Source organism: Bifidobacterium sp. B4079, assembly GCF_026537385.1.
Classification (GTDB): domain Bacteria; phylum Actinomycetota; class Actinomycetes; order Actinomycetales; family Bifidobacteriaceae; genus Bombiscardovia; species Bombiscardovia asteroides_I.
Genome location: NZ_JAFNMH010000003.1, coordinates 1 through 230686, shown reverse-complemented (window position 1 = coordinate 230686; position 230686 = coordinate 1). Strand labels below are relative to the sequence as shown.

The 230686-nt window shown below is 58.6% G+C and carries 157 protein-coding genes, 2 tRNA genes and 2 rRNA genes (1 of these 161 cut by a window edge); 58 read left to right on the top strand and 103 right to left on the bottom strand.

Translation table 11 applies throughout. The features are described 5' to 3' along the window. Together J3T95_RS07615 and J3T95_RS07610 are read left to right on the top strand one after the other, a co-directional pair. Nucleotides 1-166 carry the final stretch of an ABC transporter permease gene (locus J3T95_RS07615; RefSeq protein WP_267451006.1) on the top strand. The gene continues 623 nt to the left of window position 1, outside the view, so only the last 166 of its 789 coding nucleotides appear in the window; its start codon lies off the left edge, out of view; the stop codon is at nucleotides 164-166. Between the two features lie 179 nt (nucleotides 167-345). Continuing rightward, nucleotides 346-1353, top strand: a complete 1008-nt coding sequence (locus tag J3T95_RS07610) for a DUF805 domain-containing protein (protein WP_267451005.1) — start codon at nucleotides 346-348, stop codon at nucleotides 1351-1353. A gap of 51 nt (nucleotides 1354-1404) precedes the next feature. Here J3T95_RS07610 and J3T95_RS07605 read toward each other — a convergent pair whose 3' ends face one another. Then, nucleotides 1405-2271 (bottom strand): hypothetical protein, encoded by an 867-nt coding sequence (locus J3T95_RS07605; RefSeq protein WP_267451004.1) that lies wholly within the window; start codon nucleotides 2269-2271, stop codon nucleotides 1405-1407. 75 nt (nucleotides 2272-2346) lie between these two features. Continuing rightward, nucleotides 2347-3003 (bottom strand): histidine phosphatase family protein, encoded by a 657-nt coding sequence (locus J3T95_RS07600; RefSeq protein ID WP_267451003.1) that lies wholly within the window; start codon nucleotides 3001-3003, stop codon nucleotides 2347-2349. A 213-nt stretch (nucleotides 3004-3216) separates the two neighbouring features. On the opposite strand from J3T95_RS07600, the gene J3T95_RS07595 reads away from it, so the two are divergent. The 3 genes from J3T95_RS07595 to J3T95_RS07585 all read left to right on the top strand — a co-directional run bounded on the left by J3T95_RS07595 (nucleotide 3217) and on the right by J3T95_RS07585 (nucleotide 5600). Further along, complete coding sequence (locus J3T95_RS07595; protein ID WP_267451002.1) at nucleotides 3217-4554, top strand: MFS transporter; 1338 nt, start codon at nucleotides 3217-3219, stop codon at nucleotides 4552-4554. A 78-nt stretch (nucleotides 4555-4632) separates the two neighbouring features. Beyond that, nucleotides 4633-5139 carry a GtrA family protein gene (locus tag J3T95_RS07590; RefSeq protein WP_267451001.1) on the top strand — a complete coding sequence of 169 codons (507 nt, stop codon included), beginning with the start codon at nucleotides 4633-4635 and terminating at the stop codon, nucleotides 5137-5139. 113 nt (nucleotides 5140-5252) lie between these two features. Further along, on the top strand, nucleotides 5253-5600 hold the full coding sequence (locus J3T95_RS07585) for a phenylpyruvate tautomerase MIF-related protein (RefSeq protein WP_267430748.1): 348 nt from the start codon (nucleotides 5253-5255) through the stop codon (nucleotides 5598-5600). 154 nt (nucleotides 5601-5754) lie between these two features. Here J3T95_RS07585 and rplI read toward each other — a convergent pair whose 3' ends face one another. The 4 genes from rplI to rpsF form a co-directional block, all read right to left on the bottom strand. Beyond that, a complete protein-coding gene (rplI, locus tag J3T95_RS07580; RefSeq protein ID WP_267451000.1) occupies nucleotides 5755-6204 on the bottom strand; it encodes a 50S ribosomal protein L9 in 450 nt (149 codons plus the stop codon). 14 nt (nucleotides 6205-6218) lie between these two features. Beyond that, on the bottom strand, nucleotides 6219-6467 hold the full coding sequence (rpsR, locus tag J3T95_RS07575; protein ID WP_015021310.1) for a 30S ribosomal protein S18: 249 nt from the start codon (nucleotides 6465-6467) through the stop codon (nucleotides 6219-6221). A gap of 36 nt (nucleotides 6468-6503) precedes the next feature. After that, complete coding sequence (locus J3T95_RS07570) at nucleotides 6504-7118, bottom strand: single-stranded DNA-binding protein (protein ID WP_267450999.1); 615 nt, start codon at nucleotides 7116-7118, stop codon at nucleotides 6504-6506. A 123-nt stretch (nucleotides 7119-7241) separates the two neighbouring features. Next, nucleotides 7242-7538, bottom strand: coding sequence for a 30S ribosomal protein S6 (rpsF, locus tag J3T95_RS07565; RefSeq protein WP_015021308.1), 297 nt, complete (start codon nucleotides 7536-7538; stop codon nucleotides 7242-7244). Nucleotides 7539-7846: 308 nt separating this feature from the next. Here rpsF and J3T95_RS07560 point away from each other — a divergent pair, with 308 nt between their 5' ends. Next, a complete protein-coding gene (locus J3T95_RS07560; RefSeq protein ID WP_267450998.1) occupies nucleotides 7847-8875 on the top strand; it encodes a glycosyltransferase family 2 protein in 1029 nt (342 codons plus the stop codon). 12 nt (nucleotides 8876-8887) lie between these two features. Here J3T95_RS07560 and J3T95_RS07555 read toward each other — a convergent pair whose 3' ends face one another. Genes J3T95_RS07555 through rfbA form a run of 5 tightly spaced genes read right to left on the bottom strand, consistent with a single transcriptional unit; the run spans nucleotide 8888 to nucleotide 17653 of the window. Continuing rightward, a complete protein-coding gene (locus J3T95_RS07555) occupies nucleotides 8888-12979 on the bottom strand; it encodes a glycosyltransferase (protein WP_267450997.1) in 4092 nt (1363 codons plus the stop codon). Continuing rightward, nucleotides 12966-14624 carry a glycosyltransferase gene (locus J3T95_RS07550; protein WP_267450996.1) on the bottom strand — a complete coding sequence of 553 codons (1659 nt, stop codon included), beginning with the start codon at nucleotides 14622-14624 and terminating at the stop codon, nucleotides 12966-12968. The genes J3T95_RS07555 and J3T95_RS07550 overlap by 14 nt, the downstream gene beginning before the upstream one ends. A gap of 17 nt (nucleotides 14625-14641) precedes the next feature. Further along, nucleotides 14642-15865, bottom strand: coding sequence for an ABC transporter ATP-binding protein (locus tag J3T95_RS07545; RefSeq protein ID WP_267450995.1), 1224 nt, complete (start codon nucleotides 15863-15865; stop codon nucleotides 14642-14644). Beyond that, nucleotides 15866-16720, bottom strand: coding sequence for an ABC transporter permease (locus J3T95_RS07540; protein WP_324123855.1), 855 nt, complete (start codon nucleotides 16718-16720; stop codon nucleotides 15866-15868). Between the two features lie 33 nt (nucleotides 16721-16753). After that, nucleotides 16754-17653, bottom strand: a complete 900-nt coding sequence (gene rfbA, locus J3T95_RS07535) for a glucose-1-phosphate thymidylyltransferase RfbA (RefSeq protein WP_267450994.1) — start codon at nucleotides 17651-17653, stop codon at nucleotides 16754-16756. Between the two features lie 1459 nt (nucleotides 17654-19112). Between rfbA and J3T95_RS07530 the strand changes: the two genes are divergently transcribed. Continuing rightward, the gene (locus tag J3T95_RS07530; protein WP_324123900.1) at nucleotides 19113-19652 is read left to right on the top strand and encodes a glycosyltransferase; all 540 of its coding nucleotides are present in this window, start codon (nucleotides 19113-19115) and stop codon (nucleotides 19650-19652) included. A 306-nt stretch (nucleotides 19653-19958) separates the two neighbouring features. Here J3T95_RS07530 and J3T95_RS07525 read toward each other — a convergent pair whose 3' ends face one another. The 4 genes from J3T95_RS07525 to rfbB form a co-directional block, all read right to left on the bottom strand. Continuing rightward, complete coding sequence (locus J3T95_RS07525; protein WP_267450992.1) at nucleotides 19959-21146, bottom strand: DUF2142 domain-containing protein; 1188 nt, start codon at nucleotides 21144-21146, stop codon at nucleotides 19959-19961. Between the two features lie 1101 nt (nucleotides 21147-22247). Further along, the gene (locus J3T95_RS07520) at nucleotides 22248-24461 is read right to left on the bottom strand and encodes a DUF7657 domain-containing protein (RefSeq protein WP_267450991.1); all 2214 of its coding nucleotides are present in this window, start codon (nucleotides 24459-24461) and stop codon (nucleotides 22248-22250) included. 717 nt (nucleotides 24462-25178) lie between these two features. Beyond that, nucleotides 25179-26639 carry a bifunctional dTDP-4-dehydrorhamnose 3,5-epimerase family protein/NAD(P)-dependent oxidoreductase gene (locus tag J3T95_RS07515; RefSeq protein ID WP_267450990.1) on the bottom strand — a complete coding sequence of 487 codons (1461 nt, stop codon included), beginning with the start codon at nucleotides 26637-26639 and terminating at the stop codon, nucleotides 25179-25181. Nucleotides 26640-26754: 115 nt separating this feature from the next. Then, on the bottom strand, nucleotides 26755-27774 hold the full coding sequence (gene rfbB / locus J3T95_RS07510; RefSeq protein ID WP_267450989.1) for a dTDP-glucose 4,6-dehydratase: 1020 nt from the start codon (nucleotides 27772-27774) through the stop codon (nucleotides 26755-26757). 84 nt (nucleotides 27775-27858) lie between these two features. On the opposite strand from rfbB, the gene J3T95_RS07505 reads away from it, so the two are divergent. Continuing rightward, on the top strand, nucleotides 27859-28812 hold the full coding sequence (locus J3T95_RS07505) for a glycosyltransferase family 2 protein (protein ID WP_267451049.1): 954 nt from the start codon (nucleotides 27859-27861) through the stop codon (nucleotides 28810-28812). Nucleotides 28813-28861: 49 nt separating this feature from the next. Here J3T95_RS07505 and J3T95_RS07500 read toward each other — a convergent pair whose 3' ends face one another. The 3 genes from J3T95_RS07500 to J3T95_RS07490 form a co-directional block, all read right to left on the bottom strand. Beyond that, complete coding sequence (locus J3T95_RS07500) at nucleotides 28862-31378, bottom strand: RICIN domain-containing protein (protein WP_267450988.1); 2517 nt, start codon at nucleotides 31376-31378, stop codon at nucleotides 28862-28864. A 167-nt stretch (nucleotides 31379-31545) separates the two neighbouring features. After that, the gene (locus tag J3T95_RS07495) at nucleotides 31546-33552 is read right to left on the bottom strand and encodes a DUF6541 family protein (protein ID WP_267450987.1); all 2007 of its coding nucleotides are present in this window, start codon (nucleotides 33550-33552) and stop codon (nucleotides 31546-31548) included. 45 nt (nucleotides 33553-33597) lie between these two features. Beyond that, on the bottom strand, nucleotides 33598-34299 hold the full coding sequence (locus J3T95_RS07490; protein WP_267450986.1) for a metal-dependent transcriptional regulator: 702 nt from the start codon (nucleotides 34297-34299) through the stop codon (nucleotides 33598-33600). Nucleotides 34300-34474: 175 nt separating this feature from the next. Here J3T95_RS07490 and J3T95_RS07485 point away from each other — a divergent pair, with 175 nt between their 5' ends. The 5 genes from J3T95_RS07485 to J3T95_RS07465 all read left to right on the top strand — a co-directional run bounded on the left by J3T95_RS07485 (nucleotide 34475) and on the right by J3T95_RS07465 (nucleotide 40112). Then, complete coding sequence (locus J3T95_RS07485) at nucleotides 34475-35917, top strand: Nramp family divalent metal transporter (protein WP_267450985.1); 1443 nt, start codon at nucleotides 34475-34477, stop codon at nucleotides 35915-35917. A 306-nt stretch (nucleotides 35918-36223) separates the two neighbouring features. Beyond that, nucleotides 36224-37666: a catalase gene (locus tag J3T95_RS07480; protein ID WP_267450984.1), complete on the top strand. Its 1443-nt coding sequence runs from the start codon at nucleotides 36224-36226 to the stop codon at nucleotides 37664-37666. A gap of 128 nt (nucleotides 37667-37794) precedes the next feature. Further along, nucleotides 37795-39180 carry a sugar porter family MFS transporter gene (locus J3T95_RS07475; RefSeq protein WP_267450983.1) on the top strand — a complete coding sequence of 462 codons (1386 nt, stop codon included), beginning with the start codon at nucleotides 37795-37797 and terminating at the stop codon, nucleotides 39178-39180. Between the two features lie 39 nt (nucleotides 39181-39219). Next, on the top strand, nucleotides 39220-39894 hold the full coding sequence (locus tag J3T95_RS07470; protein WP_267444678.1) for an SGNH/GDSL hydrolase family protein: 675 nt from the start codon (nucleotides 39220-39222) through the stop codon (nucleotides 39892-39894). Between the two features lie 130 nt (nucleotides 39895-40024). Beyond that, nucleotides 40025-40112: transfer RNA gene (locus J3T95_RS07465), tRNA-Ser, on the top strand. A 553-nt stretch (nucleotides 40113-40665) separates the two neighbouring features. On the opposite strand, the gene J3T95_RS07460 is transcribed toward J3T95_RS07465, so the two are convergent. Next, the gene (locus J3T95_RS07460) at nucleotides 40666-41436 is read right to left on the bottom strand and encodes a GNAT family N-acetyltransferase (RefSeq protein ID WP_267450982.1); all 771 of its coding nucleotides are present in this window, start codon (nucleotides 41434-41436) and stop codon (nucleotides 40666-40668) included. Between the two features lie 315 nt (nucleotides 41437-41751). Between J3T95_RS07460 and J3T95_RS07455 the strand changes: the two genes are divergently transcribed. After that, on the top strand, nucleotides 41752-42372 hold the full coding sequence (locus J3T95_RS07455) for an isochorismatase family protein (protein WP_267450981.1): 621 nt from the start codon (nucleotides 41752-41754) through the stop codon (nucleotides 42370-42372). Nucleotides 42373-42390: 18 nt separating this feature from the next. Here the strand turns inward: J3T95_RS07455 and J3T95_RS07450 are convergent, their stop codons facing one another. Beyond that, entirely contained in the window at nucleotides 42391-43137 is a 747-nt protein-coding gene (locus tag J3T95_RS07450) for an SDR family oxidoreductase (protein ID WP_267450980.1), read from the bottom strand. A gap of 325 nt (nucleotides 43138-43462) precedes the next feature. On the opposite strand from J3T95_RS07450, the gene J3T95_RS07445 reads away from it, so the two are divergent. The 10 genes from J3T95_RS07445 to J3T95_RS07400 all read left to right on the top strand — a co-directional run bounded on the left by J3T95_RS07445 (nucleotide 43463) and on the right by J3T95_RS07400 (nucleotide 60474). Then, nucleotides 43463-44788 carry an MFS transporter gene (locus J3T95_RS07445; protein ID WP_267450979.1) on the top strand — a complete coding sequence of 442 codons (1326 nt, stop codon included), beginning with the start codon at nucleotides 43463-43465 and terminating at the stop codon, nucleotides 44786-44788. Between the two features lie 485 nt (nucleotides 44789-45273). After that, a complete protein-coding gene (locus J3T95_RS07440; protein ID WP_267450978.1) occupies nucleotides 45274-50748 on the top strand; it encodes an endo-alpha-N-acetylgalactosaminidase family protein in 5475 nt (1824 codons plus the stop codon). A gap of 289 nt (nucleotides 50749-51037) precedes the next feature. Continuing rightward, nucleotides 51038-52363 carry an ABC transporter substrate-binding protein gene (locus tag J3T95_RS07435; protein WP_267450977.1) on the top strand — a complete coding sequence of 442 codons (1326 nt, stop codon included), beginning with the start codon at nucleotides 51038-51040 and terminating at the stop codon, nucleotides 52361-52363. A gap of 130 nt (nucleotides 52364-52493) precedes the next feature. After that, entirely contained in the window at nucleotides 52494-53450 is a 957-nt protein-coding gene (locus J3T95_RS07430) for a carbohydrate ABC transporter permease (RefSeq protein WP_198176904.1), read from the top strand. Next, nucleotides 53450-54355: a carbohydrate ABC transporter permease gene (locus tag J3T95_RS07425; RefSeq protein ID WP_324123854.1), complete on the top strand. Its 906-nt coding sequence runs from the start codon at nucleotides 53450-53452 to the stop codon at nucleotides 54353-54355. Before J3T95_RS07430 ends, J3T95_RS07425 begins: the two co-directional genes overlap by 1 nt. A gap of 51 nt (nucleotides 54356-54406) precedes the next feature. After that, a complete protein-coding gene (gnpA, locus tag J3T95_RS07420; RefSeq protein WP_267450976.1) occupies nucleotides 54407-56602 on the top strand; it encodes a 1,3-beta-galactosyl-N-acetylhexosamine phosphorylase in 2196 nt (731 codons plus the stop codon). Continuing rightward, nucleotides 56589-57668, top strand: coding sequence for a phosphotransferase enzyme family protein (locus J3T95_RS07415; protein WP_267450975.1), 1080 nt, complete (start codon nucleotides 56589-56591; stop codon nucleotides 57666-57668). Before gnpA ends, J3T95_RS07415 begins: the two co-directional genes overlap by 14 nt. Continuing rightward, nucleotides 57665-59197, top strand: coding sequence for a galactose-1-phosphate uridylyltransferase (locus tag J3T95_RS07410; RefSeq protein ID WP_267450974.1), 1533 nt, complete (start codon nucleotides 57665-57667; stop codon nucleotides 59195-59197). The genes J3T95_RS07415 and J3T95_RS07410 overlap by 4 nt, the downstream gene beginning before the upstream one ends. Nucleotides 59198-59256: 59 nt before the next feature. Beyond that, nucleotides 59257-59997 carry an SDR family oxidoreductase gene (locus tag J3T95_RS07405; RefSeq protein ID WP_267444669.1) on the top strand — a complete coding sequence of 247 codons (741 nt, stop codon included), beginning with the start codon at nucleotides 59257-59259 and terminating at the stop codon, nucleotides 59995-59997. A gap of 111 nt (nucleotides 59998-60108) precedes the next feature. After that, a complete protein-coding gene (locus J3T95_RS07400) occupies nucleotides 60109-60474 on the top strand; it encodes a TIGR02328 family protein (RefSeq protein WP_267450973.1) in 366 nt (121 codons plus the stop codon). Nucleotides 60475-60631: 157 nt separating this feature from the next. Here J3T95_RS07400 and J3T95_RS07395 read toward each other — a convergent pair whose 3' ends face one another. After that, nucleotides 60632-61882: an MFS transporter gene (locus J3T95_RS07395; protein WP_267450972.1), complete on the bottom strand. Its 1251-nt coding sequence runs from the start codon at nucleotides 61880-61882 to the stop codon at nucleotides 60632-60634. Between the two features lie 538 nt (nucleotides 61883-62420). Between J3T95_RS07395 and J3T95_RS07390 the strand changes: the two genes are divergently transcribed. Beyond that, nucleotides 62421-66944 carry a Spy0128 family protein gene (locus tag J3T95_RS07390; RefSeq protein WP_267450971.1) on the top strand — a complete coding sequence of 1508 codons (4524 nt, stop codon included), beginning with the start codon at nucleotides 62421-62423 and terminating at the stop codon, nucleotides 66942-66944. Between the two features lie 236 nt (nucleotides 66945-67180). Next, nucleotides 67181-67597 carry a glycerophosphodiester phosphodiesterase gene (locus J3T95_RS07385; protein WP_267450970.1) on the top strand — a complete coding sequence of 139 codons (417 nt, stop codon included), beginning with the start codon at nucleotides 67181-67183 and terminating at the stop codon, nucleotides 67595-67597. Between the two features lie 74 nt (nucleotides 67598-67671). Here J3T95_RS07385 and J3T95_RS07380 read toward each other — a convergent pair whose 3' ends face one another. Both J3T95_RS07380 and J3T95_RS07375 read right to left on the bottom strand, forming a co-directional pair. After that, entirely contained in the window at nucleotides 67672-68442 is a 771-nt protein-coding gene (locus tag J3T95_RS07380) for an MIP/aquaporin family protein (protein WP_267450969.1), read from the bottom strand. A 252-nt stretch (nucleotides 68443-68694) separates the two neighbouring features. Next, the gene (locus tag J3T95_RS07375; protein WP_267450968.1) at nucleotides 68695-72186 is read right to left on the bottom strand and encodes an SNF2-related protein; all 3492 of its coding nucleotides are present in this window, start codon (nucleotides 72184-72186) and stop codon (nucleotides 68695-68697) included. A gap of 160 nt (nucleotides 72187-72346) precedes the next feature. Between J3T95_RS07375 and J3T95_RS07370 the strand changes: the two genes are divergently transcribed. The 4 genes from J3T95_RS07370 (at nucleotide 72347) to J3T95_RS07355 (ending at nucleotide 77127) form a co-directional block, all read left to right on the top strand. Then, on the top strand, nucleotides 72347-73783 hold the full coding sequence (locus tag J3T95_RS07370) for a DHA2 family efflux MFS transporter permease subunit (RefSeq protein ID WP_267450967.1): 1437 nt from the start codon (nucleotides 72347-72349) through the stop codon (nucleotides 73781-73783). Nucleotides 73784-73920: 137 nt separating this feature from the next. Then, nucleotides 73921-75156 carry an FtsX-like permease family protein gene (locus J3T95_RS07365; RefSeq protein WP_267450966.1) on the top strand — a complete coding sequence of 412 codons (1236 nt, stop codon included), beginning with the start codon at nucleotides 73921-73923 and terminating at the stop codon, nucleotides 75154-75156. Beyond that, nucleotides 75153-76163 carry an ATP-binding cassette domain-containing protein gene (locus J3T95_RS07360; RefSeq protein WP_267450965.1) on the top strand — a complete coding sequence of 337 codons (1011 nt, stop codon included), beginning with the start codon at nucleotides 75153-75155 and terminating at the stop codon, nucleotides 76161-76163. Before J3T95_RS07365 ends, J3T95_RS07360 begins: the two co-directional genes overlap by 4 nt. A gap of 22 nt (nucleotides 76164-76185) precedes the next feature. Then, nucleotides 76186-77127, top strand: a complete 942-nt coding sequence (locus J3T95_RS07355; protein ID WP_267450964.1) for a hypothetical protein — start codon at nucleotides 76186-76188, stop codon at nucleotides 77125-77127. On the opposite strand, the gene J3T95_RS07350 is transcribed toward J3T95_RS07355, so the two are convergent. After that, nucleotides 77106-77771, bottom strand: a complete 666-nt coding sequence (locus J3T95_RS07350; RefSeq protein ID WP_267450963.1) for an HD domain-containing protein — start codon at nucleotides 77769-77771, stop codon at nucleotides 77106-77108. The genes J3T95_RS07355 and J3T95_RS07350 overlap by 22 nt on opposite strands. A 231-nt stretch (nucleotides 77772-78002) precedes the next feature. On the opposite strand from J3T95_RS07350, the gene zwf reads away from it, so the two are divergent. From zwf to J3T95_RS07330, 4 genes are all read left to right on the top strand, one after another. Next, nucleotides 78003-79484: a glucose-6-phosphate dehydrogenase gene (zwf, locus tag J3T95_RS07345; RefSeq protein WP_258561583.1), complete on the top strand. Its 1482-nt coding sequence runs from the start codon at nucleotides 78003-78005 to the stop codon at nucleotides 79482-79484. After that, nucleotides 79481-80488, top strand: coding sequence for a glucose-6-phosphate dehydrogenase assembly protein OpcA (locus J3T95_RS07340; RefSeq protein ID WP_267430808.1), 1008 nt, complete (start codon nucleotides 79481-79483; stop codon nucleotides 80486-80488). Before zwf ends, J3T95_RS07340 begins: the two co-directional genes overlap by 4 nt. A gap of 86 nt (nucleotides 80489-80574) precedes the next feature. Beyond that, nucleotides 80575-81366 (top strand): 6-phosphogluconolactonase, encoded by a 792-nt coding sequence (gene pgl, locus J3T95_RS07335; RefSeq protein WP_267450962.1) that lies wholly within the window; start codon nucleotides 80575-80577, stop codon nucleotides 81364-81366. Nucleotides 81367-82125: 759 nt separating this feature from the next. After that, nucleotides 82126-88731: an RCC1 domain-containing protein gene (locus J3T95_RS07330; RefSeq protein ID WP_267450961.1), complete on the top strand. Its 6606-nt coding sequence runs from the start codon at nucleotides 82126-82128 to the stop codon at nucleotides 88729-88731. A 292-nt stretch (nucleotides 88732-89023) separates the two neighbouring features. Here the strand turns inward: J3T95_RS07330 and J3T95_RS07325 are convergent, their stop codons facing one another. Continuing rightward, entirely contained in the window at nucleotides 89024-89728 is a 705-nt protein-coding gene (locus J3T95_RS07325; protein WP_220236755.1) for a FadR/GntR family transcriptional regulator, read from the bottom strand. Between the two features lie 224 nt (nucleotides 89729-89952). Between J3T95_RS07325 and J3T95_RS07320 the strand changes: the two genes are divergently transcribed. Genes J3T95_RS07320 through gnd form a run of 3 tightly spaced genes read left to right on the top strand, consistent with a single transcriptional unit; the run spans nucleotide 89953 to nucleotide 93085 of the window. Beyond that, nucleotides 89953-91398: a GntP family permease gene (locus tag J3T95_RS07320; protein WP_267450960.1), complete on the top strand. Its 1446-nt coding sequence runs from the start codon at nucleotides 89953-89955 to the stop codon at nucleotides 91396-91398. A 36-nt stretch (nucleotides 91399-91434) separates the two neighbouring features. Then, nucleotides 91435-92112, top strand: a complete 678-nt coding sequence (locus J3T95_RS07315; RefSeq protein WP_267450959.1) for a gluconokinase — start codon at nucleotides 91435-91437, stop codon at nucleotides 92110-92112. 28 nt (nucleotides 92113-92140) lie between these two features. Further along, nucleotides 92141-93085, top strand: coding sequence for a phosphogluconate dehydrogenase (NAD(+)-dependent, decarboxylating) (gnd, locus tag J3T95_RS07310; RefSeq protein ID WP_267451048.1), 945 nt, complete (start codon nucleotides 92141-92143; stop codon nucleotides 93083-93085). On the opposite strand, the gene J3T95_RS07305 is transcribed toward gnd, so the two are convergent. The 4 genes from J3T95_RS07305 to J3T95_RS07290 form a co-directional block, all read right to left on the bottom strand. Further along, nucleotides 93075-93965: a family 43 glycosylhydrolase gene (locus tag J3T95_RS07305; protein ID WP_267450958.1), complete on the bottom strand. Its 891-nt coding sequence runs from the start codon at nucleotides 93963-93965 to the stop codon at nucleotides 93075-93077. The genes gnd and J3T95_RS07305 overlap by 11 nt on opposite strands. Nucleotides 93966-94087: 122 nt before the next feature. Then, nucleotides 94088-94945 (bottom strand): carbohydrate ABC transporter permease, encoded by an 858-nt coding sequence (locus tag J3T95_RS07300; RefSeq protein WP_267450957.1) that lies wholly within the window; start codon nucleotides 94943-94945, stop codon nucleotides 94088-94090. Then, complete coding sequence (locus J3T95_RS07295; RefSeq protein ID WP_267450956.1) at nucleotides 94942-95871, bottom strand: carbohydrate ABC transporter permease; 930 nt, start codon at nucleotides 95869-95871, stop codon at nucleotides 94942-94944. Before J3T95_RS07295 ends, J3T95_RS07300 begins: the two co-directional genes overlap by 4 nt. Before the next feature lie 14 nt (nucleotides 95872-95885). Then, entirely contained in the window at nucleotides 95886-97136 is a 1251-nt protein-coding gene (locus tag J3T95_RS07290; RefSeq protein WP_267400403.1) for an ABC transporter substrate-binding protein, read from the bottom strand. A 185-nt stretch (nucleotides 97137-97321) separates the two neighbouring features. Here J3T95_RS07290 and J3T95_RS07285 point away from each other — a divergent pair, with 185 nt between their 5' ends. Further along, nucleotides 97322-98356 (top strand): LacI family DNA-binding transcriptional regulator, encoded by a 1035-nt coding sequence (locus tag J3T95_RS07285; RefSeq protein WP_267450955.1) that lies wholly within the window; start codon nucleotides 97322-97324, stop codon nucleotides 98354-98356. 68 nt (nucleotides 98357-98424) lie between these two features. Here J3T95_RS07285 and gndA read toward each other — a convergent pair whose 3' ends face one another. The 3 genes from gndA to J3T95_RS07270 form a co-directional block, all read right to left on the bottom strand. Next, complete coding sequence (gene gndA, locus J3T95_RS07280; protein WP_267450954.1) at nucleotides 98425-99891, bottom strand: NADP-dependent phosphogluconate dehydrogenase; 1467 nt, start codon at nucleotides 99889-99891, stop codon at nucleotides 98425-98427. Nucleotides 99892-100003: 112 nt separating this feature from the next. After that, on the bottom strand, nucleotides 100004-102325 hold the full coding sequence (locus J3T95_RS07275) for a KUP/HAK/KT family potassium transporter (protein ID WP_220236747.1): 2322 nt from the start codon (nucleotides 102323-102325) through the stop codon (nucleotides 100004-100006). Between the two features lie 175 nt (nucleotides 102326-102500). Further along, the gene (locus J3T95_RS07270) at nucleotides 102501-103457 is read right to left on the bottom strand and encodes a TatD family hydrolase (RefSeq protein WP_267450953.1); all 957 of its coding nucleotides are present in this window, start codon (nucleotides 103455-103457) and stop codon (nucleotides 102501-102503) included. A gap of 176 nt (nucleotides 103458-103633) precedes the next feature. Between J3T95_RS07270 and J3T95_RS07265 the strand changes: the two genes are divergently transcribed. Further along, entirely contained in the window at nucleotides 103634-104698 is a 1065-nt protein-coding gene (locus J3T95_RS07265) for a glycoside hydrolase family 43 protein (RefSeq protein WP_220236745.1), read from the top strand. On the opposite strand, the gene J3T95_RS07260 is transcribed toward J3T95_RS07265, so the two are convergent. From J3T95_RS07260 to J3T95_RS07240, 5 genes are all read right to left on the bottom strand, one after another. Continuing rightward, entirely contained in the window at nucleotides 104652-105353 is a 702-nt protein-coding gene (locus tag J3T95_RS07260; protein WP_267450952.1) for a YesL family protein, read from the bottom strand. The genes J3T95_RS07265 and J3T95_RS07260 overlap by 47 nt on opposite strands. A 76-nt stretch (nucleotides 105354-105429) precedes the next feature. Next, nucleotides 105430-106080: a family 43 glycosylhydrolase gene (locus J3T95_RS07255; RefSeq protein ID WP_267451047.1), complete on the bottom strand. Its 651-nt coding sequence runs from the start codon at nucleotides 106078-106080 to the stop codon at nucleotides 105430-105432. A 187-nt stretch (nucleotides 106081-106267) separates the two neighbouring features. Beyond that, complete coding sequence (locus tag J3T95_RS07250) at nucleotides 106268-107227, bottom strand: carbohydrate ABC transporter permease (RefSeq protein ID WP_267450951.1); 960 nt, start codon at nucleotides 107225-107227, stop codon at nucleotides 106268-106270. A gap of 24 nt (nucleotides 107228-107251) precedes the next feature. After that, nucleotides 107252-108187 (bottom strand): ABC transporter permease, encoded by a 936-nt coding sequence (locus J3T95_RS07245; RefSeq protein WP_258561581.1) that lies wholly within the window; start codon nucleotides 108185-108187, stop codon nucleotides 107252-107254. A gap of 71 nt (nucleotides 108188-108258) precedes the next feature. After that, nucleotides 108259-109905 carry an extracellular solute-binding protein gene (locus tag J3T95_RS07240; protein WP_267450950.1) on the bottom strand — a complete coding sequence of 549 codons (1647 nt, stop codon included), beginning with the start codon at nucleotides 109903-109905 and terminating at the stop codon, nucleotides 108259-108261. A gap of 292 nt (nucleotides 109906-110197) precedes the next feature. Here J3T95_RS07240 and J3T95_RS07235 point away from each other — a divergent pair, with 292 nt between their 5' ends. Then, nucleotides 110198-111292, top strand: coding sequence for a LacI family DNA-binding transcriptional regulator (locus tag J3T95_RS07235; RefSeq protein WP_267450949.1), 1095 nt, complete (start codon nucleotides 110198-110200; stop codon nucleotides 111290-111292). Here J3T95_RS07235 and J3T95_RS07230 read toward each other — a convergent pair. The 8 genes from J3T95_RS07230 to J3T95_RS07195 form a co-directional block, all read right to left on the bottom strand. After that, nucleotides 111274-112005 (bottom strand): hypothetical protein, encoded by a 732-nt coding sequence (locus tag J3T95_RS07230; RefSeq protein ID WP_267450948.1) that lies wholly within the window; start codon nucleotides 112003-112005, stop codon nucleotides 111274-111276. The two genes, J3T95_RS07235 and J3T95_RS07230, sit on opposite strands and share 19 nt — an antisense overlap. 164 nt (nucleotides 112006-112169) lie before the next feature. Continuing rightward, nucleotides 112170-113051, bottom strand: coding sequence for a carbohydrate ABC transporter permease (locus J3T95_RS07225; RefSeq protein WP_144178217.1), 882 nt, complete (start codon nucleotides 113049-113051; stop codon nucleotides 112170-112172). Next, the gene (locus tag J3T95_RS07220) at nucleotides 113048-113998 is read right to left on the bottom strand and encodes a carbohydrate ABC transporter permease (protein WP_267450947.1); all 951 of its coding nucleotides are present in this window, start codon (nucleotides 113996-113998) and stop codon (nucleotides 113048-113050) included. The genes J3T95_RS07225 and J3T95_RS07220 overlap by 4 nt, the downstream gene beginning before the upstream one ends. A 111-nt stretch (nucleotides 113999-114109) precedes the next feature. Beyond that, nucleotides 114110-115429, bottom strand: a complete 1320-nt coding sequence (locus J3T95_RS07215; RefSeq protein WP_267450946.1) for an ABC transporter substrate-binding protein — start codon at nucleotides 115427-115429, stop codon at nucleotides 114110-114112. 229 nt (nucleotides 115430-115658) lie between these two features. Next, nucleotides 115659-116651 (bottom strand): glycoside hydrolase family 43 protein, encoded by a 993-nt coding sequence (locus tag J3T95_RS07210; protein ID WP_267450945.1) that lies wholly within the window; start codon nucleotides 116649-116651, stop codon nucleotides 115659-115661. 139 nt (nucleotides 116652-116790) lie between these two features. Continuing rightward, nucleotides 116791-119625, bottom strand: coding sequence for a family 43 glycosylhydrolase (locus J3T95_RS07205; protein ID WP_267450944.1), 2835 nt, complete (start codon nucleotides 119623-119625; stop codon nucleotides 116791-116793). Between the two features lie 157 nt (nucleotides 119626-119782). Then, nucleotides 119783-120865, bottom strand: coding sequence for a LacI family DNA-binding transcriptional regulator (locus J3T95_RS07200; RefSeq protein ID WP_267450943.1), 1083 nt, complete (start codon nucleotides 120863-120865; stop codon nucleotides 119783-119785). Then, nucleotides 120862-123081, bottom strand: a complete 2220-nt coding sequence (locus J3T95_RS07195; protein WP_267450942.1) for a family 43 glycosylhydrolase — start codon at nucleotides 123079-123081, stop codon at nucleotides 120862-120864. Before J3T95_RS07195 ends, J3T95_RS07200 begins: the two co-directional genes overlap by 4 nt. Before the next feature lie 84 nt (nucleotides 123082-123165). On the opposite strand from J3T95_RS07195, the gene J3T95_RS07190 reads away from it, so the two are divergent. Both J3T95_RS07190 and J3T95_RS07185 read left to right on the top strand, forming a co-directional pair. Continuing rightward, nucleotides 123166-123297, top strand: a complete 132-nt coding sequence (locus tag J3T95_RS07190; protein WP_267450941.1) for a hypothetical protein — start codon at nucleotides 123166-123168, stop codon at nucleotides 123295-123297. Continuing rightward, nucleotides 123294-124874, top strand: coding sequence for a glycoside hydrolase family 43 protein (locus J3T95_RS07185; RefSeq protein ID WP_267450940.1), 1581 nt, complete (start codon nucleotides 123294-123296; stop codon nucleotides 124872-124874). Before J3T95_RS07190 ends, J3T95_RS07185 begins: the two co-directional genes overlap by 4 nt. Before the next feature lie 6 nt (nucleotides 124875-124880). Here the strand turns inward: J3T95_RS07185 and J3T95_RS07180 are convergent, their stop codons facing one another. The 6 genes from J3T95_RS07180 to metG form a co-directional block, all read right to left on the bottom strand. Further along, nucleotides 124881-126239 carry a glycoside hydrolase family 27 protein gene (locus tag J3T95_RS07180; RefSeq protein WP_324123856.1) on the bottom strand — a complete coding sequence of 453 codons (1359 nt, stop codon included), beginning with the start codon at nucleotides 126237-126239 and terminating at the stop codon, nucleotides 124881-124883. A 51-nt stretch (nucleotides 126240-126290) separates the two neighbouring features. Beyond that, entirely contained in the window at nucleotides 126291-127358 is a 1068-nt protein-coding gene (locus J3T95_RS07175; RefSeq protein WP_267450938.1) for a glycoside hydrolase family 43 protein, read from the bottom strand. Between the two features lie 114 nt (nucleotides 127359-127472). Continuing rightward, entirely contained in the window at nucleotides 127473-129383 is a 1911-nt protein-coding gene (locus tag J3T95_RS07170; RefSeq protein ID WP_267430841.1) for an ABC transporter ATP-binding protein, read from the bottom strand. Between the two features lie 29 nt (nucleotides 129384-129412). Then, nucleotides 129413-131251 (bottom strand): ABC transporter ATP-binding protein, encoded by a 1839-nt coding sequence (locus J3T95_RS07165; protein WP_267430842.1) that lies wholly within the window; start codon nucleotides 131249-131251, stop codon nucleotides 129413-129415. A gap of 226 nt (nucleotides 131252-131477) precedes the next feature. Next, a complete protein-coding gene (locus tag J3T95_RS07160) occupies nucleotides 131478-134498 on the bottom strand; it encodes an HAD-IA family hydrolase (protein WP_267450937.1) in 3021 nt (1006 codons plus the stop codon). Nucleotides 134499-134723: 225 nt separating this feature from the next. Beyond that, nucleotides 134724-136595 (bottom strand): methionine--tRNA ligase, encoded by a 1872-nt coding sequence (gene metG / locus J3T95_RS07155; protein WP_267450936.1) that lies wholly within the window; start codon nucleotides 136593-136595, stop codon nucleotides 134724-134726. A gap of 395 nt (nucleotides 136596-136990) precedes the next feature. Between metG and J3T95_RS07150 the strand changes: the two genes are divergently transcribed. Then, nucleotides 136991-137467, top strand: a complete 477-nt coding sequence (locus tag J3T95_RS07150) for a hypothetical protein (RefSeq protein ID WP_267450935.1) — start codon at nucleotides 136991-136993, stop codon at nucleotides 137465-137467. Continuing rightward, entirely contained in the window at nucleotides 137464-137931 is a 468-nt protein-coding gene (locus J3T95_RS07145) for a variant leucine-rich repeat-containing protein (protein ID WP_267450934.1), read from the top strand. The genes J3T95_RS07150 and J3T95_RS07145 overlap by 4 nt, the downstream gene beginning before the upstream one ends. On the opposite strand, the gene rsmI is transcribed toward J3T95_RS07145, so the two are convergent. Then, on the bottom strand, nucleotides 137895-138848 hold the full coding sequence (gene rsmI / locus J3T95_RS07140) for a 16S rRNA (cytidine(1402)-2'-O)-methyltransferase (protein ID WP_267451046.1): 954 nt from the start codon (nucleotides 138846-138848) through the stop codon (nucleotides 137895-137897). The two genes, J3T95_RS07145 and rsmI, sit on opposite strands and share 37 nt — an antisense overlap. Nucleotides 138849-139074: 226 nt before the next feature. Here rsmI and J3T95_RS07135 point away from each other — a divergent pair, with 226 nt between their 5' ends. Further along, complete coding sequence (locus J3T95_RS07135) at nucleotides 139075-140631, top strand: dolichyl-phosphate-mannose--protein mannosyltransferase (RefSeq protein ID WP_267451045.1); 1557 nt, start codon at nucleotides 139075-139077, stop codon at nucleotides 140629-140631. A gap of 67 nt (nucleotides 140632-140698) precedes the next feature. On the opposite strand, the gene J3T95_RS07130 is transcribed toward J3T95_RS07135, so the two are convergent. After that, nucleotides 140699-142165, bottom strand: coding sequence for a glycoside hydrolase family 1 protein (locus J3T95_RS07130; protein ID WP_267450933.1), 1467 nt, complete (start codon nucleotides 142163-142165; stop codon nucleotides 140699-140701). Between the two features lie 25 nt (nucleotides 142166-142190). Beyond that, a complete protein-coding gene (locus tag J3T95_RS07125) occupies nucleotides 142191-143066 on the bottom strand; it encodes a TetR/AcrR family transcriptional regulator (protein WP_267450932.1) in 876 nt (291 codons plus the stop codon). A 413-nt stretch (nucleotides 143067-143479) separates the two neighbouring features. On the opposite strand from J3T95_RS07125, the gene J3T95_RS07120 reads away from it, so the two are divergent. Both J3T95_RS07120 and J3T95_RS07115 read left to right on the top strand, forming a co-directional pair. After that, nucleotides 143480-145981 carry a GH36-type glycosyl hydrolase domain-containing protein gene (locus J3T95_RS07120; protein ID WP_267450931.1) on the top strand — a complete coding sequence of 834 codons (2502 nt, stop codon included), beginning with the start codon at nucleotides 143480-143482 and terminating at the stop codon, nucleotides 145979-145981. A gap of 76 nt (nucleotides 145982-146057) precedes the next feature. Next, nucleotides 146058-146894 carry an alpha/beta hydrolase gene (locus J3T95_RS07115; protein WP_267450930.1) on the top strand — a complete coding sequence of 279 codons (837 nt, stop codon included), beginning with the start codon at nucleotides 146058-146060 and terminating at the stop codon, nucleotides 146892-146894. A gap of 91 nt (nucleotides 146895-146985) precedes the next feature. Here J3T95_RS07115 and J3T95_RS07110 read toward each other — a convergent pair whose 3' ends face one another. From J3T95_RS07110 to J3T95_RS07065, 10 genes are all read right to left on the bottom strand, one after another. Then, nucleotides 146986-149025 carry a beta-galactosidase gene (locus tag J3T95_RS07110; RefSeq protein WP_267450929.1) on the bottom strand — a complete coding sequence of 680 codons (2040 nt, stop codon included), beginning with the start codon at nucleotides 149023-149025 and terminating at the stop codon, nucleotides 146986-146988. Between the two features lie 88 nt (nucleotides 149026-149113). Beyond that, nucleotides 149114-150616, bottom strand: coding sequence for a glycoside hydrolase family 43 protein (locus J3T95_RS07105; protein WP_267450928.1), 1503 nt, complete (start codon nucleotides 150614-150616; stop codon nucleotides 149114-149116). Nucleotides 150617-150628: 12 nt separating this feature from the next. Continuing rightward, entirely contained in the window at nucleotides 150629-151714 is a 1086-nt protein-coding gene (locus J3T95_RS07100; protein ID WP_258561522.1) for a glycoside hydrolase family 5 protein, read from the bottom strand. Nucleotides 151715-151914: 200 nt separating this feature from the next. Further along, the gene (yicI, locus tag J3T95_RS07095; RefSeq protein ID WP_267450927.1) at nucleotides 151915-153942 is read right to left on the bottom strand and encodes an alpha-xylosidase; all 2028 of its coding nucleotides are present in this window, start codon (nucleotides 153940-153942) and stop codon (nucleotides 151915-151917) included. Nucleotides 153943-154018: 76 nt separating this feature from the next. Further along, complete coding sequence (locus tag J3T95_RS07090; protein ID WP_267450926.1) at nucleotides 154019-155542, bottom strand: alpha-L-fucosidase; 1524 nt, start codon at nucleotides 155540-155542, stop codon at nucleotides 154019-154021. Next, nucleotides 155529-156206 carry an SGNH/GDSL hydrolase family protein gene (locus J3T95_RS07085; RefSeq protein WP_267450925.1) on the bottom strand — a complete coding sequence of 226 codons (678 nt, stop codon included), beginning with the start codon at nucleotides 156204-156206 and terminating at the stop codon, nucleotides 155529-155531. Before J3T95_RS07085 ends, J3T95_RS07090 begins: the two co-directional genes overlap by 14 nt. Nucleotides 156207-156462: 256 nt before the next feature. Next, nucleotides 156463-158214, bottom strand: a complete 1752-nt coding sequence (locus tag J3T95_RS07080) for an ABC transporter substrate-binding protein (protein ID WP_267450924.1) — start codon at nucleotides 158212-158214, stop codon at nucleotides 156463-156465. 157 nt (nucleotides 158215-158371) lie between these two features. Then, nucleotides 158372-160120, bottom strand: a complete 1749-nt coding sequence (locus J3T95_RS07075) for an ABC transporter substrate-binding protein (protein WP_267450923.1) — start codon at nucleotides 160118-160120, stop codon at nucleotides 158372-158374. A gap of 335 nt (nucleotides 160121-160455) precedes the next feature. Next, nucleotides 160456-161397, bottom strand: a complete 942-nt coding sequence (locus J3T95_RS07070) for a carbohydrate ABC transporter permease (protein ID WP_258561520.1) — start codon at nucleotides 161395-161397, stop codon at nucleotides 160456-160458. Between the two features lie 20 nt (nucleotides 161398-161417). Further along, nucleotides 161418-162389: an ABC transporter permease gene (locus J3T95_RS07065; RefSeq protein WP_258561519.1), complete on the bottom strand. Its 972-nt coding sequence runs from the start codon at nucleotides 162387-162389 to the stop codon at nucleotides 161418-161420. Nucleotides 162390-162717: 328 nt separating this feature from the next. Between J3T95_RS07065 and J3T95_RS07060 the strand changes: the two genes are divergently transcribed. Beyond that, complete coding sequence (locus J3T95_RS07060) at nucleotides 162718-163368, top strand: YesL family protein (RefSeq protein ID WP_267450922.1); 651 nt, start codon at nucleotides 162718-162720, stop codon at nucleotides 163366-163368. 273 nt (nucleotides 163369-163641) lie between these two features. On the opposite strand, the gene J3T95_RS07055 is transcribed toward J3T95_RS07060, so the two are convergent. The 4 genes from J3T95_RS07055 to J3T95_RS07040 all read right to left on the bottom strand — a co-directional run bounded on the left by J3T95_RS07055 (nucleotide 163642) and on the right by J3T95_RS07040 (nucleotide 169161). After that, on the bottom strand, nucleotides 163642-165393 hold the full coding sequence (locus J3T95_RS07055) for an extracellular solute-binding protein (RefSeq protein WP_267450921.1): 1752 nt from the start codon (nucleotides 165391-165393) through the stop codon (nucleotides 163642-163644). A 77-nt stretch (nucleotides 165394-165470) separates the two neighbouring features. Beyond that, a complete protein-coding gene (locus tag J3T95_RS07050) occupies nucleotides 165471-167243 on the bottom strand; it encodes an extracellular solute-binding protein (RefSeq protein WP_267450920.1) in 1773 nt (590 codons plus the stop codon). Between the two features lie 203 nt (nucleotides 167244-167446). Further along, a complete protein-coding gene (locus tag J3T95_RS07045; protein WP_267450919.1) occupies nucleotides 167447-168397 on the bottom strand; it encodes a carbohydrate ABC transporter permease in 951 nt (316 codons plus the stop codon). Between the two features lie 29 nt (nucleotides 168398-168426). Continuing rightward, nucleotides 168427-169161 carry an ABC transporter permease subunit gene (locus J3T95_RS07040; protein WP_267450918.1) on the bottom strand — a complete coding sequence of 245 codons (735 nt, stop codon included), beginning with the start codon at nucleotides 169159-169161 and terminating at the stop codon, nucleotides 168427-168429. An 825-nt stretch (nucleotides 169162-169986) separates the two neighbouring features. Here J3T95_RS07040 and J3T95_RS07035 point away from each other — a divergent pair. Then, nucleotides 169987-170652 carry a DedA family protein gene (locus J3T95_RS07035; RefSeq protein WP_220236714.1) on the top strand — a complete coding sequence of 222 codons (666 nt, stop codon included), beginning with the start codon at nucleotides 169987-169989 and terminating at the stop codon, nucleotides 170650-170652. 78 nt (nucleotides 170653-170730) lie between these two features. On the opposite strand, the gene J3T95_RS07030 is transcribed toward J3T95_RS07035, so the two are convergent. From J3T95_RS07030 to J3T95_RS07010, 5 genes are all read right to left on the bottom strand, one after another. Next, on the bottom strand, nucleotides 170731-173814 hold the full coding sequence (locus J3T95_RS07030; protein WP_267450917.1) for a glycoside hydrolase family 3 N-terminal domain-containing protein: 3084 nt from the start codon (nucleotides 173812-173814) through the stop codon (nucleotides 170731-170733). An 86-nt stretch (nucleotides 173815-173900) separates the two neighbouring features. Continuing rightward, entirely contained in the window at nucleotides 173901-175940 is a 2040-nt protein-coding gene (gene yicI, locus J3T95_RS07025; RefSeq protein ID WP_267450916.1) for an alpha-xylosidase, read from the bottom strand. A gap of 87 nt (nucleotides 175941-176027) precedes the next feature. After that, on the bottom strand, nucleotides 176028-177272 hold the full coding sequence (locus J3T95_RS07020; protein ID WP_267450915.1) for a glycoside hydrolase family 1 protein: 1245 nt from the start codon (nucleotides 177270-177272) through the stop codon (nucleotides 176028-176030). A 28-nt stretch (nucleotides 177273-177300) separates the two neighbouring features. Next, nucleotides 177301-180180: a family 78 glycoside hydrolase catalytic domain gene (locus J3T95_RS07015; protein ID WP_442863937.1), complete on the bottom strand. Its 2880-nt coding sequence runs from the start codon at nucleotides 180178-180180 to the stop codon at nucleotides 177301-177303. A 37-nt stretch (nucleotides 180181-180217) separates the two neighbouring features. Beyond that, complete coding sequence (locus tag J3T95_RS07010) at nucleotides 180218-181603, bottom strand: MFS transporter (protein ID WP_267450914.1); 1386 nt, start codon at nucleotides 181601-181603, stop codon at nucleotides 180218-180220. Nucleotides 181604-181911: 308 nt separating this feature from the next. Between J3T95_RS07010 and J3T95_RS07005 the strand changes: the two genes are divergently transcribed. The 5 genes from J3T95_RS07005 to J3T95_RS06985 all read left to right on the top strand — a co-directional run bounded on the left by J3T95_RS07005 (nucleotide 181912) and on the right by J3T95_RS06985 (nucleotide 188128). Further along, on the top strand, nucleotides 181912-182739 hold the full coding sequence (locus J3T95_RS07005) for an IclR family transcriptional regulator (protein WP_267450913.1): 828 nt from the start codon (nucleotides 181912-181914) through the stop codon (nucleotides 182737-182739). A 315-nt stretch (nucleotides 182740-183054) separates the two neighbouring features. Beyond that, nucleotides 183055-183127: transfer RNA gene (locus tag J3T95_RS07000), tRNA-Ala, on the top strand. An 899-nt stretch (nucleotides 183128-184026) separates the two neighbouring features. Beyond that, nucleotides 184027-185112: a DUF262 domain-containing protein gene (locus J3T95_RS06995; RefSeq protein WP_267450912.1), complete on the top strand. Its 1086-nt coding sequence runs from the start codon at nucleotides 184027-184029 to the stop codon at nucleotides 185110-185112. Beyond that, nucleotides 185112-185927 carry an MAE_28990/MAE_18760 family HEPN-like nuclease gene (locus J3T95_RS06990; RefSeq protein WP_267450911.1) on the top strand — a complete coding sequence of 272 codons (816 nt, stop codon included), beginning with the start codon at nucleotides 185112-185114 and terminating at the stop codon, nucleotides 185925-185927. Before J3T95_RS06995 ends, J3T95_RS06990 begins: the two co-directional genes overlap by 1 nt. 542 nt (nucleotides 185928-186469) lie before the next feature. After that, nucleotides 186470-188128 (top strand): cellulase family glycosylhydrolase, encoded by a 1659-nt coding sequence (locus J3T95_RS06985; protein ID WP_267450910.1) that lies wholly within the window; start codon nucleotides 186470-186472, stop codon nucleotides 188126-188128. Nucleotides 188129-188213: 85 nt separating this feature from the next. Here J3T95_RS06985 and J3T95_RS06980 read toward each other — a convergent pair whose 3' ends face one another. From J3T95_RS06980 to J3T95_RS06950, 7 genes are all read right to left on the bottom strand, one after another. After that, the gene (locus J3T95_RS06980) at nucleotides 188214-189401 is read right to left on the bottom strand and encodes a glycoside hydrolase family 1 protein (RefSeq protein WP_267450909.1); all 1188 of its coding nucleotides are present in this window, start codon (nucleotides 189399-189401) and stop codon (nucleotides 188214-188216) included. Nucleotides 189402-189642: 241 nt separating this feature from the next. Next, the gene (locus J3T95_RS06975; protein ID WP_267450908.1) at nucleotides 189643-193308 is read right to left on the bottom strand and encodes a hypothetical protein; all 3666 of its coding nucleotides are present in this window, start codon (nucleotides 193306-193308) and stop codon (nucleotides 189643-189645) included. 42 nt (nucleotides 193309-193350) lie between these two features. Then, nucleotides 193351-194244 (bottom strand): alpha/beta fold hydrolase, encoded by an 894-nt coding sequence (locus tag J3T95_RS06970; RefSeq protein WP_267450907.1) that lies wholly within the window; start codon nucleotides 194242-194244, stop codon nucleotides 193351-193353. Between the two features lie 24 nt (nucleotides 194245-194268). Beyond that, nucleotides 194269-195939 (bottom strand): ABC transporter ATP-binding protein, encoded by a 1671-nt coding sequence (locus tag J3T95_RS06965; RefSeq protein WP_267450906.1) that lies wholly within the window; start codon nucleotides 195937-195939, stop codon nucleotides 194269-194271. After that, nucleotides 195936-196904, bottom strand: coding sequence for an ABC transporter permease (locus tag J3T95_RS06960; protein WP_267450905.1), 969 nt, complete (start codon nucleotides 196902-196904; stop codon nucleotides 195936-195938). The genes J3T95_RS06965 and J3T95_RS06960 overlap by 4 nt, the downstream gene beginning before the upstream one ends. A 5-nt stretch (nucleotides 196905-196909) precedes the next feature. Next, a complete protein-coding gene (locus tag J3T95_RS06955) occupies nucleotides 196910-197890 on the bottom strand; it encodes an ABC transporter permease (RefSeq protein WP_267450904.1) in 981 nt (326 codons plus the stop codon). 83 nt (nucleotides 197891-197973) lie between these two features. Then, on the bottom strand, nucleotides 197974-199620 hold the full coding sequence (locus J3T95_RS06950; protein WP_267450903.1) for an ABC transporter substrate-binding protein: 1647 nt from the start codon (nucleotides 199618-199620) through the stop codon (nucleotides 197974-197976). Nucleotides 199621-199954: 334 nt separating this feature from the next. On the opposite strand from J3T95_RS06950, the gene J3T95_RS06945 reads away from it, so the two are divergent. Further along, nucleotides 199955-201067 (top strand): LacI family DNA-binding transcriptional regulator, encoded by a 1113-nt coding sequence (locus J3T95_RS06945; RefSeq protein WP_267450902.1) that lies wholly within the window; start codon nucleotides 199955-199957, stop codon nucleotides 201065-201067. A 43-nt stretch (nucleotides 201068-201110) separates the two neighbouring features. On the opposite strand, the gene J3T95_RS06940 is transcribed toward J3T95_RS06945, so the two are convergent. The 10 genes from J3T95_RS06940 to J3T95_RS06895 form a co-directional block, all read right to left on the bottom strand. Then, entirely contained in the window at nucleotides 201111-202805 is a 1695-nt protein-coding gene (locus J3T95_RS06940; protein WP_267451043.1) for a DEAD/DEAH box helicase, read from the bottom strand. Between the two features lie 201 nt (nucleotides 202806-203006). After that, complete coding sequence (locus tag J3T95_RS06935) at nucleotides 203007-203537, bottom strand: heat shock protein transcriptional repressor HspR (protein WP_267450901.1); 531 nt, start codon at nucleotides 203535-203537, stop codon at nucleotides 203007-203009. Between the two features lie 52 nt (nucleotides 203538-203589). After that, entirely contained in the window at nucleotides 203590-204594 is a 1005-nt protein-coding gene (locus tag J3T95_RS06930) for a DnaJ C-terminal domain-containing protein (RefSeq protein ID WP_220236697.1), read from the bottom strand. A gap of 146 nt (nucleotides 204595-204740) precedes the next feature. After that, on the bottom strand, nucleotides 204741-205439 hold the full coding sequence (gene grpE / locus J3T95_RS06925; RefSeq protein ID WP_267450900.1) for a nucleotide exchange factor GrpE: 699 nt from the start codon (nucleotides 205437-205439) through the stop codon (nucleotides 204741-204743). A gap of 1 nt (nucleotide 205440) precedes the next feature. Continuing rightward, nucleotides 205441-207339: a molecular chaperone DnaK gene (gene dnaK, locus J3T95_RS06920; RefSeq protein WP_220236695.1), complete on the bottom strand. Its 1899-nt coding sequence runs from the start codon at nucleotides 207337-207339 to the stop codon at nucleotides 205441-205443. 239 nt (nucleotides 207340-207578) lie between these two features. Next, complete coding sequence (gene malQ, locus J3T95_RS06915) at nucleotides 207579-209729, bottom strand: 4-alpha-glucanotransferase (protein WP_267450899.1); 2151 nt, start codon at nucleotides 209727-209729, stop codon at nucleotides 207579-207581. A 254-nt stretch (nucleotides 209730-209983) separates the two neighbouring features. Beyond that, entirely contained in the window at nucleotides 209984-210595 is a 612-nt protein-coding gene (locus J3T95_RS06910) for a YesL family protein (RefSeq protein ID WP_045934910.1), read from the bottom strand. A gap of 82 nt (nucleotides 210596-210677) precedes the next feature. Beyond that, nucleotides 210678-211514, bottom strand: coding sequence for a carbohydrate ABC transporter permease (locus J3T95_RS06905; protein WP_267450898.1), 837 nt, complete (start codon nucleotides 211512-211514; stop codon nucleotides 210678-210680). After that, nucleotides 211511-212356: a carbohydrate ABC transporter permease gene (locus J3T95_RS06900; protein ID WP_198187644.1), complete on the bottom strand. Its 846-nt coding sequence runs from the start codon at nucleotides 212354-212356 to the stop codon at nucleotides 211511-211513. Before J3T95_RS06900 ends, J3T95_RS06905 begins: the two co-directional genes overlap by 4 nt. Before the next feature lie 126 nt (nucleotides 212357-212482). After that, nucleotides 212483-213832 (bottom strand): ABC transporter substrate-binding protein, encoded by a 1350-nt coding sequence (locus J3T95_RS06895; protein WP_267450897.1) that lies wholly within the window; start codon nucleotides 213830-213832, stop codon nucleotides 212483-212485. A gap of 550 nt (nucleotides 213833-214382) precedes the next feature. Here J3T95_RS06895 and J3T95_RS06890 point away from each other — a divergent pair. Further along, nucleotides 214383-215390, top strand: a complete 1008-nt coding sequence (locus tag J3T95_RS06890) for a LacI family DNA-binding transcriptional regulator (protein WP_045935962.1) — start codon at nucleotides 214383-214385, stop codon at nucleotides 215388-215390. Nucleotides 215391-215415: 25 nt separating this feature from the next. Here the strand turns inward: J3T95_RS06890 and J3T95_RS06885 are convergent, their stop codons facing one another. The 7 genes from J3T95_RS06885 to J3T95_RS06855 all read right to left on the bottom strand — a co-directional run bounded on the left by J3T95_RS06885 (nucleotide 215416) and on the right by J3T95_RS06855 (nucleotide 225264). Beyond that, entirely contained in the window at nucleotides 215416-217869 is a 2454-nt protein-coding gene (locus J3T95_RS06885) for a glycogen/starch/alpha-glucan phosphorylase (protein ID WP_267450896.1), read from the bottom strand. 472 nt (nucleotides 217870-218341) lie between these two features. Continuing rightward, entirely contained in the window at nucleotides 218342-219178 is an 837-nt protein-coding gene (locus tag J3T95_RS06880; protein WP_045934905.1) for a carbohydrate ABC transporter permease, read from the bottom strand. After that, nucleotides 219175-220029, bottom strand: a complete 855-nt coding sequence (locus J3T95_RS06875) for a carbohydrate ABC transporter permease (protein WP_045934904.1) — start codon at nucleotides 220027-220029, stop codon at nucleotides 219175-219177. Before J3T95_RS06875 ends, J3T95_RS06880 begins: the two co-directional genes overlap by 4 nt. 158 nt (nucleotides 220030-220187) lie before the next feature. Next, nucleotides 220188-221510 (bottom strand): ABC transporter substrate-binding protein, encoded by a 1323-nt coding sequence (locus tag J3T95_RS06870; protein WP_052690643.1) that lies wholly within the window; start codon nucleotides 221508-221510, stop codon nucleotides 220188-220190. A gap of 132 nt (nucleotides 221511-221642) precedes the next feature. After that, nucleotides 221643-222986: a glycosyl hydrolase family 32 gene (locus J3T95_RS06865; protein ID WP_267450895.1), complete on the bottom strand. Its 1344-nt coding sequence runs from the start codon at nucleotides 222984-222986 to the stop codon at nucleotides 221643-221645. A 235-nt stretch (nucleotides 222987-223221) separates the two neighbouring features. Continuing rightward, a complete protein-coding gene (locus tag J3T95_RS06860; protein WP_267450894.1) occupies nucleotides 223222-224283 on the bottom strand; it encodes a LacI family DNA-binding transcriptional regulator in 1062 nt (353 codons plus the stop codon). Between the two features lie 270 nt (nucleotides 224284-224553). Beyond that, nucleotides 224554-225264, bottom strand: coding sequence for a histidine phosphatase family protein (locus tag J3T95_RS06855; RefSeq protein ID WP_267450893.1), 711 nt, complete (start codon nucleotides 225262-225264; stop codon nucleotides 224554-224556). A gap of 40 nt (nucleotides 225265-225304) precedes the next feature. Between J3T95_RS06855 and J3T95_RS06850 the strand changes: the two genes are divergently transcribed. Further along, nucleotides 225305-225670 carry a DUF4235 domain-containing protein gene (locus J3T95_RS06850; protein ID WP_267450892.1) on the top strand — a complete coding sequence of 122 codons (366 nt, stop codon included), beginning with the start codon at nucleotides 225305-225307 and terminating at the stop codon, nucleotides 225668-225670. A 105-nt stretch (nucleotides 225671-225775) separates the two neighbouring features. After that, a complete protein-coding gene (locus J3T95_RS06845; protein ID WP_267450891.1) occupies nucleotides 225776-226594 on the top strand; it encodes a nitroreductase family protein in 819 nt (272 codons plus the stop codon). Between the two features lie 211 nt (nucleotides 226595-226805). On the opposite strand, the gene J3T95_RS06840 is transcribed toward J3T95_RS06845, so the two are convergent. The 6 genes from J3T95_RS06840 to J3T95_RS06815 form a co-directional block, all read right to left on the bottom strand. Further along, the gene (locus J3T95_RS06840; protein ID WP_045934897.1) at nucleotides 226806-227057 is read right to left on the bottom strand and encodes a hypothetical protein; all 252 of its coding nucleotides are present in this window, start codon (nucleotides 227055-227057) and stop codon (nucleotides 226806-226808) included. 222 nt (nucleotides 227058-227279) lie between these two features. Further along, nucleotides 227280-228218 (bottom strand): aldo/keto reductase, encoded by a 939-nt coding sequence (locus J3T95_RS06835; protein ID WP_267450890.1) that lies wholly within the window; start codon nucleotides 228216-228218, stop codon nucleotides 227280-227282. A gap of 68 nt (nucleotides 228219-228286) precedes the next feature. After that, nucleotides 228287-229039 carry a tyrosine-protein phosphatase gene (locus tag J3T95_RS06830; protein ID WP_267450889.1) on the bottom strand — a complete coding sequence of 251 codons (753 nt, stop codon included), beginning with the start codon at nucleotides 229037-229039 and terminating at the stop codon, nucleotides 228287-228289. 197 nt (nucleotides 229040-229236) lie between these two features. After that, entirely contained in the window at nucleotides 229237-229896 is a 660-nt protein-coding gene (locus J3T95_RS06825) for an NAD(P)H-binding protein (protein ID WP_267450888.1), read from the bottom strand. Nucleotides 229897-230206: 310 nt separating this feature from the next. Then, nucleotides 230207-230323: ribosomal RNA gene (gene rrf, locus J3T95_RS06820) — 5S ribosomal RNA — on the bottom strand. 173 nt (nucleotides 230324-230496) lie between these two features. Further along, a 23S ribosomal RNA gene (locus J3T95_RS06815) occupies nucleotides 230497-230686 on the bottom strand; the annotation flags it as partial.

Sequence of the window (230686 nt, the reverse complement as noted above, 5' to 3'; positions counted from 1 at the left end):
ATGGCTGCAATCGGCCTTCAACTCCTTTAGAACTCCACTGATCTTCTCGGCCACCCTGGTCATCATCCTGCTGACCGCCCTCCTGCTGGGCCTGATCACCCTGACCGAACGGCTGCTTCTGGGCGATGCCAGCGACGATCATATGGTCAATCCGGACGACGAGTGAACCGCCCTGCAACAGCAATCACATACCGGATCCGACAAACCAGCCCGAGGGAATACGACGAATCCTTCATCCCCTGCACTACCCATGACTGGCAAGCAGAAGAAATGGCCTGCCATAATAGGAACATACAGAAGAATCAGATCCGGAATAATCAACAGAAGATGAGAGGGACAATATCGATGAGCTATCCAGATGATACGAACAACGGGGGCCAGAGCCCCAATGACCAGGGTTCGGCCAACGGCTGGTCCCAGAACGATCAGGCAGACGAAACCGCCTCAGGACCCACGGCTTACCTGAATCAGCCTCAACCAGGACAATCCGGCTATGCACAGCCAGCTTCGGATCAGAGCGACATCTACCATCCGATCAGCGAAGTCCAAAGACCTGCCGACGACCACCGCCAGGAACAGGCCTACCAAGAGCAGCCATATCGTCAGCAGCCGGGCTACAACCAACAACAGCCCTATGGCCAGCAGTACTATGGACAACAGCAGGCGCCCTATGGCCAAGTTCCGAATCCCGACCAGGCCAATGGCCAGGCCAATGGCACAACCCCGCCGTCAGGCTATGCATCGGGCAACCCTTATCAGACACCCGAGGGTTGGTCGCAGGCAGGCTACCAATCGGGGTATCAAGCAGGCCAACAGCCCGGGCCTCAGATTCCACAGTATCCGGCCTATCCCTATGCGGATGCCGGATTCAATGGCGAGCCGCCACTGAACGCGCCCTGGTACGGCATTGACTTCGTAAGCGCCTGCAAGCGTTTCTTCGTCAAATACGCGGTCTTCTCCGGAAGGGCCTCCCGTGGGGAATATTGGTGGCCTGTTCTCATGGTCTTCCTCATCGACTTTGCGCTCTCGCTCATCACCTCAGAATTCTTCTTTGTGGGACGGATCCTGTCCCTCCTGGTTACCCTTGGATTTTTCATACCGAATCTGGCTGTGGGCGTACGGCGACTTCACGACACCAACATGTCCGGTCTCTGGATACTTTTGCCCTTCGTAAGCGAGCTGGTGGGCGGCATCCCTCTGGTCTTCGCCATCATAGCTATTATAGACGGGCACCCGGGATCCTCGCTCTCCCTGCTTGGCTTGGGCGCATTGATCATGATCGCCGGAGCCGTCGCCGGGATCGTTCTACTGGCCCGGCCTAGCGATCCACGAGGAGCCCGCTTCGACCGCTGAATCTTCTCTGCCCTCCGCCTTGACCCACGCCAAGGAGAAGGGCAGAAATTATTAAAGCTCCACAGGAGGCTTGTTGAGGTCCTCGGGCACATGGGCGAACTTGGCCTGCAGAGCCTCTCGACTCTTGCGCTCATCATCCTCCTTGGCCTTGCGCTTGGCCTCCTCGGGGTCCCAGAGCACCTCCTGACGATGGCGGTCCCACTCAGCGCCCACCAGAGGGGCCAGCAGATCGGCGAAAGCCTCGGGATCATTCAGCAATCCCAGGGCGTGGACGACATCCTCGCCAGACAGGAAAGCCCGGGGAATGCCCAGTCGCTCGTTGAGCTCATTGACATAGACCAGGATTGGCGCGGCGGCCGCAGCATGGCCAGGGTCAGCACCTGCACGCTGAAGCAGATCACGGCAGATCTCCAGACTCGCAGCAAGGGCCTGGGCCACTTCCTCCTTGTCCTGAGAAGATTCGGAAGATTTGTTCTGATCCTGCAGGGACTGCTCGGCCTTGGCCACTCCGGCAGCCACATCCTGCTGCCGGGCCTGGTCCCAGCCGCTGCCCAAAGTGTCAGCCAAATCCGCAAGCGCCTTGGACTGGTCGCCCTGCGCCTGTGCAGCCGCCTCGATGGCGTCATTGGCCGCCATGAGGGCATCCACCAGCTCCTGAGGACGTCCGGGGATGTCCTCAGCGCCCTCATAGACGTATTCAGCGTCAGGGATAGTCACATCCTCACCCGTCATCAGCTGTGCCAGCACCATGCTGATGCGCACCTGCAGGTCCTCCGCATACTTGGCGTCGTTGGCCAGATGCTCGGCCTTTGTCAAGGGCCAAAGGTCCACCAGCCTGGCCCCCTGTTCAGCTGCCTCAGCCACGGCGGGCCGTCCGCTTATCGACTCCGCGCTCGATTGCACATCCACCATGATCATCACGCTCCTTCATCGGGTTCTCGGACAATCTTCCACGACAGTATCCCCTGCCATCCTAGGCCGCTCAAGCGGTCTTCACACGCCTGCCGCCGGGTTTGCATAGGCGATTCCCAGCACTTTGCCGGTAGCGCAGTCAAGGGTGATAGAGGTCACCGAGGCCAGGGCAGTAGCCCGGAGGAGCATATTGTGCTCGGGATGGCCGGTCTCCAAGAGGTGGCGATACGACCAGATGGGCGACTCATGTGAAACAGCCAGAACCTGTGCATCAGGATGGCTGCGGACCACCTGCCGGACAAAATTCCCCACTCGCCGGGCGATCTGCCGATAGGACTCCCCCCAGCTGGGACGGCGTAGATCCAGAATCAGCCTCAGGTTGGAGGGCCGCCAGAGGGCCCCCTGCCCGTGACCGATGCGCTTGCCGCGGAATTCGTTGCCGGCCTCGATCAGACGACGATCGTATTTAGGTTCCAACGGTTTCAAGCCGTGCTGGGCACGGGCGGGGTTGATCTGCTCAAGCAGGATGGCCGCGGTCTCCCTGGTCCTGTCCAGCGGAGAGGAGTAGACGGCTTCCAGATCGCGCATGCCGGGAGCCTCGGCCATAAAGCGGGCCGTCGCCTCGACCATGGCTCTGCCTCTGTCCGACAAGTGGAATCCCGGCAATCGCTCATAGAGAATATGATCGGGATTATCAACCTGGCCATGACGGACGAAATGAATGGTCGTCGCAGGCACGACCCACCTCCCAAACTCCCCGGCGAGCCTCATCAGTGGCCATGACGGAGGGTAGAATTATCAGTATCCCAATGGCACCCGTCAGGTGCCGATATGGTTACCACTGTAGCAGTCCCCCCAGCAGCCTCACATCCCTTCATACGTGGGGAAGGTCCTGAGGAAAACATGCTTCGGGACCGTGCAAACACCCTAGGAAAGCGAGACGAACAGCCCATGCCACGGCAATTGAAGGCAGCTCTGGTCGAAGCCGGCCGCAGGGTCTTCGGAGGATACTCGGCGCTCCTGCAACTGCCTCACACGGCACAGTTCGCAGTGGGGTCGGTCATTGCCTCCATGCCCTTCCCCATGGTGGGCATGACCATCACCATCTCGGTGCAGCACTACTACGGCAGTTATGCCCTGGCCGGCGCCCTGACCGCCATCCAGGCCGTGGCCCTGGCCCTAGTCAGCCCAATGCTGGGCAAGATGGTCGACAAGTTCGGCCAGCGACAGGTTTCCATCCCCACGGTTCTGGTCTGGATCGTGGCCGCCACAGTCCTGATCACAGCCATCACCGCCCATGCTCCCACCTGGGTGCTCTACCTGGTCACCCCCTTCATGGCGGCCATTCCGCCCTGGGGAGCCATGAGTCGCAGCCGGTGGACGCATCTGCTTCGTGGCGACCATCGAGCCACCAACCAGGCCCTGTCCCTGTCAGGGGTATTCGACGAGGCCATGTGGGTGATCGGCAACCCATTGGCTTCCATCCTGGCGGTCATTTCAGGCGTGTTGGCCTTCTCCTTCACTGGGATCTGCGTGCTGGTGGGAGCCTTTATGTTCCTCTCCTGCCGAGAAACCGAGCCGCCCTCACAGACGGACATGGCCCGCGCCCAAGGCATCACCCGCAAAAAGTACAGAGAACGGCAAGCTCAGCAGGTGGCTAGTCTGCGGGCCCATGAGGGCGGAAACAGCCGCAGCGGCGCCTTCTGGAGCGCTGGCATGATCGCCGTCTGCGCCACTTGGTTCGGTCTGGGAGCTTTTCAGAGCGCAGCGTCCATCTCCATCATCGCCTTCGCCACAGAGCAAGGGATGAAGCAGATGACCGGGTTCGTTTTCGCCTGCTTCTCCTTCAGCTCCCTGGTCGGCGCCCTGCTTTACGGGGCCAAGAACTGGACTATTCCACTCTGGAAGCGTTTCTACTTCTGCCTGCTGGTGGTCAACCTGGGTATCGGAACCTTCATGTTTGCCAGGAATCTGTGGACCATCATGGTCATCTATCTGATCATCGGCGTCTGCCAGGCACCCACCTGGATCAACGGCAACCAGCTCATGCTCCACCTGGTGCCGCCCATCCGCTTCACCGAAGGCATGGCCTGGCTGAGTGCCATGAATTCGATCGGGTCCTCAGCCGGTTCGGCAGTGGCCGGGCAGTTCATCGACCGTTACGGGTCCCAGGGCGGATTCGGGGTGGTCACTACTCTAGCTCTGGCCTCGCTGGCCATCGCCTTTGTAGGCTTCCGTCAGATCCGCAACAGCACCGAGGAACCCATTCTGACCGAGCTGCCTGCCTAAGGCCATAACGTAAGGCTTTTGCGCACAAGCGGCTCCTGGTACACCACCAGCGCAGGAGGAATGATTGAATAGACTACCGTGCGTAGATTAATCGGACAGCTGCTCAAGTTCGGCATCGTGGGCATCATCGCCTTCCTGATCGACATCGGCATCATGAATCTGCTGATCATGGGGCCGCACCTGAACAATGTCCTGGCCGGAGCCATCTCCTTCCTGATCTCACTGGTCTTCAACTACCTGGCCAGCATGCGCTACGTCTTCAAGCATCGGGAAGACATGGCCCGGTGGATGGAAATGACGGTCTTCCTGGTCTCCTCGGTCATCGGCCTGGGGATCAACGAAGTAATCCTGTGGACAGGCACTGCCATGCTGCCCCCGGATGCCATCACCACCATGCACGCCCGCTACCTGCTCTATTCAAACATCGCGAAGATCACAGCCACCGTGGTGGTGGCCATCTGGAACTTCCTGATCCGCAAGTGGCTGCTGGACGCGCCCGCGCCTGGCAGGCCGGTCAACCCGCGTTCAGTGGCTCACCGTTTGGGCGCCTGGTCCCTGCGTCACCGGCCCTTCGGCTGGCGCTGAGCTCATCAATCTGGTCGAGGCTACTATGGAGAAGAAAGTATAGTCAGCTATCCGCCAGGCGGGCCGAATCGTCTTGATTGGGTCATGGCCGGACGGACCGGAAAGGAAGCGCCATGCCCGTCATCCACACTCACGTAAGCACACCCCTTACTGCCGAACAGCGCAATCGGATCAAGACCGCCTACGGCAAGGCCATCACCGCTGTCCCCGGTAAGTCTGAGGGCTGGCTCATGTGCCCCTTCGAGTCGGACATGCCCATCTACTTCGGTGGTGATGACAGCAAGCCCGCAGCCTATGTCGAGGTCAACGTCTTCGGCAGCGCTGTCCCCAAGTCCGCCTGGGAAAGCCTGACCAAGACCATCATGGACACACTGGAATCTGAGCTGTCCATCCCCAAGGACCGCACCTACATTCGCTACACGGCCACTACCGACTGGGGTTGGAACGGCGGCAACTTTTAGAGCAGGCAATCCCCTGCAAGGCATAAGGAGGCCTTCCCGCGCATATACCTGCTGCGGGAAGGCCTCCTGCTTAAGCCCGGATCCCTATTCCGAAGGATCGTTAAGGGATGATCGGGGTCAACGGATTGAAGATGGCCGTTGACCCCAGGATTTGCTACTCTGCGACAACCTTGACCGTAAAAGCAGCCGAGATCTCGGGATGCAGGGCCACAGTTGCCGGGAATTCGCCAGTGGTCTTGATGGTCTCCACGGAAATAGCGCGGGGATCGACGTCAGCCAAGGGGCGAAGAGCCTGGGCGATGGCATCGCTTGAGATGCCGCCGAAGAGCTTGCCCGAATCGGACACCTTGGCTGTGATCTCGACGGTCTGCCCATCGATGGCAGCCTTGGCAGCCATGGCATCCTCACGGGTGGCCATGGACTTGGCTCGACGGGCCCGCTGCAGGGACTCGATCTGCGCAGCAGCGCCCTTGGACCAGGCGAAAGCCAGTCCCTGGGGGATAAGGAAGTTGCGCGCATAACCGGGCTTGACCCCGACAACGTCGCCTTTGTGACCCAGATCGGTTACGGTATCGGTCAGAATAACCTTGGTTTCCTTTGCCATAATCCGGACCTCCCTCAGCGACCGTTGGTGGCGTAGGGCAGCAGGGCCATCTCGCGGGCGTTCTTGATGGCCTTGGAAATCTCGCGCTGCTCCTGGACGGTGACGCCGGTGATACGGCGGGAACGGATCTTGCCGCGGTCAGAGATGAACTTGCGCAGCAGAGCCACGTCCTTGTAATCAATGGTATGAATCTTGGCAGCCCTCAGAGGATTCGGCTTCTTCTTGAAGGGCTTGACCGGCGGTTGCGGCCTCTTGCGTGACATATGTTCTCCTTAAATGAATGATGACGCTATGAAACTTCAGAATTCGGGTTCGTCCCCGGAACCACCGAACTCGCCGGTGGACCCGAAGGATCCGAAGGAATCGCCGGACCCGGTCGATGACCAAGGATCCTGAGCAGGGGCCTGCTGGGTCTGCGCTGGCTGCTGACGACCCATAGGAGCCGATGCCGTGCCAGCGCCACCCTGGTAGGAAGCCCCACCCTGGTAGCCGCCATTGGCGGATCCTGCGAAACCACGGGATCCACCGCCACCAGTGTTGGAGTTCCTAGTGACCTGGGCGGTGTTCCGTGTCAGTGCGGGTCCGATCTCGTCCAGACGCAGCTCCACGACTGTGCGGTTATTGCCCTCACGATCCTGATAGGAGCGCTGCACCAGACGACCCTGAGCGATCACCCTCATGCCCTTGGCCAGACTGGCCTGGATGTTCGAGGCCATGGGACTGTAAGTGGAATCCCAGGCCGAGCAACGCATGAAGAGCGAGTCGCCGTCCTCCCACTGCCCCGAGTTCCTGTTGAACTGCCTGGGCGTGGACGCGATGGTCAGGTTGGCCACCGTGCCTCCGTTGGAGGTCGTACGCACCTCCGGATCCGCAGTGAGATTACCCACTACGGTGATATATGTATCTCCCGCCATGTCACGACCTTTCCTAGGAATGAGGACTTGGGAATGGGCCTGCTGGGGCGAATCCCGCACCCTTGAACCATCGACGCGGGGCTCGAATCTCAGCCGACGCTCCGACGTCCTTTTGCTGTTTGCTTACTTGTCATCCTTGCGAAGAATCTTGGTGCGGATGACGGACTCGTTCAGGTTGAGCACACGATCGAGCTCAGCGCTGGCAGAAGGCTCGCAGGTGTACTCAACCACCACGTAGTTGCCTTCCTTATGCTTGTCGATCTCGTAGGCCAGCTTGCGACGGCCCCAGACATCGATGTTGTCGACGGAGCCGCCTTCCTTGGTGACCACCTCGAGATACTGGTCGGTCAGCTTCTTCAGCGAGCGCTCATCCATGGCCGGATCGGCAATGAACATCAATTCATACTTATGCGCAGACATCACCCACCTCCTTTGGACTTACAGGTCACGGACCTTCCGTGACAGGAGGGTGCTTCAAGCCGACGGACTGGCTTCTGTAACGCCAGAACCACCGAACTATGTTTGTATAATATACTGTTAGCCGGACTGAATCCCAGCAGGAACGCTGAATGCACAATCATTTGCTCTGCACCACTTCAGAAGCCCTCTGCTTACGATTTGCCGTGGCTGTTGCAAAACCTAGACGAATCGGCAGGGGGGGGGGGGGGGCAAGTATTGATTTCAATACTCTGCACGGTACATAGGAAAGCCCCACTAGACTGGCTCCTATGACTGTCAGCCAAGATTTGGTATCCATCATCATTCCTGTGTACAACTCAGCCAAATATCTACCATACTGCCTTGATTCCATCTGTAGGCAGACATACCGGCATCTGCAGATTATTCTGGTGGATGATGGATCCACAGACGGATCCAGCGGCATTTGCGAACGATATGCGGCCCGAGATCATCGCATCCAGGTGATACACCAAGAGAACAAGGGTATCTCCATGGCCCAAAACGCAGGTCTTGATGCCAGCAAGGGCGCCTACTTGGCCTTCGCTGACAACGATGACGTTCTTGACAGGAGGAACATCGAATTACTTCTCTACGCCCTGAAATCCACTGATGCCGACATGAGTAAAGCCAGATGGCGGCAATTTGGCCCCTCACAGATGCATTTTATCGCCAATGAAGCCGCTTACGGTGCCGCTACACCCCGGAGCATAAAAGTCATTACCAATCCCCTCAAGGCTTATCAGACCTACTTCTGTAAGAGTGTTCGCATCATTATGGATATGATCGACAGTTCTGGTGAAGCCAGGTATTTCAACGAGGCCAATTGGTGCAGACTCTACAAGGCTGAGCTGTGGAAGAGCATCCGCTTCCCCCCTGGTCACTATGCGCAGGACATTATGGTGGCTGGCCCGCTATACCGACAAATGTCCAAGGTAGCAGACGTTGATGCGATCTTGTACTACTGGCTGCAGTCGCCCTCATCCGTAACCCATACCCTCCGTAGCGTGGACTTCTACAGAGACAATGTTTATGCTGGCCTTACCAATTTCAAATTAGCTCATGACAGCGGAATCACCCCAATGCGTAGTTACTACTCCATTTGGGATGGTCTCCGTTCGGAAACCTCTGCAGGAGGGTCGGATCCGAGCAACGAACAGAAACTGCGTCTGGACCGGAAGCGGGCCGAAACCCTCTTCAGGAGCATGGGGATTTTCCAGAGAATCCGCTGCACCATCACTACATGGGTCAGACATCTAGAAAAGCTGGTCTATGACGCCAAGATCAAAAATATAGCCTAGCCAGCTGGAAATTCAGTCCTCTCGGATCCAAAAGTTACCTGACGTCCTGGATAGGTTGGGGTTGTAATAGGGGTCGTTCTCAACTGCATCGGCATGTTTGCTTCGGAAAATCTCGGACTCCCTTTCCAGCCTCTCCCTTTTCCGCTTATTCTTGGCATCGTTTCCCCGAGTCACCGACTCAAAATGGTAGAGCTCCGCCTCATGAACCCAGACGTTGTCCTTGCCCAGCTGATCATGAATCCGCACACACAAATCGACATCGTTGTATGCAACCGCCAGATCCTCGTCGAAGCCGGACACAGCCTGGAAGTCCTTGGCCTTGACCATGCAACATGCCGCCGTCACGGCGTAGTAGTTGACGTTCTCGATGAGTCTGCCGAAATAGCCAAGGTGGGTCCGTGGCGTGCCGACCATGATATGCCCGGCCACGCCTCCAAGCCCCAGAACAATGCCAGCATGCTGAATGGTGTTGACCGGGTAATAGAGCTTGGCTCCAACAACTCCTATCCGTTGCAGCTGGGCGAAGGAGACCATGCGCGTCATCCAGAGTGGGCTGATGACCTGAGTGTCGTCGTTCAGGAAGAGAAGGTATTCCCCCCTGGCCTCCTTGGCGGCCAGGTTGTTGATGCGGGAGAAGTTGAAGGGAATGTCGAGCTCAAGCACCCTGAACCTGTCGCCCAGGCGCTCCTTGTATCTGGCATACAGATTCTTCATGGCAGGGTTCCTGCTGCCGTTATCAACGATGAGCACCTCATAGTTCGCGTACTGGGTCTTCCCGATAAGCGAATCCATGCACCGCTCGATATTGTCATAGCCATCCTTAGTAGGAATAATCACCGACACCAAGGCCGAGCCATCAATGCGATAGTGGACATCGTAAATGCCGCTTGGACCGGCCGAGGCCACATCAGCTTCGATTCCCCTGCGTTCCATCGCCGAACAAAGAGCACGCATTCCCGCTTCCGATGCATAATCTTTGGCACCACTGCTGGAGGCGGTCGAAGTGGGCAACGTTCTCCAGTGGTAGAGCACCTTTGCTATGTGCTGAACCCTTGAAGGCTCGGTCTGCTCCATGAACCGCAGAAGCATGTCATAATCCTGGGAACCCTCATATCCAGACCGAAAACCACCGATTTTATCGACAATGGACTTTCGGTAAACGCCCAAATGGCTGATGTAGTTGGTGCTCAGGAGAAGATCAGGCTCGTAGTCGGGCTTAAAATGCGGGTCGAACCGATGGCCCTGCTCATCCACCTTGTCCTCATCGCTGTATACCAGGTCTGTTTCAGGTTTTGCATTGAGCCGCTTGACCACCTCAAAAAGGGCCTGAGGAGGCAGTTCATCGTCATTGTCGACTAGAGCCACGAATTCTCCGGTTGCAATCTCAAGGGCTGAGTTGGTTGCCCGCGATATGTGTCCATTCTCAGTTCTGAACACGACTTTGATGCGTTCATCCTCTGTGTTCAGTTGTTTGAGGACGGCAGCCACTCGGGAATCCGTGGAGCAGTCATCGGCCAGACAGAGCTCCCAGTTGGTGTAATACTGGTTGCGGATGGAATCCACACAGGCCCGCAACCACCTCGGCTCGACGTTGTAGACAGGCACCAAGATGGAGATCAGAGGTTTATGCACGAAACTTTCGATATTGGACTCAACAGCCGCCCTATCGTAATGTTCAGTGCGAGCGATGAGCTTCCTGTAAGCTTTTTGCTGTCGGCGAGGCGCCAAATAGCGATCAGAAAGGCACCGAGCAAGACGACGGGGATGCCTAATAGCAGCAGCCCGTCTGAGCAGGTCCTCAAACCTGAACATTACCCGTGAGCGAGGTACTTTCAAAGACATGGAAACATGACCGGAAGGGCCAGAAAAGACCAAAGCAGGGTGCTCAGAGCGAAAGGCTGCCAGCCCGTATGGCAGACCGATCCTTACCTTGAACCCAAGCTCTGAATCGATGGGCATGGCCATGGCCATATTCACATCTGGTCTAAGCATCCGCTCTACTTCTCCCAGACTGGCATTTTTTCCAGGTGATATGTCTATCAACGCGGGCTCATGCGCTTCCAAATCGGCCGCCCAACCTGTCACGGTGATAGCGGAGAAATCCGAAGAAACCAGAATCTGGTCAATGGACCCCTCAAGAGGGGCGTGATCTGGCTTCAAGGAGGGAAAGAAAGCCGAGGCGAATGGATCAACCATGTCCTGATGAGCAGCCAGATATCGATCTAAGTCATCACGGGATATCTCCGCTAGATTTTCTGCATTGTCGACGAAGAGGGAATAAGGCTGCCAGAGGGTGGTAAGCCCGTGTTCCTGCTGTAGTCTTGCACAGTAGTCAATGCCCTGAAGACCTGCTGGAAGGGACTCATCAAACCCCCTCATTCTTTCGAAATCCCGCCGCCGAGTGAGCATGCAGTCCTCTGTAACGGCAAACATGTCCCGAGGGAGAAGGTCGCGGAAGTAATATCCAATGCCTTGGTCCCAGTCTCCTCGCATCTCAAAGGGCCGGCCCGCCTTCATCGCGCGCAGAGTCACCCCCACATTTGCAACGCGGCCTTGGCCATCCATGATTTTGCCGCCGACCACGCCTACCTGATCGTCTCGGATGTAGTTGACCATCTCGGTCAGCCAGTCGGTTCTTTTGGGATTCTTCCTATCCAAAAAGACCAAGATGTCTTCATCGCATCCACGCGCAGCCTCGTCGTAACCTTTCCCGCCAGCCGGCACGAACCTCACCCTGGCGTAGTCAGTTCCAGCCTCAAGCTCGTGGAGCTTTTCCTCCGTATACCCTGAAGCAACAACAGCCACTGAGGGCGCTTCGCCACGGTAGTCGATCTTATAAGTGCCGAGATTATCGAGCATACTGACGCTGCCGTCGATCCCCCGACGCTCAAGGGCATTTTCGAGCGCAGACTTGCCGGCTCTATAAGCGTACATTTTGCTGCGGGGGTCCCCCGCCACCGAGCTGGAAAGGGTCCTCCAGTGATACATGATTTGTGAAATGTGATGAACCTTCTTCGCCTGCTCGGTCGCTCTGAGGACGAAGTCGTAGTCCTGGCTCCCGTCGAAGACTGAGTTCAGGCCTCCGACCTTCTGCAGCAGTGCTCTGGAGACGGTCACGAAGTGGGTGATGTAGTTATGGCTCAGCAGGAGGTGTGGAGAAAAATCCGGCTTGAAGAAAGGATCAAATCTGACTCCCTTCTCCGTAATCTTGTCCTCATCCGTATAAATGAAGTCGATAGTGGGATCGGAATTGATCGCCAAGACCACCTCGTAGAGGGCATTGGGAGCAAGCTCGTCGTCATTGTCCATGAAGCCGACGAACTGCCCCGTGGCCAGCTCAATAGCAGAGTTCGTGGCAGCGGATATCCCGCCGTTCTTCTCTCTGAACACTGCATGGATTCGAGAATCACTGGCGGAGATGTCCTTCAGCAGGGTCCGCACCGATGCATCGGGGGAATGGTCATCGGCCAGGCAAAGTTCCCAGTTTGAGTACCATTGGGCCTTTATAGACTCTACGCACTTGCGCAGCCATTGCTCATCCACATTATATACGGGGACCACTATCGAAATCAGGGGTTTCTTGGCAAACCCCTCTAAGGCATGCTTCGCCACCTCGGGCTTTTCTACCTCGTGGGTCCGTATCCATTCGTCATAAAACTTCTGCCGCTTGGTAATCCTTCTCTTCAAATGCTTCACCAAGGCCCTGAAATTGGCTGAGAAAGAGTCTTGAACAAGACGACGGGCAATCCGATTCAAGCGTTGCCTCTTTCTGTCTTTTTTAAGCCTCTGTTCCAAGCATGCCAGGTCTATCTGAATCGGTCGCTCGGCACCGTTAATCATAAAGAAAAGACTGAATGACCCCTTGTTAGCAGGAATTACGGCGACAAATCCCGGTCGGGCTGAAGATTTCAGCTCAAAGGTGGTGGTGATGTCCGGCCTGTCCTGCCGTTCAACGGTGACGTCATCATCCTTGGATCGTATGCCCAGTGCGATCCTGCGATAGGTATCCACAGCCCAACCGGATACCGTTACGATGCCTGTTGTAGGGTTTCTCACCAGATCCTCAATGGAAACCTCATAATTCATGGCGCTATGAACGATCATCCTTTTGCTTCCTCGTCTTCACACTTCTAAGAGTCCTATAAATTTTGATCAATAAAGACACAAGCGGCTGATTTCTGAATCGATGCCATCGCTCAAGATCAACACGGTCACTGTCCTGATGCCGTCGGATCCGTTCGGTCAACATGGCCAGAGGGCGGGGAGGGACATGGTCAAGAGGATATACGCGAGCAGCCAGTGAAACCTCCTTCCCCGAGGGATCTGTTTCTATATAAAGCTGGGGATCAGGGGAGAAAAAGAACATAGTACCCGCATTCGCAAAAGAGGCATTTGAGCTAACTTTTACCTTGGCTGCAGCGGGCGCACGAACAGTCAGATCGGTAATTAGACAGGGCAGCTCGCCAAAATCGATCCGACAGATCCCATAATCGCCCGCCGGTATTACAAGATGGTTCTCCTCCTGCATGGATTCAAAAAGCGTCGTCCGCCCGCTGACAGGAAAAGCATTATTTTTGCCTCGAAACAGTTGAATCTGTTGCCGGTAAAAAGCCAATTTTGGGTTGTTGGCTAGCTGGTTGGAGCGGACATAATCCTCGATCATCTGGCTGTTCCGTAAAAGATAATCGACATAGCCCTGATCAATGCCTGTCAGGGGTTCTGGTCTGGCAGACATATCACCAAGCACACGGTCCACGGCCCTGTCAATCGAAAAACGGCGAATGAACTCGTCGTGCCAAGCTGTCTGAAAATTGCAAGCAGCAGTGTACCCTTCAAGAATCTGAGCCGCCAGGATGGAGCCATCAATCGTACTCTCAGCATGACGACTGATCTCAGCAACCAAGGATGGACAGGAGCCCTCCATTCTGCCAGAGAAATTAAACCGAGCAGCCCGCTCATAGTTCTCCGCCGTCAAATAGCCAGGTCCGCCAAACCGGTCGTAAATGAAAACCGGTATGCCTTGAACAAGACAGTATTGCACGGTCTTGCCGATGGTTACTACACAATCATACCTGTCCAGCAAATCCGGCGTGGTTAAAGAATTGGCTTCCTCGGTCACATCGCCCAACCTGTCCACCACTAGACCCTGCGCTTTAAGCGAGTCAACTGCTTGAAGAAGTTCGGACGGTGTGTGATTGGAGACAATGAGAATTCTGCCCAGCTCAGGTCGAACGGCATGCCGCCTCTCAACAAAGCTCATCGGAGCAGGGTTGGGATATATGGCAAAGCGGGAATCATTCCTGGGAAAGTACCTCTGCTGGGCCTCGAGAGTTCCCGGAGAATTGAATACGATCCGATCCGCAAGTCGGTTCTCCAACTCATAGGTATAGGGCTGCTCTAGATGGACTTCACGGTACGGAGACATATGAGAGAAGACCACGCACGGGCGAGGGCCGGAACCCAGTCCTGCGACCTGTCGGAAAAAGGCCCGAGGCAAGACCTCGTGCTGCACCCAGATGAGGTCGAAATCCGTCATACTCAAATCCGCAGACTCCGCCATATCGCTGGTGATAATCCGAACGCCGGACTGAATAAACAGGGAACTGACAAGGTCATCGACAATCCAGGCATAGACCGTAACGGTGCACCCAGCACTCTGAAGGTATCGGGCCAGCTCTAAGGCCTGCACCTCACTGCCCCCTATATGATCCAAAGAGCTCTGGGTAATAAGTACGCGTTCTCCCTGCATGCGCCTAGATGTCATCATCAGGTCAGCTTTACAATGATCTTAGGGTGAGTCAAGCTTTGATCATACAGCTTGGCCTTGCGAACCTGGAACTGGTACACAGTGGATTGCTTAAGTAAAAGGTCGTTGCCTGAAGCGGCTGCAATATTGACGTGGTAATCTCCGGAAGCCAACACGTTTTCGATCTCGAATACAATTTCATGGCGTCCCTTGGTGAAGGTGTCCTTGTCCGAATTGATCTTGTTCGAGGTGGCTAGGGCCACCCTGCCCTGCTGGTCAATCAGGTTAATAGCAAAGACTCCACGAGGTATATCCCGGTCGCACTCGAACACGATTCTTATAGTGAAGTTCTGGTTTATATCGAGCAGCTGGGTGTTTCTCCCGTTGACCATGACCCGAACATCGACCATCCGGATGCCGTTGCCATGCTCCAGACGGACCGCCTCATTGTCTTTCTGCACTGCCTTCTGCTGCTGCTCAAGGAAGTAGTCGGAATACGCGCTGGCCACGTCATCCGGCATGCCGAATTTGGAAATGACCCCATCTTGTATCAGCATGGCCTTGTTGCAGAACTTGCGGACATCGCTCATAGAGTGGGTGACCAGGATTATGGTTTTCCTCTCACGCTTAGCTTCGAAGAAATAATCCTGACATTTCTTTTGGAAAGCCTCGTCTCCTACAGCCAGCACCTCATCCAAAACAAGAATGTCGCCCTGTGATTTGATTGCCACGGAGAAAGCGAGTCGCACCTGCATGCCGCTGGAGTAGTTCTTCAGCTTCTGCTCCATGAAGTCACCCAACTCGGCAAAGCTGACAATATCATCATACATATCGTCAATCTCTTCCCGGGTAAATCCTAGCATAGCCCCATTCAGGTATACATTCTCCCTGCCCGTAAGTTCAGGATTGAATCCCACGCCCAGCTCGATGAAGGGCACCAATTTCCCATTGACCTGGACCTTGCCGCTATTTGGAGAATAGATTCGGGAGATGATCTTCAGGAGTGTGGACTTGCCTGAACCATTCTTACCTACAATGCCGAAGAAGTCGCCTTTTTTTATCTCGAAGGAAATGTCCTTGAGCACGTGCTGAATGGTATATCCGTTCTGACGACGAATCGTGTTGAAGACGACACCTTTAAGGCTGTTGGTCTTCTCATAGGGCAGTTTGAAGTCTTTGGACACATGGGAAACCCTCAGCGCCACGTCCTCAGGCAGGCTGTCGGTTTTATTCGAAAACTTCATTTATACCAGCTCCGCGAAGTATTTGGATTTAACAGTGAAGAACCTCAGGCCCAGCAGGAAGATCAGTAGAGAAAAAACGACAGGCCAACAGGCGATGAAAAAATTGCTCTCCCATTCCCACAATGTGGGGTTAGCAGGGGAAATCAACACATGTCGGGCATCCTGAACAATCTGGGCCATAGGATTGAGCAAGAGGTCCAACTTGGCGAAAATAGGACCATAGTTGCCGGCCTTAGAGGAAATCATACTGATCGGATAGATGATCGGCGTGGCATAAAAACCGGCCTGAGTCACGACCTCCCAGATGGGGTTCAGGTCGCGCAAATTAACATAAAGCGCGCTAAGAAAGAAAGCGATACCCAAAGCCAAGAGATACAATTCAAACACTATTGGCACAATAAGTAGGTTAGACCATGATGGCTTGACACCGTTGATCAGAGCGAAGATGATGACAACTATGAAGTTGAACCCAAAATTGATCAGGGCGCTCATCGATGACGCCACAACAACCACATACTTGGAGAAGTAAATCTTACGCAGAAGGTCTCCATGCCCTACAATCGAGAGCATGCCTCCGGTCGTTGTTTCATTGAAGAGGTTCCATAATATGATGCCGAGCAAAAGAGCCACAGCAAAGTGCGGAACATCCGCTCCGAATCGCATGAAACGCACAAAGACCACATACATAATGGCAAAGAGCATCAGGGGCTTGAGAACCGACCACAGGTACCCCAAGACAGATTCTTGATACCGCAACTTGAAATCCGTGGAAACCATAGCTTTAAGCAACAGCCGATTCTTTTTGTTGAAAATTTCTGTAATCTTCAATTTATCTCCCCAGTGATTCCTGGCCACGGAATCCGCACCTTCGAAACAAGTTTTGATTCGTCAGGCTTGATTCGCATGTTTGTTGAAGATGATCTTGTTGTTGGCAACATCCAACAGGTGCTGTCCGTATGGAGACTTGCCGTACCTTTGGCCTGCTTCGACCAATTCTTCACGGGTGATCCAGCCATTCTCATAGGCCACCTCCTCTACGACAGCAATGGGCAGACCTTGGGCCTTTTGAACGGTCCTGACGAACTCGCCAGCCTCGTAGAGGGAATCCATCGTCCCTGTGTCCAGCCATGCATAGCCACGCCCCAGTGTCTGAACACATAGGGATCCGTCTTGAAGATAAAGGCGATTCAAATCAGTGATTTCCAACTCGCCACGTGCTGAAGGCCTAACCTGCTTAGCGAACTCAGTAACCCTCTCATCATAGAAGTATAGTCCAGTGACCGCATAGTTGCTGACCGGATGCTCAGGCTTCTCCTCAATGCAGACGACCTTGTTGTCATTATCGAACTCGACCACGCCGTACCGCTGCGGATCTTCCACGTAATAGCCGAATACCGTCGCCCCGTGCTGGTTGCCGGCTGCGCTCCTCAGAGTGCGGCCAAGGCCGTTCCCATAGAAGATGTTGTCGCCAAGGACCAAGGCGCAAGGTTTACCGTCGATGAAATCCTCACCCAAAATGAATGCCTGGGCCAGACCATCCGGGCTGGGCTGGACCTTGTAGGAGAGATTGATGCCGTACCGGCTCCCATCACCCAAGAGACGCTGGAAATTACCGATATCCATCGGAGTCGAGATAATCAATATCTCGTTGATGCCCGCCATCATGAGGACGCTCAGAGGGTAATAGATCATAGGCTTGTCATACACCGGAAGCAGTTGCTTGGAAGTGACCGTAGTCAGCGGATACAGCCGGGTGCCCGAACCGCCTGCAAGAATGATGCCTCTCATCACGTGACGCCTTTCTTATGATCCATGCACTAATGACTGCACACATCTGTGTCAAACCGAAAACAGCTTACTGCCAACCAACTGCAGGAATCGATGAACTGCGAAAAATCTCTGCCGTTCCCCCGCATACGGTCAGCGGGGAGCAAAAACTTGACGCAGTCGGACAGTGCCGCGATCTCTGGGCTTGGTTCCAAAAGCCTTGATCTCATTCAGAAAGAGAATGTGGTAAGTTGGCCCCAGAAAGGCCAGACCAGCAGCAACTACGTAGAGGTCCCCAGAAGGCACTGGCTTCACTTGCCACCGTTGCCATTAGCCTGATCGAAGACGCAGTTTGCGGTTTCATCCCAGCAGGAACCATGGGCCTAGAATTGGTCGGATGTAAGTAGAATACATTGCCCGCAAATTCGAGCGAAGGAAGATGGCAGCACACGCATCTTTGGTGAAGGCCATTCTGCCTAATCAAGTTATTATGAGAATTCACCACCAGGTCTGACAATCCCATCATCATCTTGACGAAATCGTGTTCCTTGCCACTCACCCAGCTGATCCGAAGTATGCAGTGGCGGAATCTGTTCAAAACCATACTATTTTTGGTTTGTGATGTTCTCTATGCTGTTCCTCGATGGCATAATCGTCGAAGACATCTGTCACCTTGCCAGGCTTATCCGACTCCATGCCCTAGATTTCCGTGCACACTGCTGACTATGGTTCGTTCCAGCCCTTCCAACGACAAAAGAGTCCCAGGCATTGACAATAGCATACATACCTGCCGTAGCCGGTCACCACCACCATTCACCATGATCTGAAGCAGGGCTTCGAGTTTTAGACCTAGACCTGTATGGGCTGATTCGCATCAGCTTCGTTCAGTTCGCATTGGTCAAGGCAAGGGCTATTTGAGCTGAGAGTCGGCAAGGCTGAAAAAGAGATAGGTCTCCTCTCGTTCCAGGGACCAATAGGGATGCACTGGCTTGTACCTCCGGATTGGAAAGATGTTGTCCGCACTTCTTGGCACCTAAATGCCTTGAAGGTAAGGCAGGCAGGCAAATGATAAAGACCTGGCCGAACCTTTGCCCAAGCAAAAAATACATCCGAGCGCCTAGAATTCTCCGCTGCCCATGGAGCTTGTATCATAGGAGCATGGATGACCCGGATAACGCCGAGGCAGCGTTCAAACTGATGCTGTTCTGAATTACGTGGAAATCTTTATCATCTTGTTCTGCTGTCAGCACTGCTCGAACCATCCATGGCTGCTGCCGTGTGCTTGCAGAGTAGAATAAGAAATCCCGGAATAATATTTTTTGCCGGCCATCTCTTCTTTTCCAAAATCGCAGGATGCAGTCACCATTCAGGCATTTTCTCGAGAATCGGGAATCGCTCTTTTTAAGAGCAAGCAGATATCAGTTGGAATAGAAGATAACCTCCCAATCCAATCAGCGATGCTGTTCACGATCTTGGTCCTGTGTCGGTGATTATTCCTACTAAGGATGGCTATGACAATATCGAGCGGTGCATGGATTCGCTTATCGGGAAGACCCAGTACGCGAACTATGAGGTGCTCATCGTTGATAACGGCAGCAGGAACCCTGCCATGAAGAATCTGTATGCCAGATACAAGGAGCGCCTGGGCGACAGGTTCAGGGTGCTCGAGCTCGACATTCCCTTCAACTTCTCCCGCATCAACAACCTGGCCGCCAAGGAGGCCAGGGGGGAATACCTTCTCTTCCTGAACGACGACACTCAGGTCATCAGCCCACTCTGGATGACGCGCATGGTCTCCTTCGCCCAGCTGCAACGGATAGGAGTTGTTGGAGCCAAGCTCTATTACCCGGTCAACACCATTCAGCATGCTGGCATTGTTCTGGGGCTTGGAGGCGTGGCCGGGCATATCATGGTCGGCACGCCACGGACCCACCTTGGCTATTTCGGCAGACTCATCGAGAACGTCAACTACTACGCCGTGCAAAGAGTTGATTCGGATCGAATTCTGAGAAGGGCCTGATCGCGCATTGAACTGCGCAGATATTACATTCGCTAAGAGCAGATCAGGGAGGAGCACTTTTGATGAGTCAGCAAGAGAAATGGAGCAAGCTCCGCCCACTCGTATAAACTCGATCCGGCGAACGACATGGAATGGAAATATTCCTTTAGCTCTTGGCATTACACAGGAGCTGGTCCGCTGACTTTATGCGCTTTATACATAACAGGAACCCGATTAGACGGACTGGAAACCATAAAAGGATAAGTTTTCTGAACCTCGACCATAAAAACAGAGCGGCTACGTTGAAGCCAGCCCAGGAATTAATGGTCATTGGAATGGCAAACAGTGCGCCAGGAGCATGCCGATATATGACCAGACCACAAAAATTGCAGCAACCTTTTTCAGCAGTTTGGGATTGTCAAAACGTATCCCAAAATTAGGCATGATCAAAACCAGCACCGCGTATATCGGAATATAATACCTGCTCTGAAGCCCTCCAATATATTTTCCTAAAGAATGAGAACCCCATGAAGATTCCAAACCTGCTCCAGTAAGGGCAAAAAATGCCAATACAATCAACACCGTTATCGCTATGCCAATTCGACCGCCATGGTGCATACCTGCACATCCTTTGATGATCATCAGGCAACAAATGATAAGCACGGGAACCATGACTCCAGCTGGCAAAAGTGCATCCGGCCCGATACCCGTGAACAATTGAACGTTACGTTCGATATCGTGACTGTCCCCCGTGGTATTGATAGGTTGGATGAATGATACGATCAAGCTCCGGATCATCAGTAATGGATGCTGAAAAATCCTTTTTTTGGCCAAGTTGAATCCATGCTGATCAATTATTGCACTGGGTGGTATTCGCGAAGTCAAAGACATCCAGGTCAATAAGGCAAAAATTGTGCATGCAGTAGATAATGCTGCAGCCGACCACATAGTTTTAGCCTTGTCCTTGCCTTTTCTGGAAAGAGGCAACAACCAAACCAGCAGTACCAAAACAGCACAGGTGATCTTAATGAAGCCCAGCAGTATCGACATACAGCACAGAACTGTTAAAGAGCGCTGTTTCAGCGGTCCGGTTTGTTGGAGTAGATGAACCACATAGGCTACAAATACAATGCTGAAAGCGTTCGTAACCGCGTCGGCCGTAGGCCAACAGATTGAGGTAAACACAATCGGCAAAAGTCCGATGCCCAGGAAAGCGGGGTAATAGAGACCTGAGATACGGACCCCTACAGCTATGGTCAAAGCGCATATTATCAATGTGAACAGGGCTGCCAAACGCTGATGCCCACATCCGAGCACCCCTGGAAAATATACTAATGGCGAATTGATCGCTGTATTGTTGAAAACCTGAAAGACACCGTTTGAATCCAGGCCGCCATACCCACCACTGCCATCCGGATTCGGTTGGGCAAGAAAATGACCGTTGACTATTTGAAGTACTCGATGCCAGTGATCTTGATAATCAGGCCATGAACGCCGCTTATCAAATGCAATCATCAATATGCCGGAAGGAAGCGTTACCAATAGATAAAACAAGGCCGGGCAACCTAACCATCGTCTGAATCTACGCCAGTATTCCCTCATCAGAGCAATAAAAGCTGTGAAGTTGTTTGCCTGTTCCGTGATACTCTCCTCGTAAGTACAGCATACGTGGTTCTTCCAGATCAGTAATAAATGTATTAGTGTCAGCTTATCAGACCAAATCAATCCGAAAGAACATGACAAGACAGTACTCTGAGCTACTTTGGAACAGTATCTGACTGATTTCACCTCAGTATCGGATAGCCCTATTCCTAACCTGATTATTTTTCAAGCTGCAGCCAGCATCATCGTATTTGTATATGATTCCAGCGTGCATACTTCGGATTGCCTGATTCCCATTTGAAATCAGTTCTACATCAATATGAGCATTGTACTTATCGGTGGCGGCTCCACGAATTGTTCTGCAGAGATATGCACTTAATACTCAGAATAGGATCCCCACATCAGTATGGCATACTGAGGTAACGACAACCATAAACTAAGTACAGGTGTCGGCGTTGATCCCGCAACGAGAGAGCTCCTAGCATTTGCCGACAATTGTGACATCTCGAAGGTCTCAATATCAAACAGCTCTTGACGGCACTTATACCGACAAGAGTCTTGAAGAGGCAACTGACCCCTTGAAACATTCTACATCCAGAATATTCACGAAATCGGTGATCTACCATATTGCATGGAGAAGGTCCCTAGCATATATGCTGTTGCTTTGTTACTGGTTACCAACACCAGAGTCGATCACATATAGGGGGGGGGGTAACTCTTCGAGGACAATTTCACCGATGGCATGTAAAACTTTATCCTCTCAGAGTACGTTGGCATTTTATCCTGAAAGAGCCATTACCCAATCAGGGGTGGGGATTTGGCGACGAAGGACTGCCCTTACACCGTGAACAATCAGCAGCCGACGATCATCCTTTTATACAGTATCGCCAAGTAGACAGTCAGCAAATTGCACGATTAATCCTTCCTCAACGTATGACCTGTGTAATTTTGTGCTTTACCTGCTGGATCAAGCACGTTCATAATCTTTTGACCACGAACGTGCACCAAGGCTTTTTAATTGACTTCCACCTCATAAAGATTCAGATGATTCCTTGTCTCTATCCTGCGCAAGAACCTATGACCGTCCACGAATTCAGTAAGATCACGACTAGTCAGCACATGCGTTGCACCAATTTTATGCAGATCCTTCACGGGAATGCTAACAAGCATCCTGTCAGGCGCTACCAACTTGAATGCAGGGCGTCCCGTATTAGTGAAGTCTATATCGACATAAGCATATCGGTTATAAACCCTTTCGCTTGTATGTTGCGGATCGATAATGTGCCATCTCTTTAGTTGCGGATAGATATTCACAGAATTGACGGTAGGAATACCATTAGCAATCAATGCCTGCCCATGAATAGAATCATCTGTTATGAATACCGTCGGTCGTCCTTCGTCTGAATTATGAATTCGAGAGACCTCTTTCAATGCCATGTCGACAACCTGGCCCTCGTGAATACTCTGGGAACCTTGCTGCATAGGATTAACGCAGAATCCTGCAAGAGCCACAATCAAAATCGATGAGAGAAACAGCCGGCTTGCGTATCCGCGTCCAGAAATCCATTCGAAAACAGCAAGTAGCATGATAGTCAGTAACGACATTAAAAAGATCAAGTATATCTTGCGCGGTGAGCAGGCTGACAACAATACCGTCACGCCAATCAGCAGGGCTGCTGAGACGACGGCCAAAGCGGCATTACGTAAAAGACGTGCTTTAACTGTACGATTCCCAGAAGCAACCAGCAGCACTTCGTCATTCCCGTCGTTATGCAGCAAGGACAAAGACCTAAACAAAAGAATCAAATCAATGAACCCCAAAGCAAATTTGATTCTGCCTGTAGTCGTCCGTCCCATCAAGCTGATGCGGCAAAGCCAATCAGGGAAGCCGAACAATCCATAAACCATGAAAATCAAATCACAAACAAACAAAAGTATAATTAAACCGTCACGTTTTTTTAAGAGAGCCCGAATACCTAGTATCTGCCCAATTGGAAACAGAGAAAAGAACATAGCTCGTTCTGGAGCATTAGGAACAACTTGATGCTCTTCCAACGGCATAAATAAATTCGCAATATAATCCATCAGATATTGAAGTAGTCCTTCTCCATGGCTAATACGCGATCCTGGATAAACAGTGGAGCTCTCCATCAAAATTGCCTGCCGGGATGTATAGATAACCATCAGGATGCAAACCATTAGAGCTACAAATGCCAGGGTTATAGGAACGATCATAGACAGCGGTGAACGATTCGGGAGCCGCACATCGCGATGACGGCAAATAATGAGCCAGATGACAAGCAATCCGTAAATATATGCCAATGGAATCTGCAAAGGTGGGTACAAGACCAGCAAAAAACCGCCGAGGCAATATATGGCGGCTATCGCCAGAAGCCATATATGGAGCCTTGAACTGGCACGGAGATATTCTCTGAAAAGAAGGACTGCTGCTTGACCAAATATCAGCACTTCGGCTGTGCCATTGACGGCAAACCACCATTGAACTATCGGCGCCAAACCTATGAGAACTCCATAGGCCGCTGCAAGTTGACGATTATCCTTGGTCAGCCATCTGCCGAATTCATAGGAAACAAGCAGAAGGATGACTAACCGCGCACACCAGAAGAAAGCTAGACCTCTATCGCTGCCAAATAGCATAAAGCCCCATAAAAATGGTCGAAAGAAGGTGGCCAATGCCCATGCCGGTTGTGCATAGACCATGGTCGTATCGATCGCGCTGGCCTCAGGTATGGACGATACTCGTGAATACCCTGAATACGCTTGCGAAAAAGCCAGCGGAGTAAACACTGACCATTCATCAGAACGAATTGACCTAGGAATGCCAAACAAAGTACCGTTATAAGGCTCACCGCCAATATAGTTGGATATGAATGCCAGCGAAGATCCACTGATGCGCAAGAGCGTAAATGCAATGATTACTGAACACCCGATACACCAGCGGTAAGCATGCAGAACGTGCAGAAAACGACGCGCGTGAAAATTGAGTATATACAGGGCAACAACGGCTATCGCCATCAAAACCACGAAACGCAGAGCATGTAGGGGTTGACCATGGTCGAAAAGGAGCCCTAAAGGCATGCGTGTACGATCTTCGTGCGCAACTTCTAGAAACATTTCCAAATAGGCTGCAGCGAGCACAGCGATAAAGACCACGCCAATCCGGTGAACCAGCCCACCAACCCTGAATGCCGATAACCGCGAGCTCATAGGTTTCTTCTCCTTTAAAAAAGCGTTCAAGAGCATGGAAAAGTCTCAATAGCCTTAACTTGAAAGCTCCGTTGACCGTAGACCACTCTCAAAGAGAGCATCTGCCTCCAAAGTTACCAAAACCGTGCAACTTTTATGCCAAGTAGCTAGCTGTTACTTGCTGATAGGAAACCTGCACCTCTTACCCCGGGGCACTGCACCTATCCTGCTTTACACTGCATATGCTGCGGAGCAATAACAAAAGGATCAACGAGCCGATACAGGTACTTTTGCCTTCTTCTTAGAGAGCCGACAAAGACAGACTTCAAACTCCAACGCAAAGACCCTGGAAGGACGTCGCCTGTTCGGTCTGAAAACTGCTCTATCGTTTGCCATCGTATGCATACGCCTGCTTCCTAAAAATCAGCAGCGATCCCGCCTAGCCAACCATGTGGTTGTGCCGAATAAGCCCCTGACTTCTTTTCAGGGGCAATTACCAGGGACATGTGGAATGGTAGAAAGTCGTTCTACAGGCTCTTTCTATACAGTCCCAATTTACCTATAGTTCAGCTAACGGGCAGCCGCTGTTCGAACGTAACTGTGGTCAGTGGATACAAAGTGAGCATCCGAGCTACAGGCGAAGATCATGCATTTTATCTGTATCCTTTTTTCTCAAACAACTGTACGACTTGTACTCGTGGAAGGGGACGTCTCTCTATGTGAGTCGCCTTCAAAGCATCAATGCTGAACACCAGTCAACCGCCTAACGTAATTCACCAGTTCCTTTTGCCAATCCTTGGGACTGTAGCCAACTGATTCAATTTTGTCCAAATTTAAGGCGCTATGAATCGGCCTAGGCGACACGGGATTCCCTGAATCGGAATAATATGTTGCTGTGCTCACTGGTTGCACAGCATTCCCATTACCGTTGGCCAGATCGAAGACGGCTCTGGCAATATCAGCCCACGACTGGATTTGGCCGGCCCCTGTGAGATTATATGTTCCATAAGGAGCCTGACAATCCAAGAGATGAAATATCGCTTCTGCCATATCCTCAGTAAAGGTCAGACGGCCAAATTGATCGTTCACAACCGTAACATGATCCAATACATCAGAAGGATCGGCAACACGGTTGGACAGTCCGATCATGGATCGTACGAAATTATGACCCTGCCCTATAACCCAGCTGGAGCGAAGAATATAATGTCGGGGTGCATTAGCTACAGCGATGTCACCAGCAGCCTTGGTCTGGCCATACACGCCTAATGGCGTCAGTGCCTCATTCTCATCATGCATATCCGCTTGGCCATCAAAAACATAGTCGCTGGAAATATGAATCAGCGTGATATTGTGTGCGGCCGCAACTTTTGCCAGTAAAGCTGGCCCCTGAGCATTTGCCTTCCAAGCGGATTTTCGTCCTTGTTCACTTTCTGCCTTATCAACAGCGGTAAAAGCTCCCGCATTGATAATGGTTCCATACAGATCCCAGTTATAACGTTTATAGGCTTGGGCATCTGAGAAGTCGAAATCATCGATATCAGTGAAATCAAAACCCTGAAGATGATGATCTTCGACGTATTTGCGCACTGCTTGACCCAGTTGCCCATGAGCTCCTGTCACCAAAGTACGCCGCGGTGCCATGGCAATGGCGTCACCAAGCATGGGATGCCGCAAATCAGCCTCGCTCCGTTCACTTTCCTCCAATGGAATCGGCCAAGCAATATTGAGATCAGGATCAGCTAAGTTGACGAATGTATAATTCTTCTTCTGCTCGGCAGACCAATGAGCGTTAACCAGATAGGTGTATACGGTTCCGTCTGCCAAAGCTTGGAAGCTGTTGCCAACCCCTCGAGGAACATAAATTGCCTTCGACGGATCGAGCCTGGTTGTATACACCTGTCCGTACGTATCTCCCTGGCGCAGATCCACCCAGGCGCCAAATATCTCACCAGAAGCAACGGAAATATACTTGTCCCAAGGCTCTGCATGAATTCCCCTGGTCACTCCACGCTTGGCGTTGAAGCTAATATTGTTCTGAACCGGGCCAAAATCCGGCAGACCCAGCTGCAGCATTTTCGCCCGCTGCCAGTTCTCTTTGAACCAGCCACGATTATCACCATGCACTGAAAGGTCAAAAACCAGCAACCCCGGGATGTTGGTCCGCTCTACACGCAGTTTTTTTTCAAATTCCAAAGACATTGGAAACCCATTAAGCCTTTCTTGCCGCTCAGAATCGGCATTTCCCTGCGAATTAAAAAGTTGACAAGCTGAGTAAACCATCCATGCTTACTGAGCTCGTTTGCTCACTCTACTATCAGTGTCCCTGTCGCTTGTACCTGGCTTCTGTTGCAGCTTTTGCTGGTTCCCACCATTCTCGGTGATTTTCATACCAAGCGATAGTCTGTCTCAGCCCATCCTCAAAATCGGTATGTTCAGGCCTCCACCCGAGCTCGGTGCGCAGCTTCGTGGAATCGATGGCATATCTCCGGTCGTGGCCAGGCCGGTCTTTGACATGGTCAAAGGCATTTTCTGGCTTGCCCATAACGCGAAGGATATCCTGCAGAACTGTGACATTGTCACGCTCTCCATCAGCGCCGATCAGATACGTCTGCCCCATCCTTCCCTTAGTCAGAATGGTCCACACAGCTGAAGAATGATCCTCTGTATGAATCCAGTCCCTCACGTTGCGGCCATCGCCATACAACTTGGGACGGGCACCCTCCAATATGTTGGTGATCTGACGCGGGATGAACTTTTCCACGTGCTGATATGGACCGTAATTGTTTGAGCAATTGGACAAGGTCACACGTAACCCAAATGTGCGATACCAGGCCCTGACAAGCAGATCAGAAGCAGCTTTGGTCGACGAATAGGGCGATGACGGGCGATAGGGAGAATCCTCAGTGAATCTGGCGGGATCATCCAAGGCGAGATCGCCGTATACCTCATCCGTGCTTATATGATGATAGCGGATGTCATACTTACGGGCAGCTTCCAGCAGACGGTATGTGCCAACGACATTCGTCCTGACAAACGGCTCGGGGTTAGCGATGGAGTTGTCGTTGTGGGATTCAGCAGCATAATGCACAATCGCATCATGTCCAGGAACAATTCGATCCAGCAACGCTGCATCACAGACATTTCCATGGACGAAATCGACTCTGTCCTCAGGCAAACCTTTAATATTATTAATGTTCCCAGCATATGTCAGCGCATCCAGAACGGTAATATGCACGTCAGGATGATGGTCCACCACATAATGCACAAAATTAGAACCAATGAATCCGCACCCACCGGTCACGATGATATTTCGCGGAACAAACGTAGTAGTCATAACCGTCATAGTACTTCAAGGGGATGAATGACCGGCGCTTGTCCCTATCCTGCCTTGTACCCGAATGTCGGTAAACTCTATATTATGACGATTCCGACAAAACATGCTGCCTCGGTAGCTGTACTTCTCCCATGCTTCAATGAACAGCCTACCGTCGGCAAAGTGATTGACGATTTTCGGACAGCGCTCCCTTCGGCGACCATTTATGTCTATGACAACAATTCCACAGACGACACAGCACGAATCGCTGCCCAGGAAGGCGCAGTAGTCAAAAAAGAACCACGTCAGGGCAAAGGCAACGTCATCCGTGCCATGTTCGAAGATATCGATGCTGATGTTTATATCATGGCCGATGGCGACGACACATATCCTGCGGAAGCGGCTCCGGCCATGGTCGATAAAATCCTCGAAGGTTATGACATGGTCATCGGAGATCGTCTAAGCTCGACGTATTTCCAAGAGAACAAGCGGCCTTTCCACAACATTGGAAACAGGATGGTTCGTGGAGCAATCAATGGGCTTTTCCACGCTAATATCACCGACGTAATGACAGGCTACCGCGCATTCTCATTCACCTATGTCAAGACCTACCCGATTCAGTCCGAAGGCTTCGAAGTCGAAACGGAAATGACCATTCACAGCTTAGATAAGAACATCCGCCTCTACGAGATGCCTATACAATATCGTGATAGACCTGCCGGATCAGTGAGCAAACTGGACACAGTAGGCGACGGCATCAAAGTGCTATCCACTATTTTCCGCATGATCCGCGAATATAAGCCGCTGCCATTCTTCGGCGGTTTAGGAACCGTCATTGGTCTGATCGGCTTTGGTTTCCTTTGCTCGGTCATGATAGAGTTCTGGCACACTGGTCTGGTGTCCCGCATCCCCACACTGATCGGATCTGTATTGCTCATACTCGCGGGTCTGCTGATGTTCATTACCGGGATCATTCTCGATGTGATTGCTAAGAATGATCGGAAACGCTTCATAGAGAACAATAACCTCTTTGCATGCTTGCGGCGGCACTTTGGATGAGTAATTGTGGGATTATGCGCTCCTACAAAGAAATTTGCTTATTGTTGCTCTACCGGGTGAACTTCCAACGCTGGGCTCCTGTGGAGTTGCTTGCATACAGCTGCAGATGGTTTTCGTTGGTGATTCGCCCTGATGGAATATCTATGAGTTTATCGATGCTTAAAGCTGAAATAATGCTATAGACACCATCGGATTCCCGTCTGATGATCCACTTCTGGGCATCTGTGCCGTTGGCGCGATATTGTTGGATTCTTGAGCCATTGCTCGAAGCTGCTCCAGCCACATCAAGCACCTTCCCAGAACGTTCATTCACAATAGTGCGATATCCTGATACGTCCTGGGTCACGGACCACCACTGGGCACCAGTGCCGTTGTCAGAATATAACTGTACTGTCGCTCCATCTTCATAAGAGCCTCCAGACACGTCAATGACATACGAGCCATTGATCTTCGAACGTATGCGATAGCGTCCGTCCGGCAAATCATTCCGATGCGACCAAGCAAGACGATCAGGTTCAGTCATCTCTTTTGTAAGTTTCCATTGCTGAGCTTTCGAACCGTTTTGAGTGTATATTTGCAATCCTTTTCCAGCTATGGCCAGACCTGAAGGAACATCCAAAGCCTTATTCGAAGCACTGCCTATAAAACCAAACGATTGTCCACCGAAATCTCTGATCATCCACCGCTGAGCCTGCGTGCCATTGCCAGCATACTGCTGAACTTTCGCACCGTTGCTATTGCGGCCACCCTGCACTTCTACCTGTTTACCGCTTGCAGCGTTGATGATGGTATAAACACCGTTGCCCACCTGTGTGAAAGCATAAAGCTGTGCATCGGTGCCATTCCAGCCATACAGCTGCAGACCAACGTCATTGTTGTGGGACGCACCCGGCACATCAAGGACAAGATCGGCACCTGCCCTCGATTCCAGCATGTAGTGCGATGAGGCATCCACTGGAGTCGTGGACGCCAGTTGGAAACGCTGATAATCACTACCATCAGGCGAAGAGAGAATGACGGCCGAACCATCTGCAAAGGAACCAGCAGTCACATTAAGCACCCAATTGCCCAGTGCAGACTGCAAATAGTAGGCATTGCCAGCTTCGCGCAAATACCAGCGCTGCGCAGCAGTACCATTGAAGTCATATTGCCATACAGTGGCTCCGTTATGAGCTTGGCCACTGGAAACATCCAGCACCTTGCCGGAATTCACATTGGCAATTATGTAGCTGCCATCACCCTGCCGCTTGAATTCAAACTGTTGGGCTTTAGTGTTGTTATAGGAATATATCTGCAAGGGAATTCCTCGGCTGAGACCGCCGCCGGCTATATCGATACTTGAGGCATCACGCTTGTGCAGATTGATGTAGTACTTCCCATCAGGCAGATTGACGGACTCCAGACGATTCATATCAATGGAGGCCTCTGGAGTCAGTACTCCGCATGCATTTAGATCTACAGCTCCGACGATACCTGAAATTCGTCCATTGTCAGCGTACTGCCAGCATCGACGATTTGCAGGAAAAGCGAATCCTGTTCGGGAACCATAACTGGCGACCCAGTTAGTCCTTTGACGAATTCGCACGCTGTTAAGCGCTGTATTCAAATAGCTGGTATACGAATATACGGAGAGCCGGGAAAAACCTGCTGCCTGTAATTGTTCATACCAAGCATCGACAATGCTGTCATAGGCTGCTGGGCTAGTAGGCGGCACATGACCTTTCCAGGCCCAGTGTTCAAGATCATAATATATCGGCATGCCCAAGTCAGAAGGCTTTACCCCTGCCTGTCGAAGCAGATCTGCAGTACTTTCACCTTCTTGCCTGGCGGTAGCGGCATCATAGGCATATGAATACAGGTAAAGGCCGAAAGGTATACCCAACCTTTTGCATTCGTTGATGTTACGACGAGCCTTCTTATCGAGACCATTTCCCCATCCGTACCCTAAGCGGATGATGGCCGCCTGGACTCCGGCGCCTCGAGCAGCATTCCAGTCGATATCATGCTGCCATTGGGAAACATCAATGACTCCTTTGGCCTGCTGTGCGAACAGGGTGCCGTCGGCCTCGAAAAAAGCCTGTGAACCTCCGTATGTTCCCCAATGAGCGCCATAGCCATTGTTTTGTAATGACAAAACGCCGATCCGGGCAGATTCAGGCATGCCCACAGAAGGAGCTATTGATGACCTCTCAAAAGATGCAGACGTATGGTTATCATGCTCAAGCCCCTCTCTAACCTCGCTTACCTTGTGGGGAATGAACCCTGTTCCGCCTGTTCGGTAGAGAGGATCAGCCGGATGAGCATTGGTACCGATGATTTTCGGATCACCGACTACCTCGCCTGTAACGATATTCTTGACTTCTCCATCTGTTGTTACTGCAAAATTCTTGGACACCATGGTCGCATTGTCCGGAATGTTATCAGCAACCGATCCCGCCGACTGACTGTCGTTCATTCCAGATACACCATTGTTGCCTGAATATCCATACTCAACACTCTGTTGATGAACGGTATCGTTTAATCCCTGAAAGGCGGAAGAAGTCGGCGCAAGAATCATTCCAAACATAAGGAACAATGCACACCATCTAGACATCATTTACATAGCCTCCCAAACCAATGGACCAATTGTCACTAAATGTCCCTTATCGAACATAGTGCATGCGCGACACCATAGATGCGAACGCCCAAATCAAACTACACTTTGTCCGCTACCTCAATCTCGACCACACTTCATCAATGACAGGCGAATCTGTATAACGCCCAGTCATCGTGAGCGTCCGGTGGCGCATCATATTCCTGCACTTTATGCATAGCACCCGAGTGTATATAATCATTTATCAGACGCTTATTGTGGAAAGGATTGTACTGAGCCCTATAGGTAAACATCTGCAGACTAGGTGCCTGCGGCCCCAAATCCAGGAAATATTTGGGATCAGACCTGGCTGATTGATGACTATGGCTGGTATAAGAAGGGTCTACTGGGCATACAGTTTCCAGAAGCTGCTTATCGTCTCCTGAAGCAAACGCCCTTTCTGCATCTGCAAAAACTTTGCCGTTTTTGGTATCCATAGGGTTATATACCGGATATAGCATATTCAGCCCGTAGAGGGTCATGCCATACATGGAACCATTCAGGGGATCAGCAATGATCACTCCACGTGTGCCAACAGCCGCACGAACACGTGTCAAAACAACATATTTGTCATAGGTGAGCTGCTCATTCCAAACTGTCTGCCAATCGGCATTACTTCTCGCGACATCCGCTTGCAGAACCTTAACATCATTGCTCATGTTAGCCAATATCAGTAAAAGGACGAGCATTGAGCAAGTCACCGTGCGCAATAACTCGATAAAACCTTGAATTCTATGTAGTTTGTTGGAACTTGGCTCGATGCCAATTCGATGATGGTGAGAATTGACCGCTTGAACAATTAGTCGTGGGCCGTGGGAATCTATTGACAGAAGCAGGCAACGGCACCCGAAGACAAGAAGCGGAATCGTTGCCAGGGGTATCATTGTTAGTGGTCTGGTTTCACCTCGATACCAAGCCGCAGTAATGATGTTAGCCAATGGTCCGGATAGGGCAGCGCTGCATACGAAAATGACGCCAGTCAGCACATATGAGCAGACCAGAGCTAACCCATCCTTGAGCCTGTCTCCCGACCACAGCAATGCAGCAATGACTGCCAGCGCTACGCATAATGACATCACCCAGCCGCTAACGCCTGGCAAATAGTTGGTTATAACTATGCACAAGGATTCGCCTATACTACGCGTGGGGCGAAAAGTATGGAACCAGGTTGAGGGTTGGGAGAAGTTCTTGCCATGATCACGGTGAGATACATACCAGTAAAAGGCAATTCCAGCGAAACCCACTGCGCAAAGCATAGATAACACCAATTGCCAATTTGATTTGAATAATATAAAGAATCCCATAAGTACCAGATAAGTAAAAGCTATACGTGGATGAGCAAGCAGCACGACGAGCCAAAGCATGAGATTCATTACAAGCCAGTAGGTTATGTTATGTAATGAACGATTGGATACCGTTCTTGCCGCATCGATCAGCTGCCATCCCGCATACAATAAAAACGGCAGTAGCGACATAGCTAAACCATAGGAGAACAAAGGCCCGGCATTGAAAAGCCAGTAGGGATGAGCGGCTGAAGAGACTGATAAGCCAGGGATGAGTAGGGCCAATATGGCTTTATATCTGATTCTCAGATCTTTGAAGAAGCAGGAGCACCATAGCAGCATCCCGATGGGGAATACCAGACCTGAAGTAACGATCCAAACCAAGTTGACCGCTGCGAATAGCCCCATTTGAATTCCAAGTGATCCACTCAACTGGATCAATCCATAAACGATGAGATGAAATAGCGGAGGGTAAAAGCCATCGTTGGGATTAAGTCGCATCGCTGCAGAGAGCCCATCATTGAGCAGCTTTCTGACGAAATAATAATGAGAAGGTGCATCAATAGCATGTATAGGATGAGTCCATACTGCAGAATCTCTCGGAAACCAAGCAAGCACTATTAGCAGAGCGACAAGCGTGCCGCAAAAACAAGCCATAGGCATCGCCCAAGAACGGAATGCGGCAAGGACCTGCGGATGCTTTACATCACTGCAAGAAGAGCAAACTGGTCTATCCTCTTCAGAGGAATCAGCCGCACTAGTAGCAGATATTCGTTGGAACTCCTGCCGGTCATCCGTACACGGATCCATCCCGCGATCCTTCATCTTGTATCGTTGACGTATTCAAACTGGTATGAGCTTACACCTCATTCATAAAAGGCTGACCTGAATCAGGGCAGCTTGCTCTGCAGACAAGACCAAGGGGTCCTTCAACGAGACCTCGGAGTTGAAACGTAAACCTGCAAGACTCATGACGAATTCATCATTGGTCTGCCGAGCCCTAACCTTTACCAAGCAACCAGGTATTATATTGTGATCGCTAAGAGCACGAAGTATTCGCGGATCCTCGTCGCTGACTCGTTGCACCCTTACCGTCGCCCCGTCAGCCACATCCGAGAGAGGTCTGACGGTTGTAGGTATGGGTGGTAAGTCCCCCTCAGCCGATGGTATGGCATCACCATGTGGATCCGCAGTAGGGTGTCCAAGATAATCGTCGATACGGTCCACCATCTTGTCGGAGACAGCGTGCTCGAGGCTGTCCGCCTCCTCATGCACCTCATCCCAGCCATAGCCGAGGACCTGCACCAGGAAGGTCTCCAGCAGTCTATGGCGCCGAACCATGGTGACCGCATAGCGACGACCGGTCTCAGTCAGCTCGACCTTGCCGTAAGGCCTGTGGGTGACCAGACCGGCATCGACCAGACGGCCCAGCGCACCTGAGACCGTCGACTGTTTCATACCTGTCCTATCAGCAACCGCAGTGGGTTGGACAGGGCCCTGGTCCCATTCCTGAAGATCCCAGATGACCTTGAGGTAATCCTGGGCGCTGGAGGACAATTCGGCAATTCCCATGTTCCACAGTGTATAGCACAGCCTTATGGCACGACCCGCAGGTAACCCTGCGGACATATTTCGACATTGTCACAGATCACCCCTGGTATTCTTCATCAAGCGCCACTAGACTTCGAAGGGTCGAAGTCTATAGCCGGCCACACGACCGCCACGGTCCAGAATCAAGGAAGGTGACATGCCGAACACCCAGACCCGACCCGCCTCAGGGTCCGCCAGTCCAGCCGGATCCGAAACAAGGACTCCGCCATCCAGTCGGCAGCACCAATCCCACTCCATCGTCGAGACGGCCAACGGGCGCTCCCTGCAGGAGATCAACGCCACGGTGAAAGTGCCCAAATCCACCACCTCTTTCTGGAAGAACCTGGCAGCCTTCTCCGGCCCGGGCGCTCTGGTGGCAGTCGGCTACATGGATCCGGGCAACTGGATCACCTCCATCGGCGGCGGCGCCCAGTACGGCTACCTGCTCATGAGCGTCATCCTCATCTCCAGCCTGATCGCCATGATGCTCCAGTACATGTCGGCCAAGCTGGGGATCGTGACCGGTCTAGACCTTGCCCAGGCCACACGCCAGCACAGCAGTCGCCGGCTCAGCTTCGCTCTCTGGATCTGCACGGAGCTGGCAGTGATGGCCACTGACATCGCCGAGGTGATCGGCGGGGCCATCGCTCTGAAGCTGCTCTTCGGCATTCCGCTAATCCTAGGGGTGACGCTGACTGTCCTGGATGTGCTCATCCTCCTGTTGCTGACCAAGATTGGTTTCCGGCGCATCGAAGCCATCGTGGCCACCCTGATTCTGGTCATCATGGCGGTCTTCCTTTACGAGGTCTTCCTGGCCAGGCCGGATCTGCCGGCGGTCTTCCGCGGCTTCATTCCCGACAAGGCCATCCTGGGCAACGGCCAGCTGACCATGGCTCTAGGCATTGTGGGTGCCACGGTCATGCCTCACAACCTTTACCTGCACTCATCCATCGTCCAGACCCGTGCCTTCGACCGTAGCGACGACCGTCAGGTTGCCAACGCGGTCCGGTTCGCCACCTGGGATTCCAACATCCAGCTGTCCGCCGCCTTCGTGGTCAACTGCCTACTGCTGATGCTGGGTGCGGCCATGTTCTTTGGACACGGCGAAGGGCTGGACACTTTCACCGCTCTCTACAAGGCACTTGGCGACAAGACCATCGCCGGGCCGGTGGCATCCGGCCTCCTCTCCACCCTCTTCGCTGTAGCCCTGCTGGCCTCAGGTCAGAACTCGACTATCACCGGCACCCTGACCGGGCAGATCGTCATGGAAGGCTTCATCCGCATGAGGATCCCTCTCTGGCTGCGCAGGCTGGTCACCCGTGTGATCTCCATCATCCCCGTGCTGATCTGCACCATCGCCTTCGGCGGCAAGGAGTCCGCCCTGGATAGCTTGCTGGTCTACTCCCAGGTCTTCCTGTGCGTGGCCCTGCCCATATCCATGATTCCCCTGGTCTGGTTCACCTCCTCCAAGAAGATCATGGGCAAGTACGCCAACCCTCGATGGATGGCCTTCCTCGCCTGGATCATCGTGGCTGTCCTGACCGGGCTCAACATCCAGTTGGTCATCCAGGATGTGGGAGAACTCATACAGATGCTCTGACAGGAGTGCTCCGACATGAGCCGCCGCCATTTGGCGCAGCCGACGGCTTTCCTGCAGGTGACTGCTACAGGTTCATCTCTCTATGGCGGCCCATAGGCATCTTGCTTGATTGGTGACATATCCGACTCTCATCCCGCGCGCATATCCAACAGTTCCATCCTCTCTCAGATACGGTAGAAGCAGCGGGGCTTTATGAGGAGTCCTGCTATCAGCGATTGAGCGGTTAACCAGGAGCAGGGCCGTAGACCTGGCCCGCATGGGACTGTCGATCGCAAGCATCATGGAAGTAAGAGGAATCGAGCAGATATGAACGACAAACTCACCACCAGCGAAGGGCAGCCCTGGGCAGACAACAACCATAGCCAGACGGCGGGCACCCGCGGACCCATCCTCATGCAGGACTACCAGCTTCTTGAAAAGCTGGCCCACTTCAACCGCGAACGCATACCGGAGCGCGTGGTCCACGCCAAGGGGGCCGGAGCCAAGGGAAGCTTTACCCTGACCAAGGACATGAGCGCTTACACCAAGGCAGACCTATTCAATGGAGCTGGCAAGACCACGCCCATCCTCCTGCGCTTCTCCCAGGTGGCCGGCGAATCGGGCTACCCCGACACCTTGAGGGACGTGCGCGGCTTCGCTCTGCGCTTCTACACCCAGGAAGGCAATTACGACATAGTAGGCAACAACACTCCGGTCTTCTTCGTCAATGATCCCCTGAAGTTCCCCGACTTCATCCACTCGCAGAAGCGCGATCCGGCCACCCACCTGCGCAGTCAGGAGATGCAGTGGGACTTCTGGTCCCACTCCCCTGAGTCCGTCCACCAGGTCACCTATCTGATGGGAGACAGGGGCAACCCGGCCAGCTACCGGAACATGAACGGCTACGGGAGCCACACTTTCAAGTGGGTCAACACGAAAGGCGAGCAGTTCTGGGTCAAGTACCACTTCCTGAGCGAGCAGGGCGTGAAGAACATGACCGATGAGACCGCAGCCAAGATCGCCTCTGAGGACACAGACTTCCTCCTGCATGACCTCTACGATGCCATCGACCAGGGCGACTACCCCAAGTGGAAGGTCTGCGTGCAGATCCTTCCCTATCAGGAGGGCCTGGATTATAAGGACGATATCTTCGACGTGACCAAGGTGGTCTCCAAGAAGGACTATCCGCGCATTGAAATAGGCGAGTTCGTGCTGGACACCAACCCGACCAACTACTTTGATGATGTGGAGGAGGCGGCCTTCTCCCCCGCCAACTTCGTTCCCGGCATCGAGCCATCGCCCGACAAGCTGCTGCAGGGCCGCCTGTTCGGATACAAGGATGCCGAGCGATACCGTCTGGGCGCCAACTACGAACAGCTACCCGTCAACCGACCCGTCAACCAGGTCCATAACTACGAGCGCGACGGCTTCATGGCCCAGGGCCAGGACGGTTCAGTCAACTATGAGCCCAACAGCAAGGGCGGCCCTGTGGAGGACCACGATGCCCGTATGCATGGCGATGCCGTCCAGGGACAGACCGAATACTCCCGCCCCTACGACACGGACTACTATTCCGCCGCCGGCCGTCTCTACAGGCTGATGAGCCCCGAAGAGAAGGACCGCCTGATCCAGACCATCAAGAACACCCTGGGCTCCGTCGATGACCAGGAAATCCGGGTTCTAGAGACCAAGCAGTTCTACCAGGCCGACCCCGACTACGGCCGGCGTGTGTCCGAAGCCCTTGGCCTGTCCTTGGACCAGATCGAGTAGATTCCACCAATCCCGGCTCATCCCGACTCCTTTATCAGCGCAAAGTCTGGCAACAACTACTGAGATTCAAAAGTGTCAGATATATCACATTCTGTGTATGAGAGCCAATGCCTGATGAAGGAGTCAGCATGAGCACAGGATACCCAGAACAAAAGGAAACCAGTGGATCCAAATATGTCATATTCGTCGTACTGATAGCAGCCATCGGCGGTTCGCTTTTCGGATACGACCAAGGCGTCATATCCGGTGCCATCAGCTTTTTCTCTGTACATTTCAAACTGTCCCAGGCCCAGGTGGGATTTGTGTCGGCTGTGCTGGCTCTGGGAGCCATGGCCGGGTGCCTGGTCGCCGGCTGGATGAGCGACCATGCAGGACGTAAACCCGTCATGATCGTTGCAGGCCTCCTCTTCACGCTCTCCAGCCTGACCATGGCCCTCTCGCCCACGGTGACGATACTGATCATCGGTCGCATCCTGTCCGGCATAGCCATCGGCATGGCCTCGACCATCGTCCCGCTCTATATTTCCGAGGTCGCGCCAGCCAGAATCCGCGGGACCCTGGTCAGCGCCAACCAGCTGGCCTTCGCCATCGGCATGACCGTGGTCTACATAGTCAACGCCACCATAGCCAATCTGAACCCGCCTGACTGGAACATCGCCTGGGGCTGGCGGTTCATGTTTGGCTCGGGCATGATTCCCGCCATCATCTTTTTCATCCTGACGCCTCTCATTCCCGAGAGCCCGCGCTACCTGATCGAAAAAGGCCGCACCGACACGGCCATGAAGGTTCTGACCCGCATGAACGGCGCCAGGTCCGCCAAGGACGAGGTCGGTCTGATCAGCAAGACGGTCCAGACCGAGCAAAAGGGCCTCATCAGCGAGCTCTTCAAGCCGGGCATCCGCTTCGCCCTGCTCATCGCCCTCTTGGCAGCCGCCTTCCAGCAGCTCACCGGCACCATCGCAGTCGGGTATTACGCTCCCATCATCTTCCAGAAGACCGGCATCGGCGCCAATGCATCCCTGATCGAGACCATCGGCATCGGCGTGGTCAAGATCATCTTCGTGGCCATCTTCATGGTCTACATTGACAAGCTGGGCCGCAAGAAGCTGCTGACCTGGGGCGCAGTGGCCATGGCCGGCGCCCTCTTGGCCCTGGCACTCCTCTTCTCCATCGGCAAGTTCAACACGCTCATGAACATCCTGATCGTAATAGGAATCCTCGCCCATACCGCATTCTACGAGCTCTCCTGGGGCGGCGGGGCCTGGGTCATCATGTCCGAGGTGTTCCCGACCCGCATTCGCGGCCGCGCACAGTCCCTCTGCTCCCTGACCATGTTCCTGGCCTCCTTCTTCGTTGGGCAGGGCTTCCCGATCATGCTCAACGGCATCGGAGCCACATGGACATTCATCATCTTCGCAATCTTCTGCCTTGTCATGGCATGGTTCGCCAGGAACGTCCTGCCCGAGACCAACGGCAAGACCCTGGAGGAAATCCAGGCCGAATTCCAGAAGTAAACCCCATCAGACATGGGAAGAAAGGGAATAAGACAAGACATGATGCTGTCTGAGGATTACTTCAAAGACAAGATCATCAACTGCTTTGGAGATTCGACGACCTGGGGCGACAACGGTCTGGATTCAGGAGGTCAAAGCATCTCCTGGACCCAGACCCTCCAGCGGCTCATACCTTTCAAGGAGGTGCGGAACTACGGTATCTGCGGGTCGCGCATCGCCGTCTGCGAAGACAGGGACGATTCCTTCATCGAACGGTTCGAGCAGATGGATACCGAGGCAGACGATGTCGTGATCTTCGGTGGAGTCAACGACTTCCAACACGATATACCGCTGGGTGAGGAAAACAGTACGGACAGCCATACATTCTCCGGCGCCTTGAACGTCATGCTGACTGGTCTGCTGAAGATGTATCCCACGCAAAACCTGGTCGTCATCACGGCCACGCAGAACAACTTCGTCCACCCGACCAAGAACTACCCCAACACCCGTCAGCGCAACGCCTGCAACCTTATGCAGGAGGACTATGTGCAGAGGATGAAGGAGATATGCGCCAGCTACTGCATCCCGGTCATTGACCTGTTTGTGCAGAGCGGCATCAGCCCTTTCATCAAGGGGCATGAACGCTTCATGCCTGACGGCCTGCATTACAGCCAGGAAGGGTATCAACGGCTCGGGCGCCGGATTACCGGCCTGCTGCTGCCGTATCTACTGTGAGCATCATTCACCGGAGCACAGGACGATCAGACTCATATGTCTCCACACGCCGGGAGCAGCCATATCGGCCGTCCATGCTATAGTTTTCAGTTGTGCCGTTACGGAAGTCATATGGCTCTCAGCGGCACTTGGAGGATTCGCCTAGTGGTCTATGGCGCACGCTTGGAAAGCGTGTTGGGTTCACGCCCTCACGAGTTCGAATCTCGTATCCTCCGCCAATAGGTCTTGAAAAACAGCCCAAGGCTTTTTTAGTATCCAGAATATCGATCTTGTAGCTCTGACTGCCGGATTCCGCGGCCTCAGCGTCGCTTAAGACACTTAAGCTGACTGCCATCGAAGCTATGCACCAATATCATGAGGCGCTAGGCCGAACCACGAAAGTCTTGAAGAATGTCGCGGACTGGCCTACTGGACACTCTTCCCAAGAGCGAGCTGCACAAGGAAGAAATTCACAATACCCTTATTTTGGATGAGTCTGCCAACGGTCTGCATGAACCCGACATCCTGCAGCAGATTGCCCTCTTGCGCAAACTCATCGTCAACAAAGGCCTTACTATCATTGCCATAGAATATAACCTACGCTTCATCGGTCAGGCTGACTAGGTGATCAATATGGACCTAGGAGCCGGAACTGCGGGCGGCAAGATGTTGTTCGAAGGAGCTCCGCTTGCATTGATGCGCCGCAATGACACTCTACCGCCCGAGTTATGAATTCCTATTTCAGCCTCATCAAGGCTACTGAAATCCCATCCGCAGGCGACAGTATTCGATTTAACAATCTTGCAGACGGCGCTTCTGCTTGCCATGCTGATCGAAATTGGCATCATCCAACCAGTTCTCCAACCGCTCTTTCACTGCCGGCCATTCACTATCCGTCATGGAAAACCAATCCGTATCCCGAGTCCGGCCCTTGTAGACCATGTCATTCCTGAACCGGCCTTCAGGCTTGAATCCCAGCCTCAGCGCCGCAGCTCGTGAGGGCTCATTGAGGCTGTCGCACTTCCACTCGTACCTTCGATAGCCCAAGTCCTCGAAGACATGCCGAGCCATCAGATACTGGGCTTCGGTTGCCTGTCTGCTTCTCTGCAGCTCCCTGGTATAAATGACATGGCCCATTTCCACACTTCCCATGTCCGCCCGAATCCGCATCAAGGCATACATCCCCAACAGATCCGACGAGTCATCAGGTTTCGTCAAACTTCGTAAGCCCGGATACTCTCCAACTGCAGATGGACCGGCGCCAGGATCAGGTGCCGGCGGCTTGCGAAGTATCGCAAAAAAGAGAGGGTCCCGGCTTGCCATCATGGATTCGAACCCTGCATCGAATGCAGCTCTATCAGGATAAAGGTCCTGCCTGCTATAGGTCATGATGGATTCGTCGCAATCCGGACCAAAAATCCGTTCATAGAAGGCATCGCTTTGGTCTGCGCTCAAGGGCACCGCCAGAACGATCCTGCCTATCAACTCGACGGACTCCGGCATCATGGCCCCGGCAAATGAGACCGCATCACCAATAGGCTGCCCGAACTCATTGATACGCATTGCCACTCCCTCCCTTAGGACGATGCGGGCCCAGCCTTACAAGGAAGAGACGGGCCACACTAAAGGCACCTGTCATAACCTCGCACAATCCTGGCACTCAGGATACCAAGCAGACACGCTAAAGGCCGTATGGAACCGCCCCAAGTGGCCACCTTCAATCCACCTTGCTGCCCGCCTCGCCGATGTGCACAGCCACAGGAATCGGAGGACCAGCCCGTCTGCGAGAATTAGATTGGCGCAGAAGAGGAATGATTGTCGAGCTTCAACCAGAATGATTTCTGCACACCGCCAACTTCGACCAAGGGAGTGATCACCATGTCCAAGGCTTTGATTGTCGTGGATGTTCAACCGACCTTCTGCGAAGGAGGTGAGCTGGGAGTCGAGGGAGGCAATGCCACGGCTGGCAAAATCGCCGACTATGTCCACGGCCATGCCGGGGACTACGTCTACATGGCCACCACCCAGGATTGGCACATCGAACCCGGATCTCATTGGTCCGATTGCCCGGATTTTGTAGACACCTGGCCTAGACACGGCGTAGCGGGCTCGCCCGGCGCGGAGCTTCATCCCAGAATTCGTGAGCTGGGTATCGCCCACCACTTCAAAAAGGGCCAGTATTCAGCCGCCTACTCCGGATTCGAAGGCATCGAAGACAACACCGATCGCATCCAGAGCAGGGAGGAGTTCGCTGCGGCCAAATCATCTGGGGTCACCCTGGCCGATGCCCTGGCGCAAGCTGGCGTCGACCAAGTGGATCTAGTAGGCATCGCCGAATCTCACTGCGTCAAGGATACAGCCCTTGACGCCGCAAAACTGGGCTACCAGGTCACGGTCTTCGAGGATCTGACTGTCCCGGTCAGCGAGGATCAGGGTGTCAAAGCCCGGAAGGCCATGGCTCAATCAGGCATCCGTCTGCTTTCCTCCAGCGGCGACTAAAGGCATTGGCAGAGGAATTCACCAGGGCTGGATGGTAGGGCCTACGGTGAATTCCGATACATTGGTATCCTCAGGCTGATCGATGGCAAAGGCCACCACCTGGGCCACCCGTTCGGGATCAATCTGGTAGCTGTCGTAGGTCTTGTTCATATCAGCCAGAGTCTGCTTATCTGTGATGGTATCCAGCAACTCGGTTCGAATGGCCGCCGGGTAAATGGTAGAGGTACGAATATGAGTCCCCTCCTGGGCGGACTCCATCCTGAGCACCTCCATCAGATCACGCAGACCCCACTTAGTCGCTCCGTAGACCGCTCCACCGGGATAGGCTTTGAGGCCCGCCACCGAAGAGGTGGCGATGAACTGTCCGTGACGCTGCCCGGTAAACTCCGGCAAGGCCGCTGCGATGCCGTACAGAGCACCTTTGAGGTTGACGTCAATAGTCCGATCCCACTCGTCCACATGCAGGGCCGACAGGGGCGAGTTGGGCATGAGCCCGGCGTTGAGGAATACCACGTCCACTCCACCGAACTGCTTCTTGGCGAAAGCCACGAAGTCCTCATTGGCCTGCCGATCGGTCACATCCAGAGCCATAGAGGCAGCCTGGCCACCCGCCTGAACGATGTCGTCGACGATTTTATCCAGCCGATCCTTGCGGCGAGCGCCCAGCACCAACTTGGCCCCTCGCTGCGCCAAGAGCCTCGCCGTGGCCTCCCCGATGCCTGACGAAGCTCCTGTGATCAGCACTGTCTTATCCGCAACAGTCATAACCGTCCCACCTTTCCTTGATCCTCAATTGGCCTGATGGTACAACTTCGAGTCGCTGGAGGTGCAAGCGTGTGCTGCAACCACATTAAAAGCCAAAGCTCAATGCGCGGTGAAGGCCCAAGCCATCGCATAAAGCAACAGCGACAATGACGCAAAACTCTGCAATCCGCATGGCGATGAGCAATTCAGATCGAATGCTGGACCAGAGTTCACATTTTCATTTCCCATAGTGGACATTCAGAGCAGCCGAACCGCAGATCAATGGGAGCATACAAACCAAGCAGCAGTTGGCTAGTCCCGATTCCGCAAGAGGAAGGCCCCAGTCATGTCGACGACACCGACACAGCCCTCATCACGAAAACAGGCTGTTTATCCGTACCTGATCGTGCTGTCGGGCATCGTCTTCACAGCCATCCCGGTATCGCTGGTCTGCAGTTGCGCGGGCATCTTCTTCACTCCTGTCAGCAGCTACTTCCGTGTTCCCAAGGCCGCATTCACTGGGTATTTCAGCATCTTCAGCATCACCATGGTCATCTTCCTGCCGGTGGCCGGATGGCTGATGCACCGCTACGATCTGCGCATCGTCCTGACGGCAAGCACCATCCTGGCCGGTCTGGGCTGCCTGGGTATGTCCCGATCATCCGCCATGTGGCAGTTCTATCTATGCGGAGTGGTTCTGGGAATCGGCATGCCGCCCATCCTCTATTTGTCAGTACCCGCACTCATCAACGCCTGGTTCCGCAAACGGGTTGGATTCTTCATCGGTCTGTGCATGGCTTTCACCGGCATAGGCGGGGTAATCTTCAACCAGATAGGCACCATGATCATCAGATCCGCCCCTGATGGATGGCGGCGGGGATATTTGGTCTTTGCCGTTCTCATTCTGGTGGTCACCCTGCCCTTCACCATTTTCGTCATTCGCGGCACGCCCGAACAGATGGGTTTGCATCCTTACGGCGCCGCCGACCAGGAGCCTGCTGCAGCTGAGGCTGCCTCCAACAGCACAGGCACCGTAAGTAAAGACAAAAGAAGTCCAGAGCCTGCCGCATCTACCGTAGGGATGACGGCTTCCCAGGCCTTGCACTCCCCTGCCTTCTGGGCGCTGGCGCTCTTCTGTGGCCTGATCACCATGAATCAGACCATCTACCAGTTTCTGCCCTCCTATGCGGCCTCACTGCCATCCATGGCGGCCTACACGGGCCTGATCGCCTCCTCCTGCATGGCCGGTCAGGCTATCGGCAAAGTGGTCCTGGGCATGGTCAACGACGGCAGCATCGTTGGCGGGCTCTGCCTGGGCATCGGCGGCGGCATTCTCGGCGTCTGCCTCATGGTCGCCTTCCCCGGATTGCCCGCACTCCTCCTGCTGGGGGCCTTCGCCTTTGGCCTGGTCTACGCCTGTACTACAGTGCAGACGCCTATCCTGGTTACAGCGGTCTTCGGCTCGCACGACTACACCAACATCTATGCCCGGATCCAAATGGTGGGATCCCTGGCTTCGGCCTTCGCCGCTCTCTTCTGGGGCGCCATCGCTGACCAACCCCACGGCTACATCATCATGTTCGGTCTGAGCATCCTGATCATGATTGCGGCCTTGTTCCTGGGCATTATCCCTCTGAAGGGGACGCGAAAGTCGACCACTCAAACCGCCTGACCGAACCCTGCAGCAGCCGCATTCACTTCCTTTCGCCGTTCTGTCCCTGCCGCTACGGGCGAGTGGCGAAACCATGATCCTCCCCGTAGTCTTGACCGACCTGTGGATCTTGAGCTTTAGCATCACCTGCTTGTGGCTGAAGCGCAATGTGACAATGGACATACATCCTGCACCAATGAATGCATGAGAGGGGAATCGCTCATCCATTGTCCCATTCAGCCATGTGCATCAACTGCCGCCGAGACCGCAGATCGAGTTCAAAGGACCTCTCTGCCTAAATATGACAAGTACATATACAAACAATCAAGCCTGATTTTTGGACCTATCTATACTTGTGCACTGACATTATCTTTACTACACTTACATTTGACATTGACGTGACGCTCTGACCCAATAATGATGCCGTAGTTCCGGGCAGTCTCTTCCGCGAATGAATGGGTCGGTCGCCCGCCATTACGTGGACGGCAAGGAGGCTTGTCTAGAATATGAAACGCATCATATCCATGACCCTGGCGACAGTATTCGCCTTGGCTGCCGCAGGGGCTGCAGATCCTGCCTTCGCTGCCACGGGGAGTCAGCCGTACCAAACCAATGCTCCCTCAACCCCGGCTACAGGATCAAGAGCAAGAACCCGAGCTGCTGATATCAGTCAACGGATCACTCCCGTCAATCCTGCAGACCACGAATGGTCTCTGGACCCCTCCACCGCCAAGGGCGGCGAGGTGCTGGAAAAGGCCAACGGCTGGCTGCGCTTCAAAGCCTCAGCAACCAATGGCAACTCCACGACGGCCAGCGAGCAGTACCCGGCCATCGCTCTGGACGCCACCGCCTATGACTTCACCAGCCCAGGAGCTCTGACCCTTACTATGAGCTCGCCCCAGCCTGGCACAGAAAATAGGTTCGGTTTCTATCTAGGGTACGGTAATCCCAACTCCGGCCTCTTTATCGGCTATGACTCCGGGGGCTGGTTCTGGCAGCGCTACGGCGGGGACGCTCAATGGTACACGGGAACCAGACTTCCGGCCCCGACCCAGGATACCCCGACCACGATAGGAATCACTTGGACCGGCCAGAGCGCAGGACTCACCGTAGATGGACGCGCGGCCTTCGAGGATGTCGACTACGGCCCAATGGCTGGCTCGCTAACCGGCAGACTGGCCATGAAGGCCGGCGTCTATCAGAATCAGATCACTGAAGTCAGGCTCAAGCTCAAGGAAGACCCAGCTGATCTGCACTCGGTCGTCGGACGAATCGTCGATGCAGACGGCGGAGCCATCGCCGGGGCCAAGGTCCATATAACGGGAGCCTCGACATTGACAGACGCCGAAGGCGCCTTCACCCTGGAGCGGATCAAATCAGGCAAACACACCCTGCAGATCGGCAAGCAGGGTTATGAGGACGTCACCAGGGACATACAGGTGGACCGCGCCGACCTGGACCTGGGATCCTTGCAGCTGAACAGAGCCACCCCAGAGGCCAAGGTCACCCTGAGCACCTCCGAGATGAGCGTGCAGGTCAGAAAGCACTTCCCTTCAGTGGTTCAGTACACCATGACCAAGCTGGACAACAGGGTCATGTACGGCCGACATGAGGATCTGCGTCGTCTGAACATCAATGGCATAGACATGGATCTGACTGATTCGGACGTGACTTTCACCCAGCAGGGAACAGACAAGGCCACCTACCAGCTTCGCGCCCACAAGCCCGACCAGAATATCGATGTCACCGTGACAGCGGTCCTCTGGCTCAAGGCCAACACCCTGCACTTGGACATCACCAAGATCGAAAACGCCGCTGGAGAAGGCCATCCCATCCAGACCATAGCCCTGCCCGGACAGGATCTGGTGTCCGTCAGCAGCGATCAGGACGGGGCTCAATTCACTGGCGCACGCATGTCCTCGAATACCCAGGTGCCCGGCGACACCACCTTCCCCGTCACTGACGACACCACAGTCGATCCGAACAAGTCCGATTACGCCTATGGGTTCGTCTCGGGAGGATCACTGAGCGCTGGACTATGGAGCAACAGCGAACATGACGGCACCACGGCCGGCGGCTCTATGGCCGGAGGCGCTCGTAACACCCGCGTGCTCACGGACGCCACCAGCATTCATGGATCAACATCCCTCGGGCTGTCCAGCCCGGCCTGGTACTACCATCGCCAGGTCCGGGACTCCAAGAACCGCACTTTTATCGTCGAACAGACCGAAATGCCAAAGATGGCCGTGGCCATCACCGGCGACGAAAATCAGGACGGGAGGGTGGACTGGCAGGACGGGGCCATCGCCTACCGATCCGTCATGAACAACCCTTACGGGGCCCAGGAGGTGCCAGATCTGGTCTCCTGGCGCATTGCCATGAACTTCGGCAGCCAGGCCCAGAACCCCTTCCTAAGCACCCTGGACAATGTGAAGAAGGTAGACCTCAACACCGATGGACTGGGTCAGTCCGTCCTGCTCAAGGGCTATGCCAACGAGGGACATGATTCCGGCCACCCGGACTATGGGGACATCGGCACCCGGATGGGCGGAGCCAGGGACATGAACACCCTGATGAAGGAGGGCGCCAAGTACGGCGCCCGCTTCGGCGTGCATGTCAACGCCGACGAGATGTACCCGGAGGCCAAGGCCTTCAGCGAGGATCTGGTTCGCCGCCGGTCTGACGGCAGTCTGCAATACGGCTGGAACTGGCTTGATCAGGCGGTCGGCATCGACGGCATCCACGACCTGGCATCAGGCTCCCGCCAAGCCAGATTCGGCGAGCTTAAGAAAAAGGTGGGCGACAATCTGGACTTCGTCTATGTGGATGTCTGGGGCAATCAGACCTCCGGCAATGAGGACTCCTGGGAAACCCGCAAGCTCTCCAAGATGATTACCGACAAGGGCTGGCGAGTGGCCACCGAGTTCGGCGCAGCCAACGAGTATGACGCCACCTTCCAGCACTGGGCGGCTGATCTGACCTACGGAGGCTCCACTCTCAAGGGGCAGAACTCCCAGGTCATGCGTTTCCTTCGCAACCATCAGAAGGATAGCTGGGACGGCGACTACCCCGCTTACGGCGGCGCCGCCAACGCTCCCCTCCTAGGGGGCTACAGCATGAAGGACTTCGAGGGCTGGCAGGGCCGCAATGATTACGATGCCTATATAGCTAACCTTTACACCCACGATCTGTCCACCAAGTTCATCCAGCACTTCAAAGTGACCCGCTGGGTCAACAATCCTCTGGACCAGCAGTCCCCCAAGGATCCTTCAGCCAACAACGGCCAGGAGCGGATAATTCTGAAGGACGACCTAGGCCACCAAGTGATCATCGACCGTGGATCCAATGATCAGTCATCGTCGGCCTACCGCGAGCGCACCATCACCCTGGACGGCCGAACCATCCTGCAAGGAGCGGTCTCGCCCGGAGATGGCAGTGGCCAAGGCACTGAGTCCTACCTGCTGCCATGGCTCTGGGATGCCAAGACAGGCAAGCCGCTGTCTGCGAACGGCCAGAAGCTCTATCACTGGAACGCCCGGGGCGGCACGACCACCTGGACACTGCCCGACTCCTGGCACGATCTGTCTGCAGTCAAGGTCTACCGTCTGAGCGACCAGGGCAAGACCGACCCATTGGATATACCCGTGGTCAACGGACAGATCACTCTGAACGCCAAAGCGGGAACTCCCTACGTGGTTCATCGCGGGGCCTCAGCCAATCCGGACATTGCCTGGAGCACAGGTTCCCATTTGGTCGATACTGGCTTCAACGGCGGCAAGAAAAGCCTTGAAGATAATTGGCAGACCAAGGGTTCTGGGAGCGCCGCCATCGTCAAAAGCGCTTCCGGCAATCCAATGCTCAAACTGAATGGCCGGGTCGAATCGTCGCAGGCCATAAAGGATCTGCAGCCTGGTGTACGTTACGCCCTCTATGCGGGTGTGGACAACCGCAGCGACGGCCAGGCACGCATGGAGGTTCGCAACGGTGACCAGCCGCTGGCTGCCAACTCCACTGGACGCAGCCTGGCCAAAAACTTCGTGCAGGCCGACCCCCACAACACCAACTGTGCCACGGTGGATGGCAGCAGCCTCTTCCAGAACATGTACGTCTTCTTCACTGCGCCTGATCAGGGCCATCCGATTCTGACCCTTTCGCATCAGGGTGAGGGATCCGCTTACTTCGACAATTTGCGCCTGGTGAAGAACGAGTACAAGGGTCTGGAAACCGACGCAGATGGTGGCGTGAAGACCTTGACCAATGACTTCGAGCACAACGCTCAAGGCATATGGCCCTTTGTGGTCTCGGGCGCAGAGGACGTGGAGGACAACCGCGTCCATCTGTCCGAGCTTCACGCCCCCTACACCCAGGCGGGCTGGGACGTCAAGAAGATGGACGATGCGCTGCAAGGAGATTGGTCGGTTAAAATCAACGGGCTTACCGAACGCAACACCTTGGTCTACCAAACCATTCCCCAGAACGCCCGGTTCCTTACCGGAGCCACCTATCGAATCTCCTTCGACTACCAGGCCGGTTCCTCCGGCTCCTATGCTCTGGCCGTAGGGCAGGGCGAGTTCGACCCTGCCCGCACCCAGCTGAAACCCCTGGATAAGGCCTTGGGCACCACCGCCCACTATCAATTCGACCTGACCGGCGGGCCTCGGGACTCCTCCTGGTTTGGCATCTACTCGACCGAAAAGGCGCCCGACCGCCAGGGGACATCTGGCGATTCGGCCAACTTCGGCGGGTATCAGGACTTCGTCCTGGACAACCTGCGCATCGAGCGGCTCCCAGACAAGTCCAAGACCCAGGAAGAGGCGCGGGCCAAACTCCGGGAGGTGCGGGACCGCTTCGACAACAACCAAGCAAAGTACAGCGACCAGGCTTGGCTGACCTACCTGCATACGGTGGATCAGGCCCGTCTGCTGATCGAAAAGGACGGCTCAGGACCGCAGGACTGGTCACGTGCCTACGGAATCCTGACCGCTCTTGAGGACTACATGGCCACAGCACCCGGTTCGCAGGCAAGCGATGCCAGCGATATGGCCAAAGATAGCTATGCAGTCACCGTGGGCAGCGAACAGCCCGATGTCGGCGGTACCGAGGGACCCAAGGAATACGCCCAGGATGGCAAGCCCTCAACCTACTGGCACACCAAGTGGGGTGCAAACGCCCTTGAGGACGGCTCAGCCTGGTACCAATTCAACCTGCACGAGCCTGCAACCGTCAATGGGCTGCGTTACCTCCCCCGGCCGGGCGGTGACTCCGTCAACGGCAAGATCAAAAACTACAAGATCACTCTGACCCAGAGCGAGAGGTCGGAGCCAGTGGAAATAACCGGCGCCTTCAGCACGCAGACGACCTGGCAGAAGATCTCCTTCACCCCGGTCTCCAATGTGGTCGCAGTCAGATTGACCGCAACTGAGACCACAGGCATGAGCAGCTCGGAAGCCAACCGTTATGTATCAGCAGCCGAGCTCCGCCTGACCACCGATCGCGCCCTGCCGACCCTTGCTGAACCTGTAGACAAGGGCGAACTGCAGGATCTGGTGAATCAGGCTGCAGGACTCAAGGAGGCCGACTATACTCCGGACAGCTGGAAATCCTTGCAGAACAAACTTTCCACAGCCAGACAGGTGTTGGCCGACGACCAGTCCACAGCCTATCAGGTGGCCCTGGCGACCGCCAATCTGCAGACGGCCATCAACAGGCTTGAGTCCGCAAAACCCGGAACCGGCACAGGCGTCGTCGGCGCAGGTCCAGCGATCGGCAGGAATCCGATCACAGGTACAGGCAATCGCTCCGGCATCAATGCCGGCGAGGGGAATAGCCGGCTGAAGCCGACCCATCCCACTGTTCACGGACAGGACCGATGGCTTTCTGCGACGGGTGTCGCGGTGGTATCCCTGCTGGTCGTAGTGATGATCGTCCTGACTGCAGGTCTCTTGCTGACCAGGCGCAATCTTGGAAACGAAGTTAACTAATACGAACAACCCTGACCGAAAGGGGTGGCGAGGTTCTGTGGCCCGCCGCCCCTTTTAGCATCGCCGGCAAGCTATCGCCATTGATACGAATTTCTCAAATAGATATTGCAAGCAGGAATGACCGACATGAGAGAGGAAAACCCCGGGCTCGCCGGGAAATACAAGTTGATATCCAGACGAAAAGGCTGATCCTGGAATTGTAAATAGTGTTGACAATCAGGTCTGGTATGTTAATCTGAAATTGGTCGCCTCGTGACGACGACGGCCATTTACCGTAAAGGAGCGGGAAATGATATCTGAAGGGAAACGACTACTTGCCACAGTGACGTCGTTGGCGGCCCTGAGCATCGCCCTGTCGGGCTGTGGCTCATCGAAAACGTCTAAGTCCTCGTCCGAAAGCGAGTCTTCCAAGTCGGGCGAAAAGGTGCAGATCACCTACCTGCACCGGCTGCCGGACAAGCCGAACATGACCCCCGTCAACGACATCGTCGCGCGGTGGAACAAGTCCCACCCCAACATCCAGGTCAAGGCAACCAAGTTCAACGGCAAGTCGGCCGAGATGATCAAGAAACTGGAGACCGATGTCAAGGCCGGCAACGCACCGGATCTGGCTCAGGTGGGCTATGCCGAACTGCCCGAGGTCTACACCAAGAGCATGTTGGAGGACGTGAGCGCCCAGGCCTCCAAGTACAAGAGCAACTTCTCCCCCGGCGCCTACAAGCTTATGGGCATCGACGGCAAGATGTTCGGCCTGCCGCAGGATACTGGCCCGCTGGTCTACTTCTACAACAAGGCCGAATTCGATAAGCTGGGCATTTCAGTGCCCACCTCCAAGGATCAGCTGATCGAAACCGCCAAGAAGACGGCCGCACAGGGCAAGTACATCATGTCCTACCAGCCCGACGAGGCCGGCAACATGATGCCAGGCCTGGCCGGCGCCACCAAGCCCTGGTACACCGTGAAGAACGATGCCTGGGTGGTGGACACCCAAACCGACGGATCCAAGCAGGTGGCTGACGTTTATCAGCAGCTGCTGGACGCCAAGGCTGCCCCCACCAATCCCCGCTGGGACCCCTCCTTCGATGCCTCACTCAAGAACGGCCAGCTTATCGGTACTGTGGGATCTGCCTGGGAGGCACCGCTCATCGTTGACACCATGGGCGATACCGGCAAGGGTGACTGGCGCGTAGCCCAGCTGGGCGACTGGTTCGGCAACTCCGGCAAATCCAGCCCCGACGGCGGATCCGGCGTCGCCGTGCTCAAGGGCAGCAAGCATCCTGCCGAGGCCATGGAATTCCTCAACTGGTTCAACACCCAGGTCAAGGACCTGACTTCCCAGGGTCTCGTGCTGGCCGCCACCACCGAAGAGGCGAAGACCCCCGAGAGCTGGTCATCCTTCTTCGGCGATCAGGACCTCATGAAGGAGTTCGCCACCGCCAACAAGAACATGGGCGACTTCACCTACATGCCTGGCTTCTCTTCTGTGGCTGCGGCCATGACAGAAACTGCCGCCAAGGCTGCCACCGGGCAGGCCAAGGTTGCCGACATCTTCTCGCAGGCTCAGACCACCTCTGTGGCCACCCTCAAGGACTACGGCCTGGCCGTCGCCAAGTAATCGACGCCATCAGGGCCGAGAGGGACCATCCCCGAGGTTTGGGACCCGGAGCCGGTGAACGTGTTTCGGGTCCCAAACATGCTCGGCCACAATCTCGTTTCTATTCAAGACAAGGACAGGTGTACCCAGAATGAGTGCTACACGGCGGTCGTCAGCTGCCCGACCGGGCAGGACGGGACGCTCGGATGCGGTGAAACGGGCCGAACGCACGGGTTGGGCTTTCATGGCCCCCTTCGGCATCCTGTTCATCGTGGTCTTCATCATCCCCATTATCTATGCCATTTATTCCAGCTTCTTCCAGGATGTCGCCTCGGGCGGCGGAGCCTATGGGGGCGGAACTATGGTCAATAAATTCGTGGGTCTGACCAACTTCAAGTATGTCGTGACATCGGCCGCCTTCTGGTCGGGGATCGGGCGAGTGCTGATTTATACCCTGATTCAGGTGCCCATCATGATCATCGCCGCCCTGGCGCTTGCCATGGTGCTGGATTCCTACATGGTCAAGCATGTGACCCCCTTCCGACTGGGATACTTCCTGCCCTATGCCATCCCCGGGGTAGTCGCATCCATTATCTGGGTCTTCCTCTACAACCCCCAGATCTCACCCATCGTCAAGGGTCTGTCCTCCCTGGGCATCACTGTGGACTTCTTCGCAGGCAAGGTCGTGTTGGCATCCATGGCCAACATCACCACCTGGACTTTCACCGGATACAATATGCTTATTTTCCTAGCGGCCTTGCAGGCCATCCCTCATGATTTGTACGAGGCGGCTCGCATTGATGGGGCCACCGGCCTGCAGATCGCCCTGCACATCAAGCTGCCCAATGTGCGCGGCGCCGCCCTGCTAGCCATGCTGCTCTCCATCATCGGCACCATTCAGCTCTTCAATGAGCCCCAGGTCATGCAGACAGCCGATCCAGGCATCTCCAACTCCTTCACGCCCATGATGATGGCAATGAACACCTCCCGTGGGACATTGACCCCCAAGGGCAATGGCCCGGCATCGGCCATCGCCATCGTCATGGCCCTGATTGCCGGCGTGCTTGCCTTCCTCTACGCCTGGATTGAGAGGAAGGTGAACGAATAATGCGCATCTTTCGCTCAAGAAGCGGGTCCACCCAGGAACTGCCACGTTCCATGCGCCCCTCCCACCTGGCCAAGACCATCACCGTGGCCGTCCTGATCATCACCTTGATCTACTTCCTTTTCCCCATCTACTGGGCTGTCATCGCCTCTACCAAGTCGCCTTCCCAGCTGATCGGCAGCAATGGCATCTGGTTCGCATCGAGCCTCAAGGACCTGCCCGGCGCCATTGCCGCCAACTACAGCAAGCTGCTGGGCTGGACACATGCCAAGTTCTGGCAGTGGGTCGCCAACTCGCTGATCTATTCGGGCGTATCCGCCCTGATCGGGACCATCGTCTCGGTCATGGCCGGCTATGGGACCGCCAAGTTCAACTTCCGCGGGAAAGGACTGGCCATGGGCGTCGTCATGGCATCCCTGCTCATGCCCGCCGCGCTGATGACCATTCCCCAGTATTCCATCTTCCAGGCCCTGCATTTGGACAACACCATGCTGTCCATCATCATCCCCTGCTCGGTCTCGCCCTTCGGATTCTTCCTGGGAAGGGTATACGCACAGAGCTCAGTGCCCACGGAACTGCTGGAGGCAGCCAGGATCGACGGAGCCGGCGAAGCACGCATCTTCTTCACCATCGTCCTCAGGCTGCTGGCGCCGGCCATGGTGACCATTTTCCTCTTCCTGTTCGTAGCCACCTGGAACAACTTCCTGCTGCCACTGATGATGCTTTCCAGCGAAGGGCTCTACCCAGTGACCCTGGGTCTGTACGGCATGGTCTCCCTATCCACCTTCAACGACAGAGGAGCCCTGATGATGGGGGCCCTGCTGGGTGTGCTGCCGGTCATCGTCCTCTTCCTGTGTCTGCAGCGGTTCTGGCAGGCCGGCCTCGCCGCCGGCTCCGTCAAGGGCTGAGGATCTTCCACCAGCCAAACCCATACATCCTTTGAAGGAGCATGTTGATCAATGAGCACCACAGGCCGATTCACTTTGCCTGGCGAGGAGCATTTCGTCAAGCAAACCGAGGAGCTTTGCCAACGGTGGGGGGCGGATGCCATCCGCAATTCCGACGGCACCAGCCTGGACAGGGAACTGCTCGGGCTGGGGAAGAAAGTCTATAGCGCCTATTTCCCAGCCAGAGGCTATAACGAGTGGATCCGCGAGCATATGGACGAGACGCCGCAGGCCTTCCTGCTGACCGATCGAGTCCTGGCTCAGAACGGGCGGGTCGACATCGATCTGATGGCCGGCTTCTTCGACCAGCAATTGACCCTCAACCGCGATGACGACCCCCACCGATACTGGGAAGTGATAGACCGGACCACCGGCGCGGTGCTGCCTGGCGAATCCTGGAATCTGGACCCTGAACTGGACCGCGTCCACATCAAGGGCGCCACGCCGATGCATGAATATACGGTCACCTTCCTGGCCCGCATCATCTGGGATCCTGTGGAGATGTACAACCACCTGACCAACGACTGGGGCGACCGGGAACACCAGATCCCCCTGGACATCTACCATCCCGCCACCCGCGACTTCGCCATGAAGGCTTTCGCCCGATGGCTGAAGGAGAACCCCTCCACCGACGTGGTTCGCTTCACCACTTTCTTCTATCAGTTCACGCTGCTCTACGACCAGCATCAGCAGGAAAAGATCGTCGATTGGCTGGGCTATGCGTGTACAGTCAGCCCTAGAGCCCTCGAAGATTTCTCAAAGGAATACGGATACCGCCCACGGGCCGAGGACTTCGTTCGGATCGGCTCCTACAATTCCTCCTTCCTGGTCCCCACGCGAACACAGCGCGACTGGATGGACTTCATCAGCCGTTTTGTAAGGGCTAATGTGGCCACCATGGTCGATATGACCCACGCAGCCGGCAAGGAAGCCATGATGTTCTTAGGCGACCAGTGGATCGGCACCGAACCTTATCGGCCTGGGTTCTCCGATCTCAAACTGGATGCCGTGGTCGGATCCGTCGGCGACGGAACCACTCTGCGCATGATTGCCGACATCCCCGGCGTCCGATACACCGAGGGACGTTTCCTTCCATATTTCTTCCCCGACACCTTTCATGAGGGCAACGACCCCAGCATCGAGGGCTTGAGCAACTGGAGGAAGGCCCGACGAGCCATCCTGCGCAGCCCAATATCGCGCATGGGCTACGGCGGCTACCCCTCACTGGCAATAAAGTTCCCCAAGTTCGTAGACACCGTGGCAGCCATCGCCGAGGAGTTCCGCGACCTGCACCGGCACACTGGAAGCCGCCCAGCCGCCACACAGTTGACCGTGGCAGTGCTCAACTCCTGGGGGGCCATGCGCTCCTGGATGGCCTATACCGTGGCCCACGCCCTGCCCAATCAGCAGACTGCCTCCTACTACGGCATCTTGGAGGCCCTGTCCGGTATGCGAGTCTCCGTCCGTTTCATCAGCTTTGACGATCTGCTGAATCAGGGCGTGGACCCGGACATCGGCGTCATCATCTGCGGCGGGCCGGAAGGCACAGCCTTCAGCGGCGGAGCCGTCTGGAAGGATCCCGAGCTGATCCGGATCCTGCGCACTTGGACGGAAAACGGCGGCGGCCTGATCGGAGTCGGCCAACCCACGGCTCTGGACTGGCAGGGACGTTTCTTCCAGTTGGCTGACATCTTTGGCGTGGATCAGGAGCGCTACTGGACGCTTTCTGTGGACAAGCACTTCACTCCACCCATTCAAGACCACTTCATCATCCATGATCTGCCGGAGAATGCCCCTGCTGACTTCGGCCATCCGATTCTCGATACCTACCCCATCGATGGACGTACTGGCCTACTCAAAGCCGATGGCGGCCAGATCCAGCTGGCTGTGCGCGAGTATGGCAACGGACGCGGAGTATACCTGTCCGGCCTGCCCTACTCGGCAGTCAACGCCCGCTTGCTGGAGCGAGCCCTGTTCTGGGCGGCCCGCAAGGAGGGGCAGTACCGGAAATGGAGCAGCGACAATCCTGAATGCGAGGTGGCCGTCTTTCCGCAGGCCGGAACCTACTGCGTGATCAACAACAGCGGCATGGAGCAGAGGACCGAGATCCATCTTCCCGGCGGAGCAAGCCGAGCCCTTGACCTGGAACCTTCAGCCATAGCCTGGCAGCCGCTGCCTTCGGAAAAGAGGGATCATGAGGATCGATGAGAGCACAATGCGCCAGGTGACGGAACATTTTGCCTTGGAAGGCAACCTTAAGGATGTCACCCCCTATGGCAACGGGCATATCAATGTCACCTACCTGGCCAGGACCAACCGGCACCGGTACATTCTGCAGCGGATGAACACGACGGTTTTCCCTGACACTGCTGCCCTGATGCACAACATCGAACTGGTCACCGACTTTCTGCGCTCGCAGGGGCAGGAGACCCTGGACATCGTGCCCACCGATCAGGGCGCATCCTGGTATCAAAGCGACCAAGGGGCCTGGCGGGTCTACAAATTCATCGAGCACACGCGATCCTACGAGATGGTGCCCAACCCGCAGGTCTTTCGCAACGCCGGAGACGCTTTCGGACGTTTCCAGAATTATCTTGCCGACTTCGACGCCTCCCAACTGAACGTGACCATCCCCCATTTCCATGACACGCCCAAACGCTTCCGTGATCTGATGACAGCCGTCGCGAATGACCCTCAAGGCCGAGCCGAGGAATGCCTGGAGGAGATTGATTTCTTCCGACAGCGCGCGGATTGTTACGACACCGTGATGGAGGGCCTGGCAAATGGGACCATCCCCCTGAGGGTGACCCACAACGATACCAAGCTCAACAACATTCTCATGGACGAAACCACCGGTCAAGCCAGGGCAATCATTGATTTGGACACGATCATGCCCGGCTCCATGCTCTTCGACTTCGGGGATTCCATCCGCTTCGGGGCCTCCACTGCGTTGGAGGACGAGCAGGACTTGGGAAAGGTGCACTTCGACATCAATCTCTTCCAGGCCTATGCCCAAGGGTTCATCAGGGCGGTCCGCTCGAGCATCACCGATCGGGAGGCCAGGCTACTTCCCCTGAGCGCCTTGCTGATGACGGAGGAATGCGGCATGCGATTCCTGACCGACTACCTGCAGGGGGACACCTACTTCGCTGTCGCCTATCCTGAGCACAATCTGGTGCGCTGCCGCACCCAGGTGACCCTGGCCCGTCAGATGGAAAAATCCACAGATCAGACTGCCGGCATGGTCGGGCAAGTCATGGAGGCCACCAGATGAGCCCACGGACGGATCCACGGGAACCTGGAAAACAATCTGCTCTGGATGCAGACCTGGATGCCTTTCTAGACTTTGCGCGCCGACATTTGGAATTGGACGAACGCGACACGGATTGGACGCGCAATCGTCTGCTGGCACTGCTGAATCTGGACTCCTATACTCCTAGCGGCCGGGCTGCAGCGCAAGGATCGACGAGCCAAGGCTCCACAGCAGAAGAGATCACCGACTTGCTGGCGGCTTTTTGCCGGGATGCCCACACCGCAGGCGTATTCACAGCTGATCAGGACGCGGCAGTCACTGATCGCCTCATGGGCCAGATCACACGTTCACCATCTCAGGTGGCCGACAGGTTCGCCGCTGTCGAAGCAGAACAGGGATCCATGGCCGCCATGCACTGGCTCTATGACTACGGGATCGCATCGACCTACATCGAAAAAGCCGACCTGGATCGCGACCCCAGGTTCGAATCCCAAGGCCTGATCATCACCATCAATCAAGCCAAACCCGAGTTCCGCACCATGGCCAAAGCCGCAGCCGGCAATCAGGTGGGCAATGGTTACCCGGCATGCACCATATGCAGAACCAACGAAGGCTTCGCCGGGCGAGGCAGAAGCACCCTGCGCACCCTAGGCATGACCCTTGGCGGTCATCTCTGGTTCTGGCAGTTCTCCCCCTACGGCTACTTCGACCAGCACGGCATCTGCGTCAATGCCGAACACAGACCCATGCGTGTGGACCGAGAGACTTTTGGCAATCTTCTGGACTTCGTGGATCGTTTCCCAGGCTACTTTTTGGGGTGCAACGCCGCCCTGCCGGGAATCGGCGGGTCGGTGCTGGCCCACGACCACTACCAGGGCGGAGGAGAGATTCTGCCCCTGCATAGGGCTCCAGCCAAAATGACCATGTCCCTGCCTGGCACGTCTGGCATTCTGATCGAGATTCCGGACTGGCCAGGCACAGCCATCCGCCTGGCAGGTCACGATCGGGAGGCCATCATCGAGGTAAGCGACAAGATCCGACGCGGCTGGATCGATTACTCCGACGAAGCCCTGAGCATCCGCCCACGGGGACCCCGGGGCCGTCAATCCGCGCTCTCGCCCAGTGTGCTCATCACTGACCGGGGATACGAGATGAACCTGATTCTGCGCAACAACGGGGTCAGCGAGCAGTATCCGGACGGTATCTTCCACGTCCATCCTGAGTTCTACGCCATCAAGCAGGAGCCCATTGGATTGATCGAAGCCCAGGGTCTCTTCGTTCTGCCCGGTCGCTTGGTGCCCCAACTGACAAGACTCGCCCGGACCTTGGAGGATGGCGAGGACCTTCCTGAGTCCTTGAAAGCATTCCGTCACCAGTGGGATGAACTGACGGCCGTGCTGAAGGGATCGCGCGATCCTGACCTGATACGTTCGGCCATACGCCGGGAATTGGGCAATGTCTGCAAACGGATCCTAGGCAACACCGCAGTGTTCAAGGATCCCATGCAGACCCGGGCCTTCCTGCTCGAGCTAGGGTTCATCGATCGTTAGTGCGGGCAGGCCACCAGATAAAATCGAACATGACAGCACATCTCTATGAAGGAGTGGATATGACTGATCGTCTACGAGGCAAGGTAGCCATCATCACTGGAGGAACGGGCGGCATAGGCATGGGCATCGCCGAATGCTACGTCCGCGAAGGAGCCAAGGTGGCCCTTACAGACATCAAGGAGAGCGATGCCTCCCGCAGCTTCACGCAGAAGCATCCCGAACAGGTCGTCTTCCACACCTTGGACGTAACGGACGAGGACCAGTGGGTTTCCGCCATCGACGCCGTCGAAAAGGAGCTGGGCCAGCTTACCACTGTGGTCAACAATGCCGGCATAGGCGGCAGCGGCGCCACCATGGACGAGGAGACTTACGAGGATTGGAAGAAAGTCATTGCCATCAACCTGAACGGGACCTTCCTGGGCACCAAACATGGCATGCGGGTCATGAAGGGCCGAGGCGGATCCATCATCAATATCTCCTCCATCGAAGGATTCGTAGGTCTGAGCCGAGCCGGCGCATACAACGCCAGCAAGGGCGGCACCAGGCTGCTGACCAAGTCTGCCGCGCTGGATTCCGCCAACAACGGCTACGGGGTCCGCATCAACTCGGTCCATCCCGGATTCATCAAGACCCCGCTGATCAGCCAGAGCCTTGAGGACAGAATGAGCAAGCTGACGCCTCTGGGCCATATCGGCGAGCCGCAGGACATCGGCGAGATCTGCGTCTACCTGGCCAGTGACGAATCCAAGTTCGCCCTAGGTGCCGAATTCGTTGTGGACGGTGGATTCATCGCCCAGTAAGCAATCCCAGTAACGAATTCCCGGACCCCCCCTCTACCTGTCCGCTTCACAGTGATGCAAGCAGCTAGGCTGAAGGAGGGGTTCACCTATGACCCCAATGAGGGGATCGTTATGCGACTGTGGCATCAGGATCTGATTCCGTTGCTTCCCAGACATCAGCTGCTGGGCCAGCACCGCGAGATAACCGCGCTGCGAGGCCTGGGCTGGGGTCGGCGGCATGCCACCGTTGACTACGTCTTCCGCCACTGCCCTTACAAGCTCTTTCAATTTCACCTGCTGGTCATGGCAACGATGCGCGAGCGCGGCTACCACCCTGATCCTGACTGGTATGATCCGCTTTACCGTGGCAAGCATTGCCCGCCATACAAGGATTTAACTGTCGTGCCGTTGACGGACCCCATCTACCCCGAGCACGATGCAACCTATCTGCAGGAGTGCTTGGAGAACTTGGCTGGGAAAGGCATCCATCTGACCTAAGGCGATCCTCAGGGCCGGCGCCAACTGAATGCTGCAGCCATACAATTCACTGATGTTTACGGCAATATTTGGGAACAGCCGTTTGAATCCGATTGTCTGCCCAGAGACTGTACTTCGTCCGACAGCCGGTCGGCGGAGCTTTGCCAACCGAAGAGCATCATTGCCGAGTGAGCCTGGCCACCGAAGGCACCAAGAGGGTAACCACCGCCAGCAAGAGCGCCAAAGGCAGCAGCGCCGGCCTGACACCAGTATGGTCTGCCAGAAATCCAATAGCCGGAGGAATGATCCATGAGACCCCGTAGTAAGCAGTGGAGATGACCGAGGCACGCTGGGGTGCCACGGCTGGATCCCTGGTTGCCAAGGTAGTGACAATAGGTACGCCCAGAGCAGCTCCGACACCCCAGATTCCAGTGCCCACAAGGCTGAGCACGAAAGAGGGCGAAAGAGCGTAGACCAGGATGCCCAGAGCCGAGACCAGCAGGGTCAGGGCCAGCGAACGCATGTTCCCCAGTCGCTCGATCAGATGCGTACCGAGCAACCTTGAGATGATCATGGCTGCAGCGAAGATCGTGGGAGCGAGACCGGCTTGAGACTCGGGGACGCCAAAGGCATCGACCAGGCCGATCCCGCTCCAGTCGTTGATGGCGCCCTCGCTGGCCTCCAGGGCTACGTTGATCAGAGCGAGCATGAGAACCAGGGCATCGCCCCAGGCCGCCAGCTGCTTGCCGAAAGCGGATGATTGCCCTGAACCCGCCTGCTGATCCGAGCATCCTTCGTCAGCGCTGCCCTTATAATCCCCTAGAGGCTGAGCCGGGCAGAGCAGGACGCAGGAGACTACCAAAGCCAGGCTAATCAGCGCATTGACCGCCAGGTGAGTGCCGATGGCCACGCCCAGATGAGACAGGAACGAGCCTAGTCCCAAGGCAAGAAACATGCCCAGGCTATATGAGGCATGGAAGCGCGGCATTATGGACCGAGAGGAGAATCGCTCCACTGCGCCGGCCTCGACGGTGTTGACCGTTCCCCAAAGGCTGATCCCAGCCGAATTGAAAAGCAGGCCCAAAACCACCCCAGGCGCTGAGCGCAGGGTGACGGCCAGGGCCGCGATTAACATGCCCAGGCACCAGGTAGAGGCTGCCAACAGCATGGCCCGGCGCACGCCCAGTCGATCGGTCAGAACCCCTGAGACCAGTATGCCAACCAGAGCGCCACATCCGCCCAGGATAGTCATCAGAGCCAGACCCGAAGGCTGCAGACCGAGGCCGGCCTTGACTGTTGGCAGTCGAGAAATCCATGCCGAAGTGCCGATGCCCATGATGATGAAGAACCCGTAGACAGCCGACCGCTCGCGCATTCCGTGACCCTGAAAATCGGCCGCCGGTGGCTCATGATGATCCCGTTCGCTCATGCGGGCCTCCCCCACTCTGTTCATAGTTGGCCCTTTTCTCCGGAGGCGCACAACAGTAGCGAAATCATAGCCAATGATTTTGTATACTGTTCCATATCACTATTATCGGTTGACTCGAAAAACATCGTGGATAGTTGGCCGGATGACCTCAGGGGGATGCCTGGCCCCATGCCCCAGGCGATCGTCGGCGCTCAAAAGGAGAAACGTGGCAAAGGGTAATTTGAGCGGAAGAGTCCTGGCCGGCCTGATAGCTATGGCCATGCTAATACCCGCCATTGCTATAGCCGGCAGTGGGCAGACCGCTGAAGCCCAGACCACCGCCTCCACACCGCTATCGGCAACAACGCGTAAGCAACAGGCTGGAGACAACAGAAAGACATCAGACAAGAGCAATCGAGTCCAAGCTACGGCAACCATTCAAACTTCGGCACCCCAATCAGACATAACTAAATCCGACACAGCCCGATCCACCTCTCCCAACCAGATTGCATCCATACAACCAAGCAACACAACGAGTGCCAAATCAACCCTCAATGACATGTTGGATACCGACAATGCCAGAGTCACCTCAATAAAACAGACCTCCCGCAGCACCGGCACCGCACCTTTTGACAATGACAATGCCCCCGGTGATGACCGCGATGCGGACAATGACATCGTGCGCTCTTTCGATACAGCGATATATGACTTTACCTTCTCTGTGAACTCCCTGAACGATACGTCTTACCGACAGGCTCGGATAGGCTTTCAATTCACGCTGAATCAACCTAAGAAACTGATCACTTTTGATCAGGACTCCATGCCATGGATAGACAATACGCCCGGCTATGAGCCCAAGCTAGAGCAAAAAAGCGTCAACGGTCAAACCACTCAGGTACTTACCGCTTACAGGCTCCTCACCGCTACATCGAACTCAGCTAACGTCATCCCAGGCACCTCAAGCGTCTCCCTGGTCCTCCAGGTTCGGAACATGGCCAATGGCAGCAGTTTCGCCCCCGAGGTCCAGGCCTGGTGTGCCCACGATGCCACGACCAGGACCGAACCGGCTTCTGCTGCATCAGATCCGGTGACCGTGTCAGCCAAGCCCAACCTCAACCTGAGAATCACCGGCGGAACCAACGAGGGCTCCGGTAATCAAACCTTTGACTTCGACACCCCAGCTGCCCATAACTACATCAATCATGAGCTGGGCAAAAGCAAAGGGATCATCAGCAAATTCAACTGGGCAGTTGACATGCGCTGGCCTGATCGATCCAAGGGCCTCAGAGGTCTGGAAGTGCCCACCGGCCCCATAACCTTCTCCATCTCTTTGAGTAACCTCTGGCAGACCAGCGGTGGAAAGGCCTTTCCCAAGATCGAGGACCTTCAGCCTTACTTCTGGGACATCGGCACCATTGACGGCGACTTCAACAACAGCGGACGCAACACCATCAGTCAGGGCTGGAGCCCCGCTTTCAACAACTACGACTACGCCCGCTCTACGGGTGGCCAGGCCGGGAAAGACCGCGTCCAAGGCAACGGTAAATACACGGTAGCAGAACACCGCAGCGATCAGGGTATCGTGCTGGATTTCAGTGTAGATGACTACCGGACAAACGACCCTTTCCCCAAATTTGGACATACCTATGCCTCAGATAGATGCACGACAATCTTAGCCTCGACCGACTGCTCACAGGTGGAAGTGGCCGAGATCTCCACCGGCTACCTATACGTCTTCAACCCTTCCACCGTCCAAGGCAAGGACGTGGCCAATTACTATGACCAGTCCGGCCTCAGCCTGCAGAGCCAAGTCAATGACGGTCGACTGAGGGCGACTTCGATTTCTGGACAGCAACTGCCTACGGTTTCTGACCCCAAGGATGTATCGAACCAGGCCGTCCAATCCGATGACGAGTGGCACAATGTCATCTTCACACAGGCCTCCGGCACCTGGAAGCCAGGCATCAGCAACATCATTCAATACTCTTGCATGTCTGCACCCAACTACTTTGACAACGGCGTAGACTGCGGTTGGTGGGATGCACCCGACAACAAGCAGGGGACCGACTCAGCAGTGGCAGGAACCCGAGTACGGATCATGGCTGGCTTCAACGCCAAAACCAGCAAGGCCGATCTGCCGCTGCTGGCTATGTCCCTGGTCAAGATCGATCCAAACGTCCTCGAATTGCCGAGCCCCAACCAAAAACCCCCTGAACCGAACCCTGGCCAGGATCCTTCTAACTTTATAGACCCTGTCCCCGAAGACCACGATCATTACCACAATGAATTGGGACTGCCTTGGCAGGGCAACGGCGTCTGGCAGAATGGCCAGGACAACACATTCGGCAATTCTTACCAGAATCTGACCATGGTCTTGTACGCAACCAAACGCGACGGTGGAACCTGGAACAACGACCAGGAGCAAGCCGATGCCGACATGAAGGATTTGAACTTCTACAAAACCCCAGATGAGGCGAGAAAGCACGGCACCATTGTAGGCATACTGCTGGGTGCCCGCACCGCTGCCTCTAGCAGCTTCGTTTACGACGACAACAACAAGAACAAGAACCCTCGGTACGGCTTTGGCGGATTTGTTGCCAACGTGCGCGCCGACGCTAAAGAAGGCTCGGTGGCCCAGCTGACATCAGTTTCACACGCTTTCACACGTAGCCAGCTAGCAAACCTATCCGGTTTAGACCCCGAAAACTCCAGCGACCAGGACTGGGAGGATTGGGCAGAAAAGCAGAATCCATACAATCTGTCCCAAAACCTCTCTCCTGTCTTCGCAACATCCACCGGAGGCTATACAAAGGCTCACTATGATCAAGCCAAAGGTTACCTAGGCGGCGACACCGGCGGCAACGAACACGGCGACAGCCTCTATGTAGCCGGCGAAGCCAGCACCATCTCCAATACTGTGGCACAGCGAGGCGCAAATTCCGACCCAAAAGGATCCTTCGACATAGACCGTGATCAGCGGTATGTCGACTGGCGGCTGACCATCAACACCGGCACTTCGGCCTCCCAGGCCAACAAGGTTGCCAAAACCGATCTTTACGTCACCGACGTGCTGCCGGCCAAACTTCACTACGTCCCCGGCAGCGCCAGACTGGGAGGCACCTATACCGAAGGCACACCTGAAATGGGACATATTGAGGGCGGAACAGTCTGTGAACCCTCGGTGAGCACCACTGAAAACTCCGGTGAGACCAAGCTAAGCTGGACACTGCCCGACATACCTGTAGATGGCAGCAACCACGTCATCTATTTCTCAGCCTCCATCGGAGACCAGACCGACCCAGGCAAAGACGTCGTCAGCCCCTACGAGAATCTGAAGACCCGTGCCGAAGTCCAATCAAAGCATAACATGTCAAACCCCAGCTCTTTCATGAGCACTGTCAGCACCTCGACCATTCGCGCTGTGCGCAATAATGCAACCAGCCTGTCCACCTCGCCCCAGCAAGCCATCAACGAGACCGGTGACCCTATCGGCTTCACCAACATGCTGAGCAATACTGCCGGCAGTAGCAAGGTGTATCACTATGCCGTCGACATCATGCCCTACCCTCATGCGAGCGGCAATCCCAGCAAACCCGACTTCCAAGGTAGTCCAACTCTCACCGATATGAGCGTGAAGCTCCTAGGGGTCGATCTGAAAAACATCCACATATACTACACGACAGATGCTCAATGGCAGGTGAACGACACCGCTTCCATAACACCCAGTACATTCCAAGACTGGTCCAAGGCTGAATTGGACCAAACTACAGGCAAAGTGAGCATGCCCCCAGTTGTGACCGCCTGGGCTTTCATGGTCGATGGACAACCTGGACAATTCCGTTGCGACATCACCTTCCACATAAACCCCGGAACAAACTCCCCCGGCAATCTTTACCGGAACCGCTGGGGCAACGCTCAGAATCAAATGTCCACCCAGGCCGTAGTGGCTCAGCGTTCTGTCAGCGGCATAGTCTGGTACGACCTCAATGGCGATGGGATCCGCACCGCCGATGACCCCTTGCTAAGCGGCGTCAGGGTGACCTTGCTTGACAACCAGAATAATCCTGTCAGATCGGTTGTAGCCCCCTATGATGATCTGAGCACGAAAACCAATGCACAGGGCAGGTACAACCTGACCAATATACCTGCCGGACAATTCCATCTCAGGTTTGATCCGGCTGATGGCACTGACTGGAGCCATCTAAACACCACCACTCCACAAGCTGACAGAGCTACCCAGAGCGAGAACTCTTCCGCCCGTGATCTTGCGGAAGGTGGGATCTTGAAAGCAGCCGTCATCGAGCTGGACGATTTCGAGCAGGCTGCAGAGATGGGCGCCGCTAGCCAGTCCCAGGACTTCAACAACTGCGGCCTGAAGGGGCTGATGAGCGCCGATCAAGTGGAAGCTGACATCCAAGTACAGCTTCAAGGCCGAGACTGGCTCGACAGTGATTCCTTCACCCTAAATGTCGAGCCCATGGATGAAGCGCCGGCTGCGGCCCTGCCTGAGCAGATTGACGCAACGGCCGAACACAAGGAACTCCAAGTGCCTGTCAAGATGGAAGCCTTCCCCAGCGACGGCACCTACCAATACCGTGTGAGCCAGGCAATCGGCAACATACCTGGTCTGACCTATGACAAAGGCAACGCGATACTGACCATCACGCTGAAAACCAATGCAGGTCAGTTGCACCGGACTGCTACTGCAAAGTGGACTGACGACAAGGGTCAGGAGATGACCAAGGCCATCTTCACCAACCGCTACCAGGCACAGCCGGCCACGCCGGATAAGCCAGATAAGCCCAACGACCCCGGCAACTCTGGCGAGCATGACAAGCCGAATCCGCCGGTGGAACTGAACAAACCAGGCGAGTCCGATCATGCACCCAGCAAGCCGGATCAAGCCAGCAATAGCCAATCTTCTGATGACCAAGCAAAGTCATCTGCAGGTTCCCAAGCCCTGGCCGCCTCAGGCTCAGACATAATCTTGCCTGCAGCGCTGACTGTCGGCGCTGCCGTCCTCGGCCTGGCACTGATGTGCCTGTTTCGGCATCGCAGGGATCAGGATGCTGACTTGGGCTGATAGTTCCCCGCATACGAGCACAGCTGGACCTATTCTTCGTTAGTGACAGGCACCCATGGCGAACCTCACGGTTCCCTGCACCTATCTGCAGGCGAAATTTGGTATTCTTGCAAGTGGAAGGAATCTTGCATCCAGAGGTGACCGTCGACGATGGATGGTCACCTGAACGGTCATGGCCCTGCATGGTCATGATGTCGATTGTCACACGTGCAGGCCGTCAGACAGAAAGGTCAGTCATGGCAGACGATACAGTCATTGTTGTTGATACTTCCATGTTCGAAAAAGATGCCGCCGCGAAGACCGCCAAGGCCAACGATGTCGCCCGCAAGTACGGCATCAGCGACGAGGCCCTCAAGAAGGTCGAGGATTACAAGGATCAGCTGAGCTATCACCAGGCATGGGATCTGCCATTCCTGGGCTACGTGGACGAGGACGGCTACGGATATGCCTATGTACCCAACAAGGCTGTCGCCGCCGATGGATGGGATGCCCATAAGGCTTTCCTGGACCTGCCTGATGATGTCCAGACGGCCTTCGCCATCCGCATGCTCTTCACTCACCGCGACGTCGACCGCCATGGTGCCGAGATGTTCCTCCACCATGGCCGCGGGCTGACGGTCCGCTTCCAGGAACCCACCTCAACCAGCTACTGACCTTGAGCTGACCGACTCACTCGGCCCTCGGTCCTGTCCTCCTGACAGAACCGAGGGCTTTTCCATGCCGACGATCAAGGCAGAAGCCCCATCCAGACAGGCGCCAGCACACCTATGCAGGCTCCGATGATCGGACCGACAAAGGGTATCCAGGCGTAGCTCCAATCCGCATCCTTCTCGCCGGACATGGGCAGAAGACAGTAAGCCAATCGGGCGGAAAAGTCACGTGCAGGATTCATGGCCGCGCCCGAAACCCCGCCCAGGGCCATGACCAGAACCGTGATGACCAGAGCCACGCCCAAGGGCCCGACCTGGGTAGGCGTCCCCCCATTCAGGAAAACCCAGGTAACGAGGATGGCCGTGCCGATGGCCTCCGATGTCAGATTCCAGAAATTTGAACGTATAGCAGGCTTGGTGCAGAAAACCATGAGTTTGGTATCTGTATCGGTCGGAAGTTCGAAATGCTTGCGAGTACCCAGGTAGCCCAGGCAGGTGCCAAAGAAAGCCCCCAGGAACTGGGCGGAGATGAAGATGGCCACATTGGCCACGGTTACGGGAATGCCGCCCTTGCCCATGGCCAGGCCGTTCAAGGTCGCTTGTGGATCAATCCAGTGGCCGACCACCCTGGCCAGGGTCACGGCCGGATTGAGATGGCCGCCTGTTCTCCACCCCACATATACGCCCACATAGACAGCGAGGCCCCAGCCCAGCGACGCGTTGATCCAGTCGGCTCGATAGGCCCCTGTCTTGGGGAGCGACCTGCTGGCGGCGACCATGACCGCGATGGCCATCATAAGGGCTGTGCCCATGAACTCTGAGCAGAACATCTGCACACCGCTGATCACGCTCTTCCCCCAGCTTCCTGTCATCAAAGGAGCTGAAGACGGCCAGGCTCCCATAACCCGAATAATCGACTGCTGCCAAACCTGGAAACCGCCGAAGAAGCAACCGTCAACCTGCTCATGCACGTAGTCTTTCGATTCGACTACCGCATCAAGAATAACCGGAACCGTGGCCCAAAGGCCTCGCCATCGACGATGCCGCTACATTCAAGACCACTGACTAGCAGATTCAAGCAGATTCATATCCAGACGCGATCAACCCAGCAGGGCCAGGAGGTCCTTTCTGTTCAGCCTGGCCACACCGGCGGCGCCAGTGGAGGCGGCCGAATCGACAAAACGCGAGGCCAGGTCGCTCTTGCTGTGCTGCAGATTGAGGATGCGTTCCTCGATGGTGTCTTTGGCTACGATCTGGTAGACGTTGACATCCTGGGTCTGGCCGATCCGGTGGGCGCGGTCGTTGGCCTGCTCCTGGGCGGCGGCGTTCCACCAGGGGTCCGCATGGACCACCACACAGGCTCCGGTCAGGTTGAGCCCGGTGTTGCCGGCTTTCAGGGAGATCAGGAAAACCGGCGTAGCATCCCTATTGAACTGTTCCACCAGCTCCAGCCGACGCTTCTTTGATGTGGCGCCGGTGATCAGATCGTAGGACACGTCCAGCCGATGGAGCCGCTGGGCTATCAGGTCAAGGTAGGAGGTGAACTGGGAGAAGATCAGCATCTTACGTCCGGCATCCTGGCAAGAGACCACCAGATCCTCGATAGCATCCAGCTTGGCCGAATCGCCGCGCCGGTCCCGGCCTTGACCCTGGTAGACCAGACGCGGATCACAGCACACCTCCCGCAGCCTAGTCAGCTGAGCCAAGACCTGAATTTTGCCAACCTCGTACTCCTGATCCTTTTCCTTGTTGAGGGCAGCCCTCAGCTCCTGCTCCAGGGCGGCATAGAGCTTGCGCTGACGACCCTGCAAGGGCACGCTGATCACGTTTTCGATCTTTTCGGGCAGATCAGTCAGCACCTGTGACTTGAGTCGGCGTAAAATAAAGGGTCCCACCAGGGCCTGGAGCCGGGACTGGGCATCCTGGTCGCCGCTGAGTATGGGCATCTCGAAGCGGTCCCGGAAACGGGAGTAAGGGCCCAGCATCCCAGGCATCAGGAAGTCGAAGATGCTCCAAAGCTCGGACAGCCGGTTCTCGATGGGCGTGCCAGTCAGGGCGAACCGGTGCAGGCTGTCCAGAGCGCGTACAGCCCGGGCGGCCTTGGTGGCATGGTTCTTGATGTACTGGGCCTCATCCAAGACCAGGGCATACCAGGGCAGACCGCGGTACCGGTCCAAGTCCCGCCTGAGCAGATCGTACGAGGTGATCAACAGGTCGTAGGACCTCGCCTGATCCAGCAAAGCCTGACGCTGGCTGCGCCCCCCAGCCAGGACCCCCACCCGCAGACCAGGAGTGAAGCGGCGGCACTCGGCCTCCCAGTTGTAGACCAATGAGGCCGGGCATACGATCAGCGAGGGTCCCCGATCCTTGGCCTGATCCTGACGGGAGAGCAGGTAAGCCAGCATCTGTATGGTCTTGCCCAGACCCATCTCGTCGGCCAGGACACCCCCGAATCCGCGGTCGCTCAACGTACATAGCCAACGCAGCCCCTCCGCCTGATAGGGTCTGAGCCGCCCGCGCAGACCGTCGGGGACCCTGAACCCATGGGGATCGGGCTGGTGTTCCTTCAGGTAATCACGGAAGCTTGAATCGCGGTCCTGCTCGGGCACCAGCGCATCCAGGTAGCCGAGCTGGAATTCAGGCACCCGGACCGGCCCCTTGGCCAGATCGGCTGGATTGATGCCCAGGTCTTCGGCCAGGGTGTCCACAGCCTCTGTGTTCAGATCAGCCAACTCGACGAAAGCCCCGTTGCGCAGACGATGGAAGCGCCGCCGACGACGGTGGTCGGCCAGGATGGCGGCGGCCTCCTCGGGCCGTACTTCGTCAGCGATGGGCGAGATCTCGACCAACCCGGAACGCACCCGCACACCAACACGGATCTGCGGATGAGAGACGACACTGAGCCCGTCAAAGGCCGGCGTGGAGAAGACCCGCCCCAGCCCTTTGAGCACAGGCAGGCCCCTGGTCAGCAGGGTGTGGATGGCTTCCTCGTTCTCCTCGGGGATGCGTGCCAGCCCCTCCTCCATGAGAGGGAAATAACGGCGGACCGTCTGCCGGGCCAGAGACTCGTTCTCCCGATCCCTGCCGGTTTCATCCTCGGAGCCGGGATCAGCGGCGACAGACAGAAGACGATCCCCATACCGGGCCTTGAGATCACAACTGACCCCCTGCCGGTCCCGGTCCAGGTAAAGCTCGATCCTGCAGGACGGACGCCGTCGGGCATCCAGCTCCTCGGGCAGGCTGGCGGAGAGCCCGGATCCCTCCTGGGCGCCCTGATCCAGGTCGGGCAGCACGGTCCGGACGAACAGGTCCAGATCATCGGCATCCAGGTGCAGATCCCGATCCTCGCCAGGGCGGCAGAGGGTCTCCAACAGGTCCCGATGACGCATGAAACGTGCACTGCAACGGTGGATGACCGGCCCCGGATCCAGTCCGGAGCCGAGCTGCGAGGGACGCACGATGACGAAGGAAAAAGCCTGGCCTACGATGAAGCGCTCCACGCCCAAGGCATGGGTTATACGGTAACCGTCCGCCTCCTTGCTGACTGCGATGCCAGTGTCCGGGTCCCCGTCGACCACTGGGGCAGGCATGGTCTGCAGGAAGGAATCCTCGGGAGGCGTGTAGTCCAGGGTGAGCCCAGAGTCCACAAACAGGTCGAGAATCTGCGCCACCTCGTCGTCGCTGAGCCGGATCCCAGCCAATCCTGCGCGTGTAAGACGGCGGCGCATGCCCCCCTGCTGTTCGGCCAGGCTGCGGCGGATGGCGCCGGCTCTTTCCAGAATGGTCAGCAGAGCCTGGGCCCGGTCATCAAAAGTGTCACGAGAATGAATGAAGGCCAGCCGCCGCCCATAAGACAAGAATTCGCCCTGGTCCACGGCACGCAACAAGGCCGGCAGATCCTTGACCAGGTAGGCGACCCCGTGGGAGGACAGGATGATATGCAGACGGACCAGCCAGCCTCCGCGCTCGCTGGTCAGGTCGGGGATCAGCCCGACCGAACCGATGGGCAGGTGACGGCCGCCGACCGGCCCGTTCTCCTGTTTGAGCAGGCTCAGCTGGCGGTCGCGAAAGGCCTGCCGTCGCCGAGCCTCCTGTCGGTGCATGTAGGCTGCCAGAGGTCCTGAGGTCGACCGGGCGGACCGGGATCGACCCTGGTCGCCGGCCCAGTCGTCCGAACCTGCAAAGACCTGGCTGGACTCGTTGTAGGCCATGATCAGGGCGACTACATGCTTGCATGCAGGACCTTGGCGTCCAAAGGCCCGGCAGGTGCAGGAGGAGTCGATGACCCGATGGGCCTGCTCGTCCAGCCGAGCCTGAACCATGCAGTCGCCATCCGGTTGATAAGTGGCGGGCACACGCCCCTTGAGAACGGTCAAAGCCCCCAGGTGCCGCAGGCGCAGGTCAGTAAAGCGGCGGTCATCCAGCAGTTGATGGGCACGGAAGTAGGCCTTGCCGCCCAATCGACGCAGAGCGGCGTCGGAGATGGTGTCCGGGTCGCCGAAGGTCCGTCCCTCTTCATCGCCTGGATCATAGAAGCCATGGCCTCCTGAGCCAGCGGCTCTTGACCCGTAGACCGCTGCATGCCAATCCACACGCACCCTCCTTATGGCTTCTGACGACCATTCCCGAGCATAACCTTTTCCGTCCCGATGCGGCACGCCTTCGGCGAAGCGAGTAGACATGCCGACTTACGAAAAAATGGCAGCCTCCCTAAGATGGCGTCCTGTTTGTCTGAAGAAGGAGATCATTATCGTGCAAAACACGTCCACCTCTGCCTCTGTTCACCGGTCACGCCCGGCCGTCCCCCACCCCTGGCTGGCCATCGCCGCGCTGATGATCGGGGCCTTCGTGGGCATGCTGAGTGAAACCTCGCTCAATATCGCCCTGCCCAACCTGATGGAGAGCTTCCAAATCCCTGCCGCCACCGTCCAGTGGCTGGTCACGGGATACATGCTGGTCATCGGCATCGTCCTGCCCTTTTCCAGTCTGATCTCCAAGTGGTTCACCACCAGGCAGACCGTGATCTTCGGCCTGGTCGCCTTCCTGGCCGGCTCGGTGGTCTCGGCCATGGCCCCCACCTTCCCCGTCCTTCTGACGGGACGGCTGATCCAGGGTATCGGCACCGGCCTGATCCTGCCGCTCATGTTCACCGTGGCCATGCTGATCTTCCCACCTGCCCGTCTGGGCACGGTCATGGGCATGTGCGCCCTGGTCATCATGTTCGCTCCCGCCATCGGCCCGACCCTGACCGGAATCATCCTGGGCAAGCTGACCTGGCACTGGATCTTCTGGTTCTTCACCCCATTCCTGGTTGTGGCCCTTATCTTCGCTGTCTGCTTCCTAAAGAATGTAGGGACCATCACTCACCAGCGACCCGACCTGGTCTCTATTCTGGAGTCAATTGTCGGCTTCGGCGGACTGGTGGGAGGAGTCAGCCTGGCCAGCCGGTACGGATGGCTTTCCCCCGTCACCCTGATCATTCTGGTTGTGGCCCTAGTAGCCCTGGTCCTCTATATTCGTCGCCAGCTGGGCCTGGAACACCCGGTGCTCAACCTGCGCATCTTCTCCATTCCGGCCTTCCGCTACGGTGCCACCCTGGTCATGCTGGACTTCGCAGTCATCCTCTCCTCCATGTATCTGCTGCCCCAGTTCCTGCAGCGGGGGCTGCTCCTGCCCGTGGCCATGACCGGCATCCTCATGCTGCCCGGGGGCGCCATCAACGCCTTGGTCTCAGCCTTCGCCGGCCGGCTCTATGACGGCTTCGGAGCCCGCATGCCCGTCCGTTGCGGATTCCTTATCGCACTGGTAGGGACGATCATCCTCCTGTTCACCAGCCCGCACACCCCTGTGGCCCTGGTGGTAGCAGCCCACATCATTTTGATGATCGGCTGCCCCCTGGCCATGTCACCGGCACAGACCTACGCGCTCAACTCTCTGAACGGCCCACAGTCCGGCGACGGAAGCACCATCATCAACACCATGCAGCAGATTGTGGGAGCCGTGGCCACAGCAATCACCACCTCCCTGCTGGCCATGGGCGAAGGGCAGGCAGCCGGAGCTGATAAAGCCCAGGCCTTCACCAGGGGCACCCACTGCGGATTGATCTTTACCCTGGTGCTGATTCTGGCTGCTCTGGCCGTCTCCCTGAAGGTGCGCAACTTCTCCCATGCCGAGCGACCAGAGGCCTAGCAGGACATTCAGCAAGCTCCAAGTTCGCACCGCTAGCTTGGGAGCGTCCTTGGCTAGACTGGAGGACGGCGACCGGACTTAAGGCCCGCCATTGTGGGCCGCCCGGTCACCCCTGGAACGCTATCAGGAAGGGTGTCATGTTCGTTCTCAAGAACGCCTGGTTCACCATCAGGCGGCATGCGGCGCGGAGCCTGGTCGTGGTTCTGGCCTGCCTGGTCGTGACGGCTCTGGCCACGACGGCGGCCACCGTACTTCAAGCTGACACCAGGGCACGTACTATAGGCTACGAATCCCAACAGGTGGACGCCGTCATCAGCCCGCGCAAGGGAACCAAGGCCTCCCCCCTGGGCTGGAACGAGTATTCCAAGTATGCCCAGCGCCTGCAGATGGATGGCTTGCAGTACAAGGCTTACTTCCATGAGACCGCGAATATCAGCCCGGAGGGGCTGCCTCAGTCAGGCGCCTACTCCCTGGTGGGTGTCTCTGACAAGGCAGCCGAGCCCACCCTTCCTCACGGCCCCTTTGTGCTGGACCAGGGCAAGGGGCTGGACTACGCCTCACAGAATGCCTCAGGCACCCAGACTGTGCTGATCTCCAAGCAGATGGCACAGGCCAACAAGCTCAAGATGGGCGACACCCTGACCATCAAGGATCCCCGCCAGCAGGGTCAGCAGGTCAAGCTGACCGTCTCGGGCATCTATCACTACCGCAAAGCCGCCGACCAGGCAGCCAACCGAGCCATCTACACGGCCTATCCCACCTTTGCCATGCTGGGGCTGGATTCGGCCAGCAAGCCCGGTGACCCTGGTCACGAACTGCTCGTTGCCTTCGTTCTGGATTCGCCGAGCACCTACCAGAAGTTTATCAAGGAGCTGCGCAAGGACGGGCTCAAGACCTCGCAGTACGACATCGACTCCCCCAGCCTGAAGGCCTACCAGCGGCGGATGGAGCCGGTCCACCAGGCCGCCGACCAAGCGAGAACCGCCATCATCCTGGCCTGCCTGCTGGGCGGGCTGATTCTGCTGGGCTGCCTAATCCTCATGCTGCGCGGTCGAGTCAACGAAATCGGCATGGCCATCACCATCGGGGTTCACAAGGCCCGGCTGGGCTGGCAGTTCGCCTTGGAGACCCTCTTGCTCACCCTGCCCGGACTGGCCCTGGGCCTGGCTTTGGGCGCCGCAATCAGTCGGCCGCTGGGCCGGTCGCTCTTCCGGCTGGGGAGCCTGGCCAGCATGCCTGGTGCTGGTCTGATCTGGAAGCTCATCCTGATTGGCCTGGCCGTCTGCCTGGTCCTCGCACTGGCAGCAGCCGCCAGGGTGGCGGCCTTCAGAACCGCCCAGCTATACACCAACGACCTGGAGGACGAGGCATGAGCGAAAAGACATCGGACCAGCGGTCAGACGAAGAGTCCCAGGAAAAGGCTGAGGCCAAGGCCGCCGACCAGGCAGAAACTGATCAGAAACAAGCGGTTCAAGCAACGGCCGACGCTGAGCAAAAAACCGGCGAGAATGCCAGCGCCGAACTCCTGCACAGATCCGGCGAAGAAGCAGCTACTCAGACGAACAAGAAGTCCGAGGAGGATGCTTCCTCTGAAGAGGACGTGTCGATGGCCGCTTTCAAGGTGGTCATCGAGCAGGACAATGCCGAAGATCCCGACGACGGTAAGGAGGAGGGCCCGCTGCTGGAAACCGATGACCAGCGGGTGCTGGTTCCTGGCGGCTATCCGGTGCTCTCCCTGAAGCACGTGGATTACACGCGCAAGGTCCAGGGTCGCCCCGAACAGATCCTGGACGATGTCGATCTGGAATTCCAGCGTCGCCGCATCTACTCGGTGGAGACCACCTCGCCGTCCGGAAGGGCCGCTCTGATGGCCCTGATAACCGGCCTGCGCGCCCCCACCCAGGGCAGTGTGCTCTTCCGGGGCACGGACCTGCGTCAGTTGCTGGCCTCCGACTATCGCGGCCACCAGATTGGAGCCATCTTTGGTACCGATGCCCTGAGACGCGACTTGACCGCTGTGCAGAATCTTGTCTACACCATGGATGCCAGCGGGCGCACTTTCCTGGGTCCCAAGGACAATCTGGCCCGTCATCTGCTGGATGAGGTGGGTTTCCCGGAGCATCTGCAGGACAGGCTGACCGCTGATCTGAGCCACTTGGACTTCCGTCTGGCATCCGTGGCCCGTGCCCTGTGCTGCGAGTGCGACGTGCTCGTCGCCGACGAACCCACCGAGGGGCTGGAACCGGGCGACTGGGACACCCTGCTGGCCACGCTGAAGCGGGTCTCCCGCCGTCATGACTGCACTGTGATCATCCTGACCTCAGGCGGTTCGGACACCGTAGACGAGGGCACCTACGACGACCGATTCATCGTCGATTGAACTCCAACCCTCCGGGCCGAGGATGGACAGCACTGCACTGGCTTGCTCAGTCATCACCCATGAGGAGTGGATACCCAGGGTCATGGCCGAACAAATCGATTCGTGCAGCAAGGGCCCAAACCCGCAACAGCGGGTCATTCTGCATCATCACCATGGATTCGGACCCGTTCGGGAGGTCGGCGTCAAGGAAGCCGTATGGATCACGCCAGGGCTGCTAATCGCCCAGAACGCCTGGCTGGCATCCCAAGGCCGTCCCTCATGGGTCCTGTCAGCCCCACCGACCATGTGGCTGGATGGGCTGGACCGATCCCTGACCGGACGCAGGATTCTGACTGTGACGGCTGGAATCATCCTGACCTGGCGCCGACTGCCATCGGGCCTGGGGAAGCGCCCCTGGTCGCAGCTGGCCGCCGGCCGGGTATCGGGCCTGCCTGCAGCCCGACGAACCCTTGAAGATCTGCAGAGCGATCTGCGGACGGCCCCTGCACGATCGCTGATTCGCATCCAGGCCCATTTGCCCAGTATCCATGAGGAGTGGCGGGTCATCATCGACAGGGGCCGGATTGCAGCCTCCAGCGGTTACTGCCTGCATGAAGGCGAGGACTCCAGAGTCATTACCACGGTCTTTGACGGCGCCGTTTTCGATCCCAGGCATCAAACGATCGCCGAAGGCTGTGCCCTTCAGGCAGCCAAGGGTCGATCTCCTGCTCCGATCAGCGTGGATCTGGCCTTCCTGCGCGGGTCGGATCGGCCTCTCATTTTGGAAGGAAACCCGGTCTGGTGTGCAGCCCCTTACGCTTATGGATCGCAGGGCATGGCCTCTTTCCTGAAAGCCGTCGCAGCCTGCCGGACCGATCCAGTCGACCCCTATCAACCAGACCCGTGGATGCTGCGTGAATTCGGCGGCCGCTTCCGCAGTTCCTGGGGGCCGGTCCGGCCGGATCAGACGATGGTCATGCCATAGTGCTGAGCCAGGGGCTGCAGGTCCGGCACTCCATACCGGGCTACTAGTTGCCTCCAGCGGGCCAGATTGTCGGGACCATACTTGGCCGTGCGCTTGGCGGCAGTGGGCTCGGAGACGAAGATAGGCGGCTGGTGCTTGCTGTGGAACTTGTCCGCATACATGACCACCTCCTGCTCGGGGTTGACCGGCAGATAGTCGTCCGACGGCAGGTTCAGATGCTCCTCCTCCACCTGGCGGCGGGTCAGCCCCACCCCAGTGTGGTTGCGTGCAAACTGAGCCACCGACTCGTCCACCCCAGCGTCCAGCAGCAGGCGATAACCCTCCAGCCCGTGTTCGATGTACCGCTGACCCTGGAAGGTCAGAGGCCGACCCTGGGAGCCGTCATCCTTGAGGATCCGGTAGGTGCCGATGTCGTGCAGCAGGGCACCTGTGCGGACCAGGTCACGATCCAGCGGCCGCTCGGGCAGAACCCCGTCAGGGTCATCACCGCGCAGCAGGCGTTCGTTGACCTGGTCGGCCATCCGCACCGCGAGGGCGGCGATGATCTGGCAGTGGGTGTGTATCAGTTCATAGGCGGCTTGTGAGGGCGCATACTGACGGTGCAGGGCTTCGGCCATGGGAACATTGGGAATCATACCGACCATTCTAGGGATCCTTGCCGCAAATGTGACCTTTGCGACGCTTATGCACCTTCAGCGGATAATCAGCCCTGCCTTCTATTGCCGACAGTAGACTGGGAGCCACGGTATTTCACGAGGAGCACTATGGACACTTCACCACTTGCGCGCTCCGCCGACCAATCCGCTCCCCCCGACGAGGACGGCGGCCGACAGGCGCCCTGGCACAACCCCCTGCTGGACCCCCGCGATCTGCGCATGCCGCGCATCGCGGGCCCCAGCTCCCTGGTCATCTTCGGCGTCACCGGCGATCTGGCCAAGAAAAAGCTTCTGCCGGCCGTCTATGACCTGGCCAACCGGGGACTGCTGCCAGCCAGCTTCGGGTTGATCGGCTTCGGGCGGCGCGACTGGAGCGACCCGCAGTTCGTGGCCTTTGCAGAGGAGAACGTCCGCGCCCACTGCCGCACCCCCTTCAACGAGTCCACCTGGCGACATCTGAGCCAGGGCATGCGCTTCGTCAAGGGCAGCTTCGACGATGCGGAGGCCTTCCGTCGCCTGTCGGCCACCGTCTCGGAGCTGGACCGGGTCCGGGGCACCCGTGGCAACCATGCCTTCTACATGTCGGTGCCGCCTAAGGCCTTTCCCCAAGTGGCCCGCCAGCTGGCCGAATCGGGGCTCTCCCACTCCACCCAGGGGGCCTGGCGACGGGTCATCATCGAGAAGCCCTTCGGCCGCGACCTGGCTTCGGCCAAGGAGCTTGACCGGGTGGTCTCCCAAGTCTTCGAGCCGGATTCGGTCTTCCGCATCGACCACTATCTGGGCAAGGAGACTGTGCAGAACATCCTGGCCCTGCGCTTTGCCAACATGATGTTCGAACCAGTCTGGAACTCCAACTACGTCTCCCACGTGCAAATCACCATGGCCGAAGACATGGGCATCGGCGGCAGGGCCGGCTACTACGACGGAATCGGAGCGGCTCGGGATGTCATCCAGAACCACCTCCTGCAGCTGATGGCTCTGACGGCCATGGAAGAGCCGGTCTCCTTCTCAGCATCAGATCTGACAGCCGAAAAGACCAAGATCCTTTCCGCTGTCCGCCTTCCCAAGGATCTGGCGGCCCACACCGCCCGGGGCCAGTACACGGCAGGCTGGCAGGGCTCCCAGCATGTGGTCGGCTACCTGGATGAGGACGGGATTGATCCCTCCTCTACCACCGAGACCTATGCGGCCATCAGGCTGGACGTGGATACCCGCCGCTGGGCTGGCGTCCCGTTCTACCTGCGCACAGGCAAGCGCCTGGGCAAGCGGGTCAGCGAGATCGCCATCGTCTTCAAGCGTGCACCTCATCTGCCCTTCGAGGCCACAGCCACCCGGGAACTGGGCGCCAACGCCGTAGTCATCCGCGTACAGCCCGATGAGGGCGTGACCTTGCGTTTCGGGGCCAAGACTCCCGGCTCGGCCATGGAGGTGCGCGACGTCAACATGGACTTCTCCTACGGGCGTTCATTCACCGAGGCCTCCCCGGAGGCCTATGAACGGCTGATCCTGGACGTGCTCCTGGGCGACCCTCCCCTCTTCCCCACCACCGAGGAAGTCAATCTCTCCTGGAAGATCCTGGACCCCATCGAGGAGTTCTGGGCCGGACAGGGCCAGCCCCAGCCCTACTGCGCCGGCACCTGGGGTCCGCGGGAGGCTGATCTGATGCTGGCCCGCGACGGATACCACTGGAGGATGCCATGATCGTCAGACTGAACAACACCACTACCTCCGCCATCGCCCAGGAGATTGACGAGCTCCACGTCGAACGTGGAGAGGCCGCCCAGGGAAGAGTGCTGACCCTGGTCATCGTCACCGAGCAGGCCCATCTGGAGACGGCCCTGGAGACCGTAAACGCCGCAAGTCGTGAACACCCCTGCCGGGTCATCGCCATAGTGACCAATGCCGAAGACCATCAGGCCGAGCAAGAGGCGGACCAGCGGACCGCTGCGGCACAGTCCTCAGAAGATTGCGTCTCCTACAAGAACACCAACCATGACGGTGACCGCACGCTGGATGCCGAAATCCGTTTCGGATCAGATGCAGGAGCCGGCGAGATAATAGTGCTCAGGCCGGTCCTGGCCCTCCTGAGCCATTCCGATGCCTTGGTCATCCCGCTGTTGGTCCCGGACGCCCCCCTGGTGGTCTGGTGGCCCGCCAATCCACCCCAGGACCCATCCAAGGACCCGATCGGGGCCATGGCCACCAGCCGCATCACCGATGCCATGGAAGCCGACGACCCACAGACCGCCTTCACCTCCCTCCTCAAGCATTCGGGTACTGCTGACGTGGACCTCTCCTGGACAAGAACCACGATCTGGCGAGCCTTGCTCGCTTCCATGATGGATCAACCACCGCATCTGCCCGTAACCTCAGTGCGGGTGACCGGCCAGACGCACTTCCTGCCCTTGGAGCTCCTGGCTTCCTGGCTGGCTCTGAAGCTTGGGGTGCCGGTCACGATTGAGCGTGATCCACAGGCCCAGGCCATCACCGGGGTCTTCTTCAAACGCAGCGACGGAACCATGAGCATGGAACGTCACAAGGCCGACCAGGCCAGAATCAACCAGCCTGGCCAGGCCAGCCAGACCATCTCCATGCCTTTGCGAACCGCCGTTGACTGCATGAGCGAGGAAATGGGACGTCTGGATCCTGATGAGGTCTATCGGGATGTCATCAGCAGGGGCTGGCCCATGGTGCATGAACGGTGACCAGATGACGGCTGGCTCGGCGCCGGGAGCCACTGGAGGCGCAAGCGCGCAAGTATGATAGACATCACTGCCATGAAGGAGACGCCATGACCGAGCGTACAATCATCCGCTATGCCAGCACCAGCCTGCTCAACAAGGCCACAGCCGCGCGAATGCTGATCGAGTTAGGGGACATCCTGGCACGTCAGGAGCGGGCGGACCTGGCTTTGACCGGTGGAACGGACGCGGCGGAAATCTACGCACTGATGGGGACCAGTGATCTTGCAGCGAGCATCGACTGGAAGCGGGTTCATCTGTGGTGGAGCGACGAGAGATTCGTGAGCCCGGAAGACCCTGAACGCAATGCCAAGCAAGCCCGGGATGCCTGGTTCGGCAGGCTCATCGACAAGGGTGATCTACCTGCGGACCATGTTCATGAAATGCCGGCTGATATTCGTACCCCCGACCAGATCGCAAGGGCGAGCGAGTCCGACGACACAGAAGCACTGGCCCAGGCGGCACGGACCTACCAGGATGAAATCATTCGGGGGATCGGCCCCCATGGCCATATGGACCTGGCCGTTTTCGGCGTAGGGCCAGACGGCCACTACGCATCGCTCTTCCCTGACCGCCCCGAGGTGCTGATCAGCGACGAAACCACGCTGGTGGCAGGCGTCAGCCATTCGCCCAAGCTCCCACCGCTGCGAGTGACCATGACCACCCCGTTCATCCGCCGTACCCCCAAAGTCTGGCTCTTCACTTCCACCCAAGAAAAGGCCCAAGCCGTGAAGGAAGCACTGAGGGATGAGGACAACCCCCACGTCCCCTCCTCATTCGCCAGGGGTACCGAACAGACCTTATGGCTGCTTGACGAGGACGCCGCAAGCCAGCTTGGCTAAGATCCCGAACACCAGCCATGATTCGGCCGACCGCACAGCGTCAGCAGCGCTGTGCGAAAGTCGCGCCGCATAGGATAACGTGACTGGCAAGCCCACCCGATCCAGGTTGTGGGACGGCCTCAAAACCGTTCCCTTGATGGCATTTCGTCACACTCGCCTCCCCGCGCTTCAGCTCGGGGGTCTTTTTCAGGCCCGCGAAGGCAGGAATCCTCCTTCGCCGAGTATCCCCTCAAGACAGGAACGAGGTGTTATAGTGCTAAGCAGTGTATTGAACTGCCCTCTCCTGGTTATTCATGGGGTTGAAGAAATCAGGTTCTAAGAAATATCGAGGGCAGCATGTTGGGAAGGCATCTTTCATGCGTGTTGCTTCTAGGCGTGTCTCACGCCCTATTATCTGCGTCTTCGCTGTGCTCGCTGCCATGGGCCTGGGGCTCATGGCAGATGCGCATGCTGCCGGTGCTGAGCAATCAGACACTGATGCATTGGCAGAGTCTGAAATCAGGGGGGGGGGGGGGTGAGAGAGAAGCCCCGGCCCCAAGGCCGTCAGTCCCCGAACTAGACAGCCATCCTTCACCCTCTTTCATAGCAACACCCTCCGAGCATCCATCCCCACAAACCGCCCAATCAACACCACTGATCCAGCCCACGAACCCTCAGCCGGCATCAGGGAGCCATCCTTCACCCCTGGCGACGCTGAATTCTCTGGCCGCCACACAGCAGTCTCCAGGCCCGTCGCCAAGAAACGACGGAACCCATACAGTGCAGTTCACATCAGATGAGGGCACCACGGGCATGCCCGCCCAACAGATCGTGGCCGACGGCGGAACCGCTTCCTGGCCGCATGACGATCCATCCCGCCCGGGCTGGACATTCGACGGCTGGTTCCAGGGCGATGTCCCCTACGATTTCTCCAGGCCCGTCACTAAGGATACGAATCTGAAGGCCAGATGGGGGCAATGGGCGACCAACCCCACGAGCGGCCCCTGGCAGGGCGGCACAGACGTAACGGTGAATTCGCCAAAGGACCCGGTCCGACTCGCTCAGGTGTCCGCTGCCCAGTACCATTCCCTGGCATTGGGCAGCGACGGGAACGCCTACGCATGGGGTAGAAACGACTGCGGACAACTGGGCGACGGGACGACCACGACGAGTAGAACGACTCCGGTGCCGGTATCCATGCCCGAGGGCGTCAAATTCACCCAAGTGTCCGCAGGCGGCTGGTATTCCATGGCCCTGGACCGCGACGGCAGGATCTGGACCTGGGGATTCAACGATGGCGGACGACTGGGCCGCGGCTCTGTCAACAGCTCCTACTCCACACCCGGCCTGGCTGACATCCCATCAGGCACAACCTTCAAAGCTATCAGCGCCGGGAACCTGCATTCCTTAGCCCTGGACACCAAAGGCAACATCTGGACCTGGGGCGTCAATTACAACGGCCAGCTCGGCCGTCCTCCATATGGCAGCAAGGCAAGCGACAACACGCCGGCAAAGGTGACCGCGCCGGAGGGAACCCTCTTCACGGCAATCAGCGCAGGCGTTTACCATTCCATGGCCCTGGCCGCCGACGGCACCGCCTGGACCTGGGGGGACAACGGCGGCACAAGAGATGACTTTTATGGCGTACTGGGCCGCACGCCGACCGATGCCGCCCCCGCCAACAGGCCCGGCCAGGTCGATACCGACCGGAAGTTCACCGCAATCAGCGCTGGATACAACCATTCCATGGCTATCGGCGCCGACAACACCGTACTCACCTGGGGAGGCAACAGTTCAAAACAACTGGGACGCTCCGGCGACACGACCCGACCAGGACAGGTTCCCGGCATGACCGGCGCCACAGACATCAACGCCGGCTGGAACTACTCCACCGCCATCACCGACACCGGTGCCTGGGCATGGGGAAGCAACGACTACGGCCAGCTCGGCACCAACACCGACACGACCATCCCCGCCCGCATGACAACCCCCGACGAAACACCCGCCCCCTTCACCTACACCAGCCTCAACACAGGAAACACCAGCCTCCACATGCTTGTCATCGGGTCTGACGGAAACACCTACAGCATGGGCCGCAACGACTACGGCCAACTCGGCACCAACACCACCAACAGCGCAACGAGCGGATCAGCGGCAGCCAATCCGAAGCCAGGCATGGTCTGGCGGTCAACCGACCGGCGGATAGCCTCCGTTCTTTTCGGCGACAGCCACAACGTCGGCGGCGTCACCAAACGCGCCGACGGATGGCACGTTACCTCCCCCCGGCACCATCTGGGCACCGTCACCCTCACCATCCAGTCCGCTGACGCCACAGGTGCAAGCCAACCCGACGACACCAGCCAGAGATTCACCTACACCGGCACTGCGGCCGCCGTCACTTTCAAGTCGGAGCACGGCGACCCAATACCCAACCAGCAGGTCGCCGTAGGCGACACCATCCAACGCCCGGACGATCCAAGCGAGGCGGGTTGGACATTTGACGGCTGGTTCCAGGGAAATGTCGCCTACGACTTCAGCAGACCCATCAAGGGGCCCACCACGCTGACCGCCAGGTGGACATTCGGCAATAACCAGTGGTCGATCCACCCCACGTCGGGTCCCCGGATCGGTGGCAACGATGTGCGCATCGACCCTCCGAACCGCATCGCCTTCTCCCAGGTGTCCTCGGGACAGTTTCATTCCCTGGCATTGGGCAGCGACGGGAACGCCTATGCATGGGGAAGAAACGACTGCGGCCAACTGGGCACCGGCGGAATGGAAGGCGCCTCGGCGCGTCGAACCACCCCGGTGATGGTCAAGGTGCCCGATGGCGTGAAGTTCACCCATGTCTCCAATGGTGGCTGGTATTCCATGGCCCTGGACCGGGACGGCAGAATCTGGACCTGGGGAAACAACGAAGCCGGACGTCTGGGGCGCGGATCCGTGGGAGTGGGTAACTGCTATCCCACGCCGGGTCTTGCCTCCACCCCTCCAAATGTTCAGTTCATCGCCATCAGCGCCGGCAACATCCATTCCATGGCCCTGGACCGGGACGGCAACGTCTGGACCTGGGGGCAAAACAAGGACGGCCAGCTCGGCCGCCCGCCCTACGACGGTTCCATGAACGACATCACCCCTAAGAAAGTGGCCATGCCCGAGGGAACCACCTTCACCGCGATCAGCGCCGGCGACCGGGATTCCATGGCCTTGGCCGCCGACGGCACCGCCTGGACCTGGGGCCGCTATGAAAAAACCAACACCCTTAGCGACTACTACGGTATACTGGGGCGCGATTCCAGCGATGCCTACCCCGCCGACAAACCAGGCCCAGTCGCCACAGATCTGAAGTTCACCGCGATCAGCGCCGGTGCATACGTATCCATGGGCATAGCCACCGACGGCAACATCTATACGTGGGGAGGCAATAAGCACAATGAGCTGGGACGCAACGGAGAACGCACCCGCCCAGGACGGGTACCGGGCCTGACCGGCGCCATAGACATTAATGCAAGTTGGGACTTTTCCACCGCCATCACCGACACGGGCGCCTGGGCATGGGGAAGCAACCAATACGGTCAGCTTGGCACCACCTCCACCAACGGCAGCGACTCAGGCGTAGCCACACCCACGCGCATACCCAAACCGGACGGGGCGACGAGCGACCTGACCTACTTCAGCCTCACCATCGGCAGCAACCACTGGCACATGCTGATCATCGGGTCGGACGGCAACGTCTACAGTTTCGGCCGCAACGACTGGGGACAGCTCGGCATCAACAGCGTCAACACCAGCAACGGGGCAGCGGCGGCCAATCCGAGACCAGCGGGCGTATGGTTCCCATGGCCCTTGACCGTGTCCTCCGTCACCTTCGACGGAAAGCCATCGATGATCGTGCCGGTCAGGAACCCTGACGGCTCCTGGAAGGTGCGCCCGCCGGCGCACGCTCCGGGCCCGGTGGATGTCAAAGTCTCCTGGTCACGACGGAACCTGGATTCCGGCACGGCTGCCCTGACCTACACGTATCTCACAGTCAGCCACCGGGTCCGATTCGACCCGGCCAACGGTGATCCGGTCACCAGCCATAACGTAGACGACTGGGGACAGGCCGTCCGGCCCGCAGCCGACCCGGGCCGCGCAGGATACAGGTTCGACGGCTGGTTCCAGGGCAACGTTGCCTTTGACTTCACCCAGCCCGTCACCAGCGATACAACCATCACTGCCAGATGGAGCCGACCAGGCCCCTGGACCCGCTCTCCTGCCTCAGGTCGCACATCCGGAGGCACCCGTCTGACCCTGACCCCGCCCGACTACGCGACCAACACCCGCCTGGCCGGCATCAGCGCCGACGGCACCCATTCGCTGGCCGTATCCAGCGACGGCCGTCTGTATGCCTGGGGAGACAACGATTACGGCCAGCTCGGCAATCCCGACCGGGCCAGACGCTCCGCCCCCACCAGCGTTCCCACCCCCGATGACACCCGATTCACCCAAGCCACCGCAGGCGACAAATACTCCGCCGCACTCGACACCCAGGGACGCATCTGGACCTGGGGCGACAACGACCACGGCCAACTCGGCCATGGCACCACCAGCGGTGACGACCCGACACCACGGCAGGCCGATACCGGGGACACCAGGTTCACCCAGATCAGCGCCGGCGACGGCCATATGACCGCCCTCGACACCCAGGGCAGGGCGTGGACCTGGGGGGACAACACCCAAGGCCAGCTCGGCGACGGAAACACGGGCGGCTCCACCGGTACCCCGACCATGCGGGCCATGCCTCCCGCCACCCCCTCATGGCTGGTCTACACACAGATCCAGGCCGGCGGCCGCCATACCCTCGCCATCGCCAACAACGGCCGCATGTACGCTTGGGGCGACAACAACCACGGCCAGCTCGGCGACGGAAACACGGGCGGCTCCGCCGGTACCCCGACCCAGGTCCAGGCCCCGACCGGCACATCCTCCGCCTTCACATGGCTGCATGTCACCGCCGGCACCGACCACACCTTCGCCATCGGCTCCGACGCCGACACTGGCGACGACATTCCGTACACGTTCGGCTCCGATCAGCAGGGCCAACTCGGCGCAGGCAGCGGCACCGAGACCGGCCGACCCGTCAAACCCGGTCTGCCCGCAACCATCACCGCCATCTCCGCCGGCGGCCATGCATCCTTCGCCATCGACAGCCATGGAACCCTGCACGCATGGGGCGACAACACCCAGGGCCAACTCGGCGACAACACCACCACCAGCAGAGCCAAACCCGTCGCCATCGACGCACCTGCCTCCGACGCCACCTGGGTCCGCACCGCCGGCGGCACCGGACACACTCTCGCCATCGACAGCCATGGAACCCTGCACGCATGGGGCGACAACACCCAGGGCCAACTCGGCGACAACACCACCAGCAGCAGAGCCAAACCCGTCGCCATCGACTACCCCGACCTGCAGGTCGCCTCCATCGATTTCGGCGGGATGCCAGGAGCCGATCCCTCCCGACAGCCGGACGGCGCCTGGACCGTCATCGCGCCACCCAGACGGCATCGACCCGGCACGATACCTCTCGTCATCCACTGGAACCAGAACGGTCTTCCCCAACCAGATGCTGTCCTCGACTTCACCTATACCCCTGAGCGCTACACCATCACCTACGACAGCGACGGAGGCTCGCCCACACCACCATCGCAGACCGCGGACGAGGACACCACCGTCACCCGACCTGCCAATCCCGCCAAACCAGGTCAACAATTCGACGGCTGGTTCGACGGGAATGCCGCCTATGACTTCACCCAACCCATTCAGCAGGGCCACAACCTGAAAGCCAGGTGGAGCCCTGCAAACGCCAAGTGGACCCTCACCCCCACGCGCGGCATCGATACCGGCGGCGAGACCGTGACCCTCACCCCACCGCCAGCCGGCAACATGCGTCTGTCACAGGTCAGCGCCGGGTCAGGATACTCACTCGCGATCGGCAGCAACGGAAAAGCCTACAGCTGGGGAGACAATAGCTCCGGCCAACTTGGGGACGGCACGCGGACCAATCGGAACCAACCCATTGCTGTTGCCGCTCCGAAAGGGGCCAGACCCGGGTTCACCTGGCTGCAGGCCGCCGCAGGCACCACGATGAGCATCGGCTTGGGATCCGATGGGATGGCCTATGCCTGGGGCACCAACGCCACAGGCCTGGGCGACGGCACCACCAGCACCTCCACGATCCCTGTCAAGGTGGTCCTTCCGGCAGATGCAGCCCCAGGCTTCAGGTTCACTCAGGTGGCCGTAGGCAGAAGGCATATCCTGGCTCTGGGCAGCGACGGGAACATCTATGCCTGGGGATCCATCACAGGCGGGCTAGGTGATGGCAAGACCGGCAGTTCACCGATTCCGATCCGGGTAGCCAAGCCCGGCGAAGCCGCATCCGGCTTCTCCTACATCCAGATCAGTGCAGGAAGCGAGCACAGCCTGGCCATCGGCACCGACCGGAAGGTATACGCCTGGGGATCCAATGCCAATGGGAGACTCGGCCTTGGCGACGGAAGCAGCGAAAGCAAGGTGCCCAAACCGCTGGCAGTACCATCAGGCATGAGCGAAAGCCCCGTGTACATCCGGATCAGCGCCGGGTCATCCCACTCCGTGGCCCTGGACCAGGATGGGAGGGCCTGGGCCTGGGGGTCGAACAGCAACGGCCAGGTCAGACCCGACGGGGGCGACGAGCCCATACCCGTTCAAGTCGCCCTCCCCCGGGGTGCATCCGACAGCTTCGCCTATCAACAGGTGGCGGCCGGAGACAACCACAGCCTGGCCATCGGCACCGACCAGATGGTCTACGGTTGGGGAGACGACACCCACGGCCAACTCGGTGATGGACGCTCCCCCGAGCAGCCTGCCAAGGCCAGGGATCCCAAGGACAAGAGCCAGGGACTCAAGGCTGGAAGCATCAGCGCCGGCGACAACCACAGCCTGGCCATCGGCACCGACGGAACGGCCTATGGCTTCGGCCGAAACAGCACCGGGCAGAACGGGACCGGCTCCGACAACACCGATCTGGTGCTGGCCACCCGCATTGCCATCCCGCCCATGGGCATTCCCACCCGCCTTTCCTTCGGCGATGCCGACGGAACGATTGTCAGTGGGCAACCGGACGGGACCTGGCAGGCTATCACCCCCAGCCATAGATTCGGCCAGGTTTCCACCACCATCGAATGGACGCTGGCCGGGGAGCCGCAGACCCCGGACACGAGCAATATCTACATCTTCATGCATTCATGGATACTGCCGAATGCCGGCGGAAGGGGGATAATCCTCCTCCTGCTGATCGGGCTTATGACATTGGCAGCCATCGCCGCCCAACGCAAGCACCGAATGCAGGAAGGCATGAGTTGATCAGGATTTCGCTCGAGTAAGCGGCCATAGCAGGGGAAGCTCCCCAGCTTCCCGGCCGGAAGGCAGCTCCGCCAGTAATATCCCCCTTGGCAGGCTGCCTTCTTTCTTGTTGTTCCCGATCAGAAAAAGGCCTGCCTCTTTGAAAAATATGCAACCAAGCGAATTCCTGGCTTGCTTCGCAGACGTGGAATCAGTCAGCATACGGCGTGCCGAACAGAGGCGTGGATGGCTTGCACACTCTGTCGCGATAGCCACAGCCCGACGACGATGCCAACCTTTTGCCAGTGACGACTTACCCCTGCGAACTCGTCATGGCATGAATGGCCTGGTCGGATTCGTCAACGATGCGCTCCATGGCCCTGCGGGCACCATCGCCGTCACCCTGGCGGATCAGAGCCGCCACGTCGCCATGGAGCCTCAGCGCCTGTTCATTGGCCCGCCGGGGCATGAGTTCATGGCGGGTGCGGCCCGCCAGGACAGCGGCCACCACGTCACCGAGGGCAGCAAACATGGCGTTTCCTGATGATTCCAGGAGTGTCCTATGAAAACATTCGTCAGCCTGGAGGTAGTCGGACTCATTCGCCCGGTTGGCGTGGGCCACCATGTCGATGGCGGCTTGAGTAAGGGCGGCCCATTGTTCCGGCTTGGCCCTGGATGCCGCGAGCCGTGCCGCCGTGGGCTCCACGCTTCCCCGCAGCTCCGAGAGCTCGTGGAGCGTGCTTTCCCGATCCGGTCCGCGCAGTCTCCATTCGATGACCATGGGGTCGTAGATGTTCCAGACCCTGGCGGGGTTGACGGCGGCTCCCACCTTACGTTTTACCGTGACCAGCCCCATGGATTCGAGGACACGGGTCACCTCTCTGGTAACCGTTCGGGAGGGGAGCTCCCGACCTAGGGCCGGGGCGGGCAGACGCTCTCCTTGGGCTATATGGCCAGTGATGATGCCCATGCCCCATTGATCGAGCAGCCTGTCATGCAACGACGGTTCGGTTCCCATGAAATTCACTCTACCAATCATTCCCGGCGAGGTGTCCCGTACTGAAATACGGATGGGTCCTGCCATAATGAAGGAGCGGCAGCGTCGCTGCCGTCCACAGGGCGTGTACACTTATAGCAGTTAAAACATACATAATGTCATTTGGTCGATATTATGTCATGCAAAATAAAAAAAAATGAACCCGGGAGACCGGATTCGTCCGATTCCTCAGAGAAGAGGCAGCAATGCAAACCATATTGCACCTGGCAGCCGCCGAGCAGGTCCTGATCGCCGCTGGCGGGACCGCCAAGCTCAACACCACGCAGCTGGGCGTCAGTCTGATCCTCAGCCTGGCGGTGCTCATATTCCTGGTGACCGTCGTCAAACTCCACCCCTTCGTATCCCTCCTGGCGGCCGGACTGGTGGTAGGCATCGGATCAGGCTATGGCCCCATGCCGACCTTGACCAGCTTCACCGGCGAGTTCGGCAACACCATGGGGTCAGTAGGCATCCTGATAGGCCTGGGAGCCATGATAGGCAAGGTGCTCATGGATACCGGCGCCACCGACCAGGTGGTCAACACCCTGGTATCCAAATCCTCCGCAGCCTCCATACCCTGGATCATGGCTCTGATAGGAGCCCTGATCGGCCTTCCCATGTTCTTCGAGGTAGGCCTGGTCATCCTGGTGCCGGTCATCATCCTGGTGGCCCAACGCACCAAGCTGCCCTTGATGCGCGTTGCGATCCCCACCCTGGCGGGCCTGTCGATCATGCATGCCTGCGTACCCCCCCACCCCGGCCCGCTGGCCGCCCTGAGCCAGTTCAAGGAAACCGGCAATGTAGGGCTGACCATGATGTTCGGCATCCCCTTCGCCCTGATCACCCTGGTCCTGGTCGGCCCCCTCTTCTCCAGGGTGGCCGCCCGGTGGGTTCCGGTCCAGGCACCTGCGGACTTTGTAGCCAAAAGCGATGAGGCCGGCAAGGAGGAGACCAAGCTTCCCTCATTCGGCATTTCCCTCTGCTGCATCCTTCTTCCCGCCGTCCTCATGCTCCTCACCTCGATCTTCGAAATCGCCCTGCCCGGTTTCAAGGACCGCACAGACGGATTCGCCCAGACCATCAACTTCATCGGCAACCCCGTCATGGCCCTGGCCATCGCCCTGATCGTTTCCATGCTGGTGCTCAAGGCCGCCTCCGGAATATCCTGGAAGACCGTCAACGATTCCCTGGGCGCCTCCCTGCCCGCAGTGGCCGGCATTCTCCTGATCGTCGGGGCAGGTGGCGGCTTCAAGGGCGTCCTGGTTGCCACGGGCATCGGCAAGATCATCGGCAACTTCGTGGAGACCTCAAGCATCTCCATCTTCCTGTTGGGCTGGCTCATCGCGGTCTTCGTCCGTGTCGCCACCGGTTCGGCCACCGTCTCCATCCTGACCACGGCGGGCATCCTCAGCAACGCCATGACCATGATGCATGCCACCCCGATGGCCACCACCCTCCTGGTGATCGCCATCGGCGCCGGGTCCATATTCCTCTCCCACCTCAACGACGCGGGCTTCTGGCTGATCAAGGAGTACTTCGGCCTGAGCGTTGGCGAGACCCTGAAGACCTGGTCGGTTCTGGAATGTCTGCTGTCGGTCGTGGTCCTGGTTCTGGTCATGGTCGCCAGCCTGTTTGTGCCCATCGCCTCCTGAGCATCATCGTCACATCACTTTTCAGAAAGGTTGCACATGGTAGATACATCATTGAAGAATTCCGACGCGCTGAGCGCAGAAAGCCACCCGGAGCCCAAGGTCCCCTCGGCGGTCGACAACACGGTTCCATCTGACTATTTCCACGGCCGCACACCGATCCTGGTCATCATGGGCGTTTCAGGCTGCGGCAAGACCACCATGAACGAGCACCTTGGACGCAAGCTGGGCTGGGACATGGCAGAGGCCGACGACTTCCACCCCCAGGCAAACATCGACAAGATGGCCCGCGGCATCCCCCTGACCGATCAGGACCGCTGGCCCTGGCTGGACAGCATCCATGATTGGATTGAGGACCACTTACGCCGGGGGACGCCCGGGACCGTTACCTGCTCCGCTTTGAAGCGGATCTACCGTGACCGGCTGCGGATGCCGGGCGTGGTCTTCATCCACCTGAGCGGGGACTACGACTCCATCATGGAACGGCTCTCCAAGCGGAAGGGCCATTTCATGAAGCCGCAGATGCTACGCTCCCAGTTCGATGACCTGGAGCCCCTGGGACCTGACGAGATCCATCTGACCATCGACGTGGGGCTGCGCATGTCTCCTGAGATCGAGGCCGAAGAGGTCATCGACACTCTGGGGCTCCAGTGCGACGTCAAGGCGCACACCGCCCAGGTTCAAGCTGAGCGCGCCCGGCAGGCAGCCCGCCAGTAGCACCCGCGAATCGGCCCGACCGCGGCCGATAACCAACTATCGCGGTCAACTTCACACTGTTGCAGTTAAGAGTCAAGGGAGAGGAACTAACACTATGAAGATCGGCATGATTGGCCTGGGACGCATGGGCAAGAACATGGCAGACCGCCTGCGCACCGGCGGTCATCAGGTAGTCGGCTATGACATCGCGCCGGACTCGGGCAGGGATGTGGACAGCCTTGAGGCCCTGGTCCAGGCCCTGGAGGCACCACGAGTGATCTGGGTCATGGTCCCGGCCGGCAAACCCATTGAGTCCACTCTCAATCAGCTGGGCGAGCTGATGGAGCACGGCGACCTGGTCGTGGATGGCGGCAACACCCGCTTCACCCAGGACCAGGAACACGCCCAGGCCCTGGCCGCCAAGGGCATAGGCCTAGTTGACGTGGGCACCTCCAACGGCATCTGGGGCAAGGAGAAGGGTTATGCTCTGATGGTCGGCGGCTCGGACCAGGACGTGGCCCGAATCCAGCCCATCCTGGACACCTTGAAGCCTGAGGGCGACTACGGTCTGGTCCACGCGGGAGGCACCGGCGCGGGCCACTATGCCAAGATGGTCCACAACGGCATCGAGTACGGGATGATGCAGGCCCTGGCCGAGGGGTACGCAGTCCTTGAGGCCTCCGACCTGATCAAGGAGCCTGGCGAAGTGGTGGAGTCCTGGCGCAAGGGCTCGGTCATCCAGTCGTGGCTGTTGGATCTGCTGGCCCAGGCTCTGAAGGATGACCCGCATCTGAGCGGGATCGCCGGCAAGGCCGACGAAACCGGCGAGACCAAGTGGATGATTGCGGACGCCCTGGAGCTGGGGGTGCCCACGCCGGCCATCACCTCGGCTCTCTATGCCCGCCAGTCCTCCCAAATCGAGGATCCCATGACCATGAAGGTGGTGTCCGCCCTGCGCAGCGCATTCGGCGGCCACCCCATCGTCAGGGAGTAACCGGATTCCGGGCTGGGTACCAGTAGGATCCCACTTGCGGGCGGATCTGGACCAGGGCGCTGTCATCGGCGAAATCCAAGGAGTCAAAGATGATTTCGCGATGGCAGCCGTCGCCCCGGCCGTCCCTGGCGAACCTGTGGTAGGCCACGATCCAGTCATCCCGGCCCGGCACACGGGTGATGCAGTGGTGACCCGTGGCCAGAATCCCCTTGGCATAATCAGCCTCGATCAGGATCTGGGGTGCAGTCCAGGGCCCGTCCAGCGATGGCGCGCTGGACCAACGGATCCGGTAGCTCGGATCCCTGGTGTCATTCTCCGACCAGGAGGCGTAGTAGATGTCTCCCCGTCGGCAGACAGTGATGGCCTCGCGGAAGTTGTCAGGCACGGCGGAGTGCACCGAGCCGTCCTCCAGGCGCAGGCCGTCCGGACTCAGCCGTGCCATGTAGGCACGGCCATTGCCCCATAGCAGATAGGGCACATCGTCGTCATCCACAAAGACCGAGGGATCGATGGGCAGGCAGTCGTAGTCCCCCCGGGCGATGAATGGCTCCTGGGCCGCCCGGAAGGGACCGGTTGGACCAGGTGCGACTGCTTGGCCGATCTGTCCGTCGGCCACAAAATACAGGATGCAGGTTCCCTGACGCATCAGCAGGCAGGGAGCCCAGGCACCCTGTCCCCCATGCCACCAGGGGACCTGGTCCAGGTCCAGAATCTTTCTGCGGGTCCAATGGCACAGGTCCACGGATTCATAAACGTAGAAGGCATGCGAGGTCCATTCAGGCAGACCATCCTCGGTGCAGTACAGGTACCAACGGTCCCCGATCATGACCAGATCCGGGTCCGCGCAGTAGCGATGCAGCGGGTTGCTTGCCAATCCCATCCTCTTCGATCCTGGATGTGCGTTTGCGAATTCCTCCATGGACTGTGACTCCGATTCCTTACGAGCGGAACGGCCGGAACCCCCAACCGCCTCCATAGACTACGACCTTCCGATTGGTCGCCTTACCCCTTGACCGCTCCGGCAACCAGCCCGGAGACGATCCACTTCTGGCAGAAGATGAAGAAAACGAAGACCGGAATCAGGGCCAGGACCGTAATGGTCATGAAGCTGGGCCAGTCAGTGGTGAACTGGCCGACTGCGTTGTAGACCTGCAGGACGATGGTGCGCAGGTTGGAGCTGCTGATGAAGACGTTGGCCGTCATGAAGTCGTTCCAGGTCGACATGGTCTGAAAGACCACCACTGTGGTCAGGATGGGCCTGATCAGGGGCAGCACAATGCTCCAGAAGATCCTTAGGGGCCCGGCCCCGTCGATCCTGGCGGCCTCAATGACCTCGAAGGGCAGGGACTGCATGTAGCCCACTATCAGGAAGTAGCAGAAGACCGCCCCGCCCAGGTACATGACGATCAGGCCCAGGAGCGTGTTGACCAGCCCCACGCTGGACTCCATCCGGTAGAGGGGAATCAGGGTGGACTGGGTCGGAATGACGAAGGCGATCATGAGAATCACACCGATGACCGAGGTGAAAATCGACTTGCGCAGGATCATCCCATAGGCGGCCAAAGCTCCGATCAGCACCTGGAGGAGAACGCCGAAGAAGGTGACAATCAGGGTGTTGACCAGGCTTCGGACAATGGGCACCGTGGCGAAGGCCCGCGTGTAGTTGCGCAGCGTCCACTGCTTGGGCAGGCCCAGGGGATTGGTGGCCATGTCGGGGACGGTCTTGAAAGTGTTGATCAGGATGTACCAGAGGGGCACGGCGCAGATCAGGGCGATGATCAGCACCACCACGCTCCTGACCGCCGAACGCTGCCGTTCCCGCTGGCTCAGGGTCAGGGTCGGGCTCTTGCTGCTACTCATTGGAACCTCCTGGAAATCAGACTGGCGGCGCCCATCTGAGCGAAGACCACAAGGGCCGTGGCCACGGTGAACAGGACTGCTAGAGCCGAGCCCAGCCCATACTGGGACTGGCCGATACCCTGTTGAATGATGGACTGGGTCACCGTATAGGTGGAGTACCCGGGGCCGCCCTTGGTCATGGTGTAGGGCAGGTCGTAGACCTTGAGGCCGCCTGACATAAGCAGGAAGCTGGAGGTGACGATGCCCGGAATTAGCTGGGGCAGGGTGATGTGGACGAACTGCTGGCGGCTGCTGGCCCCGTCCACCGTGGCCTGCTCATAGAGGTCTTCGGGAATGGATTGCAGGAAGGCCAGGTAGAGCGTGGCGTGCCAGCCTATCTGCGCCCAGACTGCGATGAAGATGACGCAGCACCGGGCCAGGGTCGAATTGGACAGCCAGGGTACCGGCCCAAGGCCGAAGACACCCAGGACGGTGTTGAAGACGCCTGACTTCATGGGCGAGAAGATGTACTTCCAGACCATGCCCATGATGGCCAGCGATGGCACGCTGAAGAAGAAGAACAGGGAGCGGGCGAAGTTGCGGCCCCAAAACTTCCGGTTAAGTGTAACAGCCAAAGGGATGGCGAAGATGGTCACCAGGACCGTCTGGGCCACGGCGTACAGGATGGTGAACACAAGTCCCTGCATGGTCGAGGAGTCGGTGAACACGCTGTGGTAGTTCTTCCAGCCCACATAGTGCATGTTCAGGCTGTAGCCGTTGAAGTCGGTCATCGAGTAGATGATGGTCTGCACCAGCGGCACGGCGAAGAGAATGACGAAGACGGCCAAAATAGGCAGGAGGAAACAGAAAGAGGTCAGATCCTGCCGCAGGCCGAGCGTGCGCCGTCGATGGGCGTTGGCACGCTCCGCCGCAGATTGTGAAGCCATGGTCCAGCCCCTTCCTACTTGACCGAGGCCATCTTGTCGTCGATAGCCTTGGCCCACTGATCCAGATTGATGGACCCCTGGACCAGCTGCTGGGTCTCGGACTGGCGGACGGTGGTCAGCACGTCCGGCTTGGCATAGAAGTTCATGAGCAGGAAGTAGTGGCCCGGCTGCACGTTGGTCCGGTAGACCTGCTCATACTCGGGCTTGACCTTGGCCTTGAACCCCTGGACCGTGATGGCATCCCCGTTGTCGGCCGAACGCTGCAAGGCCCAGTGGCTATCCATGAAGGTCAGGAACTTCTGGGCAGCCTTGAGCTTGTCGCCCTTGAGGCGGGAGTATATGGCATAGGCGGGCGATGGCGACCCCTGTGCGTAGTTGACCGTGTTCCTCTCCATAAGCGGCATGGGGGCCATGCCATACTTGAGCCCAGCCTGGCCTATGGATGGCAGGTCCCAGGGGCCGGTGCAGATCATGGCCACCTGGCCGTTGATGAACTGGGTCTTCATATCGTCGCCGCTGATGCCGACCGTGTCACGGGTGACCAGGCCCTGGTCGTAGAGCTTCATCCAGGCCGCAACCGCCTCACGTTGGTCGCCGCCGGGCTTTTGAGGGCGGCGATCGATCAGGCTGGTCACATCAACCTTGTCCCTGTCGAACTGCGAGCCCATGAAGGCATCGGGAATCCTGCTGGGGCCATCGGCGATGGTCTCCAGGAAGGGCGTGACTCCGGCGGCCTTGAGCTTCTTGCACAGCTGCAGGAACCCGTCCCAAGTCTCTGGGACCTCCTTGGCGCCCGCCTTGGCCAGAAGGTCCTTGTTGTAGACGATGCCGGAGGCCCAGGAGGACACGGACATGCCGTAGACCTTGCCCTGATGGCTGACGAAGTCCTTGTTGGCCTGGGAGATGTTGTGCATGAAGGGCTCGTTGGTCAGGTCGCGCACGTAGCCGTTCTTGATCAGGTCAGCCTTATTCTCGGAGGTGATGATGAACACATCCGGGGCCTGGTTACCGACCAGTCGGGTCTGCAGGGTCTGGATGTACTCAGGGGTAGGCGGCGAATAGCTGAAGTCCACCTTGATCCCTGGGTTCTGCTGCTCGAATTGGTCGATGTATGGCCTCATCACCTGTTCGTTGTTCCATGACAGGAAGGTCAGCGCAGTCTTGGACCCGTCAGCGCCGCCAGCCCCGCAGGCACCCATGGCCGACACCAACATGCCGACACCCAGCGCCGCAGCTATGCCCCTCCATGCTCGCTTCAGCTTCATGACTCCTCCTTGCAATCAATCCTCTGAACATCTCTCCGGGCTGTTCAACGTCGAGACCCGGGAATTGACACGATTCAACTCCTGTCACAACATGGTATATCACGTTGATTGAATCGTGTCAACTATATTCTGATAAGGCCACCCACGTGCCTAGGATAATGGCTGAACCCCGGGAAAGGTGCGAGATGGTGACGATGAGCGATGTAGCCAAGGAGGCGCAGGTCTCTCGGGCCACTGCTTCCTATGCCCTTCGAGGCGATAAACGCATAGCGGATGACACCAGGCGCAGGGTCCTGCTTGCCGCCCACAAGCTCCGCTACTCGGCCAATCTGTCGGCCAGAAGCTTGCGCTCAGGCAAGAGCGGCATCATCGGCGTGGCCATCTTCGAGCTGGACAAGCCTTATCCCGCGCAGATGAGTGCGGCCATCTCCCGGCAGATCAACGCCCACGGTATGCAGGCCATCATTCAGCAGACCTCCAACTCCAAACAGGACGAGGTCTCCATTCTCCGGCATGTGACCAGCCAGCTCTGCGACGGCACCATCTTCAGTCCGGGCAGCATCACCAATGAGGAGATGCAGGAGCTGGCCGATGGCAAGCCTCTGGTGCTGCTGGACGACCCCTCAGCCGAGCCGGTCTTCGATTCGGTCATGACGGCCGGGTTCGAGGGAGCCGCCATGGCTGTGCAGCACCTGCTGGACTGCGGATGCCGACGAATAGGCGTGGTGGGTGCCGACATGACGGCCAGCACCGATCCGGTCCAACAGCACTCGGTCCACGGCCGCAGGGTGGCCGGCTGTCTGAAGGCTATGAAAGCCGCCGGCATCAAGGCTGGGCGCGAAGATTTCCTGCCCTTGGACCGCTGGGAAGGAGAAATGGCCCGCGACTTGGGCCATCATCTGGCGGACGCGTCCGACCCGCCCTTTGACGGCATCTTCTGCATGACTGACTCCCTGGCCCTTGGCCTGATCCGAGGACTGCACGAATGCGGCGTGGAGGTCCCCCGGGACTTGGCCGTCGTGGGATTTGACGGCATACAGGAGGGAGGGTCCTATATACCCTCGCTCACCACCATCAGCACCGACAAGGAAGATCTGGCCCGCAAGGCGGTTGATGCCCTCCTGGCCCGTCTGCAGGGCGACGACGATAATTGTCCTCCCACCCGGACGACTGCCGCCTGCCGGCTGGTGGTCCGGGAATCCACAGCCAAAATCCGCTGACAAGATGACAAAAGGTCCGCACTGCCGTCTCAGCGGCTGTGCGGACCTTTACGATTCTGGCGAGAAACTCAGTCCTGCTTGATCTCGGACTTGTCCTCGGCCCAGAGGGTGTGGAAGACACCCGGCTGGTCCACGCGTCCATAGGTGTGGGCGCCGAAGAGGTCACGCTGGCCTTGGATCAGGGCGGCGGGGAGCCGGTCGGAACGCAGTCCGTCGTAGTAGGACAGGGAGCTGGCGAAGACGGGGATGGGGATTCCGGCCTGGGTGGCGCTGGCCACAACACGCCGCCAGGAATCCTGAGCCTGTTCGACCGCCTGCTTGAAGAAGGGGTCGAAGAGCAGGGAGCCCGGCTCACGGCCAGAGGCATAGGCATCCGAGATCCGGTTCAGGAACTTGGCTCGGATGATGCAGCCGCCACGCCAGATGCGTGCGATGGCGCCCATGTCCAGCTTCCAGCCATAGACCCGGGCTCCCTCCTGCATCTCGTTGAACCCCTGGGCGTAGGCCACGATCTTGGAAGCATAGAGGGCCTGGCGAATGTCCTCGATGAAGGACTTGCGGGCCTCGGGATCAGCGGCCAGATCAGCCATGGCAGCCTTGGGCTGCGGACCCTCCAGCCCCTCCTGAGCCGCCTGGCTGCGCAGCTCTGGCGAAGAAGAAAGTCCCCGGGCGAAGACGGCCTCGCCTATTCCGGTCACCGGCACGGCAAGGTCCAATGCGGTCTGCACGGTCCAGGTGCCGGTGCCCTTCATGCCGGCCTGATCGGTGACGATGTCGATGAAGGGCTTGCCGGTGGCTGCATCAGTGTGATGGAGCACCTCGGCGGTAATCTGCACCAGGTAGGAGTTCAGATCCCCCTGGTTCCACTCTTCGAAGACCTGGGCGATGGCCTCGGGCTCCATGCCCAGACCCCGACGCATCAGGTCATAGGACTCGGCGATCACCTGCATGTCCGAGTACTCGATGCCGTTGTGGACCATCTTGACGAAGTGGCCCGCCCCGTCGGTGCCGATGTGGGTGACGCAGGGTTCGCCATCAACCTTGGCGGCGATGGACTCCAGAATGGGCCCCAGGGTCTCCCAGGACTCATCGGTCCCGCCGGGCATCATGGAGGGCCCCAAGAGGGCGCCCTGCTCGCCTCCGGAGACGCCGCAACCCACGAAGTGCAGCCCACGGGCCCGGATGGCCTTCTCGCGGCGGATGGTGTCCTTGAAGTAGGCGTTGCCGGCATCGACGATGATGTCGCCAGGCTCCATCAGATCGGCCAGGTCATTGATCATCTGGTCGGTGGGATCCCCGGCCTTGACCATGATGATGGCCGTGCGGGGCTTGGTCAACGAGGCCACGAACTCTTGCAGCGTCTTGGCCGGAACGAAGCGGCCCTCCTGGCCGTGATCGCTGATCAGGGTCTCGGTGCGCGAATAGTGGCGGTTGTAGACAGCTACGGTATTGCCGTGCCGTGCCAGGTTCCTGGACAGGCTGGCACCCATGGCGGCCAGACCCACGACTCCGATATTGGCTTGAGCTTGTGTCATCACATCACCTTTCGACGGTGGCCCGGAAAGGCCGGGCACCAGGTTCCATGCCGTCAATTCTATGGCCTGGGCCCGATTTGGGCCAGGCTCCATAGGGTGAGATTCCACTCACTCAGCCCTTGTGATGCTTGCCGCCCTTGATCTTGCGGGATGGCAGGACCACGCGCGTCAGCTTTGGAACTGCCCGGGTGGAGACGAACAGGGGCTGCACTTCCACGATCGGGTTGTAGGGAGCCAAGCCGAACCATTTGATCGGCGAGCCCGCCACCTTGCGGATGGCGTACTTGACCTTCAGCGAGAAGGCACCGCGAGAGTCGATCTTGGACTCGGGCATCAGGGCCTTGTGGACCAGTACATAGGTGACTGTGCCGATCTGCGGGTCCTCGTCCACCTTGGGGTAGATGGAGGGCTGCTTGGGCAGCTCGCCGCTGTCAATCAGCTCATGCATGATCTGGTGCAGGTAGGTGGCCACATTCTGGTCCACCTTGAAGCCCAGCCTCATGCGCACTCGGAAGAGGTAGTTGGTGCCGAAGTTCTCCACCGAGTACTTGCGGGTGTAGGGGGCGTCCGTGGTCTGGACCGAGACGGCCCACCAGGCGCGAGCACGCTTGGGCCGGTTGGCGAAGATGGAGAAGAAAATGTCGGTGTCCAGCCGCCGCATCTCCGCATCCGAGGTCAGATAGACCAGGTTGTCCGCATAATAGGGGACGCGGAAGTCGTTGTGAAGCATCTCCAGGGCGGGCAGGCATTCCTTGGCCGTCATATGCCGCCGCTGCGAGCGCTCCACCCTGGTGCCCACATCCCAGGTGTACATGATGTAGAGGATGGCCGCGGTCAGCAGCATGGTGAACCAGCCGCCGTGCATGAACTTGGCCATGGAGGCCATGAAAAAGAGGATCTGGATGGCCAGGAAGACCAAGGCGAAGAGCAGGGAGAGCGCCCGCTTGCCGTCGTGCCAGATGTAGTCGGCCAGCAGGACGGTGGTGGTAATCATGGTCACCGTCAGGGCCAGCCCGTAAGCGGCCGAGATGTGCTCGGAATCCTTGAAGATGGCCAGCACCGTCAACGTGGCCGCGCACAGGACCCAGTTGATGGTGGGGATGTAGAGCTGGCCACGGGTGCGCGCCGGGTAACGCACCTGCAGATGGGGCATCCAGTTGAGGCCCGTGGCTTCCGAGACCATGGTGAAGGCACCCGTGATGAGGGCCTGTGAGGCGATGACGCCTGCCGTCACCGACAGGAGGACCGCCACGTAACGCACGGTGGTGGGCATCATCTGGAAGAAGGGGTTGAGCCCGTCCACACCCTGAAGGGCCTTATTGTCGCGGTTGCGCAGGATCCAAGCCCCTTGGCCGAAGTAGTTGAAGACCAGGGCGACGTTGATGAAGGGCCAGGTGGCGTAGATGTTGCCGCGGCCTACGTGTCCCATGTCGGAGTAGAGAGCCTCGGCTCCCGTGGTCGACAGGAAGACCGTGCCCATGATGGTCAGGCCAACCGGATTCTGCGGGCTGAAAAGGAAGCGAATCCCGTAGACCGGGTTCAGGGCCTCGAAGATGGACCAGTCGTTGCCTATGCAGTAGATGCCGATCAGGGCCAAAAAGGCGAACCAGACCATGACCACGCTGCCGAAGACCTTGCCGATCCGCTCGGTTCCACGCGACTGGACCGCGAACAGGATCAGGATGATCACCAAGGTGATGACCATGGTCAGATTTCCGTTTTCGTGGAAGATCGGAGTCAGCACAGGGATGGTCTTGAGGCCTTCGACTGCCGAGGATATGGAGACCGCCGGAGTCAGCACCGAGTCAGCCAGGAAGGCTGCGCCGCCGACCATGGCAGGGATGGCCAGCCATTTGCCGTAGTGCCGGACCAAGGTGTACAGGGCGAAGATGCCGCCCTCGCCCTTGTTGTCGATGCGCATGGCCACCAGGACGTATTTGACCGTGGTGATCAGCGTGATGGACCAGAAGACCAGGGAGAGCATGCCCAGCACGGCCGCCCTGTCCACACGGGCCATGCCTCCCTGCCCGGCCACGAAGGCCTGCATGGTATACAGGGGCGAAGTGCCGATGTCGCCGTAGACCACACCCAGGGCCACGATGCACATGCCCAGGCTGATTCTGTCCGGCGAAGACTGCACCCGCCGCCACCAGCGGCCCAAAGGACCCTTTGGCGGGGTGCGGCGACGCTGAGCCGCCCTCTGGGCCTCGCGCCGAACCCGCTTGAGCTCGTTCTCCTCCTCGCGCGTGCGGGATTTGGCCGAGATCTTTGGGGCCTTGGTAAAGCTCTCCGGGGGAAGTATCGATTCCTTCGTCAACCGACCCTTACGAGAGGCCACCGTCGGCTTTGCCGCTTTTTCGCCGGATAACCGGGGGGGTTCGTCAGCGCCCCTGCCATCATCCTGAGCCGCCAACTCATGCCGCTCATCCGCCATAGAGCCCTCCATCGGCCAATGCCTTCACTCATCTACTTCCGGGTGCCGTATGTTGCTGTTTGCGCACACGTGCGACGACAACCGTAGCACTCTCCCCCCACACTCTGCAGGGACGATTCAGACCGCGACACACCATTAGCTTAGTCCCGGTCCGGCACCGTCCATCGGACACCCCTCACAGCCCATAAACCCGGCGCGTGGTGGCTGCCGTCGCTTTGGCCACCTGGGCCAGGGGGCAGTCCAAGGCATCGGCCATGGCACGCAGGGTGTAGGGAATCATGTATGGGGAGTTAGTGCGCCCCCGGTAGGGCATGGGACTCAGATAGGGCGCATCGGTCTCCACCATGATGTGGTCCATGCCGACCACAGACAGGGCCTGGCGGATTCCCTCGTTGCCCTTGTAGGAGACTGTCCCCGAGAAACTCAAATACCAGCCATGCTCGGCAGCGACCTGAGCCATCTTCGCATCCCCCGAATAAGAGTGGAAGATCGTGCGCTCGGGAGCGCCGTCCTCCAGCAGGGTCTCGACGACCTGGCGGTGAGCGTCGCGGTCGTGGATCTGCACAGGCAGGTCCAGCTCCTTGGCCAGGGCGATGTGTTCGCGGAAGGCCTGGCGTTGGATTTCTTCGGCCCCCAGTCCTGTTCGGAAGAGGTCCATGCCCGTCTCCCCGATGGCCACCACCTGGTCGGGATATGCGCGAGCCAGACGGGCCACCTCCTCAAGCGTCTGCTCGAAAGAAATCTCATGCCAGGGCTGATATTGCAGTGGCAGTCCATCCGGCCCCGGCACCCCTCGATGGCCGTGCAGGACGGCCTCATTGGGATGGATGGCCAGGGCCGCGTGAACCACCCCGGGATGGGCCAGGGCCAGGTCCACAGCCGTCTGCAGGTGGGGCAGCTCGCAGCCTACGTCGATGGCCCCGGCCACGCCCACAGCCCGGGCCCTTTCCAGCTGCTGGTCGACCGTGCGAACGGGGACCGGATTTTGCCCGCGCTCCCTGGCCTGCCGATCCATCTCCTGGGCGAAGGGGACCACGGAGGCCATGTGGGTATGATCGTCGATGACTTCAATGCCTTCGGGCAGCGGCTCGGGGTCGGGAGCCCAGCTGCGGTCGCGATGATGCCTGCTCATGGTCCACAGTCTAGGAACCCGTGCGGCCCAAACCGCGACCCGCCCGGACGACCGGCTCTGCCAAAAGGAAGGGCGGCGGCTAGAATCGCCCATGACGGCCCTGGAACGGCCGGAACGAAAGGGCGAAGAAGCGCCCGCCGCCGCGGTACCGTTGCCGTAAGCAGGAAAGGTGGAACATGTCTACGGATTGGCAACCCTCGTTCGAGGCGACCAGTGCCTACCTCTTCGTCCACTTCACCGGACACGAACAGACCGAGACGGACGAGCAGCTCTACTTCGCCCTCAGTCGCGATGGCCTGCACTGGCATGACCTGCGGGCCCGGGGAGACCCGGTGCTGACCTGGAGCGAGGGCGAGGGCGGCGTGCGCGACCCCTATGTCGTCCGGGGACCAGACGGCCTCTTCCACATCATCGCCACCGATCTGTCCGTCTTCCACAGGGGCGGCTGGCAGGAGGGCCGGGCCACCGTGGACGGATCCACCGGCCTGGTCATCTGGGATTCGCCTGACCTGGCCCACTGGGGCAGGCCGCGCCTGGTGGATGTGGCCTCAGCCATTCCCAAGGCCGGCATGGCCTGGGCGCCGGAGGCCTGCTGGGATGCCGACAGGGAGCAATGGATAGTCTTCTGGGCCACGGCTGCAGCCGACAGCGCCAAAGACCCGGCTGCGGCCGACCTGGCCAACGAGCTGGGCAACGGCATCAACATGTACTACGCCATCAGCACTGACCTGATCACCTTCTCCCGCCCGGTCAAGTGGATCGACCGCAGCAACGGGATCATCGACACAACCATGCTCAAGGCGCCCGACGGCTGGTGGTACCGGGCCTCCAAGGATGATCAAATCACCTTGGAACGCACCCTCAATCCCTATGCGGCCACCCATGAGCTGGTGCGCACGGACGATGACCAGGCCTGGTCCTACCTGTCCAACCTGACCGACATCTTCGGCCAGGGACGCTACTCCTCACGCTATTTGGAGGGCCCTGAGCTCTTCTTCTACAACGATGCCGATGCCGCTGGGCCTGACGGACGGGCCATGCCTTTCGGCCTGATTTGCGACCAGTTTGCCGAGGGCCGGGGCTATCTGCCCTTCCGCTCGGCCGACCTGTCCTCCAGAGAGCCTCAGGACTGGACCTTGGTCAACGACATGGACTTCGGCCGACTGACCAAGCGCCATGGCTCCATCATGCCCATCACCGAGAGCGAGTATCGGATTTTGAAGCGGACCCTGACCCGCTGACCCGCTTCTTGGCAGGTTCGAGCACATGGACATCCATGCCCGGCAGCCGCCCCCAGGAATAAACGGCGGCCATGTCTGCAAAGAGCGGCGCGGCCAGGCCGAAGGTCACAGCCAAACCTGGCCAGGTGTAGTAAGCCCAGCCCGTGATCATAAGCACGGCCAGGACCATCAGGGAGCATAGGGGACGCCCCGCCACCATGGACAGTGCAGTCCGGGCCGCCCAGAGCGGGCTCTCGTCGAAGTTGGACCGCACTGGCCAGCTGAGCAGAACGAAGAGCCCATACAGCAGGTTGAGCAGGAGGAGCAAGCCGGAGACCACGGGCGTCAGGGTGCCCATGTCATTGGTCATGGTCAGCCAGTATTCCCAAATCAGGAGGGCCCAGACCAGGAGCTGGGGCCATCCGAAACGGTTGGCTGCGGCCAGTTCTGAGCGCCAAGCCCGGTGGAAGGTCATCCAGGTCTGCCTGACCGTCCATGAACGGTCCTTCAGGTCCAGCAGCCAGGTCCGGTAAGTGGTGCAGGTGGCTGCCATGGAGGGGAAGAATCCAACCAGGACCAGTCCGAGCAGTGTGTGGGCCAGAAAGGCCACATGGACCACGAATATCATCATGATGATTCGGCACAGGAACTCGTATCCCACCGCGAAGCGCTTCATCGCCACCCCTTTCCTGGATCCCATTGTTCCCGCCAGAGCAGACGAACGCAACCGTCGTCAATCAGGATGGGCAGGGTCACCAGCGGGGATTCGCCCAAATGATCGGGCCGCCACCGATCTCCGATGTACAGGCAGGGCAGGGCTGGATCCTCTGACAGGGGCACGATGGCGTCGCACTGCGACTGGTAGGTCGCGTCCCCAGAGGCGCCACAGGCTTCCATGGGCTCCATGGTCCGCGCAGGTTCCGCGAAACGGATACCATGTTGTCATTGCAATCCCAGCCGGTCAACTGCGAGCCGAACCAGTAGTACCAGCCGCTCCGGTGCAGGAGGATGGGGGACTCATAGCCGAAGCGACCGTCCTGGCCACGCAGACAGACCAGATCCTCCACCAGAGACAGGTAGTCCCTTGAGAGCCGGTAGATGTGGGTTCCCTGATCCCGGTCCTCGGAAACCAGATACCCGCTGCCATCCCGGTCCTGGAAGGCGAAGGTGTCGCGGCTGGCATTCATGCCAAACCGCATGGTTGAAAGGGGCCGGAAGGGTCCCTCGGGCCGCTCGCTGATAGCCGTGCCCACATGGGCGTAACGGTAATCCCCCTCGCCGTCCACATGCAGGTACATGACATAGAGCCCGGTGGCCGGACAGCGCAGGACCCGGGGCCGCTCCACGATGCGCTCCGGAGAAGTCATCCCGCCCGGCGACCCAACTGGCAGAACGCAGCCCAGATCGCGCCAGTGGACGAAGTCCTCAGTGTCATAGCAGCAGATTCCCCCAAACCGGCTGCCCCCGGTCTTGATCTCGCCATAGGCCAGTCAGCGGCCGCCATCCTTCAGCATGCCCAAGGCGTGCAGCTGGGCCACAGACCCATCCGCTCGCCTGACTAGCTGCACACCAGGTATGAGGCTCACGGTCTCATCCCTTGACCGCGCCGATCATGACCCCTTTGTTGAAGTATTTTTGCAGGAAGGGGTAGATAATCAGCAGGGGCAGGGTGGAAACGATGATGACGCCATACTTGATCTGGTCAGCCAGCTGTTGCTGCTGCAGGACGTTCTGGCCGCCGTTGCCGGTGCCCATCTGGTTGGTCTGGTTAGCCAGCAGAATGGACTGGAGGACATTCTGCAGAGGCTCCTTGGCCTCCTGTCGGATGTAGATCAGGCCAGTGAAGTAGTCGTTCCAGTGGCCCACGAAGTAGTAGAGGCCGATGACAGCGATGATGGCCGAGCTTAGGGGGATGACGATCTTCATGAAGTAGCCGAAGTAGCCCAGTCCGTCGATTCGCGCCGCATCATGCAGGTCCTCGGGTATGGAGGTCTCGAAGAATGAACGGGCGATGATCAGGTTCCAGACGCTCAGGGCACCGGGCAGGATGAAGACCCACATGCTGTTGAGCAGGCCCAGCTGCTTGTATAGCAGGTAGTTGGGGATGAGCCCGCCGGCGAAGTACATGGTGAAGGTGAACAGGAAGAGCAGCACCCTGCGGGGCTTGAACTCCAAGCGTGACAGGGCGAAGGCCGCAGGCATGGTGACCACCAGGTTCAGAGCCGTGCCCAGGACGGCGTACAGGACCGTATTTCCATAGCCGGTCCAGATGCGGGCATCCTGAAAAACCCTCTGGTAGCCGGCCAGCGTGAAGCCCACGGGCCAGAGCGTGACCCGCCCCGAGGAGACTGCCCCCTGGTCGGACAGAGATGCGACCACGATGAACCAGAGCGGGTAGACGACCGCGAGAAGCGTGGCGGCCAGAAGCAGGGCTATGACGATGTCGACGGCCAGATCCCCAGGCTTCTGCTGCTGCCTGGTGTGCTTGTTCCACGGGATGGCCCCAGGGTCCGCCTTGGGTGCCGGTTGGGCGACGTTGCTGCTAGTCATGATGACCCTCCTTAACCTGCACGATCAGAAGATGCTGGTGTCGGTGACCCGCTTGGATATCCAGTTGGCCCCGACCAGGAAGACGAAGTTGATGACCGTGTTGAACAGGCCTATGGCCGTTCCGTAGCTGAATTGGAAAGATTGGATGCCGATCTTGAAGGTATAGGTGGATATGACCTCGGAACCCGGCAGGTTCATGGCGTTCTGCATCAGCCAGACCTTTTCGAAGCCGACCGAAAGCACAGAGCCCATGTTCATGATCAGGAGGACCACACAGGTGGGCATGATGGTGGGCAGGTCCACGTAGCGGATCAGCTGCAGCCGGCCTGCCCCGTCCATCTTGGCCGCCTCGTAAAGAGACAGGTCCACCGAGCTCAGGGCCGCCAGATAGATGATGGCGTTCCATCCGCAGTGTTGCCAGACCTCGCTAATCCAGTAGATGGGCGCCACGGCGCCGGGGCTGTCCAGGACGTTGTCCTTGCCCAGGAAGCGGCCGACCAGCCCGGTATTAGGCGTTAGGAAGATGTTGAGCATGGCCACGATGACCACAGTGGAAATAAAGTGAGGCATGTAGGTGATGGTCTGGGCGAATCCCTTGATCCGCTGCGAGCCGATCTGGTTGATCAGCAGGGCCAGAATGATAGGGGTGATGAACCCCAGGACCAGCGTCCCCAGGCTGATCTTGAAGGTGTTGATCATGGTGGAGGCAAAGAGGGGCGACTGGAAGAACTGCCGGAAGTACTGCAGCCCCACCCATCGGCCACCGGTCAGCCCCTTGGCGGGGACAAAGTCCCGGAAGGCCAGCTGGATGCCGTACATGGGCACGTAGGCAAAGAGCAGGGTGAAGCCCAGGGCCGGCAGGGCCATGAGCCAGAGCTGCCAGTATCGTCGGAAATGCCAGGCCAGCCGCCTATGCAGAGGCCAGGTTTTCCGCACCTTGTCGTTATCCACCACCTGCACGTCGCTACCGCGCTCGATCGCTTCCTTGTCCGCACGCACCTTCAACCTCCTTGCCAGCGGCGCCGGCCGGCTTACTTGACCTTGAGGGCCTTGTCGTAGGCCTTCTGCCAGATCGTGGTGTTCTGATCGATCTGATACTTCTTCAGATTGCTCTGGAAGTCCCGCCAAGCGGCATCATCCTGGACGCCCCCTTTGGCCAGCCAGTTGGAGACCACAGGCACGGCGTAGTTGAACAGGGCGGTGTTGTTGTTGGCCACAGTGTTCTGATCTGCCTCGCTGATACGCACATAAATAGGCATCATGTCCCGCTCGTGGTCGTAGTGCTTATACTGCTCCTCATAGGCCTTGTCCACGGCAGCCACATGGTCCATGCCCCGGTCGCCCTCGACAGTGACCGCATCAGGAATCCAGCCGGCCAGCCGGTCCTCCAGGGCCGGAATCCTGGCCGCGTCCTGGGCCTGGTGGAACTTGTCGGTGACATGGTAGGCGTGCGGTCCGGTCTTCTCCAGGTACTCATCAGTTAGGGAGCCATAGAGCTGCTGGATGGAGTACTTTTCGGAATAAAGCAGGTTGATGACCTTCAGCGCAGCATCCTTGTTAGCCGCATTTGCGGACATGGCCATGTGGTAGTCCTCAAAGCGGTTGGCCTCGCGCGAGCCGTCCCAGACCACCTTGTCGGCGGAAACCCCGTCGGCCGCGGGCACCGGGATGCTCTCATACTGCTGGGCCATGGCCGACCCGTAGGATCCCAGGGCAGAGTCGTCCCAGCCGAAGACCATGCCCACCGTGGCGGTCTGCCCGTCAGATTGGTTGCGGGCGTTGTACTTGTCTCCCTTGGCAGTGACCCAGTCCGAGGGGGCCCATCCCCTCTCGACCATCTCGCGGTAGAAGGCGATGACCTGACGGAACTGGTCGGTCTGCATCCAGTTGCCGACCTTCCCGTCGCGCAGATAGATCCCCTGCTGCGAGGGTCCTGAATTGAAATGGGTGACGATGCCGGTCGAATTCATCATCAGGAAGGGGCTCCACCAGTCGCCGATCTTGCCGGTGACCAGGGCCCGCGGGTTAAAGGCGATTTCGTCGGCCTTGCCGTTGCCGTTGGGATCGCGGGTCTTGAAAGCCTCCATGACCGTACGCATCTCATCCCAGGTGGTGGGGGCCTTGAGCCCCAGTTTTCCCAGCCAGACGCGGTTGATCATCAGATGCTGGCCCGAGGCCAGGAACCCCTTGGTGCGGCTGGATGGCAGAACACGAACCTTGCCGTCGACAGTGACGAACTTGCGGGCTGTGGGCTGCTCCTTGAAGAAGCGCTTGACATTGGGGAGCTTGTCCAGGTCATCGCCCAAGGGCTCGAAGGCCGAGGGGTTGCGGACGGCATCGTCCGGGTTGAAGGCCCTGATGTTCAGATCGTCGATCTCGCCAGCAGCCAGTGAGGCATTCTTCTGCTGTCCCCAGGCATCGTCGCTGACCTCGTGCCACTGAATGGAACAGCCGCAGTCGGCGGCCAGCTCCTTGGCCCAAGTCATGTCGGCCATCTTGGTTTCATTGGAATTTTTCACCACAAGAATCTTGACTATGGGCCGTCCCTTGTCATCGGTGGAGGAGCCCCCCCCCCCCCGCCACAGGCGGCGAGAGTGCCCGCCACGGCCAGCGCCGACAGCACGGCCAGGCCCTTCATCATGGTTGCCTTGGTTGTCATCATCAGTCTCCTTCTCCATTCCCGGCCCTTGAAAGGCCTGGCAAGCGGATCGGGTCATACTGGACCCCGGCTGCTTTGCCTACGCATACGTCTTTGCATACTTGCAGAGGGTGAAACCTGTCGTCATCCTATAGGAATCGTAACGATTTGATTATGCAATCCCCATTACCTCCTTGTCAAATCATTACTGTTGTTGGCGCGTTCAGCAGGTAGTAGACATAGAATTACTGCAACGATTCGATATGTAGGTCGCCCTATGGGACCAAACTTGACCCGTCGGTTCCTGGTCAAGTTCGCAAGGAGGCGAAGCGGTGGTAACACTCAAGGATGTGGCGGATGCCGCAGGCGTATCCCCATCGACAGCCTCTGCGGCCCTGCGCGGCATGGACATCGTCAAACCGCTTACACGCCGCAAGGTCATCAGGCAGGCCCAGCGCCTCCATTACTCCACCAACGTATCCGCTCGTGCCCTGCGCTCGGGCCGGTCGGGCATCTTCACCCTGATCGTGCCGGACCTGGAGAACGGCTACTATGCCAGGCTGGCCAACTCCCTGGCCAGCCGGCTCTTCGCCAAAAATCTGAAGCTGATCATCCAGGTCGGCCAGTACGACAAGGCCAAGGAGCTCCGCCAGATCCAGGAGCTGCGTTCTTCCATGTGCGACGGGCTCTTCGTCTGCTCCACCCACAACAGCGCCCGGGAAATCCAGCAGGTGGCCAACGGGCTGCCGGTCCTGCTCTTCGACGATATGAGCGCGCAGAACCAAGCCTGCTACGATTCCATCGAGACTCCCAGCAGGGACGGAATGACCGCAGCCATACGCCATCTGCATGCCTGCGGGCGCCGGAGGATCGGCGTGGTGGGCGGCCATCAGGGAGCTCTGAGCGCCAGCCACGCCCTGAGCGTGACCTTGCGGCGGAACCGCTATCGGCAGGCCCTGGACACCATGCAAGACCTGGGCATGGATACCTCCCAAGCCCTGGTCACCTGTGACTGGTCCACCCCGGCCGGACGGCGGACAGCACATGCCCTTGCTCGCCAAGGCATGCACTACGATGCCCTCTGCTGCATGAATGACGCCCTGGCCCTTGGCATCATCCGCGGCTTGGCTGAATGCGGACTGCGGGTGCCTGAGGATGTCGCGGTCACCGGTTTCGACGGGATTGAACCGGGAGCCTACTCCGTCCCCACCCTGACCACCGTGGCAGTGGATTTCACTGAGATGGCGCGGATGGCCATCTCCATGATGCTGGATCATGTGGGTCAGCAGGAGGGTCAGGAAGATTCGGACCGAACCCCTCGCAGAGTGATCGTGGGCTACCATCTGCTGGAGCGGGAATCCACCCTGGGAATCCATGTTGCAGACACGGTTCAAAGGGACCCGGGAACTCAGCCGAAATCCATATAGTCGACGAAGGCCCGGACGTAGGTTATGGTGTCGGCTACGTTGCTCAACCCCAGGATGGCGTGATCAGGCAGGCCGGGCACCTGCCTCCAGCGCGATGAGCGGGAGAGATCCAGTCCCATGGCATGGGACGGATTCGATACCTGCCGTCCCTTGGAGTCCACCAGAACGCCTTGGCTGGCTAACCGCCGCAGGTCACCGCCCTTCAATCCTTGCGAGGGCTTAGCCACCAGCCCGCGCTTACACAGAGTCGGAAAGAGGCCCGTCGGGGCGATCACCATGTTGATCTGTCCTGCAGTGACCCGGGTCAGGGCCTTGGCCGAATCGTCGTAGCCCTGGCCATTCAGCGTCAGGGTCGCCTCCATGTCCACCAGCCGGCCATCCTTGATTCCCCGGTCGCGCATGAATCCCTGTTTGATGCGGTCAAACCCCTCCTCATGGGCGCTCATGTTGAAGCCCTGAACTGAAAGAAGCGGGTCCGGCGGCCTGGTCAGTCTGGTGACGACCAGGCCGACCAGCAGGGCCAGTACCAGAGCGGCGGCCAGAATACCGGGAAGAAAGTGCTGGGCGAAATATGCCCAACGCTCATTCGGCGGCAATTGCCTGAAGATGGTCCACTTGGACTGTCCGGCATGGGGATCCTCCGATGCCAGAACCCCCAAGGCATCCTGCTGGTCGGAGCTCAGCCCATATTGATCGCCCTGACGCTCATCCATGCCTGACCTCCCCGTCCGCGACGCTCACCAGCCCAGTCTAGATCCAGAACGAACAAGGGGCCGACGGGGGTTGGTCATCCCCCGTCAGCCCCTTGGACACCAGGCGCAGTGGCCCACCCCTCAAAGGGCCCTGGGCCCGGTGCCGATAATGGTGGCCTCGTCGATCACTTGATACCGGTCATGGCGATGCCCTGCACGAAGCTCTTCTGGATGAAGAAGAAGATGATCAGCAAGGGCAGTGCCGAGATCAGGGCGCCTGCCATGACCACGCCATAGGGCGTGACCGAGGAGCCATGGCCGGTCAGCATGGCCAGACCGGCGGTGATGGTCCTTGTCTCCGGGCGGCTGGTCATGATCAATGGCCAGAGCAGGTCGTTCCAGTTGCCCATGAAGTTGAACATGGTCACTACCAGCACCGAGGACTTGGCGTTGGGCAGGATAATCTGCCAGAAGATGCGGAACTCGCCGGCACCATCGATGCGAGCCGCGTTGTCCAGATCTTTGGGCAGGGAGATGAAGAACTGCCGCATCAGGAAGATGCCGCCCACATCAGCCAGCCTGGGGATGATGATGCCCCAGTAAGAGTTGACCAGACCCATGCTTGCCAGCAGCTTGTAGACCGGGATCAGCAGGGCCATGCCAGGGATCATCATGGTGGCGATCAGGATTCCCAGCAGGAAGCCGCGCCCCTTGAAGTCGATCCTAGAGAGCCCGTAGGCGGCCAGGGAGTCGAAGAAGACCGAGAAGACCGTCACAGCACCGGCGAAAATCACTGTGTTCATCAGCTGCTTGCCGATGGGCATCCGCTGGAAGAGCGAGGTGTAGTTGTCCAGGGTGAATGAGGAGGGAATCACCTTGGGTGGCCATGTCTGGGTCAGCTTGTTGGGTGTAAAGGAGGTGATCAGCACGATCAGCAAGGGGAAGATGATGATCACCGTCATCAGGATCAGCAGGAAGTAGGTCAGGACCCTGGCCACCATGTGTCGGGCATGGGCCCTCCTGAGCAGCTTATCGTGCTCGATTGCGGTAGGAGTCGACTGGCTCATCCGATTTCCTCCTTCTCATGCTTGTTGTTCCAGACCAGCTGGATAACGCCGATGATCAGCGTCATGATCAGCAGGACATAGGACAGGGCCGACGCATAGCCCATCTTGCCGTTGCCAAAGGCCTCGGTGTAGATGCGGTAGACGATGGTCTCCGTGGCGCGGTCGGGGCCTCCGGATGTCAGGATGAAGACCTGGTCGAAGACCTGGAAGGATCCGATCAGTCCGAAGATGACCACGTAGTTAAAGGTGGGCATCAGCCCTGGCAGGGTGATGTGCAGGAAGCGCTGCCAGGCGTTGGCTCCATCCAGGGAGGCCGCCTCGTACAGGTCCGGGTTGATCCCCTGCAGGCCGGCCAGGAAGATGACCATGAAATAGCCGAAGTTCTTCCATACGGTGATGAAAATGATGGTGGCCAGGGCCGTGGACTTGGTTCCCAGCAGATCCATGTGCTGGATGCCGAAGAGCACCTTGCCCCAGTAGGGTATGAGACCCAGTGATGGCGAGAGAAGGAAGCTCCAGGCGATGGAGGCCACAGTCAGCGAGATGATGTAGGGCATGAACAGGCAGGTGCGGAAGAAGCCGACCCCCTTGATGTCCTTGCGGTTGAGCAACAGGGCGAAGGCCAGGGCCACGATGACCACCAACGGCGCGTAGACGACCGCGTAGATGACCGTGTTGCGGAAGTCGGTCCAGAAGTCCGCGTTGGTGAAAAGCTCGACGTAGTTGCGCAGACCGACGAAGATGCCCTTGCGGTTGATGCGGTCGGTAGTCAGCGAGGTGAAGAAGGTCTTGATGGTCGGGTAAAAGACGAAGACCGACAGGACGATCAGGGCCGGGGCTATGAAGCTAAGCCCGATCCGGATATTGCGCCTGGAAAGGGTCTTCTTGTTGTCCTTGATGACCTCGTCGGCGCCCTGCGCGGGTGGGATCCCAGTGGTAGTGGACATAGGTACTCCAAAGTGTCGCCCGGACGCCGGGCCCGGGCGACGGTCAGCCATGAGGGACCGGCCGACGGCGCTGCAGGCCGCCAGGCCGGCTCCTCAGGGGCGGATGTTCAATCAGTCCTCAGCCTTGTACTCATCCAGATACTTCTGGATTTTGTTGGAGGCTTTGGATAGCGAGGCGGAAATGTCATCGTCAGTGCGGGCGGTGTTCTGGGTCACCGAATCCAGGGTGGACGAGATATCCGCGAAGCCGCCCTTGAGGCCGGCAATGCCGATGTAGGAGTTGTCCGTATTCTCGGAGACCTTGGCGATCAGGGGGCGCTTGGAGAGCTCGTCGGTGGTCACGGTCTTGTTGTTGGGCGGATAGGCGGAGCCCAGCGACCACATGACCTGGTTGTCATGGTTGTTGTAGTACTTGAAGAAGGCGTAGATGCCCTTCTTCTTGGCCTCGTCCTTGACCTGCGAGGTGACCCACCAATACAGACCGGTGCAACCGGTGTTGGAGCCCTTCTTGCCGTCGGGGTAGACATAGGTGCCGTCTCCGTTGGGCACGGGGAACAGATCGTGCTTGATGCCCTTGTCGGTGGCTGCCTGGTCCTCCCAGGGGCCGACAATGACCATGGCCGACTGGCCGGACTCGAAGGACTCGCGTGCAGCGGTGTCATCCATGCCGGTCTTGGAGTAACCACCCTTGTAGAACTCGCGCATCTTCTGCAGGAAGGCCTTGTTCTGCTCGGAGTTGATGGTGACCTTGCCCTTGGTGCTGTACAGGCCGGTGCCGTTGCCCTTCATGAAGGCTGCCCACCCCGAGTCGGACAGGGCCATGCCGTACTGGGAACCGTCACCCTTGGTCAACTTCTTGGCCACATCCAGGAGCTGGTCCCAAGTCTTGGGATAATCCTGCTCGGTCAGGCCGGCAGCCTTCCACATATCGGTGTTGTACCAGACGGTAGTGGGCGCGTAGCCCATGGGAACCGCGCACTGCTGCTTCTTGCCATCGATGGTGAACTCGGTCTGCTTGGTCACGTTGGGCAGGTAGTTCTTGGTCTCGTTGGAGGGATCGTCATAGAAGTCCTGCACGCACTGGAAGGTGCCGTCTATGGACCAGCCCTGGCCGTTGTCGGCGCCGGTGGTGACGAAGTCCGGGCCGTCGCCCGAGGTGACCTTGGTGACCATGGTCTCGCCGATGGTGCTCCAGGGCTGCAGCTGGGCGTCGATGTGGTACTTCTTCTGGGACTTGTTAAAGTTCTCGACGATCTTCTTCAGAGTCTTGCCATCGGCCTCGGAGAATCCGTGCCACATGACGATGTTGGTAACGCCGTCCTTGCCCTTGGCATCCTTGCCACCACTGCCGGAACCGCAGGCCGAGAGCCCCACGGTGCTGAGCGTGGCGAGCGCGATCGCGGCTACCGCAGCCTTTCTGATTGCCTTCATTGTCTCTGTCCTTTCGACATCAAGCAACGGTTACAAAGGAACCGATGACGGCCGAAACAACCATGTCCTGCCCATCTGGTCCAATGGCTTGCATCGCCTGGTCACGCTCCCAGATACGTGAACGTAGCCCACGCCTTTGTAAACCGACATCTTTCTAACGTTGCAAATGATATATTACTCTCTTCTCCAACGATGTACAAGCGTGTCGGGCATAGCCCGGTTATGCCGCTCAATGGCTGCCATCGGGAGGCAGGATCTGGCGGCTCGTCGGGGTCCACCGATCATCAGGCAGCGGTCGTCCGAAGTCCGGGCCGTGGTCGGTCCAAGTGACCAGCCCAACCCTGGCATGGCGGTTGGGATCGAAGAGGGGATCACCCTCGATATGTGTGTAGTTGCGAGCATGATAGATCATCAGGTCCTGGCTGCCATCCTCGCTGACTGTGAAGCAGTTGTGGCCGGGCCCATACTGATGGTTCTCCTCAGCCGTTTTGAAGACGGGGTGATCGCTCTTGGTCCAGCTGGCAGGATCCAGCAGGTCGGCATCCTCACAGGCGGTCAGCATGCCCACCGCGTAAGGGACCCCGGTGCCCGAGGCCGAGTAGGTCAGGTAGATCATGCCCTGGTGAAGCATGACAGCCGGGCCCTCGTTGACCTTGAAATCAATGCATTCCCAGTCGTATTCGGGCTTGGAGAGCAGGACAGGATCAGTGGCCAGGGTCCAGGGATTGGCCATGCGGGCGATGTAGAGATTGGAATTGCCCTCGATGGCTGGATCCTTCTGGGCCCAAATCAGGTACTGGCTGCCCCCGATCACCGCTGTGGTGGCATCCAGGGAGAAGGAGTCGATCGGGGTGTGGATTTGCCCCTTCTCGATCCACTCGTCATCCATGGGATCTTTGCCGGTATTCTCCAGCACATACATGCGATGGGTGGGCAGATCGGCGGAGCCGAAGTCCTCCTCGGCAGCCGCGAAGTAGATATACCAAGCCCCATTGATCCGGTGGAGTTCGGGCGCCCAGATATACCTGCTCATGGGGCCGGACTCGTGCTTGTGCCAGATGGTGCGCTCAGGGGCGGCCTGCAGGTCGTCCAGCCTGGCGGCGGCGCGCAGGATGATTCTGTCGTAGGCCGGGTAGGAGGCGGTGAAATAGTAGAGGTTCCTATGCCTGATGACCCAGGGATCGGCCCGCTGGAGTACCAGGGGATTGTGGTATGCGCTCATCATGTGTTCCTATCACGAAGACGGAGGTACTGGTCTATATGACCAATATACAACGTTGAATATCAGCGAGCTGCCCACCCTCCGCCGGGCGCTCGAATTCGAAGGCGGAGGGCGGCTTGGGCAGTGGGCCCGGTCGGGTTCAGCCTTGGGCTCGGCGAATGGCAGTGAACACCAGTGCGCCCAGACCCAAGACAAGGGCCGCGGATGCGGCTGCGGCGGGAGCCGACAGGGCCGATCCGGCCGAGGGAAGACGACCGGCCTTGCCTTCCTTGCCGGACCGACCTGCAGGTGCACGAGTGGAGTCCGTGGTGGGAACAGTCGCATGACCGCTATCGCCATCGGGCTCCTCTTGAACCTTGGGACCGGCCAGGGGACGCGAGCCCCAGATGGCCGCGGCACCTGCTGCCTGGGAGACATCGGCACCGGCATCGGTGAAGACATCGCCGCCCAATCCTGAGAAGAAGACGACCGGATGGCCCTGCTCATCAAGCTGTCGGCCCAGCCTGGCCCGATAGACGCCGTGCAACAGAGTGCCCGGATCCGCCGAATCCACCTTGATGGTCAGATCGCCACCAGTCGCCGTCCAAGAGCCCTGCACCTGGCCGCCCAGCCGACCGCCAGCCAGCAGGCTCACTGACACGGACCGGTAGATTGCCGGGCTGAGCAGGCCGGATCCCGCATAGTAACGGACCGGATCATGGACCACCACCTGGTAGTCGCCGACCACCTGGCTGGAGGAGACCCTGCCCACCGGATTCCGGTATTCGAAGGGCGTCATGACCAGCCATCCGTCAGGGGTCTGGACCATCTGCTTGACCCGGACCTGATGTTCCTCCAAGTTGCCCTCAGCGCGCACGAAGCGAGTATGGTAAACGTTAAAGACGCGATCCTCGTCAATCAACAGCGCATTGCCTCCCTGGGAGGTCAGCACCTGGTCCTGTCCAGGCTGGACGACGGAGGAGTCGATCCGCAGACCCCGGTTGGCATCCAGATCGTTCATTGCACGCCCATAGACGGCCGGCTTGCCGTTCTGGTCCATGTAGGGGCCGGTAATGGAACGGGAGCGGAATTCACGCATCTGGTAGCCCCCGGTCTGCCCGAGTCCGCCGTAAGAAAGCATCAGATACCACCAGTCACCCTGACGGACCAGGGCGGTGCCTTCGCCTGAGTTGCCGAAGCCTCCGGCGAGTTTGTGTCCGTAGTAGGCGTCGGACTGGTTGGCCTGGGTGGGGTAGGTGGTGGAGTAGTCGCGCAGGCCGGTCTTGGGGTCCAGCCGGATCATCCAGATGCCGCCGAACCAGGAGCCGAAGCTCATCCACAGGCCCCCCTGCCCGTCATCCTTGACACAGGCGTCAATCGCATTGATGCCCGTATCCGTAAGGCTGGCATAACGCGACAAATCGGCATTGGGGCCCAGCACCTTGGGAACGTCAGTAGCCTCCACGTTGGACTTCTGGAAGCCGGAGTAGACCACTGGGCCCACCAGGCTCCAGTCCCCCTCGATGTCGTCGGCCGTCAGCAGGACGATGACCGACTTCTGGAAGGGGAACCCTCCCCCGTTCAGGCTCAGGTACATGCACCACTTCTTCATGGTGGCGTTGTAGTAGACCTCGGGCGCCCACATGTTGCCGGTCACGTCCGGGTTGGAGGACTGCTTGGGCCATGCCTTCCAGACAGGATCCAGAATGCGCTGGTAATCCCGGCTCAGATTGTTGGTGAATGGCTCCCAATGCTTGAGGTCGGTGCTGCGGGCCCAGGCCCGATGCGAGCCGAAGACATAGTAGCGCCCTCCGGCCTTGACCACGGAAGGGTCATGCACAGAGACGCGCGAGTAGGCGTTCTGACCGTCCTTGGATGTGCCCCTGACAATAAGCCGGTAGTCCTGCTGGATGGCTTTAGCGTCTCGGGAGGACCTCGAGGCCTTGCTCGCTTGCAGCCGGGCCGTCAGCGTGATTGGGACATCCCGCTTGCCGGGGACCACATGGGCCCTCCCGGTGGCAGCATTGACACTGACTGTTCCAGGCGCAGAAGAGGTCCACCCCACCGAGGCGACAGTAGTTGAGACCGGCAGGTTGAAATCACCGTCTACGGCTGCGGGAACCGCCAGTGATGCGGCCTGCTGGTTGATCAGATCTCCAAGGTCCTCCGAGGGCAGGGTGGCGACGATCTGGTCGGCATTCAGGGCCTGCGGATAGACGGCAAATGACTGCACTGCGCCATGGAAGAGGGCGTCGCCTATGCCGGGGTATCGGGACTGGCCGATTACGTTGTGGCGGTGGTCTCCAAAGGCGGCGGGATTGACCGTGGCCTTGCCCTCAGCCACCTGCAAACCGTTGATATAGAGCCGAACCATGTTGTTCTTGCCGTCGATGGTGGCGGTCAACGTGGAGAAGCGGTCATTGGGCAGGTTCTTGGATGCCGGCAGATATGTCTCGCCTTGGCCGTTGGCCTTGGAAGTGATGGAGGTGTACAGGGAGGTATGGGTGGAGGCGGTCCAGGAGCCGACAGCCTGCTGGCCGGTCCCCCCTAGCGACCAGAGATAGGTCCAGGGGCCTGAGGCGTTGAACCGGTCGTTGCGCACGCGGATGGACACCGTGGCGCTGGCGTGTCCACTCAGTATGTCATCGGGAAGCTTGACATAAGTGGATCCATCGAACAGGAGCGCATCGTCGTTCTTGGCCGCCCCTGTCGGCCGGCCATCGGCATCCAGGATGCGGGCCGGGCCAAAGGATGAGCCTGTGACAGTATTGTTTGCCTCCTTGGCTCCTGCGGCAAGGGCTGAAAAATCGTAGCCGAGCAGGGGCTGCGGCTGACTGGCGGACATCCTGGTTGTAGCGCTGCCATCTGCTGGGGACTGATCCGCCCAGGCTGGAGACGCGACTGTGCCGCCCGCCAGTATCATGCCCACGAGGGCCGCCGCTGCAACCCCTCCTCGGCTCCGTCGTCCTGCGTCTGATGACGATTGATGACGCATGTTCACACCTTTCCACATCGGCATCGGAGCGGCCGCGCTCCGACCGGCAGGCCTCCATGGCCCGCCGGTGCCGCATCAAATCATTCGAGAACGTCTTCAGTATATTATAACGTTAGAAATTCAGAAATCCAAGACACCCGAAAAAGCACATCAGCGATCAGACGGCGATCTCGTTTCCGGGTAGGGCACGGGTTGAATTGCGGACCACCAGCGAGGAGGATACCTTGCGGAAGACGTGCTCGCCCTCTTTGGTGTTCAGCGGCTGGACCCCATTGATCCTGTCCTTGAGAACACGGACCGAGAGCCTGGCCACGGCCTTGAGCCCGGGCGAGATGCTGGTCAACGAGGGCGACAGATACTGAGAATCATCGGAATTGTCGAAACCGATTACCGAGATGTCGTCCGGCACCGACATGCCATGCATTTGTATGGAATGCAGAACCCCTGCCGCCAGCATGTCGTTCAGGGCCACCACCCCGTCGGGGACAATGCCCTGGTCCAGCAGGGCATTCATGGCGTTGACCCCGTCGACGCGATGCCACATGCGCGATGGGGCCACCAACCGGGGATCGTAGTCCAGGCCGGCCTCCTCAAGACCCTGTCTGTACCCTTCCAAGCGAAGAGCAGCCGAACCAAGCTTCTCGCCGGGATGGGTGCCGATGACCGCCACCCGACGGCAACCAGTGTTAATCAGATAGGCGGTGGCGTGCTTGGCGCCCTCCACGTTCTCCGTGGCCACATGATCAAACTGATCGCTGAAGATCCGCTCCCCCACAACCACCAGAGGATAGTCCACCCGCAGCTGGTCCAGATCGTCCATGCCCAGCTCCAGCGGGCTGTAGATGAGGCCGTCGATCATGGATCGCTGGGAGCCGTGCAGAGCCTCGATTTCACCCTCGCGCGAGTAGAGGGTGGGCTCCACCAGAACCCGCATGCCCAGCTTCTTGGCCTCCTCGATGACCAAGGAGGAGAGCTGAGCGAAGTAAGGCATTGCCAGATCAGGTATGGCCAAGGAGATCATCCCCGTGAAGCCCAGCCGCAGGTTTCTGGCCGGCACATTGACCCGGTAGCCCAGCTCCTCTATGGCCTTGTTGACCTTGCCTCTAGTAGCCTTGGAGACGAATTCATAGTCATTGACCACATTGGAGACGGTCTTGACCGACACTCCTGCGGCCTGGGCCACATCCTTCATAGTCGGGGTGGAACCACGTCCTGTGCCGGGGGAATCGGCTAAACTCATAAGACCCTAACCTCCAAGGTTACCGTGGCACGGGTGGGGTCGAGCTCCTCATCCGTTTGCATATCCAATACGGGCATCCCCTCAGCGGACCAATGTACCCGTCGTACCTGACTGTCGCGGCCAAGGTAGCGGTCCTGGTCATGCTCGGCATTGTGGAAAACGTAGATCATGGTGCCGTCTTCGTCCTGGGACCACATACCGTGGCCGGTGCCCAGCTGCCAATGGCCATTGTACTTCCCGGACTTCTGCAATGGGTAGTCCAGCTTCTTCCACACGCCGGGATCGCATAGATCGGCCCCAACACCGGCCGGCGCGGTCACCAGTCCGGTGGTGTAGTCGATGCCCACCAGGGAGCCGGAATAAATTAGGAAGATCAGGCCGTCGTGGATCACGGCATTGGGCCCCTCAGCAATCATGTTGTCCCAGGCGAACTCGGGGACGATGATCTGGCGTGGCGTGCTGGTCAGACGGTCGGGGCGGGCAGGGTCGAAGGCGGCGATCCAGACCGAGCCCAGCTGCTGCCAGGCGTAATACCAGCGGCCGGTATCGTGCAGGACCGTCATGTCCAGGCTGATGCGCTGGATGGGGTTGAGAGGGGTGCCTTCGGCCCGCAGAATGGGTCGGGGGCTGTCCCAGTTCTCAGGCTGGCGAGGGTCCAGATCCCGGCCCTGGTCGTCGCGGCGCAGCTGCATGATATGGCAGCAGCCCGTCCACATGTCCGGCTTCCCGGCCCGATCGTTGGCGGTCCCGTCCGGGTTGGTCCGCGGACCATCGAAGCAAGGCATGAAGAGGATGGAGAGCCTGCCTCCGATCAGATGGATCTCCGGGGCCCAGAAACAGCCGGTCATGACTCGGCCTTCGCTGTTGCGATCGCCCCTGCGCAGCAGGTCCACCTCCTTTTCATGACCGCCGGCCTGATCGCTCAGGCCTTCGATGGTGTCAGCGACCCGTAGGGGCATGTGCGTGTGCCCGTTCAAGGGGTCGACGCAATTGCCATCCGCATCCTCGGTGGCGATGAACATGAACAGGCGCCGGCCCCTCCAGGACCAGCGGAAAATGGAGGGATCGGCACGTTGCCGAGCGAAGGGGACCGGGTAAGCCGTCTGCCGGACCCGTCCGCCTATCAGCCTGGTCTCTCCATGATTCAGACGACCCAGGGCCAGGTCACTGGCCAGACGATCCAATTGGCTCTGATCCCAGTCCACCCCGCGCAAGGCGGCAGACCCATCGCTGTAGAGGAGCCGTGCCTGGGCCTGCCGGGCCGACTCCAGACCGTCGCCTCGGAACACCTGAACCGGATCCACTTTCACGCCGGTGTTATAGATGCGGCCGAACCGTTCCAGCAGGCCACGCTCGCAATCGGCGCGGATCAGCACCACATTGCCGGCCAGAATGCCCTTCATGCCGCAGTCCTCCTCCAGAGCGCGCCGCCGGTCCATGGACAGGGGGTCGCCCTGGACCAGAGAATCGTCATCCTCCAGGATCTTCATGTCGGCCACCATGCCCATCCGCGTCGGGTCGTCCACCGTGGCCGTGCACAGCCGCCCGCGGTCGTCGTCCCAGTAAAGCCGGCAGCCCTGGCCATCGTCCAGAAGCCGCGCCCTGGGCCGGTGGACCCCATGAGCGCCCAGGATATGGACCTGTGGCAGCCGTCGGTAGGTCAGCAGGTCCGGCGAAAGAGCCGTCAGGAAGGAGTCGGCCTGGGAGCCGTCCGATCGGCCGCCCCTGGCCACCCTGGTGGCCAGAATGACGAAGGCGCCGTCCCTCAGGGGCAGCAGGAAGGGGTCGATCAGGCTCTTGAGGACCAGATCCTGCCCTGGAACCACCGCCAGTTCCTGGGCCGCCTGGGATGCCTGGCCATCGTCGACATTGTCGTCGCCATCAGCATTGGACCCTTCGCCTTGATGAGCGTCCAGTCCAGGGTTGTGCCCGCCCTCTTGCGGTGCTGCCTCGCCTGGCAGGGCGGCCCCGGCCGTGCAGGCCCCACGGGCACTATCCGGCACAGACTTGGTGGGCACAGCAGCAGCGAAGAAGATGCCGTAGCCGCCGTTCAGGGGCTCCCAACGGCCGGTCGCCCGCGATCGCAGGGCCAGGTGCATGCTCAGAGCGACATCTTCGTTGTTGGCCTCCTGCCGATCAGTGGGACGCCGGGTGTAGCACATGAGCGCAACCCCATCCCCAGATTCTCGTCCACCGTCCAGAACATCCTCACCCATGACGATTCCTTCCATCCGGCTTGCCGGCTTCAACGCCGACGACTATCGTTTCTAACGATAGAAATTATACATGGAGATCAGTCCATGACGCCTGATGACCGCATGGATGAGGCCGGGCTGTTTGCTCATCCGAACCGACTTCGCAAGGTCGGCCATGCGCCGCGGGTCGTCATCGATGTCGATCGGGCTGCCTTCACGGAAAGCGAGGAACCATGAGAAGACCCAAACGTATCGGAGGGGCCATCAAGGCCCTGACTGCCCTGACGGCGGGTCTGGCGGTGCTGCTGACAGGGGCACTGGGCGCCTGCTCGAACCAGCAGCCGTCAGCCAGCGGCACAAAAGCCGCCGCCCAGGAACCCAAGCGCGTCTCGGTCCACGACCCCTCCCTGGTTCGCTCCGGCAAGAGCTACTACGTCTTCGGCTCGCACCGGGCCTATGCCCGCAGCACAGATCTGGTCAACTGGACCCCATTCACCAACAACCTGAGCCGCGATTACAAGAAGATCTTTGCCCAGATCTGGAAGGACTGGCCCAAGCAGTCCTCCAACCCGGACGTGACCGGCAACATGTGGGCGCCTGACGTCTACTACAACGCCACCATGAAGAAGTGGTGCATGTACCTGAGCCTGAACGGGGCCGAGCATCGTTCGGTCATCGTCCTGCTGACCGCCGACCGGGTGGACGGCGACTGGACTTATGCAGGACCAGTGGTCTACTCCGGCTTCACACGGGCCAATTACATGCACACCGACGTTCCCAAGGTGCTGGGCCCGGACCCGAAGCTGGACCGCTATCAGTCCTACACGGATACGGGCATCAACGCGATTGACGCCTGTGTCAAGGATGACGGGCAGGGGGGCCTGTGGATGAGCTTCGGCTCCTGGTTCGGCGGCATCTGGATGATCCGGCTGGACCCCAAGACCGGCCTGCGCGACTACTCCACCACCTACTCCACCCAGGCCAACCAGTCCGACGCCTACTACGGACACAAACTCGCCGGAGGCTTCGGCAACTCAGGCGAAGGATCGGCGCTGCTGCACACCAACGGCCACTGGTACCTCTTCCTCTCCTACGGCAAGCTGGTGCAGACCGGAGGCTACCAGATGCGGATGTTCCGCTCGGACTCCATCACCGGCCCCTATCTGGACCAGCAGGGCAACCCGGCCATCGCCACCAGCGGCGAGGCCGACAACTGGACCAGCGAGACAGGCATCCGCCTGATGGGCTCCTACCAGTGGAGCGGAGACAAGCAGGGCGACATCGAGGTCTCGCAGGGCGGGAACACGGCTCTGCACGACAAGGACGGCCGAGACTACGTGATCTATCACACCAGATTCTCCGACCGCAAGGAGGAGCATCAGATCCGCGTCCGGCAGCTGATGCCCACAGCAGACGGGTGGCTGGTGGCGGCCCCCTATGGGTATCTGGGCACCAAGGCCAGCGGCCCATACAGCGCCAAGGACGAGGCCGGCACCTATGAGCTGGTGGAGCATGATCCGACCATCTTCTTCAAGGGACCGCGCAAGGTGACCGACACTCACAGCACCCAATACCGGGGCGTGGTCAAGGCTGTGGACATCCGTCTGGAGCCCGGCGGCCAGGTGACCGGAGCACGCCAGGGCCACTGGCAGGTCGACGACCGGGGACGGCTGTCCATGGACCTCAAGGAGGAGGACGGGACCGTGAGCTACCAGGGGGTCTTCGCCCGGCTGCCCAGGGACAAGGATCACCGCATGGTCATGACCTTCAGCGCCCTGGGCAACAACGTCTGCATCTGGGGTTCCAAGCGCTGATCAGCCTCAGCGTGGATCCAGAGCCACCCAGACCACGCCGTGTGCAGGCACAAGAGCCGCCAGCTCACGGTCGGCACCCTGTCCTTCCAAGCTGATTTGGGCGGGCTCAGTGGTCCGGTTCCCCCACAGGTCGACCGGGGTCCAGGCCCCGTTCGCCCCGTCCAGGCCCACCAGGGAGGACAGGGCCGTCCTGACTCGCCGGGGGCGATCCCCGGTCCAGAAGACAGCCGCATAGACCCCGCCGTCATGGCCCGAGGGGGTTCCGTCGGCCCAGTCGCTGGCCAGGGCCCTCCAGACGATCTCCTCGCCTAGGATCTTCTTGTCTTGGCCGTCCCCACTCTCGACCGGCTCTCGGATGATCTCACCATTGTCGGCCGAACCGGCGGTGACCTCCTCCAAGGCTGGGTTATCCAGCAGCGACAGAATGGCCTCATCGCTGCTGGGGAGGTCGCCGCCCACCATCAGCGGCGAGCGCCCCATGGCCCAAAGGGTCAGCATGGTGCGTTGCTCGTCGGCCGTCAGGAGGCTGGACCGGTCCCCGCCCCGCTCGGCCCGCAGTCCGATATGCCCCAGAGGCAGCATGTCCGCATCGGCCCAGTGGCCTGTGCTCTGCAAAGGTGCCCAGCGGGCCAGACGGGCGAACTGGGCGTAAAGGTCCTGCCAACGATCCCAGAGGTCGTCCGAAATCCGCCAGAGCTGGGCGTGATCCCGCAGGAAGCCAAGATGGGTGGTGGGCACCCGGGTGCCCGGGGACAGGGAGAGGGTCATGGGATGGCCATGGGCCTGCTCGGCCTTGCTGATGGCACAGGCGTAGGCGTCGATTTCCCGGTCCATGAAAGGGACCTGCATATCGTCCACCTTCAGGTAGTCCACCCCCCAACGTGCGAACTGGTCAACCTGGGCGTCATACCAGGCCTGGGCTCCCGGATGGGAATGGTCCAGACCGTAATTGTCGGGATTCCAGGCACAGACATGGGTGGTGTCAACCACCTGGGCGGCGGTATAGGAGGTGCCGAGGACGGGCAGGTCCCGCTCGACCGCCAGCCTGGGGATGCCCCGCATGACATGAATGCCGAAGCGCAGCCCTAGATCGTGGATCCGAGCAGCCAACGGAGCGAACCCTTGGCCGTCGGCCGCCGAAGGAAACCGGACCGGGTCGGGCAGCTGCCGGCCATAGCCGTCCAGGACCAGAGGCGCCTTGGCGTTGTAGCCATGGGCCCTGGCGGTCGGGTCGTACCAGGCGATGTCTATGACGACCGTGTCCCAGCCCGCCGGGAGCAGCCTGTCGCGCATGACCTGCGCATTGTCCAGCACCTCCTGCTCGGTGACGGTGGTCCCGTAGCTGTCCCAGCTGTTCCACCCCATAGGCGGTCTCCAGGCCTTGTCCACGTCTTGCTCCTTTCTCAGTGCTTTGTTTCAGTCCTGTCGCGCCAGAGGGCGCAGACGTTCGTATTCCTGCCGGGTCAGGGATAGGACCCCGCCGTGCTTGGTATGGGGGCGCAGGCGGAAGTCCTCCTCCCGGGCGTAGTCGAACCCGGCGTCCGGATCATCGCTGACCATGGGCCTGTAGCCCACTGAAGGAATCACATCCACCAGCAGGTACCAACGGTTCCGGGCATGGTCGGCATAGAGGGCCGGACCCTCTACGCCCGAGGGGTTGCCGTCGGCGCACCAGCCGGCGCCGATCTGCTCCTGGACGGTGGTCCACCGGGCCTGCGGCAGCCACCATCGAGGATCGTCAGTGCTGTCCAGCCAGATGCCCCGGCCAAAGCCGTTGTCCTTGGTGGCCCGGTAGGTGCGTAGGCCGCCCCCAGGCAGAGGACGCTGGACCATGGTGGTGTCGATGGCATTGCGGCCGGTATCGATAAGGACTCCCCCATAGCGGAAGTGCTCCTGTGCGAAGTCGGTGGTCGACCCCCAGAGCACCCGGTCATATACCGACGGGTCGGCATGGTCAGGATCATCCTGGTCAAAGAGCTTGGATGACCAGTAGAGGACGAAGGCCCCCTGCCGCGGCCCCTCATAGTCAGGCACCCATAGGCACTCCGGCGCCCAGGCCATGCCCAGCGGAACCCTGCTGCCGTCCTGTTGCAAGGACACATCCAGCGGCCAGGGACCTGACCAATGAATCAGGTCGTCAGTGGACCAGATCATCAACTTGGTGCTGCCGTGGCGGGACCAGTGCTCCCAGCCGCTGCCCTTTGACTGATCGCCGCCGAACACCCGCAGATCTGTAGCCATGACATAGACCCGGCCGTTGCGCGGGTCACGCACCATGTAGGGATCCCGCAGGCCGGTAGTGCCCAGATGCGAGGTCAGCAGCGGCCTGCCCCCGTACAGCGGATCCCAGCTCAGAGGGTCGTCGCCTCGTGACAGGTCGAAGTAGAGGCGCTCGGCATACCCCTGGGGGTCTTCGATGAAGTGCACCATCAGATACCCGTAGGGGTCGGCTCCTTCGACATCCTTGTGAACCGTATCGCTCAACGTCTGCTCCTTTGCTCTGGCTGCCGAACCTGTCGGCTTTGCCTTGTCACTATTTATTTTATAACGATGTAATGCTGCTAGTCGGGGACCAACGGCGACACATGGGTCAGCCTGCTATTGGGCAGAGACAGTCGAATCCTGCGGAACCCGGCTGCCGCCCTGTCCGGCATCATCGCCAGGCTGTGTCGATTGCGCCTGGTCACCGTTGGCTGTGCGGATCATGGCGTACTGGGACTCGTGCAGCCGATAGTAGGCGCCCCTCTTGGCCAGGAGCTCCTGGTGGGTGCCGTGCTCCACGATCTGCCCATGATCGATATAGAAGATCTGATCCGCATTCTCGATGGTGGACAGCCGGTGGGCGATGACGAAGGAGGTCCGCCCCTTGAGCAGATGGGCCAGTCCGGCCTGGAGGGCCTCCTCGGTGCGGGTGTCGATGCTGCTGGTCGCCTCGTCCAGGATCAGGATTCGGGGGTCGGCCAGCAGAACCCTGGCAAAGGCGATCAGCTGCCGCTGACCTGCGGAGAGGGTGGATCCGCGCTCCTCGACCTTGGTATCGTAGCCGTCGGGCAGCTCCATGATGAACTCGTGGGCATGGACGGCCTTTGCGGCCTCCTCGACTTGCTGGTCGGTGGCCTCCAGGCGACCGTAGCGAATGTTCTCGCGCACGTTGCCAGTGAAGATGAAGGTGTCTTGAAGCATGACCCCCATTTGTCGACGCAGGGAGGCCAGGGTCACGTCGCGCACGTCATGCCCGTCCACGCAGACGCTGCCCTCGGTCACGTCGTAGAAGCGCGAGAGAAGGTTGACGATGGTGGTCTTGCCGGCGCCCGTAGGCCCCACCAGGGCGACCGTGCTGCCTGCCGGCACATGGAAGTCCACCAGGTTGAGGATGTTGCGGCCTCCGGGCTCGTACTTGAAGACCACGTCGTTGAAGTCCACCCTGCCCTTGACCGGCGGCAGCTCTATGGCCCCTGGACGGTCCTCGATCCCAGGGCGGACGTCGAGGGTCTCGAAGATGCGCTCCAGGTAGGCCGAGCATGTGATCAGCTGGTTGTAGAAGTTGCCGATGTTGATGATGGGGTTCCAGAAGTTGTTGGCATAGCCGACAAAAGCGATCAGCATGCCCGTGGTGACCTGCACGCCACCCAGGCCGGTGATCCCCAGATAGTAGATCAGTGCGATGGTGATGGTGGAGATGTTCTGCACTCCTGGCCACATCAGGTACTGGATGTGCACGGCCCGCATCCAGGCGCTGCGAACCTGGCCCTGCTGCTCCTGGAAAGTATGGAACTGCTCGCGCTCCCTGACGAAGGTCTGCGTGGTCTTGACCCCTGCGATGGACTCATGGATGTAGGCGTTCAGATTGCTCTGTTTGTTGGACAGGCGCTGGTAGGCCCGCCGCTGGAAGCGCTGGAGAATCAGCACATAGAGCACCAGCAGGGGCATGAGGACCAGGGACCAGAGGGTCAGCCTCCAGTCGATGACGAACATGACAACCAGGGTCAGCAAAAAGGTGAAGATGTCCGCGATCACGTTGATCAGACCCGAGCTCAGGGTATCCGAGAGGGTGTTGACGTAGTTGACCACCCTGATCAGGATCTTGCCGTGGGGCCTGGAGTCGAAGTATGAGAAAGGCAAGGTCTGGATGTGGGTGAAGAGGTCACGGCGCATGTCCTTGAGCATGAGCTGGCCCACCTGGGTGATGGCCACCGTCCGGTACCGCAGGAGGAGCTCGTAGATGACGATAGCCAACAGAAAGACCGCCCCCAGGGCGAAGAGCCGGACCGGGTCCTTGGAGGGGATGACCGCGTCGATCATGGTCTTGGTCATGTAGGGAATGGCCACGGCGATGGCGCTCATGGACAGAACCGCCGCCAGGATGATCACCCCCTGGCGCAGGTAGGGTTTCAGATAGGCCCCTATGCGCTTGATATCACCGAAATTGATCTGCTCCTCCAGGTCCTCGTCCTCGCGAAAGGTGTTCCTGCGCGTGGTGCCTGCCGAACGTTGCTCTTGCTGCTTCATCGTCTCACCTTGCCATGCCTGCTGATGCGTCAGAACCCTGCCGACTGTCCGGATTGCAGCCCCAGCTGCTTGCGGTAGATCCGGTAGTAGCGGCCGTGGGCGTGGACCAGCTCTTCATGGGACCCGCGTTCCACAATCCTGCCGTGGTCCAGGACCAGAATCAGGTCGGAATCCTTGATGGAGGAAATCCTGTGGGCGATGGTGACCATGGTCCTGGTGCCCTCCATCTCCTGCAGATGCCGCTGGATGGTGGCCTCGGTCTCCATGTCGACGGCCGATGTGGTGTCGTCCATGATCAGGATGGCCGGGTCGTCAGCCAAGGCCCGGGCCAGGCTGAGCCGCTGCTTCTGGCCGCCCGACAGGCCAACCCCGCGCTCGCCCACCACCGTGTCATAGCCCTCGGGCATCCGGTTGATGAAGGAGTCGGCGCCGGCCATGGAGGCCATGGTCCTGACGTACTGCTCGTCGTCGCGTTGGGCTCCGAAGGCGATGTTGTCGCCGATGGTATCCGAGAAGAGGAAGGTGTCCTGGGCCACGATGTTGACCTGCCGCCGCAGCAGGTCCAGGGGCCACTGCCTGGCATCGATCCCGTCGATGAGCACATGTCCCACGGTGGGGTCGTAGAAGCGGGCCACCAGGCTGACCAGGGTGGACTTGCCCGAGCCGGTCTCCCCCAGTATGCCCAGCCGGGTGCCAGCCGCCGCATGGAAGTCGATGTCCTTGAGGATGGGGGTCTCCGGGTCGTCAGGGAAGGCGAAGCTGACGTGGTCGAAGCGGATGTCCCCACGGATTCTGACCGGGTCGCCGGCCTGCTCGCCGTTGACCTTGGCGCGGACTGTGGCCGCCTGGACCACGCCGGCCTGGGCGTTCTTGCGCTCGACGATCCTGGGCTCGGCCGTCAGCAGCCGACGGATTTTGACGCAGGAGGCGTTGAAGCGCTCCACATCGTTGATCAGCCAGCCGGATTGGCGCACCGGGCCGTCGATCATCCACAGGAAGCTGTTGAAAGAGACCAGGGCGCCCAGGGTCATCTGCTGGCGGATGACCAGCCAGCCGCCCAGGATCAGGGTGATCAGCTGGAGCATGTAGGAGCAGCCGTCCAGCCAGGGCATGTAGGTGCGGCTGTTGCGGGCGGAGTCCATGTTGCGCTGCATGTAGTCATCGTTATGCTGATCGAACTTCTCGGTCTCATAGGGCTCGCGGACGAAGGCCTTGACCACCCGGTTGCCCTCGATGTTCTCCTCGACCATGGAGTTGAGGGATGCCAGCGAGTTGCGGATGGCATAGAAGAGCGGGTGGGCGTGCTTGGAAAGCTGCCAGGTGAAGCAGAAGAGGAATGGAGTCACGGCCAGCAGGGCCAGGGCCAGCCGCCATTCGATGGTGAACATGACGGCCAGGGACCCGATGAAGAGGCAGATGGCATCCAGGATGTTGTATGAGACCCAGGAGACGAAGTGGCGGATGGCATCGGTGTCCGAGGTCATCCGGCTCATGATGTCGCCGTTGCGGGTGTGGTTGAAGTAGGTGAAGTCCATGTCGTGGAGCTTCTCGTATTCGTCACTGACCAGCCGATAAATGGTGTTCTGGCCGAAACGCTCCATGAACATCTGATAGCCATAGCGGCAGACGCTACGCCCAAAGGTGACGGCTATCATGGCGAAACAAAGCTTGGGCAACCGATCCTCATGCCCCTGACCAATCACCTGGTCCACAATCATGCCCGCCAAAATAGGCATAAGCATGACCAGGACCTTGTCCGCCGCAAAGAGCAGGAGAGCGGCGGCGATTCTACCGGCGTCCGGTCTGCAGTAGGGTAGGATCCATCGAAGGTTGCTGCTGTGCTGATTCTTCGCAGAATCGACGTACATTGGAGGACACCCTCACGTTCCCTGTTGAACTTCTCTGATCTGGTCTCTTCTCATTGCCGTGACCGTCCGGGAGTGTGACTGACCAATGATGACGCCCGGCTGTGTTCTTCGCCTCTGCAAGGCCGCGCGCGTCCGCCCTGGATTCGTCTAAGCGTGGCCTATTTTATTGGAGCCTGCACCAGATGCAACCCCGGATCTCGGCGTGTCTAGGCCCAGAATCCGGAGATCATATGTGGCGAGGATGCCCCTGGACCAGAAGGTCCAGCTCAGGTCCTGACAAGCGCTTCAGATCGACACCGCCTGTTGTTACGGCAACCTGGAACCTGGTGCCTCGCACCTCCAACTCGTAGGTCAGCGAGCGCCAGGATGAGGGCAGGCGGGGGTCGATGCTCAGCATGGTCCCGCCGGTGTCCCGTAGGCCGCCGAAGCCGCAGACCAGGCTGGACCAGACGCCTCCGCAGGCGGCCAAGTGAATGCCGTCAGTCGTGTTGGCGTGCAAGTCGTCCACGTCCGTGAACAAGGACCGACGGAAGTACTGCATGGCCAGCTTGTCATGCCCCACCTCGGCGGCGAGGATGGACTGGGAGGCTGCAGACAGGGTCGAATCCCCGGTGGTCAGCGGATCGTAGTAGTCGAAGTCAGCCAGCTTCTGCTCCGGAGTGAACCAGGAGCTGAGCAGGTAGAGGGCCATAACCACGTCGGTCTGCTTGAGCACCTTGTGCCGGTAAATGACCAACGGATGGTAGTGCAGCAGCAGGGGCCTGGCCGTGAACTGGTCGAAGTGCCAGCGAGGGCGTTGCATGAACTGGGCATCCTGGGCATGGACCCCCTCCTGATCGTCGAAGGGGGCGAACATGGCTTCAGCCGCATGAGACCATTTGGCGGCCTCATCGTCGTCGAAGTGCAGCCTTTCGCGTATGCCGCCGATCAGATCCGGGTGCTTCTCGCGCAGGTGCTGGTAGGCCTTGTAAGCGGCTAAGAGATTGAACCGAGCCATCTGGTTGGTGTAGAGGTTGTCGTCGACCAGGACCGTGTACTCGTCCGGGCCGGTCACACAGTGGATGTGGAAGCGGCCGTCCTCCTTATAGCGCCCCAGGCTCATCCAAAGACGGGCCGTCTCCACCAGGATGTCTACGCCCTCAGCCTGCAGGAAGTCTTCATCGCCGGTGACCTGCACATATTGGGCCACCGCATAGGCGATGTCGGCATCGATGTGGTATTGGGCCGTGCCGGTGGGGAAGTAGGCGGAGGCCTCCTCGCCGTCGATGGTCCGCCATGGGAAGAGGGCGCCGTTCAGATTGAGCGCGCAGGCCCTGCGCCTGGCCGCCGGCAGCATCAGGTAGCGGTAGTGGAGGACGGCTCTTGCTCGAGCAGGCGCCGAATAAATCAGGAAGGGGAGAATATAGATCTCGGTGTCCCAGAAGTAGTGGCCGCTATAGCCGGATCCGCTCAGGCCCTTGGCGCCCACGCCGTTCTCAATCTGGGCCGTGGACTGGGCCAGCTGGAAGAGTTCCCAGCGCACCATCTGCTGGGTACGGCCGCCATCGTCGGCCTGGATGCGAATATCCTGACGCTCCCAGAACCGGTCCAGCCATGCCCTCTGACGCTGCTCCAGCTCTTCCAGAGAGAGGGCGCTGACCTCCTCCAGCCGATCGCGGCAGTCCTCGACCAGACGCCTGGTCCCCTCCCCCCGGGTCTGCACGACCAGGCCGTTGCCGCTGGTGCCGGCCGGAAGGATGGGATGGCTACGGTAGACGGCGTAACGGACCAGGCGGGTGGAACCGCCCTTGGGCACGTCCATGCGCCAGCCGGAGCCTTCAACGGGCCGGCCGTCCCTGAACTGCCGGACGCCCAGAGCCAGGCTGAGCCGTGAATTGTTGCAACGAAATACCCTGCAATCCGCACTCAGCTCACCATAGACCGCATTGTCCAGCACCTCGTGGATTCCGCAACCGTCCACAAAGGTCGACTTGCGGGGGTCGCTGGAGTTGACATGGCGGGGGTTGTCAGCATTGACCGGCCCCTCGACCACCACAGCCATGTCACGGTCGGGCGACTCTACAGTCAACGTGCAGACGCTCAGGTTGCGGTCATACAGACAGACCATGCGTGTAAGCACGGTCTTCAGATGGATGCCATGGTCCAGATCGTACAAATTGGTGGTAGTCGCGATCCCGGTTCGGAAGTCCAGACGCTGAGTGGTCTTCTCAGGCCGGCCCAGGGGCAGCCCCTCCACCTTGAGGGTGAAGTCCGAAGCATCGGGCACTCCTTGGATCAACTGTCCTACCTTGGCATACCCGTAAGCGCTTTCGGGATGGGCAATCCGGAAGGTGTCATGGAAGCCACTCAGGAAGGTGCCGTTGCCCAAGCAGCGTTCCCCGCCGCCTTCGCCCCTGACGCCGACGGAGCCGTTGGTGACGGAAAAGACCGTGGCGCTGATGGCTCCAGGCCGCCCGACCTCGCTGAGACCCCAATCTTCCACGGGGAAGCGGCCCTCATCCAGACTGGGGTCCTTCCCCTGCGCACGCTCGCCCGCATCGTCGTCGATCAGCTCGATCAGCTGGTCCACCACCAAGTCCGCGCCGGCCTTGAACAGCTGCTCACGGCCGGCGCCCCTGTTCACGCCCACAACCAGGCCGAACCTGCCGGCATGGCCGGCGGCTACGCCGGAGAGAGCATCCTCGACCACAACGGCATCCTCATGATGCAGTCCGAGAACCTTGGCCGCATAGGCGTAGGTGTCCGGGGCCGGCTTGCCCTGAAGACCCATCTCGTCCTTGAGGTTGCCGTCCACCACGGTGTCGAAGTATCCGGCGATTCCAGCGGCCTGGAGGACCTGGGCCGTGTTGCGCGAGCTGGACACCACAGCCAGACGCTTCTTATCGGAGCGCAGGTGCCGAAGCAGATCCACGGTGTCCGGGTAGGGATCGATGCCCTTCTGCTTCAGCATCCGCTCAAAGGTCAGGTTCTTGCGATTGCCGTATCCGCAAATGGTGTCCAGTTTCGGATCATCATCGGGGCTGCCCCAGTCCAGCTCGATGCCCCTGCTACGCAGCAGGGCGTCCACGCCGTCATAGCGGGGCCGGCCATCCACATAGGCGTAGTAATCCTGCTCCGTATAAGCCGGGACGTCTCCGGGCAGGACCTGATCGAACAACGCCTTCCAGGCGGCCTTGTGCAGGATGGTCGTGGGCACCAGCACCCCGTCCAGATCGAAGAGCACACAGGCGAATTGGGCAACCTTCATGGTTACCCATCCTATGGGTCTTCCATGACGAAAGAACCCGGCGGTTCTGAGAACCGCCGGGCGAGAAGAGAGAGAAGAAGGGGTTCAATTATCGGGGCCGCATGACCCCCATCGGCCACTACCTCAACCGACAGAACAAATATAACCAGCGCTACCTTGGAGGAAGTGCCCAAAAACCTCAAAGTTCTCTGTGAATCACGAATGCCGTCCCGGGCGCGTCGACTGTCACTTGCCCTGGTCGCCCAGCTTGGCCTGTTCAGCCTCGAATCTGGCACGCTCCTTGGCCTTGCGGCGATCCAGCTGCTCCTGGAAGCGGTCCAGCTCCTCCTGCACGGCTTCCTTGGGAATGCGCGGGAAGATGGGTGTGGGCCGATCGATTGGCGTGCCGTCCCTGAGGGGCTCGCGCGCCCAAGGATGGACCGTCTCCCCCAGCCGGTAGTCGCCGGTGATGATGGGATAGTGGAAGTCGGACCGATCCAGGTCGTCAACCTCCTCGACACGGGGCAAGGGGGAAAAGATGCCCTTGCCGCCCATGGTCTCCCAGACCCGCTGAGAAGCATGGGGCAGGAAGGGGGCCAGCATGGTGTTGACGTCCAGCACGGCCTGGGCGGCGGTATGCAGGACAGCAGCCAGACGGTTCTTGTCATCCTTAATTTTCCAAGGCTCCTGGGCGGAGATGTACTTGTTGATGTCGCCCACCAGAGCCATGGCCTCGACCAGGGCGGCCTTCTGGCGATGGCGTTCGATCAGGGATCCCACAGTATCAAAGGTCTGCAGGCTGCGGTCCAGCAGGGCGGCGTCCTCTCCGGTCAGCCAGGACTGCTCAATGGCGGGGATGCTGCCGAAGTCCTTGTTGAGCAGGTTGGCCACGCGATTGACCAGGTTGCCCCAGGAGGCGGCCAGCTCCTCGTTGTTGTGCCGGACAAACTCAGCCCAAGTGAAGTCCGAGTCCGAAGTTTCTGGCCCGGCGATGGAAATGTAGTAGCGGACTGCATCGACCGGATAGCGTGCCAGGATGTCCTTGACGTAGATGACGATGCCCCTGGAGGAACTGAACTTCTTGCCCTCCATGGTCATGAACTCGCTGGCCACCACCTGCTCAGGCAGGTTGAGTTCGCCGTAGGATCCCGGCTGTCCGCCCTTGGACCCCTGACCGTTGTAAGCCAGGATCTCCGAGGGCCAGATCTGGGAGTGGAAGGTGATGTTGTCCTTGCCCATGAAGTAATAGCCCAAGGCCTTAGGATCATTCCACCACTTGCGCCAGGCCTCGGGGTCGCCCTGACGACGAGCCCATTCGATGGATGCCGACAGGTAGCCGATGACGGCATCGAACCAGACGTAGAGCTTCTTGTTGGGGTCGTCGACCCAGCCGTCCACAGGCACGGGAATGCCCCAGTCGATGTCGCGGGTGATGGCCCGCGGCTTGACCTCCCTGAAGAGCCCCAGGGAGAAGTTGAGCACGTTGCTGCGCCAGCCCTTCCGGGTCTTCAGCCAGGCCAGGTTGGCCTCGGCCAGAGCGGGAAGATCCAGGAAGAAGTGCCTGGACTCCTCAAACCGGGGCGTCTCCCCATTGATCTTGGACACAGGGTTGATCAGCTCGTCCGGATCCAGCTCGTTGCCGCAGTTGTCGCACTGGTCGCCGCGAGCGCCATCAGCACCGCAAATGGGGCAGGTCCCCTCAATATAGCGGTCCGGCAGGGTCCGGCCGGTGGAAGGCGATATGGCCACCTTCTGCTGGCCCTCATAGATGTAGCCGTTGGCCCGGCACTGGCGGAAAAGCTCCTGCACCACCTTCTCATGGTTGCCGGTCGTGGTCCTGGTGAAAAGGTCATAGCTGAGCCCCAGATCGCACAGATCCTTGACAATGACCCGGTTATAGCGGTCAGCGATCTCCTGAGGTCCCACACCTTCGGCGTCAGCCTCCACCAGGATGGGAGTGCCGTGCTCGTCAGTCCCCGAAACCATAAGGACATCATTGCCCTTCATGCGTTCGTAGCGTGCATAGACGTCGGAGGGAACGCCGAACCCAGCGACGTGGCCGATGTGACGGGGCCCATTCGCGTAGGGCCAGGCGACGGAAACAAGGATATGACTCATATCAGCAAGATTATCGGCTCAGGCCTACAATCCCCTGCTCGTCCACAGGACTGCCGCCGAGCAAGCAAATTATCCACAAATGCACATATTTGGCCCTCTCTCAGGCAAACCCGGGCAGGACCATTTACAGTCGAACCATGAATCGAGAACACGCGCTCGGGGGAGCATCGTGGACGCCTACCACTGCCGCTGGCGCCAGCCGCCCTCTTAGGGCTACCACCAAGCCGCCAAGTCGACCACTGCAAACCGGTGCAGCGCCGACGCATACCCGCAGCCGTCCTTCTACGGCCGAGTTTGGGGCCCCGGCCCCTGAGCCCGAGCCACTGCCCAGTCTGATCCAAGTCGAGGATTTGCCCGGTCCACTCAGCCTTAGCATGCTGGTGAATGAAGGAATCGTGACCTGTCTGGACCAATCCTGCTGCTACCTAAACGAACAGGCTGAGGGACTCTACGGTCGCGCCTCCATCGTCACGCCCATGGTTCCTTATGGCGCAGCGGCATGCGGCGGTCTGGCGCTCTGGATATGGATCAACGGCCAATTCCCCGATACGCTGGACATCATCTCCAACTCCCACTTCCGCACTCCGGTTCACGGCAGGCCCCTGCGACCCCACCAGCGCCAGCTGGATGCCCGCTACCTGATGAAGCTTGGGAAGCTTTGGGTGACTTCGCCGCTCTGGACGGCCTGCGATCTGGCCTGCGATTCCTCAGGCCAATGCAACGGGGAGGAGATTACGGCGGCCTTGCATGAACTCATGGAGCGGTATCAAGTCAGCTGCGGATCCTGCGAGGAGCTCCTGTCCTCCAACCCACGCTGGCCTGGCCACGCTCAAGGGCTGGAGACCATAAGACGACTCAAGGCAATGCTATGAACCAGCCGATAAAGGATAGCAGACGCGGGCATGGCCATCATCGACGCAGCGGTCGGGACCGGAGTCAGGGCAGTCGTGAATCATCCGCCGCTAAACGCATGGCCCGGCTCCTGACTGCCGTCAGCGGCGGGTCGCGTCCCCGGGCGGAAGACAATTTGAAGCGAGACAATTCCGATAGCTTGGAACCAAAGGCCGAAGTGCGCGCCCCACCGCCAGAGCCCCCTCTGGTGCCAACGGCCCTGATGGCCACAGACCCCGAGACCGACCCGAGCATCCTCTGGGCCATCGCCCGAGAAGAGCCCCAGCTACGTCGATGGCTAGTAGCCAATCCCGCCGCCTCGCCAGCCTTGCTGGAGGCCGTCTCCCAGCTGGGCGGGCCTGGTGTGCGCAGGGCGCTGGAGGTGCTGCTGGACGAAGGGAACGAGAATCAGTCCCCCTTGTCATCTTCAACAGCCAAGGCATAAATCCTTTTGCGATTGGGCAGGCTGCCATCGGCCAGGGGATGCTCGGCAGCCACCCGGGCAATGGCCTCCTTAAGCCGCAGGCCCTCGGATCGGGCCAGATCACGTGCCAGAGCGGCCAACTGCCGGTCATCCATAGCCTCAGGATCATTGCGCCTGGCCTCCAAGGCGGAGGCACCAGCCACGACCAGGACCATCTCTCCCCTGGGGGGATCTTCCCGCAGGGAACACACGATGTCGCCGATGGTGCCCCGCCGGATCTGCTCATGCTCCTTGGTCAGTTCCCGGCAGAGAGCCATGAGCCGACCGGGGCCGAAGACCTCCTGAAGATCCTGCATAGCCTGATCAATGCGGTGGGGGGTCTCGTAGAAGACCATGGTCCGCTCCTCGCTGCGCAGGGTGCGCAGATGCCGCAGCCGTTCCTGATGTCGGCGGGGAAGAAATCCCTCATAGCAGAAGCGGTCGGTCGGCAGGCCGGAGAGGGCCAGGGCATCCAGCACCGCGCTGGGGCCGGGCGCACAGGTGACCGGTACGCCTCGTTCGATGGCCCGCCTGACGATGGCCATACCCGGATCATTGATGGTAGGCATGCCCGCATCCGAGACCACCAGCGCACAGGCCCCTTCACGAACCTGATCCAGAATGGGATCGGCCATCCGCCGCTCGTTGTGATCGTGATAGGCCATAACCCTGCCGCCTACGCGCACCCCTAACCGATTGGCCAGATCATAAAGCCTCCGCGTGTCCTCTGCAGCGACCAAGTCAGCCGACTGCAGGAGCTCCACCAAGCGTGTCGAAGCATCGGCGACATTGCCTATAGGTGTGGCCGCCAGCACCACCGTTCCACGTGAAACACTGGGAGGAATCGGCTCCTCACGACTTTCTCCGCCCAGTACATGTCCATCGCTCCGGCCATTCATGCTGCTCATGCCTTTAGTATGGCCTAATCTAGGGGTGATGACATCTTTGGCAGGGCTTTCTTCGCAGCATCGCTCCTCCAGACACGGCAGGCACGCCGCCCACCGGTCCGGTCGCCCTGTCATACTGTCCATCTTCAGTTGGCCAAAGGGTCAGCACACCAGGAGAGGACTCAACTGGATTCCCCGGCTTTCCCGCCGGCAGAGCGGCTGGCTGGCCTGTATCCTCATGGCTCTTCTAGGCGGGCTCCTGCGGTTTGTGCGGCTGGGCAGCCCTCGGGCCATCGTCTTCGACGAGACATATTACGTCAAAGATGCCTGGACCATGCTGATGACCGGCGAGCCACGCAACTGGCCGAAAAAAGCCGGCCCGCTGGACCTTCCCATCGACCAGATCTTCGCCCAGGGGCACACCAGCGGCTGGCTTCCTCAGGCCGAATACGTGGTCCACCCACCGGTGGGCAAGTGGTGTATCGCGCTGGGGCTCAAACTGTTTGGAGGGGCCGGCAACCCCTTCGCCTGGCGAGTGGCCACTGCCCTGGCCGGCACCATCGCCATCCTGCTGCTCTGCCGTGTGGCCCTGCGCCTCTTCCACAACCTGCCCATAGCCCTGACAGCCGGCTTCCTCATGGCCATCGACGGTCTGGGCATCGTCATGAGCCGTACTGGCCTGCTGGACAACTTCATCATGGTCTTCGTCCTAGGGGCCTGGCTGTGCCTAATGGGCCATCGGGACTGGGCTCGGGCCAGGCTGCGACAATCCTGGGCCAAGGACCAGGCCGATTTCCGTCTGCACTACCGGGTGAAGGTCGTTCAGTCACAGGGACAGCAGGGGCAGAAAAGCCGTGTCGAACTGCCCGTGGCCACCACCGGCCCCTTCATCGCTTGGTCCTGGTGGCGGACCGGAGCCGCCTTGCTCCTGGGCCTGGCCACCGGCACCAAATGGTCGGGCGCCTATTTCTTCGCCGTCTTTGCCCTGATCTCGGTGCTCTGGGACGGTTGGGAACGCCATCAGGCAGGGTATGGATCCTGGCTGCAGAGCGCCGTGTTCAGGGACGGGCTGCCGGCGGCATTGCTCATGATCCCCGTCTGGGCGGGCACCTATCTGGCCTCCTGGACAGGATGGTTCCTGCACAGCGATTCCTTCATGCATAGCTGGGCGGCCCAGCACCCTGGCCAGGGCCTGACTTGGCTACCGGCGGGGTTGCGGTCCCTGGCTGAATACCACCGGCAGATGTGGCACTTCCACACCACCCTGCACACCCGCCACCCGTATATGGCCAACCCCTTGACATGGCCCCTGCAGATCAGGCCCACCAGTTTCTACTGGCAGAAACTCACCGGATTCCCGGGCCTGTGCGGACTGGCCAAGGACTCCCCCTGCGTGGCCGCCGTCACATCCCTGGGCAATCCCCTGACCTGGTGGCTGGGCAGCATCTGCATGATCCTCGCCATCGCTATCGCCGTAGTGGCCAAGCACGGAGATTGGCGAATCTGGGGGATACTGGCAGGCATGCTGGCCGGCTGGCTGCCTTGGATCCAATACATGAACCGGACCACTTTCACCTTCTATTCCATAGTCATCCTGCCTTGGATGATCCTGGCGATCTGCTATGTGGTCAACTGGCTTCGGCAGAATTCAGACAGCGTCCTCTACCGGCAGACCATGATCATGGGGCTGACCCTGCTGGGCCTGACCTCGGTCTTCTTCTACCCGCTGTGGACCGCCATGCCCATCCCCTACGAATTCTGGCGTATGCACATGTGGCTGTCCAGCTGGATCTAAGACAAAGGCAGGGCGGTCGGACACAGATGCCCGACCGCCCTGCGGACGCGTTTGCACGCCCTAGTGCTCAGACTGCTCGATCGCGGACGATCTGCGAGTACCGCAGACCGGAATCCTTCCAGAGCCGCTCCTGGGTATCATAGTTGACCCTGATCAGCCCGAAGCGCTTGGTGTAGCCCAGGGCCCACTCGAAGTTGTCCAGCAGGGACCAGGCGAAGTAGCCGGCCACCCGGGCCCCGGCCTGAATGGCCTTGGCCACGGCCATGACATGCTCTTCCAGATAGGCCACCCGCTTGGGATCGTGAACGATCCTCCCGCCGGGCGCGTCCGGATCCTGACTGACCTGGTCATCCCAAGCGGAGCCGTTCTCGGTCACCATGAGTTCTATATCGGGGAAACGTCGGCCCAGCTCGACCAGCACATCGGTCAGACCCTGGGGTTCCTGGTTCCAGCCCATCCCCGTCAGCTCTCCCTGCGGGGCCTGCCCCTCTACGCCCTCCTGGGCCGGCATGGCGTTGGCATGGCGATCGACCAGCTTGCCCTCGGGACCGACCGAGGCACCGGCGGATTCGTCATCAGCCCTCCTGGCCTTCACATAGGTTGTGGCGTAGTAGTTCAGTCCTAGAACGTCAAGGGGCTGATGGATGATTCCCAAGTCACCGTCCTGCACGAAGCGCCAGTCGGTGTCTCCCTTTGCCGCCTGACTGGCGCCTTCCGGATAGGCATCTTCCAGCATTGGGGCCAGGAAGACCTCGTTGGCGAAGAGGTCGGCCCTCTCCTTGGCGGCGAGGTCCTCCGGGCTGTCCGAGGCCGCCCGGGTCACCTGAAGGTTGAGGGTGACCGAGAGTCGTGCATCCTGCCCGACCTGGGCCCTGATGGCCTGGCAGGCCAGTCCATGGGCCAGGTTCAGATGGTGGACGGCGGCCAGGGCCTGGTCGTAGTCCTTGATCCCGGGGGCATGGGCCCCGTTTCCATAACCCAGATAGGCCGTGCACCAGGGCTCATTCAAGGTGGTCCAGGTGTCCACCCGGTCGCCGAAGGAGGCGGCCAAGGCGGATGCATAGTCGCCGAAACGGAGGGCCGTAGCCCTGCTGGGCCAGCCACCTGCATCCTGTAGATACTGGGGAAGGTCCCAATGATATAGGGTGATGAAGGGCCTGATTCCATTGTCGCGCAACATATCGAGGACCTTCAGGTAGTGGTCCAGCCCGGCCTGGTTCACCGGACCGTCGGCCGTGGGAAAAATGCGGGACCAGGATATGGACATGCGGTAGGCGCCGACACCCATCTCCTTCATCAGGGCTATGTCCTCCGGGTAGCGGTGATACTGATCGCAGGCCACATCACCGTTGGACCCGTCGACGACTGTGCCCGGCCGGGCACAATATGTGTCCCAGATGGAGTCCGTCCTGCCGTCCTCGTGTGCCGCCCCTTCCACCTGGAAGGCGGCCGTGGCCGTTCCCCAGATGAAATCGGACGGGAAGATGAACTTGCTCTCTTGGCCCATGCCAATCCTCTCATTTGTTTCTTTCATATCCACGGCGCTTTTCTGCTTATGGTCATTTGCTGTCCGCCACCTCATCGCAGGGGCTGCCTGGACGAAGTCGCAGGTCCTGAACCGCTTGCTCCCCACCCGTGATAAGGCCGTAGGCAGCCAGGCAGGCTTCGGAATCCGGGTCGATGTCACTGGGGTCCATGAACCCATGCCATTTCTCCTGAGGAAAAAGCTCGTCGGAGAAGGCGAGCCACTCGGCCACCAAGTCGGCTGACCCGTCCGCCAGCCAGCGGTATTGCAGACCATCCATGGCCGACATGCACAGCATCCACATGTGATGGAAGCGGTCCAGGTCGTACCCTCTGGGCAGGCACCAGTTCAGTGATTTGATGGTCCGCCAGAACTTCTGGTGGCGGCCGACGAAATAGCGGTGAGCCGGGTGCGAAGGGCTCAGGGCCTCCCCGTTCAGGATGGAGAAAAGCTTGACCATCTCCGGCCTGCGGGCATTGAAAATGACGTTGTTGGCGCAGAATCGCGGGAAGAAGAGGAGGCTGTGTCCGTCCGCATCCGTTCCTGTACAGGTCTTGTAGATGAACTCGTCGGCCTCAGGGGAGTCATAGGCCTGCTCCATGACCATGCTGAACAGGTCGTTCTTGGAGTCGATGTAATGGTAGAGAGCGGCCTCGGTGATGCCCACCTGATCGGCCACATCCTGCAGGGACATCCCCCAAAAGCCCTTGGCGGCAATCACCTTGACGGCCGCCTTGACAATCTGGTCCCTGCGCTCATCGGCGGTCATCCGCTTGCGTCGGGTAAAACCCTTGCCGGTAAAGACCTGACGAGCACGGGGGTTTTCCGAAAAGGTGGACCCGACCGTCGGACCGGATCCGTTGACCCTCCTACCAGCCCGGTACTGGTTCCAATCCTCTACTCCGGTCATGATCCCCCCTTTACTCAGGCACCTTGCAGGCGGTGGGACCCTGTCCTTGAGTCGCCGCCCGCCCCCGCGGGTTCCCATCATGACTGCAGACGGCGCCGACATGCCGAACCTTGGGGGGTTCCGGCCTGTTGGGCGCCGCGCGATTTTTACTATTGTAGGAAATCCGCACACGCTTGTCTATAGGTTTATCAATGAATGCTATCATATTAGTCAAACGATAATACAAATATGGGTCGCCAGCCTTGGCGGTCCTTCCCGGAGTGGGTTACGATTCCGGCAGCTGTTCCGCTCGGGCACTGTTGCTTTCAGGGGGTTGCGACGCCCCGAAACAATCCGGAAGGGCCGCCTGCGGCCTGCCACCCGGCCCCAACCCTACGGGACTGGGTCAGGGTTGCATCGAGGATAGGGAGAACATGCAATACGGTCATTTTGACGACGCAGCCAGGGAGTACGTCATCGACACACCCGCCACCCCGCTGCCTTGGATCAACTATCTGGGCAACCAGGACTTCTTCTCCCTCATCTCCAACACAGGCGGCGGTTATTCCTTCTATAAGGACGCCAAGCTCCAGAGGATAACCCGTTACCGCTACAACGGGGTACCTGCCGACAACGGCAGCCGCAACTACTACCTGAGCATCATGGATCGAGACAACCAGCAATCCGCTCCCCTGGCCACCTGGTCGCCCACCTTCCTGCCCTTCAGGACCCCCCTGGACCGGTACAGCTGCCGCCAGGGGACCGGATACACCATCTTCGAATCCTCCTACAAGGGGATCGACACGGTCATGACCGCCTTCGTCCCTATGGATGCCGATGCCGAAATCAACCGTCTGAAAATCAGAAACACCACCGACTCCCCCATCCTCTTGGAGGTGACCGGCTGCATGGAGTGGTGTCTATGGAACGCCGAGGACGACTCCAGCAACTTCCAACGCAACCTGTCCACGGGCGAAGTGGAGATCGAGCAGGGATCGGAGTCCACCCTCCTCTACCACAAGACCGAATACAAGGAACGCCGGAACCATTACGCCTTCTTCGGGGTCAACCGGCCCACCTGCGGGTTCGACACCAGCCGGGACGAATTCCTGGGCCGGTTCAATGGCTGGGATACCCCCCAGGCCATCACCGAGGGCAGAGCCCGCAACTCTGTGGCCCACGGCTGGTCCCCCATTGCCGCCAACAGGGTCAGACTGTCCCTGGACCCCGGTCAGGAGGAGAGCTTGGTATTCCTCCTGGGCTATGTCCAATTGCCCAAGGAAGACAAGTGGGAGGACCCCGATGACCCCACCAAGGTGGGAATCATCAACAAGAAACCCGCACACGCCCTCTTCGACCGCTTCAAGCGTGACGACCAGGTCGACCAGGCCTTCGCCGACCTCAAGGCTTACTGGACCGACCTTCTGGGTCGGTTCACCCTAGACAGCGGCGACCCCCGCCTGGACCGGATGGTCAACATCTGGCATCAGTACCAGTGCATGGTCACCTTCAACCTTTCGCGCTCGGCCTCCTATTTCGAGTCGGGCACCGGGAGGGGGATGGGCTTCCGCGACTCCAACCAGGATCTCCTGGGCTTCGTCCACCTGATCCCCGGCCGCGCCCGTCAGCGCATCATCGACATCGCCTCAACCCAGCTGAAGGATGGGTCGGCCTGGCACCAGTACCAGCCCCTGACCAAAAGGGGGAACGCCGACATTGGCGGTGGCTTCAATGACGACCCCCTCTGGCTGGTGGCCGGTACCTACGCCTACCTGGCCGAGACCGGAGATTCCTCCATCCTGGGGGAGCCCGTCCCCTTCAACAATGTGGAAGGGACCCAGAGGCCCCTCCTGGAGCACCTGCGCCGGTCAGTCGGGTTCACGATGAACCACCTGGGCCCACATGGCCTCCCCTTGATCGGACGGGCCGACTGGAACGACTGCCTTGACCTCAACTGCTTCTCCGATACGCCGGGAGAGAGTTTCCAGACCGTCGAAAACAATGATACAGGTGTGGCTGAGTCGGTCCTGATCGGAGGCATGTTCGTCCTCTACGCCGGCCGCTACGCCGACATCCTGGACCATTACGGAACGGATTGCGGGATGAGCAGGGAAGCTGTAGCCCAGGAGACCGACTCGGTCCGCCAGGCCATCGAGAAGATGACCCATGCCATAGAGGGGGCCGGCTGGGACGGCAGGTGGTTCCTCAGGGCCTACGACGCTTACTCCCGTCCTGTCGGCTCCCACACCGACAGCGAGGGGCAGATCTACATCGAACCCCAGGGGATGTGTGTGCTGGCCGGTATCGGTCTCGGTGACGGCAAGGCCCGAGAGGCTCTGACCTCGGTCAAGGAGAGGCTGACCTCCTCCTGGGGTACGGCTATCCTGGCCCCCGCCTATTCCACATATCGGATCGAACTGGGCGAAATCTCCTCCTACCCCAAGGGTTACAAGGAGAATGGCGGCATCTTCTGCCACGTCAACCCCTGGATCTCCATAGCCAACGCCATGGTAGACGATGACGAGGAGGCCTTTGCGGTCTACAGGCGTACCTGCCCGGCCTACCTGGAGGAGAAGTCTGACATCCGCAAGGTGGAGCCCTACGTCTACTGTCAGATGGTGGCCGGTCCTGAGTCCCCCACCCCCGGCGAAGGAAAGAACTCCTGGCTGACAGGCACGGCCGCCTGGTCCTTCGTGGACATCTCCCAGTACCTGCTGGGGGTCAGACCCACCTTGGACGGACTGGTCATCGAGCCCCACCTGCCCGCCGAATTCAACGAACTGACCGTCAGCAGGAGCTGGAGAGGGGTCACCTACCGGATTTCCATGAAGCGGACCGGAAAACGCTCGGTCAGCCTGGACGGCCGCGAACTTGGCGACGGGATGGTGCCGCCCCAGACCGGAGAGAATCCGGTGGACCTGACCGTGACCTTCTGAGGGGCCGCCGAGCCACCTGGTGATTTACAATGAGTCGCGGCCTGAGGGCCCTACGCATCAAGGAGGATGAGCGCAGATGCAGTATTTCGAGCAGGAGATTGAGGGGATCGACGGCAGCCGGGCTAAGTTCGTCGGCTACAGCCTAGACAACAGCGAGGAAGTAGTGCCAGACCGGGTCCGCCCATCGGTCCTGGTCATTCCCGGAGGCGGCTATGAGATGACCTCGGACAGGGAGGCCGAACCCATCGCAGCGCAGTTCCTGGCGGCGGGCTGCAATGCTTTCATTCTGCGCTATTCCTGCTGGCCCTCCGTGTACCCGACAGCCCTGGTCGAAGCGGCTGAAGCCGTGAAGCGCATCCGTGAGCACGCCGACCAGTGGCACGTGGACCCCAGGGCCATCAGTATCATGGGCTTCTCAGCCGGTGGCCACCTGGCGGCCAACCTGGCCACGACCGCCGGAGACCAGGACCTCCAAACCCACGGCTATGACCCCGACGCCGTCCGCCCCGACGGCCTCATGCTGGGCTATCCGGTCATCACCTCCGGCCCCCTCGCCCACCGAGGGAGCATCGACCACCTCCTGGGCGACAAGAAGGAGGACCCGACAGCCCTGGAGGCGGTCTCCATCGAGAGACACATAGACGGCAAGACCCCACCCGTATTCGTCTGGCACACCATGGAGGATGGCCTGGTCCCTCCGGAGAACACCCTTATGCTGGTGGAAGCCTGCAAGCAGGCTGGGGTGAGCGTGGAAGCCCACCTCTTCCCACACGGAGGCCACGGTCTGGGCTTGGGGACTGAAGAAACCGCCTGGCAGGGGACCAACGGAATCGAACCCTGCGTGCAGATCTGGCCTCGTCTCGCGGCCGCCTGGATCAAGCGGACCTTCAGGGGGAAGGGACCGGCCGCCTAACTCCCCTTGACACCCGAAACCCTATCGTAGTTCAGAACTCCTTGACGCCAGCCATAACAAGACCCGGATACTCAGGTTCACCGTCGGCCTGTCAGGCCAGTGCGACCAGAGCCACCCCATAGGCAGGCAGATCCAGCGGACCGGACACACGGCCGCCGGTTAGGAGATCCTCACCGCCCCTCAGGAGAGGAAGGTCAGCAGTGATTGGCGAGTAGGACGAGTTGATCACGATGGCATACCGGGTCCCGTCATCCGATTGGCGGATGGAAAGGCTGACGTCCCTGGGTGTGTCGACCGCAGGGAGCCCCAGGCTGTCAACGATGGGGTTCGTGAAGGCCTCCATGCCAGCCTCGTCCAGGGGGGTGCCAACAAAGTAGGCCTTCCCCCTGCCGAAACCGTTCACCGTCAGGGCGGGGCTGCCGGCGTAGAAGTCGCCGCCCCCGTAGGAGGCAAGAGGCTTGGCTCCCTCGCAACGGATCAGGCTGGCCACGATCTGACCGGCAGGCTGGCCGTCGGCAGATGCCAGACCCTCCACCGGTATGGTTTCGTCAGGCGCCAGGGCGTCGATCTCCTCGACCCAGACCCCGGTCAGTCCCCTCAGGGCACCCGGATACCCGCCCGGAACCACCAGGTCGTGTTCGTCGTGGATACCGGCCATATAACCGGTGACGAAGGTGCCACCGTCGGACACATAGGACTCCAGGTGGTCTGCCACACCGGGCAATAGGGAGATCAGGGCCGGGGCCAGGACCAGGTCATACTTCTTCAAGGTCTCGACCGGGGCCGTGCTGGGGATGAAGTCCACGGCCAGATTGCGGCGGTAGAGGGGGCGGTAGAAGCGGTGGACCTCCTGGGGGTAGGAGAAGCCTGTCGTGGGGCCCACGCAACCTTCCAGGGACCAGTAGCTCTGCCAGTCGAACATGACGGCCACCTTGGCCACCACCTGGGTGCCCATGAGACGGGCCCCCACCCGATCCAGTTCGGCCCCCAGGGCAGCGGTCTCCTTGAAGACTCGGGATTCCTCACTGCCGCTGTGGTCTATGACGGCCCCATGGGAGCGCTCACAGCCGCCCAAGGACTGTTTCATCTGGAAGAACTGCACCGTGTCGGCCCCATGAGCCACGGCCTGCCAACTGAGATTGCGGACCTCGCCGGGCCGCTTGACCTTGCAGAAGGGGAACCAGCCCTGTTGGTTGGGCGTCTGCTCCATCAGCATAAAGGGACGGCCGCCGCCCACTCCACGCATAAGGTCGTGGGACATTGCGGTGAAGCTGGGCGGGGTGTCCATGCCCGGATAGTTGTCCCAGCTGACCAAGTCCATCTGCTGGGCCCATTCGAAGTAGTCCAGGTCCTTGAAGGTCCCCATCAGGTTGGTGGTGATCGGCGTGGAACCGTCGTGGCGACGGATGGCGTCGCGCTCATTGGCGAAACAGGCCAGCTGTGCTTGCTCCTGGAAGCGGCGGTAATCCATCTGCAACCCGGAGATCACGCACTTATTCTCACCGATCCCATCCCCGTAGGCCACAGGTGGAACCACGTCATCCCAGTCGTAGATGGTGTGGCTCCAGAAGTTGGCGCACCAGGCCTGGTTGAGGGCCTGGACCGTGCCGTACTTCTCCTTCAGCCAGACACGGAAGGCCCAGGCACAGCCCTCGCAGTAACACAGGCCGCCGCCACCGCCGTACTCGTTGCCCACATGCCAGGCCACCAGGCCCGGGGTGTCGGAGTAACGCTCGGCCAGATGGCCTGCCAGAGCCCCGGATGCCTGTCGGAAGTATTCACTGGTGGGGCAGAAGTTATGCCGCCCCCCGAAAACGCGATGCCTGCCCTCCTGGTCGGTCCGGATCACCTCTGGGTGGGTCCTGACCATCCAGGCAGGCAGGGCCGCCGTCCCCGTAGCCATGACGATGTTGAACCGGTGCTTGACCAGAAGGGCCACAATCTTATCCAGCATGGAGAAGTCATATCTGTCTTCCGAAGGTTGCAGAAGGGCCCAGGAGAAGACGTTGATGGTGGCCTCGTTGATGTGGGCGTCCTCGAGTTTTTCGATGTCCTGCTCCCAGGTGTCCTCCGGCCACTGTTCCGGATTCCAATCGCCCCCGAACAGGAAGCTGCTGAATGTGGGTTTCATGATCAATCTCCTTCAGGTCGTCCGACGGGCACCAAGTGACCCCATAGCGGGCGACTGCTCTTGTCGTTTTTGCGAATGTACAGATTGCTCAGACCCGATAGGCCACCGGATCGAAGGTGACCCGTCCGGATCCGTGGGCATAGACCCCCAGAAGGATTCCGGTGAACCCGCCGGCGTTGGCGAAGCTGAGGACCTTGCCCGGGGCATGACCCAGATCGTGATCCCCGTCCAGGCCTGAAGCCCGAAAGGCGTAGCCCATCTCGTCCCCCCTGATCTGGAGACCTATGGGCGACCCGGCAGGCAGGTCCGCGGACCCCACCAGGCTGACCAGGCCAGCGTTGTGTACCTGAACCTGGACATGCACCAGACCATTCCGCGCAGGTTCCACCGCCAGATCCATGTAATGGCCGGCATTGGCGTAGACGGCCAATCCGGCCTGGCCATAATTCAACTGGGCCGGGTCGGGGAGAGCGGCCTCGAAGGTGCAGCGGAAGTCGGTCTGCCGGGTCCCGATTATGGGCGCCCCGTCGTCCAGCCGGAAGTCATGGCCGGCGGCATCCACGAGTATGCGGGCCTCCGTTGGGTCACTCGAACCGGTCACGCTAAAACGACCGGCCCTGTCCAGGGAGGGTGTGATCCAGTCAATCTGGTTCTCAAGGGCCTCCCCCTCGCCCAGGAGGGAGACATCGTAGGACTGGTCGGCCAAGGTGGGCCATCCATCCTTCCAAGCGAACCGGACCGCATAAGACTCCCTGCCCAGCCACCCCTGGGCGGGATACTCATGGTTATTCCGGGTTCCGTGGAAGACCATCAGGGTACGGTCTTCATCGAACCCCGCGCAGTCGCAGTGGCCGATCGCCTGAAGGGTCAGGTGGGTGCTCCGGTTGGTAATCAGGGGGTTGCCAGGACACATCTCGTAGGGGCCTGTGGGCGAGGCGGAACGGGCCATGTTCTCCATGTGGCCAGCCTCGGTGCCACCCTCCGCCCACATCAGATAGTAGACCCCATCCCTTTTGTACATGTGGGGCCCCTCAGGATTTGCCCCGGTGGTCCCTGCGCAGATCCTCTCCCTCTTCGACAGGACGGTCCCCGTGCCCACATCCAGACGGGACAGGTAGATACCGGGGACCTCCCTCTTGCCCTCCTGGTCAATCTGGTCGCTTTCATTGCCGCAGATGTAGACGGTTCCATCGTCATCGAAGAGGAGGGTGGGGTCGATACCGGGCCACCCCTTGACCCACAGAGGATCGGACCATCCCTGGTGGGGATCCGGCGTGGTCATGATCATGGTTCCCTTGTTGACGTTGGTGGCGGTCAGGTAGAATAGGCCGTCATGCCAGCGCAGGGTGGGAGCATAGATGCCCCCGCTGTTGCCCATGCCCTCGCAGGGGAACTGGGAGGGTCGGTCTATGGCGTTCCCTATCAGGACCCAATGCTTCCCGTCGCCACTTTCGTGTATGGGAAGGCCTGGGAAATACTCAAAGGAGCTGTTGACCAGGAAGTAGCGGCCCGAGGGGGCACGGCAGATGGTCGGATCCGGGTGGAATCCTGAGGCGATCCGGCGGGCGGGTGTGCAGTTGAACAGGGTCATCGCGGCACATCCCTACTGGCGGTCCGCTCTGGCCTGGGCGAAGAGGGATGCCATGTCGGGGTCGAAGAAGCTGCCGGTGGTCCGATCCAGGAAACACATCTCCTTGGTGGATGTATCCCAGAGGACCGGGCAGGATCCGTTCCCCCTGCAGCAGCCCAGAACGGTCGATACCCACTTGAGGTTGCTAGCGTGGTCCTTCCCATCCACGGCCTCGGTCAGCAGACCGTACTCTCCGATGATCACGGGGATGCCGGCATCGATAAAGCGGCGACGCTGGGTAGCAAAATCGGCCTCCACCGCCTTGATGTCCGCCTCACTGCCCCACTCCTGCCTGGGTTTGCACCAGGTGGTGTCGTGTGTGGCCAGGGCGAAATCGGCCGGGGAGTAATAGTGGATGGAGACAATCAGCCGGTCCGCTGTACTGTCCTTGGGCAGGCGGTAACGGGAGTCGCAGGTCATGGCCGTGTCGGTGTTGTAACCAGGAATCAGCAGGAAGCGGTCGGCATTGTGCGATCCGCTGGCCCTGACCGTGTCGACGAAGATCTGGTTGAGCCTTTCCAAGAGGACATAGGCCTGGTCCCGGTCCATGTCATCGAAGCCGATCTCGTTGCCACCCTCCAGAATGAGGTCCTGCCCGTAATCCTTGAACGTGTCGGCGATCTCACGCCAGAGGCCAGCGAACCGTCTGCAGACCCCATCCGGGTCCTTGTCCGCCTTGCGGATCCAAGGGAGATCGCCCTCACCGCCATCGTGATGGACGTTGACTATCACCTTGAGTCCGGCGCCCAGACTCCAGTCGACGGCCCGGCGGACCGCGTTCATCCAGATGGAGTCCACGTGTCCCTCCCCGTCAATCCACTCCACCCAGGTAACCGGGATGCGGATGGTGTCGAACCCGGCCTGTTTGACCAGACGGGCGCACCCAGGGGTGAAGGGCTGGTTGCACCAGAGTCTCTCCTGATCCTCCGGGGTCCAGGTCCGACCCTCCTTCATGGCCTCCTCATGTTCCCCTTGGAGAGGGAAAGCATCAAAGGTATTGCCCAGGTTCCAGCCCAGGCCCAACTGTCTGACGAATTCTACGGCGGTCGTCATGGACATCCACTTCTTTCTGTCGATAAGGCTACCCGATGAGGGATGCACCACCTGACGGCGGGGTCTCCAATCGGAGGGAAGCCTACGAGCACATGCATCCATTCGCGTTTTTCATTCATGCAATCCAGACCCTATCCTGACCCGCCGGTCCGGGCAGGGCCACACCGGGCACAAGAAGCGCCAACAACATGGCAGCAGAGACCAGCTCACATGTGAAGGGGATCGGCGCCAGGCCTGACAAGGACCGGCAGGGTGTGGTAGTCGTAGGTCTCCTGGTACCAGCGTCCGGGCTCATAGGCCTTCCCGGTCAGCATGTTGGCCCAGGGTCGGCCCGTGCCCTCATCAGGCACGTAGAAACGGGCGGTCCCCTTCTCGTTGAAGATCGGGGCCACCAGGATGTCGTCACCCAACATGTACTGGGTGTCGATGTCCTCGCAGGTCGGGTCGCTGGGGAACTCCAGAACCATGGCCCTCATCATGGGCAGGCCCGTCTCATGGGTCTCATGCGACATCTTGATCAGATAGGGCACAAGACGCTGCTTGAGCTTGGCGAACTCGCGGGTGACCTCGACGGCCTCATCCCCGTAAAGCCAGGGGACCTTGTAGGCGGTGGACCCATGGTAGCGGGAATGCGAGGAGAGAAGGCCGAACTGGGTCCAGCGCTTGTAGATATCTGGGGTGGGCTGGTCCTCGAAGCCGGCTATGTCGTGACTCCAGTAACCGAATCCGCTCATGCCGAAGGAGAGGCCGGCCCTCAGGCTTTCGGCCATGGAGGGGTAGTTGGAGGTGCAGTCCCCGCCCCAGTGGACCGGGTAGCGCTGGCCGCCCACCGTCGCCGAACGGGCGAAGAGGATGGCCTGGTCAGCCCCCTTCACCTCAACCAGGAGGTCATAGACGGCCTTGTTGTACAGGAGGGTGTAGTAGTTGTGCATCTTGACCGGGTCGGAACCGTCGTCATAGACCACGCCCTCGGTGGGGATGCGTTCTCCGAAGTCGGTCTTGAAGCAATCCACGCCCTGGTCCAGCAGGTGTCTGAGCTTGCCCTGGTACCAGGCCGTTGCCTCGGGGTTGGTGAAGTCGACGATGGCCATGCCGGCCTGCCACTTGTCCCACTGCCAGACCTGGCCGTCGGTGCGCCTGATGAAGTACCCCTTCTCGGCCCCCTCCTTGAAGAGCTTGGACTTCTGGGCGATGTAGGGGTTGATCCAGGCACAGACCTTAAGGCCTTTCTGGTGGAGGCGGGCCAGCATCCCTTCCGGGTCCGGGAAGGCGGAATGCTTCCACTCGAAGTTGCACCATTCCAGGTCGTCCATCCAACGGCAGTCGAAGTGGAAGACCGACAGGGGGATGTCCCGTGCCGCCATGCCGTCGACGAACTCGTTGACGGTCCTCTCGTCATAGTCGGTGGTGAAGGAGGTCGACAGCCACAAGCCGAAGCTCCAGTCGGGGACCAGAGGGGGCTTGCCGGTCAGATCGGTGTAGGTGCTGAGCACCCCTTTGAGGTCCCGGCCGCCGATCACTGAGTATGTCAGCTCCTGGCCGGGGACGGAGAACTGGACCTTGGAGACCTCGTCAGAACCGATCTCGAACTCCACCTTGTCAGTGGAATCCACGAAGACCCCATACCCTCGATTGCTCATATAGAAGGGGACGTTCTTGTAGGCCTGGGCCGTGCCTGTACCGCCATCTTGATTCCAGATGGTGACCGTCTGCCCGTTCTTCACGAAGTTGGTGAAGCGCTCGCCCAGGCCGTAGATCTTCTCCCCCACGCCCAGGTCGAGGGACTCGACCACGTGTGGCCTGCCATTGTCATCGGCCACCAAGGCCTTGCCTCTCCAAGCCGACCTGGTCAGCGGACGGCCCTCATACTCGTACTCGAAGTCAATGGCATCGCCCTTGGCGATCTTCAGGACCAGCCTGCCACTGGTGAAGGTCCATCCCTTCTCATCCTCCTCAATCCTCACTGGGGGATCGGTCCGGTTAAGTGTGAACCGGGGGTCATGGCTGTGGTCCTGCCTGTAGTTGATGATCCGGGTGGTGATGATGTCGGGACGGGGGGAGGTGACCTCGATGGTAAGCAGTCCTCCGTCCAAGGTCATGCCGGGGTTCCTGATCACCTGGAAGGGGGCGTAGAGGGTCAGCCTCTTCTCTTCAATGTCCGCGCTGTAGATGTTGGCCGCATATTTGACGTCGAAACCGTCGCGCACAAGCCATTCTCCGTTGAGGAACTTCATGTTCTCCTATCTTTCCTTGTTGTTGTCGGTCACTATGCCCTAGAGCCGGTGACAGCAATCCTGCAGGGTCCGAATCTCACTCCACGTCAATCCGAATGCCCAAGGGCAGGCCGGTGGCCGTGGTGCCGGTGAGGTTCTCGAGACCCTGAACCTTCAGCCCACGGTCCGTCAGCTCGTAACTGACCGGTCCTGCACCCAACTGGCTGACCTGGCGGACGATCCCCTGAAAGACCGACCCTTCCTTGCCCCGTGGAGCGAAGGCCTTAATCAGGGCCCGTCCATCTGTGGACGGCTTGAGCTGGTATGCGTAGATAGCACCTGATACCGAGGTGAACCGGAAATCCTCGGGGGTGAAGACGGCCTCGGTCTGGTCCGCGAAGGACCCCGCTGCCGGGTGGGTGGGGCCCTCCTGAGCGACCCGCCAGGGGCGGGATCCATAGATTCCTTCCCCGTTCACATCCATCCAACGACCGATGGATTCCAGCATCTCCTCCTCCTCGGGGTCGATGGACCCGTCGGCGCAAGGGCCCACGTTGAGCATGAGATTGCCGTTCTTGCTGACCGCGTCGAGGAGGGCGGCCAGGATCTCAGCCACCGACTTGTGGTCCAAGGTGGTCGTATGGCACCAGGAGTTGCGGGCGATGGCAGTGTCCGTCTGCCAGACGAAGGGGGTGGGGTTGGCGAAGCCGCCGCGTTCCACGTCCACGATGCCCGAACCCCAGGCCATACCGTCCATCTTGTAACAGATGGCGGCCGGAACCCCCCACTCGACGGACCGGTCGTAGTAGTAAGCAGCCAGGCGCTGCAAATAGGGCTTGAACGCCTCATGCTGGACCCACCAGTCGAAGTAGAGGAGTTCGGGCCGGTAGGCGTCGATCACCTCGCAGACCCGCAGGAGCCAGTCATCCAGATACTCCTTGGCGGGATAGGGCTTGCCAAAGAGGTCCTGATTGTCAGGCTCGGGCATGGCGGGCCAGTAGAAGTCGCCCCTCTTCATGGGCTGTTGCACGTCGCTGTCGAACTCCTGTCCGTGGCCCATGAACCACCAGTGCTCAGCCCGGTGGTCGGACAGGGCGAAGTGAAGGCCCTGTCCGAGGGTGGCCCGTCGCAGCTCGCCGATCAGGTCGCGGTGGGGCCCCTTGTCGAAGGCGTTCCATTCCGACAGTTCGCTGCGGTACATCTGAAATCCGTCGTGGTGCTCGGCCACGGGCATATAGTAGCGGGCTCCGGCACGGCGGAAGAGGTCCAGCCACTGATCTGGGTCGAAACGCTCCGCCTTGAACATGGGGATGAAGTCCTTGTAGCCGAACTCCTTCTGGGGTCCGTAGGTCTTCACGTGGTGGTCGAACTCCGGATACCCCTTGATGTACATGTTGCGCGAGTACCACTCGTTATGGTAGGCGGGCACGCTGTACAGGCCCCAGTGGGTGAAGATGCCGAACTTGGCATCGGTGAACCAGGTAGGGGGCTCCATGGCGCAGAGGGAGGCCCAATCGGCCTTGAAGGCGCCACGGCTGATCTCGGCATCCACCCGCGAAAGGTCACCAGCCCCGGCCACCTCCTCACGCAAGGGACGGAACTCCTGTTCACTTTTCGTCATCGAATGTGGTCCTTCCCCAGTCGAAGCCGACGGCTTGGAGCCAGGACCTGGCCACCAGCATATGCCCCTCAATTCCGGGGTGGCAACGGTCCATACTGAGTATGTAGCTGCTCTGTTTCTTGAGGAAGTGATCCATGGCAGCCTGGACATCCACATAGGTAGCCCCATGCCGGTCCGCCATCTGCCTGGCTACATCGGCATAGCGGTCGACCATGGCCCTCATCGGGTCATCCCTGTTGGGCTCCATCATGAAAGGGCTCATGACAATCAGGCCCTTGACACGGGGCTCGGTCCTGCCCATCAGATCCTCGTAAGTGTGTTCGAATTCATCCAGAGAGACCAGGTCCGCCTGGCGGAAGGGACCGTCGAAATGACGCCAGACGTCATTGATCCCTATCATGACGGAGACGTAGTCGGGCTTCCTATCGAGCACATCCCTGTCCCACCGGGCTGCCATCAGCTTGATGTCGTCCCCGCTGACTCCCTCGTTCATGATCATGAGTTCCCGGTCGGGGTAGACGGCGGTAAGAAGGGCGTGAACCAAGTTGACATAGCCATCGCCGAAGGAGCCCCAGCCGGCGGGAACGGCCTTGTAATCACGGTTGACATCAGTGACTGAGTCCCCGCAGAAGACGATCCTTGAATTCTTTTCAAATGGGAGCATGCAGCTCTTGCACCTCATTTTCCTTCTCTGTCTTTTTGTGTCATTCACGGCAGGGCCCCTGATCGGGACCGAGGCCGCATTCATAACCGGCGACCGGGAAACCCATCCACTGCGCCACCGGCATGGCAAGGGGGAGCGCGATGGAGGGTGGTTCGATTGGCCGCCCACCCGGCTAACGCTCCCCACCGGTACATGTCTGACGGCGGGGGGGGGGGGGGCACCATGGCTCCCCCCCGCCTTACCGTTCGGCGCAGAATCAGTTGCCTTCCGACGCCTCGCGGTTAGCGAACTGCTTCTTGATGTTGATGCGGGCCGTGTTCTGGTCCTTGGCGTTCTTCATGTCTACATCCAGGACCTGCTTGAAGCCCAGTCCGTCGACCTTGGAACGCATCCCGTCCATCAGACTGTTGAACTCGTTGTCATCCTTGGCGAAGACTGCTTTCCAGGAGGTGTTGACGATTTCGGTCTTCACCTGACCACGCAGGGTGGAGATCTGGGAGGACTCATCGGGCTGAATGAAGCTGGAGCCGGGGGCGATCATGAGCTTGTTCGCTTTCTCCAGGTACTGCATGGAGGTCTTGGCCCCGTCCATGTGCTCGGACCAATCCTTGTCCAGGGCGGAGTTGCTGAACTGGTCAATGGTGGACTTCCACATGCTGGAGTCGTAGGGCTCCTTAGTGTCGGGATCGATGTCAGTGGCCAGCTCGGTGGTGAAGTTCAGGGCGGATACGCCGTCGGAGTAAGAGCCGCCGCCGAACTGGGCGGAGACCTTGGAGGACTTGTCGCTCTGGAGCTTCTTGCCGAAGTCGGTCAGCTCGGGCTTGCCGTCCTTGATGTCGAAGTTCATGCCCTTGACGCTGCCGGCCATGGCGTAAACGCCCTCCTTGGAGTAGAGCCAGTCGATGAAGTTAACCAGGCGTTGCTTGTTCTTGGCCTTAGACCCGACAGCGATGATGGCGGCTCCGCCATTGGGGGTGGCTCCGTAGGAGAAGATCTTCATGTCACCCATGGGGGCCAGCATATAGCCCTTGCCCTGCGCCTTGTTTTCCGTGGTGTTGTAAGCGGCGGGCCCCAGATAGCTCCAGAAGGAGAAGAGAATCTTGCCCTGCTGGTACTTGGCCGACATGGTGTCGTAGTTCTGGGTGGAGGACTCGGGGTCGACCAGGCCCATCTGGTTGGCCTTGTTGAAGAACTGGAGGGCCTTCTCGTACATTCCGCCCTTCTTGGTGACCGACTGGTAGTCGGAGCCGTCGGCCTTGGCCAGGACGAAGCCCATCTCGTCGTAACCGAAGTAGGTCGTGGGCTGCTTAGCGTTGTTCATCATGTTGCCGTCCCAGTCCTTGAAGAGGGAGAAGGCGTAGACGTTCTTGTCGCCGGTCTCGGCCCGGGCCTTGTCCTGCATCTGCTTGAGGACCTGCAGGAAGTCATCCAGGTTGTTGAACTTGGGATAGCCGATCTCACGGTAGTAGTCCCAGCGGATGTAAGGGCCGAAGACGGGCTCGTTGCCCTCGGAGGGGTCGGTCGGGCTCTTGGTGGAGACACTCTGCGGCACCCCCCAGACCCCGCTGCTTTGGCCCGACAGCTTGTTGAGGGCATCGGTGGCGGTCTTGTACTTCTTGATGTTCTTGGCATTCTTCAGGTACGGCGTCATGTCGTCAATCAGATGGGCCTTGATCAACTTGGTCAGCCGGCCGTTGCCGGCCCCGGTGATGACCAGATCGCCCAGGTTGCCAGCTGCTGAACGGGTGTCGAAGAGGGTGCTGCCGCCACCGGCCACATTGGGCGAAATCATGTTCAACTGAATGTTGAACTTGTCCTTGACCATCTTGGCGAACCAGCCTTTCTGGATGCCCTGGTAGTTGGCCAAGTCGTCATAGACATCCACCTTCATCAGGGAGCCGTCGTCCTTCTCGTTGGCGGAGTTGCCTCCTCCGCCGCCACAGCCGGCCAGGGCCAGCGAGGCTGACAGCACCGCTGCCGTCACCATTGCGAGTTTGCTCTTCTTCATGGTTTCCTTGTTACCTTTCTCTGCCATAGTCTGGTTTTCAGACTCCCCGGTCGGCCCGTGCGGTCGCCCGGCACGGGCTGTCCGGAGTGGACAAATCTTCACGTGAGGTCGGGGTCCCCGGGGAATCCCGACGGAGGCCGGACGCCCATCTTCCGGTTCACTTCTTGTCTTCGAACTGCTTCTTGATGTTCACCCGGGCCGTGTTCTGGTCCTTGGCGTCCTTCATGTCCACATCGAGAACCTGCTTGAAGCTCATCCCGTCAACTTTGGAGCGCATCTCATCGAGGATGGCATTGAACTCGTTGTCATCCTTGGCGAAGGAGGCTTTCCAGGAGGCGTTGACGATCTCGGTCTTCACCTGGCCACGAAGGGTCTTGATCTGGGAGGACTCGTCCGGGGTCACGTAGCTGGAACCGGGGGCCACCAAGATCTTGTTGCTCTTCTTCAGATATTCCATGGTGGTCTTGGCCCCGCCCATGTGGGCGGACCAGTCGGTGCTCAGAGGGTCTGTGTTTTTGACCAGCTGCGAGGGCCACATGCTGGCGTTGTAGGGGTAGCCCGTGGAGGGATCCTTGTCCTGGACGATCACAGTCGGGTAGTTCAAGGCCGAGACCCCGTCCTTGTAGGTGCCGCCGCCCCAATCGGCCGGCACGTTGGCACCGTTGCCAAAGAGGACCTTCTCGCCGAAATCGGTCAGCTCGGGCTTGCCGTCCTTGACCGTCCAGTTCAGATTCTTTGGACCAGCGGACCCGCCGGTCTGGGCACCAGAGGCGTAGACTCCCTCAGACGAATAGAGCCAGTCGATGAAGTTGACCAGGCGTTGCTTGTTCTTGGCCTTGGAACCCAGGGCGATGAAGGTGCTCCCCCCGTCGGGCGTGGCGCCGTAGGAGAAGATCTTCATGTCCTCCAGGGGGGCGATCATGAAGCCCTTGCCCTGGGCCTTGTTGTCCGTGGTGTTGTAGGCTGCCTGCCCTAGCCAAGGCCAGAAGGAAAAGAGGATCTTGCCCTGCTGGTACTTGGCATACATGGTGTCGTAATTCTGGGTGGTCGACTCGGGGTCGACCAGGCCGGCCTGTGATGCCTTGTTGAAGAACTGGAGGGCCTTCTCGTACATTCCGCCCTTCTTGGTGACCGACTGGTAGTCGGAGCCGTCGGCCTTGGCCAGGACGAAGCCCATCTCGTCGTAACCGTAGTAGCAGGTGGGCTGCTTGGCGTTGTTCATCATGTTGCCGTCCCAGTCCTTGAAGAGGGACATGGCGTAGATGCTCTTGTCGCCGGTCTCGGCTCGGGCCTTGTCCTGCATCTGCTTGAGGACCGTGACCAGATCATCCAGGTTGGCGATCCTGGGATATCCGACTTCCTTGTAGATGTCCCACCGCACATAAGGGCCGAAGGTGGGCTCCAGCCCCTCGGAGGGCTCCGTAGGCGGCAGGGAAGTGACCGACCCGGGCAGCCCCCAGACCCCGCTGGTCTGTCCAGCCGTTTTGTTGAAGGCATCAGTGGCGGACTTGTACTTCTTGATGTTCTTGGCATTCTTCAGGTACGGCGTCATGTCGTCAATCAGATGGGCCTTGACCAACTTGGCCGCCTGGCCGGAGCCGGAGCCGGTGATGATGATGTCGCCCAGGTTCCCGGCTGCCGAACGGGTATCGAAGAGGGTGCTGCCCCCGCCCGCAACATTGGGAGCCACAATGTTCAACTTGAGGTTGAACTTGTCCTTGACCATCTTGGCGAACCAGCCCTTCTGGATGCCCTGGTAGTTGGCCAGGCCATCGAAGACATCCACTTGCATAAGTGACCCATCGTCCTTTTCGTTGGCTGAGTTGTCCCCCCCGCCACAGCCCGCCAAGGCCATGGACACGGTTATGACAGCAGCAGCCACCGCCGTCAGCTTCTTGGCTTGCATTGTTTCCCCTTTCCAGACACTGTCCGGCTCCTGGGCCCGCCCTGTCGCCTTTGGCAAGTCGGCGGACCGCAGGTCATCGGGAGTGTTCTGACTTCCGCTTACATCCTTGTTGCTCATACGATTGTCTCAATGGCCTGCAGGGCCCTCCTCGGTCCATGCTCCCGGCCTCTAGGCCTCTGCCCGCCGACGGCTCCGTGGTCTTCTTCGGACCGGCGGGGCCACTGCCGACCTCGCATCTCTCATCGATTTGTCCTCCTTGATGAATCGACATGAACGCTTCTTGGCCGCCGCGTGGGATCAGATCCACACAGCAGCGAGGTTGTGCCTCCTCTCGATCAGCCCTTGACTGCGCCGAGCATCATGCCCTTGACGAAGTAACGCTGGAAGAGCGGGTAGATAAAGAGGATGGGCAGGACCACGATCACCGAGACGGTCATCCTGATCGACGACGGGGTCTGCTGGGTGGCCAGAGCAGCCATGTTCAAGGCCCCGCCAGCGCTGGCCTTGACGGCGCTGGCCAGGGAGCTTGCTTGGTTGATGTACTGATAGAGCAGGTACTGCAGGGAGTAGAGCTTGGAATCAGTCATGTAGATCAGGGTGTCCTGGAAGGAATTCCACTGGCCCACGGCCGAGAAGATGGCCACCGTGGCCAGGATCGGCGTGCACATAGGCAGGACGATCTTGAAGAAGACGGTCAGGGTGCCGGCGCCGTCCACCTCGGCCGCCTCCTGGAGGGAGGAGGGGATGGATTCGATGTAGGTCTTCACCAGGATGATGTTGAAGGGCTGCACGATGGCCGGCAGGATGTACACCCAGAAGTTGTTGGTCAGACCCAGGTTCTTCATCGTAATGAACATGGGAATCAGGCCGGCATTGAAGTACATGGTCACGATGATGAAGCGGTACCAGAACTTGCGGTGCCACATGCCCTGCTGGGTGAAGAGGAAGCCCAGGAAGGCACTGGCCAGCACGGTCAGAGTGGCACCGATCACGGTACGTCCCAGGGAGACCATGGCAGCCGTGCCCAGGCCCTCCAGCTTGAAGACCTCCACATAGTTGCTCCAGTGGATCCCCTTGGGCAGGACGGTGATCTTGCCGGCGGCACTCAGGGTGTTGTCGGAGATGCTGTTGATGATCAGGTAATAGAACGGGTAGACGCAGATGAAAGCGAAGAGGATGAAGAAGGCGATGTTGAAGACATTGAACACCTTCTCGCCCTTGGTCCGCTGCAGGAGAGGAGAGACACCCTTCGATCCGATTGCCATGCTGTCACTCATGATTGTTTTCCCCTTAACGCTCAGATAATTGACTCGCCACGGGTCCGCTTCGAGGCCCAATTGACCAGGAACAGGAGGACCACGCTGACCAGGGATTTCAGCATGGATATGGCAGTAGCGAGAGAGAGGCTGTTCTGGCCCATGCCCACGTTGTAGACGTAGAGGTCAAGCACCTGGATGTGCTTGAGGTTGAAGGCGTTCTGGAAGACGAAGTACTGGTCCATCCCATTGTTCAGGAAGTTGGAGACGCTCAGCATCAGCATGACCAGGTAGGTGGGCATGAGCTGCGGGACCGTGACGTGGATGATCTGCTGGAACCGGTTGGCGCCGTCCACTTGGGCGGCCTCGTAAAGCTCCGGATCAATGCCTGCGATGCCCGCCAGATAGAGTATGGACCCCCAGCCCAGCCCCTTCCACAGGCTCCACAGGAGCATCTTGATGTAGGTCCCGCTGTCGGAATCCAGGAAGTGGATGGGCTGTGAAATCAGGTGGATGTTCTGCAGGAGCTCATTGACCATGCCGGTGGAGGAGAACATGGCGAATGCCACGGCGTAGACCAGGACCCAGCTGATGAAGTTGGGCAGGGTAGTCAGGGTCTGGATGACGTTCTTGAAGTGTTTGTTGCGAATCTCATTGAGGCCGATGGCGAAGAACAGCGGAAAGAATGAGGTCAGAATGCCCAGTCCGCTCATCACGAAGGTGTTGATCAGGACCTGGCCGACCGTGTGCAGCTGTGCCGGGTTCTGGACGATCATCTTGAACCACTGGAAGCCGACGAATTCGCTCTCCGACAGGGGAATGGGCGGCTGATAGTCATAGAAGGCATACACCCAGCCGAGCAGAGGATAGTAACTGAAGAGGATGACCAGTATCAGAAAGGGGACGGTCAAAAGGAAGAGGTTGATGCTGTGTTTCTTCTTGCCGCTTATGCCCCCTTGGCGTTTAGACCTACTCCGCCGGGTAGCGTTCAACGGAATGTCGCCAGTTGACATCCTGCCCTCCTGTCTTTTCCCATAAGCCCGCTTCTTTGCGTTGCCAGCCATGCGCCGTATAGATCGTAGTAGGCTTATTTATATGTTTGTAAATAGATTAGTACACCGATTTAACTTAGCTGTCAAGCCACGGTGCTCTACAAGGCATGTCACCACGTGAGGCAGGGCCGCTCCCGCCCATGAATCCAGTCAGGCCCGTCCGGCAGATGGTCCTGCAGCCGACGAGGCGGCAGACAGAACAAGAGGATGGCCTCGCCAACCCTTCTGCCCACACGCCGCAGCCCCTGCCGACGCACCGGCAGGTAAAGTCAAAAGAGAAAGGCGGATCATGCGCTTCAACCTCGAAAGCCCTTTCTGGCAGTTCGTGAACACCCTTCTCAGATTCACTGCCCTGAATCTGCTCTTCGTCGTCACCTGCATACCCCTGATCACGATAGGTCCCGCCCGCAGCGCCCTCTACGGCACGGTCTTCGCCTATGACGACCACGAGGACATCCCCCTCTGCCGACAGTACCTGCAACGCTTCGTCCGGGAGTTCAAACAGTCCATCATCGCCTTCATCACCCACGCGGCGCTGGGGGGCATCGTCATTTACTCCCTGACCTTCTGGCTGAGCATGAAGGGGGCGATGATCTATCCCGCCCTCATTATCCTGATCATCGGAACCGTCCTTCTAATCTTCTCATACGAGTTCTTCTACCCCCTGCAGTCCCGCTACACCAATACGGTCTGGGGGTTCTTCAAGTTATCCGTAGGGGTTCCCATGGGGATCCCCCTCTATGCCATCTGCCTTTTGGCCATCGACGTGGCCTTCGCCTTCCTCGTCTACTATGTGCCCTTCCTGCGGGTCCTAGCCATCATCTTCGGCTTCTCCTGGCTGGCATACGCCAAGTCGCTGATCTATCTACGAGCCTTCGACCGTTTCGAGCGGGGCGCCAAGGGGGACACCCAGACCACCTACAAGAACGGTTCCCTGTGAGGCTGCGAGGAAGTAGCGCATGGCACGACCAGGACGGTGCCGTCACCTCCCACCCAGCCCACTGAATGGCAGGTCACACTTCGCATGGATTGGCTGCGCATAGGTCGCGCGCATGAACCGCAGTTGCGTCCGAACTGCATGAGGGCATACAGGGTGCGGAAAGAGGCGGCGCCTGCCGACCCCAGAGCCTGGCGGGCACCGCCCCCTCGCTAACCGATGGGCCCCGGCCCTGCTGACGGATCCTGAACCGCCGGGTGGACCGAAGTCGTGGAATCACTTGGTCCTGTTCTCGTACTCCTTCACGATGTCCTGGCGTGCCTTGGTCTGGGCCTTGGCGTTGGCCATGTCGATCTTCTCGATCTTGTCGTAGCCAAGCCCCTTCACATTGTTGCGCATGGTCTTCAGGATGGCGTTGAACTCGTTGTCGTCCTTGGCATAGACCGCCTTCCAGGACTGGGAGACGATCTCGGACTTGACCTGGCCCCGAACTGCGGTGATCTGGGAGTCTTCCTCGGGCGGAATGTATCCTGCTCCGGGGGCGACCACGACCTGTTTGCGCTTCTCCAGATACTCCAAGGCCGTCTTGGCGCCGTCCATGTGGGCGGACCAATCATCCCTCAGGGCGTTGGGCTTTGCCAGTTCGGTTTTCCACAGGGCCGGATTGTAAGTCTCCTTGGTGTTCGGGTCGATGTCGTTCTGGTTCAGCCCCTGGAAGTGCATCATGGAGATGCCCTTGTTGTAGTCACCGCCGCCGAACTCTGCAGGAACCTTCAGCCCGTCGGCCTCGTTCATAGCTTTGAGGCCGAAATCGGTCAGCTTGTTGCCTTCAGAGCTCCTAGTCCAACAGAGCTTTTCCGGACAGACGGGGCCACCTGCGTTCTGGGCCGTGGCATAGACACCCTTAGGCGAGTAGAGCCAGTCGAGGAAGTCGACCAGGCGCTGCTTGTTCTTGGCCTTGGCACCGATTGCCAGTATGGGATCCACCCCATCGGGAGCAAAGCCTTCCGAATAAATGTTCATGTCCTCCAAGGGCGCCAACATGAACCCGATTCCCTTGGCCTTGTTGGCAGCGGAGTTGATGCGGGGCTGGCCCAGCCAGCACCAGATGTCGACCAGCATCTTGCCTTGGCTGGTCTTGGCGGTGACATTGTCCCAGGTCTGGGTTGAGGAATCCGGATCGATCAGACCCATCCTCTGGGCCTTGTTGAGGAAGCGCAGGAGCTGCTCGTAGATGCCGCCCTCCTGGATGGGGGTCTGGTCATCGGAGCCGTCAGCCTTGGTCAGGACCGAGTTCATCGTGTTGTATCCATACCAGGAGGCCATATCCATGGGGAACTTCATCATCTCTCCATCCCAGTCCTTGAAAAGGCTGAGAGCGTAGATGTCCTTCTGGCCGGTGTCGGCCCGGGCCTTGTCCTGCATGAGCTTCATGACGTTGAGGAAGTCGTCCAGGTTCTCGATCTTCGGGTAACCGACCTCACGGTAGTAATCCCAACGGATGTGGGGGGCCGTGCCGGGCTCGTCTCCGGCGTTTGACTTGAGTGGGGACTGCGAGGACACATTTCCGGGGATGCCCCAGACGCCTTCCTTGCCGGCCACCTTGGTCACCCTGTCCAAGGCTCCCTTGTACTTCTTCAAGTACTTCTCGTTCTTGATGTAGGGGGTCAGGTCAGTGATCAGATCGGCCTTAACCAGCTTCTGCAGGCGGCCATTGCCCGTATGGGTCAGGATCAGGTCGCCCAGGTTCCCGGCTGCCGAACGGGTCTCGAAGAGCGTCTCGCTGTTGCCGGTGACACCCGGTGCGATGACCTTGAGCTTGATGTTGAACTTGTCCTTGATCAGCTTGGCGAACCAGCCCTTCTGAATACCCTGGGCCGTGGCGTCCTGGGAGAACATCTCGACGGTCATTTCAGAATGGTCGTCCGGGCCATCGCTTGAATTAGCGCCGCCGCCACAGCCCGCCAGGGACATGGCACCGGTGATGGCGACGGCGATCGCCGCCATCGCTTTTTTCTTGAGGTTCATGGATTCTCTTCTTTCTTTGTCATCCGCCACCCAACCAGTGGCGTCTCTTACCGCCGTCCGGATTTCCCCGGTCGGGATCACCTGCCGTGCTGTGCCTCCCATTCCTTGACGATCTCCTGACGCGCCTTGGTCTGAGCCTTGGCGTTGGCCATGTCGATCTTCTCGACCTGCTCGTAGCCAAGCCCCTTCAGGTTGTCTCTCATGGTCTTCAGGATGGTGTTGAACTCGTTGTCATCCTTGGCGTAGACAGCCTTCCAAGACTGGGAAACAACCTCGGACTTGACCTGGCCGCGCAGGGCCTTGATGGAGGAGTCATCGGTCGGGGCCACGAAGCCCGCCCCAACGGCGACCATGGCCTCGTCGTGATTCTGCAGCCACTCCAGAGCGGTCTTGGCACCGCCCATGTGAGCGGACCAGTCATCCCTCAGGGCATCGGGCTTGGCCAGCTCGGACCTCCACAGCTGGGGGTTATAGGTCTCCTTGGTGGTTGGGTCGATGTCGTTCTTGTGGATGCCGGTGAAGTGCATCATCGACACTCCCTTGCCGTACTGGCCGCCGCCGAACTCGTCAGGCACCTGCTGGCTTCCGCTCGAGTCTCCCTCGGCTGCCAGGCCGAACATGGCCTTGACGCCCAGATCGGTCATCTTGTTGCCGTCCTTGGTCCGCTCCCAGCACATCTTCTCTGGGCAGGCCTGTCCCTGGGCGCCGGTGGCCGTGGCGTAGACACCCTCGGGCGAGTAGAGCCAGTCAATGAAGTCGACCAGGCGCTGCTTGTTCTTGGCCTTGGCACCCACGGCGATGACCGGGTCGTGACCGTCGGGCATGAACCCGTCCACGTAGACCTTCAGGCCAGGTACGGGGGCCAGCATGAATCCAATCCCCTTGGCCTTATTACCCACGGTGTTGACCGCCGGCTGGCCTAGCCAGCTCCAGATATCAGCCAAAACCTTGCCCTGGTGGACCTTCTGGGAGATGTTATCCCAAGTCTGAGTGGAGGAATCCGGATCCACCAGGCCCATCCGGGAGGCCTTGTTGAGGAAACGCAACATCTGCTCGTAGATGCCGCCCTCCTTGGTGACAGGCTGGTCGTCCTTCCCGTCGGCCCGGGTAAGGACCGTGTTCATGGAATTGTACCCGTACCAGGAGGCCATATCCATCGGATACTTCATCATTTCCTGGTCCCAGTCCTTGAAGAGGCTGAGGGCGTAGATGTCTCTCTTCCCGGTTTTCTCACGGGCCCTGTCCTGCATGAGCTTGAGAACATTGAGGAAGTCATCCAGATTGTTCATCTGGGGGTAACCCACCTCGCGGTAATAATCCCAGCGGATGTGGGGGGCCGTGCCTGGCTCGTCACCGGCGGAGGGTTTGGAGGGGGACTGGGAGGCCACATCGGACGGGGCCCCCCAGATGCCATCCTTGCCCGCCACCTTGGTGACCCTGTCCAGGGCACCCAGGAACTGCTTGAGGTGTTTCTCGTTCTTCATGTAAGGGGTCATATCGGCAATCAGGTTGGCCTTGACCAGCTTCTCCAGACGACCGTTGTCTGTGTTGGTCAAAATCAGGTCGCCCAGGTTGCCTGTGGCCGCCCTAGTCTGGAAGATGGTCTCCGCATTACCTGTCTGAGCAGGGGCCACCACCTTCATCTTCATATTGAACTTGTCCTTGAGTATCTTGGCAAACCAACCCTGCTGCTCCCCCTGGGCGGTGGCGGACATGGAGAACACCTCCACCTCCATCAGGCCCTTGTCGTCGGCCCCCTCGTTGTTGCCCCCACCGCCGCAGCCTGCAAGGGCCAAAGCCAGGGACAGGGTCAAGGCCATCGCCATTGATGCCTTCTTCTTGAGGGACATGGTCCCTCCTTTCTTTTCTTCTTCTTGATTGTTGTTGCTTGGTCCTTCCGGAATGATCTGCCCCGCTTAGGAAGGGGTCGGCTCCCCCGATCCGTTTTCCCTTCTCGATCGGCCGGAACCATCCGCCCCACTAACGTCTCCCACTGGCGGGTCCGTCCGAATGCCATCCCGGCCGAATGCCGTCTTGCGGGAGGGCGTACGGTTCACCCCTTGACGGCGCCGAGCATCATGCCCTTGACAAAGTAACGCTGGAAGAAAGGATAGACGAAGAGGATGGGCAGGACCACGATCACAGCGACAGTCATGCGGATCGAGGTCGGGGTCTGCTGTGTGGCCATGGCGGCCGCATTCAGAGCGCTGCCCGTGCCGCTGGCCTTGACCGAGGAAGCCAAAGCGGCTGCCTGGTTGATGTAGAGGTAGAGCACATACTGCAGGGAGTAGAGCTTGGAATCCGACATGTAAAGCAGGGTGTCCTGGAAGGAATTCCACTGGCCCACGGCCGAGAAGATGGCCACCGTGGCCAGGATCGGCGTGCACATAGGCAGGACGATCTTGAAGAAGACGGTCAGGGTGCCGGCGCCGTCCACCTCGGCCGCCTCCTGGAGGGAAGAGGGGATGGATTCGATGTAGGTCTTCACCAGGATGATGTTGAAGGGCTGCACGATGGCCGGCAGGATGTACACCCAGAAGTTGTTGGTCAGACCCAGGTTCTTCATCGTAATGAACATGGGAATCAGGCCGGCATTGAAGTACATGGTCACGATGACGAACCGATACCAGAAGGACCGGTGCCACATCTTCTTCTGAGTGAACATAAAACCCAGGAAGGCGCTGGCCATGACGGTCAGGGCCGTGCCGATCACGGTACGCCCCAGAGAGACCATGGCAGCATCCCCCAGGCCCTCCAGCTTGAATACGGCTTTGTAATTCTCCAGGTGGAAGCCCTTGGGGATCCAGTTGACATCACCAGCCGCACTCGCATCATTGTCGGAGATGCTGTTGATGATCAGGTAGTAGAAGGGATATGCACAGATGAAGGCGAAGAGGATAAAGAAGGCAATGTTGAAAACATTGTAGACCTTCTCTCCCCCTGATCTGCGAATCAGATGGGACCCGTCCAGGGTCTTGGCGGATGTATCGATGGCGTCACTCATATTTCAGCTCTCCTTTTCCGCTCGGGACCTCAGATGATCGACTCGCCGCGCACACGTTTGGACAGTGTGTTGACACTCAGTAAAAGGACTACGCTGACCAGGGATTTCAGCATGGATATGGCAGTAGCGAGAGAGAGGCTGTTCTGGCCCATGCCCACGTTGTAGACATAGAGGTCAAGCACCTGGATGTGCTTGAGGTTGAAAGCGTTCTGGAAGACGAAGTACTGGTCCATCCCATTGTTCAGGAAGTTGGAAACCGACAGGAGCAGGAGAACGAAGTAGATGGGCATCAACTGCGGAATCGTCACATGGATGATCTGCTGGAACCGGTTGGCGCCGTCCACTTCGGCGGCCTCGTAAAGCTCCGGGTCAATACCGGCGATGCCCGCCAAGTACATGATGGACCCCCAGCCCAGCCCCTTCCACAGACTCCAGGCCAACATCTTCAGCCAGGTGTGCGAGTCGGAATCAAGGAACTTTATGGGGTCTGTGATCAGGTGGAGGTTCATCAGGGTCTCGTTGACCATGCCGGAGGAGGAGAACATGGCGAATGCCACGGCGTAGACCAGGACCCAGCTGATGAAGTTGGGCAGGGTAGTCAAAGTCTGGACGACGTTCTTGAACCAACGGGCCTTTATCTCGTTGAGGGCGATGGCGAAGAAGAGGGGGAACATGCTGGTCAGGATATTCAGGCCGCTGATTGCGAAGGTGTTGATGAGCACCTGCCAGACCGCACGGAGCTGGGCGGGGTTCTGGATCATCATCTCGAACCACTGGAGGCCCACGAATTTGCTCTTCGACAGAGGGATCGGGGGCTGGTAGTCGAAGAAGGCGTAAACCCACCCGAACAGAGGCAGATAGCTGAAGAGGACTACGAAAATGAGAAGGGGAACGATGAGGAGCCAGAGATTGAAACTCTGGCGCTTAGAGGACTCTGCCCTCCCTGGAAATCGTCTCTTCCTCTTCGGGGCGGGCGCTTGCGCACCACGGGACAGCGTCGCTTCGGACGCGGAAGACCCGACGGTCCGAGACGACGCTAACATCTTGATGATTAACCTGCACCCTTCCTCCTTCGGTCAGCTACTTCGCTTCTTCGAGTGCGGTACATGGTCACATGGAATACAGCCATGTATTCCCACTTTGGTCTTCCCAAAGTCTCGTAAATAGGATATTAAACTAACAATTCTTCTTTTGCTAATTAGACTAGCAGGGAAATCCCATTAATCGCAAATAGGAAACGCCTCTTGCTATCACTTCAACAGGTCTGTCAGGCAGGGCATCCGCAGACAGCAACCCATGAAAAACGGCTGCCTTCCACCCGCCCGTCAGGAGGACCCAACGACCTGGCTGGACCGGAGTTATCGATGACGGCTTCGACGATGGACAACGGTCGTTGCCGTTCCCATGAATAAGACACCGTTGTGAATAAGACGCCGTGGGAATAACCTGCCCTCCCCCTCACAGGCCCAGTGCCGGCCGATGGTTGTGTCTTCCTCGCAAGGGTCTGGTAAAGACCAGCCTGCCGTGAACCAGACTTGTTACAGTTTGAAACGGTTCGTGTTTCAACATAACAGGACGGTCTTTGACAAATGGGATTCATACACTGGCTCATCAACCTACTCAAAGATCCGCGCAGCGCCATCGCGGGGTGGATTGCCATGGGACTGGTGCCCACATATGCATTCATCTTCCTGATCGTCTTCATCGAGACGGGCGTGGTCTTCATGCCCTTTCTGCCCGGTGATTCCCTCCTATTCGCTGCCGGCGTCTTCGCACACGACCCCACCAGCGGAATGGCATTGGATATCCTCCTGCCCGTCGTCTGTTTGGCCCCGATCCTCGGCGACCAGAGCAACTACTTCATAGGGCACTTTTTCGGACGGGCCATTATCAGGTCAGGCAGAGTGAAGGCCCTGACCCCGGAGCGGCTGGCCAAAACAGAGGGGATGATAGATAAGTGGGGACCCTTGGCCGTTTTCTTGGGCCGCTTCTTCCCCTTCATCAGAACCTTCATGCCCTTCATCTCGGGAATCTCAGGAATGAAGTGGAGCCGGTTCACCCCCTTCAGCGTTCTTGGAGGCCTGGTCTGGTCTACCCTCTTCACCCTCCTGGGCTACTTCTTCGGTGGCATCACGGCCGTCCAAGAGCATTTCGAACTGGTCATCATCCTTATTCTGCTCATATCGGTTCTACCCACGGTCATCGGCCTGCTCAAGGCCCGATTCGGCAAAAAACGCGAGAACGCGTCGGAATAAGCACATCCGTCGGGCAACCTTGTCCAGTGCGCATGTCGATGTCAGATCTCCTCCAGGCAATATAAGGCAGGATGATTTTTACCTCCCGCGCCGACCATGAGTATGGCGTCTTAGCAGGAATCCTCCTGACAGCAGGGCCCCTTCCGCCAGGACGGCCACCGCATCCGCTGCAATCAGGCCAATTTTCCAGGGACTTGGCGACACGTCGAGACGCGACCGAGGGGGAACCCCGTTCATGGCATTGGAATTGACCGTCATATAGAGTATCCGATGGATGGCCTGACGCATGACGGCCCTCGCAGTCGGGCTGTCATAATCCTCGGCATTGAATCCCGGTGTCTGGATCATGTACATGTCGCTGCCGGCACGCAAGGCCAGGTCTCGCTCCGCATGGGACTTGGACAGGAAGAGGTCGGTGATGACCGCCCCATGAAAGTTCCATTCGCCACGCAGAATATCCGTGAGCATGCCCCGGTGGCCGAAACCAATGACACCTCCAATCAGGTTCTGCGCAGACATGATCCCGGTCGCAGCTCGCATGACCTTCCTATGCCGTTTACCCTCGGCATCCAGGTAGGGCACGGCAGTGACGGCTTCCCGGCAAGCGATCTGGAAGGGCTTGAGGTAGATCTCCCGAATCGTCTGTTCATTGGCCCAGGTGGCCAGCCCCTCTGAGCGGAAGCTTTCCTGATCGTTGAGCGCCATGTGCTTGAGGTAGCTGAACACGCCCTTATCCCCAGCCCCCTGAATGCAGGCGGCCGCCAGCTTGCCGGACAGGAGACCGTCCTCGGAATAGAATTCGTAGACGCGCCCGGCAAAGGGGGAACGGTGTATGTTGACGCCAGGCGCGTACCATCCATTCAGCCCGGAATGCAGCGCCTCCTCGCCCAGGCAGGAGCCCATACGCCGAAGAAGGTCCGTGTTCCAAGTGGCACCCATCACATTGGCTCCGGCCCAGGAAGATGCTCCCTTGACACTCCAGCCCATGGCCCCGTCCTTGTCGACGGTCATGGGCTTGCCCAGAGAGAAAAGATCCTTGGTCTGGTAGGCGGCCATGAACAGCAGCTGTTGGATATCGCTCCTGTCCTTTTTCCAGTCGATCTGATCCAGAAGCTGCTGCCAGCCCGGATCAGCGTAAGGTTTGGCCCGCAGATCGATCAGCGACAAACGGTTCTTACTGCCGCTGACCGGATCCTGGTCGCAATGGACCTGACTGGTCTTCCCATTGCCCAGCATCGGGTCGCTGCGGGGATCAAACCGTTCATACCGTCTGAACTCGTCCAAGGCAGACTGAGGGGCAGCCTTGGTGCGCTTTGGAATAGGTCGCGGCTGGCTTCCTCTCCAATCGCTCCGAGTCAGCTGCACCACTGAGGGATCATCCATGTAGGCGTTCAGGCTTTCGAAGTGGTTGCTGATCGGCCTCCATGTGCCCGACTCCGGCTTGCACATGGGTCTTCCCTCGTCATCAAGCGAGGACTGCGCCAGACGGTCGCCCGCCGGAAGATGCTGCCCTTGGAAAATCTGAGTGCAATCAACTGTTACCGTGGCCGAGTCGATCAGATCGTGAGCATTGGCCTTCAGCTGGATCGTATAGTCGCCCGCCTCAAGTACATAGGCACCAATGGTGCCGTCTTCGTTGGCATGATGATAGTCATATGAAGCCATGTCATCACGCAGAAAGGCGAGTATAACCTCTTGGCTGCCTCCGGGTTCAAGGGTCCCGGTTTTGGCGAAGGCAGCCAGGACTGTGGCGGATTTCTCGATATGCTCTGCTCTGTCATGCTCGGTATAAGGAGCCGAATAATATAGCTCCACCACGTCCTTGCCCGGTCGCGAACCGATGTTGGTTACACTCACTCTTGCTTCAATGAAGCCGTCATCGCGCAGGTGCACACGGCCAAGCGTCTGTCGGAAGCTGGTATAGCTCAGGCCATAGCCGAAAGGATATGCTACGGCGCCCGGCGACTCCACTGCTCCTTTGCCGTCCAGTTGTCCATAACTGAACTCCGAGTCTTCAAGGGCTGCGGTCTCATAATACCGGTATCCCAGGTAGATGCCTTCCCGGTATTCGACAAAAGGCCTGTCGATGGTTCCGAAGCCGCCATGGGGCATCAAATCGCCGATAAGGGTCCGATCGGTAACAGAGGCGTTGTTGTAGTGGAACTCACCGAAGTCAGCAAAAGTAGGATCTGCAGTGAAATCGGTGGGGTAGGTATCGGTCGTCCTTCCCGATGGGTTGACCGTGCCGGCCAGAATGTCGCTGAAGGAGTCAAATCCTCGTGATCCGACCGTTCCGATCCACAGGATGGCGTCGACTTCATGAGGGCCGCCCATCAACGGACTGAGCTCTATCGGGTTGGCCGTGTTCAGAGCCACCACTACTGCGCCGCAGAGCCGCTTAGCCGCGTCGATGGTATCCAGCTCAGCCTTGGTCAGAGCCAGATAGTGGCGGGTCCCGTCCTCATAGGGCTCTGTCCGTTTGTCAATGCCTTCCGACCCGCCCCTCCTTATCATTACCAGTCCCACCGTTCCGGTGACCCGCTCCTCCAAGTTCCTATAAATGGATGGATCATATTCCGGGATCTGGGCTGATCGGCCCTTGTCCATGACCGCCTGAAGGGAATTCCTGTCGGCATCCAAGGGCCTGGTGCCCGCAGCTGCTTTAGGATAGGAGGTCTTAGCCGATTGCATGGCACGGCAGGCGCTCTCGTCAATTGAAAAATGCCGGGCAAGGGCCTGGGCCGGGGTCACCCGGTCCCGGTCGGCCGTCGCGGCAGCCCCAGTCCCAGCGTAGGCTGGATCCAGATAGGCCCTGCCAAAAGGCGTAATACAGGTACCTTCCTGCAAGGGCAGGAGATCCTTGTTCTTGAGAAGCACGATGCCTTCGTTGGCCATCTCCTGGGAGACATGGTCGCTGGCAGCCTTGGCCGTCTGGAGCGAATCTGTGACAGGCTGGTAGTACCTTGCGTCCCAGCCATGGGTCCCCGGAGCTCTGTCAATTCTTAATTGTCCTGGGCCAAGGTAGCTGTCCAAAACGTTAGCGAACAGTTTTCCAGCCACGTTCCCAGCTCCCATGACCAAGGGCAGGGCCACTGCCAGAACCGACCGGGCCTTTTCTCCGGAACCAGATCGACACAGCCTGCCATCAATCTTTCTATTCATAGGACCCTCCCTTGCCTAGTAATGTGAATAAACGCCCATCCCGCCGATTCCCGCAGTGAAAGCGAGAAACCGACGGGCGGCTGAGCTCAGACAGCCAATGGATCCGTACCGGGTCGAACCAGAACCGGCAGCGTGTGGTAGTCGTAGGTCTCCTCACACCAACGGCCTGGCTCATAGCTCTTGTGAGTGAGAAGATTAGTCCAAGGCTTTCCTGACTGGTCGCCGCCGGCATCCGGCACGTAGAAGCGAGCGCTGCCATCCTCAGAGAAAATGGGGGCCACCAGGATGTCATCACCCAGCATGTATTGAGTGTCAATGTCCTCGCAGGTGGGATCGTTCTGGAATTCAAGAACCATAGCCCGCATCATGGGCAGTCCAGTCTCATGGGTCTCCATGGCCATCTTTTTGAGGTAAGGAACCAACTTGAGTTTGAGCTTGGTGAATTCTCGGGCCACGTCCACAGCCTCGTCGCCGTAAAGCCAAGGCACCTTGTACTCCCGGGATCCATGATAACGAGAGTGGGAGGAAAGAAGACCGAACTGGGTCCAACGCTTATACAGGTCAGGGGTGGGCTTGTCCTCGAATCCTGCGATATCATGACTCCAGTAGCCGAAGCCCGACATGCCGAAGGACAAGCCGGCCCGGAGGGATTCGGCCATGGACGGATAGTTGGACCAGCAATCGCCGCCCCAATGCACAGGGAACTGCTGACACCCCGCCGTGGCCGAGCGAGCGAAGAGGATGGCCTGGTCGACGCCCTTGACCTGGGCAACCAGATCATAGACCGCCTTGTTGTAAAGGTAGCTGTAGTAGTTGTGCATGATGTGCGGATCCGAACCGTCGTGGAAAACGACACCTTCAGCAGGAATTCGCTCGCCGAAATCAGTCTTGAAGCAATCCACGCCCTGGTCCATAAGGTGCCTGAGCTTGCCTTGATACCAGGCGGTGGCCTCAGGATTGGTAAAGTCCACAATGGCCATGCCCGCCTGCCACTTGTCCCACTGCCAGACTTGGCCATCGGTTTTCTTGATGAAGTAGCCTTTGGCAGCACCTTCGTCGAAGAGCGGCGACTTCTGGCCTATGTAAGGGTTGATCCAAACACAGACCTTCAGCCCGCGGTCGTGAAGCCTGGCCAACATTCTCTCAGGATCAGGGAACTTGTCCGGGTCCCAGATAAAGTTGCTCCACTCAAGTTCCTTCATCCACCGACAGTCAAAATGGAAGACGCTCAAAGGGATGTCTCGCTGGGTCATGCCATCCACGAACTCCATCACGGTCTTCTCATCGTAATCAGTGGTGAATGAGGTCGACAGCCACAAACCGAAGCTCCAGTCGGGCACCAGAGGCGGCTTCCCAGTCAAATCAGTGTAGGTGTTCAGCACGGATTTAAGGTCTGTGCCGCCGATGACGCTATAGGCCAGCTCCTGACCCGGCACAGAGAACTGGACCCTGGTGACGCGTTCCGACCCAACCTCGAACGAGACCTCGTCAGGACTGTCGACGAAGAGTCCATAGTTTTTATTGCTCAAATAGAAGGGGATGTTTTTATAGGCCTGATCGGTATCGGTGCCTCCGTCGGCATTCCAGATATCGACACTTTGGCCGTTCTTGACGAAACTGGTAAAGCGCTCGCCCAGGCCATAGATCTTCTCGCCGACCGCCAGATCCATCTGGTCGGACATGAAGACCTTACCTTGGGGATTGACCACCATGCCCTTGGAACGGAAGCCGGTACTGGTTATAACCTTGCCATCGAAAGAATATTTGAACGAAGGGAAGTCACCCTTGTCGACTTTCAAACTCAGGCGTCCGGAAGTGAAAGTCCAACCCTGATCATCTTCATTGATGATAACATCCGGATCGGTCGCATTCAGGCCGAAGGCCGGACAATGGCTTCGATCCGTCCGGTAATTGATCAGACGCGTAGTGATGATGTCAGTCCTGGGGCTGGTTATCTCAATGGTCATGATGCCGCCATCGACCGTTTGCCCAGCCTCATGGATGGGCCAACCGTACGGACAGTACAGGGTAAGCTTTCTAGGTTCGTTCTTGGCCTGGTAGACATTGGCCGCGTAACGGACATCAAAGCCTTTTTTGACCATCCACATGCCATCTAGAAATTTCATGGTTTGCTCCTTTGCTTGCTTCGTTGCTTCATTGTCGGGTTACTACAGATGCTCATCTGAAGATGCCAGAGCCTGCCTACGGGCTGCTCAAATCACCGTCTGAGCCACCAGCTTTCGGTAAGTCTGGGCGCTACCCTTGGGGATCCGGTCATAGGTGCCGCCTGACCGGTCCACAGAACACAGACCGTAATGCATGTCATATCCGCTGATCCACTCGAAGTTATCCAGCAGGGACCAGTGGAAGTACCCCAGGAGCGGAAAGCCATCGCGCGCCAGATCCACTAGGGGCGGCAGAGACCTGATGATGAAGCGGGAACGCACCTGGTCATCGCCGGTGCATACCCCGTGCTCGGTCACTAGGACGGGTAGACCGATCAGCTCCCGTATGTAGATCAGGGCATTGACCAAAGAGCCAGCACAGACCGGTGCACCGGATTCGCTGATATCGACCCCTTTCGGAGTTGCCAGTGGACCTTGATCGCCCATGGTTTCGCGTTCATAGTTTTGCACCCCAATGAAGTCATCACCTTGAACGGCCTGGATCCAAGGCCGATAACAGGCATCTCTTCGGGCCTGAGCCAGGGACTTACCCTTCTCACTGACATAGCTCTCGTCAATGACCGCCAGAGACAGGCCGACTGGCAGGTTCGGGCACTGGGAACGTATTGCTTTCACCGCGCAGGCATGAGCATTCCGGAAGCCCAGCTCCAATTGCTCGACTTCATCGGGAATCACCACATTACCAACACGATAACGCTCGACGCCAGCCTTGCGGCTGGCTGCTTCCAAGCATCGACGCTGGGCTTCAACAGCCTGGACAGATAGAGCACCAGTGCTGAGGACCCTGGGCAGATTGGGTTCATTAAATGTTACAGCCATGGCCACCCGATCACCCAGGACCTTCAGGACCCTTATGCACTCATCGGCAAATAAGGAGGGGGCATCAGGATTAAACCAGCCTGCCTTGGCACCGAACCATTGCGGACAGGCGAAATGGCTGAGAGTAATCAACGGGGTGATGCCACGCTCCAGACATCCGTCGACCATGCGGTCGTAATGGTCCAGAGCGGATTGGTCCACGACCTTTTCCTCAGGTTCTATACGCGCCCATTCCACCGAAAACCTGTAGGCATTCAAGCCTATGCCCGCAACCAAGTCCAAATCATCCTGCCAGCGCTCCCAGCTCTTGCAAGCCGACCCTGCCGGTTCCTTGAAAACCGTCGGTTGCACATGCTCCAGAAAGCTGATATCGGATGTGGTGTCGCCTCCATCCACCTGGTGCCCGGCTGTGGAAACTCCCCAAAGAAAATGATCAGGAAACACTCTTGCCACGGTTGCCCCTCCTCTTGCTTCAAATCAATCATTGATCAAAATCCTGGTTCTTGGCCTGTCCTGCTGTGACAAGCCCATGCCTCTGCAGAAATCCGGCTACAGCACTCTCGATGGCTTCAGCATCCGGGAGGAAACCCTGCTGTGATGCGACCTGAGGAAGTTCGTCGACAGGAGCATCCAGCCAAGGTTTTGCAGCGGCGCAAAAGCTGAGATCGGCCTGACTGCCTCTGTAGGAAGGAGAGCCAGTGGCCAACAAGGTCCGGATCAGATCAGCCAGCAGATCGGGGGCATCAATCAGGTCGCGTATGGCGCTAATCCGGGTTTGCCTTTTCGCTCTGGCGTTAGGATCCGGCAGGGTCCAGGAATAATCGCCATGGTCGCAACGACCACTGACGCCCCCTGGCAATGCCAGAGTCGCACTGACGCCGACCGGCAGCGACAAATGCACATCGACAGCGGCGCTGGAATCCTGGCGCTGCCAGGACAGATTCACCGGCCCGTATGGGGTTACCAGACGGAGTTCAGCGAATGAAAGCTGCGGGATTATCAGTGGAGCTGCAGCGACCTTGCGCCAACCGGCCGCATCCATACGCAGGCCAGCCAGCCCCTGAATCAGCCAGGAGACCACAGAACCCAGCGCGTAATGGTTGAAGGAGGTCATGCCATTAGGGTTGATTGACCCATCGGGCAGCATTGAATCCCACCGTTCCCAAACCGTGGTAGCGCCCATATCCACCTGGTATAGCCAGCCAGGGCAATGGTTTTGAAGGACCATCCGGACAGCCAGGTCGGCATGTCCGCTGATGGTCAGCGCCTGGCATATGAACGGCGTGCCCAAGAATCCGGTGGAAATACGGAATCCGCTGGCTCTTACCAGATCCGCCAGGCGTTCGCCCGCTCCTTGACGTTGTCTGTCGGTCTCCAACAGATTCCAATCCAAGGCAAAAGAATAGACTGAGGGGCAATCCGAAAGAATGCGCCCATTCGGGCTGACATATTCGTCGCGAAAACCCTGAGCCATGCCATCAGCCAAGGACTGATAATGTTGCTCCTCAGTCCTTTGCCCCAAGCAGGCATGGGCCCGGGCAACGAGAGCGGCCGAATGGGCAGCGAAAGCAGTGGCGACCACGTCGGGATTGGCTTTGGATTTCATGGGCTCGTCCGCCGGCGCATCAGGATCCAGCCAATCGCCGAATTGAAAGCCTCCCCGCCACAGGCCTCGACGGGTCAGAGTCTGGACTCCGTCGACGAACCGGTCCATCATGGGCAGAAAGCGGCGAAGTACGTCTGCATCGCCAGTCGCCCTGTAAAGAGCCCAAGGTACCAGCACCGATGCGTCGCCCCATCCGCAGGTCAGACGAGGTCCATCCAGAACATCAGGGACCACCAGTGGAATGCCCCCGTCTTCTGCCTGGCTGTTAGCCATGTCAGTCAGCCAGGAGGAGAGGAAGGCATCAGCATCGAAAAGCTCAAGTGCGGTTGGCGCGAACATGGCGATGTCTCCGGTCCATCCCAGACGCTCATCCCTTTGTGGACAGTCGGTGGGCACGGTGATGAAATTATCCATGGTGGACCAACGGACGTTCTCGAACAAACGGTTGAGTCGGGCGTCCGAACAAGTAAAGGACGCAGTGGGCTCCATGGCAGCCGAGATAAGGCAGGCTTGAAAATCACCTGCCTTCACATCGGCATCGGGCTCCAAGCCCTCCACCTGCACATAGCGGAACCCATGCTGGGTGAACATAGGCTCGACCATTTCGTTGGCAGCACCGGAGAGAATGTACTCGTCGGTGGCCTTTGCCCGGCGCAGGGGTTTCAGAGCCAGTTCCCCATGATCCAGGACCTCGGCATGGCGCAGACGCAGGCGGTCGCCAGACTTGCCTCCTCTGACCACCATACGGACCCAGCCGGCAACGTTCTGCCCGAAGTCGACGACTGTTCGGCCTGATGGAGTGGTGATGATTTTCTGACCTGGCACACGACGAATGATCCGCGCCTGAGGGGCCTCCTGAGGTCTGATGCGCGCGTGGGGCATGGGCATCAGTTGTACGGGGCGTACAGCTCCTTGGGCTTCCAGCAGGGGAATTCTCATATCCCTGCATTCGCCGTCGTAGAGGTCATTCGACCTTATGGGCGAGGGATGCCAGGTCCATTGATCATCGCCGCTCAGGACCTGTTCCCCCCGACTGTCCAACCACTCCAACTGGGCCATGAGCCACAGGCGATCACCATAGAAATCAGTGAGGCGCTGCCAACCTAGGTGCCCCCGGTACCAGCCGTTGCCCAACAGGACATCCAGCCGGTGGCTTCCTGGCATCAGTACATCAGTCAAATCGTAGGTCAAAGCATTGATTCGGTGCCGGTAATCGGTCCAGCCCGGACATAGCTGATCCTGACCGATACGTTGACCGTCCAAATAAGCAACAAAGAGACCTCCTGCCGTCAAATGAATCCGGGCCTTGGCACAGGTTCCTTCCACAGTAAACATTCTGGAGAGCACCGGTGCTGGGTCTGCTCTTCCGACTGGATCATCTGGCGACACCGGGCAGCCCGACCACTCTTGGTTAGAGAGGAGACCGCATTCAACCCATGCTGTGTCCGACCAAGGCGACCAGATGCCATCTTGGCCAGCGACCCTGACCCTTACAGCGGCGGATTCTCGGGACTCCAATGGCTCACCGGGCCAGGGCAGACAGATCTGATCCGCCACATGCAGGCGATGTACGCTCACACGACCGTGATGATCAGTGATCTCAACTTCAGCATCTTCTTGCCTCCAGCCTTCAGGCGCCCTCAACAAGCGCCAGGACAAGGACGGGCAAGGCTGGCCGTAGCCCAATGCGCAACCGGTCCAAGCTCGGTGCCCGAACCGGACCGGCGATACTTCCAGCCTTGCCGAATCAACCATTATCGATGCCCTTCCTTGCTTGCCTTTCGGCCGATTACTACTTCACGCCCTTGATCAGCGGGATGGCAAGAACGCTGCAAAGGCTCAGAGCCGCCGCGATAAACCAAAGCAGTCCGTAGTTGTGTCCGCCAGCGGTGTTGATGATTATAGGGGCCGCAGCCAGAACGACCACACTGGACAGGTTGATTGCCAGCCCGAAAACGCTCATGTCCTTGCCTGTGTCCTCGCTGTTAGGCAGGACGGCCGCGCACAGCGCCAGATCAACGGTCAAGTACATGGCCTGACCCACAGCGAACAGTTCCCATGCTATAAGGAACTGTGTGAAATTGTGAGAAGTCGCACCAAGGCAGAGGGCCGCCGCCATAAGGATGGAAGCCAATATCACGAAGGGCTTCTTGCGTCCCAAATGATCTGTCAGGAATCCGGAGCCCGTGAAGAAGATGATGGAAATAGGCGCCGAGCACAAGGTCAGGAAACCAGCCTTGCTGCCTACCTGATTCAGGGGGATATGCAGTCCAGAGATCAGGTAGTAGATGAAATAGGACTGCATAGCGGCCATGGCCAGACCGACCAGGAACCGCGATAGCCAGGTCCAGCCGAAATTCGGGTATTTCCGCGGGTTGACAAAGAAGGTGCCTATGAATTTCTGCACGTTCATAGGCGGCACCTCGCTCCTGGTCTTGGCAGGATCCTTGTAAAGCAGCAACAGGGGAAGGGATGCAACCAGGCCCAACAGCACTGGAACCGTCATCAGCAGAAGACCATTGCCTACCAGAGCACCGGTAAGATAAGTACCGACCGAGAAAGCGAGGGCTCCGCACAGGCCCATCAAACCCATGACCGTGCCACGACGGTTGTCGGGCAGCCCTTCGACAGCGATCACCGAATAGGCATTGAAGGCCGACTGCATGCCCATGGCCGACAGGATGAAGAAGACTCCCATCACCCAGACGTTGCTGGACAAACCGACCACGGCCCCGCAGACGATGGAAAAGAGCAGTCCGCCCAGAATCCAAGGCCTGCGACGACCAAAGCGGCTGATTGTACGGTCTGACAGAGCGCCGGCCAGGGGCATCATGAAAAGCATGAGGAATGTGCTCACCGAGGTTATATGGCTGTAGACCGAATCTTTCCTGTCCGGCATGATCGCTGCGATATGCAGCGACAGCGCCGTGCCCAGGCTCATGTTCATAATGTAGAGGCCAATGGCCGCAATGAGCACCAGGACGATCGTCTTGCGAGGGTTGGGAAATTCAGGCGGAAGATATCCAGGATCGCGACTGGGCTGCACTGTCTTGTCGGTATCTTCGACACTGGCATGTGCCTGCTCTGACGGCCCAACCGTATCCACCGGAGCAGCAGGTTCTCCGACCTTGGGCCCATTCGGGGACTGATCCCTGTCTCGCTCAACTGCATTGCTCATCGCAAGCCCTCCTTTGGACTTCTTGCCATCGGCCGACGTGACGTACTCGACCTTGAAACGTTGACCTCCCGCCCAAGTCCCGTCGCCGCACTGACCTACCCATAAATCATGGACTTTGGACAGACACAGGTGACAGGATTACGGACGGAGCTTGGACTCTGTCCGCACCGGCTCGTGTGATCCGTCATGCCTGCCTCCTGTGAGTTGATTTTGTTGTATAGGTTTTTCATCGCAGATTTGAAACCGACTTCCGCTGAGTGGAAATTCCGTCGTCCTTGCCCTCCCTAGAGCCGTAGCTTGTAAGCAAGATGACCGAGTACACAATGATGTATCAGCAGGAATCAGAGGTCCGGAAGCACAGACGCACCGGCGTGCTGGACCGTACATTCGCGATCCTCGACTGCTTTACTTCCGACGAACCCACACTGACCCTTACACAGATCACCCGACAGACAGGGCTGGCGGCCAGCACCGCCAGCCGACTGCTGAAGAGCCTGTGCGAACACGGAGCCCTGATACGCGAAAGAAGCGGAGGATACTCCATCGGGCCAAAACTCATGGAGATCGCTCAATTTGCCCGCCCAATGCTCTCCATCAGGGAGGCAGCCTCGCCGATTCTCGATGATCTAAACAGGACCACAGACCAGCACATCCAGCTGGGCACGCTGGATGGGACGGAGATGGTCATCCTTGATCGCAGAGAGGGCAAATACCCCATACCGATCTACTACCATATAGGCGACCGACTGCCCCTGGCCCCCACAGCAGCGGGCCGGACCTTGCTCGCCTATGCCGGGCCAGGCATCATCGGGCAGGTAGTGGACACCGGGACCTTCACCTGGCCTACCTGGCAGATCCCCCGCCCCACCTCTGATGAGCTGATGGCCTCGCTGGCTCTGATCCGCCAACGCCGTGTCGCGGTACTTCAGACCCCAGGCGCATCGGTTCATTCGCTTGCGGCGCCAATTTTCGGAAGGACCAACGCGGTCATCGCGGCTGTCAGCATCGTTCTATCAGCTGAGAGCACTAGAGTGGAACGTTATGTGCCGCTTATCAAAGCAGGGGCCACTGCCATATCCAGAAGGGTAAACGGACCCAAAACGTCACGGATACTGCCGCCTTGGGACCAAGCCTGAAATGCCGCGTGCACAGTAAATTCATACCGAGGACGCCCGCTGATAAGGCGATCTGCTGCACGAACCACGGCAGCGCATCCGACCTTGGGGAACAGCATCAGGCATCAGAGGTCTGAGCTATCGGGTAAGCCATGCTTCACCACAATCACAGAAAAAAAAAAGCCGTGGAGAGAGGCAAGCCTACGAGTGAATCTATCACGAATGAATCGATAGTCATCCCCGACAGCGCGTTGCCGGCAACCCGAAGGAATTGCGTTTGACCGGAGCACGCGCTAAAATCACCTTCTGTTGTTCGGCTGCGGTCGAGCAACGAATGGGGCTGTAGCTCAGTTGGTAGAGCGCTTCGTTCGCATCGAAGAGGTCGGGGTTTCGACTACCCTCAGCTCCACTTTCATAACGGCTCCCAGCAGATACGCGATTCTGTCCAACACTTCACCAAGTCGGATGTCAAGTCGGGCACTATTTAAAGCGGAGAGCAAAAAGACCGTCACAACATGGGCTGCGACTGAGATTGCCTCGGAAACGAAGAGCCCGGTTCTAGAATGATCCTTGCGAAGCAAAGTCACACGGGCCCACTGCCAACGATTGCTTGTAGGGGGAAGCCTTGCCATACAGATCAGGAAATTCTCCTTGGCAGTGCCGATTAACGAGAGCAATCTAATGACCGCCAGTAGGGGCACGGTCAGAGGAGGATTATGATGAAAAGAACAACGGATATTGCCCGTCAGGCCGCTCTAAGCCGCCTCGTCGATCTCCTTGAGTGTGACATCGAAAAAGAAATACATCAGGTGAGCATAGATTCCTGAGCCTAACCTCAGTAGACAAGGATAAGGGTTAGCTAGCTGTTTCTCTATAAAGCTGGCATGATGTGTGTCGCCCAAGTTGTTCAGCGGAAGGTAGACGGCGCCTGTGGAGTAAACTTAGGAGAACATCAACACCAGAATTAATGTGAGGAGCCTCACTTTACGTCCCGCAAATTGCAATCGTATACGGCGGATGCCCCGAGGAAGATCGTGGTTGTTGCAGTTGTCAGTCCTATCACCAGAACGTTGACACATCAGTTCCATCAAGGCCGTTGGGGCATACTCAAGTCTCATTGGCAATAAATGGATTATTGCGTTCGTTACAAGCGGATTACCACTTCAATCCAAGGGACCATTCTTTAATTGCTGGACTGTAATGAAACACAGCAATTCCCCCATCAGCTATACCTGAGAACGGTGGACTCACTAGAAAGCTCGTAAGTTTAATATGGTCACATGTCAAGTACACTGCTAAAATCGGCATATGTCCAAAAAAAAGCTCAGTGATGATCAGTTACGCGCAATTGCAAAAGAGCATACTGTACGCACCCAACCAGTGACTTACGATATAGGGACACTGCTAAAAAAGATTGATGAGAAAGAAATAAAACTTGATCCCTTTTATCAAAGGCATTACAGGTGGGACGATGGGAAGTCATCCCGCCTTATTGAGAGTCTGATACTCAATATCCCCATTCCCTACATTTACCTTTCTAACGATATCGACATCGATACCGATGATGCTCAGAATGAATACTATTCTGTCATCGATGGTCAGCAGAGACTCACATCAATAAAGCGATATCTTGAAGATGATTTCCCTCTCAAAGGACTTGGGATTATCAAAGATCTCGAAGGACTTCGTTTTTCAGAGCTACCTGACTTCCTAAAACGCAGAATTAAGGATAGGGTCATCAACTGTTTACGAATCGACTCAACCGCTGATCCTACTGTAAAGTTCGATGTTTTTGAGAGGTTAAACACTGGATCAGTTCAACTCACAGCCCAAGAGCTAAGACACTCCACCTTTTCTGGCCCATTCTGCGACATGCTTAGCCAACTCTCAAAGGAGCCTCAATTTATAGACCTTACTCACTTCTCGTCCAAGAGAACAGGTAAAATGTACGATGCAGAGATTGTCCTGCGGTTCTTTGCACTGACTGGAGGCCGATATAAGACATATTCTCCTCTAATGTCCAATTTTTTGAATGCTTTTATGGAAAGAAATCAGCATGCTGATCAAACGACTTTAAGTAAGTACAAGGATCAATTCCTAACTTCCATGAACAGAATTCGTGAGGAACTTGGAGATTCACCATTCGCAAAATGGAAATTCAACAATAGATCTTGGGAATTGGCATCACGTTTTAACGCTGCAGTGTTTGACGCAGTGGTAATAGTAGATGATGAAATAGCCAGCAACCACTTAGCCTACGATGCGATTGCCCGCGATAATCTGAGAAATTTGTTCAATGAACAAAAATTTGTAAAAGTTGTAAGCGGATCAATTAACGATACAGCTGCTCTGCAGAGCAGAGTGGCTGCAGTAAGGAAAGCTGTGGAAGCATAATGTCGAATTTGGCTGACACTCTCCTACAGCTCAAGCAAAGAAGTCAGGAGATTTACGATTTGCTTAGCCTACCCCATGCTCTGTCTGTCTCTCCAGAGACAGACAGAGCATTGAGAAAATCGACATTCATGATGTTGTGCGCATACTTTGAAGGTGACTTTTTCGAAGCACTAAGAGCTATAATCCATGATATAAATGAAGATAACCGTTGGAACGCGCTACCTCATGAATTGAAGATCGCAACTCTCCAGTACTCTTACTTACAGAACTTACCGCATAGTGACAAAAAACAGGTAAATAAAAATTTAGTCGAAAAAATTTCGAAAAACTTTCTTGACAAACTAGTAAAGCAGGGTATCCAACTGCAGGTCGAAGAAGACTTTCTTGACGCGAAGAGTGGCCTTACGCCAAAGAATGTAAGCCAGTTCTGTGAAGATTTTGGGGTGAAGAATTTCTTAAATTCGCTTTATAGCTCGGAATATGAAGTTGTATTTGAGGGGGAATTCGCTTCCTCACGGCTCATGATAAAAAGAAAATTCAGCACACTTTATAGCGATACTTCGCGTTTTCCTTATAATATCCGTTTGACAGATACTGAAGGAACCGTCACAGATCATTCAATAACAGGGCAATCCTTATTCGACGATTTTTTGACAAATTTATCACAAAAGAGAAATCAGGTCATGCATGGAAGCATGGATGACGACTCCGTTCCTCTCGAACATGATATTGAAGATAATTTAATCAAAGTCGAAGCATTTACTCTTGCAGTTATCGACAAAATTGCCGCCCAGTTCTCCGATAGTTCAAAATAATAGGATAGTAGTCAAACCTCACAGAGATAATCTCACTACTGAAAAGAAGGAAAGCACTACACTTTAAGCGGAGAGTGTTACCACAAGCTAGGTAGCACACTATCTTTGTTGAAAGTTGAGTCATGCAAATTGATAGTCAAATTGACAATAGTAATGTACATGGTTTAGCGTGACATCATATAAATCGATTCCACAGCACAACAACATGGAAGAAACCGGAGTGACTTGGCATACTATGCCAAGTGGGCGGAATTACGGAGTGAGTCGGTACTAAGGCGATTCAGATCAACCTTTTTTAGGACAAATAAGACAGAGGTAAGAGAACGGGGTAATGTCCTGGTGGCGACTTCAACCACACTCACCGTTGAAAGATTGACGATGAACCCAGCAGCTTGCACAACCGCCTATGTCCAGACTGGGCTTCAGAAGGCGCAGGCCGGGCCTCAGGAGACCAAGACCTGGTCGGCTGCCGGACAGCAGCCACCTCGACAGTCAATCCGTCAAAAGCGGGGCTGACACCATCCCTCCAGTTCGCCAAGGAGATGGGCAGGGGTTGGAACCTGGGCAATTCCTTCGACGCGGTGGACACCAACTGGTCCTCCCCTGATCAGGGTGAACAGGCTTGGGGGAATCCCAAGGTGACGCCTGACCTGTTCAAGGCCGTCAAGGACAAGGGCTACACCAGCATCCGGATTCCAATGACCGTCTACCGGCGATACCAGGATCTGGGCTCGACCAACAAGGATGGCTACCGTTACCTGATCAATCAGGATTGGCTCAACCGGTATCGCCAGGTGGTCGACCAGGCGACCGGAATGGGGATGCACGTCCTGGTCAACATCCACCACGACTCCTGGATCTGGCTGAAGCAGTGGAATGGTCAGGTCGGAGCCAAGGAGGAAGTCATGTTCTCGGATTTCTGGAAACAGATAGCCCGGACCTTCGCCGATGAGTCGGACAAGGTGGCCTTCGAAACCATCAACGAGCCCCAGTTCAACACCTGGGACTACCCGTCCGCCCAGGAGAAGTTGGACAGATTGAACACGGAGGCGCGCACCATCATCCGCTCCGTGCCCGGCAACGAGCACCGCATGATCGTCATGCCCACCCCTTCTGCCACCCCTTCGGACGAGTACACCAATCATCTGGCCTCCCTGATCAAGGGCTTTAACGACCCGTACCTCGCGGCTACGGTCCACTACTACAGCGAGTGGCTCTACAGCGCCAACCTGGGGATCACCGGCTTCGACGAGAGGATAGGCACCGATAACCAGGGCCGCCCAACCACGGCCAGGACCTCGGCCGCCGCCACCTTCAAGACCATCCAAGACAACCTGACCAGTCAAGGCATCGGCACCGTGATTGGCGAGTACGGCCTCCTGGGCTATGACACAGGCAGCGACGTGCTCCAGGAGGGCGAAGAACTCAAGTACTATGACTACATGAACCAGATGGCCCGCCAAGACGGAATTGGGCTCATGCTCTGGGACAACGGTTCCATGATTTCACGTCAGGCCCCATATGGGTGGAAGAGTGCCCGGATTGGCGCCGAACTCCAGGCAGCAATGGGTGCTGCCTCCTCCTATGCTACGGGCTCCGACACTATTTATCTTGATTCCGGGGCTCAATCGGGTCTGACCATTCCCCTGACCCTGAACGGAAATTCCTTCAACTCGGTCAAGGGCCTCAAGGCCGGTTCCGATTACACCTACGGCGCATCCTCCCAGACGGTGACCCTGACCGCCTCCTACCTCAACCGGATCCTGTCGGCCCCTAAGGCACCCGCCTATGGTCAGCTGGCTGATCTGACCTTCACATTCACCGCCGGCGCCGACTGGCATGAGTATCTGGTGCGTGCCAGGCAGGCCGTCTCCTCGCCCGCCCTGGGCCAGCGCAGCGGAATCACACTCCCCATGGATTATGGGGGGAACACCGTCCGCAGGGTCTCCGCCAAGGAATACGGGCGGTCCGTCGGCCCCAACTCTTCCTGGTGGTCTTATCTCCAGGCCGGTTCCGCCTTCTCCAGCGACAGGAGGGCCGGCACCTTCACCCTGAGTGGAAACTTCTTCTCCGACCCCAGCGTGACCGATGGAGCCGTGGAAGTGACCATCGAGTTCTTCAACGGGTCCTCGATCGTCGTCCCAATGACCGTTTCATCTGGCTCCGTGCAGGCAGGAGCATCGCGCCCGGCCGACCAATAAAGGCAAGAGCAGTTTGTGGTGCAGCGCCCGGCCCCGGACCGATACGAAGTCGGTTCGGGGCCGGGCGTTCATGCTCGTGCCCGTATTAGCTTCGGGGATGGGTCAGGAGGCCGGATCTGGCCACCTGACCCAGCCAGGCCAAGGAGGGCTTGGGGTGACGCTCGAAGGTCTCATGGTCCACGGAGACCAGACCAAAGGTGGGTTTGTAGGATCCCCACTCGTAGTTGTCCAGGAGGGACCAGTGGAGGTAGCCCTCCACACGCACGCCCTCATCCATGGCCCGATGAAGGCCAACAAGGGCGCCGAAGGTGTAGTCGATCCTCCGACTGTCATCGGCTGTGGCGATTCCGTTTTCGGTGACCACAATGGGGGTGTGCTCGGCGGTCCGCCAGGTGTGGCGCACAGCCTCCCCCAGAGCGGCAGGGTAATACTCCCAGCCGGTCAGCGTCTTCTCCACATCCTCCGGCACTGGTCGGGGACCGTCGTGGCCGATGAAGGTGCGCAGGTAGGCCTGTACCCCTATGAAATCGTCACCTCGTGCAGCCTGGGTGAAAAAGTCCTCGCGAGGGTAGCGGTACTCCTCCATGTCCTGCTCACAGCCTGGCAGGGCCTGGAAATCCTGACAGGCAATGGTCCAACCGGACTTGATTGCCGGTCGGCGGGAGAGGATTGCCCGAGCCTTCCTGTGGGCCTTGACCAGGAATTCGGAGATGACAGGGTCGGGGGCAGGCAAGGAGGCGGCGGCCATGTCGCTGCCCTCCTGCCCCCCGTGGGTGAGAGCCACCATATTGGGTTCGTTGATCGTGCAGACCCAGGTGACACCTTCCAGAATGGGGATGACGTGCTCCACGTACCGGCCGAAGAGGTCTGCGGAGGCAGGATTGCGCCAGCCTCCTCGCCTGGCCAGCCAGCGGGGCAGGGTCATGTGGTTCAGGGTGACCATAGGAGTCACCCCGGCCTGGAGGCAGGCGTCGATCATGGCTCGGTAGTGCAGGAGCTGGGCCTGGGAGAAGAATCCTTCCTCAGGCTCCACCCTGGCCCACTCCACCGAGAAGCGGTAGGTGTTCAACCCGTTGCCGGCCAGGAGGGATATGTCCTCCGCATAACGGTTGTAGCTGTCGTCGGCATCCCCCGAAGGCTCGTTGAGGTCGCTGTCCGGCCGGTGCTCACGCTCCCACCAGTCTGCGTTGACATTGTTGCCCTCTATCTGGTGGGCAGCCGTGGCCGCCCCCCAGAGGAAGTCCTTCGGAAAGTTGTATGCAGGCGTTGGCATGTGAATGTACCTTCCTTCTTGGATTTGGTGGCGACCCCTGCCGGGATCGCCCTTTGAACCGGCCTGTCTGCACCTTCCAGACAGGGACGCCGGCTGTCCCTTGGCCAGATTGCGCGCACTTGCACTCCGAATGCAATTGAATCGCCCGGAAGCTCCCAACACTTTCGGACAGGCGGATTCCCCCTTACTCGATTCGATTGCCGGTAGGTGTACGACACCGTAGCAATGGAGGCGCCGGCACTTACTGTACAGTCTGTCCATCGATTGTGAGAAAGATGTCGATATGGGCGGCATCGGCCAACTGCCCCTGCGTCACATCCAACCCGCCCTTGCGGTAAGGCAGTTCCAGGATCCGGCCCTTAAGCCTGCGTCCATCAGCCTCAACCCTCAAGCGGCCCGAACCTGCATCCTCTGAGCCGGTGTCTCCTGGTGCAGCGACCGGCCCAGCAGCCACATGGTAGCGGATGGTGCGCGACTGGCCGAATAGGGTCATGGCCACCTCTAGGCCGTCATCTTCCTGGGACAGGACCGGGTCGAAGACAACCCGCCTATCGTGCAGCTGGAGGCCAAAGAGGTGCTGGACCACTTGTCGGCAGTAGATGCCGGGGCCGGAGGAATAGATCCTCCATCCTCCCCTCACACCTACGGGGTCCTTGGTCCCCACTTTGAGCCTCGACCATTGGGAGGCGGCCGTGTATCTGTCGGGGAAGTCGGCATCCGACGAAGCAAAGTAGCAGTTGCGCTGCCTGGGCTCGCTGGTTGTCAGGCGGCGAAACTGGCCCACCGGGCTGATTCTTAGGAGTTCCCGACCCAGGCGGGTCCTGCCCAGCAGGCCCAGGGCCTCCGTATAACGCACATGGGCGTGCGTATACATCAGACCAATCTCCCGGCCCACGTTGGCGGCCTGTTCGGCCCTCTTGAAGACCCTGGCCACTCCATCATGGAAGGAGGCCGGGCGGTCCATGAGCCTCACTCCGTCCGGATAATGGAGATTGCCTTCGATGATTCTCTCATGGTCCGCCGCCTGGTCAGGTGTGAGCAGGCCGGCGATGATGGAACGAGTCATGGGAATCAACCTGTACCGTATGCCTGTCCTGGCATCCGAGGGGTGTATGACCGGGCGGGGTTGGCCATCGACGAAGTTGACGTATCCGGCCAGGACCCCTTGGAAGATAAAGCTATCGGCGAACTCGGCCTTGATTCTGCCAGCCTCACCGGCAAAGCGGGAGGCCAGGTCGGTCCGGCCGGCAGCCTCCAGGAGCGGTTGCAATCCGCAGCAAGCTTGGTAGAGGAGGGCGATGGTCCATGTGGAGGCCATCTGTCTCTTCATAGACTCCTGGGCCGGCTGAAGGGTGTCGTCCCAGTCCCCCTCGCCATAGCAGAAGAGGTCAGTGCCCGGGACTCTATGCGACTGGATATAGTCCAGCGTCCGAGCGAGATGGTCGGCCACCGTAGGCAGGCCAGAGGAGGGGTGAAAGGCATCATCACGCCAGAAAGCCACAGGCTCATCCAGAAGGTCCGGCCTACCGCCCGCTTCGACGTACTCGGCCAGCGCCAGCAGGGGCCAGACCGGGATATCCCCGTGGGAATCGTGCCGGTAGAGGTCCACATACTGGTCGAACATAAACCACTGCGGCAGGGAGCCGTCGGGGTTCTGGTGGGCGAAGACCTTGAGGAGGATAGCCCTGGCCAGATCGTCATGGCCGAAGGTCAGGGCCAGTTCCAGGGGCCCCTGGCAGACGTCCCGTGTACCCCAGGCGGCGCCGCCGTACTGTTCCAGCCCATGGGGTGACAGAAAATGAACCAGGGCGTTCTGCACCAGCCAGGGCAGAAGGACATTGAATTCGGCGAATCTTCCCTCCCCTGCCACATGCAGACCCTGCATGAAGGAGGTCATGGCCAGGTAATGGGCATGGAGGATCTCCCTTTCGGAGGCGGCGGGGGCCGCATCGGGCGTGCTTTCCTCGCTTGCGCCGCCATCCATGGATCCGGCGATGGTGACGGACAGGGCCTGCCCCCCGTTCGACAGGAAGATGGCCATGGCCGGATCGGTGGCATGGACCCCTGCGCCTGGTTCGAAAAGGGGGCCGTCATCCCTGGCCCTTGCGTCGGGCGATGAGACGACATATTTCAGTTCCGGGCAACGTTCAGCCGCCGGGCTGCCCGGTGCAGGGGTAAAGGAAATGGACCCCCCCATCCCCCGAGTTGCATCGGCAGGAGCGAACTTCCGAAGCCAGGTGGACGGATCCTCCAGGCTGATCGTCAACAGGGCCCGGATCGGGCCATCGGCCTCCAGATGGATATCGATGGCGGCCCTGTCCAGGTGGGCGATGGTGGACACCGTCAGGGTCCGATCACCCAGACGATAGACCCAACGAGATCCGCCCAGATCCATGATGTAGGCCGAAGGAACACCCAAAAGGCGCCAGGCCCCGTCCACCTGGACCAGGATGCGGACCCCCCGTGAGCGCAGGAGGCCCAGACCGGTCTTCTGGACTGAAATCAGCCGGTTCATGTCGGTGTTGCCCAGGACCACCTGGGAGGCGAAGACGCCTCCGGCGTAGGTGGTGGCGGCCATGGTGGGCCGTGCCGGGTCGGTATCCGGGTTGCCGGACAGGAGAATCTGCCCGTGGGTGCGGGCCACCTCCAGTTCCTTGCGTGCGCTTACCACATGGCAGGCATCATCTCCGAAGTAAGAGAGCAGATGGCCTGTCTGGCCCGCCTCTGGCTGGAGGATGGGCCCTCCACCCAGTCGGCTGAACTCACCCTCAGGCAGGGGGTCGCCATTCAACAGTGAGGAAGAGATAAGGAGTGAGGTTGCCGACTCAGCCTGTGAGGCAGCGGGAGAGGCAGGCGAGGCGTCATGGTAACCGGTGGTGGACGGACCGCCATCGGCCTCGGTCTCGTCTGCCCCGCTCCGACTTTCTTCAGAGGCCTCTGCACAGGCAGCGCAGGCCTTGCCCAGGTCACCCCCGTAATCGGACAGTGCCGTGTTCCACACCTGCCAGGTGAGGCCTCCCCGGGTCAACGGCGCCCTAGGGGAGAGGAGGCAGGCCATGGCGAACTCATACTGGTCTACGCCCCCCTGGCCCCAGTCGGCATCGCCGAGGGCTGCAGGCTGACCGTCCAGACGGGCACCAAGCCCGTAAAAGTCGTAACCGTCGGTCATGAATGCCCTGCATCCCTGTGAGATTCCCGTAACGTACAAGGGGAGCCGAGGGGCGCAACCCATCGTCTGCCGGGCTGACAGGACGTTGCCACAATTGGGGACGTCCTGCACATGGTAAGCGACGTACTGGGAGATGTAGGGCTCGGCGCCGGCAGCCATGGCCGGCTCCACCAGGGCCAGATCCTGGGCGGAAACCAGGTCCCACAGATCGTCAGGCAAGATGGCGTCATCCCATTCCTGCCTCTCACTGCCAGCAGTCGAGCCACTCTGGTCAATCGTGACCGACACCTCCCAGGTCCAGGACGCTCCCCTGCCAGGCCCGCCGCTTTCGTCACCGAATGGAAGAGCCCGGGAAAGCTCAGGGGATATGGCGCTTGGAACAAGCCGAACCCGCCAGCGGATGCCCAGATCCCTCCCCTCCCAGGCGGGGCTGCCAGCTCCCGGATCGAAGAAGGCCCGGGAACCTGATCCGGTCAGTTGAATGGGGTCGATCCGCCCCTCCCGATGGCGGCGGAGCCAGAGACCGGCCAAGGGACGGTCATGGATGCCGGGCCTGAACTGGGTGACCTGGATGCCTCCTACATTGATCAGTGTCAGGTCCCCGTTGAAATTGAACAAAGCCGAGAAGTCCCCCCTCTCGACAGTCATGCCTTCGGGCCGCAGCATCCGGCCCCCGTCTCCCCCGCCGTCGTAGGCGCCCTGATCGGGAGATTTGCTGCGTGGAGTGTCTGTGTTCATCTTCTCCGCTTTCATTGCTAACAGGCTTGTTCCTGCTTAAGTTCACCGTCTGTCCTGCGCAGAAGCCCAGAAGTCGTCCAGAAGGGCCGCCGTCCCCTCAGGCCTGTCGATGTTGGGACAATGGCCGGCACCCGCAATCACCTCATAGCGGGCACCCAGCAGCCGGGCCATCCTGGCCTGCCAGTCCTGGGGCCAGGAGAAGTCGTCGTGCTCACCATGGAAAACCATCATGGGCAGGCCGGTGGCAGCCAGCTGTTCCGTCCTGTCATGCAGGTCAGCCAGCTGGTCTATGGCTCCGACGAGCTGGTCCTGGCTGGTCTGTTCTGCACGAAGGCGCTGGAATCTGTCTTGGGGATTCAGCTCATCGTCCGGCAGGCTGGCCTTGTCCGGGTTGTCCAGCCTCCACAAGTCCACGCCAGGGTGGTCCAAGAGTCGCTGACGCAGGTCTGCCTTCCGGCCCGGCCAACCGTGGGGGCCAGACGACATGAGGGTGAGGCTGGCAAAGAGGTCAGGTTCGGCCAGGAGGGCCGCCTGGGCCACCACCCCGCCGAAGCTGTGGCCTAGGAGATGGACCCGTTTGACCCCGGTGTGCTCGGTCAGGATACGGGCCACATCCACGGCATCACCGGCCGTGGACCGCCTGTCGTAGGCCTTCCTCCCCCGAGGGGCCACCGAGTCTGCCTGCCCTCTCTGCGAATAGGACCAGACGTCCCAACCATCCTCTCCCAGAATGGAGCTGATCCGGTAGAAGTCCTCCTTGGAACCAGTGAAGCCGGGGATCATCATGGCCGCTCCCCGCGCTCCCTTTACCCCCTTGGGGGCATGGAGGGCGGTCAGGTCGCCCACGGGGGCATGTATGACCATGGCCTCGATGTTCTCCGGCAGGGGTAAGTTCCCAAAGGGCACGCCCCCGTCCACGACATGGTGGGATATCATTGTTTCTCCCGTAGCTTTCCATCTTCAGGCCTGCGTGCGCAGGCTGGGGATGGCGTCGAGCAGCTTGATCGTGTAGTCGTTCTCAGGATGCTGGAGGACCTGGGCCGTCTGTCCCCGCTCCACCACTGTGCCCTTGTTGAGGACCATGATCGAATCGGTGATCAGTCGAGCCGACAGGAGGTCGTGGGTAATGTAGAGCATGCTCACGTTCAACCGGGCCCTCAGGTCGTCGAGGAGGGCCAGGATTCCGGCTCGCAGAGTCATGTCCAGCATGGAGACCGGTTCATCGGCCACCAGGACGTGAGGGTTGCTGGCCAGCGCCCGGGCTATGACCACCCTCTGGCGCTGCCCTCCCGACAACTGGTGGGGAAGTTTGGCGGCATACTGTTCCACGGGGGTCAAGCCCACCGTGTCCAGGAGTTCCAACATCCGCCTGCGGGCATCACCCCCCCTCAGATCCGTGTAATTGAAGATGGGCCTGGTCAGCGTGTACTCCACCGTGTGGAGAGGGTTGAGGGCCGCATAGGGATCTTGGAAGATCATCTGGATGTCGGAACGCAGGGACCTAAGATCCTTGCGCCGCTTCATCTGATCCACACGCCTGCCACCCAGGGTGATGTTGCCTGAGGTCGGCCTTTCCACACCAGTGAGCATTTTGGCTATCGTGGACTTGCCGGAACCGGATGCCCCCACCAGGGCCAAGGACTGGCCTGGGGAGAGAGTGAAGGAGACATTGTTGACGGCGGTCACCGAATCCTCACTCCGCTTGCGGGGAGGATAGATTTTGGAGACGCCGGTCACCGTGACCGTCATGTCTTCCTCATCGTCGGCCTGTGAGGGGGTTCCGCCAACCGAGCCGGAGGCGGCGGCCTCACCGCGCGGCTTCAAGCCGGGTACTGAAACGTGTTCGGCTCTGGGGTCACCATAATGGCTGAGGAGCATCTTGGTGTAGTCAGCCTGGGGATCGGTCAGAATCCGCTCACTGGGGGCATCCTCCACGATCCGCCCGTTGTGCATGACCAGAACCCTCTGGGTGGACTCGAGGACCACACCGAGATCGTGGCTGATGAGGATGGCGGTGAAGCCGTCCTGTCTCTGCAGCTCTCGGATGGTCCCCATCACCTCGTGTTGGACCAGGACGTCCAGGGCGGTGGTCGGCTCGTCAAAGACCATGAGCTTGGGCTCCAAGGCCAGAGCCAAGGATATGGAGACCCTCTGCCTCATGCCGCCCGACAGTTCGCCCGGATAGGCGCCGAGAACGGAGTCCTGCAGACCTACCTTCTCCACAAGCTGCTTGGAATGGGCCTCGTAATCCTTCTCCCCCACGTTCCCATGGGCCTTGTAGATGTCCACGAAGTGCTTGCGGACGGTCCGCACCGGGTTCAAGGCGTTCATGCCCGACTGGAGGACCATGGCGAATCCGCCGCACCGCTGTCTGCGGAGCTCCTCCTGGCTGAGGATGGTAATGTCCTTGCCCCCTAAGAGCACACGCCCCCTGCTGATCCGGGCCGGCGGCTTGGAGAGTCGCGTGACGGCGAAGCCCAAGGTGGACTTGCCCGACCCCGACTCCCCGACCAGACCCACGAATTCGCCCTGGTCCAGTGAAAAACTCACGTCCTTGACGGCCTTGACCGGTTCCTGGCCGAGGGTGTCATATTCGACGGACAGGTTTTCGACACGTAGCAGTTCCATCATGCCTTCCCTTCACGCAGACGGGGGTTGCTCAGGCGGTCCACACCGAAGTTGATGAAGGTCATGGAAACCGCCAGGAGGGCGACCATGAGACCGGGCGCCAGCAGGAGTGCCCACTGGCCGGTCAGGATCACATTGTTGTTCTGGGCCCAGTAGAGCATGGTTCCCCAGCTGACCGTGGTCGAGTCGCCCAGGCCCAGGAATTCCAGGCCTGCTTCCGACAGGGCGCCGGAGGTTGCCGCACCGAAGAAGTTGTTGATGATCAGGGAGAGCATGTTGGGGAAGATCTCATGAAAGATGATCCGCCAAGAGCTGTCCCCGCTGAAGGCCGCTGCAGTGACGAAGTCCCTGGAACGCAGGGACTGGGTCTGCGAGCGCAGGACCCGGGACCCCCAGGCCCACCCGGTCAAAACGATGACCAGTATGATCACGCTCATGCCTCCGTTCTGGAGGTAGGCGGCGATGATGATCATCAGGGGGAGGGAGGGGACGACCAGGAAGAGGTTGACGATGAAACCGACCAGCTCCCCGGCGAAGGAGCGGATGTAGCCCCAGCTCAGGCCCACCAACACGGCTATGCAGGTGGATAGGAGGCCGGAGACCATGGCCACCATGACGGAGATCCTCCCGCCACACAGAAGCTGAGAGAGGACGTCCTGCCCGTTGCTGGTGGTACCCAGCCAGTGCTGGGCGGAGGGTCCGATGCTGGCCTCGAAATCCCCGGCCTTGGGGTCATAGGGGCTGAGCCAAGGGGCGAACAGGGCCGAAAAGACGATCAGGGCCAACAGGACCAGGCCGAACCTGGCCTTGGGCACCTCCCAGACCGTCTTGAACCCCTTGCCTATCACCTCCAGGGCCCGAAGGACAGGGCTCTGGCCCCTGGCGGTACGGGCCTGCGGCCCCTGAGGGTCATTCCCATTCCCCTGTGCGGAAGTCTGCATCCCTGTGCTGACGATGCTGTTCGTCATCGCCCTCACCTCCTCGTCCTCGGGTCAAGGACCCCGTAAAGAATGTCCACGATGAAGTTGGCCACCAGCACGCTGATGGTGATCATCAGGAAGATGGCCTGCATCAGGGGATAGTCCTGGTTGGTCACAGCCTGGTAAAGGAGGAGGCCGACCCCTGGATAGTTGAAGACCTGCTCGACCAAGAGGGAGCCGCCGACCACGCCGCCCAGGACCAGGCCAAAGGAGGTCAGATTGGGAAGGAGGGCGTTCCTGGCCGCGTACTTGAGCATGACCGTCCGCTGGCGCAGGCCGTTGGCTTCGGCGAAGGTGACGTAGTCATCACCCAATGTGTTGATCATGGTGTTGCGCATGCCCATCACATAGCTGCCCAGGGAGGTCAGCAGGATGGTCAGTGCCGGCAGTATGGAGTGCCCCACGGCGTCAGATATGAAGTCCATCGAGAAGTTGGGCATCGCGGTGGACGAGTAGGCGCCGGAGGTCGGGAAGAGGCCGGCCTTGTAACCGAGGAAGAAGAGGAGCATGAGAGCCAGCCAGAAGGAGGGGAAGGCCGAGAGGAAGGAGCTGGATATCGTACCCGTCACATCCACGGCGGTTCCCCGCCTCCAAGCCATCAGAGCCCCGAGTGCAGTCCCGGTGATGAAGGAGATGATCGTGACCAGCCCCACCAGTGTCAGGGTCCATGGAAGGGCTGCCCCCACCAAATCCGATACGTTCTGCGGGAAATTACTGTACGAGACGCCGAAGTTCAGGTGGACCACATCCCCCAGATACTGCCAGTACTGGCTGAGCAGGTTGCCCTTGGGCATGCCCAGCTGGGCCTCTATGGAGGCCCTGACTTCAGGGGTGACTGGCCCGTTCTGGGACAATTTGGCTATGGCCGCGTCGGCAGGTGATCCAGGCATCATTCTGGGCAGTATGAAGTTGACGGTTATAGCCGCCCAGAGGGTAACGAAGAATAGACCAATTTTCCCGAAAAAATATCGCACGTGACGACCTTTCATCCGTCAGGGCCGGGAGGGCGGCCCTGCAGGCCAGCCCGATCTCCTCCTGCCCTGATGGGCACGGCCTCTCAGGCCTTCTTGATATGGGTGACCACCATGAGAACCGACTGGGTCCAGGTGCTGGGTGAGGTGTAGGGGTCGCCTTCACTGGGCCAACCCGTGTAGTTCCGAGTGCTGAACAGGCCCCAGAGACCGCCGTAGAAAAGACCGATCACAGGCACATCGTCGTAGACGATCTGCTGGAGCTGGTCGACTATGGCCTTCTGGGACTTCTCGTCGGCCGCCTGCTTGAGCTGGGCCAAAAGCTCATCAGCCTTAGGGTTCTTGTAGCGCTCGAAGTTGGCGTTGGCCGACTGACCTACAGGAACCGCGAATTCACTGTTGAGCAGGCCGTTGTAGTCCTGGAAGACGCTGCCGGTACCTCCGAAGGAGGAGATCAGGAGGTCATAGTCGCCGTTATTCTGCGCCTGTGTGTATGCGGCGGGCTGGGGCTGGGCGAGCTTGACGGCTATGCCCAGCCTGGTCAGTTGGCCCTGCATGGTCTGCACGCCGCGCAGCCAGTCGGTGTAGCCGCTGGGCACGGTGATGTTGACCTCGAGCTGCTTGCCGTTGGAGTCCACCAACTGGTCACCCTGCTTCTTGTAGCCGGCCTTGGCGAAGTACTCCAGAGACTGGGCCTCATCCTGGGAAACCTTTCCCTTGTTGGGGATGGAATCATTGATCCACTTGTCATGGTTGGGCAGAATGAGGCCGGTCTGGGTAGCACCGTCCACATAGCCCTCCTCGGCATCCTTGGCGATCTTGTCACGGTCGAGGGCATAGCTGAGGCCCTTGCGGAAGTTCACGTCGTTGAAAGGGACCTTGGTCAGGTTGGGGTAGAGGGAGACCGTGCCCCCCGGGGGGAACCAGTAGTGGTTGTGCCGCTTGTCGGCTCCCACCCAGGTCTTGTCCACGTTGTTGATGAAGGAGTAGGCCCAGTCATACTTTTTGTTGACCAGGTCCAACTGCTTGTTGGATGCGGGCAAGACGATAGTGTCAGCCGCAACCTTACCGGCCTGCCAGTAGTCCTTGTTCTTCGTCAGGGTGTACTGGTTGGGCTTGAAGGTGCCCAACTTATAAGGGCCAGTCCCGACGGGGTTCTCATTGGTCCACTTAAGAGGGTCCTTCACACCCTTCCAGATGTGCTCCGGGACGATGTTCTGCTGGCTGACGATTGAAACCGCGGGCACATCGTTGTCCTTGAAACGGAAAGTCACCCTGGAGCCCGAGGCCTCAAGGGAGGAGATGTGTTGCCAGACCCCCAGGGAGTCCATGGCCGCATCCTTCTTGACCAGGTTGAAAGTGAAGACCACGTCCTGCGCCGAGAAGGGCTTGCCGTCGTTCCACTTGACTCCGTCACGAATCTGGAATTCGACCGTCTTGGGGTCCACGATCTTATGCTCGCTGGCCAGGAAGGGGGTTGAGGTCCCATCGAGGCTGTTGACCACCTCGAGGGGCTCGTAGATGAAGTTGATACCTATCCTCTTGCTGGTCGAGAATGGGTTGAAGTTACGGGTGAATGTTGGGTTGCCGCTATCGCCGCCAAAGAGAATCTGACTGTCTGCAGCAGCCTGCTGCGTTGCTCCGGGCTTGCCTCCGCACGCCCCTAGTCCCAGGAGAGTGGCCCCTGCAACCAGTGTTGCGAGAATCCTCACCGCCACTGTTTTTCGTCTCATATGTCTCCTTTGTCCGCATTGACATTCACGGGCCAAATCCGTCCTCTACCATCGGGGTGCAGTCGGCGCGTGCATACACGGGTGGGCTCCCGGAGCGGCACGACATCCTTTGACCGGGCCGGATCAGCCATCGTAGCCACTAGTGTATGCGCTTACATTCAAATGTGCAAATCAGCTTCCATCAGGAACTTTTAAGCGAGATTTTCCTTTATTTACTTATGTGATTACTCATATCGTCAGATGAAAAGCATATATGTTAGCGCTACCAAATGTCGCGATCGGTTGCACGTTTCAATGATATGCTGTATGGGATGCATGAAAGGAGGGAAAGCGGATGGCAAGGAAACCGACCGTCTACGATGTCGCCCGCGAGGCCGGCGTATCCATAGCCACCGTCTCCAGGGTCCTGCGCACCCCGGAGAGGGTGAGGCCCCAGACCAGACAGACCGTGCTCAAGGCCATAAATCTCCTGGGCTACCTCCCCAGCGGCAGCGCACGGAGCCTGGCCGCCCGGCGGACCGACACCATAGGCCTCTTCCTACCCAACATTGACCTATTGGACCAGATCGGCGACTTCGAACTGGTCAACGAGGATGCCGCCGATATAGTCGTCGACCCACCCCACGACCAGAAAGACAATACGGATTCCCTCTACTTCGACGAGGTATTAAGGGGGTGCGAACTGGAGTCCTGGCGGCAGGGCCTCAGCCTCATGGTCAGCATCGGCCTAAGGGGGAAAGGTGACGACATCCCCCAGCTGATCAACAGCATGTCGGAAAAGGTGGATGGCCTGATTGTCCTGGCAAGGTCCGTGCCTGACAGCGTCCTGGCCTTCCTGCGCAAACGCCTGCCCGTTGTCATGATCGCCAATGCCCCGTTCAACCAGGAAAGCGAATTCGATCTGGTCCGCGTGAGCAACCGCAAGGGTATGTACACCCTGGTCAGGCACCTGTTCGAGAAACACCAGGTGGAGCGGATGGCTTACATGGCGGGCATGGATGATTCTCCAGACGACGGCAAACGATACGAAGGGTTCTGTGAGGGTCTGCGGTCAGAAGGGCTGGAACCCTCGGCCGCGCCAATTTACAGGGGACAATTCTCCCAGTCCGTCGCCTATCAGATCGCCGCCAGCCTGGTCAAGCAGGGCACCCTCCCCCAGGCCATGGTGTGTGCCAACGACCAGATGGGGCTTGGGGTACTGAGAGCCCTGTCTGATGCGGGTATAAGCGTTCCCGGTCAGGTCATCGTCACCGGGTTCGACGGAATCAAGGAGGCCTCCGTCTCCCAGCCCCGCCTGACCACGGTCCGTCAGCCCATGGTCGATCTGGGCCGAGCCGCCGTCTCCACCCTGGTCAGGCGCCTGAACTCGCCGGAGGAACCGCCCATTTCTACTGAACTCCCCGTGAAGGTCGAACTCCGGGAGAGTTGCGAAGGGACCATGGTCTGACCCATGCGGTCTGACAGCCCCGCCAACGGATCGGCGGGAGCGGTCAGTGGGACTTGGCCTGGCGGAAGGGATTGTCGTCCCGCCTCCGTCTGCCTCCCCTGTGTCTGTGACCGCCGTTGCGGTAGTCGCGACCGCCGTCGTCGAAACGACCGCCATCGCGGCGATCTCGCCCACGAGCCCCGGCCGCACGGCCCCGATTGCCTCTGCCTCGGTGGCCACCGGCGTGGACGGCATGGTTGGAGTCGGCATGGCCGTGCCGTCTACGCCCGTCGAATGGGCGATCCTCGTCAAGCCCGTCGGCCCGCTTGAGACGGGGATTCCTCCCATCGCCGTCACGGTCCCGGCCAGAGCCCTTCGGCCGCCTGCCGAACCGATCGTACTTCTGCCTCCTACGGGCGGGCCCGCCGGACCGACGACCACGGGAACCGGCCTTCTTACCGTCCTGTGATCCTCGGCTCTGGGCCATGGCGGCCTCCAAGGACCAGCCCTCAACCAGGGGGGCGTGAGGTCCCACAAGGTCACCCACCTCCTGGGAGTTGGCCGTGACCCCGACCGGCTTAGCGTCTATGTGGGCCATACGCAGCATTCGCCGGGTATCTCGCCGCTGATTGGGCAGGACGACCGTCACCACATCGCCAGAGTGGCCGGCCCTTGCCGTGCGGCCGGAACGGTGGAGGAAAGACTTGCAGTCGGCCGGAGGATCCACCTGGACCACCAAGTCAACCCCGCTGACATCCATACCTCTGGCCGCCACATCGGTGGCCACCATGACCCGGACCAGACCTTCCGAGAAGGCCTTGAGGTTGCGATCGCGCTGGTTTTGAGAGAGGTTTCCATGCAGCTGGGCAGCCGGAATGCCGTTATCGATCAGGTTCTTGGCCAACTTCTTGGCTTGGAACTTGGTCCTGGTGAACAGGATCCTCTTGCCCTGCCCCGCAGCCAGCGTGCGGACCAGGTCGTGCTTGGCGGCCTGTGTGGTCTCGAAGATGTGGTGAGTCATCAGATCCACATGCTGGGTGGCGGAATCCACCTCGTGAATCTTGGGATCCTTGAGGAAACGCTTGACCACGGCATCCACACCGTGATCCAAGGTGGCCGAGAAGAGCATGCGTTGACCGCCCGGACGAACCTGGGCCAGAATCCGCTCCACAGCGGGCAAGAAGCCCATATCGGCCATCTCGTCGGCCTCGTCCAGCACGGCGATCTCCACATCCTCCAGGCTGAGCTTGTGCTGGCGAAGCAAGTCCTCCAGGCGACCCGGGCAGGCCACCACAATCTTGGCCCCGCGCCGAAGGGCATCGACCTGACGGCCCTGGCCTACCCCGCCGTAAACGGTGCAGGTCCGCATGCCGTAGGCCTGAGCCAGCGGATTGAGAACCTCATCGATCTGATTAGCCAGTTCGCGGGTAGGAGCCAAGACAAGACCGCGCGGGTGGGGCAGACTGCCTGGACTAGCACCACCTCCGCGGCCATGACGGGCACGTCCTCCCTCGCCGGCAGCCAGTCGAGCCACCAGAGGAATGCTGAAGGCCAGGGTCTTGCCGGAACCGGTCCGGCCCCGTCCCAGAATGTCGCGGCCAGCCAGAGCATCAGGCAGGGTGTCCCGTTGAATGGGGAAGGCACTGGTCTTGCCATCCTTGCGCAGGACGCGAACCAAGGGCTCAGGCACCCCCAGCTGGCCAAAAGTCATAGGTTCTACGGCAGAATGATCGGAATTGGACGAATCGGAATCGGACATGGATGAATCAGTCACAATGACCTTTCACAACAGGGAAGAAACGGTACTGTCGGTCGACAGTTCGCAGGCCGCGTGCAAAGCAGAGAATGACGAATTTCGCGCAAGCGGTTTCCCCGTACTCAAAGCATTCAGGCGACGATCGGCCGCAACGCTCGGGCGAGCGGCCAACCCGTACAACATAGCACAGGCCCCTCACCTGCCTCAGGAGCGTACGCTCCAGACGATCAGCGATTTGGAATCAGTCGGATCAGCCTCGTCATGCGTCGTGTCCTGCCGCCAGAGCCGGGCCCTGCTGGACCGCCTGACTTCGACAACCCGGCCATCGGCAGCGGCGGCGAACATGCTGGACCCCTGTGACTGGCGCAAGCGCCTCAGCTGGCGCCTCAGCTGGCGATTCTCTTCGGCCAGGGCAAGGATCCTGGTCACACCGGCCAGGTTGATGGACTCGTCCTGGCTCAAATGCTGGGCCTGGCCCAACCGGTCCAGATCCCGCAGGGAGTATCGGCGCGCACCCCCCTCGGTCCGTTCCGGCACGATCAGACCCAGCCGATCATATTGGCGCAGGGTCTGCGGATGGATGTTAGCCAACTGTCCGACCTGGCCGACGCTGAAGACCGGCAGCTCAATGTCCAAGCCGACATCGTCGGCAGCATCTAGGCTGACGCGCCCGGCCACCAGGCCGCGAGCGCAGGCCAGATAGATCCGCCTGGTCTCTGGATCCACCCTGACCATGATCATCGCTCCTCTCCGCTGGTCGTTCCACCTCGATCCGGCATCCGGATCGTCATATCTTCATGCGCTCCCCAGCAATCTGCTCGTCAAAGTCTCCACTGGATTTGGCAAAGTCACGCATGGCCTTCTTCTGGGCCAAGCTCAACCGACCGGGCATGCGAATCTCAAGCCGGCCCACCAAGTCGCCCTTGCCGCGCCGGTCCTGAACTCCCTTGCCAGCGATGCGAATCTCATCCCCGCTGGAGGAGCCAGCCGGGATCTTGAACGTGACGACCTGGTCGTCGATGTCCCGGGCCTGGACCTTGGCCCCCAGGGCAGCCTCAGAGACGGTCACTGGCAGGGCCATGACCAGATCCCTGTCCTTCATAGTGAACCTCTGGCTGGGCTGGACGCTGATCTGCAGGTAGAGATCGCCATTTGCGCCTCCGTCCCTGCCGGGCCGACCCTTGCCGGCCAGCCTGATCCGCTGGCCGTTGCGCACCCCGGCGGGAATATGCGTCTTGAAGCGCTTGCCACCCACGCTCAGGGAGACCGTTGCCCCCTTGACCGCCTGACGGAAAGACAAGCCAATGCGTGAGTTGCGATCCTCGCCCTTGACGGGTCTGGGCCTGCTCTCCCGGTAGGTGGTCCGGCCACCACCGCCGGCGCCTCCTCCGAAGGAGGAGAAGATGTCAGCGAAGTCCGGCTGTCCCGAACCATTGCCGAAGCGTATCCGGGTGCCATTCGGCGCCCCGGCCCCACCGAACATGGAACCGAAGATGTCCGAGAATGCATCAGTGTTGAAGCCACCCTGGCCGGAGCCTCCGGCGAACCGGGCTCCACCCATGCCAAACTGGCGAATGGCATCGTACTTCTGGCGCTGCTCCTTGTTGCTGAGCACGTCGTAGGCCTCGGAGATGTCCTTGAACTTCTCCTCGGCCTCTTTGGTCTTATTGAGATCGGGATGGTATTTGCGGGCAAGCTTGCGGTAGGCCTTGGTGATCTCCGCTTCGCTGGCGTCCTTGGAGACACCAAGGACCTTGTAATAGTCCTTGCTCAGCCATTCATTCTCAGCCATCCATGTCTCCTTTCCTCATAAGCTACGAATATATTGAATTGGAATCCGCCCCTTCGCATGCGGCGGCGGGCGGGACCATGCCCACCCAGCCGCCGCATGCGAAGGCGTCGATTCAGCCTGCGGAAGGTCCGCAATTACCGTCCCTGCTACTGCCCGGGCGAGGTCACCACCACCCTGGCTGCCCGGATCACCCGGTCGCCGATCCGGTAGCCTGCCTCGACAACCGTGTCAACAGTCTCTTTCTTGGCCTCGGGATCCGGCTTGTGCAGGATGGCCTCATGCTTGGTGGGATCGAAGTCTTCGCCTTTTTCACCGAACTTCTCAACGCCGAACTTCTCGAAGGTCTTGTCGATCTTCTTGGCCACGGCTTGGAAGGAGTCGTCCATCTGCCCATGCTCCTTGATCCGGTCGATGTCGTCAAGGGCCGGGAGAAGGGCGGTCAGCACATCCACGATGCCGTGCTGGCGGAAGATGTCCTGCTCCTTCTTGGCGCGGTTGCGGAAGTTGACGAACTCGGCCCGCTCGCGCTGAAGGGCCTCCAGATAATCGGCAGCCTCCTTCTTGGCCTGGCCCAGAGGAGTCAGCCCACCCGATCCCTTGTCAGCATCCGTCTTGTCATCGGCCTGAGCATCTGCTGACGGCCCGTCCTTGGCGGAGTCCGGCGAGGTCTGGCCGGCCGCCTGGCTCTCGTCTGCTGCGCTCTTGTCGGCGTGACGTCCGCGAGCCGCTTCTTGGTCGGGCGCCGAGGCGGCGTCAGAGGACTTGGCCTCGTTTCCGCCCGGTTCGCCGGCGGCGGCCGGGTCGCCCTTCAGCGGCCCGGCATCATCCTTATCTAAGGCCGACATGTCACTCGCCGTCCTTCTTCTTGTCGTCGTCGTCCACGACCTCTGCATCCACCACGTCGTCATCGGCGGACGAAGAGGAGCCTGCACCCGAGGCAGCACCGGCGGCACCTGCAGCGCCCTGAGCGCCTGCACCATCAGTGGAGCCCTGCTGGGCGTAGAGGGCCTGCCCGATCTTCTGGGCAGAGGTCATCAGCTCGCTCTGGGCGTTCTTGATCTTGTCGATGTCCTCGCCCTTCAGAGCCTCTTTCAGAGCGTTGACCTTGTCGGTGACCTCCTTGGCCACCTCGTCGGAGATCTTGTCCTTGTTGTCGTTGACCAGCTTCTCGGTCTGGTAGGCGGCGGACTCGGCGGCGTTGCGTGTGTCGGCATCCTCACGACGCTGCTTGTCCTCGGCCTCGTGGGCCTCGGCCTCCTTGACCATGCGGTCGATCTCGTCCTTGGGCAGGGCGGAACCGCCGGTGATGGTCATGGACTGCTCCTTGCCGGTGCCCTTGTCCTTGGCGGAGACGTGCACGATGCCGTTGGCGTCGATGTCGAAGGTGACCTCGATCTGAGGAACGCCACGCGGAGCCGGAGCGATGCCGGTCAACTCGAAGGTCCCCAGGGGCTTGTTGTCACGGGCGAACTCACGCTCGCCCTGATAGACCTGGATCAGCACGGAGGGCTGGTTGTCCTCGGCGGTCGAGAAGACCTCGGACCGCTTGGTGGGGATGGCGGTGTTGCGGTCGATCAGCTTGGTCATGATGCCGCCCTTGGTCTCGATGCCCAGGGAAAGCGGGGTCACGTCGATCAGCAGCACGTCCTTGCGGTCGCCCTTGATGACGCCGGACTGCACGGCAGCGCCGACAGCCACAACCTCATCGGGGTTGACGGTCTGGTTGGCTTCCTTGCCGCCGGTCAGTTCCTTGACCAGGTCCTTGACGGCGGGCATACGGGTGGAGCCGCCGACCAGCACCACATGATCGATGTCCTGAACCGAAATGCCGGCATCGTGCAGCACGTTGTTGAAGGGCGTGCGGCAGCGGCCCAACAGGTCGGAGGTCATCTCTTCGAAGTGCGCCCGGGTCAGGGTCTCGTCCAGGTGGACTGGGGTCCCGTCGGGGGTCATGGCCAGGTACTGCATGGAAATGCTGGTGGACGAGGAGGAGCTCAGCTCCTTCTTGGCCTGCTCAGCAGCCTCCTTGAGCCGCTGCAGGGCGATCTTGTCCTTGGACAGATCCACGTTGTACTTGTTCTTGACCTCGCTGACCAGCCAGTCGATGATCTTCTGATCCCAGTCATCGCCGCCCAGCTTGTTGTCGCCGTTGGTGGCCTGGACCTGGATGGTGGAGAAGCCATCGTCATCCTTGCCGATCTCCAGCAGGGAGACATCGAAGGTGCCGCCGCCCAGATCGAAGACCAGGATGCGCTCATCCTCCTTGCCCTTCTCCAGACCGTAGGCCAGAGCTGCAGCGGTGGGCTCGTTGATGATACGCAGGACGTTCAGACCGGCGATCTTGCCGGCATCCTTGGTGGCCTGGCGCTGAGCGTCGTTGAAGTATGCAGGGCAGGTGATGACCGCGTCGGTGACGGGCTCGCCCAGGTAGGACTCGGCGTCCCTCTTGAGCTTCATGAGGATCTGGGCCGAAATCTCCTGCGGGGTCCACTTCTTGCCGTCGATCTCGACGGACCAGTCGGTGCCCATGTGGCGCTTGACCGAGCTGATGGTCCGGTCCACGTTGGTGACCGCCTGGCGCTTGGCCACTTCGCCGACCAGAATCTCGCCGGACTTGCTGAATGCCACCACCGACGGCGTGGTCCGCGCGCCCTCAGCGTTGACGATTACCGTGGGCTCGCCGCCCTCAAGGGTTGCAATGCAGGAATTGGTGGTTCCCAGATCGATGCCAACTGCACGTGCCATACTCGTTACCTCCTGATGAAATGGGGCGTAGGGTCTGACCCCGCACCTCGACGTTCACGTTCTCCGCTCGCGCTTCGTTCGTGGCCCCGATGGCCGACTTCCGTCGTCCCGGGCAAGCAGCCATCATGACCACTCCGAAACTTGAGCCTACATCACTCAACTTCTTCTGGCAAATATTATTCCCGTTACCAAGAACGCTGTTGACAAATGAGCGAATATCGGGATGGCGGCAGTTCGGCTCACCCTTTCTGCATAATCCCGGCAAGTGCGCGAACACGGGCCATATCGAACACCTTGTCAGCACTCACTGCTTGTCCATGTTCATCAGCCAATGGAACGCGCCAATTGGGATATTCATCGACCGTGCCGGGCTGATTCTGCGAACGAGCCTCACCCACTCCGTCAACCAACGCGGCGACCTTGAGCAGGCAGGGGGACTCGGCGATGGCACGGTGCATAGCCTGCACGATTTCCTGCATATGGCCGTCCTCATCATCGGCAGCTGCTTTATCCAACCAGCCATGGTCCTGCAGAAAGTGCAGCATGGCCGCATGCTCCTGCTTGGCAGTATGTTCAAAACTGGCAGGCGACGTGTTCAGCAGGTGCAGTTTCTCTCTGAGTCGCACATGTTCATAACGAAGATATCCAGCCGTTGGCGGCAGATCATGCGTGGTCACGGCCGCCAACGCACACTGGCGGTACTGTGCCGGATCCGCAAACCGTCCATCTTGCTGTTCAAACCACTCAATGACGGTGCCCAGAATGCCACGTTCAGCCAGAGCCTGAGAAGCGTAACGTGGGACGACACCCAGATCCTCCCCGATGACCATCCCTCCGGAACGAGTCGCCTCAATGGCCCAGACCGCCAGCATGGCATCCTGATCATAGGACACATAGGCTCCCTTGCTCGCAGGCAACCCGTCAGGAATCCACCAGAGTCGGAACAAGCCCAAGGCATGATCGATGCGGACGGCCCCGCAATGAGCAAACATGGCATGGACCAATTGCCTATAGGCCGAAAACCCGGTCCGCTGCAAACTCATCGGATCAAGCGGCGGCTGCATCCAATTCTGCCCCTGCTGATTGAAAGCATCTGGCGGGGCGCCCACCGTAGCACCGGATGCATAGGATTCCGGATGAGTCCAGACATCGGCTCCAAGAGGATTGACACCGACAGCCATGTCTTCCATCAGACCAATAGCCATGCCGGCATCCCGGGCAGCCCTCTGCGCCCGATCCAGCTGTTGATCAGCAACCCATTGCATCCAGACGTAGAAATCGAAGTCGTCATGATGCTCCTGCAACAGGTTCCTGACAGCGATGGAATCCGGGCCGAATCTATGGAACCATGAGTCGGATCCAGAATCAGGCCTGCCCCAACATTGGTATGCCAGGCACCACAAGGCGAAGTCCTTGAGCTCAGCACCACCGGAATCAATGAACTGTTCCAGCTGTCCAGCACGTTCCTGACTCAGCTCACCCTCGCCATAGATGATCCGCAAGGCTGCCTCTTTGCACTTCCAGCTATGATCCCTGTCAATTACGTCAGGATCGGCATCATCCATAGATACCTGCTTCAGGAGCGTGTGGATACGTTGCTTATCCCTTGGCGGCAGATTCTGATATTCGTCGATCAGCTCAGGTCGGATATAGAGGGGATTGATAAACACACGAGAGGATGGAAAATACGGCGAAGGCGTCATTGGAGGCACTGGCTCGGCGGCATGAATAGGATTTATCAACATGAAATCGGCCTTGGTCTTATCAGCGGCATCCACAAGAAGCCTACGTAAATCACCGAAATCGCCGACACCCCAGGATTGCGGCGAGCGCACCGAATACAGCTGAACCATCCAGCCCCATCGTGGATGCTCAGCAACCGCAGCCGGCAGATCAATATGTCCCGGCGCAGCAATCACCGTCGACACCGCGCTCCGCACGCCGTCCGATACGGTGAGCTTGTGGTACCCAATCGGAATCCTGCCATCCAAAACCAGAAAGAGGGGTCGACCGTCATCCGGGCCGCCTCCCGACGTGATCGCCAGCGACGATGATTGATCCGTTCCGTCCTCGAGTCTCAACGAAACTCGCACGGAACCTGCAGATGCACGAAGTGGCACCCTGACAGCATTGCCCACGGTCTGCACGATGGTCGGCGGACACAACTGTTCATTCTGTTCACGAAGTATGCGCTTCAGCGATAGACCGATCTGCGCATCGTCCTTGGCTGGAACACCCATTGCCCCCAGCACTCTGACGAGCACATCGTCATCTATATGCTGCAATTCGCCTTGCTGATCCTCATATTCAGCAGCAACACCGCACAAAGCGGCAAGACGTGCCAGTGCGCCCGTAGTGTCCGGCAATGACTGCAATGCTTTCGCACTCATGATTTGACCTCATTCCACCCTGCGCAACGTGTGCCTTCCTGGCATTCCAATGGCATTACCCCCGGACCATCGCCCCGTGACATAGTTGATCTCCTTTGCTTACTTTGGCAGCAAGTCGAATACCGGGAGCAATCGCACGAGGTTCAACAGCCACCAAGATTATTCTTGCAATCGTTGTCATTCCTTAATCAGCATTGCATCGCCTTTTCATTTACATCCGAGTCAATTTGATGGAATCGTATACATGCTTATGTCTATTGCGAATTGCCGGTCCGATACCTGTCAAGGGTGGGTTTCTGGATCGGCGTATGGAGCATGACAAGTGTTCCATACCCTAGAACCACGAGAAGGAAAAGCCCCTGGGGAAGGTGGAACCAGCAGACGGCCAAAAGCAGTAAATATGCCAAGTCCATGACGGCCAAAGCCGCTGTGCGCGGCCAATTGACAACGCCGATGACCAGTGCGTTCAGCATGGTCCGCAGAACAGTATTTTCAAAACCGGCTTGCAGCGACCAGACCCATTCGAAGACGATGGCCCATAGCAGCCCCAAGGCGAATCCGGGTATCAGCAAGAGGGGTACGCGCACCAGGAGCCATCCGCATATCAGCAGGCAGCCAATCGGGCACAATATCAGCCATATGCACGTGGACTGCACAAATTCCACTCGAAAGGCATGGAAAAAATCGGCAGTCACATGGCCTCGTCCCTGGAGGGACCTTCGAGCGGCATAATGTCCTGCCGACAAAGCCGCACCAATGGTAACCAAGGGCAGGCCCGTAACCAGCATGAGCATGTTGATCCAGATGGCATCCGCCAGATCCGACAATCCGCGCATCAACCCTGAATCGGGAGAGAGAAAACCCATCAAACCTCCATGCAATGATGCTCAGCACGGGAGCCCGCCAGGGAAGAAGATCCGGGCAGGCCCCCGTGTCTGAAACATCGGCCTACCCCTTCACTGCTCCGGCAAGCACACCTTTGATTATGTACTTCTGGCAAATCAGATAGAAGATAACAATCGGGATGATTGCCAACACCAGGCATCCCATCATGGCACCCATATCCACACTGCCATAACCGCCTTTTAGATACTGAATGGCTATGCTCATCGTTTTGAACCTGCGCATGTCCAAGGTCAAATAGGGCAAGAGGAAGTCATTCCATATCCACATAGCCTCGAGGATGGCCACTGATACAATCGAGGGCCGCATGATTGGCACCACGATTCCAAAGAAAGTACGTGGAATACTTGCTCCATCAATCATGGCTGACTCCTCCAGCTCCCGGGGTATGCCCTTGATGACGCCAGTGAAAATGAAAACAGCCAGACCAGCGCCGAATCCAAGATAGACAAGGCACAATCCCCAAGGTGTGTTAAGCCCCAGCATGTCCGCCAGCTTGGACAGCGTAAACATGACCATCTGGAAGGGCACGACCATGTTGAACAGGAACAGGACATACAAGGTTCTGGCCGCCCAATTATCGACGCGGACGATCCACCATGCGCACATGGAGGTGCAGAGCAGAATCAGCAGCACCGATCCAACCGTAATGAGCACCGTCCATCCGAAGCTGGCAATCAAGTCGGTCCGCTCGATGCCACGCCGGTAATTCTCCAAACCAACGAATGCCCTGCCTACAGGTATCGAGAAGGCATTGCGCGATATATATGCCTTGTTTTTGAAGGAATTGACCAGCACCAGCACCAGAGGGAACACCCACAGTATGGATACCAGAGTGAAAAAGACGCTCCATAAGCCGGATCTTTTGGTTTTCTCACTCATGCCGTTACCTCCTTGCTGGTGGTAAGCCGGTTCTGTATCAGCGCAATCAGCGCCACGATAACGAAGAACACCACTGCCTTCGCCTGCCCGACGCCCTCAAACCCGGTCCTGCCATAAAACGTCCGGTAAATGTTCAGCGCCAGGAGCTCAGAGGTGTTCGAAGGCGCGCCATTGGTCAATGCCAGGTTCTGATCGAACATCTTGAAGCCGTTGGTCACTGTCAGGAAAGTGCACACAGTTATCGACGGCATCATCAGGGGTAGCGTGATCATCATCAGCCTTTGCCGGCTATTGGCACCATCGACCGAGGCGGCTTCCAGCACATCACCGGGAAGAGCCTGCAGGCCGGCAATATAGATAATCATCATGTATCCGATTTGCTGCCAGCAGTACAGGAGCACCATTCCCCAGAATCCGTACATTCCCGAGTAAGTGATGGATCGGCCCCATCGGGAGAGCACGCCGTTGAGCAGCAGCAGCCAAATGTATCCAAGAACGATGCCGCCGATCAGGTTCGGCATGAAAAAGACAGAGCGAAACACATTCGCCCCTCGGATCGCCTTTGTCAGCATGTAGGCCACCGCGAATCCAGCTACGTTGACAACAACAGTCGTCACTATGGTAAAGGCGACGGTATAGACCAAAGCATGCCAGAATTCCCCGTCGGCCAGCGCTGCACGGTAATTGGCTAACCCGATGAATCGTGCATCAGTCACTGTCGTAAAACGACACAGGCTCAGCCACACACCCATAAGAAAGGGGACAATAAATCCGACTATGAAGGCCACCACTGTGGGCACGGTAAAAAGGACCCACCAACGCCGTATCGATCTGACTACCATGGGTCATCCATTCCTTCCCCGGCTCCATCCAAGCCCGCCATGACCATTCCTCACAAATTCGGACAAGTCCATGACGGGCAGCTGCTCATCTCAGCAAGCAGAATGGAAGAGCCGACGCTCTAAATATCAGGCCTGACGATTGACCTGATACTCCTTAGCCCAATTGTCTACGAACGCCGACTTGACCTTATCCCAGCTGCCGGTGCCCTGCGCGTACTCCAGAAGGGCGTTGCCCAGGTCATTCTTCCACTGCTCGGAGGGCATCATGGTGAAGTTCCAGCTAACCTGGGTCTTACCGGACTTGGAGTCTTTGACTGCCTCCTCAACAAGAGGATTGTCGGATTTTACATCGTCGAAGCTCTTGAAGGGGGTGGTAAAGCCCATATCGCTGCTCATGGCTTTCTTGCCCTTTTCGGACGTTATCATCCAAGCCAGGAATTTCTCCGTCGCCCGCTGATCATCCTTGGAGGCCTTCTTGTTGATGCACCAGTAATTCTCCGAACCTGTCGCCAGTCCCTGATCCTTCTCGCCGGGAGCGCCGATGTAGATGGGCATCATGCCGATCTGATCCTTGGACATACCTGCTTTCTCCAAATCAGTCCATGCCCAGGTTCCATTCTGATATAGAGCGGCCTCTCCAAGAGCAAATTCCGAATTGGCGTCATCGCCGGTCTTGGAGCTCAGCTGCTTGGGATCAGTGGTGGAATCCTTCAGATAAAGATCGAAGATTTGCTTGAATTGAGGCAAATAAGTTCCCTTGACGGATTCTGGCTGAGTGGTGATCTTATCTTCCTTGAGTTCGTAATAGAGAGGGATATTGGCCAAATGCGTCTTGAAGCGCCAATCGGAGCTAGAGTCGAACCCTGCCGAGGTAAAGGCACCCTTGACGCCAAGCTCATCCTTGTGCTGCTGAATGCCATCAGCAACCGCCTTGAGCTTGTCAAATGAATTTATATCCTTTACGGACTTGACCTTGGCATCAGACAACTTCATGTACTTGCCCATGATGTCCTTGTTATAAATCAGCCCATAGGTCTCCATGGCATAAGGAACTCCCAGGACCTGCTGACCGTCATCCGACTTGAGCGCCAGGTCTTGATTGGTCAGTTGACGATACACTTCGCTTTTGGACATGTCTGCCGTATAAGACTTCCAACTGGCTAGGCCCACGGGCCCATTCACCTGGAATAAGGTCGGAGCCTGCGATTTGGCCATCTCCGACTTCAGCGTCTGTTCGTATGTATTGGAGGCCGCCGTTTGCACATCAACCTTGACGCCGGTTTCCTTGGTATATTCTTCAGCGATCGCTTTCCACTGGTCCGCTGCTTCTGGTTTGAAATTCAGGAAGAAGACCTTGCCAGCGGCTGTCTTACCACCATCAGCCGATTGAGCCGATCCGCAGGCGCCCAAGGCTCCGACGGACAAAGTCAGAGCCGCCAATAGACCAATTCCCTTGGTTATCGTATGATTCATCATCGAACCTTTCTTTCTTGTTCAGTCGAATTCCTCGCTGTCACTTGTGTCCAGCCAGCGACTCGTACCGAACTGAAATTCGACCTACTTCTATTGTCCACAAAAAACGGAAAAATGCAAACGATAGCAATGAGGGATGGCGGAATGCGATTTGCTAAGTCATTTCATCGACATGTCCGTTCTATGATTCGGCTCAACATGACTCTTTTAAGCCCACAAGACTCAGGATTCTCTATAATTCAATCGTTGTCATCAATGCGTCAGCCTTTCACACGGTGGCATCAACAGCATTCGTGCGATCGATTTCAAAACCTATATAAAGACTGCAAACGCGCTACTTCCCGGATATAACATCTGCGACGGATTAGATCTGCATCCCAGGTTCTATAATAAAGATGAAGTAGATGAAGAAGGAAATTGCTATCGTTATCTATCAGATACGAGGGCAGGCTCCGTCACATCGAACTGGATCATGGAGGAGGATTCGAATGAGGTGCTGCACCATAACGGCATCCCCAGCGGACGTCTCCTCTTCGGCAATCGGAGGCACCCATTGAAATCCACCATCCAGGACGTTGCCAGGAAAGCCGGCGTATCAGTCTCCACCGTATCCCGGTCTTTCACTCGTCCACAGCTGGTTTCCGCGAAAACCCGCGCCAAAGTCCTCACAATTGCCCGTCAGTTGGACTTTAGCATATCAAGATCGGCAGCAGCGCTGAAGTCAGGACAATCCATGCGCATTGCCATGCTCATAAGCGACAGTGTGACCAAATGGTTCAACAGCCATGTCTTCGCGGGCCTCAATGATGTTCTTCAACAATCAGGCTACGATATCTCCATTTATACAATGAATACCTTTGAAGCACGCAGCCGGTTTTTTTCCGATTTGCCAGTTCGTCGGAACGCAGACGCGGTAGTGGTTTGCTCATTCAACATAGAGCCGGATGAAATCGCCAGGCTGGGGAACATGGATGTGCCTATCGTAGGCATCAACATCCCAGCCATCAAGGAATTTGACGCAGCCGTTTATATCGACGACCGCGACTCCATGCGTCTGGCTGTCAACCATCTGATCGGCCTAGGCCATCGACGAATAGCATTCATTAGGGCAGGGCACGGTTCACCCTTCCGCTATAGGGCTGACGAGCGGCTTGAAGGCTTTATGGATGCCTGTCGCAAGGCGGACATTCAGGATGAGGCCACTGCCATACAATGTCCTCTCGGGCAAGATGTCTACAACTCAGCCTTGTCCCAACTCCTGGCACTGGAACCAGCGCCGACAGCTGTATGCTTCCAAACTGATGAATTGGCTATACCAATTCTTTACCGTCTTCATCGCTATGGCCGAGAAGTCCCTGACGATCTATCCGTTATAGGTTTTGACGACAGCACCTACAGCGACGCAATCGGACTGACCACCATACAACAGGATCCTTACGCCATGGGCAGGGCGGCAGCAGACAAGATACTCAGCCTGATCACAGGAAAGGATGCGGGGGAACTTTACCAAATGTTCCCCACGCACCTGATCCTCAGGGATACAACCAAACCTCCCCGGTGACCTTCCTGCAATCGTCAGGCCCCGCTTATCTGCGTGTTCCTGGCATCCAAATCCGGGTCAGATAATCCTCTACCGCCCGATCGGAACTGAAAGAGCCGCATCGGGCGATATTGAGTATGGCTTTGCGAGCCCACTGATCGGGCTGTCTGTATGCTTGGTCAATCCTGCGCTGAGCATCCATGTAGGCTCCGAAGTCAGCCATGACCATGAATTGATCGTGCTTCAGCCAATCCTGGACAAGCTTGCGATAAGTATCACGATCACCATGCGAAAAGGCTCCTGATGCCACCATATCAATAGCAGCTCTCAGACGAGCATCCTTGTCATAATATGCCATAGGAGCATATCCCTCAGCATCCAAAGCATGCACCTGATCCACGTTCAGCCCGAAAGCAAAGAAGTTCTCTGCACCCACCTTCTCGCGTATCTCCACATTTGCCCCGTCCAAAGTTCCGACAGTCAGAGCCCCATTCAGCGCGAATTTCATGTTGCTTGTCCCGCTGGCCTCCTTGCCGGCCTGCGAAATCTGCTCATCAAGGTCCGTGGCGGGAATCAGGTGTTCCGCCATGCTGATGTTGTAGTTTGCCGGGAAATACACCTTAAGCAATCCATCGGTCCGTGGATCCGCATTGATGACTCTGGCCACATTGTTGATCAGCTGGATGGTCAGCTTGGCCATGGCATAACCAGGGGCGGCTTTTGCACCGAAAATAACCGTTCTTGGCTGCGCCCGATGATTGTCGGATCCTCCGGCGATTATATCGGAGTAATCAGCAATGACCGCCAGTATCTTCAATGACTGCCGCTTGTACTCATGCAGGCGCTTGACCATGACATCGAACATGGTTGAAGGGTCGGGGCTGAAGCCATACCGTCGTTGAGCGTAGAGAGCAAAATCCCTTTTATTGTCATCCTTGACGTGCATGAAGCGCGCCACGAAGCCGTCATCATCGGCCAGCGGTTCCAAACCAGACAGTTTGGAAAGGTCGGCAACCCAAGAATCAGTCCCCAAACCCTCCGTAATCAGATCCGAGAGCCGCGGATTTGCCAGTCTCATGAAGCGTCTAGGAGTCACTCCATTGGTTACGTTGGTGAACTTGCCAGGATAAACGGTGTGAAAGTCCCTGAGCGTGACCTCTTGCAGAAGTCTGGAATGCAGCTGTGCAACACCGTTGACCTTGGTGGATCCAACCGTAGCCAGATAAGCCATGCGAATTGTAGGATCCTCGCCTCGCGTGATGATACGCATGGCATCAATCCGCTCCTGGTCAACCTGTTCGTCCCTCAAATATCTGACAAAATCAGCATCGATGCGCTCGATGATCTCCATATGCCTGGGCAACAATTCCACAAAAAGCGAGCGCGGCCACTCCTCCAAAGCCTCTGGCAAGAGCGTATGGCAGGTATAGTTGAAAGTCCTCTGTGTGATCTCCCATGCCTGTGCCCATTCATAGCCGAAGTCATCCAAAAGGATGCGCATCAGTTCGGCGATCCCGATGACCGGATGCGTATCGTTCAACTGGAAACAAATATGATCAGGCAGAGCACTCAGATCAGGATGAGCCTGACCATGGTAGAAGGTCGCTATGGCATCGGCCAAGGATGCAGCGACAAAGAAATACTGCTGCTCCAATCTGAGACGCTTGCCGTCTGTATTGGAATCCTCGGGATAAAGGATCGCGCTGATGGTATTCGCTCGCACCTGAGCCTGTACCGCACCGCCATAGTCTGACTGGTTGAAGCGTTGCAGATCAAAGCCATCCAATGCTTCAGACTGCCAGAGACGAAGCGTATTTATACGCCCAGATGCATAACCAGGAATCGGATAGTCATAAGGAACCGCCTGAACCGACCAGGCCGGGTGCCAAACCCTATGGCCGCCCTGTTCCGTAACCTGACCTCCAAAAGCAACCCTTTGCGCTCTCTCCGTCTGTCGATATCCCCAGGCATCGCCGGCAGACAACCAGTCATCGGGTTTTTCCGACTGTCTGCCATTTGCGTCGAAGACCTGCTCGAATATGCCATAGCGGTACCGAATACCATACCCGATGGCCGGCAGATCAAGCGAGGCCAAAGAATCCATAAAGCAGGCTGCCAGTCTGCCCAATCCGCCGTTGCCCAAACCGGGCTCATGCTCTGCTTCGATGACGTCATCGGGGTCAAAACCCAATTCCCGCATGGCTTCATTAAATTGATCAGTCATCCCTGCGTCCAGAAGAGCATTGGGCAATTGCCGCCCCAGCAGATACTCTGCGCTCAAGTAGCCCACAGTCCTGGTCGTGCCTTCGGCCATGCGTCGATTGCTGCACTTCCAAGATGGCGCCATACGATCGCGTACCAGCTGAGAAGCTGCTTGATAAATCTGAACCGGCGATGCTGCAGCCTCATCGACTCCCCAGCGTTGAACCAGTCGTTTGCGAACCCCCTCAGCAAACTCGGCTGCTGATATTGATGCTCTTGGCTCAGTCAATTCCGTCATTGGGCAGTTCCTCCATTCTCGCCATTGATGCCAAACCTCGCCTCGGCCCGGTCTGCTTTGACAGTGGCCTTCCCCGTCCTTGCCCGGAAAGGCCATTACCAACACCGAATCGCCATCAATGGCATAGCGCCAAGCGGCTACTTGTATTGCACACGTTATCATAATAAGAAACTTGTCTGCCTGCAAATCATTACTCAGCCTTTACAATCACTGGAGAAACAGTAACTATCCTTCAATCTGCGGCAAGTCTTAGAGACGAAGAGATGACATACATTAATGACACCGTTTGCAATTCAAAATCAGCTCTACTTTCACAAAATCCTCCGATGATGCAGACAGGCAGACTGAGGCTCCTGCTCAGCACATACCGTCCGCGGTATTGCAACCAGGCTAGCCAAACAGCCTGTCGGAGGAATGAAAATGGTCCCCGGGCCTAAGAAAGCAGCCCAGGGACCATGGAGGAATTGCAGTTTCAGCCCTTTACAGCACCAGCCAATACTCCACTGATGATGTACTTCTGACAGATTACATAAAAAATGACTATGGGAATGATAGCCATGACAAGACAGCCCATCATCGCTCCCATATCGACAGTCCCGTAACCGCCTTTGAGATATTGCACTGCAATGCTGATGGTCCGATATTTTCGCAGATCCAAAGTCAAGTAGGGCAGCAGGAAGTCATTCCAGATTCCCATGGCTTCCAGAATCGCCACTGACACTATGGAGGGTTTCATGATGGGCACAACAATCTCAAAAAAGGTCCTGGGGACACTCGCCCCGTCAATCATGGCCGACTCCTCCAGCTCTTGGGGGATTCCCTTGACCACTCCGGTGAATATGAACACCGGAAGTCCGGAGCCGAACCCAAGATATATGATCCACAGTCCCCAAGGCGTGTTGAGCCCTATGATGTCGGCCATCTTGGACAGGGTGAACATCACCATCTGGAAGGGAACGATCATGTTGAAGAGGAAGACCAGATAAAGCGATTTTGCCGTACGATTGTTCACCCGGACGATCCACCAGGCACACATCGAGGTGCATAGCAGAATCAGTGCGACAGATCCTACCGTTACCACTACCGTCCATCCAAAACTGGCAAAGAAGTTGGTCTGTTCAATGCCCTTTCGGTAATTGTCGAGGCCCGCGAACATGTCGCCCAGCGGAATGGAGAAGGCATCATGAGTGATATAGACTTTGTCCTTGAAGGAATTGATACCAACCAGCACTATCGGGAATACCCACAGTAGGCACACCAGTGTGAAGAACAGTGTCCACCAGCCTGAATGTTTGGCCTTGGCACTCATGCGGTTACCTCCTTGCGAGCGGTAAGCCTGTTCTGCAGGATAGCGACAAGGGCCACGATGACGAAGAAAATAACCGCCTTGGCCTGGCCTGCTCCCTCGAACCCAGCCCGTCCGTAAAATGTCCTATAAATGTTCAACGCAACCAGTTCTGAAGAATTGGACGGTGCTCCATTGGTCAGAGCCAAATTCTGGTCAAACATTTTAAAGCCATTGGTGATCGACAAAAACGTACAAACGGTTATTGATGGCATCATCAGTGGAATGGTGATATGGAACAGGGTCTGGGCGCCGCTGGCTCCATCAACCGATGCAGCTTCGATGACATCACCGGGCAGGGTCTGCAACCCGGCGATGTAGATAATCATCATGTAACCAATCTGCTGCCAGCACATCAGCAATACCATTCCCCAGAATCCGTACGTACCTGAAAAGGTGATGGACTTACCCCAATGCTGGAGGACACCGTTGAGCAACAGCATCCAGATATAGCCGAGCACGATGCCACCTATTAAATTGGGCATGAAGAAGATCGACCGGAAAAGATTCGCTCCCCTTATCGCCTTCGTTAGCAGACTGGCGATCGCGAAGGCACACACATTGACGATTACCGTAGTGACCACTGTAAACAAGGCCGTGTACCACAAAGCATGCCAGAATTCAGGATCCGATATGGCTGCAGCGTAGTTTTTCGTTCCTATGAAATTGGCATCTGCGATAGTCGTGAAACGACATAGACTCAGCCAAATCCCCAATATGAAGGGGATGACGAATCCAATCACGAATGCCACAAACGTAGGCAAGACGAACAAGGCCCACCAACGGGAAATCGTCTTGCCAGCCATCGATATCATTATCAACCTCCGAGACAGAATCCAATGAATCATCCATACCGGTGCGCATACCGCCGAACATACTTCCCCGGGTTCGCGCGGCATGCGTACCGTGTATATCCTTTACTCATGCACAACCGCGCCGGTTCCACTCCGATTACGGCGCGGTCAAGCTTCCCTCACGACTTGTGAACCGTGTTGTACTCGGATGTCCACCCGTCGACGAAGGACGATTCAACCTTGGACCATGGCCCAGTCCCCTGGGCGTATTCCAACATCGCATCGGCCATGGTCAAAGCCCATTGAGCCGTGGGAAGCGGGCGGATGACCAAGTCATAGCAGTTCCGCTTGGCATAAACATCATTGGCACGCAGTATGGGATTCTTCGTTTTGAAACCCGCCTTGGCATAGGATTTGAAAGGAGTCTCGAAGCCCATGGTGTCAGTGACGATTTTTCTGGCTCCATCGTTATCGAGCATCCAGTCCAGAAACTTCTTGGTAGCGTCTTTATCTTTTTGCGAGGCTTTGCTGTTAATGGCGAAATAGTTGGAGCTGATCGTTAACCCGGAGTTTTCCTCACCTGGGATTCCCATATACAGCGGGAAAACGCCCATATCCTTATCCGAGACTTTCTTGCCGCGCAGCTGTGGATACGCCCATGATCCCATCTCGATGAAAGCCGCATCACCAAGCGCAAATTCCGAAATAGCATCGTCCAGGGTCGCGCCTGAAAGCTGTGTTGGCGCAACCGTCTCGTTTTTGATCATCAAATCGAATATCTTCTTGAGATTAGGCACATACTTGCCCGATACCTTTGAAGGAATCACCGTCGTGTTCTGATCTCGATATTCGTAAAACACCGGTATATGCGGCAACATGTCGCCGTACCTAGGCCGTGAACTGGCCTCGAATCCAGCAGAGGTGAATGCTCCTTTGATGCCTAGATCGCTTTTATGAGCCTGAATCTCTTCGACCATCTTCTTGAGAGCATCAAATCCTCGGACTTCCTGTTCGGAGTGAATGCTCGCCCAGTCCGCGGCAAAGTATTTTTTCAGAATCGCACGATTGTAGATGATGCCGTACCGGTCAAGCACAAAAGGAATAGCCTTGACCGTATCGCCATCTTTGAGCACATAGTCACGGTTTTGCAGATCCTTGTACATGCGCGTTCCGGAAAGATCATCGCAATAATCCACCCAGTTGGGAAAGTCATTGTTGTCCAGGCCGATAAGCGTCGGCGCATTGGTCTTGGCGAGTTCGCTTTTCAGGGTTTGCTCATAATTGCCTGGGGAAGCAGTCGTAATATCGAATGGTATGCCCGTATCCTTAGTGAACAGCTTTCCTAACTGAACGAACTGTTCATTGTTTTCGCCTTTCTGATTCATGTAGTAGACCCGACCTTGCGAGCTGCTACTAGCCCCTGTTCCTCCACAACCCGAGAGAACACCCATCGTGAGTACCGCGGCTGCGATTACGGCCGTCGTTTTCCTGACTGTATTCATGCCTTCCTCCATTGGAAGCCTTGACTCATCATCACATCCTGTATGTATGCCTAGCATAAGCGCTTAAGCAATTGCTGTCAGCCTCAACGATGTTCCCCGTCATCGCATAACGCCTTTATTGTTTTACAACTATCATCTCCTTACCGTATTTGATATCCAAGCATTCGAGAGTGTGAGGGAGCCGTCGGTTACGAACATGCCGACGGATCCACCGCCGGACCGATACATTCTGGTGCTCAAAGCCACCCCGTCAATGTATAAGGTGGCAATCGTATCGTCCACAACGACTTGCAAATGATGAGCACTGTCTGCATCCAGGCGCACAGGTCTGGTCAGGCCTATATTCATGGTGTTAAACCAAGGATAGTTCGGACTTCCCTCAAACGTGCATCGGTTGTCGTCAACCTTGCAAAGGAACTGATAGCCTGCTTCGGTATCCGGATCCTCCTCCAAGACGATCCCGAAGGAGCGAGTGGAAGGGGCGAATCTGACATCGGCTTCAAAGGCAAAAGGACTGCCAAGATGGTCGGCGATCCTATGTTGCACTCTGCCATCGTCACCTTGCACGGCAAAGTCATCGACGGGCTTCCGATCGATGAAACCGTCCCAGAGCGTATTGACTGGCTTAACGCCTAAAGTATGATCCGGCCGCTGGAAGATTTCATGAGGCACGAATGTGCCGCCCCATTCATAATTGCCAGTGTCCTGATCCCCTTCCTTGGTCCCAACCCAGCCGAACAGGATACGATGGCCGTTCAAGGCGAAGGTTCGTGCGGCATAATATGCGCTTCCTTCCAGACCGTCGTCCGGCGGCTGTAGCCAAGGCCCGTTCAAGCTCCTCGACATCCTATAGGTCATCCCGTGTCTGTCGCTGTACTCGGTGACTATGTGATACCACCAGTCTCCCATTTTGAACAGGTCCGGCATCTCGTGCATCGTATACAAGTCCGGGGCCCAAAAATCGCCCTCGAATTTCCAGTTCATGAAATCCGGCGATGAAAAGCATACTGTCCTGCCGGTTCGTTTTGTCTTTGGACCAGGCTGTCGAGCACCCAACAAAACCAGATACCGGTCTTGCTCATCATCCCTGGTCACCCAAGGATCTCTCCAATCAGAAGGGTCATACCCATCTTGAGGCAGGAAGGGCAATGGTTCGCCCACCTTTTGCCAGTGATACAGGTCGCTGCTGACAGCATGCATCGGAACCTGAGAAAGCCCTCCTTCGTTCTCGATATTTCTGTTGTAGCCGGTGTAAATGATGTGGTAGCGATCATCGACTTTGCAAACAGAGCCGGCATAAATGAACTGATCCTGATCACGCTCACCACCGTGTGGGATTACCACGCCATGGTCTTCATAATGGATGAAGTCCTTTGTCGTAACCAGGGACCACCCGAACGGCTTTCCTAACGGCTCAGGATCCCTATCGTCGCGTTGGTGGAAGATGTAAAAGGTGTCGCCCTCGCCGAAAGGCATACAATCCCCCACCCAATATCCCGGGGCTTGATAGTATAGCGTGTTCACTGAGTCAATCCAATCTGTTCTTGTCGTTTCGATCAGCCGTGATCGATGAATCTGCGATTATTCTCCCTTGTTTAATCGCTTAAGCACTATCCAGAATAGCTGCTTCCCTGTTTTTGTCAAATCACGGTCCAGCCTGTCGCAGGCGGATGTGTTGCTGAGCGCAAGGCCTACTTATTAAGTAAAACCGTCAGCGCGCCGGCACGGCAATAGAGCGCCTGACCACTGAGGGGCAAGAGACATGCACCGGCTGATATTCCTGCAAATCCTGGGGTCCCGGTCTTACAGCGGGGGCACTTTCCGCATCCTTTGAGTGTTTCCTGTCCGACGACGGCTCAAGCAGCATGCGCACTCCAAGTACACCGAGATCGTATTGGGGAAGAGCCACAGTTGTCAGGCCAGGATGAAGGTGGGCCGCAATCACTTCCTGGTTGTCGAACCCAACGACCGAAAGATGATCGGGAACACGCACTCCACGCTCCCTCAAAGCGTCGTACAGGCCCATGGCCGTTCTATCGTTATGGCAGAATACCGCAGTAGCCCCTGTCTTCATCAGCGCGTCCACCGCTCCATACCCACCCTCTTGATCGGCCTTGGCAAGAATCACCAAGGAGGGGTCGAAGGAAATCTGCGCCTGTTCCAATGCCTGACGATATCCCCGCAAACGCCCAACCGAAGCAGGTGAAGATTCCGACTGATTGATGAACGCTATCCGTTTATGACCCGCAGCAATGAGCAGATTGGTTGCGGTCAAACCACCCTGTACCTCATCTGGCACGACTGCCGGGTATGTACTGTCACGGTCATAGCAATTTACCAGAACCGAATTGACCTGCCTTAATTCTTTAGGAGGGACTACTTCGTGATGCACCCAACTGGAATAGACAATGCCTTCAACCTGCCTCTCCAGCATGAATGAAAGCGCGCTGTGCTCTATACGCGAATCGCCGTTGGTATCGACCACCAACAGTATTTTGCCATTGCGCCAAGCCTCATCCTGAGCACCGCGGATGACCTGACCTGCAAACGGAGAAGTAGCAACACCATCACTGATGAATCCGATTGAGTCGGACCGCCCGCGCGCCAAGCCGCTTGCCAGGGCGTTTCTTCTGTACCCCATGCTCTTCGCTATACGCCTTACGCGCTTCCTGGTCTCCTCAGGAATTCTGACATCCTTATTGTCATTGACAGCCCACGAAGCGGTCGCGATCGACACCCCTGCCGCGTGTGCGACATCTTGCAATGTAACCATCCCAGTCCATCCTAATGATCCTGTGCGGTCATAGGGCTCAATCGTCACAACAGCCGAAACATCAGTGGATGCATCAGCATACTCATATCATTGAATCGTTGAAGTTGCAATGATACCGGTCGATAGCGACGTCCGACCTGTCTTTCGTCCCCGCCCATCGATGACATGCCCTCGCACTGACAAGCTTATCGGGTTCTGTACACACCGCATCTATCTGGACAACACACCGGAAGCATTCAATGTTCGATAAAGTTCCATTCGGATAATGACTCACACATTCCACTGCCTGAGCACACGTTCACCCTGGTAGATGCCGAGAACACCGTAATGCGCCGTATTCATCCTGAGCAACTGGGCCTTGCTTGGATCTAAGGCTAGCCACTGCGTGGTCAGGATGCGCAGAATATGGGCGTGTGCCACCAGGAGCACATGCCGCCCCGCGCATACCTGGGGTTCAAGCCATCGGACTATCTCTCGCGCACGAGCGGCCACCTGATCCAGACTTTCACCGCGGGTCACGTGCACTGGAACACGGTTGCCCGAAGGCAGCACGACCACCCGGTCACCGGTCAGTTCATTGATGCCCAGGGCCTGTGGGCCGTCGACCCACAGTTTCCAGTCGCGGCCGAGACCAGCCACCACATCTTGAGGACGATGCCCTTCGGCCGGACCATAATCCCACTCCAGAATCTCATCCATCGGTGTCGGATCAGGAAAGCCGGCCAGCTCGGCTGTCTGCCTGGCACGTTGCAGGGGACTGGAAAAAACACAGCCGGCGTCAAACCCCTCGGGAAAGGCTTTGGCCAGCCGCCGACCGGCCTCTCTGGCCTGTTCACGTCCTTGGTCAGTCAAGGGAATATCAGTGCGTCCCGTATATTGCCCTGTTTTGCTCCAAATAGTCTGACCATGCCGTAACAACACGGCGTAGCCCTCACTCTCAGCCGAGGCATCATTGCCCGCCGCGTTTTTCACAGTATCCATGCATGGTATTTTAACCCCATGCGTGTGGGATAATGGACCTATGACGGACTCAGGACGGGAATCTGGCGGAATGGCCGACCAAGTGGTCGGCATGCTTCATCAGGTAGATGGCAAGGTGAATGACATGCGCAACTCGATTGAATCGGACCCGGACTCGCTGACAGACAAGCTGATCAAGTTTGCGCTTCCCAGCATCGCCGCACTGCTGGCGGGCAAACTCTTCCAGTCTTTCTGGAGCGGACTGGTCCGCAAGCGCAACGGAGGCATGGACAACCCCGAAGAGGAACAGGAGAGCGCTACCGCCGGCCTACTCTTCGGCGTTCTGTCGGCAGCCGTCACTGCCCTGGTCTCCGGCCTGTTCGAGCGTGGTTCCCAGGCTCTGATCGATCGCCGCCATCAGCGCTGAAAGCACAGGATGCTGACTGACACCAGGATGGGCCTGATAACGCTGATTGCGTGATTTTGACGACAAGGTCTTGCATTGGCAGGCGTTGGCGGCCAGAATGTCAAAATGACCTTATCAAATTCACAGAAAACCCCGGCCGCAAATCTGGCCGACAATCCCACCATACGGACCTTGCTTGAGCGACGCTCCATCCGCGGATTCACCGACGAACCGGTTGACGACCAGACCATCGCCCTGCTGGAGCAGGCGGCCCAACATGCTGCGACCAGCCGCTACTTCCACGAATGGTCGGCCATCAGGGTCACGGATCATGATGAGGCACTTGCCATTGCCGATATGGCCCATCAGCGCTATGTCGCCGAAGCCCCGTTGCTCTACATCTTCCTGGCAGACCAGCGCCGCAATGCCGACCTGGTCCGGCGATTCGCCGATGATCTGGACCCGGATACCACCCTGCTCAACACCGGTTATGTCTTCCTGCAATCGCAGAACGATGCGGTCCTGGCCCTGCACGCCATGGAGACCGCCGCCAACGCGCTGGGCCTGGGCGGAGTCATTCTGGGCAGCGTCATCAATGACACGAACAAATTGATCGATTTGCTGAAACTACCCAAACTGGTCTATCCGGTGCTGGGTCTTGCCATCGGACACCCGGCCCAGGATCCGGATCCCAAGCCAAGGATGCCTCGTCAGGCGCAAATCTTTACCAACACCTATCAGCGGGCCGATGATGATGCAGACATGAAGGATGCCCTGGCAGACTTCGACCAGACGGTTACCCGCTATTATCGCGACATCCGGCACATGGACGATCCCCACCGCTCATTCAGCGCCATAATGGCTGACAAGGTTCGTAACCCTGCCTCCGGCCATGAACCCATGCTGGATTCAATCCGCCGGCAGGGCTTCGACCCGGCCTGCTAGGCGACGAAATTCCTGCAAGCCAGACAAACCGTAGGAATCAGCAGATAAGTTCAACAGCCAAGTTCACCAGCCTTAGGCGAATAGACAGAGACGGATTGGCCCCAGGCAGCGAGATCGACGGAATCCGATCTTGCTGCCTGGGGCCGTCAGAAACAATCAGGATCGACTCGGTAACATCAAGCGCGCATGGGCTGCAGAGGCGATGACTGCCTCACCTGCGACGAGGCTTGTACCCACGTTTGCGGCTGTGTGGTTTCGAAGCTCGCGAGACCGCCCTCATACGCTGGTAGGAGCCCGGCTCATGGCTGGTCAGATGCCAGCTTCCGCAGTAATCACAGCGGTAGACCCATAGAAGAACGTCGCGTTCGACCATGCTGCGGTCGGCGGCCTGCTGGGCTTTGGCCCGATCGTGATACATGATCTTGGACGTAGCAGCGCAACGTCGTGGGGTGAAATAATGCATGACAGCGTACGACTACCTCGAAACCGATCCGACCATCCTCGATCTGACTATCCCTCTGCACTTCTTTTGCACTCATGGCGCCCGATGCCCGACCAGGCTGGCCCTGCCAGATGACGCAAGAACATTGATGCGAGATCAGACGGCGGGGCGCAATCCTTCATAACCTGAAGCGGGTAGAACCGGGCAGAAAACGGGCGGACGTGAACGGCCCTACAGCAGGAATCAGGGCAGGTCATGACCGGCGCTCAGGTAGAGGTCGTACCATTCCTGGGCAGTCAGATCCACATCCGCACCAGCGGCCATCTGGGTGATGCGTTCAGGGTTCATGGATCCCAGGAGCACCTGTATGCCGGCGGGATGCCGCAGAATCCAGGCCACTGCGATTGCACTCTTGGACACCCCGTGCTGCTTGGCCAGTTTGTCCAGCTCGGCATTGAGTTCGGGATAGCGTGGATTGTCCAGGAAGACCCCGTCGAAGTATCCGGTCTGGAAGGGGCTCCAGGCCTGAATGGTCATGGACTTGAGCCGCGAATAGGCCAGAAGACCGCCATCATGGTCCAGGCTGGGATCATCGCCCATATTGACGTGAATCTCCTGGTCGACCATGCCAGTGTGTCCCAGTCCGAATTGCAGCTGGTTGACCTCCAGGCGCTGGCTTACCGAGCTCTGCAGCAGCTCCACCTGCATGGGGTTGACATTGCTGACGCCGAAGTGCCGAACCTTCCCGCTGGACTGCAGTTCATTGAAGGCTTCAGCCAGATCGTCCAGGTCAACCAGGGTGTCGGGCCGGTGCAGCAGCACGAAGTCGACATGGTCGGTCTGCAGGTTGACCAGCTCCTCATCCAGGGCCTTCAGCAGATGATCCTTGGAGAAGTCATAGCGGGTGATCTGATCGCTGTCAGGGTTGCGGAAGATACCGAACTTGGTCTGGATGCCCACACTGTCCCGGTCTACGCTCAGATCCTTCAAAGCTTGTCCCAAGGCACGGCTACTGGCCCCTGCATGGTAGCAATCGGCTGTGTCGAAGAAGTCCACGCCCGCATTCATGGCCGTCTCCACAATGGTCCGCGCTTCCTCACGGCTCTTCTGATCGATCCGCATGACCCCCAGGGCCACACGGGAGGCCCGGAATCCCGACCGTCCTAAATTCATGTATCGCACAATGTCCTCCTCGTAATTGACGTCTAAGCTCGAGTCTACCCGTCCCAGCCACCTCCAGCCTTGCGCGGTTATTCCAACAGGTTGCTGCGCAGGGCCTCCACCTGGTCCGGTCCGAACCCTAGGGCCTGACGTGCATAGGCGAAGACATCACCATAGGCGTCGATCATGGTCTGTTGGGCATGGGCCAGGTATTCTTTCTTGACGCAGAGCGCAATCTCTAGTGCGTCCAGTGAATCCTGGTCGAAGCCCTTGGCGCGGAATTGGTCCAGCAGCTGATTGTTGGCCGCGACCCTCTCCTGGTTGGTCTTCAGGTAGTCCGCGAATATCCGGTCGTCGTCCACCTCCAGCAGCCAGAGCACCAGGGCCGCGGCGAACCCGGTCCTGTCCTTGCCGGCAAAGCAGTGGAAGAGCGTAGCCCCCTGGGTGTTGCCTACAACGATGCGCAGGAACTTCCCATAACCCTGCTGGGCCGCAGGGCTCATGACCAGGTCATGGTAGACATTCAACATGTGGCCGTTGACCTGATCCGCTAAACCCAGCGAGGCGAAATCGTCCAAGCTGGCGCCGTTGGTACCACTTTGCTCCAGCAAATCAATGTTGGTAAAGGTCACACCATCGATCTTGTCGTCCGGACTTTCCTGTCTCTCAAATGGCCGGCGGAAGTCCACGACCTGCGTCACCCGGTAGCGGTCGACCAGTTCCCTCTTCGTATCTTCGTCCAGGCCGACCAGCTGTCCTGATCGGATGAACTTATAGGGGCGGACCCGGCGGCCGTGGATTGTCCGAATGCCACCCAGATCCCGGAAATTGGTGATGTTCATTAACGACCTCCTTCGGTTGCGCCCAGTCCCCACGCCAACCCCACCTTCATAAAGGTCACTGGGACGCAATGCACCAGCGCGCGATCAACAGCAAGAACCAACAAGCAATGCAACCAAGGTACCATCACCGTTGCTGTACAGACACGCCATAGTCTCGCGGCAAAAGCTTCTTGTGGGGGCTTGGTCGGTTGGTGTTGTCACTGCTCTGCGGTCAGGGCCTGTTTGATTGGTGTGCCTCCCCCAATGATGTTGTAGATCCTGCCTGTGGTCTGTGGGAGGTCGACGCAGTCGGCCAGGCATTGTGCCACGTCGGGGATCGGTATGGGTCCAGGGCCGTCCGGCTCTACCTGGATGGCTCCTGTGCCGGTCTGTTCGGTCAGACTGCCTGGCTCGATGATGGTGTAATCCAGTCCTGAGCCGATCAGGTACTGGTCGGCCATGTTCTTGGTCACGTAGTAGTCGGCGAGGGCGTCGATGGCAGGTTTGACCTGGGGCTGCTCCCAGCGCAGCCAGTCTGCTGCATACATGGCTCCCAGCATGACGTACCTGGTGATGCCGACCGCCTTGGCGGCCTCTATGGTCTTCATGGCTCCCAAAGCGTCGATCTGGTTGATGTCCTTGCCGCGTGAGCCTGCAGTGAAGACAACGGCATCCGCATGCGTCCTGCGGAATGCGTCGGTTACCTGGGAGAGCGGGTCATGCAGATCCAAGGTCACGGGCTCCACCTGCTGCCTGGCGTGAATCTTCGAGGCCCCTCGTGCGCAAGCGACCACTTCGTGGCCGGCTTTGACCAGGTCCTCGCAGGTCAATGCACCAACCCTGCCGGTGGCCCCTACAAGAATGATTATTTTGCCCATGCTTATCCGCTTTCTTCGTATCCGTATTTGTGCGCCTGATTCGGCTGCTTTTCATTCTAGATGTCCTGAACCAGAAACGACAGGCAGCAAAGTGGGCGACGGTTTTGACATCAGTGCTCTCTAGGTTCAAATCGCAGACAGCGCAAGCGAAAGGCGACCTTTGGTATTCAGCCCAACTGCGTTTGATTGTTTCCCTCACGGCTTTGTGCAGGAGGACAGGAACAGCCAAGCATTGGTCTGAGCCGAATATGAAAAAGGGAGGCATCCTCAGGAATGTTCCCCCAAGGATGTCTCCCATATTCAAGTGTAATGGCGGCGGTGTGCTACTCTCCCACACTCTTCCGGGTGCAGTACCATTGCCGTGCTGGGTCTTAGCTTCCGGGTTCGGAATGGGACCGGGCGTCTCCCCCAGGCCATGACCGCCGCGAATCTTCAATTTCATCCATCCCCTTCATGCGAAGGGCATGGGGTCTTCTGGTGGTTCGGGGACCGGATGGTGGACGCGTGTTCCGTTGTCGATCGCCTGTGGCCGTCCGTGTTCATTGCCGCAGGCAGGATGCGCAGTAGGGGTTGATGCCGCCACCCCTCATGGGGGTGGGTGTTGTGTTGTCCTCGACCATTAGTGCCGGTCGGCTCCGCCCCTTGCGGGGTGTCCACGTCCGGTCTATCGACCATGTGTTCTGCATGGGGTCTTCAGAAGCCCGGAGGCTTCATGGAATCCTTATCTTGGAGGGGGCTTCCCGCTTAGATGCTTTCAGCGGTTATCCCATCCGAACGTAGCCAACCGGCC

Coding starts and splice junctions, on each gene's coding strand:
- J3T95_RS07610 (WP_267451005.1), top strand. CDS start 346: ATGAGCTATCCAGATGATACGAACAACGGGGGCCAGAGCCCCAATGAC.
- J3T95_RS07605 (WP_267451004.1), bottom strand. CDS start 2,271: ATGATCATGGTGGATGTGCAATCGAGCGCGGAGTCGATAAGCGGACGG.
- J3T95_RS07595 (WP_267451002.1), top strand. CDS start 3,217: ATGCCACGGCAATTGAAGGCAGCTCTGGTCGAAGCCGGCCGCAGGGTC.
- J3T95_RS07585 (WP_267430748.1), top strand. CDS start 5,253: ATGCCCGTCATCCACACTCACGTAAGCACACCCCTTACTGCCGAACAG.
- rplI (WP_267451000.1), bottom strand. CDS start 6,204: ATGGCAAAGGAAACCAAGGTTATTCTGACCGATACCGTAACCGATCTG.
- rpsR (WP_015021310.1), bottom strand. CDS start 6,467: ATGTCACGCAAGAGGCCGCAACCGCCGGTCAAGCCCTTCAAGAAGAAG.
- J3T95_RS07570 (WP_267450999.1), bottom strand. CDS start 7,118: ATGGCGGGAGATACATATATCACCGTAGTGGGTAATCTCACTGCGGAT.
- rpsF (WP_015021308.1), bottom strand. CDS start 7,538: ATGTCTGCGCATAAGTATGAATTGATGTTCATTGCCGATCCGGCCATG.
- J3T95_RS07560 (WP_267450998.1), top strand. CDS start 7,847: ATGACTGTCAGCCAAGATTTGGTATCCATCATCATTCCTGTGTACAAC.
- J3T95_RS07555 (WP_267450997.1), bottom strand. CDS start 12,979: ATGATCGTTCATAGCGCCATGAATTATGAGGTTTCCATTGAGGATCTG.
- J3T95_RS07550 (WP_267450996.1), bottom strand. CDS start 14,624: ATGCAGGGAGAACGCGTACTTATTACCCAGAGCTCTTTGGATCATATA.
- J3T95_RS07545 (WP_267450995.1), bottom strand. CDS start 15,865: ATGAAGTTTTCGAATAAAACCGACAGCCTGCCTGAGGACGTGGCGCTG.
- rfbA (WP_267450994.1), bottom strand. CDS start 17,653: ATGAGAGGCATCATTCTTGCAGGCGGTTCGGGCACCCGGCTGTATCCG.
- J3T95_RS07525 (WP_267450992.1), bottom strand. CDS start 21,146: ATGATTGCATTTGATAAGCGGCGTTCATGGCCTGATTATCAAGATCAC.
- J3T95_RS07520 (WP_267450991.1), bottom strand. CDS start 24,461: ATGAGCTCGCGGTTATCGGCATTCAGGGTTGGTGGGCTGGTTCACCGG.
- J3T95_RS07515 (WP_267450990.1), bottom strand. CDS start 26,639: ATGTCTTTGGAATTTGAAAAAAAACTGCGTGTAGAGCGGACCAACATC.
- rfbB (WP_267450989.1), bottom strand. CDS start 27,774: ATGACTACTACGTTTGTTCCGCGAAATATCATCGTGACCGGTGGGTGC.
- J3T95_RS07505 (WP_267451049.1), top strand. CDS start 27,859: ATGACGATTCCGACAAAACATGCTGCCTCGGTAGCTGTACTTCTCCCA.
- J3T95_RS07500 (WP_267450988.1), bottom strand. CDS start 31,378: ATGTTTGGAATGATTCTTGCGCCGACTTCTTCCGCCTTTCAGGGATTA.
- J3T95_RS07495 (WP_267450987.1), bottom strand. CDS start 33,552: ATGAAGGATCGCGGGATGGATCCGTGTACGGATGACCGGCAGGAGTTC.
- J3T95_RS07490 (WP_267450986.1), bottom strand. CDS start 34,299: ATGGGAATTGCCGAATTGTCCTCCAGCGCCCAGGATTACCTCAAGGTC.
- J3T95_RS07485 (WP_267450985.1), top strand. CDS start 34,475: ATGCCGAACACCCAGACCCGACCCGCCTCAGGGTCCGCCAGTCCAGCC.
- J3T95_RS07480 (WP_267450984.1), top strand. CDS start 36,224: ATGAACGACAAACTCACCACCAGCGAAGGGCAGCCCTGGGCAGACAAC.
- J3T95_RS07475 (WP_267450983.1), top strand. CDS start 37,795: ATGAGCACAGGATACCCAGAACAAAAGGAAACCAGTGGATCCAAATAT.
- J3T95_RS07470 (WP_267444678.1), top strand. CDS start 39,220: ATGATGCTGTCTGAGGATTACTTCAAAGACAAGATCATCAACTGCTTT.
- J3T95_RS07460 (WP_267450982.1), bottom strand. CDS start 41,436: ATGCGTATCAATGAGTTCGGGCAGCCTATTGGTGATGCGGTCTCATTT.
- J3T95_RS07455 (WP_267450981.1), top strand. CDS start 41,752: ATGTCCAAGGCTTTGATTGTCGTGGATGTTCAACCGACCTTCTGCGAA.
- J3T95_RS07450 (WP_267450980.1), bottom strand. CDS start 43,137: ATGACTGTTGCGGATAAGACAGTGCTGATCACAGGAGCTTCGTCAGGC.
- J3T95_RS07445 (WP_267450979.1), top strand. CDS start 43,463: ATGTCGACGACACCGACACAGCCCTCATCACGAAAACAGGCTGTTTAT.
- J3T95_RS07440 (WP_267450978.1), top strand. CDS start 45,274: ATGAAACGCATCATATCCATGACCCTGGCGACAGTATTCGCCTTGGCT.
- J3T95_RS07435 (WP_267450977.1), top strand. CDS start 51,038: ATGATATCTGAAGGGAAACGACTACTTGCCACAGTGACGTCGTTGGCG.
- J3T95_RS07430 (WP_198176904.1), top strand. CDS start 52,494: ATGAGTGCTACACGGCGGTCGTCAGCTGCCCGACCGGGCAGGACGGGA.
- J3T95_RS07425 (WP_324123854.1), top strand. CDS start 53,450: ATGCGCATCTTTCGCTCAAGAAGCGGGTCCACCCAGGAACTGCCACGT.
- gnpA (WP_267450976.1), top strand. CDS start 54,407: ATGAGCACCACAGGCCGATTCACTTTGCCTGGCGAGGAGCATTTCGTC.
- J3T95_RS07415 (WP_267450975.1), top strand. CDS start 56,589: ATGAGGATCGATGAGAGCACAATGCGCCAGGTGACGGAACATTTTGCC.
- J3T95_RS07410 (WP_267450974.1), top strand. CDS start 57,665: ATGAGCCCACGGACGGATCCACGGGAACCTGGAAAACAATCTGCTCTG.
- J3T95_RS07405 (WP_267444669.1), top strand. CDS start 59,257: ATGACTGATCGTCTACGAGGCAAGGTAGCCATCATCACTGGAGGAACG.
- J3T95_RS07400 (WP_267450973.1), top strand. CDS start 60,109: ATGCGACTGTGGCATCAGGATCTGATTCCGTTGCTTCCCAGACATCAG.
- J3T95_RS07395 (WP_267450972.1), bottom strand. CDS start 61,882: ATGAGCGAACGGGATCATCATGAGCCACCGGCGGCCGATTTTCAGGGT.
- J3T95_RS07390 (WP_267450971.1), top strand. CDS start 62,421: ATGTTGGATACCGACAATGCCAGAGTCACCTCAATAAAACAGACCTCC.
- J3T95_RS07385 (WP_267450970.1), top strand. CDS start 67,181: ATGGCAGACGATACAGTCATTGTTGTTGATACTTCCATGTTCGAAAAA.
- J3T95_RS07365 (WP_267450966.1), top strand. CDS start 73,921: ATGTTCGTTCTCAAGAACGCCTGGTTCACCATCAGGCGGCATGCGGCG.
- J3T95_RS07360 (WP_267450965.1), top strand. CDS start 75,153: ATGAGCGAAAAGACATCGGACCAGCGGTCAGACGAAGAGTCCCAGGAA.
- J3T95_RS07355 (WP_267450964.1), top strand. CDS start 76,186: ATGGACAGCACTGCACTGGCTTGCTCAGTCATCACCCATGAGGAGTGG.
- J3T95_RS07350 (WP_267450963.1), bottom strand. CDS start 77,771: ATGGTCGGTATGATTCCCAATGTTCCCATGGCCGAAGCCCTGCACCGT.
- zwf (WP_258561583.1), top strand. CDS start 78,003: ATGCCGCGCATCGCGGGCCCCAGCTCCCTGGTCATCTTCGGCGTCACC.
- J3T95_RS07340 (WP_267430808.1), top strand. CDS start 79,481: ATGATCGTCAGACTGAACAACACCACTACCTCCGCCATCGCCCAGGAG.
- pgl (WP_267450962.1), top strand. CDS start 80,575: ATGACCGAGCGTACAATCATCCGCTATGCCAGCACCAGCCTGCTCAAC.
- J3T95_RS07325 (WP_220236755.1), bottom strand. CDS start 89,728: ATGGGAACCGAACCGTCGTTGCATGACAGGCTGCTCGATCAATGGGGC.
- J3T95_RS07320 (WP_267450960.1), top strand. CDS start 89,953: ATGCAAACCATATTGCACCTGGCAGCCGCCGAGCAGGTCCTGATCGCC.
- J3T95_RS07315 (WP_267450959.1), top strand. CDS start 91,435: ATGGTAGATACATCATTGAAGAATTCCGACGCGCTGAGCGCAGAAAGC.
- J3T95_RS07305 (WP_267450958.1), bottom strand. CDS start 93,965: ATGGGATTGGCAAGCAACCCGCTGCATCGCTACTGCGCGGACCCGGAT.
- J3T95_RS07300 (WP_267450957.1), bottom strand. CDS start 94,945: ATGAGTAGCAGCAAGAGCCCGACCCTGACCCTGAGCCAGCGGGAACGG.
- J3T95_RS07295 (WP_267450956.1), bottom strand. CDS start 95,871: ATGGCTTCACAATCTGCGGCGGAGCGTGCCAACGCCCATCGACGGCGC.
- J3T95_RS07290 (WP_267400403.1), bottom strand. CDS start 97,136: ATGAAGCTGAAGCGAGCATGGAGGGGCATAGCTGCGGCGCTGGGTGTC.
- J3T95_RS07285 (WP_267450955.1), top strand. CDS start 97,322: ATGGTGACGATGAGCGATGTAGCCAAGGAGGCGCAGGTCTCTCGGGCC.
- gndA (WP_267450954.1), bottom strand. CDS start 99,891: ATGACACAAGCTCAAGCCAATATCGGAGTCGTGGGTCTGGCCGCCATG.
- J3T95_RS07275 (WP_220236747.1), bottom strand. CDS start 102,325: ATGGCGGATGAGCGGCATGAGTTGGCGGCTCAGGATGATGGCAGGGGC.
- J3T95_RS07270 (WP_267450953.1), bottom strand. CDS start 103,457: ATGAGCAGGCATCATCGCGACCGCAGCTGGGCTCCCGACCCCGAGCCG.
- J3T95_RS07265 (WP_220236745.1), top strand. CDS start 103,634: ATGTCTACGGATTGGCAACCCTCGTTCGAGGCGACCAGTGCCTACCTC.
- J3T95_RS07260 (WP_267450952.1), bottom strand. CDS start 105,353: ATGAAGCGCTTCGCGGTGGGATACGAGTTCCTGTGCCGAATCATCATG.
- J3T95_RS07250 (WP_267450951.1), bottom strand. CDS start 107,227: ATGACTAGCAGCAACGTCGCCCAACCGGCACCCAAGGCGGACCCTGGG.
- J3T95_RS07240 (WP_267450950.1), bottom strand. CDS start 109,905: ATGGAGAAGGAGACTGATGATGACAACCAAGGCAACCATGATGAAGGG.
- J3T95_RS07230 (WP_267450948.1), bottom strand. CDS start 112,005: ATGGATGAGCGTCAGGGCGATCAATATGGGCTGAGCTCCGACCAGCAG.
- J3T95_RS07225 (WP_144178217.1), bottom strand. CDS start 113,051: ATGAGCCAGTCGACTCCTACCGCAATCGAGCACGATAAGCTGCTCAGG.
- J3T95_RS07220 (WP_267450947.1), bottom strand. CDS start 113,998: ATGTCCACTACCACTGGGATCCCACCCGCGCAGGGCGCCGACGAGGTC.
- J3T95_RS07215 (WP_267450946.1), bottom strand. CDS start 115,429: ATGAAGGCAATCAGAAAGGCTGCGGTAGCCGCGATCGCGCTCGCCACG.
- J3T95_RS07210 (WP_267450945.1), bottom strand. CDS start 116,651: ATGAGCGCATACCACAATCCCCTGGTACTCCAGCGGGCCGATCCCTGG.
- J3T95_RS07205 (WP_267450944.1), bottom strand. CDS start 119,625: ATGCGTCATCAATCGTCATCAGACGCAGGACGACGGAGCCGAGGAGGG.
- J3T95_RS07200 (WP_267450943.1), bottom strand. CDS start 120,865: ATGAGTTTAGCCGATTCCCCCGGCACAGGACGTGGTTCCACCCCGACT.
- J3T95_RS07195 (WP_267450942.1), bottom strand. CDS start 123,081: ATGGGTGAGGATGTTCTGGACGGTGGACGAGAATCTGGGGATGGGGTT.
- J3T95_RS07190 (WP_267450941.1), top strand. CDS start 123,166: ATGACGCCTGATGACCGCATGGATGAGGCCGGGCTGTTTGCTCATCCG.
- J3T95_RS07185 (WP_267450940.1), top strand. CDS start 123,294: ATGAGAAGACCCAAACGTATCGGAGGGGCCATCAAGGCCCTGACTGCC.
- J3T95_RS07180 (WP_324123856.1), bottom strand. CDS start 126,239: ATGGGGTGGAACAGCTGGGACAGCTACGGGACCACCGTCACCGAGCAG.
- J3T95_RS07170 (WP_267430841.1), bottom strand. CDS start 129,383: ATGAAGCAGCAAGAGCAACGTTCGGCAGGCACCACGCGCAGGAACACC.
- J3T95_RS07165 (WP_267430842.1), bottom strand. CDS start 131,251: ATGTACGTCGATTCTGCGAAGAATCAGCACAGCAGCAACCTTCGATGG.
- J3T95_RS07160 (WP_267450937.1), bottom strand. CDS start 134,498: ATGAAGGTTGCCCAATTCGCCTGTGTGCTCTTCGATCTGGACGGGGTG.
- metG (WP_267450936.1), bottom strand. CDS start 136,595: ATGAGTCATATCCTTGTTTCCGTCGCCTGGCCCTACGCGAATGGGCCC.
- J3T95_RS07145 (WP_267450934.1), top strand. CDS start 137,464: ATGAACCAGCCGATAAAGGATAGCAGACGCGGGCATGGCCATCATCGA.
- rsmI (WP_267451046.1), bottom strand. CDS start 138,848: ATGAATGGCCGGAGCGATGGACATGTACTGGGCGGAGAAAGTCGTGAG.
- J3T95_RS07135 (WP_267451045.1), top strand. CDS start 139,075: ATGGCTCTTCTAGGCGGGCTCCTGCGGTTTGTGCGGCTGGGCAGCCCT.
- J3T95_RS07130 (WP_267450933.1), bottom strand. CDS start 142,165: ATGAAAGAAACAAATGAGAGGATTGGCATGGGCCAAGAGAGCAAGTTC.
- J3T95_RS07125 (WP_267450932.1), bottom strand. CDS start 143,066: ATGACCGGAGTAGAGGATTGGAACCAGTACCGGGCTGGTAGGAGGGTC.
- J3T95_RS07120 (WP_267450931.1), top strand. CDS start 143,480: ATGCAATACGGTCATTTTGACGACGCAGCCAGGGAGTACGTCATCGAC.
- J3T95_RS07115 (WP_267450930.1), top strand. CDS start 146,058: ATGCAGTATTTCGAGCAGGAGATTGAGGGGATCGACGGCAGCCGGGCT.
- J3T95_RS07110 (WP_267450929.1), bottom strand. CDS start 149,025: ATGAAACCCACATTCAGCAGCTTCCTGTTCGGGGGCGATTGGAATCCG.
- J3T95_RS07105 (WP_267450928.1), bottom strand. CDS start 150,616: ATGACCCTGTTCAACTGCACACCCGCCCGCCGGATCGCCTCAGGATTC.
- J3T95_RS07100 (WP_258561522.1), bottom strand. CDS start 151,714: ATGTCCATGACGACCGCCGTAGAATTCGTCAGACAGTTGGGCCTGGGC.
- yicI (WP_267450927.1), bottom strand. CDS start 153,942: ATGAAGTTCCTCAACGGAGAATGGCTTGTGCGCGACGGTTTCGACGTC.
- J3T95_RS07090 (WP_267450926.1), bottom strand. CDS start 155,542: ATGACGAAAAGTGAACAGGAGTTCCGTCCCTTGCGTGAGGAGGTGGCC.
- J3T95_RS07085 (WP_267450925.1), bottom strand. CDS start 156,206: ATGCTCCCATTTGAAAAGAATTCAAGGATCGTCTTCTGCGGGGACTCA.
- J3T95_RS07080 (WP_267450924.1), bottom strand. CDS start 158,214: ATGAAGAAGAGCAAACTCGCAATGGTGACGGCAGCGGTGCTGTCAGCC.
- J3T95_RS07075 (WP_267450923.1), bottom strand. CDS start 160,120: ATGCAAGCCAAGAAGCTGACGGCGGTGGCTGCTGCTGTCATAACCGTG.
- J3T95_RS07070 (WP_258561520.1), bottom strand. CDS start 161,397: ATGAGTGACAGCATGGCAATCGGATCGAAGGGTGTCTCTCCTCTCCTG.
- J3T95_RS07065 (WP_258561519.1), bottom strand. CDS start 162,389: ATGTCAACTGGCGACATTCCGTTGAACGCTACCCGGCGGAGTAGGTCT.
- J3T95_RS07060 (WP_267450922.1), top strand. CDS start 162,718: ATGCGCTTCAACCTCGAAAGCCCTTTCTGGCAGTTCGTGAACACCCTT.
- J3T95_RS07055 (WP_267450921.1), bottom strand. CDS start 165,393: ATGAACCTCAAGAAAAAAGCGATGGCGGCGATCGCCGTCGCCATCACC.
- J3T95_RS07050 (WP_267450920.1), bottom strand. CDS start 167,243: ATGTCCCTCAAGAAGAAGGCATCAATGGCGATGGCCTTGACCCTGTCC.
- J3T95_RS07045 (WP_267450919.1), bottom strand. CDS start 168,397: ATGAGTGACGCCATCGATACATCCGCCAAGACCCTGGACGGGTCCCAT.
- J3T95_RS07040 (WP_267450918.1), bottom strand. CDS start 169,161: ATGATGATCCAGAACCCCGCCCAGCTCCGTGCGGTCTGGCAGGTGCTC.
- J3T95_RS07035 (WP_220236714.1), top strand. CDS start 169,987: ATGGGATTCATACACTGGCTCATCAACCTACTCAAAGATCCGCGCAGC.
- J3T95_RS07030 (WP_267450917.1), bottom strand. CDS start 173,814: ATGAATAGAAAGATTGATGGCAGGCTGTGTCGATCTGGTTCCGGAGAA.
- yicI (WP_267450916.1), bottom strand. CDS start 175,940: ATGAAATTTCTAGATGGCATGTGGATGGTCAAAAAAGGCTTTGATGTC.
- J3T95_RS07015 (WP_442863937.1), bottom strand. CDS start 180,180: ATGGTTGATTCGGCAAGGCTGGAAGTATCGCCGGTCCGGTTCGGGCAC.
- J3T95_RS07010 (WP_267450914.1), bottom strand. CDS start 181,603: ATGAGCAATGCAGTTGAGCGAGACAGGGATCAGTCCCCGAATGGGCCC.
- J3T95_RS07005 (WP_267450913.1), top strand. CDS start 181,912: ATGACCGAGTACACAATGATGTATCAGCAGGAATCAGAGGTCCGGAAG.
- J3T95_RS06995 (WP_267450912.1), top strand. CDS start 184,027: ATGTCCAAAAAAAAGCTCAGTGATGATCAGTTACGCGCAATTGCAAAA.
- J3T95_RS06990 (WP_267450911.1), top strand. CDS start 185,112: ATGTCGAATTTGGCTGACACTCTCCTACAGCTCAAGCAAAGAAGTCAG.
- J3T95_RS06985 (WP_267450910.1), top strand. CDS start 186,470: ATGGGCAGGGGTTGGAACCTGGGCAATTCCTTCGACGCGGTGGACACC.
- J3T95_RS06980 (WP_267450909.1), bottom strand. CDS start 189,401: ATGCCAACGCCTGCATACAACTTTCCGAAGGACTTCCTCTGGGGGGCG.
- J3T95_RS06975 (WP_267450908.1), bottom strand. CDS start 193,308: ATGAACACAGACACTCCACGCAGCAAATCTCCCGATCAGGGCGCCTAC.
- J3T95_RS06970 (WP_267450907.1), bottom strand. CDS start 194,244: ATGATATCCCACCATGTCGTGGACGGGGGCGTGCCCTTTGGGAACTTA.
- J3T95_RS06965 (WP_267450906.1), bottom strand. CDS start 195,939: ATGATGGAACTGCTACGTGTCGAAAACCTGTCCGTCGAATATGACACC.
- J3T95_RS06960 (WP_267450905.1), bottom strand. CDS start 196,904: ATGACGAACAGCATCGTCAGCACAGGGATGCAGACTTCCGCACAGGGG.
- J3T95_RS06950 (WP_267450903.1), bottom strand. CDS start 199,620: ATGAGACGAAAAACAGTGGCGGTGAGGATTCTCGCAACACTGGTTGCA.
- J3T95_RS06945 (WP_267450902.1), top strand. CDS start 199,955: ATGGCAAGGAAACCGACCGTCTACGATGTCGCCCGCGAGGCCGGCGTA.
- J3T95_RS06940 (WP_267451043.1), bottom strand. CDS start 202,805: ATGTCCGATTCCGATTCGTCCAATTCCGATCATTCTGCCGTAGAACCT.
- J3T95_RS06935 (WP_267450901.1), bottom strand. CDS start 203,537: ATGGTCAGGGTGGATCCAGAGACCAGGCGGATCTATCTGGCCTGCGCT.
- J3T95_RS06930 (WP_220236697.1), bottom strand. CDS start 204,594: ATGGCTGAGAATGAATGGCTGAGCAAGGACTATTACAAGGTCCTTGGT.
- grpE (WP_267450900.1), bottom strand. CDS start 205,439: ATGTCGGCCTTAGATAAGGATGATGCCGGGCCGCTGAAGGGCGACCCG.
- dnaK (WP_220236695.1), bottom strand. CDS start 207,339: ATGGCACGTGCAGTTGGCATCGATCTGGGAACCACCAATTCCTGCATT.
- malQ (WP_267450899.1), bottom strand. CDS start 209,729: ATGAGTGCGAAAGCATTGCAGTCATTGCCGGACACTACGGGCGCACTG.
- J3T95_RS06910 (WP_045934910.1), bottom strand. CDS start 210,595: ATGGGTTTTCTCTCTCCCGATTCAGGGTTGATGCGCGGATTGTCGGAT.
- J3T95_RS06905 (WP_267450898.1), bottom strand. CDS start 211,514: ATGAGTGAGAAAACCAAAAGATCCGGCTTATGGAGCGTCTTTTTCACT.
- J3T95_RS06900 (WP_198187644.1), bottom strand. CDS start 212,356: ATGGTAGTCAGATCGATACGGCGTTGGTGGGTCCTTTTTACCGTGCCC.
- J3T95_RS06895 (WP_267450897.1), bottom strand. CDS start 213,832: ATGATGAATCATACGATAACCAAGGGAATTGGTCTATTGGCGGCTCTG.
- J3T95_RS06885 (WP_267450896.1), bottom strand. CDS start 217,869: ATGACGGAATTGACTGAGCCAAGAGCATCAATATCAGCAGCCGAGTTT.
- J3T95_RS06880 (WP_045934905.1), bottom strand. CDS start 219,178: ATGAGTGCCAAGGCCAAACATTCAGGCTGGTGGACACTGTTCTTCACA.
- J3T95_RS06875 (WP_045934904.1), bottom strand. CDS start 220,029: ATGATATCGATGGCTGGCAAGACGATTTCCCGTTGGTGGGCCTTGTTC.
- J3T95_RS06870 (WP_052690643.1), bottom strand. CDS start 221,510: ATGAATACAGTCAGGAAAACGACGGCCGTAATCGCAGCCGCGGTACTC.
- J3T95_RS06865 (WP_267450895.1), bottom strand. CDS start 222,986: ATGCCTTTCGGCGAGGGCGACACCTTTTACATCTTCCACCAACGCGAC.
- J3T95_RS06860 (WP_267450894.1), bottom strand. CDS start 224,283: ATGGTTACATTGCAAGATGTCGCACACGCGGCAGGGGTGTCGATCGCG.
- J3T95_RS06855 (WP_267450893.1), bottom strand. CDS start 225,264: ATGGATACTGTGAAAAACGCGGCGGGCAATGATGCCTCGGCTGAGAGT.
- J3T95_RS06850 (WP_267450892.1), top strand. CDS start 225,305: ATGACGGACTCAGGACGGGAATCTGGCGGAATGGCCGACCAAGTGGTC.
- J3T95_RS06845 (WP_267450891.1), top strand. CDS start 225,776: ATGACCTTATCAAATTCACAGAAAACCCCGGCCGCAAATCTGGCCGAC.
- J3T95_RS06840 (WP_045934897.1), bottom strand. CDS start 227,057: ATGCATTATTTCACCCCACGACGTTGCGCTGCTACGTCCAAGATCATG.
- J3T95_RS06830 (WP_267450889.1), bottom strand. CDS start 229,039: ATGAACATCACCAATTTCCGGGATCTGGGTGGCATTCGGACAATCCAC.
- J3T95_RS06825 (WP_267450888.1), bottom strand. CDS start 229,896: ATGGGCAAAATAATCATTCTTGTAGGGGCCACCGGCAGGGTTGGTGCA.